The 230,686-nt window shown below is 56.1% G+C and carries 197 protein-coding genes, 4 tRNA genes, 3 rRNA genes, 1 other RNA gene and 8 pseudogenes (2 of these 213 cut by a window edge); 118 read left to right on the forward strand and 95 right to left on the reverse strand.

Features of this window, described 5'->3' with window-relative positions:
• On the reverse strand, positions 1 to 147 hold the start of the coding sequence (locus FKCLFG_RS01640) for a polyprenyl synthetase family protein (RefSeq protein ID WP_472615899.1). 783 nt of this gene lie to the left of the window's left edge; the window shows 147 of its 930 coding nt (coding positions 1–147); it begins with the start codon at positions 145 to 147; its stop codon lies beyond the left edge, outside the window.
• A 465-nt stretch (positions 148 to 612) separates the two neighbouring features.
• Here FKCLFG_RS01640 and rplU point away from each other — a divergent pair, with 465 nt between their 5' ends.
• The 4 genes from rplU (at position 613) to proB (ending at position 3,709) form a co-directional block, all read left to right on the forward strand.
• Complete coding sequence (rplU, locus tag FKCLFG_RS01645) at positions 613 to 924, forward strand: 50S ribosomal protein L21 (RefSeq protein WP_472614510.1); 312 nt, start codon at positions 613 to 615, stop codon at positions 922 to 924.
• A 44-nt stretch (positions 925 to 968) separates the two neighbouring features.
• Entirely contained in the window at positions 969 to 1,247 is a 279-nt protein-coding gene (gene rpmA, locus FKCLFG_RS01650; protein WP_472614511.1) for a 50S ribosomal protein L27, read from the forward strand.
• A gap of 97 nt (positions 1,248 to 1,344) precedes the next feature.
• Positions 1,345 to 2,454, forward strand: coding sequence for a GTPase ObgE (gene obgE / locus FKCLFG_RS01655; protein WP_472614512.1), 1,110 nt, complete (start codon positions 1,345 to 1,347; stop codon positions 2,452 to 2,454).
• 136 nt (positions 2,455 to 2,590) lie between these two features.
• Entirely contained in the window at positions 2,591 to 3,709 is a 1,119-nt protein-coding gene (gene proB / locus FKCLFG_RS01660; RefSeq protein WP_472614513.1) for a glutamate 5-kinase, read from the forward strand.
• Positions 3,710 to 3,749: 40 nt separating this feature from the next.
• Here proB and FKCLFG_RS01665 read toward each other — a convergent pair whose 3' ends face one another.
• Together FKCLFG_RS01665 and FKCLFG_RS01670 are read right to left on the reverse strand one after the other, a co-directional pair.
• Positions 3,750 to 4,307, reverse strand: coding sequence for a CNP1-like family protein (locus FKCLFG_RS01665; protein WP_472614514.1), 558 nt, complete (start codon positions 4,305 to 4,307; stop codon positions 3,750 to 3,752).
• Between the two features lie 7 nt (positions 4,308 to 4,314).
• On the reverse strand, positions 4,315 to 4,887 hold the full coding sequence (locus FKCLFG_RS01670; protein WP_472614515.1) for an RNA pyrophosphohydrolase: 573 nt from the start codon (positions 4,885 to 4,887) through the stop codon (positions 4,315 to 4,317).
• A gap of 207 nt (positions 4,888 to 5,094) precedes the next feature.
• On the opposite strand from FKCLFG_RS01670, the gene FKCLFG_RS01675 reads away from it, so the two are divergent.
• The 5 genes from FKCLFG_RS01675 to coq7 all read left to right on the forward strand — a co-directional run bounded on the left by FKCLFG_RS01675 (position 5,095) and on the right by coq7 (position 10,817).
• Positions 5,095 to 6,819, forward strand: a complete 1,725-nt coding sequence (locus tag FKCLFG_RS01675) for a proline--tRNA ligase (RefSeq protein WP_472614516.1) — start codon at positions 5,095 to 5,097, stop codon at positions 6,817 to 6,819.
• Positions 6,820 to 6,900: 81 nt separating this feature from the next.
• Complete coding sequence (locus FKCLFG_RS01680) at positions 6,901 to 7,506, forward strand: lytic transglycosylase domain-containing protein (protein ID WP_472614517.1); 606 nt, start codon at positions 6,901 to 6,903, stop codon at positions 7,504 to 7,506.
• Positions 7,507 to 7,560: 54 nt separating this feature from the next.
• Positions 7,561 to 8,496, forward strand: coding sequence for a UDP-3-O-acyl-N-acetylglucosamine deacetylase (gene lpxC / locus FKCLFG_RS01685; protein WP_472614518.1), 936 nt, complete (start codon positions 7,561 to 7,563; stop codon positions 8,494 to 8,496).
• A 177-nt stretch (positions 8,497 to 8,673) separates the two neighbouring features.
• On the forward strand, positions 8,674 to 9,951 hold the full coding sequence (locus FKCLFG_RS01690; protein ID WP_472614519.1) for a DNA polymerase Y family protein: 1,278 nt from the start codon (positions 8,674 to 8,676) through the stop codon (positions 9,949 to 9,951).
• A 239-nt stretch (positions 9,952 to 10,190) separates the two neighbouring features.
• Positions 10,191 to 10,817 (forward strand): 2-polyprenyl-3-methyl-6-methoxy-1,4-benzoquinone monooxygenase, encoded by a 627-nt coding sequence (gene coq7 / locus FKCLFG_RS01695; protein ID WP_472614520.1) that lies wholly within the window; start codon positions 10,191 to 10,193, stop codon positions 10,815 to 10,817.
• A 7-nt stretch (positions 10,818 to 10,824) separates the two neighbouring features.
• Here coq7 and FKCLFG_RS01700 read toward each other — a convergent pair whose 3' ends face one another.
• Positions 10,825 to 11,271 carry an OsmC family protein gene (locus FKCLFG_RS01700; protein WP_472614521.1) on the reverse strand — a complete coding sequence of 149 codons (447 nt, stop codon included), beginning with the start codon at positions 11,269 to 11,271 and terminating at the stop codon, positions 10,825 to 10,827.
• Between the two features lie 575 nt (positions 11,272 to 11,846).
• Between FKCLFG_RS01700 and rplM the strand changes: the two genes are divergently transcribed.
• Together rplM and rpsI are read left to right on the forward strand one after the other, a co-directional pair.
• Positions 11,847 to 12,275, forward strand: a complete 429-nt coding sequence (gene rplM, locus FKCLFG_RS01705) for a 50S ribosomal protein L13 (protein ID WP_472614522.1) — start codon at positions 11,847 to 11,849, stop codon at positions 12,273 to 12,275.
• A 9-nt stretch (positions 12,276 to 12,284) separates the two neighbouring features.
• Positions 12,285 to 12,677, forward strand: coding sequence for a 30S ribosomal protein S9 (rpsI, locus tag FKCLFG_RS01710; RefSeq protein WP_472614523.1), 393 nt, complete (start codon positions 12,285 to 12,287; stop codon positions 12,675 to 12,677).
• 230 nt (positions 12,678 to 12,907) lie between these two features.
• On the opposite strand, the gene moaC is transcribed toward rpsI, so the two are convergent.
• The gene (moaC, locus tag FKCLFG_RS01715; RefSeq protein ID WP_472614524.1) at positions 12,908 to 13,414 is read right to left on the reverse strand and encodes a cyclic pyranopterin monophosphate synthase MoaC; all 507 of its coding nucleotides are present in this window, start codon (positions 13,412 to 13,414) and stop codon (positions 12,908 to 12,910) included.
• Between the two features lie 77 nt (positions 13,415 to 13,491).
• On the opposite strand from moaC, the gene FKCLFG_RS01720 reads away from it, so the two are divergent.
• On the forward strand, positions 13,492 to 15,018 hold the full coding sequence (locus FKCLFG_RS01720; RefSeq protein WP_472615900.1) for a beta-barrel assembly-enhancing protease: 1,527 nt from the start codon (positions 13,492 to 13,494) through the stop codon (positions 15,016 to 15,018).
• A 73-nt stretch (positions 15,019 to 15,091) separates the two neighbouring features.
• On the opposite strand, the gene FKCLFG_RS01725 is transcribed toward FKCLFG_RS01720, so the two are convergent.
• The 5 genes from FKCLFG_RS01725 to FKCLFG_RS01745 form a co-directional block, all read right to left on the reverse strand.
• Positions 15,092 to 15,694 (reverse strand): DUF2946 family protein, encoded by a 603-nt coding sequence (locus tag FKCLFG_RS01725; protein ID WP_472614525.1) that lies wholly within the window; start codon positions 15,692 to 15,694, stop codon positions 15,092 to 15,094.
• A 109-nt stretch (positions 15,695 to 15,803) separates the two neighbouring features.
• The gene (locus FKCLFG_RS01730; protein ID WP_472614526.1) at positions 15,804 to 16,751 is read right to left on the reverse strand and encodes a YheT family hydrolase; all 948 of its coding nucleotides are present in this window, start codon (positions 16,749 to 16,751) and stop codon (positions 15,804 to 15,806) included.
• A gap of 63 nt (positions 16,752 to 16,814) precedes the next feature.
• Positions 16,815 to 17,255 carry a YybH family protein gene (locus FKCLFG_RS01735; RefSeq protein WP_472614527.1) on the reverse strand — a complete coding sequence of 147 codons (441 nt, stop codon included), beginning with the start codon at positions 17,253 to 17,255 and terminating at the stop codon, positions 16,815 to 16,817.
• Positions 17,256 to 17,366: 111 nt separating this feature from the next.
• On the reverse strand, positions 17,367 to 17,609 hold the full coding sequence (locus tag FKCLFG_RS01740) for a zinc-finger domain-containing protein (protein WP_472614528.1): 243 nt from the start codon (positions 17,607 to 17,609) through the stop codon (positions 17,367 to 17,369).
• 66 nt (positions 17,610 to 17,675) lie between these two features.
• Entirely contained in the window at positions 17,676 to 18,596 is a 921-nt protein-coding gene (locus tag FKCLFG_RS01745; protein WP_472614529.1) for a branched-chain amino acid transaminase, read from the reverse strand.
• A gap of 168 nt (positions 18,597 to 18,764) precedes the next feature.
• Here FKCLFG_RS01745 and FKCLFG_RS01750 point away from each other — a divergent pair, with 168 nt between their 5' ends.
• From FKCLFG_RS01750 to FKCLFG_RS01785, 8 genes are all read left to right on the forward strand, one after another.
• Positions 18,765 to 19,526, forward strand: coding sequence for an AzlC family ABC transporter permease (locus tag FKCLFG_RS01750; RefSeq protein WP_472614530.1), 762 nt, complete (start codon positions 18,765 to 18,767; stop codon positions 19,524 to 19,526).
• A gap of 9 nt (positions 19,527 to 19,535) precedes the next feature.
• Positions 19,536 to 19,859 carry an AzlD domain-containing protein gene (locus FKCLFG_RS01755; protein ID WP_472614531.1) on the forward strand — a complete coding sequence of 108 codons (324 nt, stop codon included), beginning with the start codon at positions 19,536 to 19,538 and terminating at the stop codon, positions 19,857 to 19,859.
• Positions 19,860 to 19,963: 104 nt separating this feature from the next.
• Positions 19,964 to 21,154: a phosphoglycerate kinase gene (locus FKCLFG_RS01760; RefSeq protein WP_472614532.1), complete on the forward strand. Its 1,191-nt coding sequence runs from the start codon at positions 19,964 to 19,966 to the stop codon at positions 21,152 to 21,154.
• A gap of 332 nt (positions 21,155 to 21,486) precedes the next feature.
• Positions 21,487 to 22,551: a class II fructose-bisphosphate aldolase gene (gene fba / locus FKCLFG_RS01765; protein WP_472614533.1), complete on the forward strand. Its 1,065-nt coding sequence runs from the start codon at positions 21,487 to 21,489 to the stop codon at positions 22,549 to 22,551.
• Between the two features lie 76 nt (positions 22,552 to 22,627).
• Positions 22,628 to 23,125: a 5-(carboxyamino)imidazole ribonucleotide mutase gene (gene purE / locus FKCLFG_RS01770; RefSeq protein WP_472614534.1), complete on the forward strand. Its 498-nt coding sequence runs from the start codon at positions 22,628 to 22,630 to the stop codon at positions 23,123 to 23,125.
• Between the two features lie 13 nt (positions 23,126 to 23,138).
• Positions 23,139 to 24,017, forward strand: a complete 879-nt coding sequence (locus tag FKCLFG_RS01775; protein ID WP_472614535.1) for a phosphoribosylaminoimidazolesuccinocarboxamide synthase — start codon at positions 23,139 to 23,141, stop codon at positions 24,015 to 24,017.
• 133 nt (positions 24,018 to 24,150) lie between these two features.
• Positions 24,151 to 25,173: an L-threonylcarbamoyladenylate synthase gene (locus tag FKCLFG_RS01780; RefSeq protein ID WP_472614536.1), complete on the forward strand. Its 1,023-nt coding sequence runs from the start codon at positions 24,151 to 24,153 to the stop codon at positions 25,171 to 25,173.
• Between the two features lie 171 nt (positions 25,174 to 25,344).
• Positions 25,345 to 26,745: an SGNH/GDSL hydrolase family protein gene (locus FKCLFG_RS01785; RefSeq protein ID WP_472614537.1), complete on the forward strand. Its 1,401-nt coding sequence runs from the start codon at positions 25,345 to 25,347 to the stop codon at positions 26,743 to 26,745.
• Positions 26,746 to 26,772: 27 nt separating this feature from the next.
• On the opposite strand, the gene FKCLFG_RS01790 is transcribed toward FKCLFG_RS01785, so the two are convergent.
• Together FKCLFG_RS01790 and FKCLFG_RS01795 are read right to left on the reverse strand one after the other, a co-directional pair.
• Entirely contained in the window at positions 26,773 to 27,027 is a 255-nt protein-coding gene (locus FKCLFG_RS01790; protein WP_472614538.1) for a SemiSWEET transporter, read from the reverse strand.
• Between the two features lie 22 nt (positions 27,028 to 27,049).
• Complete coding sequence (locus FKCLFG_RS01795) at positions 27,050 to 27,571, reverse strand: flavin reductase family protein (RefSeq protein WP_472614539.1); 522 nt, start codon at positions 27,569 to 27,571, stop codon at positions 27,050 to 27,052.
• A 173-nt stretch (positions 27,572 to 27,744) separates the two neighbouring features.
• Here FKCLFG_RS01795 and msrA point away from each other — a divergent pair, with 173 nt between their 5' ends.
• Both msrA and FKCLFG_RS01805 read left to right on the forward strand, forming a co-directional pair.
• Entirely contained in the window at positions 27,745 to 28,275 is a 531-nt protein-coding gene (msrA, locus tag FKCLFG_RS01800; protein ID WP_472614540.1) for a peptide-methionine (S)-S-oxide reductase MsrA, read from the forward strand.
• A 43-nt stretch (positions 28,276 to 28,318) separates the two neighbouring features.
• Positions 28,319 to 28,723, forward strand: coding sequence for an HIT family protein (locus FKCLFG_RS01805; RefSeq protein ID WP_472614541.1), 405 nt, complete (start codon positions 28,319 to 28,321; stop codon positions 28,721 to 28,723).
• 191 nt (positions 28,724 to 28,914) lie between these two features.
• Here FKCLFG_RS01805 and FKCLFG_RS01810 read toward each other — a convergent pair whose 3' ends face one another.
• The 3 genes from FKCLFG_RS01810 to FKCLFG_RS01820 all read right to left on the reverse strand — a co-directional run bounded on the left by FKCLFG_RS01810 (position 28,915) and on the right by FKCLFG_RS01820 (position 31,382).
• Positions 28,915 to 30,117 (reverse strand): class I SAM-dependent methyltransferase, encoded by a 1,203-nt coding sequence (locus tag FKCLFG_RS01810; protein ID WP_472614542.1) that lies wholly within the window; start codon positions 30,115 to 30,117, stop codon positions 28,915 to 28,917.
• A gap of 64 nt (positions 30,118 to 30,181) precedes the next feature.
• On the reverse strand, positions 30,182 to 30,817 hold the full coding sequence (gene pdxH, locus FKCLFG_RS01815) for a pyridoxamine 5'-phosphate oxidase (RefSeq protein ID WP_472614543.1): 636 nt from the start codon (positions 30,815 to 30,817) through the stop codon (positions 30,182 to 30,184).
• Positions 30,818 to 30,833: 16 nt separating this feature from the next.
• Positions 30,834 to 31,382, reverse strand: a complete 549-nt coding sequence (locus FKCLFG_RS01820) for a hemerythrin domain-containing protein (RefSeq protein ID WP_472614544.1) — start codon at positions 31,380 to 31,382, stop codon at positions 30,834 to 30,836.
• Between the two features lie 86 nt (positions 31,383 to 31,468).
• On the opposite strand from FKCLFG_RS01820, the gene tcdA reads away from it, so the two are divergent.
• On the forward strand, positions 31,469 to 32,326 hold the full coding sequence (gene tcdA, locus FKCLFG_RS01825; RefSeq protein ID WP_472614545.1) for a tRNA cyclic N6-threonylcarbamoyladenosine(37) synthase TcdA: 858 nt from the start codon (positions 31,469 to 31,471) through the stop codon (positions 32,324 to 32,326).
• 135 nt (positions 32,327 to 32,461) lie between these two features.
• Here tcdA and thpR read toward each other — a convergent pair whose 3' ends face one another.
• Positions 32,462 to 32,995, reverse strand: a complete 534-nt coding sequence (gene thpR / locus FKCLFG_RS01830) for an RNA 2',3'-cyclic phosphodiesterase (protein WP_472614546.1) — start codon at positions 32,993 to 32,995, stop codon at positions 32,462 to 32,464.
• 253 nt (positions 32,996 to 33,248) lie between these two features.
• Between thpR and FKCLFG_RS01835 the strand changes: the two are divergent.
• Positions 33,249 to 33,371, forward strand: a pseudogene (locus FKCLFG_RS01835) (arginase family protein); the annotation flags it as partial.
• A 151-nt stretch (positions 33,372 to 33,522) separates the two neighbouring features.
• Here the strand turns inward: FKCLFG_RS01835 and FKCLFG_RS01840 are convergent.
• From FKCLFG_RS01840 to FKCLFG_RS01880, 9 genes are all read right to left on the reverse strand, one after another.
• A complete protein-coding gene (locus tag FKCLFG_RS01840; RefSeq protein ID WP_472614547.1) occupies positions 33,523 to 34,689 on the reverse strand; it encodes an acyltransferase family protein in 1,167 nt (388 codons plus the stop codon).
• Between the two features lie 197 nt (positions 34,690 to 34,886).
• Positions 34,887 to 36,350 (reverse strand): ribonuclease G, encoded by a 1,464-nt coding sequence (rng, locus tag FKCLFG_RS01845; protein WP_472614548.1) that lies wholly within the window; start codon positions 36,348 to 36,350, stop codon positions 34,887 to 34,889.
• 6 nt (positions 36,351 to 36,356) lie between these two features.
• Complete coding sequence (locus FKCLFG_RS01850) at positions 36,357 to 36,980, reverse strand: Maf family protein (protein WP_472614549.1); 624 nt, start codon at positions 36,978 to 36,980, stop codon at positions 36,357 to 36,359.
• 7 nt (positions 36,981 to 36,987) lie between these two features.
• On the reverse strand, positions 36,988 to 37,458 hold the full coding sequence (gene rlmH, locus FKCLFG_RS01855; RefSeq protein WP_472614550.1) for a 23S rRNA (pseudouridine(1915)-N(3))-methyltransferase RlmH: 471 nt from the start codon (positions 37,456 to 37,458) through the stop codon (positions 36,988 to 36,990).
• A gap of 25 nt (positions 37,459 to 37,483) precedes the next feature.
• Positions 37,484 to 38,110, reverse strand: coding sequence for a ribosome silencing factor (gene rsfS / locus FKCLFG_RS01860; protein ID WP_472614551.1), 627 nt, complete (start codon positions 38,108 to 38,110; stop codon positions 37,484 to 37,486).
• Entirely contained in the window at positions 38,111 to 38,791 is a 681-nt protein-coding gene (locus FKCLFG_RS01865) for a nicotinate-nucleotide adenylyltransferase (protein ID WP_472614552.1), read from the reverse strand.
• Positions 38,791 to 39,705, reverse strand: coding sequence for an oxygen-dependent coproporphyrinogen oxidase (gene hemF, locus FKCLFG_RS01870; protein ID WP_472614553.1), 915 nt, complete (start codon positions 39,703 to 39,705; stop codon positions 38,791 to 38,793). Before hemF ends, FKCLFG_RS01865 begins: the two co-directional genes overlap by 1 nt.
• A 119-nt stretch (positions 39,706 to 39,824) precedes the next feature.
• The gene (purD, locus tag FKCLFG_RS01875) at positions 39,825 to 41,099 is read right to left on the reverse strand and encodes a phosphoribosylamine--glycine ligase (protein ID WP_472614554.1); all 1,275 of its coding nucleotides are present in this window, start codon (positions 41,097 to 41,099) and stop codon (positions 39,825 to 39,827) included.
• A gap of 80 nt (positions 41,100 to 41,179) precedes the next feature.
• Positions 41,180 to 41,911, reverse strand: coding sequence for a YebC/PmpR family DNA-binding transcriptional regulator (locus FKCLFG_RS01880; RefSeq protein WP_472614555.1), 732 nt, complete (start codon positions 41,909 to 41,911; stop codon positions 41,180 to 41,182).
• A 102-nt stretch (positions 41,912 to 42,013) separates the two neighbouring features.
• On the opposite strand from FKCLFG_RS01880, the gene FKCLFG_RS01885 reads away from it, so the two are divergent.
• From FKCLFG_RS01885 to FKCLFG_RS01925, 9 genes are all read left to right on the forward strand, one after another.
• Positions 42,014 to 43,537, forward strand: a complete 1,524-nt coding sequence (locus FKCLFG_RS01885; protein WP_472614556.1) for a helicase HerA-like C-terminal domain-containing protein — start codon at positions 42,014 to 42,016, stop codon at positions 43,535 to 43,537.
• 172 nt (positions 43,538 to 43,709) lie between these two features.
• A complete protein-coding gene (locus tag FKCLFG_RS01890) occupies positions 43,710 to 44,621 on the forward strand; it encodes a DMT family transporter (protein ID WP_472614557.1) in 912 nt (303 codons plus the stop codon).
• 8 nt (positions 44,622 to 44,629) lie between these two features.
• Positions 44,630 to 45,412 carry an SDR family oxidoreductase gene (locus tag FKCLFG_RS01895; protein WP_472614558.1) on the forward strand — a complete coding sequence of 261 codons (783 nt, stop codon included), beginning with the start codon at positions 44,630 to 44,632 and terminating at the stop codon, positions 45,410 to 45,412.
• Between the two features lie 368 nt (positions 45,413 to 45,780).
• Positions 45,781 to 46,806 carry a YncE family protein gene (locus tag FKCLFG_RS01900; RefSeq protein WP_472614559.1) on the forward strand — a complete coding sequence of 342 codons (1,026 nt, stop codon included), beginning with the start codon at positions 45,781 to 45,783 and terminating at the stop codon, positions 46,804 to 46,806.
• A 176-nt stretch (positions 46,807 to 46,982) separates the two neighbouring features.
• Positions 46,983 to 48,149 (forward strand): TolC family protein, encoded by a 1,167-nt coding sequence (locus tag FKCLFG_RS01905; RefSeq protein WP_472614560.1) that lies wholly within the window; start codon positions 46,983 to 46,985, stop codon positions 48,147 to 48,149.
• Positions 48,146 to 48,694 (forward strand): hypothetical protein, encoded by a 549-nt coding sequence (locus FKCLFG_RS01910; RefSeq protein ID WP_472614561.1) that lies wholly within the window; start codon positions 48,146 to 48,148, stop codon positions 48,692 to 48,694. Before FKCLFG_RS01905 ends, FKCLFG_RS01910 begins: the two co-directional genes overlap by 4 nt.
• Before the next feature lie 23 nt (positions 48,695 to 48,717).
• A complete protein-coding gene (locus tag FKCLFG_RS01915) occupies positions 48,718 to 49,824 on the forward strand; it encodes an efflux RND transporter periplasmic adaptor subunit (RefSeq protein WP_472614562.1) in 1,107 nt (368 codons plus the stop codon).
• A gap of 170 nt (positions 49,825 to 49,994) precedes the next feature.
• Positions 49,995 to 53,096 carry an efflux RND transporter permease subunit gene (locus tag FKCLFG_RS01920; RefSeq protein WP_472614563.1) on the forward strand — a complete coding sequence of 1,034 codons (3,102 nt, stop codon included), beginning with the start codon at positions 49,995 to 49,997 and terminating at the stop codon, positions 53,094 to 53,096.
• Between the two features lie 183 nt (positions 53,097 to 53,279).
• Positions 53,280 to 53,648 (forward strand): hypothetical protein, encoded by a 369-nt coding sequence (locus tag FKCLFG_RS01925; RefSeq protein ID WP_472614564.1) that lies wholly within the window; start codon positions 53,280 to 53,282, stop codon positions 53,646 to 53,648.
• Positions 53,649 to 53,715: 67 nt separating this feature from the next.
• Here FKCLFG_RS01925 and FKCLFG_RS01930 read toward each other — a convergent pair whose 3' ends face one another.
• From FKCLFG_RS01930 to FKCLFG_RS01975, 10 genes are all read right to left on the reverse strand, one after another.
• Positions 53,716 to 54,876: an IS30 family transposase gene (locus FKCLFG_RS01930; RefSeq protein ID WP_472613379.1), complete on the reverse strand. Its 1,161-nt coding sequence runs from the start codon at positions 54,874 to 54,876 to the stop codon at positions 53,716 to 53,718.
• Between the two features lie 481 nt (positions 54,877 to 55,357).
• Positions 55,358 to 57,709 (reverse strand): heavy metal translocating P-type ATPase, encoded by a 2,352-nt coding sequence (locus FKCLFG_RS01935; RefSeq protein WP_472614565.1) that lies wholly within the window; start codon positions 57,707 to 57,709, stop codon positions 55,358 to 55,360.
• 54 nt (positions 57,710 to 57,763) lie between these two features.
• The gene (locus FKCLFG_RS01940) at positions 57,764 to 58,009 is read right to left on the reverse strand and encodes a DUF2933 domain-containing protein (RefSeq protein ID WP_472614566.1); all 246 of its coding nucleotides are present in this window, start codon (positions 58,007 to 58,009) and stop codon (positions 57,764 to 57,766) included.
• A gap of 64 nt (positions 58,010 to 58,073) precedes the next feature.
• Positions 58,074 to 58,508 carry a DUF411 domain-containing protein gene (locus FKCLFG_RS01945; protein ID WP_472614567.1) on the reverse strand — a complete coding sequence of 145 codons (435 nt, stop codon included), beginning with the start codon at positions 58,506 to 58,508 and terminating at the stop codon, positions 58,074 to 58,076.
• A 75-nt stretch (positions 58,509 to 58,583) separates the two neighbouring features.
• Complete coding sequence (locus FKCLFG_RS01950) at positions 58,584 to 60,080, reverse strand: multicopper oxidase family protein (RefSeq protein ID WP_472614568.1); 1,497 nt, start codon at positions 60,078 to 60,080, stop codon at positions 58,584 to 58,586.
• Between the two features lie 116 nt (positions 60,081 to 60,196).
• The gene (locus FKCLFG_RS01955; protein WP_472614569.1) at positions 60,197 to 60,655 is read right to left on the reverse strand and encodes a hypothetical protein; all 459 of its coding nucleotides are present in this window, start codon (positions 60,653 to 60,655) and stop codon (positions 60,197 to 60,199) included.
• Positions 60,656 to 60,899: 244 nt separating this feature from the next.
• Positions 60,900 to 61,403, reverse strand: a complete 504-nt coding sequence (locus FKCLFG_RS01960) for a protein-disulfide reductase DsbD N-terminal domain-containing protein (RefSeq protein ID WP_472614570.1) — start codon at positions 61,401 to 61,403, stop codon at positions 60,900 to 60,902.
• Between the two features lie 63 nt (positions 61,404 to 61,466).
• A complete protein-coding gene (locus tag FKCLFG_RS01965; RefSeq protein WP_472614571.1) occupies positions 61,467 to 62,747 on the reverse strand; it encodes a hypothetical protein in 1,281 nt (426 codons plus the stop codon).
• Between the two features lie 131 nt (positions 62,748 to 62,878).
• Positions 62,879 to 63,340, reverse strand: a complete 462-nt coding sequence (locus tag FKCLFG_RS01970; protein ID WP_472614572.1) for a hypothetical protein — start codon at positions 63,338 to 63,340, stop codon at positions 62,879 to 62,881.
• A 139-nt stretch (positions 63,341 to 63,479) separates the two neighbouring features.
• Positions 63,480 to 63,881, reverse strand: coding sequence for a CzcE family metal-binding protein (locus FKCLFG_RS01975; protein WP_472614573.1), 402 nt, complete (start codon positions 63,879 to 63,881; stop codon positions 63,480 to 63,482).
• 192 nt (positions 63,882 to 64,073) lie between these two features.
• Between FKCLFG_RS01975 and FKCLFG_RS01980 the strand changes: the two genes are divergently transcribed.
• The 3 genes from FKCLFG_RS01980 to FKCLFG_RS01990 are packed head-to-tail and all read left to right on the forward strand — an operon-like array spanning position 64,074 to position 67,206.
• The gene (locus FKCLFG_RS01980; protein WP_472614574.1) at positions 64,074 to 64,754 is read left to right on the forward strand and encodes a heavy metal response regulator transcription factor; all 681 of its coding nucleotides are present in this window, start codon (positions 64,074 to 64,076) and stop codon (positions 64,752 to 64,754) included.
• Entirely contained in the window at positions 64,751 to 66,181 is a 1,431-nt protein-coding gene (locus FKCLFG_RS01985; protein ID WP_472614575.1) for a heavy metal sensor histidine kinase, read from the forward strand. The genes FKCLFG_RS01980 and FKCLFG_RS01985 overlap by 4 nt, the downstream gene beginning before the upstream one ends.
• Before the next feature lie 50 nt (positions 66,182 to 66,231).
• Positions 66,232 to 67,206, forward strand: coding sequence for a quinone oxidoreductase family protein (locus FKCLFG_RS01990; RefSeq protein ID WP_472614576.1), 975 nt, complete (start codon positions 66,232 to 66,234; stop codon positions 67,204 to 67,206).
• Between the two features lie 176 nt (positions 67,207 to 67,382).
• Here FKCLFG_RS01990 and FKCLFG_RS01995 read toward each other — a convergent pair whose 3' ends face one another.
• Positions 67,383 to 68,039 (reverse strand): DUF4136 domain-containing protein, encoded by a 657-nt coding sequence (locus FKCLFG_RS01995; protein ID WP_472614577.1) that lies wholly within the window; start codon positions 68,037 to 68,039, stop codon positions 67,383 to 67,385.
• 46 nt (positions 68,040 to 68,085) lie between these two features.
• Positions 68,086 to 68,304 carry a hypothetical protein gene (locus tag FKCLFG_RS02000; RefSeq protein WP_472614578.1) on the reverse strand — a complete coding sequence of 73 codons (219 nt, stop codon included), beginning with the start codon at positions 68,302 to 68,304 and terminating at the stop codon, positions 68,086 to 68,088.
• Between the two features lie 30 nt (positions 68,305 to 68,334).
• Here FKCLFG_RS02000 and pepN point away from each other — a divergent pair, with 30 nt between their 5' ends.
• Both pepN and FKCLFG_RS02010 read left to right on the forward strand, forming a co-directional pair.
• On the forward strand, positions 68,335 to 71,031 hold the full coding sequence (pepN, locus tag FKCLFG_RS02005) for an aminopeptidase N (RefSeq protein ID WP_472614579.1): 2,697 nt from the start codon (positions 68,335 to 68,337) through the stop codon (positions 71,029 to 71,031).
• A gap of 62 nt (positions 71,032 to 71,093) precedes the next feature.
• Positions 71,094 to 72,095 carry a class 1 fructose-bisphosphatase gene (locus FKCLFG_RS02010; protein WP_472614580.1) on the forward strand — a complete coding sequence of 334 codons (1,002 nt, stop codon included), beginning with the start codon at positions 71,094 to 71,096 and terminating at the stop codon, positions 72,093 to 72,095.
• 84 nt (positions 72,096 to 72,179) lie between these two features.
• On the opposite strand, the gene FKCLFG_RS02015 is transcribed toward FKCLFG_RS02010, so the two are convergent.
• Positions 72,180 to 75,560 carry a UvrD-helicase domain-containing protein gene (locus FKCLFG_RS02015; protein WP_472614581.1) on the reverse strand — a complete coding sequence of 1,127 codons (3,381 nt, stop codon included), beginning with the start codon at positions 75,558 to 75,560 and terminating at the stop codon, positions 72,180 to 72,182.
• Positions 75,560 to 78,286 carry a PD-(D/E)XK nuclease family protein gene (locus FKCLFG_RS02020; RefSeq protein ID WP_472614582.1) on the reverse strand — a complete coding sequence of 909 codons (2,727 nt, stop codon included), beginning with the start codon at positions 78,284 to 78,286 and terminating at the stop codon, positions 75,560 to 75,562. Before FKCLFG_RS02020 ends, FKCLFG_RS02015 begins: the two co-directional genes overlap by 1 nt.
• Before the next feature lie 331 nt (positions 78,287 to 78,617).
• On the opposite strand from FKCLFG_RS02020, the gene trxA reads away from it, so the two are divergent.
• A complete protein-coding gene (gene trxA / locus FKCLFG_RS02025; RefSeq protein WP_472614583.1) occupies positions 78,618 to 78,944 on the forward strand; it encodes a thioredoxin TrxA in 327 nt (108 codons plus the stop codon).
• A 177-nt stretch (positions 78,945 to 79,121) separates the two neighbouring features.
• Positions 79,122 to 80,384, forward strand: a complete 1,263-nt coding sequence (gene rho, locus FKCLFG_RS02030; RefSeq protein ID WP_472614584.1) for a transcription termination factor Rho — start codon at positions 79,122 to 79,124, stop codon at positions 80,382 to 80,384.
• Positions 80,385 to 80,464: 80 nt separating this feature from the next.
• Here rho and FKCLFG_RS02035 read toward each other — a convergent pair whose 3' ends face one another.
• Positions 80,465 to 81,073, reverse strand: coding sequence for a trimeric intracellular cation channel family protein (locus tag FKCLFG_RS02035; RefSeq protein ID WP_472615901.1), 609 nt, complete (start codon positions 81,071 to 81,073; stop codon positions 80,465 to 80,467).
• A gap of 300 nt (positions 81,074 to 81,373) precedes the next feature.
• Here FKCLFG_RS02035 and FKCLFG_RS02040 point away from each other — a divergent pair, with 300 nt between their 5' ends.
• From FKCLFG_RS02040 to ssrS, 5 genes are all read left to right on the forward strand, one after another.
• The gene (locus FKCLFG_RS02040) at positions 81,374 to 81,640 is read left to right on the forward strand and encodes a type B 50S ribosomal protein L31 (protein WP_472614585.1); all 267 of its coding nucleotides are present in this window, start codon (positions 81,374 to 81,376) and stop codon (positions 81,638 to 81,640) included.
• Positions 81,641 to 81,764: 124 nt separating this feature from the next.
• Entirely contained in the window at positions 81,765 to 83,480 is a 1,716-nt protein-coding gene (locus tag FKCLFG_RS02045; protein ID WP_472614586.1) for an ArnT family glycosyltransferase, read from the forward strand.
• 115 nt (positions 83,481 to 83,595) lie between these two features.
• The gene (locus FKCLFG_RS02050; RefSeq protein WP_472614587.1) at positions 83,596 to 83,814 is read left to right on the forward strand and encodes a DUF904 domain-containing protein; all 219 of its coding nucleotides are present in this window, start codon (positions 83,596 to 83,598) and stop codon (positions 83,812 to 83,814) included.
• Positions 83,811 to 84,122 carry a cell division protein ZapA gene (locus tag FKCLFG_RS02055; protein WP_472614588.1) on the forward strand — a complete coding sequence of 104 codons (312 nt, stop codon included), beginning with the start codon at positions 83,811 to 83,813 and terminating at the stop codon, positions 84,120 to 84,122. The genes FKCLFG_RS02050 and FKCLFG_RS02055 overlap by 4 nt, the downstream gene beginning before the upstream one ends.
• A gap of 46 nt (positions 84,123 to 84,168) precedes the next feature.
• Positions 84,169 to 84,348, forward strand: a non-coding RNA gene (gene ssrS, locus FKCLFG_RS02060) — 6S RNA.
• A 345-nt stretch (positions 84,349 to 84,693) separates the two neighbouring features.
• Here ssrS and lgt read toward each other — a convergent pair.
• Positions 84,694 to 85,491: a prolipoprotein diacylglyceryl transferase gene (lgt, locus tag FKCLFG_RS02065; protein ID WP_472614589.1), complete on the reverse strand. Its 798-nt coding sequence runs from the start codon at positions 85,489 to 85,491 to the stop codon at positions 84,694 to 84,696.
• 271 nt (positions 85,492 to 85,762) lie between these two features.
• Between lgt and ilvD the strand changes: the two genes are divergently transcribed.
• Positions 85,763 to 87,637: a dihydroxy-acid dehydratase gene (gene ilvD, locus FKCLFG_RS02070; protein ID WP_472614590.1), complete on the forward strand. Its 1,875-nt coding sequence runs from the start codon at positions 85,763 to 85,765 to the stop codon at positions 87,635 to 87,637.
• An 80-nt stretch (positions 87,638 to 87,717) separates the two neighbouring features.
• Here the strand turns inward: ilvD and FKCLFG_RS02075 are convergent, their stop codons facing one another.
• A complete protein-coding gene (locus FKCLFG_RS02075; RefSeq protein ID WP_472614591.1) occupies positions 87,718 to 87,957 on the reverse strand; it encodes a TIGR04438 family Trp-rich protein in 240 nt (79 codons plus the stop codon).
• A gap of 156 nt (positions 87,958 to 88,113) precedes the next feature.
• Between FKCLFG_RS02075 and FKCLFG_RS02080 the strand changes: the two genes are divergently transcribed.
• On the forward strand, positions 88,114 to 88,422 hold the full coding sequence (locus FKCLFG_RS02080; protein WP_472615769.1) for a c-type cytochrome: 309 nt from the start codon (positions 88,114 to 88,116) through the stop codon (positions 88,420 to 88,422).
• Positions 88,423 to 88,571: 149 nt separating this feature from the next.
• On the opposite strand, the gene FKCLFG_RS02085 is transcribed toward FKCLFG_RS02080, so the two are convergent.
• The gene (locus FKCLFG_RS02085; RefSeq protein ID WP_472614592.1) at positions 88,572 to 89,720 is read right to left on the reverse strand and encodes a branched-chain amino acid ABC transporter substrate-binding protein; all 1,149 of its coding nucleotides are present in this window, start codon (positions 89,718 to 89,720) and stop codon (positions 88,572 to 88,574) included.
• Between the two features lie 324 nt (positions 89,721 to 90,044).
• Here FKCLFG_RS02085 and FKCLFG_RS02090 point away from each other — a divergent pair, with 324 nt between their 5' ends.
• Complete coding sequence (locus FKCLFG_RS02090) at positions 90,045 to 90,554, forward strand: Lrp/AsnC family transcriptional regulator (protein WP_472614593.1); 510 nt, start codon at positions 90,045 to 90,047, stop codon at positions 90,552 to 90,554.
• Positions 90,555 to 90,573: 19 nt separating this feature from the next.
• On the opposite strand, the gene FKCLFG_RS02095 is transcribed toward FKCLFG_RS02090, so the two are convergent.
• The 6 genes from FKCLFG_RS02095 to folD all read right to left on the reverse strand — a co-directional run bounded on the left by FKCLFG_RS02095 (position 90,574) and on the right by folD (position 96,711).
• The gene (locus FKCLFG_RS02095; protein ID WP_472614594.1) at positions 90,574 to 91,887 is read right to left on the reverse strand and encodes a D-amino acid dehydrogenase; all 1,314 of its coding nucleotides are present in this window, start codon (positions 91,885 to 91,887) and stop codon (positions 90,574 to 90,576) included.
• A 290-nt stretch (positions 91,888 to 92,177) separates the two neighbouring features.
• The gene (locus FKCLFG_RS02100; protein WP_472614595.1) at positions 92,178 to 92,651 is read right to left on the reverse strand and encodes a hypothetical protein; all 474 of its coding nucleotides are present in this window, start codon (positions 92,649 to 92,651) and stop codon (positions 92,178 to 92,180) included.
• 8 nt (positions 92,652 to 92,659) lie between these two features.
• Complete coding sequence (locus tag FKCLFG_RS02105) at positions 92,660 to 93,079, reverse strand: DNA polymerase III subunit chi (protein WP_472614596.1); 420 nt, start codon at positions 93,077 to 93,079, stop codon at positions 92,660 to 92,662.
• A gap of 18 nt (positions 93,080 to 93,097) precedes the next feature.
• On the reverse strand, positions 93,098 to 93,742 hold the full coding sequence (locus tag FKCLFG_RS02110) for a DUF4124 domain-containing protein (RefSeq protein ID WP_472614597.1): 645 nt from the start codon (positions 93,740 to 93,742) through the stop codon (positions 93,098 to 93,100).
• Between the two features lie 18 nt (positions 93,743 to 93,760).
• Positions 93,761 to 95,860 carry a M3 family metallopeptidase gene (locus FKCLFG_RS02115; protein WP_472614598.1) on the reverse strand — a complete coding sequence of 700 codons (2,100 nt, stop codon included), beginning with the start codon at positions 95,858 to 95,860 and terminating at the stop codon, positions 93,761 to 93,763.
• Between the two features lie 5 nt (positions 95,861 to 95,865).
• Complete coding sequence (gene folD, locus FKCLFG_RS02120) at positions 95,866 to 96,711, reverse strand: bifunctional methylenetetrahydrofolate dehydrogenase/methenyltetrahydrofolate cyclohydrolase FolD (protein ID WP_472614599.1); 846 nt, start codon at positions 96,709 to 96,711, stop codon at positions 95,866 to 95,868.
• Between the two features lie 445 nt (positions 96,712 to 97,156).
• Between folD and aceE the strand changes: the two genes are divergently transcribed.
• From aceE to FKCLFG_RS02150, 6 genes and pseudogenes are all read left to right on the forward strand, one after another.
• Positions 97,157 to 99,853 carry a pyruvate dehydrogenase (acetyl-transferring), homodimeric type gene (gene aceE, locus FKCLFG_RS02125; RefSeq protein WP_472614600.1) on the forward strand — a complete coding sequence of 899 codons (2,697 nt, stop codon included), beginning with the start codon at positions 97,157 to 97,159 and terminating at the stop codon, positions 99,851 to 99,853.
• A gap of 120 nt (positions 99,854 to 99,973) precedes the next feature.
• The gene (gene aceF, locus FKCLFG_RS02130; protein WP_472614601.1) at positions 99,974 to 101,317 is read left to right on the forward strand and encodes a dihydrolipoyllysine-residue acetyltransferase; all 1,344 of its coding nucleotides are present in this window, start codon (positions 99,974 to 99,976) and stop codon (positions 101,315 to 101,317) included.
• Between the two features lie 163 nt (positions 101,318 to 101,480).
• Positions 101,481 to 103,256, forward strand: coding sequence for a dihydrolipoyl dehydrogenase (lpdA, locus tag FKCLFG_RS02135; protein WP_472614602.1), 1,776 nt, complete (start codon positions 101,481 to 101,483; stop codon positions 103,254 to 103,256).
• 118 nt (positions 103,257 to 103,374) lie between these two features.
• A pseudogene (locus FKCLFG_RS02140) lies at positions 103,375 to 103,587 on the forward strand (ATP-binding protein); the annotation flags it as partial.
• 132 nt (positions 103,588 to 103,719) lie between these two features.
• Entirely contained in the window at positions 103,720 to 103,872 is a 153-nt protein-coding gene (locus FKCLFG_RS02145; protein WP_472614603.1) for a hypothetical protein, read from the forward strand.
• A gap of 50 nt (positions 103,873 to 103,922) precedes the next feature.
• Positions 103,923 to 104,216: a hypothetical protein gene (locus FKCLFG_RS02150; protein ID WP_472614604.1), complete on the forward strand. Its 294-nt coding sequence runs from the start codon at positions 103,923 to 103,925 to the stop codon at positions 104,214 to 104,216.
• Positions 104,217 to 104,534: 318 nt separating this feature from the next.
• Here FKCLFG_RS02150 and FKCLFG_RS02155 read toward each other — a convergent pair whose 3' ends face one another.
• The 3 genes and pseudogenes from FKCLFG_RS02155 to FKCLFG_RS02165 all read right to left on the reverse strand — a co-directional run.
• Entirely contained in the window at positions 104,535 to 105,266 is a 732-nt protein-coding gene (locus FKCLFG_RS02155; protein ID WP_472614605.1) for an SDR family oxidoreductase, read from the reverse strand.
• A gap of 340 nt (positions 105,267 to 105,606) precedes the next feature.
• On the reverse strand, positions 105,607 to 105,780 hold the full coding sequence (tnpB, locus tag FKCLFG_RS02160; RefSeq protein WP_472614606.1) for an IS66 family insertion sequence element accessory protein TnpB: 174 nt from the start codon (positions 105,778 to 105,780) through the stop codon (positions 105,607 to 105,609).
• Between the two features lie 185 nt (positions 105,781 to 105,965).
• Positions 105,966 to 106,235, reverse strand: a pseudogene (locus FKCLFG_RS02165) (IS30 family transposase); the annotation flags it as partial.
• 512 nt (positions 106,236 to 106,747) lie between these two features.
• Here FKCLFG_RS02165 and FKCLFG_RS02170 point away from each other — a divergent pair.
• Positions 106,748 to 108,262 (forward strand): cupredoxin domain-containing protein, encoded by a 1,515-nt coding sequence (locus FKCLFG_RS02170; RefSeq protein ID WP_472614607.1) that lies wholly within the window; start codon positions 106,748 to 106,750, stop codon positions 108,260 to 108,262.
• Positions 108,263 to 108,488: 226 nt separating this feature from the next.
• On the opposite strand, the gene FKCLFG_RS02175 is transcribed toward FKCLFG_RS02170, so the two are convergent.
• The 7 genes from FKCLFG_RS02175 to paoA are packed head-to-tail and all read right to left on the reverse strand — an operon-like array spanning position 108,489 to position 114,602.
• Entirely contained in the window at positions 108,489 to 108,650 is a 162-nt protein-coding gene (locus tag FKCLFG_RS02175; RefSeq protein ID WP_472614608.1) for a hypothetical protein, read from the reverse strand.
• A 39-nt stretch (positions 108,651 to 108,689) separates the two neighbouring features.
• Positions 108,690 to 109,058: a transposase gene (locus FKCLFG_RS02180; RefSeq protein ID WP_472615770.1), complete on the reverse strand. Its 369-nt coding sequence runs from the start codon at positions 109,056 to 109,058 to the stop codon at positions 108,690 to 108,692.
• A gap of 32 nt (positions 109,059 to 109,090) precedes the next feature.
• Complete coding sequence (locus tag FKCLFG_RS02185; protein ID WP_472614609.1) at positions 109,091 to 109,687, reverse strand: nucleotidyltransferase family protein; 597 nt, start codon at positions 109,685 to 109,687, stop codon at positions 109,091 to 109,093.
• A 9-nt stretch (positions 109,688 to 109,696) separates the two neighbouring features.
• Positions 109,697 to 110,701: an XdhC family protein gene (locus tag FKCLFG_RS02190; protein ID WP_472614610.1), complete on the reverse strand. Its 1,005-nt coding sequence runs from the start codon at positions 110,699 to 110,701 to the stop codon at positions 109,697 to 109,699.
• 35 nt (positions 110,702 to 110,736) lie between these two features.
• Positions 110,737 to 113,004: an aldehyde oxidoreductase molybdenum-binding subunit PaoC gene (gene paoC, locus FKCLFG_RS02195; protein WP_472614611.1), complete on the reverse strand. Its 2,268-nt coding sequence runs from the start codon at positions 113,002 to 113,004 to the stop codon at positions 110,737 to 110,739.
• Positions 113,005 to 113,007: 3 nt separating this feature from the next.
• Positions 113,008 to 113,958, reverse strand: coding sequence for an FAD binding domain-containing protein (locus FKCLFG_RS02200; RefSeq protein ID WP_472614612.1), 951 nt, complete (start codon positions 113,956 to 113,958; stop codon positions 113,008 to 113,010).
• Entirely contained in the window at positions 113,955 to 114,602 is a 648-nt protein-coding gene (paoA, locus tag FKCLFG_RS02205; RefSeq protein WP_472614613.1) for an aldehyde dehydrogenase iron-sulfur subunit PaoA, read from the reverse strand. Before paoA ends, FKCLFG_RS02200 begins: the two co-directional genes overlap by 4 nt.
• Before the next feature lie 432 nt (positions 114,603 to 115,034).
• Here paoA and FKCLFG_RS02210 point away from each other — a divergent pair.
• A pseudogene (locus tag FKCLFG_RS02210) lies at positions 115,035 to 115,291 on the forward strand (oxidoreductase); the annotation flags it as partial.
• A 103-nt stretch (positions 115,292 to 115,394) separates the two neighbouring features.
• Here the strand turns inward: FKCLFG_RS02210 and FKCLFG_RS02215 are convergent.
• Together FKCLFG_RS02215 and FKCLFG_RS02220 are read right to left on the reverse strand one after the other, a co-directional pair.
• Positions 115,395 to 116,606, reverse strand: a complete 1,212-nt coding sequence (locus tag FKCLFG_RS02215; protein WP_472614614.1) for an alkene reductase — start codon at positions 116,604 to 116,606, stop codon at positions 115,395 to 115,397.
• Between the two features lie 608 nt (positions 116,607 to 117,214).
• Positions 117,215 to 117,400 carry a hypothetical protein gene (locus FKCLFG_RS02220; RefSeq protein WP_472614615.1) on the reverse strand — a complete coding sequence of 62 codons (186 nt, stop codon included), beginning with the start codon at positions 117,398 to 117,400 and terminating at the stop codon, positions 117,215 to 117,217.
• A gap of 11 nt (positions 117,401 to 117,411) precedes the next feature.
• On the opposite strand from FKCLFG_RS02220, the gene FKCLFG_RS02225 reads away from it, so the two are divergent.
• From FKCLFG_RS02225 to FKCLFG_RS02270, 10 genes are all read left to right on the forward strand, one after another.
• Positions 117,412 to 117,582, forward strand: a complete 171-nt coding sequence (locus FKCLFG_RS02225) for a hypothetical protein (RefSeq protein ID WP_472614616.1) — start codon at positions 117,412 to 117,414, stop codon at positions 117,580 to 117,582.
• A gap of 229 nt (positions 117,583 to 117,811) precedes the next feature.
• Positions 117,812 to 118,183: a DUF423 domain-containing protein gene (locus tag FKCLFG_RS02230; protein ID WP_472614617.1), complete on the forward strand. Its 372-nt coding sequence runs from the start codon at positions 117,812 to 117,814 to the stop codon at positions 118,181 to 118,183.
• A 317-nt stretch (positions 118,184 to 118,500) separates the two neighbouring features.
• Entirely contained in the window at positions 118,501 to 119,058 is a 558-nt protein-coding gene (locus tag FKCLFG_RS02235) for a cytochrome b (RefSeq protein ID WP_472614618.1), read from the forward strand.
• 46 nt (positions 119,059 to 119,104) lie between these two features.
• Positions 119,105 to 120,580, forward strand: a complete 1,476-nt coding sequence (locus tag FKCLFG_RS02240; RefSeq protein WP_472614619.1) for an efflux transporter outer membrane subunit — start codon at positions 119,105 to 119,107, stop codon at positions 120,578 to 120,580.
• A complete protein-coding gene (locus FKCLFG_RS02245; protein WP_472614620.1) occupies positions 120,577 to 121,917 on the forward strand; it encodes an efflux RND transporter periplasmic adaptor subunit in 1,341 nt (446 codons plus the stop codon). The genes FKCLFG_RS02240 and FKCLFG_RS02245 overlap by 4 nt, the downstream gene beginning before the upstream one ends.
• Before the next feature lie 2 nt (positions 121,918 to 121,919).
• Complete coding sequence (locus tag FKCLFG_RS02250; RefSeq protein ID WP_472614621.1) at positions 121,920 to 122,705, forward strand: ABC transporter ATP-binding protein; 786 nt, start codon at positions 121,920 to 121,922, stop codon at positions 122,703 to 122,705.
• On the forward strand, positions 122,705 to 123,913 hold the full coding sequence (locus FKCLFG_RS02255; protein ID WP_472614622.1) for an ABC transporter permease: 1,209 nt from the start codon (positions 122,705 to 122,707) through the stop codon (positions 123,911 to 123,913). The genes FKCLFG_RS02250 and FKCLFG_RS02255 overlap by 1 nt, the downstream gene beginning before the upstream one ends.
• 144 nt (positions 123,914 to 124,057) lie before the next feature.
• On the forward strand, positions 124,058 to 124,243 hold the full coding sequence (locus tag FKCLFG_RS02260) for a CsbD family protein (protein WP_472614623.1): 186 nt from the start codon (positions 124,058 to 124,060) through the stop codon (positions 124,241 to 124,243).
• Positions 124,244 to 124,268: 25 nt separating this feature from the next.
• A complete protein-coding gene (locus FKCLFG_RS02265; RefSeq protein ID WP_472614624.1) occupies positions 124,269 to 124,637 on the forward strand; it encodes a NirD/YgiW/YdeI family stress tolerance protein in 369 nt (122 codons plus the stop codon).
• Positions 124,638 to 124,787: 150 nt separating this feature from the next.
• Positions 124,788 to 126,656: a PHA/PHB synthase family protein gene (locus FKCLFG_RS02270; protein ID WP_472614625.1), complete on the forward strand. Its 1,869-nt coding sequence runs from the start codon at positions 124,788 to 124,790 to the stop codon at positions 126,654 to 126,656.
• A gap of 242 nt (positions 126,657 to 126,898) precedes the next feature.
• On the opposite strand, the gene FKCLFG_RS02275 is transcribed toward FKCLFG_RS02270, so the two are convergent.
• The 5 genes from FKCLFG_RS02275 to FKCLFG_RS02295 form a co-directional block, all read right to left on the reverse strand.
• Positions 126,899 to 128,434 (reverse strand): SpoVR family protein, encoded by a 1,536-nt coding sequence (locus FKCLFG_RS02275; RefSeq protein WP_472614626.1) that lies wholly within the window; start codon positions 128,432 to 128,434, stop codon positions 126,899 to 126,901.
• A complete protein-coding gene (locus FKCLFG_RS02280; protein ID WP_472614627.1) occupies positions 128,431 to 129,705 on the reverse strand; it encodes a YeaH/YhbH family protein in 1,275 nt (424 codons plus the stop codon). The genes FKCLFG_RS02275 and FKCLFG_RS02280 overlap by 4 nt, the downstream gene beginning before the upstream one ends.
• A gap of 154 nt (positions 129,706 to 129,859) precedes the next feature.
• Positions 129,860 to 131,782, reverse strand: a complete 1,923-nt coding sequence (locus tag FKCLFG_RS02285) for a PrkA family serine protein kinase (RefSeq protein WP_472614628.1) — start codon at positions 131,780 to 131,782, stop codon at positions 129,860 to 129,862.
• A gap of 393 nt (positions 131,783 to 132,175) precedes the next feature.
• Positions 132,176 to 133,363: an acetylornithine transaminase gene (locus tag FKCLFG_RS02290; RefSeq protein ID WP_472614629.1), complete on the reverse strand. Its 1,188-nt coding sequence runs from the start codon at positions 133,361 to 133,363 to the stop codon at positions 132,176 to 132,178.
• A gap of 78 nt (positions 133,364 to 133,441) precedes the next feature.
• Entirely contained in the window at positions 133,442 to 134,470 is a 1,029-nt protein-coding gene (locus tag FKCLFG_RS02295) for a CDP-6-deoxy-delta-3,4-glucoseen reductase (protein ID WP_472614630.1), read from the reverse strand.
• Positions 134,471 to 134,533: 63 nt separating this feature from the next.
• Between FKCLFG_RS02295 and FKCLFG_RS02300 the strand changes: the two genes are divergently transcribed.
• Entirely contained in the window at positions 134,534 to 135,400 is an 867-nt protein-coding gene (locus tag FKCLFG_RS02300) for an SDR family oxidoreductase (protein WP_472615771.1), read from the forward strand.
• 158 nt (positions 135,401 to 135,558) lie between these two features.
• On the opposite strand, the gene FKCLFG_RS02305 is transcribed toward FKCLFG_RS02300, so the two are convergent.
• Positions 135,559 to 136,380, reverse strand: a complete 822-nt coding sequence (locus FKCLFG_RS02305) for a spermine/spermidine synthase domain-containing protein (RefSeq protein WP_472614631.1) — start codon at positions 136,378 to 136,380, stop codon at positions 135,559 to 135,561.
• A gap of 27 nt (positions 136,381 to 136,407) precedes the next feature.
• Complete coding sequence (locus FKCLFG_RS02310) at positions 136,408 to 136,905, reverse strand: DNA-deoxyinosine glycosylase (protein ID WP_472614632.1); 498 nt, start codon at positions 136,903 to 136,905, stop codon at positions 136,408 to 136,410.
• A gap of 140 nt (positions 136,906 to 137,045) precedes the next feature.
• On the opposite strand from FKCLFG_RS02310, the gene FKCLFG_RS02315 reads away from it, so the two are divergent.
• Positions 137,046 to 141,434, forward strand: coding sequence for an EAL domain-containing protein (locus FKCLFG_RS02315; RefSeq protein WP_472614633.1), 4,389 nt, complete (start codon positions 137,046 to 137,048; stop codon positions 141,432 to 141,434).
• 327 nt (positions 141,435 to 141,761) lie between these two features.
• Here the strand turns inward: FKCLFG_RS02315 and FKCLFG_RS02320 are convergent, their stop codons facing one another.
• From FKCLFG_RS02320 to pgi, 4 genes are all read right to left on the reverse strand, one after another.
• Entirely contained in the window at positions 141,762 to 142,844 is a 1,083-nt protein-coding gene (locus FKCLFG_RS02320) for a response regulator (protein ID WP_472614634.1), read from the reverse strand.
• On the reverse strand, positions 142,841 to 143,263 hold the full coding sequence (locus tag FKCLFG_RS02325; RefSeq protein ID WP_472614635.1) for a response regulator: 423 nt from the start codon (positions 143,261 to 143,263) through the stop codon (positions 142,841 to 142,843). The genes FKCLFG_RS02320 and FKCLFG_RS02325 overlap by 4 nt, the downstream gene beginning before the upstream one ends.
• A gap of 12 nt (positions 143,264 to 143,275) precedes the next feature.
• Positions 143,276 to 145,804, reverse strand: a complete 2,529-nt coding sequence (locus FKCLFG_RS02330; protein ID WP_472614636.1) for a response regulator — start codon at positions 145,802 to 145,804, stop codon at positions 143,276 to 143,278.
• A gap of 519 nt (positions 145,805 to 146,323) precedes the next feature.
• A complete protein-coding gene (gene pgi / locus FKCLFG_RS02335; protein WP_472614637.1) occupies positions 146,324 to 147,964 on the reverse strand; it encodes a glucose-6-phosphate isomerase in 1,641 nt (546 codons plus the stop codon).
• Positions 147,965 to 148,349: 385 nt separating this feature from the next.
• Here pgi and FKCLFG_RS02340 point away from each other — a divergent pair, with 385 nt between their 5' ends.
• From FKCLFG_RS02340 to FKCLFG_RS02355, 4 genes are all read left to right on the forward strand, one after another.
• Positions 148,350 to 149,123 carry an ABC transporter ATP-binding protein gene (locus tag FKCLFG_RS02340; protein WP_472614638.1) on the forward strand — a complete coding sequence of 258 codons (774 nt, stop codon included), beginning with the start codon at positions 148,350 to 148,352 and terminating at the stop codon, positions 149,121 to 149,123.
• Positions 149,120 to 150,115, forward strand: a complete 996-nt coding sequence (locus tag FKCLFG_RS02345; protein WP_472614639.1) for an ABC transporter substrate-binding protein — start codon at positions 149,120 to 149,122, stop codon at positions 150,113 to 150,115. Before FKCLFG_RS02340 ends, FKCLFG_RS02345 begins: the two co-directional genes overlap by 4 nt.
• Before the next feature lie 63 nt (positions 150,116 to 150,178).
• On the forward strand, positions 150,179 to 150,952 hold the full coding sequence (locus tag FKCLFG_RS02350) for an ABC transporter permease (protein ID WP_472614640.1): 774 nt from the start codon (positions 150,179 to 150,181) through the stop codon (positions 150,950 to 150,952).
• Between the two features lie 28 nt (positions 150,953 to 150,980).
• Complete coding sequence (locus FKCLFG_RS02355) at positions 150,981 to 151,784, forward strand: transporter substrate-binding domain-containing protein (RefSeq protein WP_472614641.1); 804 nt, start codon at positions 150,981 to 150,983, stop codon at positions 151,782 to 151,784.
• A 98-nt stretch (positions 151,785 to 151,882) separates the two neighbouring features.
• Here the strand turns inward: FKCLFG_RS02355 and FKCLFG_RS02360 are convergent.
• Positions 151,883 to 151,957 (reverse strand) — tRNA-Arg (locus FKCLFG_RS02360).
• Positions 151,958 to 152,138: 181 nt separating this feature from the next.
• Here FKCLFG_RS02360 and FKCLFG_RS02365 point away from each other — a divergent pair.
• The gene (locus FKCLFG_RS02365; RefSeq protein ID WP_472615772.1) at positions 152,139 to 154,040 is read left to right on the forward strand and encodes an ATP-binding cassette domain-containing protein; all 1,902 of its coding nucleotides are present in this window, start codon (positions 152,139 to 152,141) and stop codon (positions 154,038 to 154,040) included.
• Between the two features lie 135 nt (positions 154,041 to 154,175).
• Here the strand turns inward: FKCLFG_RS02365 and FKCLFG_RS02370 are convergent, their stop codons facing one another.
• On the reverse strand, positions 154,176 to 155,015 hold the full coding sequence (locus FKCLFG_RS02370; RefSeq protein ID WP_472614642.1) for a SirB1 family protein: 840 nt from the start codon (positions 155,013 to 155,015) through the stop codon (positions 154,176 to 154,178).
• Positions 155,016 to 155,065: 50 nt separating this feature from the next.
• Complete coding sequence (murJ, locus tag FKCLFG_RS02375; RefSeq protein WP_472614643.1) at positions 155,066 to 156,616, reverse strand: murein biosynthesis integral membrane protein MurJ; 1,551 nt, start codon at positions 156,614 to 156,616, stop codon at positions 155,066 to 155,068.
• A 213-nt stretch (positions 156,617 to 156,829) separates the two neighbouring features.
• Here murJ and rpsT point away from each other — a divergent pair, with 213 nt between their 5' ends.
• The gene (rpsT, locus tag FKCLFG_RS02380) at positions 156,830 to 157,093 is read left to right on the forward strand and encodes a 30S ribosomal protein S20 (protein ID WP_472614644.1); all 264 of its coding nucleotides are present in this window, start codon (positions 156,830 to 156,832) and stop codon (positions 157,091 to 157,093) included.
• Positions 157,094 to 157,204: 111 nt separating this feature from the next.
• Here rpsT and FKCLFG_RS02385 read toward each other — a convergent pair whose 3' ends face one another.
• Both FKCLFG_RS02385 and FKCLFG_RS02390 read right to left on the reverse strand, forming a co-directional pair.
• Entirely contained in the window at positions 157,205 to 157,666 is a 462-nt protein-coding gene (locus tag FKCLFG_RS02385) for a DUF192 domain-containing protein (protein ID WP_472614645.1), read from the reverse strand.
• An 85-nt stretch (positions 157,667 to 157,751) separates the two neighbouring features.
• Complete coding sequence (locus FKCLFG_RS02390; protein ID WP_472614646.1) at positions 157,752 to 158,309, reverse strand: pseudouridine synthase; 558 nt, start codon at positions 158,307 to 158,309, stop codon at positions 157,752 to 157,754.
• Between the two features lie 181 nt (positions 158,310 to 158,490).
• On the opposite strand from FKCLFG_RS02390, the gene icd reads away from it, so the two are divergent.
• Positions 158,491 to 159,744 (forward strand): NADP-dependent isocitrate dehydrogenase, encoded by a 1,254-nt coding sequence (icd, locus tag FKCLFG_RS02395; RefSeq protein ID WP_472614647.1) that lies wholly within the window; start codon positions 158,491 to 158,493, stop codon positions 159,742 to 159,744.
• A 182-nt stretch (positions 159,745 to 159,926) separates the two neighbouring features.
• On the opposite strand, the gene cspE is transcribed toward icd, so the two are convergent.
• Positions 159,927 to 160,130: a transcription antiterminator/RNA stability regulator CspE gene (gene cspE / locus FKCLFG_RS02400; RefSeq protein ID WP_010395943.1), complete on the reverse strand. Its 204-nt coding sequence runs from the start codon at positions 160,128 to 160,130 to the stop codon at positions 159,927 to 159,929.
• 331 nt (positions 160,131 to 160,461) lie between these two features.
• On the opposite strand from cspE, the gene clpS reads away from it, so the two are divergent.
• Entirely contained in the window at positions 160,462 to 160,770 is a 309-nt protein-coding gene (gene clpS / locus FKCLFG_RS02405; protein ID WP_472614648.1) for an ATP-dependent Clp protease adapter ClpS, read from the forward strand.
• Positions 160,767 to 163,070: an ATP-dependent Clp protease ATP-binding subunit ClpA gene (gene clpA / locus FKCLFG_RS02410; protein WP_472614649.1), complete on the forward strand. Its 2,304-nt coding sequence runs from the start codon at positions 160,767 to 160,769 to the stop codon at positions 163,068 to 163,070. The genes clpS and clpA overlap by 4 nt, the downstream gene beginning before the upstream one ends.
• A 244-nt stretch (positions 163,071 to 163,314) precedes the next feature.
• Here the strand turns inward: clpA and FKCLFG_RS02415 are convergent, their stop codons facing one another.
• From FKCLFG_RS02415 to FKCLFG_RS02440, 6 genes are all read right to left on the reverse strand, one after another.
• Positions 163,315 to 164,436 carry a M48 family metalloprotease gene (locus FKCLFG_RS02415; protein ID WP_472614650.1) on the reverse strand — a complete coding sequence of 374 codons (1,122 nt, stop codon included), beginning with the start codon at positions 164,434 to 164,436 and terminating at the stop codon, positions 163,315 to 163,317.
• Positions 164,437 to 164,439: 3 nt separating this feature from the next.
• Complete coding sequence (dut, locus tag FKCLFG_RS02420) at positions 164,440 to 164,886, reverse strand: dUTP diphosphatase (RefSeq protein ID WP_472614651.1); 447 nt, start codon at positions 164,884 to 164,886, stop codon at positions 164,440 to 164,442.
• 24 nt (positions 164,887 to 164,910) lie between these two features.
• Positions 164,911 to 166,128 carry a bifunctional phosphopantothenoylcysteine decarboxylase/phosphopantothenate--cysteine ligase CoaBC gene (coaBC, locus tag FKCLFG_RS02425; RefSeq protein ID WP_472614652.1) on the reverse strand — a complete coding sequence of 406 codons (1,218 nt, stop codon included), beginning with the start codon at positions 166,126 to 166,128 and terminating at the stop codon, positions 164,911 to 164,913.
• A 205-nt stretch (positions 166,129 to 166,333) separates the two neighbouring features.
• Positions 166,334 to 166,834, reverse strand: a complete 501-nt coding sequence (lspA, locus tag FKCLFG_RS02430) for a signal peptidase II (protein ID WP_472614653.1) — start codon at positions 166,832 to 166,834, stop codon at positions 166,334 to 166,336.
• Between the two features lie 81 nt (positions 166,835 to 166,915).
• Complete coding sequence (gene ileS / locus FKCLFG_RS02435) at positions 166,916 to 169,843, reverse strand: isoleucine--tRNA ligase (RefSeq protein ID WP_472614654.1); 2,928 nt, start codon at positions 169,841 to 169,843, stop codon at positions 166,916 to 166,918.
• A gap of 100 nt (positions 169,844 to 169,943) precedes the next feature.
• Positions 169,944 to 170,921: a bifunctional riboflavin kinase/FAD synthetase gene (locus tag FKCLFG_RS02440; protein ID WP_472614655.1), complete on the reverse strand. Its 978-nt coding sequence runs from the start codon at positions 170,919 to 170,921 to the stop codon at positions 169,944 to 169,946.
• Between the two features lie 513 nt (positions 170,922 to 171,434).
• Between FKCLFG_RS02440 and FKCLFG_RS02445 the strand changes: the two genes are divergently transcribed.
• Both FKCLFG_RS02445 and FKCLFG_RS02450 read left to right on the forward strand, forming a co-directional pair.
• Positions 171,435 to 171,950 carry a chemotaxis protein CheW gene (locus tag FKCLFG_RS02445; RefSeq protein ID WP_472614656.1) on the forward strand — a complete coding sequence of 172 codons (516 nt, stop codon included), beginning with the start codon at positions 171,435 to 171,437 and terminating at the stop codon, positions 171,948 to 171,950.
• A gap of 40 nt (positions 171,951 to 171,990) precedes the next feature.
• A complete protein-coding gene (locus FKCLFG_RS02450) occupies positions 171,991 to 173,673 on the forward strand; it encodes a methyl-accepting chemotaxis protein (RefSeq protein WP_472614657.1) in 1,683 nt (560 codons plus the stop codon).
• A 65-nt stretch (positions 173,674 to 173,738) separates the two neighbouring features.
• Here the strand turns inward: FKCLFG_RS02450 and FKCLFG_RS02455 are convergent, their stop codons facing one another.
• A complete protein-coding gene (locus tag FKCLFG_RS02455; protein WP_472614658.1) occupies positions 173,739 to 174,464 on the reverse strand; it encodes a 16S rRNA (uracil(1498)-N(3))-methyltransferase in 726 nt (241 codons plus the stop codon).
• Between the two features lie 152 nt (positions 174,465 to 174,616).
• Here FKCLFG_RS02455 and tkt point away from each other — a divergent pair, with 152 nt between their 5' ends.
• The 4 genes from tkt to FKCLFG_RS02475 all read left to right on the forward strand — a co-directional run bounded on the left by tkt (position 174,617) and on the right by FKCLFG_RS02475 (position 180,177).
• On the forward strand, positions 174,617 to 176,611 hold the full coding sequence (gene tkt, locus FKCLFG_RS02460) for a transketolase (protein ID WP_472614659.1): 1,995 nt from the start codon (positions 174,617 to 174,619) through the stop codon (positions 176,609 to 176,611).
• Between the two features lie 66 nt (positions 176,612 to 176,677).
• On the forward strand, positions 176,678 to 177,694 hold the full coding sequence (gene gap, locus FKCLFG_RS02465; protein ID WP_472614660.1) for a type I glyceraldehyde-3-phosphate dehydrogenase: 1,017 nt from the start codon (positions 176,678 to 176,680) through the stop codon (positions 177,692 to 177,694).
• An 887-nt stretch (positions 177,695 to 178,581) separates the two neighbouring features.
• A complete protein-coding gene (locus FKCLFG_RS02470; RefSeq protein ID WP_472614661.1) occupies positions 178,582 to 178,845 on the forward strand; it encodes a helix-turn-helix domain-containing protein in 264 nt (87 codons plus the stop codon).
• A 3-nt stretch (positions 178,846 to 178,848) separates the two neighbouring features.
• Positions 178,849 to 180,177: a type II toxin-antitoxin system HipA family toxin gene (locus FKCLFG_RS02475; protein WP_472614662.1), complete on the forward strand. Its 1,329-nt coding sequence runs from the start codon at positions 178,849 to 178,851 to the stop codon at positions 180,175 to 180,177.
• 162 nt (positions 180,178 to 180,339) lie between these two features.
• Here the strand turns inward: FKCLFG_RS02475 and glnE are convergent, their stop codons facing one another.
• A complete protein-coding gene (glnE, locus tag FKCLFG_RS02480) occupies positions 180,340 to 183,099 on the reverse strand; it encodes a bifunctional [glutamate--ammonia ligase]-adenylyl-L-tyrosine phosphorylase/[glutamate--ammonia-ligase] adenylyltransferase (protein WP_472614663.1) in 2,760 nt (919 codons plus the stop codon).
• Between the two features lie 343 nt (positions 183,100 to 183,442).
• Here glnE and FKCLFG_RS02485 point away from each other — a divergent pair, with 343 nt between their 5' ends.
• The 3 genes from FKCLFG_RS02485 to tldD all read left to right on the forward strand — a co-directional run bounded on the left by FKCLFG_RS02485 (position 183,443) and on the right by tldD (position 190,230).
• Positions 183,443 to 187,663 carry a YhdP family protein gene (locus tag FKCLFG_RS02485; protein WP_472614664.1) on the forward strand — a complete coding sequence of 1,407 codons (4,221 nt, stop codon included), beginning with the start codon at positions 183,443 to 183,445 and terminating at the stop codon, positions 187,661 to 187,663.
• 22 nt (positions 187,664 to 187,685) lie between these two features.
• On the forward strand, positions 187,686 to 188,516 hold the full coding sequence (locus tag FKCLFG_RS02490) for a carbon-nitrogen hydrolase family protein (protein ID WP_472614665.1): 831 nt from the start codon (positions 187,686 to 187,688) through the stop codon (positions 188,514 to 188,516).
• Positions 188,517 to 188,769: 253 nt separating this feature from the next.
• Complete coding sequence (gene tldD / locus FKCLFG_RS02495; RefSeq protein ID WP_472614666.1) at positions 188,770 to 190,230, forward strand: metalloprotease TldD; 1,461 nt, start codon at positions 188,770 to 188,772, stop codon at positions 190,228 to 190,230.
• 76 nt (positions 190,231 to 190,306) lie between these two features.
• Here the strand turns inward: tldD and FKCLFG_RS02500 are convergent, their stop codons facing one another.
• Complete coding sequence (locus FKCLFG_RS02500; RefSeq protein WP_472614667.1) at positions 190,307 to 190,519, reverse strand: hypothetical protein; 213 nt, start codon at positions 190,517 to 190,519, stop codon at positions 190,307 to 190,309.
• On the opposite strand from FKCLFG_RS02500, the gene aroG reads away from it, so the two are divergent.
• Entirely contained in the window at positions 190,518 to 191,582 is a 1,065-nt protein-coding gene (gene aroG, locus FKCLFG_RS02505; protein WP_472614668.1) for a 3-deoxy-7-phosphoheptulonate synthase AroG, read from the forward strand. The genes FKCLFG_RS02500 and aroG overlap by 2 nt on opposite strands.
• Positions 191,583 to 191,697: 115 nt before the next feature.
• Positions 191,698 to 192,018 (forward strand): DMT family transporter, encoded by a 321-nt coding sequence (locus FKCLFG_RS02510; RefSeq protein WP_472614669.1) that lies wholly within the window; start codon positions 191,698 to 191,700, stop codon positions 192,016 to 192,018.
• Between the two features lie 21 nt (positions 192,019 to 192,039).
• On the opposite strand, the gene FKCLFG_RS02515 is transcribed toward FKCLFG_RS02510, so the two are convergent.
• Both FKCLFG_RS02515 and FKCLFG_RS02520 read right to left on the reverse strand, forming a co-directional pair.
• Positions 192,040 to 192,672 (reverse strand): retropepsin-like aspartic protease family protein, encoded by a 633-nt coding sequence (locus FKCLFG_RS02515; RefSeq protein ID WP_472614670.1) that lies wholly within the window; start codon positions 192,670 to 192,672, stop codon positions 192,040 to 192,042.
• Between the two features lie 78 nt (positions 192,673 to 192,750).
• Positions 192,751 to 193,242 (reverse strand): YajQ family cyclic di-GMP-binding protein, encoded by a 492-nt coding sequence (locus FKCLFG_RS02520; protein ID WP_472614671.1) that lies wholly within the window; start codon positions 193,240 to 193,242, stop codon positions 192,751 to 192,753.
• A gap of 136 nt (positions 193,243 to 193,378) precedes the next feature.
• Between FKCLFG_RS02520 and murB the strand changes: the two genes are divergently transcribed.
• The 6 genes from murB to rrf all read left to right on the forward strand — a co-directional run bounded on the left by murB (position 193,379) and on the right by rrf (position 200,344).
• The gene (gene murB / locus FKCLFG_RS02525; RefSeq protein WP_472614672.1) at positions 193,379 to 194,407 is read left to right on the forward strand and encodes a UDP-N-acetylmuramate dehydrogenase; all 1,029 of its coding nucleotides are present in this window, start codon (positions 193,379 to 193,381) and stop codon (positions 194,405 to 194,407) included.
• A gap of 530 nt (positions 194,408 to 194,937) precedes the next feature.
• A 16S ribosomal RNA gene (locus FKCLFG_RS02530) occupies positions 194,938 to 196,470 on the forward strand.
• Positions 196,471 to 196,622: 152 nt separating this feature from the next.
• Positions 196,623 to 196,699: transfer RNA gene (locus FKCLFG_RS02535), tRNA-Ile, on the forward strand.
• A gap of 20 nt (positions 196,700 to 196,719) precedes the next feature.
• Positions 196,720 to 196,795 (forward strand) — tRNA-Ala (locus FKCLFG_RS02540).
• Positions 196,796 to 197,187: 392 nt separating this feature from the next.
• A 23S ribosomal RNA gene (locus FKCLFG_RS02545) occupies positions 197,188 to 200,062 on the forward strand.
• A 169-nt stretch (positions 200,063 to 200,231) separates the two neighbouring features.
• Positions 200,232 to 200,344, forward strand: a 5S ribosomal RNA gene (gene rrf / locus FKCLFG_RS02550).
• Together the 16S, 23S and 5S rRNA genes with 2 tRNA genes alongside form the textbook arrangement of a ribosomal RNA operon.
• A 125-nt stretch (positions 200,345 to 200,469) precedes the next feature.
• Here rrf and FKCLFG_RS02555 read toward each other — a convergent pair.
• From FKCLFG_RS02555 to FKCLFG_RS02565, 3 genes and pseudogenes are all read right to left on the reverse strand, one after another.
• Positions 200,470 to 201,674, reverse strand: a pseudogene (locus FKCLFG_RS02555) (transposase); the annotation flags it as partial.
• A 168-nt stretch (positions 201,675 to 201,842) separates the two neighbouring features.
• A complete protein-coding gene (locus tag FKCLFG_RS02560) occupies positions 201,843 to 202,070 on the reverse strand; it encodes an IS3 family transposase (RefSeq protein WP_472614673.1) in 228 nt (75 codons plus the stop codon).
• Positions 202,071 to 202,191: 121 nt separating this feature from the next.
• Positions 202,192 to 202,359, reverse strand: a complete 168-nt coding sequence (locus FKCLFG_RS02565; RefSeq protein ID WP_472614674.1) for a hypothetical protein — start codon at positions 202,357 to 202,359, stop codon at positions 202,192 to 202,194.
• Between the two features lie 331 nt (positions 202,360 to 202,690).
• Between FKCLFG_RS02565 and FKCLFG_RS02570 the strand changes: the two are divergent.
• The 16 genes and pseudogenes from FKCLFG_RS02570 to FKCLFG_RS02645 form a co-directional block, all read left to right on the forward strand.
• Positions 202,691 to 203,373 (forward strand): annotated as a pseudogene (locus FKCLFG_RS02570) (IS3 family transposase); the annotation flags it as partial.
• Positions 203,374 to 203,424: 51 nt separating this feature from the next.
• A pseudogene (locus tag FKCLFG_RS02575) lies at positions 203,425 to 204,585 on the forward strand (IS3 family transposase).
• Positions 204,586 to 204,825: 240 nt separating this feature from the next.
• Positions 204,826 to 204,902: transfer RNA gene (locus FKCLFG_RS02580), tRNA-Val, on the forward strand.
• A 211-nt stretch (positions 204,903 to 205,113) separates the two neighbouring features.
• The gene (thrS, locus tag FKCLFG_RS02585) at positions 205,114 to 207,021 is read left to right on the forward strand and encodes a threonine--tRNA ligase (protein WP_472614675.1); all 1,908 of its coding nucleotides are present in this window, start codon (positions 205,114 to 205,116) and stop codon (positions 207,019 to 207,021) included.
• A 58-nt stretch (positions 207,022 to 207,079) separates the two neighbouring features.
• On the forward strand, positions 207,080 to 207,601 hold the full coding sequence (gene infC, locus FKCLFG_RS02590) for a translation initiation factor IF-3 (RefSeq protein ID WP_472615773.1): 522 nt from the start codon (positions 207,080 to 207,082) through the stop codon (positions 207,599 to 207,601).
• A gap of 157 nt (positions 207,602 to 207,758) precedes the next feature.
• Complete coding sequence (gene rpmI, locus FKCLFG_RS02595) at positions 207,759 to 207,956, forward strand: 50S ribosomal protein L35 (protein ID WP_472614676.1); 198 nt, start codon at positions 207,759 to 207,761, stop codon at positions 207,954 to 207,956.
• Between the two features lie 26 nt (positions 207,957 to 207,982).
• Positions 207,983 to 208,342 (forward strand): 50S ribosomal protein L20, encoded by a 360-nt coding sequence (rplT, locus tag FKCLFG_RS02600; RefSeq protein WP_472614677.1) that lies wholly within the window; start codon positions 207,983 to 207,985, stop codon positions 208,340 to 208,342.
• Positions 208,343 to 208,458: 116 nt separating this feature from the next.
• Positions 208,459 to 209,475 (forward strand): phenylalanine--tRNA ligase subunit alpha, encoded by a 1,017-nt coding sequence (gene pheS, locus FKCLFG_RS02605; RefSeq protein WP_472614678.1) that lies wholly within the window; start codon positions 208,459 to 208,461, stop codon positions 209,473 to 209,475.
• Between the two features lie 72 nt (positions 209,476 to 209,547).
• Entirely contained in the window at positions 209,548 to 211,989 is a 2,442-nt protein-coding gene (pheT, locus tag FKCLFG_RS02610) for a phenylalanine--tRNA ligase subunit beta (RefSeq protein ID WP_472614679.1), read from the forward strand.
• A 21-nt stretch (positions 211,990 to 212,010) separates the two neighbouring features.
• Positions 212,011 to 212,424 carry an integration host factor subunit alpha gene (locus FKCLFG_RS02615; RefSeq protein WP_472614680.1) on the forward strand — a complete coding sequence of 138 codons (414 nt, stop codon included), beginning with the start codon at positions 212,011 to 212,013 and terminating at the stop codon, positions 212,422 to 212,424.
• A 9-nt stretch (positions 212,425 to 212,433) separates the two neighbouring features.
• On the forward strand, positions 212,434 to 212,841 hold the full coding sequence (locus FKCLFG_RS02620) for a MerR family transcriptional regulator (RefSeq protein ID WP_472614681.1): 408 nt from the start codon (positions 212,434 to 212,436) through the stop codon (positions 212,839 to 212,841).
• 250 nt (positions 212,842 to 213,091) lie between these two features.
• Entirely contained in the window at positions 213,092 to 214,762 is a 1,671-nt protein-coding gene (locus tag FKCLFG_RS02625; protein WP_472614682.1) for a peptide chain release factor 3, read from the forward strand.
• Positions 214,763 to 215,047: 285 nt separating this feature from the next.
• Positions 215,048 to 215,521 (forward strand): outer membrane lipoprotein, encoded by a 474-nt coding sequence (locus FKCLFG_RS02630; RefSeq protein ID WP_472614683.1) that lies wholly within the window; start codon positions 215,048 to 215,050, stop codon positions 215,519 to 215,521.
• A 304-nt stretch (positions 215,522 to 215,825) separates the two neighbouring features.
• Entirely contained in the window at positions 215,826 to 215,981 is a 156-nt protein-coding gene (locus FKCLFG_RS02635) for a hypothetical protein (RefSeq protein WP_472614684.1), read from the forward strand.
• Positions 215,982 to 216,056: 75 nt separating this feature from the next.
• Positions 216,057 to 216,278 (forward strand): hypothetical protein, encoded by a 222-nt coding sequence (locus tag FKCLFG_RS02640; protein WP_472614685.1) that lies wholly within the window; start codon positions 216,057 to 216,059, stop codon positions 216,276 to 216,278.
• An 88-nt stretch (positions 216,279 to 216,366) separates the two neighbouring features.
• The gene (locus FKCLFG_RS02645; RefSeq protein ID WP_472614686.1) at positions 216,367 to 217,092 is read left to right on the forward strand and encodes an rRNA pseudouridine synthase; all 726 of its coding nucleotides are present in this window, start codon (positions 216,367 to 216,369) and stop codon (positions 217,090 to 217,092) included.
• 23 nt (positions 217,093 to 217,115) lie between these two features.
• On the opposite strand, the gene FKCLFG_RS02650 is transcribed toward FKCLFG_RS02645, so the two are convergent.
• Positions 217,116 to 219,794, reverse strand: a complete 2,679-nt coding sequence (locus FKCLFG_RS02650) for a bifunctional acetate--CoA ligase family protein/GNAT family N-acetyltransferase (protein WP_472614687.1) — start codon at positions 219,792 to 219,794, stop codon at positions 217,116 to 217,118.
• A gap of 24 nt (positions 219,795 to 219,818) precedes the next feature.
• Positions 219,819 to 220,745 (reverse strand): histone deacetylase family protein, encoded by a 927-nt coding sequence (locus FKCLFG_RS02655; RefSeq protein WP_472614688.1) that lies wholly within the window; start codon positions 220,743 to 220,745, stop codon positions 219,819 to 219,821.
• A 376-nt stretch (positions 220,746 to 221,121) separates the two neighbouring features.
• Here FKCLFG_RS02655 and FKCLFG_RS02660 point away from each other — a divergent pair, with 376 nt between their 5' ends.
• From FKCLFG_RS02660 to FKCLFG_RS02670, 3 genes are all read left to right on the forward strand, one after another.
• Positions 221,122 to 222,189, forward strand: a complete 1,068-nt coding sequence (locus FKCLFG_RS02660; protein ID WP_472614689.1) for a 3-deoxy-7-phosphoheptulonate synthase — start codon at positions 221,122 to 221,124, stop codon at positions 222,187 to 222,189.
• A gap of 2 nt (positions 222,190 to 222,191) precedes the next feature.
• Complete coding sequence (locus FKCLFG_RS02665; RefSeq protein WP_472614690.1) at positions 222,192 to 222,770, forward strand: DNA-3-methyladenine glycosylase I; 579 nt, start codon at positions 222,192 to 222,194, stop codon at positions 222,768 to 222,770.
• A 160-nt stretch (positions 222,771 to 222,930) separates the two neighbouring features.
• Positions 222,931 to 223,842, forward strand: coding sequence for a Tim44 domain-containing protein (locus tag FKCLFG_RS02670; RefSeq protein ID WP_472614691.1), 912 nt, complete (start codon positions 222,931 to 222,933; stop codon positions 223,840 to 223,842).
• 146 nt (positions 223,843 to 223,988) lie between these two features.
• On the opposite strand, the gene FKCLFG_RS02675 is transcribed toward FKCLFG_RS02670, so the two are convergent.
• Positions 223,989 to 224,909 carry a LysR family transcriptional regulator gene (locus FKCLFG_RS02675; RefSeq protein WP_472614692.1) on the reverse strand — a complete coding sequence of 307 codons (921 nt, stop codon included), beginning with the start codon at positions 224,907 to 224,909 and terminating at the stop codon, positions 223,989 to 223,991.
• 115 nt (positions 224,910 to 225,024) lie between these two features.
• Between FKCLFG_RS02675 and FKCLFG_RS02680 the strand changes: the two genes are divergently transcribed.
• The 5 genes and pseudogenes from FKCLFG_RS02680 to eno all read left to right on the forward strand — a co-directional run.
• Positions 225,025 to 226,113: a tartrate dehydrogenase gene (locus FKCLFG_RS02680; RefSeq protein ID WP_472614693.1), complete on the forward strand. Its 1,089-nt coding sequence runs from the start codon at positions 225,025 to 225,027 to the stop codon at positions 226,111 to 226,113.
• A gap of 142 nt (positions 226,114 to 226,255) precedes the next feature.
• Complete coding sequence (locus FKCLFG_RS02685) at positions 226,256 to 227,602, forward strand: dicarboxylate/amino acid:cation symporter (protein ID WP_472614694.1); 1,347 nt, start codon at positions 226,256 to 226,258, stop codon at positions 227,600 to 227,602.
• Between the two features lie 109 nt (positions 227,603 to 227,711).
• Positions 227,712 to 229,112: a glycerate kinase type-2 family protein gene (locus tag FKCLFG_RS02690; protein ID WP_472614695.1), complete on the forward strand. Its 1,401-nt coding sequence runs from the start codon at positions 227,712 to 227,714 to the stop codon at positions 229,110 to 229,112.
• Between the two features lie 27 nt (positions 229,113 to 229,139).
• Entirely contained in the window at positions 229,140 to 230,558 is a 1,419-nt protein-coding gene (gene pyk, locus FKCLFG_RS02695) for a pyruvate kinase (RefSeq protein WP_472614696.1), read from the forward strand.
• Position 230,559: 1 nt separating this feature from the next.
• A pseudogene (eno, locus tag FKCLFG_RS02700) lies at positions 230,560 to 230,686 on the forward strand (phosphopyruvate hydratase); its annotated part runs 167 nt beyond the window's last position; the annotation flags it as partial.

Genomic DNA, 230,686 nt, shown 5'->3' on the forward strand with positions numbered 1-230,686 from the left:
GGTATAGCCGTAGGCATTAGCGACCAGCAAGACCAGTTGTGGACGGATGCGCTTGCCGCCGGCGCCGATGATGTACTGCGCAATCTGGTTGATGAGCGGGACATCGGAATGCAGGCGCGTGCGGATCACGTGGTTGACGGCGTCCATGTCGGCGCTGATGGATGGTATCGAGTTGCTGCTGGCGGTGAGGTCGGTTGCGGTAGACAAGGTGGCGCCTGTGAAAAATCATCAATTGCGGGAATTATACGATGACAATATCGTTGCGATGTGATCCGGTTCAGTGGCCCGGCGTACTCGGGATTGTTGTCGCGCAGCAGCAACGGCTTTCCGGATGCTGCTGGCAGCAAGAAATAATATACGGAGTATCGTTAATTTGCCAGTGTATCCGCATGCATTTCAAGTGACTTTCAAAATACATGCACAGGTATTCTAAATAGCCGGAATTGTACAAAGCAAGTTTGGAGTGTCCACAACATTATTGTGGCAATCGACCGGTGCAAATTTTGACCGTCATCGCAAGTCCATGTATAATTTGCGGTTTTCCGTATTAGGCAAGTGTTTTTTGCATGCTTCGGAAAAGAAAGTTTATTCAATTATTCGATGAGGTTCCACATGTATGCGGTCATAAAAACCGGTGGCAAACAATATAAAGTTGTTGCTGGTGAAAAATTTAAAGTAGAACAGATACTTGCAGACATTGGCTCCGAAATCACCCTAGATCAAGTGCTCGCAGTGGGCTCAGGTGACACCATTAAATTTGGTGCTCCGCTGGTTGAAGGTGCAACGGTGCTGGTTACGGTAGTGGCGCAAGGGCGTCACGATAAGGTCAAGATTTTCAAGATGCGTCGTCGTAAGCATTACCAGAAACATCAAGGCCATCGTCAAAATTACACCGAACTGCAAATCGTCTCCATCAACGCTTAATACACCAGCGTTGTTCGAGTTAACCAGATACCAAGGAGTTTCAAATGGCACATAAAAAAGGCGGCGGCACTACGCGCAATGGTCGCGATTCCGAGTCAAAACGGCTAGGCGTCAAAGTCTACGGCGGCCAGGCAATCAATGCCGGCGGCATCATCATTCGCCAACGCGGTACTAAAGTACATCCGGGCGAAAACGTCGGTATGGGCAAGGATCACACGTTGTTCGCACTGATCCAAGGCAAGGTACAGTTTGTTATCAAAGGCGCGTTGAGCCGCCAGTTCGTAACAGTAGTACCTGCAACTGTAGCTGTAGTTGCTGCGTAAGCATCGTTTGTAACGATTGCGCAGTGTAAGGCGAAAGCCTTCAATCGAAAGGCTCTGCCCCAGGTAGGGCCTTTTTAGCTTTTGGGCGGCAAAAAATATGAAATTTATCGACGAAGCAAAAATTGAAGTCATTGCTGGTGACGGCGGCAACGGGGTCGCATCATTTTGTCGTGAAAAATTCAGACCTTTCGGCGGCCCGGACGGCGGCGATGGCGGCAAGGGCGGCAGCATTTATGCGGTAGCAGATCGCAATATCAATACGCTGGTGGATTTTCGTTTCTCCAAATTGCACAAAGCGCGCGACGGTGAAAACGGCCGCGGCGCGGATTGTTACGGCAAGGGCGCCGATGACATCATGCTGCGCATGCCGGTGGGAACATTGGTTGTCGATTACAACACCGGCGAAGGCATTGCCGATCTGACCGAGCACGGTCAGCAAGTCTTGCTGGCCAAGGGCGGCGAGGGCGGCTGGGGTAATATTCACTTCAAATCCTCGACCAACCGGGCGCCACGCCAGAAGGGCGATGGCAAGGAAGGCGAGCGGCGCGAACTGCGGCTGGAATTGAAGGTGCTGGCAGACGTCGGCCTGCTGGGTATGCCGAACGCCGGTAAATCGACCTTTATCACCGCAGTTTCGAATGCGCGGCCAAAAATTGCCGATTACCCTTTCACGACATTGCACCCGAATCTGGGCGTAGTGCGCGTCAGTCACGAGAAAAGTTTTGTGATTGCCGATGTCCCCGGTTTGATCGAGGGCGCGGCCGAAGGCGCCGGTTTGGGACACCGCTTCCTGCGCCATTTGCAGCGCACCGGTTTGTTGCTGCATATCGTTGATCTGGCTCCGTTCGATGACATGGTTGATCCAGTCAAGGAAGCGAAAGCGCTGGTCAAGGAATTGAAGAAATACGACGAGTCGCTGGTCGACAAACCACGCTGGCTGGTATTGAATAAGCTGGATGTGATACCGGAAGACGAGCGCAAGCAACGCGTCAAGGATTTCATCAAGCGCTTCGGTTGGAAAGGGCCGGTATTTGAAATTTCCGCTCTTAACCGTAATGGTTGTTCAGAATTGGTGACGGCGATTTACCGCCATCTGGAAGAAAAACGCAATGCCGAGTACCGCGCCGAAGAGATTCAAATGACGGAAGAAGCACGCGGCATCGCATCGATAGATCCGGACGATCCACGCTTCAAGATAATCGATTAAGCTGTTTTACAGGTATCCCAAGCACGGCGGGACGGCAGTTGCCGGTCCCGCCGTTTTTCGATGTAACGTCCAATGCACATGCGGCGCATGCGCTTTTGACGCTTGACTGATTTTTCTCCGGCAGTTACCGAAAAATATGCATTCTGTTATTCAAAACGCCAAACGACTGGTGATCAAAGTAGGTTCCTCGCTGGTGACTAACGATGGGCGCGGCCTGGATCATGTGGCCATTGCAAATTGGGCCGATCAAATCGCCCGCCTGCGACAAACGGGCAAGGAAGTTGTGCTGGTGAGTTCGGGTGCAATCGCCGAAGGCATGTTGCGGCTCGGCTTCCTGCAGCGTCCGACCGGTATCGACAAGCTGCAAGCCTGCGCTGCGGTGGGGCAGATGGGACTGGCCCAAATCTACGAAACCAGTTTTCAGGCGCACGGCCTGCGCACCGCACAAGTGTTGCTGACCCATGCCGATCTGGCGCACCGCGAGCGTTATCTGAATGCGCGCTCGACCTTGCTTACCCTGTTGCGCATGGGAGTGGTGCCGATCATCAATGAAAATGACACGGTGGTCACCGACGAGATCAAGTTCGGCGATAACGATACCCTGGGTGCGCTGGTGGCGAATCTGATCGAGGGCGATGCATTGATCATCCTGACCGATCAGAAGGGCTTGTACACTGCCGATCCACGCAAGGACCCGGATGCGGTGTTCGTGCACCGGGCGAATGCGGGCGACCTGGCGCTGGAAACGATGGCCGGCGGCGCCGGTAGCAGCCTCGGGCGCGGCGGCATGCTGACCAAGATACTGGCGGCAAAACGGGCCGCCAGTTCCGGCGCGCATACCGTAATCGCCTGGGGCCGCGAGGAAGAAGTCTTGATCCGGCTGGCGAGCGGGGAATTGATCGGCACGCAGCTGACCGCCCAAACCGGGCAATTGACTGCACGCAAACAGTGGATGTCCGATCATTTGCAGACTGCCGGCCGTGTCGTGCTGGACGCGGGCGCAGTGCAAAAAGTGAGCGAAGAAGGCAAATCCCTGCTGCCGATCGGCGTCACCCAAGTGCACGGCCAGTTCGGCCGCGGCGAAGTCATTACCTGCACCGATGAAGACGGCCGCGCAATCGCACGCGGCCTGACCAACTATTCGAGCTCGGATGCGCGCCGCATCATCCGGCACGCTTCCGGCGATATCGAATCGATTCTGGGCTTTATTGAAGAGCCTGAACTGATCCACCGCGACAATCTGGTGTTGCTTTAAATCCGATTAAGTACCGCCGTGTCGGCGGGACCGCGTTGCGCTAATCACCGGAAATCGATAACGGGCGCCGGTTGCGGATCCTGTCGATGATTTCGGTCGCCTTGCCTGCAACCTGGCCGTCGCGGCAGAAATAATCCTGGGCCAGCGTCACGTGTTGTCGATTTGTAGCATTCTTGAAGATCGGCTGCCACTCGTCCCGCCTGGCGCGTGACCAGCTGCCGTCGGCGCGGCCGAATGCGTACAGCTTCTTCTCGAACAACTGGCAGCGTATCCCTTCATAACTGATGCTGCTGGCCCCGGCGCTGCTTTGCGCCACCAGTGTGTAGCGCACCACGCCATCGGTCCCCACCGTCAAGGCTTTGGGATCGATATGGAAGCTTTGGGACGTATTTGGCGTGATGGTAAAGGGCAGCAATGCATCGGTATTGGGCGCGGCGGGTAGTTGCAATGCCAGCTCTTGCCACAGATTAACCTTGTTGCTTTCTTCCTCATCCTGATTCGACTTAATCTGCGCCAGTGCTGAACCCGCCAGCAGGATTGTCGCCAGAAAAATTGCAGGCTTGCTGCGGGCAGTGGTAAGTCTGTTGTTTTTTTGCATGAAAAATTTATTCATCGTTGGGTTCTATTTCCGGCAAGCGGGGCGCGTGCGGTTGGCGCAAATAGCGTGATGTATGTCGCTGCTGCTGCGTCGTTGTGTCTGCCACTGGGCGCGACAGGAAACGCGACAGTTCCTGCAGCGCCTTTTGGTAAACATCGCGTTTGAATTCGATGACGATATCCATCGGCACCCAGTAATCGTGCCAGCGCCAGGCATCGAATTCCGGATGCTCGTTGATGCGCAGGTTGACGTCGCAATCGCGACCCACCATGCGCAGCAGGAACCAGATTTGCTTCTGGCCGCGATAGTGGCCGCGGATTTCACGCTTGATGAAATGGTCCGGCACCTCATAGCGCAGCCAGTCGCGAGTGCGGCCGACCACCCGTACATGCTCCGGGCGCAAGCCAACCTCTTCTTCCAGTTCGCGGAACATTGCTTGTTCCGGCGATTCGCCGTATTTGATGCCGCCTTGCGGAAATTGCCACGAATGCTCGCGCACCCGTTTGCCCCACCACACTTCGTTTTGTGTGTTGAGCAGGATAATGCCGACGTTGGGTCGAAACCCTTCACGGTCCAGCATATTGCACCTCGATATTTTCTGCTGCTAGCTGCACCTCATCCTGAATTTGGTCCTAATTCGGTACATATCATGCACTGCGCGCAAGCTGCCAGCGAGTGGCGTTGCGCGCGGTCTTGAACCAATTGTACGAAGATGTGATGCATTAGCCTGCGAATACTTTAAAATTGGGTTGATTATAACTCTCTCTTTTTAAAAGAATACATCGCCATGCGCGCTTCCCGTTTTTTCATTTCCACCCTTAAAGAAGCACCTTCAGATGCTGAAGTTGTCAGTCACAAGCTCATGGTACGTGCCGGCATGGTCAAGCGCATCGGCTCCGGTATTTATACCTATATGCCGATGGGTTTGCGTGTCATCCGCAAGGTGGAGGCCATCGTGCGCGAAGAAATGGTGCGCGCGGGCGCCATTGAGATGCTGATGCCGGTAGTGCAACCGGCCGAGTTGTGGCAGGAAACTGGCCGCTGGGACAAGATGGGCCCGGAACTGATGCGGGTCAAAGACCGCCACGGCCGCGACTATGCGATCCAGCCTACCTCGGAAGAAGTAATCACCGATGTGGTGCGCTCTGAAATCAAGTCGTACCGCCAGTTGCCGCTCAATTTTTACCATATCCAGACCAAGTTCCGCGATGAGCGTCGGCCCCGCTTCGGCTTGATGCGCGGGCGCGAATTCACCATGAAGGATGCCTACTCGTTCGATCGCGACGTGGATGGACTGAAGCAGTCGTACCAGCTGATGTACGACGCTTATGTGCGCATTTTCAATCGCTTCGGCTTGCAATTTCGCGCGGTGGCAGCCGACAACGGCGCCATCGGCGGCTCCGGTTCGCATGAATTCCATGTGATCACCGATACCGGCGAAGACGCCATCGTGTACTGCCCAAGCTCCGATTACGCCGCCAACATGGAAGCGGCGGAAGCGTTGCCGCTGACCGCGCAGCGTTTGGATGCGACCGAAGCGCTGGTCAAGACTGCCACGCCGGGTCAGTCAAAATGCGAACAAGTGGCGGACTATCTGAAGATTCCGCTGGAAAAAACCGTCAAATCCATCGTGCTGACGGTCGAAAAGCCGGAAGGCAAGGAAGTCTGGCTGTTGCTGTTGCGCGGCGACCATAGCTTGAATGAAGTCAAGGTAAGCAAGATTGACGGCATCGCCGGTTATCGCTTTGCCACCGAAGATGAAATCATCGAATGGTTCGGCACCAAGCCCGGCTATCTGGGACCGATCAACACCGTCAAGCCGGTCCGGTTGGTAGTTGACCGCACGGTCGCCAACATGAGCGATTTTGTGTGTGGCGCGAATACCGAGGATTATCACTTCACCGGCGCCAACTGGGGCCGCGATCTGCCGCAGCCGATGGTCGCTGATTTGCGCGACGTGGTGGCGGGCGATCCGTCGCCGGACGGCAAGGGCGTGCTGGCGATTCAGCGCGGCATCGAGGTCGGGCATGTGTTTCAGCTCGGCACCAGCTATTCCGAATCGATGAAGGCGACCTTCCTGGACGAAAACGGCAAGCCGCAACTGCTGCAAATGGGCTGTTACGGGATAGGTATAACGCGCATTCTGGGCGCTGCAATCGAGCAGAATTTCGACGACAAAGGCATCATCTGGCCGGCATCGCTGGCACCGTTTGAAGTGGTGCTGTGTCCGATGGGCTACGACCGCAGCGAAGCGGTCAGACTCGAAACCGACCGTCTGTATGCGGCGCTGCTGGAGGCTGGTGTCGATGTGATACTGGACGACCGTGGTGAGCGCCCGGGCGCGATGTTTGCCGACTGGGAATTGATCGGGGTGCCGCATCGGATCGTGATCGGCGAACGCGGCCTGAAGGACGGCAATCTGGAATATCAGGGGCGGCGCGATAGTGCGGCAACCGTGGTGCCGGCAGCAGAAATGCCGGACTTCGTTCGTGCCCGCCTGGCGGCTTTGTAATCCTGATAGTTTAACGGGAGTATTTATGAAGTCGCATTGTTATATTGCGGTAATTGCATGCTTTTAGGCAATACTAGAGGCATGTATAATATTTGTTTGCGACTTGCGCTGGTGACTTGGCTGGGCGTCTGCCTGCCGGTGCAGGCCGGCAATCAGCAGGAAATCGCGCTGGCTGACTCGGTGCGGCTCGCTTTGGCGCATGCGGTTGCAGACGGCCGGCCACTCAAGCCGCAGATCGAAGATGCCAACGAGCGCAATCAATACCTGCGCTGGCTGGGCGAAATGTCGCAGCGCTTGCAAAAGAGAGTGCCCGATGTGCAGATGCGCCAGGAATTCCTGGAATCGGTCTGGTATGAAGCCACCCGCGCCGGGCTCGATCCGGCCATGGTGCTGGGCCTGATCCAGGTCGAATCGGCATTCCGCAAATACGCGATGTCGATCGTCGGCGCGCGTGGCTACATGCAGGTGATGCCGTTCTGGACCCGCGTCATCGGCGACAATGACCGCAGCAAGTTGTTCCAGATGCAAGCCAATCTGCGTTACGGCTGCGCCATCCTGCGCATGTATATCGATATGGAAAATGGCAATCTGTACCTGGCCCTGGGACGTTATAACGGCAGCCGCGGCCGCCCGGATTATCCGAATGCGGTGCTGTCGGCCTGGAACAAGTGGAAATTGCAGAGCTAATTTTGTTTTTTCATGTCTTTCGTGGACCAACCTTCAGTTGGTAATAATAAAAAAATGTTGAAACAAAGAACCATCAAACAAACCGTCAAAACCGTCGGCGTCGGGCTGCATTCCGGCACCAAGGTTGAGCTGACCTTGCGCCCGTGCGGCCCGGATAGCGGGATTACTTTCCGCCGTGTCGATCTGGACCCGATCATCAGTTTTCCGGCCGCCGCCATGGGCGTCGGCGACACGCGCATGGCTTCGACCCTGGTCAGTCAGGGCGCCCGGGTCTCGACCGTCGAGCATGTGATGTCGGCCTGCGCCGGGCTGGGCATCGATAATCTGGTGATTGACGTGAGCGCCGAAGAGATTCCGATCATGGACGGCTCGGCCTCGTCTTTCGTGTTTTTGCTGCAGCAGGCCGGCATGCAAGAACAGGAAACGGCCAAGAAATTCATTCGGGTGTTAAAGCCGGTGGAAATCCGCGAAGGGCAGGGCGCTGCCGAAAAATGGGCGCGGCTGGAACCTTTCAATGGCTTCAAGCTGGACTTTTTCATCGAGTTCAACCATCCGGCGGTAGACGGCACCAGCCAGCAGGCCGAAGTCAATTTCGACCGGGTGTCATATGTGCGCGACGTCGCGCGGGCCCGCACCTTCGGCTTCATGCAGGACGTGGAAACCCTGCGCGGCCTGGGTCTGGCGCAGGGCGGCTCGATGGAAAACGCGATCGTGATGGATGAATACCGGATCCTGAACATGGATGGCTTGCGCTACGACGACGAATTCGTGCGCCACAAGATTCTCGATGCAATCGGCGATCTGTACCTGGTCGGCCATCCGTTGCTGGCCAGCTATGTCGCCCACAAATCCGGCCATGGCCTGAACAACCAGCTGCTGCGCGCCTTGCTGGCGCAGCCGGATGCCTATGAAATCATCAGCTTCGAGCACACTGAGGCCGCGCCGCCAGCCTACGCCAACCAAGCCAGCATGGAATGGGCGCTGGTGTGAGCGCTTTGGCCGCATTCCATATGATCGCGGCCCGGGCGCTGGCTGGAGTTGTGAGGCTGCATCTGCGCCACCCTTAAGCTGTAGCTGGATTTTTCCGACATTCCGTAAAAGCCAAATTATACTGTATATAAACACAGTATAATTTGGCTTTTACGCTTATGCAGGAAAGGGCTGGCGATGACTTTGCGTGCGCTGTATGTGGATTCCAATTCGTATTTCGCCAGCGTCGAGCAGCAATTGCGGCCGGAGTTGCGCGGCCGGCCGGTTGGCGTGTTGGCGGTGCTGACCGACACCACTTGCTGCATTGCCGCCAGCACCGAGGCCAAGCGCTTCGGCGTCAAGACCGGCACTTCGGTGCGCGATGCCCGCAAGCTGTGCCCCGAGATCGTGTTCGTCGAGTCGCGTCCGGCCGTGTATGTCCAGATGCACCACAAGCTGGTGGCGGCGGTCGAATCCTGCATCCATGTCGAGCAGGTGCGCTCAATCGATGAAATGTGGTGCCGCTTGCGCGGGCGCGATGTGCAGCGCGAGGGCGCGGTGCAGCTGGCGCAGCAAATCAAACAGGCGATTTACCAGGCGGGTGGCAGCGTCATGCACTGTTCGATCGGCATCGCTCCGAATCGCTTCTTGGCCAAGACTGCCTCCAACATGCAAAAGCCGAATGGCCTGGTGGTCATCGAGCAGGCCGACTTGCCGCAGGCGCTCTTCAAGCTGGAATTGCGCGCGCTGACCGGTATCGGCGGCTCGATGGCGGCGCGGCTGGACGCTTGCGGCATTACTAGCGTGCAGCAACTGTGCAACGCCTCAGCGGCGACCTTGCGCAAGGCCTGGTCCGGCGTGGCGGGCGCGCGTTTTCATGCGATGCTGCACGGCGACGATATCGCGGAGACGCCGACCCAGCGCAGCACGGTGGGCCATTCGCATGTGTTGGCGCCGGAGTTACGCCACCGGGATGCCGCGTACGCGGTGCTGCACCGTTTGCTGCAGAAGGCGGCGATGCGCTTGCGCAGCATCGACTGCATCAGCGCACGTTTGTGCGTGAAGGTGACGCTGAAAAATCGTCGCCACAGAGTCGTCTGCTGGGACGATGACGTTGCGCTCGATCCGACCAGCGACACCCGCGCCTTGCTGGCGGCATTCGACGTACTCTGGCAGCGCTATCCGCCGCAAGCCAGCGCTCGCGGCTGGGAGCCGATGGCGGTCGGCGTCACGCTGGTGAATTTGTCCGAGGCGCGCAATCAAAGCCTTTCGTTGTTTTCCGGCAGCCACGCGCAACATCAGCTGGATGCCGCAATCGATGCGCTGAACCTGCGCTACGGCAAGAATGCGCTGTATTTCGGCGGCGCGGCAGCGGCCCTGCAAGCCGCGCCGATGCGCATTGCATTTACCCATGTGCCGGATCTGGCGCTGGAGTCGGACCGGGAAGGCGTGCGCCCGGATTTGGATAAAAAATAATACTAATGATTGTATTATTTAAAAATCACATTTTACATGCGGTAATCGATATGATTTAAGGCATACCCCCAATAATTTCATTTATTTGCAGGGTAATTTCAAGTGCGCTTGGCCTGCCCGGAAAAAGTCGCCGGTCACTTGCGCAGGCGCTTCCGTCATAATATTGGGCGGTGGCATGGTGCATTGGAAAAATGCGCCATGCCCGGATTAATGCAGTGTAATTCTCAAAGGTTATCGATATGCGTCAATTGGATACATTTATCATTGGCCTGGACAAGGCCTTGCGCGTGGTGTCGGGCGTTGCGGCGGCGTCGCGGCCGTGCCCGGCAGGCTTGGCTGAGGATGGCGAAATGGACGATAAGGAACGCCGCCATAGCGCCGGCCTGATGCGCATCAACCACGTCGGCGAAGTGTGCGCGCAGGCGCTGTATGACGCCCAGGGACAGTTTTCTAAAAATGCGGAAGTGCAGCAGCAGTTCGCGCAAGCCGGGCGCGAGGAGGAGGATCATCTGGCCTGGAGCGCGCAGCGTTTGCAGGAATTGGGTTCTCACACCAGCCTGCTCAATCCTTTGTGGTACGCCGGCGCCTATGCGCTGGGCACCATCGCCGCCAAGCTGGGCGATGCGCGCAGCCTGGGTTTTGTGGTCGAGACCGAGCGCCAGGTTGAGGCGCATCTGAATAGCCATCTCAGCATTTTGCCGCCGCAGGATGTGCGTTCGCGGGCAATTGTCGACCAGATGCGCATCGATGAAATTGCGCACGGCGCAGCGGCCCAGTCGCTCGGCGCGGCAGACACGCCAGCGCCGGTGCGCATGGCGATGCAGGCGATGGCCAAGTTGATGACGACCACCGCCTACCGGATTTAATCAGCTCTCAGTCGGCTGAAGTCGCCACAATCAGGTCGTCGATGATCTCGAACGAGTGCGTAATCTGGGCTGATTTTTCCATCATGATGGAAGCCGAACAGTATTTCTCGTGCGACAGTTTGATTGCGCGCTCCACCAGATTCGGCTTCAGATTGCGCCCCCGCACGGTGAAGTGGAAGTGGACGGCGGTAAATATTTTCGGATCTTCGGTGGCGCGTTCCGCCTTCAGGGTGACGTCGCAGCCGCTAATGTCCTGCCTGCTTTTGCGCAGGATCAGCACCACGTCGTAGGCGGTGCAACCGCCGGTGCCGGCCAGCACCAGTTCCATCGGCCGCGGCGCCAGATTGCGCCCGCCGCCGTCCGGCGCGCCATCCATCATCGCAATGTGACCGGAGCCGGTTTCCGCTAAAAAAGTCATTCCGGACAATCCTGCCCAGCGTACGGTGCATTCCATAGTGTTCTCGCAGTAAAAAAGACAGCGGTGATTGTAACTCCGGTAACTGCAGTCACTGGGCTGGCAACCCCGGTTGCGCCGCATTGATTTTTTACAAGATGGATATATTGCGTTGCAGCATTAGTTGCAATATGAAAAAATATATCCACAATGTGGAAAATTGAATTAACCAATTGATTAATATAAGTTTCCTGTTTTTCATTCGATAATTTTCAGTCAACGTATAAAATTTTTCTCAAAAATATCTTGCGATGCACAATGGCTTCGCTATAATCAAATCATTGATTAATGCAGTGAACGCAGTAAAACTTTGAAGCACCCAATTTTGCTTGTCTCCTCCACCCTCCTAACGGTGTGGATTTAAACCCGAAACCACCGTGCTTCGGGTTTTTTTTTGCCCGCAGCATTCTGGATAATGCTCTGTGGTTTCTGCCGGATTTGACGCCCAGGCAGTGAAAGGGCTATAATCCACGGCTTTCCGTTTGCTCAGGAAAGTAGAATAAAGGCGAGTCCACACTGTCAGTAATGTGCGGAACCACCAATTTTGAGCGAGTTAATCTAGTTAGAAAGTCATCATGAAAACTTTTTCCGCTAAAGCCCATGAGGTCAAGCGCGAGTGGTTGGTGATTGACGCGACGGACAAAATCCTCGGGCGTGTTGCCAGCGAAGTGGCACTCCGATTGCGCGGCAAGCACAAACCTGAATTTACTCCGCACGTCGATACCGGCGACTTTATTGTCGTTATCAATGCAGGTAAATTGCGTGTCACAGGCACCAAGGCAACTGCAAAAACATACTACCGTCACTCTGGTTATCCAGGCGGTATCTATGAAACCAACTTCAAGAAAATGCAAGAGCGTTTTCCAGGTCGCGCGCTTGAGAAAGCGGTCAAGGGCATGTTGCCTAAAGGCCCACTCGGCTACGCAATGATCAAGAAGCTCAAAGTGTATGCGGAAGGTTCCCATCCGCACGCTGCGCAGCAACCTAAAGTACTTGAACTCTAAGGAATAGACATGATCGGTAACTACAATTACGGAACCGGCCGTCGCAAGAGTGCAGTGGCGCGCGTCTTCATCAAGGTCGGCTCAGGTCAGATCATCGTGAACGGCAAACCTGCCAACGAATACTTTTCGCGCGAAACTGGTCTGATGGTAATTCGTCAACCGCTGGAATTGACCAGCAACCTCGAGCGTTTTGACATCATGGTTAATGTCAACGGTGGCGGCGAGTCCGGCCAAGCTGGCGCAGTGCGCCACGGCATCACCCGCGCACTGATCGACTACGATGAAACGCTGAAGGCAGAACTGAAGAAAGCCGGTTTTGTGACACGCGATGCACGTGAAGTTGAGCGTAAAAAAGTTGGTCTGCGCAAGGCACGTCGCGCAAAACAATTCTCCAAGCGTTAATTTTTTCGGCGTTGCTGGCACGGCTTGCATACTTTGCAGCGCTGTGTTCGGCAAGTGTTTCGGTAATTTTTCAGCCGAAAGAAGCTGTCGGATTTATCAAAAGCGCCGATGTAATTTGTGGAAGTTGCGTCTAATTTCTGCCAAAATGCTCCGTAAGTTCAACGACTTACGGAGCATTTTTTATTGCAGCAGCAATACGGCGCAATGCTTATCTAGGCACGGCGCACAATTTACGCCGCCACCCAATCCCCCGACTTCCCGCCGTGCTTCTCCAGCACCCGCACGTCGTTCATCACCATGCCGCGATCGACTGCCTTGCACATGTCGTAGATCGTCAGCAGGCCGACCTGGACTGCGGTCAGTGCTTCCATTTCCACCCCGGTCTTGCCGAAAGTTTCCACTTGCGCGCGGCAGTGAATGCTGGCGGCTGGAGTGTCGATGCTGAATTCGACGGTGACGCGGCTCAGCGCCAGCGGGTGGCACAGCGGGATCAGGTCGCTGGTGCGCTTGGCGGCCATGATGGCGGCGATGCGGGCAATGCCGAGCACGTCGCCTTTTTTTGCGCTGCCGCTTTGGATGATCTCAAGCGTGGCCGGTTGCATGCGGATGGTGCCGCCGGCGATAGCGATACGGTGGGTTTCGTTTTTGGCACCGACGTCGACCATGTGGGCTTGGCCGGTGCTGTCGAAGTGGGTCAGCTGGCCTGTGCCAGTGGGGGTGTCGGGCGAATGGTTCATAAGCGGGAGTGGAGCGTGGAACGATTATTGGGAGCAGGTATCATAGCATTGTGAAAACAAAACACCATTCCCCGAAAATGCAGTTGCTGCCGCGCTTTTCACCGCGTTTATTGTCGCTCGCATTGGCCGTGACCGTTTGTGTCGGGCCGCTTGCTCCGTTGCCGGTTGCGGCATTGGGATTGCCGACTCTGGGCGATTCCGCCAGCGATACGCTGTCGCCGTTGATGGAGCGCAAACTGGGCGAAGAGATCATGCGCGATATCCGGCGCAATCCCGATTATCTGGATGATGCGCCGGTGCTGGAATATCTGAACGCTTTCGGTTCCAGCCTGGTTGCGGCGCGCCCGGAAGCGCGCGGCGAGGCCGGTTTCGATTTTTTCTTCTTTGCGGTGCGCGATGTCAATCTGAATGCGTTTGCGCTGCCGGGCGGTTTTGTAGCGGTGCATTCGGCGCTGGTGCTGGCAGCGCAGAGCGAGTCGGAACTGGCGTCGGTGATGGCGCATGAGATCGGCCATGTGGCGCAGCGCCATATTGCCCGCATGCTGGGCCAGCAAAAGCAGGATGCGCTGATTCCGCTGGCGGCGATTTTGCTGGGCGTGCTGGCGGCAGGTGCCGGCAATGTGGGCGATGCGCCGGCGGCCCTGATAATGGGCGGCCAGGGGCTGGCGATTCAGCGTCAGTTGAATTTCAGCCGGGATGCCGAGCGCGAGGCGGACCGGGTTGGTTTGCAGATATTGCAGGAGGCCAACTTCGATACCAGCGGCATGGTGGCCTTTTTTGGCCGGATGCAAAAGGCTTCACGCGGGTATACCGATGCGGTGCCGGCGTATTTGCGCAGCCATCCGCTGACCACCGAACGGATTGCCGATATTGAAGCACGCATCCGCGATCAGCCCCATACCTCGCGCCCGGATAGTCTGGCTTTTCATTTGATCCAGGCGCGCCTGCGGGTGTTGCAGGATGGCAGCGCACAGGGTTTGCGCGAGGCCGGCGCATGGTTCGAAAAACAGTTGCAGCAAAAAGTGCGGGCGAAAACGGCCGCCGCCAAATACGGCCTGGCCCTGATCGCATTGGAACAGGGCGCACCGACTCGCGCCCAAGCCTTGCTGGCCGAGGCGCGGGTGGCGTCGCTGGCCCCGCAGGACGCCATCATGGCCAGCCTGGCGATTGACATTGCGCTGGCATCGAAGCCGATGCCAGCCATGGCGCAACAGGCGCTCAAGCAGGCCGACGCGGCGCGCGCGCAATTTCCGCTGTCGCGCGGGATTGCGCGCCAGTATGCGCAAGCGCTGATTGCGGCGACACGCTACCAGGAAGCGGTGGAATACCTGCGCGACCAGGTGCAAATGTACCGTGCCGAGCCGAAATTGCAGCAAGTGCTGGCCGAGGCTTACGCGGCGCAAGGCCGGCAGGCGCTGCAGCATATCGCGCTGGCCGAATCGTATGCATTGAACGGCAGCCTGCCGGATGCGCTGCAGCAATTGACGATTGCGCGCCGCGCACCGGACGCCTCGTTCTACGACCAGGCGATCATCGATGCCCGCGAGCGTGAATTGCAGGCGCGCTGGATCGAGGTGCTGAAGGAGCAGGGCAAGAAGCCGTAGGGTGGGTGCAACTCGCCGCACTATCTGCAACACATTTTTCGATTCGACGCGGGCTGCACCCGCCCTGCTTACTTTAATCCGACTGCGGTGTGCAGACAAAACCAAAGTGTTCAGCCAGCGCAGCCTGCGCAATGTGCTGCACCGGCAACTGCCGGCCGTCGTGCAGCAATTGCAAATCCAGAGATTCCGCACCAGCTTCGTGGCCGATCCAGGCCAGCAATGCGGTGTCGCTGACAGACTTGTTGTCGATGCGCAATTGTTCGATGCACTGCGCCAGATCGCGGTCGTCCAGCGCGGCGGTTTTGCCGCCGCTGCGCAGTATCAGGCGCGCGTTATCGGTCAGCCAGACCGCGTCGATGTTGTCCATCGGCTCGTCGGTCTGGGTGACGAAGCCGTGGGCGGGATCGCTGCGCACGATGTAGGGCGTCAATTCCAAATTTACATATACCCGTTGCGGGCCGTTCTGGAAGAACCAGCGGCCGCGCTCATCGGCGGCGTAATTGCGGCGGATGAAGCCGAGCAATGCCGGATGCGCGATCTGCTCGCCGGCCAAGCCCTGCTGTTGTGCGGGTTCATCGCGCATGCGCCAGGCGCCGCGCGCATCCAGCGCCAGCCAGCCGTAGCAATCCGGCACATCGGGCCATTTGGCGATTGCCTGTTTGACGATCTCGTCCATGTTCGTATTCCAATTAAGTGGAGTATGCAGTAAAAATATGCCATTGCCGCATATAACTATTGCGGGTGAATTTTATACCGATATGTGTATATATCAGAAACAGAGGCTGTCAGGCAGTTCCGTCCAGGAATTCCAGCATCTTTTGCGGCAGCCAGTCCAGGTTGCCGGGCAGCGCGCCGGCGGCAAAGCCGATGTGGCCGCCTTGTTCAGGATAGTCCAGTGTGACCGCCGCTGCGGCCTGACGCGGCAGATGCCGGCCCGGCAGGAAAGGGTCGTTGCGGGCGTTGAGCACCAGCGTGGGCAGCGTGATGTCGCCCAGCACATGGGTGGCGCTGGCGCGATTCCAGTAATCGTCGGCGTCGCGGTAGCCATGCAGGGGCGCCGTGACGACATTGTCGAAGTCGTACAGACTGCGCGCCTGCAGCATCTTGTCGCGGTCGAACAGGCCGGGGAATTGCTGCAGTTTTTGCAGCGATTTCGCCTTCATGGTTTTCAGGAACATGCGCGTGTAGAAGCGGTTCAGGCCATGCGACAGCGCTGCGCCGCCCTGCGCCAAGTCGAGCGGGGCCGACACCGCGCAGGCGGCATCGATGATTTCGGCCTGATGCTGGGATTCGCCCAGCCAGCGCAGCAGCACATTGCCGCCCAGCGATGCGCCGGCGACATAAAAGCGGCTGGCGTGCCGCATTTCTGCGCGCAGGCGGCGGATGATCCAGTCCAGTTCCGGAGTGTCGCCCGAGTGGTAGAAGCGCGGGGCCCGGTTCGGCTCGCCCGAGCAGCCGCGAAAGTGCGGCACCGCGCCCGACCAACCGCGCGCCGCGACCTGCGCCATCAGCGCGCGCGCGTAGTGGCTGGCGGACGAGCCTTCCAGTCCGTGGAACAGCACCACGAACGGCTGGCCGGCGAGTCCGTCAACGAAATCGATATCGACGAAATCGCCGTCGGGCGCATCCCAGCGCTGGCGGCGGTACGCCACTGGCGGCTTGGCGATGCAGGTCGCGGAATAGATGGTTTGCAGGTGCCCGTTGGGCAGCCATGGGGGCGCGAGGTACTTCATGAAAATTATTTTGTACCGGTTTACCGCGCCGGTTCTGCGCCAGCGCAATAACGGTGCGTCCAATTAATGCAGCAGCGCCGGGTGGAGCAGTTCAGACGGCAGTTCGCCGGTGGCGATCGAGGCGTGGTGGGTGACGAGGCGCCAGCCTTGCGCGGTTTTGATGAAGACATTGGTGGCGAGGATGTGGATATCTTGCCGGTCGTGCCGATCATGTTGGGTGCGCTGGACTTCTTCGATGATGCTGTGGACCGCGGTGGTCAGGCTGTAGCTGGCGTGCAATTGCACCGGACGGATATGCACGTTGCCGCGCTCGAAAATCGCCGCCCACGACTGCCGGATCGCATCATGGCCGACCAGGCGCGGTGCGCCCGGATGAATGCAGATGATTTCTTCATCTTCGGCCCACAGCGCCATCAAGGCATCCAGATCGGATCTGCCCAGGGCGTCGTAGAACGCGGTTTCGGCCTGTTCGGCGGTACTGTGCAAGTGTTTTTTACGTGCCATGAGGATCTCGGCAGATGGTGTAATTTGGTGGAGTATATTTTTTATTTATTGTAAATAATGCGGCAATAAACATGTTTTTTAATATACTCCATGCGATATCTGAAAAATTGTTCAATGTCCGTGGATTGCGGTGCCCGGTTTTAGCTTATATACGGTGCCGCAATACGGGCAAGTCGCACTGCCGCCATGCGACAGGTCGAGGAAGATGCGCGGGTGGGACGACCAGAGCGGCATCGCGACGTTAGGGCAATGGGCGGGCAAATCCTTGCCGTCGAGTTCCACGATGGCGCTTGCTTTGGTTGCGCTTGTTGCGTTAGTTGCGTTTGCTGCGGTGCTTGGATCGGTTGCTTGCATGTGATTCTCCGTTGTTGTTCGGGCGGCTTTAGAGGCCGCCCGAAATTGATTTTTATTGTGAATGCATTACACCAGCGTTAGCCAGTGCTGATATTGCGGTGCTTTTCCGGCGACTGCATCGAAAAACAGCGCTTGCAGTTTTCCGGTGATCGGGCCGCGCCGGCCAGCACCGATCTGGCGGTTGTCGAGTTCGCGGATCGGCGTGACTTCGGCGGCGGTGCCGGTGAAGAAAGCTTCGTCGCAACAGTACACTTCGTCGCGCGTGATGCGTTTTTCGATCACTTCGATGCCGAGGTCGCGCGCCATCGTCAGCACCGAATCGCGCGTGATACCGTCCAGACAGGAGGCCAGGTCGGGCGTGTAAATCTTGCCATTCTTGACGATGAATACGTTTTCGCCCGAGCCTTCGGAGACGTAGCCTTCGGTGTCCAGCAGCAAGGCTTCGTCGTAGCCGTCGGCCAGCGCTTCCTGGTTGGCCAGGATCGAGTTGATGTAATAGCCGGAAGCCTTGGCGCGCACCATCGAGGCGTTGACGTGGTGGCGGGTGAAGGACGAGACCTTGACGCGGATGCCCTTGGCCATGCCTTCTTCGCCCAGATACGCGCCCCACGGCCAGGCGGCGATGGCGACGTGGATGCTGTTGCCTTTGGCGGAGATGCCGAGTTTTTCGGAGCCGATCCAGATCAGCGGGCGCAGGTAGCAGGATTCGAGCTTGTTTTCGCGCACCACCTGTTTTTGCGCTTCCATCAGGGTGTCCAGATCGTATGGCACCACCATCTGGAAGATCTTGGCCGAGTTCAGCAGGCGCTGGGTGTGCTCTTGCAGGCGGAAAATTGCGGTGCCTTGCGGCGTCTGGTAGGCGCGCACGCCTTCGAATACGGCCATGCCGTAGTGCAGCGAGTGCGTCAGCACGTGCAGCGTGGCGTCGCGCCAGTCTACTAGTGTGCCGTCTTTCCAAATTTTTCCGTCGCGATCGTCCATGGACATGGCGTGTCTCCAAATAGCGTAGCAAGGTTTCGATTTTAACGGATTCAGGCAGCTTGGAAAGTTCGTTGGTAGAATTGTTACCCCAAAATATTAATATCCCCTGCTTGCAAAACAGGACAGTCGATACCTGCCGGTATTCTCGATAAGGTGAAAAGCAGCATGAAGGCGATGGACAGTAAAGTCCCGGAACGGGTTGCTACCGATGCAGATAGGGCGATCCAGGCCCGTGCCGCTGAAAAAACGGCATTCAGCGAGGCGCTCAGGTTATCCGCCGCCACCATGCCCGGCATTTTTGCGTGGGGTCTGGTGTCCGGCATGGCAATGGTCAAGTCCGGCCTGACCTTGGGGCAAGCGCTGGGGATGACGTTTCTGGTGTTCGCCGGTTCGGCGCAACTGGCTGTGCTGCCATTGATGATGGTCAATGCGCCGGTCATGGTGATATTCGCCACGGCAATGGTGGTCAATTTGCGTTTTGTCATTTTTGGCGCGACGATCGGCCCGCATTTGTCGCATCTGCCCTGGTATCAGCGTATCTGGTACGGCTATTTCAATGCTGACATCACGATGGCTTTTTTTCCGCGCCGTTTTCCGGCCGAGACGCTGTACCGGCCCGAGGGCAAGGTCGGCTTCTTTGCCGGCATCGGTTACTCCAACTGGTGTGCGTGGCAGATCGGCGCGGTGGCGGGCATCTTGCTGGCGAGCCAGATTCCAGAGAATTGGGGCGTTGGGTTTGCCGGTACCCTGGCGTTGCTGGCGGTCATGATTCCATTGATTATTAATGTGGCAGCACTGGGCGGCGTGGTCGTGGCCGGTCTCGTCGCGATCATTGCGGATGGTTTGCCTTTTCGCCTGGGCTTGTTGCTGGCCGTAGTGCTCGGCATGGCGGTCTCGATGCTGATCGATGTACTTCTTGAAAAGATAAAAACATGAGAGATAACGATGAATGAGACCGATACCTGGATCGCCATTATTTTGTTGACCGTGTCCACGATCCTGACGCGCAGTTCGTTCTTTTTGCTCGGCAATGCGGTCAAATTCCCACCGAAAGTCCAGCATGCGCTGCGCTATGCGCCAGCCGCGGCGCTGGCCGCCATTGTGGTGCCGGATATGGTGTTGTCGGGCGGCGCGGTGACGATCTCGATGGCCAATCCCAAGCTGCTGGCCGGCATCGGTGCGGCCATGTTTTTTATGGCGACCCAGCGCCTGCTGGGGACGATTGTGGTCGGGATGGCTTTGTTTACCGTAATACGTTTGTTTTTTTGAAATTTGTCATTGGATATATTGCTGTTTTCGCAAGAAAAAACGGTTTTGGAGCACGTTCGCTGCGGTAAAATAGCGATTTTTCCTCCAACAGGATCGGGACAAACATGCAATTCAATCGACTCAGCGACCTTATTGCCGCGAACGAACTGACCGGCAAACGCGTCTTTATCCGCGCCGATCTCAACGTGCCGCAGGATGATGCCGGCAAAATTACCGAAGATACGCGCATTCGCGCTTCGGTGCCGGCGATTCGCCAGGCGCTCGACGCCGGCGCTGCGGTGATGGTTACTTCGCATCTCGGTCGTCCGACCGAAGGCGAATTCAAACCGGCGGATACGCTGGCGCCGGTGGCGCTGCGCCTGTCCGAATTGCTGGGGCAGCCGGTGCCGCTGCTGCAAAACTGGCTGGACGGCGTCGAAGTCGCGCCGGGTCAAGTCGTGCTGCTGGAAAACTGCCGCGTCAATAGTGGCGAAAAGAAGAACAGCGACGCACTGGCGCAAAAAATGGCCAAACTGTGCGACATCTATGTCAATGACGCGTTCGGCACTGCGCATCGGGCCGAAGCCAGCACCCACGGCATCGCCAAATTTGCGCCGATCGCCTGCGCCGGCCCCTTGCTGGCGGCTGAACTCGATGCGCTGGGCAAGGCGCTGCACCAGCCGGCGCACCCGATGGTCGCCATCGTGGCCGGCTCCAAAGTATCGAGCAAACTGAGCATCCTCAAAACGCTGGCCGACAAGGTTGATGGGCTGATCGTCGGCGGCGGCATCGCCAACACTTTCATGCTGGCAGCCGGATTGAACATCGGCAAATCGCTGGCCGAAGCCGATCTGCTGGAAGAGGCGCGCAGCATCATGCAGATGATGGCCAAACGCGGCGCATCGGTGCCGATTCCGGTCGATGTGGTGTGCGCGAAAGAATTTTCCGCAATGGCGGTGGCAACCATCAAAGACGTCAAGGATGTCGCCGACGACGACATGATCCTCGATATCGGGCCGAAAACCGCTGCGATGCTGGCGCAACAGCTGGCAAGCGCCGGCACCATCGTCTGGAACGGGCCGGTCGGCGTGTTCGAATTCGACCAGTTCGGCGAAGGCACCCGGACGCTGGCGCTGGCAATCGCCGGCTCGAAAGCGTTCTCAATTGCCGGCGGCGGCGATACGCTGGCGGCAATCGCCAAGTACGGCATCACCGACAAGATCGGCTACATTTCGACCGGCGGCGGCGCTTTCCTGGAGTTTTTGGAAGGCAAGACGCTGCCTGCAGTCGAAATACTGATGCAGCGCAAGCGCTAATATCGATGCTTGCGCAGCCAACCTGACCGTGACCGTCCGGATGCGCCGCCACCCGGCGCAAGTTTGCGCAATATCGCAATCTGCGCGCATTGCGTCTGGCACAATCGAGCGATAGCAAGGTTGTCCTGCGGACAACGGAAGAACTTCTGGTCGCCAGCGGGATCGTATAAGGGTGATGCCGTAGTCGCTTGGCGGTTATCCGGGGCGCACGATAGGGCGCGCTGGTGGTGACACGGCTAAGGAACACGGAACAAATACGCAAATTATTTCACGCGCGTTCCTATACATCGTCAAGGTCGGCGAATACTGATTTTTTTAATATGGAGAACAACATGGCTCTCGTATCCATGCGTCAACTGCTCGACCACGCCGCTGAAAACGGTTATGGCTTGCCGGCATTCAATGTCAACAATCTGGAACAAGTCACTGCCATCATGCAGGCCGCCGATGCGGTCGGTGCGCCGGTCATCATGCAGGCCTCTGCCGGTGCCCGAAAATTTGCCGGCGAAGCTTTCCTGCGCCACCTGATTCAAGCGGCGGTCGAAGCCTATCCGCACATCCCGGTGGTAATGCATCAGGATCACGGCCAGTCGCCGGCGGTCTGCATGACGGCAATTCGTTCCGGCTTCACTTCGGTGATGATGGACGGCTCGCTGCTGGAAGACGGCAAGAATGTCGCCAGCTATGAATACAATCTGGACGTGTCGCGCGAAGTCGTCAAGTTTTCGCACGCGATCGGCGTCACCGTCGAGGCCGAACTGGGCGTGCTCGGTTCGCTCGAAACCATGATGGGCGACAAGGAAGACGGCCACGGTGCTGACGGCAAAATGACACGCGAGCAATTGCTCACCGATGTCGCGCAAGCCGCCGATTTTGTGGCGCGCACTCAATGCGACGCGTTGGCAATCGCGATTGGCACCTCGCATGGCGCGTACAAATTCTCGCGCAAGCCTACCGGCGACATCCTGGCGATCGACCGCATCAAAGAAATCCACGCGCGCATTCCGAACACCCATCTGGTGATGCACGGATCAAGTTCGGTGCCGCAGGAATTGCTGGCCGAAATCCGTCAGTTCGGCGGCGACATGAAAGAAACCTTCGGCGTGCCGGTCGAAGAGATTCTGGAAGGCATCAAGCATGGGGTGCGCAAGATCAACATCGACACCGACATCCGGCTGGCGATGACCGGCGCAATCCGTCGCTACCTGTTCGAAAATCCATCCAAGTTCGATCCGCGCGATTACCTGAAGCCGGCCCGCGAAGCTGCGGCGCAAGTCTGCAAGGCGCGTTATCTGGCCTTCGGCTGCGAAGGACAGGCTGCGAAAATCAAGCCGATACCGCTGGAGAAAATGGCCGAACGCTACAAAAAAGGCGAGCTGTCGCAAATCGTGAAATAATTCGACTGTGAAGCGAGAGGGGCACCGAAGTTTCCGGTGCCCTTATTTATTGGTGATGTGATTTATGGTGAATCAAATGTCTGAAAAAACACTGGTCGGTATCGTCATGGGTTCCACTTCCGATTGGGACGTGATGAAAGAAGCTGCACAAGTCTGCAAGGACTTCGGCATCAGCTATGAAGCGCGCGCCTTATCCGCGCACCGCACCCCGACCGAAGTGGAAGAATGGGTGGCCGACATGGAAACGCGCGGTTGCCAAGCCTTCATTGCCGGTGCCGGTGGCGCTGCGCATCTGGCCGGCGTGGTGGCGTCGAAAACCATTCTGCCGATTTTTGCAGTGCCGATTCCGTCGAAATATCTGAAGGGCATCGACTCGCTGCTGGCAACCGTGCAAATGCCCAAGGGCATCCCGGTGGCGACGCTGGCGATCGGCGAAGCCGGTGCCGGCAATGCCGGTCTGGCAGTGGTGGCAATGCTGGCGCTGCATGACACCGGGCTGAAAACCAAGTTAATCGCATTCCGCGCAGCGCAAGCGGAAAAAGTACGCAATGCCAAATTGCCTGAATTGAACTAAATAAGGAATCACCATGTCCGGCCTACTAGAAACAAACATCACATCCCTGCCTTTCCTGCATCGCGGCAAAGTGCGCGACATTTATGCGGTCGGCGACGACAAGCTGCTGGTGATCCAGACCGATCGCCTGTCGGCGTTCGACGTGATCCTCGATGACCCGATCCCGAACAAGGGCAAGGTTCTGACTGCGATGTCGGATTTCTGGTTCAAGAAATTCGGCCATCTGATGCCGAACCACGAAACCGGCATCGATCCGGAAACCGTGGTGACGCCGGAAGAGCGCGCGCAGGTTGAAGGCCGCGCCATCGTCGTCAAGAAATTCAAGCCGCTGGCGATCGAGGCCATCGTGCGCGGTTACATCATCGGTTCCGGCTGGAAGGATTACCAGAAGACCGGCGCGATCTGCGGCATCCAGCTGCCGGCTGGCCTGAAAGAAGCGCAAAAACTGCCGGAAACGATTTTCACGCCATCGACCAAAGCGCCGATGGGTTCGCACGATGAAAACATTTCGTTTGCCGAAGCCGAGAAAATCGTCGGTGCCGACATCGCCCGCCAAGTGCGCGACGCTGCCATCAATCTGTACACGCAAGCCGCCGAATATGCAGCGACCAAGGGCATCATCATCGCCGATACCAAGTTTGAATTCGGCCTGGACGAGAACGGCACGATCCATCTGATCGATGAAATCCTGACTCCGGATTCGTCGCGTTTCTGGCCGGCATCGAGCTATCAGGTCGGCATGTCGCCACCGTCGTTCGACAAGCAATTCGTGCGCGACTGGCTGGAAACGCAGCCTTGGGACAAGAAGTCGCCAGCACCGCGCCTGCCAGTGGAAGTGGCCGCAAAAACCGGCGAGAAGTACGCGGAAGCCTTGCGCTTGCTGACTGCCTGAGTTTTTTAAATATAAATAGAGTTGGGGTATAGGTTATTTAACCTATATCTCCGCATATATATAAACGGGCATCGAAAAATACAGTAATAGGTATATTTTGATGCTCTGATTTTTGATACTGAATAATTTACCGATGAGCGCTTTTTTCACTGATATCCGCCAGGCCGCTTTGATTCTCGAATCCGGCGGCCTGGTTGCTTTTCCGACCGAGACTGTCTACGGGCTCGGTGCCGATGCGGAAAACCCTGCGGCGATCGCCAATATCTATGCCGCCAAAAATCGCCCGTCGAATCATCCGGTGATCGTGCATGTCGCGCCGGAAGCGGATATCTCTTATTGGGTCACATCGATTCCAACCCAGGCGCAAGCGCTGATGCAGGCATTCTGGCCCGGCCCGCTGACGCTGATTCTGAAACGTGCAGCGCACATTCCCGATGCGGTGTCCGGCGGACAGGATTCGGTCGGCCTGCGTTGCCCGTCGCATCCGGTGGCGCAAGCGCTGCTGCGCGCATTCAAGGGCGGCAAGGGCGGATTGGCGGCGCCATCGGCGAATAAATTCGGCCATGTCAGCCCGACTACCGCCCAGCATGTGCGGGATGAATTTGGCGCTGAGTTTGGCGCTAATGCGCTGATCAAGGCAATCCTCGATGGCGGCCAGAGCGCAGTCGGGATCGAATCGACCATTCTGGATTTATCGCGTCTGGCCGCGCAGGGGCCGGTGTTGCTGCGCCCCGGCCATATCAGCGCGGCGCAGATCGCAGCCGTCATCGGTACCATGCCGCAGCTACCTGATCTGGCAGCGCCGCGCGCATCGGGCACGCTGGCCGCACATTACGCGCCACGCACCGCCGTCGCGCTGGTGGCGTCCGCGCAACTGGACGCCACCGTGCAACAGCTGCGTCGGGCCGGACACCGGATCGCCTTGATACGCTATGCGCGTGAACCCAGTACGCCGACCAGCGGCCAGTGTGCGTTGCCCGCCAATCCGGAGGGTTACGCTCACGGCTTGTACGCAGCATTGCGCGCGATGGACGCCGTCGGCGCCGACCTGATCGTGATCGAGTCGCCGCCGCCAGACGTCGCATGGCAAGGCATCAACGATCGCCTGCGCCGCGCCGCGCACGACTCCACCGGCATCTTGCAGCGCCTGCTCTAAATTTCTGCCGGTTTTGAGCTAACGCAAAGTCGGCCGGTCCGCTTTCCCGCAAAGTCGATATGTCCTTTCGGTGTTGCGATTGCCGAAAAGCATGTGAATCGATTGGATATTGTATTTACGGAAATAGGGCGCACGCCCCATTAATCTGCAATGCATCCCATAGGAGACACCATGCGTCAAACCCCATTTGCGTTGGCACTGCTCGCTGCGGCAGTCTTGGCTGGTTGCGGTGGCAGTAAAGATCATGACCGCGAGCCAGTCCCCAAAGTCAAATTCAGCGCCCAGGTTTCATTCGGCGACAGCCTGAGCGATATCGGAACCTATGCGGTCGGTGGCGTTAAAGCATTGGGCGGCGGCAAATATACAGTCAATGACGTCGGTGCCGATGGCACCAACGCGGCCAAGAACTGGACTGAAGTTATGGCGGCAACGATAGGTCTGCCAGCCCCGTGCGCGGCGGAAACCGGTTTGTTCAGCAATGGCCTCCTTGCCAGTTTTGCGGCTGCAATTTCCTTTGCGCCCACCTGCACCTCTTATGCGCAAGGCGGCGCGCGCGTGACGGCTGCTGTTGGGCCGGCGAATATTGTGTATATCGATAAACACAACACCAGCCAGTTAGGCCAATTGACGGTGCCGGTCGCGACGCAGATATCCAACCATCTGGCGAAAGGCGGCGGTAAGTTCAAAGGCGATGAAATCGTGTTTGTATTGGCTGGTGGCAATGATCTGCTGTTTCAGGCCAATCAGCTGGAACTGGACGCCACGGCGGCAGGAACGGCTGCCGCCAATAATCAGTATGCAACTACGTTGATTGGGACACTCGCCGCCGGTTCCACTGACCCAGCTGCTGCGCTGCCGGTTATCCAGAGTGCCTTTGAGACGGAATTGGCGAATCCCGCGCATACCACTACGTCTCTCACTCTTGCCGCGACCACCGCGGCGGTCGGGCAAGGATTTCCACTGGCGGACGTTCCAGCTGCGGTTGCTTCGGCAACGGCGGCAGCCGAGGCCGCTGGCGCGGTTGCCGGCGCAGCTTACGCGGCCGATCCTGCGAAATTGGCAATATATGTCGCTGCAATGGCGGATGCAGGCGATCAATTGGCAGCCCTTGTTAAAACGCAGATCATTGCCAACGGCGCAAATCACGTCACCGTGCTGAATTTGCCGGATGCCAGCAAAACGCCTTATGCGTTGGCGCAATCTGCTAAGGCACAAGACTGGATTAGTGCGATGGTAATTGCATTCAACATCCGTTTGGTGGCCGGCCTGGTTGGTCAACCCAAGGTGCTGTTGGTTGATGCCTACACATTGGATCGTGACCAGGCAAACAATCCAGGGACTTACAAATTGAGTAATGTGACGACGCCCGCCTGTGCCGATGTCGATGCGGATAATCCGTTGTCGCCGGTGAAAAATGCGCTGCATTCTTCCCTTGTGTGCAACAAAAGCAATCTGATTGTCGGCGCGGATCAGAATTACAAATTTGCCGATAGTGTGCACCCGACACCCTTTACCAATCAACTGCTGGCGCAGCGCGTTTCCCAGGACATGGTCGCAAAAGGCTGGTTATAAGCTTGGCGTGCGGCAAATCCGGCAGGTTCAGCCAAAGCGAATTTTCATCGACAGGATAAACACGGCTAACGGCAGGGTGACGGTATTGGCCAGGATGATGGGCCAGGAACCGATCAGCCAGCCGTACGCCAGCCACGACGTTATCCCCAGTGTGAAGGTGCTATACATGCCCAGCGACACGCCATCAAGGCGACGCGAGCGCCATGCCAGCCACGCTTGCGGGATGAATGCTGCGGTAGTCAGGATGGCCGCAACGTAGCCGATTAATTCTGAGAATGCCATAGGACGTTATGCACTGAGGCTTCTAGGATTGTTTGGAAATGGCATTCGTGCCGGAGAACTGGCCGCCATGAAACACCAGCGCGGGCTGCGGATGCACTTCGCAGCGTTCGACTTCGCCGACAAAAATCACATGGTCGCCTTCCGGATAGCGACTGCGGTTGTGACATTCAAACCAGGCTGAAACGCCTTTCAGGATCGGATGCCCGGTGCGCGACAATTCGTAGTCGACGCCTTCGAAGCGGTTTTTGATTCGCCTGGAGAAACGCTCTGCCAGCGCGGCCTGGTTGAGCCCCAGCACATTGATCACATAGTGCGAATTCCCGGTGAATGCCTCCAGGCTGCTGGCGCGATTGCCCAAACTCCATAGCACCAGCGGCGGTTCGAGCGAAACTGAATTGAAGGAACTTGCCGTCAAGCCGAGTAAAGTGCCGTCCGATAAGCGCGTAGTGATGATTGTCACGCCAGTGGCAAACTGTGACAGTGCATGACGAAAATGGGGTGTATCGAATTCACGCGTCAAAGCGCGTGCGGAGCGTGTATGCATCGGTGATCCAGAAAGTTTCAAACATTATCCTGGAAACTACCATCGAGCGCTTATCGTCCTGATGGATGATTGCATGCTTTGGCTTTTGCATATGTTGCTCAAGCAGTACAGGATAGTTTGGGCTACAGTCATGCTGTGAGGCAGCACAGTAAAACCAAGCAAAGGAGTTAATCATGACAAGTGAAATCGCAACATTGGGCGGCGGATGTTTTTGGTGCCTGGAAGCCGTATATCAGGAGTTGAACGGTGTGTTGCAGGTTGAATCCGGTTATAGCGGCGGCCATGTGCCGAACCCGACCTATGCACAAGTGTGTGAGGGCAGCACCGGCCATGCCGAAGTGGTGCGGATAACCTTTGATCCAGCACTCGTGAGTTTTCGCGAATTACTGGAGGTTTTCTTTACCATCCACGATCCGACCACCCTGAACCGGCAGGGCAACGATTGCGGTACCCAATATCGTTCGGTCATTTACACCCATTCTGCGCAACAGAAGGATACGGCCCAGCATGTGATCAAGGAGATGGCGAATGTCTGGGATGCGCCTATCGTGACTGAACTGTTCCCGGAGCAGCCCTATTACAGGGCAGAAGAAAGCCACCAGAATTATTTCCGCCAGCATCCGGACCAGGGTTATTGCGCATTCGTGGTGGTGCCGAAACTGGAGAAATTCAGGAAGATTTTTGCCGACAAGAGCAAGGCCTGAGTGCAGAAAACTGCAATGGATGAGAACAGTTGAGGAGGATGCGATGACGACCATTTTTGAAAAAATATTACTGGGCGAAATTCCCGGCGTGAAAATCTATGAAGACGACCTGGTCTTTGCTTTCATGGATGCCGGGCAGGTCAACCCGGGCCATGTTCTAGTGGCGACCAAAAAACCTTATGAGACCTTGATGGATGCCGATGAAGAGTCTGCCGTTGCGTTGATGCGGGCCGCGCATAAAATCGCCAAGGCAATCCAGATCGCTTTCCAACCGGAAGGCATCACCCTGTTGCAAACCAACAAACCGGCCGGTTGGCAAACTGTGCCGCATCTGCATATGCATGTGACGCCGCGTTTTTGCAACGATGGCGCAAGCCTGGTCTGGCCTCGCAATGATCCGGGTATCGAAAAAATGCGGGAATATGCGAGCAAGATAAAAGTGATTTGACGCGCTTATTTGCAATTCATTTGGCAACTACTCAGCCCGCCACAAGAAACTTCCAAACCGACGTGGTTTTTGGTGGAGCGGACCCGGCCGCGACCAACGGCCGCAGTCTTGCGACTGCTTTCGCGCCCGGGTGCACTCCTACAAAATCGCACCAATTTGTTCTTAATTGCCAAGCCGGCTGAACAGTTACCTTATTTGTAAATATACTTGCGCGACCAGGGAAGTGCGGATGCATCCCTGCCTGCCTTGGTGCATACCACCTGATACAAGGAGATCCAGTCATGCGTGAAGGCATGGGCGCAGCCGGCCAGATACAGACGCCAGATGCGGTAATGCCTGTCGTCCGTAAGCATCTTGATTTGGTCGGCGTGGGTTTCGAAATTGTCGGCCCAGATACTGCAGGTACGGGCGTAATGGCGGCGCAAGTTTTCAATATCCAGCACTTCCAGGCCGCCTTCCTGCATGGTTTTCAGCACCAGCCCGAGATGCGGCAACTCGCCATGCGGAAAAACATATTTATCGATGAAGGTACCGCCGCCATACGCCGTTTCGACGCTGTTGGGATCGGTCGAGGTGATGCCGTGATTCATGGCCAGGCCGTCTTCGGCCAGCAGGGCGCAGATTTTGGTGAAATAGCCTGACAGGTGATTCAGGCCGACATGCTCGAACATGCCGACACTGGTGATGCGGTCGAAACACCCGGTGATATCCCGGTAATCCTGCAAGCGGATTTCAACCCGGTCCGCAAGGCCCGCCTGTTTGGCCCGTTCTCTGGCGAATTCATACTGGTTGCTCGATAGGGTGATGCCGACACATCTGGCGTCGAATTGTTGCGCGGCGCGCAACACCAGCGCGCCCCAGCCGCAACCAATATCGAGCAGAGTGTCGCCGGGTCTGAGCTGTATTTTGGTCAGGATGTGATCGATCTTTTTTATCTGCGCTGTGGCCAGATCTTCGTCGCCATTTTCGAAGTAGGCGCAGGAATACACCAGATTTTGGTCCAGCCAGCTTTGGTAAAACGCGTTCGATACGTCGTAGTGATAGCGAATTGCCTCGGCATCGTTCTGCTTGTCATGCCGGACGGTTCTTACGATGCGGGAAAGTGTTTTTGCGGGTGCGCGCACCTGGCTGGCGAGCACGCTGCCGATGCGGATTATGGCTGCCGCATGGCCTTCTATCTCGATTTTTCCTTCGACATAGGCTTCACCCAAGCTTGCCAGGGAGGGCGTCAGCAGATAGTTGATCGCAGAGAAATGCGGCACCCGGATGGTGACATCGGGGTGCCCGGCGCTGAAATCGAACTGTTGTCCGTTCCACAATTCCAGCCGCAGCGGAAGTGCGGAATGATTGCGGATATCTTCCACCCATTGCGACAGTTTCTTTTCCCAAAACACGATGCCCTCCGTGTAGCTGAGTCCATACTGCGGCGCACCTGTCGAAAGATCCAGGTGTAAAAACTTACGGTTGCAGTCTGATCCTGTCCCAGCTTCCGTCTGCGCTCAGCTTGAACGCGATGCGGTCATGCAGCCGGGAACTGCGGCCTTGCCAGAATTCGATATAGTCCGGTACCAGACGGTAGCCGCCCCAATGCGCCGGGCGGGGCGGATGCTCGCCGTGTTTCGCTTCGGCATCGGCGTAACGCGCATCCAGCGCTTCGCGGCTGGCAACCGGCTCGCTTTGGGAGGATGCAATCGCGCCAATCCGGCTGCCTAGCGGCCGGCTCTGGAAATAGGCTTCGTTTTCTTCTGCGGAAATGGGTTCGACGCGGCCTTCGATGCGGACTTGCCGCTCCAACTCGATCCAATAGAACAGTAGCGCGGCGTACTGGTTTTGATGCAGCTCGTGGCCCTTGCGGCTCTCGTAGTTGGTAAACCAGGAAAATCCGCGCTGATCGAAGTCCTTGATCAGCACAATGCGCGACGAAGGGCGCCCATCGTTGGACACCGTCGCCAGGCTCATCGCATTGGCTTCCGGTATTTTCGCGTTGAGCGCCTCATCAAACCACTTCTTGAATTGCGCCATCGGATCGGCAGCGACATCCGACTCCGACAGGCTGGCGCGACTGTAATCTTTTCTTAAATCTGCTATCGACATCTTGATTCCTGGTTATTTACTGTGTAATTGCGCGGCGTAGCCGCATTGCTTCGCCTAACTGCGCCATTTGTGCGGCGCTGAACAGGCGCATTGCCATCGGTGCGATGTGCGTTTCCTCCTTTTGCAGGTGGCCAGCATACAGTTCGGCGAAATGGCCCACGTCTTGCTCCGATAAATGGCTGCCGGTGTCTGCATTTTCACCTGCAGCGATCTGTTGCAATTGCCGCTCAAGCACGTGCCACGCGGCATCCATTTGCTGATGTTCCTGCAGAATCAGCGGCAATAATTGCGCCAATAATGCGGCATCGTCTCCCGTTGCCGAGGCCTGCAGCATCGGCAACAAATCATCCTCTTCATCTGCATGGTGGTTGGGTGCTGCTTTATTAAAATACTGCAGTATCGATTTTGCAGCTTGTTGCGCATCAATATCAGCACCATGTTGTGGCAAATACGACAACAATTTTTGCATGGTAGCGATCTGTTTGCGGATGCGGTCATGGCAGTGCTTGAGTACCGCAATCGGCTGGTCGAAGCCGGGAATCGACGTAAACAATGTGTTTTGCATGGCGCTATCTCATTTGACGGTAACTGACATCAGTATACATAAAGCGCTAATCCTGGCTTTATGCCAGTTTCACTTAAAATGACGCAATGAACACAATAACGAAACTGGTAATACCGGGTCCTTTGGACGACATCGATTTCGAGCGTCGTTTCGGCGGCATCGCGCGTTTGTATGGCGACGCCGCGCTGCAGCGCTTTCGGGCGGCGCGGGTCTGCGTGGTCGGCGTCGGCGGCGTCGGCTCCTGGGTGGTGGAAGCGCTGGCGCGCAGTGCGATCGGGCACCTGACTCTGATCGATCTTGATAACGTGGCGGAATCGAATGTCAACCGCCAGATTCAGGCTTTGTCGGCGACCTTGGGTCAGGCCAAGGTGACGGCGCTGGCACAGCGCATCGAACAAATCAATCCGTATTGCCGCGTCACCGAGGTGGAGGATTTCGTCACGCCCGACAATCTGGATGCGATGATCGGCGTCCATGACTTCGATTACGTGATCGATGCGATCGACAGCGTACGGGCCAAGGCGGCGCTGATCGCTTATTGCCGCGCGCACGCGATAGCGCTGATTACCATCGGCAGTGCCGGCGGCCAGATCGATCCAACCAAAATTGAGGTGCGCGACTTATCCCGGACCGAGCAGGAACCCTTGCTGTCGAAAGTGCGGAAGTTGTTGCGCGCCCAGCATCGTTTCCCGCGCGGCGCCAAGAATAAATTCGGCATCGATGCGGTGTTCTCGACCGAGCCTTTGCGCTTTCCAGAGACTAATGACGCCTGTGCGCTGCAGAACGACGGCAGCGACGGCATCACCGGGCTCAATTGCGCCGGTTTCGGCTCGGCGATGGTGGTTACCGCCTCTTTCGGCCTGGTAGCGGCGGCCCAAGTGTTGCGCAAGCTTGCCGTGGCCGAACCGTCTGTCGCTGGCAGCGCGGCGCTAGCGGCGGATTAATTTTTTCGAGATGTACGGGATATTGCACACATCAATAACGGAAATAGCGTGGAGTATGTTTTATAAAACCAATAAAAATATGCGGATAATGCCCTGAAAATAGTGATACACCGCCCCGCTATTTTTTACGAAGCATCAGTTGGCACCTTCAAGCCGGCGCGAGGTCAGCAGTCGATAGCGGGGCGCGCTGCCAGTGGTGGTCGATTGCACCAGCGCGATGTGATCGGCGCGCCAGATGATCGGCCTCATGTCTAGCGCAGCCGCAGCCGTAGTCGAATCCCGGGCCAGCGTGAGGTGCGGCTTGAAGCGTGTTCCTTGGTCGAAAACGATATTCTGCTGCGCTAGAGTTGCAAGCAAGGCCTGACGAAGCGCCGCCAGCGTCTCGGGCGCGCGCTGCATGCCCGCCCAGATAACCCCATTCTTGGAGAAATGCCCCAGGCAATCCACGTTCAGCGTCATCGCCGCTGCCGGCAACTTTGCCAGCACTGCTTGCAGCGCCGGCAGCGCCGCCGACGGTTGGGTTCCCAGGAAAACCAGCGTCAGATGCAGATCTTCAGCGGGCGTGATGCGCCCTTGCATCGACGCTTGCAGCTTGATGAGCGCCGCTCGGGTCGCGTCGTCCGGCCATAACGCATAAAAAAGGCGGACACCACTCTCTTTTGTCTTCATCGCCTAAGCCTAAAGTAAATTCAAGTCTGGCAACCCTTCATGAGCGCTCCAGCAGTCGCGCCATCCAATCCCTGAATAACAAGGCTTTCTGCTGATTGGCCATGCTGTTGGGGTACGCCAGGTAATAACTCTGTCCGGTGGACAGCATCTTGTCGAATGGTATTGCCAGTCGTTTGGTCTCGATATCTTCCCGAATAAGAGCGCAATCGCCAATCGCGACGCCGAAGCCGAAGCCGAAGCCGAAGCCGAAGCCGTGGGCGGCGATCTGGTGAAAATTTCGCCGCCTTATGATCTGTCCGGCAATACCGCGCTGGCCGGCGCCAATTTGCTGTTCGAGATGCTGTGCGTGTTGCCGAAGGTGCAATATCGCAGCTAATTATCAACGGCTTTGTTATCACTGCGTAGGATGGGTGCAACCCATCATGATCAACCGCTTAATGCGATGGGTTGCACCCATCCTACCGCTGATGTCGCGCCGGAAAACCGCCCGGAGGCGGTCAATAAACAGGTGTGTGCGTTGATCAAGGCTAAGAAAGCGATCTCACATGTATTTTGGTGGACGCGCATACCTTGCGACGTGAATAGACATATTTTCGTCCCAAGGCGATGAACGGGGCTTCGAAAAAACGATAGGAAATAACCGCCGCGAAGTAGCTTCCGACAAAAATCAGCGCAAAGATAAACAATAGCTTGGGATAGTTTCCATAGATTTGGAAGCGCATGACCAGCAGAACGGCAATGCCGGCAAACAGCAAATGGTACAGATAGATGCTGTATGAAATGACGCCATACTTATAAAGGCAGTCTGTCATCCACGACTTGATTGCGACAGGTTTAACGTACAGCGCCAGCGCCGTAGCCACTAAAGCGATAAGACCATAGCAGTTAGTCTTGTCGCCAAAAAAGAACATTTCTTGAGGCAGGGCAATATAGTCAAGCCGGATCGCAGCAGCCAGCGCAACACACGCCAGAAACAAGACAAAGCCCAGGGAGAATCGCATTCTCCAGCGTACCTCGTCAAATAGCGCGGCAATGATGACGCCACCAAAAAACGTAAATCCGAGCTGAAAAAACTCGTAGCGATCCATCGCGATCAACCCCGGATGTTGAAGCACGAAATACAGCAGCCCGATGATGAATACAGATGCGCCAATGCCAACCAGCTTGCGCCGCATCAGCATCAATACAATTGGCAACAACAGGTAGTATCTGAACTCTATCGGCAGCGACCAATAGGCTGCATTGAAAATGTTTTTTGGCCCGGTATAGTCAGATGCCAGCAGCAGGTATCGAAGCACGTCACCGGTTGTGTATGGCGTTAGAAAATGCGCAATCCAGTACTCTTTGTTTCCCGTATAGAAAGCGGCAAATACTTCGATAAAAACAATGTACACAACCAACGACACTGCGAAAGCAGGCCAAATTCTCAGGATTCGTTTTACATAAAAGCGTCCTACGTCGCCCAGGCTGTTCAAGCGGGAAGCATTGCTAAGATACAGCGTACAACCACTCAACACGAAGAAAAGGCACACGCCAAAGGAGCCCAGGTCCAGCAGATTCATCGGAAGGAATCTGCTGCCCACATCTCCTGGGCCATAGACAACTTCCGCGCTGCGCATCGTATGTGAAACGATTACAAAAAAAGCAGCGATTCCACGTAGCCAGGTTAGTTGCTCAAAATATTGTTTTTTCATTGTCTGGGGAGCAGGCGCACGATTCTCGTGTCGGCCTTATACCTACATGATCTGTTGATTAACAAGTGGCGAACTATAGCATCGGTGGCGCGCATCACCGGATTGCCAGAATAGGGCGGTCACAGCGGCGACCAATTGATCGGCCAGCAATGCAACTGACAAAGGTGCTGCTGTCAGAAGCCATTGCGCCTTTTTAATTACATCAGGATGATGTCGTATTGCTCTTGTTGATAGACGGTTTCGACCTGCAGTGAAATCGGTTTTCCGATGAAATCGCCCAGCATCGCCAGGTGCTGGGATTCCTCTTCCAGGAACATGTCGATCACGATTTGTGCTGCCAGAACGCGGAATTCGCGCGGGTTGAATTGTTTCGCTTCGCGCAATAATTCACGCAGTATTTCGTAGCAAATGGTGCGTGCGGTTTTGACTTCACCCTTGCCGCCGCAGGCTGGACAGGATTCGCACAGAATATGCGCCAGCGATTCACGGGTACGTTTGCGCGTCATTTCCACCAGGCCCAGGACGGAAAAGCTGCTGACCGACACCTTGGTGCGGTCGCGCGACAGGGTTTTCTTGAGTTCTGCCATCACGGAATTGCGATGCTCAAGGTTTTCCATGTCGATGAAGTCGAGGACGATGATGCCGCCCAGATTGCGCAAGCGCAACTGGCGCGCGATCGCATGCGCCGCTTCCAGATTGGTCTTGAAAATGGTGTCGTCAAAGTTGCGTCCACCGACATAGCCGCCGGTATTGACGTCTATCGTGGTCATCGCTTCGGTCTGGTCGACGATCAGGTAACCGCCGGATTTCAGATTGACACGGCGTCCCAGCGCCCGTTCGATTTCTTCTTCGACGCCATACAGGTCGAATAACGGGCGCTCCCCGGTGTAGTGCTGTATGCGGCCCAATACGCTGGGCGTATAGATGGTGGCGAACTCGTGCAGCCGGGTGAAATTCTCACGCGAGTCGATCTGGATGTTGGCGGTCTCGTCGTTCACAAAGTCGCGCAGTACGCGCTGCGCCAGACTCAGGTCCTGATATAACAGTTGCGGGGCAGCCCTGGTGCGCGACACAGCGGTGATCGCGCTCCACGTTTTGCGCAGATATTCGATGTCTGCCTGCAAATCCTCATCCGACGCATCCTCGGCCATGGTGCGCACGATGCAGCCGCCTTTTTCTTCCGGCGGCAGCAGGCGCTGGACCCGGTTGCGCAACAACTCGCGTTCCACCTCGTTTTCAATCCGTTGCGAAATGCCGATATGCGGATCTTGCGGCAGATATACTAGCATGCGGCCTGCAATCGAAATCTGGGTCGACAGCCGGGCGCCTTTGGTGCCGATCGGGTCCTTGATGACTTGTACCGTCAAGGCTTGGCCGTCATGCAGAATTTTCTCGATTGCGGTCGGCGCGACGTTAGCGCCGTCGTGCGGACGCGCTTCCCAGATATCGGCAACATGCAGGAAAGCTGCGCGCTCCAGGCCGATATCGATGAAAGCCGACTGCATGCCCGGCAGCACACGCACTACTTTTCCCGAATAGACATTGCCGACCCGGCCGCGCGACAGCGTGCGTTCGATATGCAGTTCCTGGACCGCGCCCTGCAGAATCAGGGCTACCCGTGTTTCCTGCGGCGTGATGTTGATGAGGATGTTTTCGCTCATAGATGCTCATAGTGGCCGAATACCGGCTTCTTGTAATAGTTGTGTGGTTTCGAAAAGCGGCAGTCCCATGATGCCGGAATAACTGCCGGCGATATGGCGAATGAAAACTGCGGCCAAGCCCTGAATCCCATAGCCTCCCGCCTTGTCATACGGCTCATTGGTGGCGCAGTAGCGGGCAATCGTTGGCTCGGACAAGTCGTCGAACGTCACTTCGGATATCTGGGTCAATTGCCATGATTGTTCATGGTGGTACAGCGCAATACTGGTCATCACCTGATGCGTGCGTCCGGATAGCTGCCGCATCATTTTTATCGCTTCGGCGGTGCCGACAGGTTTGCCCAGAATTTTTCCATCGATCACGACCGTGGTGTCGGCCGCCAGCACCGGGCGTGGAGGAAGCCGGCGCTTTTGCATCATTTTCCAGGCGAACGAGGCTTTTTCGCCGCATACCCTTGCTACGTAATCCTGCGCAAGTTCATCCGGATGGGCTGCTTCGGATACGTCTTCCGGGCCGCGCGCGGTGTTGCCGCGCAACTGCAATATTTCAAATTCGACGCCGATTTGACGCAACAGCTCGCGCCTGCGGGGGCTTTTCGATGCCAGGTAAATTTTTCGTTCGGGCTGTTTCATGGAGCGCTCAGACCCGATGGTAGGGATGGTTTTGTGTGATCGACCAGGCGCGGTACAGTTGCTCGGCCAGCATTACACGCACCATGCCGTGCGGCAGGGTCAGGCTGGAGATGCGGATGCGCATCTCGGCGCCCGTCTTGAATTGGGCATCGAGGCCATCGGCGCCGCCGATGACGAAAGCGACATCACGGCCATCCTGTTGCCATTGCGTCAAATGCTGCGATAGTTGGATCGAAGTCAGATCGCGGCCGTGCTCGTCAAGTGCAATGATGCGCGCTCCTTTCGGAAGCGCCGCTTCGATCCTGCCGCGCTCCAGCATCATCGCGGTTTCGGCAGTCTTGCTGCCGGAACGCTCCACCGGCTTGATTTCTTTCAGGTGGATGCGTATTTCCGGCGGCATGCGCTTGCTGTATTCATTGAAACCGGCTTCGATCCACGCAGGCATCTTGTGACCGACGGCCGCGATGATGAGTTGCATGGGTGTGACCGGCGACCGGCGGTTGCTAGCTGGCTACCTTGGCTCTGGACGCGCGTTTGGCCGGTGCTTTCTTGGCGCTGGTGGCACTCTTTGTGGCAGCAACCTTGATCGTTTTGCCGACTGGCGGCTTGGCGGCACGTTTTTTTGCCGGTGCTTTTTCTGCGCCGGCTTTTACGGCAGGCTTGCGGCTGGACGGCTTCTTCGGCGCGACTACATCGTCTACTGTGGCTTGCGATGCCGCCAGATGGCGGGAAACCGCCCGCTTGGGCGCTTCTGCGGTATCTTCGCCATCTTTCTTGGCCGTGCGTTTGGCGGCGCCGAATTTGACTTCCTTATCGCCCCAGATTTCTTCCAGTCGATAGTAGGCGCGAATCGTCGGCTGCATGATGTGAACGATGATATCGCCCAGGTCGACCAGCACCCATTCGCCGGTATCTTCCCCTTCCATGCTCAGGACTTGGCCGCCGGCTGCCTTGACTTTATCGCGCACAGATGCGGCGAGTGCCTTGGTCTGACGATTCGAGGTACCGGAGGCGATCACGATGCGGTCGAACAGACTGGTTAAATGTACGGTATCGAAGACATTGATGTCTTGCGCCTTGATGTCTTCCAGAGCGTCAATGACGAGAGTTTGCAGTTTTTTGAGTTCCATTTAGTTCTTATATAGATGATGTTGTTGAATATAGTCTAGCACTACGGCTGGAATCAGCGCGCTTGGCTGGCTCCCGTGTTGTAGCGCATGTCGAATTTCGCTGGCGGAGATATCGACTGCCAAGCCGGATGCAAGGCAGGTCAAGCCATGCGCCGTATTGCGAATTTGCTCCGGAGTACCGATACGTTTGCCAAATTCCGTGGTAACCGCCGGTGGTAAATCTGCTATGTTCAGCGTAAACCCCGGTCTGGATGCGACGCAAACATGGGCATAGTCAAACAGCTGCTGCCAGTCGCGCCAGGTATGCAATCCCAGCAGTTGATCGGCCCCCATCAGGAACGCAATCGAGGTATCCGGTCCCAGTTCTGCACGCAGCAAACGCAGTGTATCCAGGGTGTAGCTGGATTCGCCGCTGGCGCTGGTGCGATGAATTTCCTGTTCATCAATGACGACCGGCATGTCTGTTGCCGCAAAAGCGAGTCTTACCATTTCGACCCGGTCCTGCGCCGAGGCTTTTAAACCCTGGGTTTTTTGCCATGGATTGCCGGCTGGCAGGATGCGCAGCTCATCCGGCTCCAGCAAGCGCGAAAAGCACGCCGCCAGCCCGATGTGGCCTTGATGAATAGGGTCAAAACTTCCGCCCAAGACAACAACGCAGCGCCGCGTCGCCCGGGGCCGCATTACACCCACTCTCGCGCGATCAGGAAATCGGTATACAGCCTGGCCTCGACGCTGCCGGCTTGCGGCTTCCAGCCGTAGCGCCATTTGACTACCGGCGGCATCGACATCAGGATCGATTCGGTGCGCCCGCCCGATTGCAGGCCGAACAGGGTACCACGGTCGAAGACCAGATTGAATTCGACGTAACGGCCACGCCGGTAGGCCTGGAAGTCGCGTTCGGTTTCGCCGTACGGCATATCCTTGCGCCTTGCCACCAGCGGCAGGTAGGCGTCAATGAAATGGTTTCCCACACTTTGCGTCATGGCAAAGCTTTGCTCAAAGTCGAGCCGGTTGAAATCATCGAAGAAGATGCCGCCGACGCCGCGCGCTTCCTGCCGATGTTTCAGATAAAAATAATCGTCGCACCACTTTTTGAATTCTGCATGCAAGTCGTCGCCTTCGCCATAACCGGCCAGCGATTGCTTGCAGGCCTGGTGAAAATGGATTGCATCTTCCTCAAAACCGTAATACGGCGTCAGATCCATGCCGCCGCCGAACCACCAGACGTCTTCCTTGCCCGCTTCCGTTGCGATAAAAAAGCGCACGTTCATGTGCGCGGTCGGCGCGTACGGGTTGCGCGGATGCAATACCAGCGACACCCCCATCGCTTCCCAGTTGCGACCGGCCAATTCCGGGCGCGCCGCTGCGGCTGATGGCGGCAGATTGTTGCCGGTTACATGGGAGAAATTGACCCCGCCGCGCTCGAATACCAAGCCTTCTTCAAGCACGCGCGCGATGCCGCCACCGCCTTCTGGGCGCTGCCACGCGTCGGTGAAAAAAGGCTTGCCGTCGAGTGCTTCGAGTGCCGTGACGATGCGGCTCTGCAGGTCGAGCAAATAGGTTTTGACGCGTGATGATGCAAAGGGAACTGACATCGGCAGACACTAAAGAAAGGGATCGGCAGATTGTACCTTGCCATGCCCTTATTTGAATGCAAAATAGCGTGAACGCAAAACAGCGCGGCCCGGGCCGGACCGCGCTGCCGGATATGCAATCAGCCAGGGTTACGGACGGCGCGCCAGCCGATGTCGTTGCGGTATTGAGCGCCGTCAAAATGAATTTTGTTGATGGTGTCATAGGCTTGTTTTTGCGCCATTTTGACGTTATCGCCCAATCCCACCACGCACAGCACGCGCCCGCCCGAGGTAACGAGTTTGCCATCCCGCTGCATAGTGCCGGCGTGAAAGGTGACGCATTCGGCGGTTTCAGCCGGGATGCCGCTGATTACATCGCCTGTGCGCGGCGCGTCAGGGTAATTGGCAGCGGCCAGCACCACGCCCAGGGCAGTGCGGCGATCCCATGTCAGTTCTACCGTGCCGAGGGTGCCGTTGGTGGCATGCTCCATCACCGCGGCCAGGTCGCTTTTCAGGCGCGCCATGATTGGCTGGGTTTCCGGATCGCCCATGCGGCAGTTGAATTCCAGTGTTTTCGGATTGCCCTGCGCGTCGATCATCAGGCCGGCATACAGGAAGCCGGAAAACGGGATGCCGTCTCTGGCCATGCCTTGTACGGTTGGATCGATGATTTCGCGCATCACGCGCGCGTGCAGAGCGGGCGTGACGATCGGCGCCGGCGAATAAGCGCCCATGCCGCCGGTGTTCGGACCTTCATCGTGTTCTTTCAGGCGCTTGTGATCCTGGCTGCTGGCGAGCGGCAAGATATCCTTGCCATCGACCATGACGATGAAACTGGCTTCTTCGCCGACCAGAAATTCCTCGATCACGACCCGTGCCCCGGCTGCACCGAAAGCATTGTCAGCCAGCATCAGGTCGATGGCGGCGTGCGCCTCTTGCGCGGTCATGGCGACTACCACGCCTTTGCCGGCGGCCAGTCCATCAGCCTTGACGACGATCGGTGCACCTTTGCGGTCCACATAATCGTGCGCAGAATCAGCATCGGTGAAGGTTTGATATTCGGCGGTTGGGATCGCGTGGCGCTGCATGAATGCCTTGGCGAAATCCTTGGAGCTTTCGAGTTGCGCGGCTTCCTTGGTGGGGCCGAAGATTTTCAGCCCGAGGTCGCGAAAAATATTCACGATGCCGCCAGCCAGCGGTGTTTCCGGGCCAACCACGGTCAGTTCAATTTGTTCTTTTTGCACGAATTCCGCCAGCGCCAGCGGGTCGCTCAGGGCAATGTTTTGCAGCCGCGCATCAAGCGCGGTGCCGCCGTTGCCGGGCGCAACATACACCACTTGCACACGTTCAGACTGCGCCAGTTTCCATGCCAGCGCATGTTCGCGGCCACCGGAGCCGACTACCAGGATTTTCATAAATTATCGCCAAAAAGTTAAGTGCTGCAGTCGCATAACGCGAAACAAGGTAATTCCTTTAATAGAATTATTTTCGACGTCTATTCCTCGTTATCCATTACCGCGTTGGTATACACCTCTTGCACGTCGTCCAGATTTTCCAGCGCGTCGAGCAATTTCTGCATCTTGAGCGCATCCTCGCCGGAAAATTCGATCTCGGTCGCCGGTTTCATGACGATTTCAGCCACTTCGGCCTTGAAGCCAGCTTTCTCCAGGGCATCCTTGACGCTCAAAAAATCGAACGGCGGGCACAATACGTCAATGCCGCCTTCGTCGTCGGTAACCACGTCTTCGGCACCGGCTTCGAGCGCCGCTTCCATCAGCGCATCTTCATCGGTGCCGGGCGCGAACAGGAACTGGCCGCAGTGCTTGAACAGGAACGCAACCGAACCTTCGGCGCCCATATTGCCGCCGAATTTCAAAAACGCATGGCGCACTTCGGCCACGGTACGGACCCGGTTGTCGGTCATGCATTCGACGATGATGGCGGCGCCGTTGATGCCGTAGCCTTCGTAGCGGATTTCTTCATAGTTGGCGCCTTCCAGATTGCCGGCGCCGCGCTGCGTTGCGCGCACCACGGTTTCTTTTGGCATGTTGGCGTCGGCCGCCTTGTCCACCGCCAGTCGCAGGCGCGGATTGGCCGTGATGTCGCCGCCGCCCATGCGCGCAGCAACCGTGATTTCCTTGATCAGGCGGGTCCAGACCTTGCCGCGTTTAGCGTCAGTGGCCGCCTTTTTGTGTTTGATATTGGCCCATTTACTATGTCCGGACATGGCGTATCTTTCTAAAGCGAGTTCGCTATAATGAATCGCACATTTTATCATATCGATTTCTTCGAAAATTCCGTGTAACACCTCTCAAAAGAGTGAAAAACCATGCCAAATCCACTCCTGATTGCCAAAGACACTTATTGCAAACCTGCTTTTGATATCGGCCTGCTGCCGAACCTGGTGAACCGGCACGGCTGCATTACCGGCGCTACCGGCACCGGCAAAACGGTGACCTTGCAGGTGATCGCGCAACGCCTGTCGGAAATCGGCGTGCCGGTCTTCATGGCGGACGTCAAGGGCGATTTGTCCGGGCTGGCAAAGGCCGGCGCCAACTCCGACAAGATGCAGCAACGGCTGCAGATGCTGGACCTCGAAGAACCTGCCTGGTCCGCCTGTCCGGTGACGTTCTGGGACGTGTTCGGAGAATCCGGCCATCCGCTGCGCGCCACCATTTCCGACCTCGGCCCGCTGCTGCTGGCGCGCATGCTGAATCTGAACGAAACGCAGGAAGGCGTGCTGCAACTGGTATTCAAGATCGCCGACGATAACGGCATGCTGCTGCTCGACGCCAAGGATTTGCGGGCGATGCTGCAGGATGTGGGCGACAAGGCGGCCAGCTTCAAGACTGAATACGGCAATATTTCGGCGGCCAGCATCGGCGCCATCCAGCGCGGCTTGGTCGCCATTGAAGAGCAGGGCGGAGACCGCTTCTTCGGCGAACCGATGCTGAATATTGACGACTTGCTGCAAACCGATGCCAATGGCCGCGGCGTCGTGAATATTCTCGCCGCCGATAAATTGATGCATTCGCCGCGTTTGTACGCGATTTTCCTGCTCTGGTTGTTGTCGGAACTGTTCGAGAATCTGCCGGAAGTCGGTGATCTGGACAAGCCGAAGCTGGTGTTTTTCTTCGATGAAGCGCATTTGCTGTTCGACGAAGCGCCCAAGCCGCTGCTGCAAAAAATCGAGCAAGTGGTGCGCCTGATCCGCTCCAAAGGCGTCGGCGTATTTTTCGTCACGCAAAACCCGCTCGATATTCCCGACACCGTGCTCGGCCAACTCGGCAACCGGGTCCAGCATGCGCTGCGCGCCTACACGCCGCGCGACCAGAAAGCGGTGAAGGCGGCGGCCGACACTTTCCGCCCGAATCCGGCGCTCGATACCGCGCAAATCATTTCTGAGCTGGGCGTGGGCGAGGCGCTGGTATCGTTTCTGGACGAAAAAGGCCGGCCGACCATGGTCGAGCGCGCATTCATCCTGCCGCCGGCGTCGCAAATCGGCCCGATCAGCGCCACCGAGCGCCAGGCCGCGATGGCGGCGTCAGTGGTGGCCGGCGTATATGAAAAAACGCTGGACCGCGCATCGGCTTACGAAAGCATCAAAGGCCGCGTCATTGCCGCAGAAGCACCGCCGCGCGACGCGCCGAATGATGCCGCGCCGGACACCTCGACTGGCGGCATCGGCGGCTTACTGGGCGGCTTACTGGGCGGCTTGCTGGGCGGTGGTGGCAGCACTAATCGCCGCGAATCGCCAGTCGAAGCCTTGGTGAAGTCCGCTGCGCGCAGCATCGGCTCGCAGGTTGGCCGTCAAATCATCCGCGGCGTCCTGGGTTCCCTGTTCAAGCGTTAGACGTGCGGCGGCTTGAAAATATATTCATACTGTTGCATGTATTTTTAAAGGTGCACTAAAATATTTCATAAATACCATTATTTTCCACTATACCCCCTGTATTTAATTAAACTTACAATAGTCAGGCAGCGCTCGCACGTTGGCGCGGTGGCACTCTGGAAACAATCCGAACATGACTTCCCTCTCTTTGCAACACACTGCGCGCAAGGAATTCCTGATCGGCCTGTCGATTGCGGTTACCGGTGCGGTTCTTTTTTCCGGCAAGGCGATCGTCGCCAAGCTGATCTACCGCTACCCGGTCGATGCGATGACTCTGCTGGCATTTCGAATGTTGTTTTCGGTGCCGATTTTCGCTGGCGTCGCCATCTGGCAGGGCTGGTCGGCGGCTCCTTTGTCGAACGCCGACCGCGTTCGTATCGTGGTGCTGGGTTCGCTCGGTTACTACCTGGCCAGCTTTCTCGATTTTCTCGGCTTGCAGCACATCAGCGCCGGCCTGGAGCGCCTGATTCTGTTTTTAACCCCAAGTTTTGTATTGTTATTGTCGGTATTCATCTTCAAGAAGCGTATTTCCCGCTTTGAGTGGGGCGCGCTGGCGGTGTCGTACACCGGTACCGTATTCGTGTTTCTGCATGACGTCAGCAGCGGCGGCAACAATGTCTGGTTGGGCGGCGCGTTTGTGCTGGGCAGCGCGGTGTCGTATGCGCTGTACCTGATTTTTTGCGGCGAATTGCTGCAGCGCGTGGGCACGCTGCGCCTGGTGGCGTATGCGATGTGCGTCTCCAGCGTGGCCTGCATCGGGCAATTCTTCCTGTTGCGGCCGGTCTCGATGCTGCTGCAGCCGCTGCCGGTGTATGCCTTATCCCTTGTGAACGCGCTGTTTTGCACCGTGCTGCCGGTCTTCATGACCATGATCGCGGTGGAGCGCATCGGCGCCGGAACCACGTCGCTGGCCGGCATGGTGGGGCCGGTATCGACGCTGTTTCTGGCCGCAATTATCCTGGATGAACCGGTGACCGGGATTCAGCTGACCGGCACTACGCTGGTGTTGGCCGGCATGTATGTGTTATCGATGAAAAAAACCTGAGGTGAAAAATGGATTTCGGCATTCGCGGTAAGCAAGCGCTGGTATGCGGCGCCAGCAAAGGCTTGGGGCGCGGCTGTGCAGAAGCATTGGCGGCCGAAGGCGTGCATGTGACCATCGTCGCGCGTCATGTGGAGGTGCTGGAGGCCACCGCGCAAGCGATCCGTCAGGCTAACGCCAATGTTACGGTGCTGGCGGTGGCGTGCGACATCACCACTGCCGCCGGGCGTGCCTTGGCGCTGGCCGCTTGCCCGGCGCCGGATATTCTGGTGACCAATGCCGGCGGGCCGCCGATGGGCAATTTTCGCGACTGGAGCCGGGATGACTGGATCGCCGCGCTGGACGCCAATATGCTGACCCCGATTGAATTGATCAAGGCCACCGTGGATGGCATGATGGCGCGCGGTTTCGGCCGCATTGTCAACATTACTTCCAGTGCGGTAAAAGCGCCGATCGATATCCTCGGCTTGTCGAATGGCGCACGCTCCGGCCTGACCGGTTTCGTCGCCGGCCTGGCGCGTACCACGGTGGCGCGGAACGTGACCATCAATAACCTGTTGCCGGGGCCGTTCGATACCGACCGACTGGCATCGACCATGACTGCCGCCGCCACGGCCGGCGCAACCAGTCTGGCTGCGGTGCGCGCCGCGCGCATGGCAAGCAATCCGGCGCGCCGTTTTGGCACCCCGGCCGAATTTGGCGCCTTCTGTGCATTCATCTGCAGCGCGCAGGCCGGTTATCTGACCGGACAAAATATTCTGCTGGATGGCGGCGCTTATCCGGGCACGTTTTGAGTATGTAATTCCATTTGCGCATCCTGTTTCGCTTAAAGAAGACGCCAGTTGAGTTCGAGCCGATCAAGCTGCTTAGCGCGTCAGAACCCCCATTTACCAACTAGAGCCGATCCCATCATGTTGTGATGGCGGGCGTGGAACCGGCTTGCCGGATGCCGGATTTCACGCACAACAGAATTACATTTAGATTACATTTTTGTCAGTTTCGTTAAGCAGCTAACTATGCAATTAAGCTGTCGACATTCCCTCCGCAGCCAGTCTGGCTCCCGCGCTATCCGGATGCGGAGATTGTGAGGTTACGTCAGTCGAATGGCGGGAAATTATTCCTGCTCAAGCGATGACCTCAAACAAATAACTGGAGTGTCAATATGCACAAACTTATTCCCTCAACATTGCTGACGATCTCTCTGATGGCGACTGGCGTCGTTGCCGCCGGGCCGACCGGCACCGTATTCACCGCCAATGAACGCGACGCTTCAATCAGCCAAGTCAAACTCGATGACGGCAGCGCATCAAAATTTGCACTCGAAATCGCGCCGCATAATGTTCAGGTGACACCAAATGGCAAACGACTGCTGGCCGTGGGCATGAGTGCCCATGCTGGCCATCACGAAAACAGCGGCGAAGGAAAAGGCGGCCAGTTACTGGTATTCGACCTGCCTTCGAACGGAAAGCCGGTCTTTTCACTTCCCGCTGGTAGCCATCCGGCCCATGTGATAACGGATCTTTCCGGCATGCGAGCCTTTGTAACCGATTCGGATAACAACGCTGTTGTCGTATTTGATTTGGAAAAACGCACCAAAATTGGATCAATAAAAACGGGTAAGGGCCCGCACGGTTTGCGATTGAGCCCCGATGGCAAAGAAATCTATGTTGCCAATATGAAGAATGGCAGCGTTTCGGTAATTGACGTTGCCAACCTCCAGGAAACAGCACAGATAGCCGTGGGCCGCGCTCCCGCGCAAGTGGGTTTTACCCCGGATGGCAAGCAAAGCTACGTCTCGCTCAGTGGGGAAAATAAGGTCGGAATAATTGATACGGCGCAACGCAAGCTGATCAACAAGATCGCCGTCGGCAACACCCCCATTCAGTTATTCGCTACGCCCGATGGCAAACAGATTTATGTTGCCAACCAAGGTAGCAGTAAGCAACCGGACAACCGCGTCTCTGTGATTAACCCCGCAAATCAAAAAGTTATCACGACAATCCAGACAGGCGCAGGTTCTCATGGCGTGGTGATGAGCAGTGATGGCAATTACGCCTTTGTCAGCAATACGGACGCTGGCACATTCTCCGTCATTGATACCGCAACAAAAAAAGTTATTGCGACGCATCCGGTAGGAGCAGGGCCAAATGGCATTACCTATGCCGATGATGCGGCAATCAAGCACTGAGTCCCATATACATTCGCTCTCGAATTAGTACGTTATATGGCCGTCCTGCATTCTGCAGCAGGCCATGTTATGCGCTTATGAATTTACTGCGCTGCGTCATTGTGGCGCAGCGCCATTCTCACCTCGATTAGGTCCAAATGCCTTACCCCTATCCGTTTTGCCGAGGGGCTTTGGGTATGGCTGCGCTTTGGCTGGGTTTGTCCGCCTCGCTGTCTGCAGCCACCCTCAAAGACACCCTGGATTATGCTTGGGCTGCGCATGTGCCAGCCCAGTCTGCCCGCACGGTGCAATTCGACGCGCAAGAAATGGCCGCCCGTGCCTGGCTGCCTGAACCGCCGACGCTGACGCTGTCCGGCCGCAACGACCAGATCGATCGCAACAACGGTTTGCGCGAGTGGGAAGCCGAAGTCGGCGTGCCGTTGTGGCTGTGGGGCCAGCGCGATCGTGCCAACGCCGTTGCGCAAGGTGATCGCAAGGCCGGTATGCAAGGTCTGGCGCAGGAGCGCTGGCAACTCGCCGGCGAACTGCGCGAAGCGTGGTGGGATGCGCGTCTGGCCCAGTCCGAGCTTGATGCCGCCGATCTCAAACTCAAGGAAACCAGCCGGCTTGAGTCCGACGTCGCGCGCCGGCTCAAGGCGGGCGATTTGGCGCCACTCGATCTGAATCTGGCGCGCGGCGCCGTTGGCCAGGCCAAGAGCGATCGCTTGCGTGCGCAGGCGGCGCTGGCCCGTGCCCAAGGACAATTTCAGGCGCTATCGCGCGGCGCACCCTTGCCAGATCAGGACGAGCTGCCAGCCATCGAGATGGCGCCGGGGCAACACCCGCAGCTGATGCACCTGGTTGCCAAGGCCTCGGCCGCTCAGGCACGGCTCAGTCAGGTCAGCGGCGACACCCGCAACAATCCGGAACTGGCGCTGACGCTGGCCCGCGAGCGCGGCAGCTTCGGCGAGTCTTACCAGAACCTCGCCAAGATTGCGATCAAGATTCCATTCGGTTCATCGGCGCGCAATCAGCCGCGCATCACCGCCGCCAGCACCGAACTGACCGACGCGCAGATCGCGCTCGACAGCGCGCAGCGCCGGCTTGCCGCGGATGTTGCGGCGAGTCGGGCCGGTCTCGATCAGAGCAGGGAAGCCGCAACGCTGCAGCAAGAGCGCTTGCAACTGGCCGAGCAGAGCTTCGCCTGGGTGGAGAAATCATTCCAGGCCGGTCAGCTCAACCTGGCCACGCTGATTCGTGCCGAAACCGAACTCGCCGATGCCCGTCTTCAAGCCGCTCGTGCCCGCACCGAGGCGGCCCGTGCCGTCTCCCGCTACAACCAGACTGTGGGAATCCTGCCATGACTCGCCAAACCCTGTTTTTCACGCTGTTGCTTTTTACACTGTTCAAACCTGCTCTTGCTCTCGCTCACGGCGATGAAGACCACGGCGACGGGCCTAAGCCGGCCGTCGTGGCCAACGCTGCGCCGCGGGCCGAGGCGCAGACCGAGTTATTTGAACTGGTAGCCACATCTGGCAACGGCCAGCTCACCGTCTTTATCGATCGCTTCGCCAGCAATGCGCCGGTGGCCGGTGCGAAAGTAGAGGTTGAAAGCGGCAACTGGAAAGCCGTCGCAGTAGCGTTTGACAACGGCAGCTACCGCGTGAACGCGCCACAGTTTGCCAAGCCGGGCAGTTACCCGCTGCTGTTTACCGTAGAGGCCGGCGCGGATGCCGACCTGATCGAGGCCACGCTGGTCGTGGCTGAGGCAGCCAAGTCCAAAACGGCGGTACCCATCCAAGGTTCGGGATTGATATGGCGGTCGGTTGGCGGCGCTCTGGCCGCCGTGGCCGCGCTGGTTACCCTCGCGCTATTACGCAAACGTCGCCGGCCGGGCCGATCCGCCTGAACGCCGCAGCAAGGAAACAGAATATGAAAATCAAAATGCACAAACTACTGGCCTGCCTGCTGGCACTCTCGATTAGCCAAGCCAGCGCGCACGGCGATGAAGACCACAGCGGCGACGCAGCCAAAGCGTCACCCATCATCGCCTCCGATAAACCGCAACGCTTGCCGGACGGCAGCGTTTTCGTGCCCAAAGACGTGCAACGGCGCCTGGCTATTCGTACCGTAATCGGTGAAGAAAAGACCGTTGCGCAAACGGTAGAACTCAACGGCCACGTCGTGATGGACCCGAACGCCGGCGGGCGCGTACAGGCGATCCAGTCCGGCCGCATCGAACCCGCTCCGAACGGGCTGCCGGTGGCCGGCATGAAAGTGACCAAGGGCCAGTTGCTGGCCTATCTGGTACCCGCCGTGGGCAGCGTAGAGCGTGCCAATCAGCAAGCCGAACTGAGCGACCTGAAGGTCAAGGCCCGACTGGCCGAGACGCAGCTGAACCGGCTGCGCGAACTTGCCGGCACGGTGCCGCAGAAAGAGATCGAAGCACAGGCGGCCGAACTCGCCGCAGCGCGCCAGCGCGCTGCGGCACTCACCCGCGCGACGGGGCGCGAAGCGCTGATTGCACCGGTGAGTGGCGTGATCGCGGTGGCCCGCGCCGTCAACGGTCAGGTGGTCGAAGTGCGCGATGTGTTGTTCGAAATTGTCGATCCGGCGCGTCTGATGATCGAAGCGCTGGCCTACGACAGCAAGCTGGTCGCCGGTCTGGCCGACGCCAGCCTCGCCGGTTCGCAGACGTCGTTGGCTTTTGTGGGCGGCGCCAGCGCCTTTCGCGATGGCGCGTTGCCGGTGCTGTATAGACTCAAGCAAGCCGGAGATACCCCTCTGGCGCTTGGCCAGGTGGTAAAGGTTGTCGCGCAGACCCGTGACACCGTCAAGGGCGTGCCGCTGCCGGCGGCCAGCATCGTGAAAAATTCGGCCAACCAGAATATCGTCTGGGTGCACGAGCGCGCCGAGTTGTTCCGCGCTATGCCGGTGCAAGTGACACCGCTCGACGGTGCCAACGTGGTGGTGGCAGGACTGAAGCCGGGCGTTCGGGTCGTGACCGCCGGCGCAACGTTGATCAACCAGATTCGCTGAGGAACATGCGCGAAGTAAGTTGCGGATTTGTTCCACGTCTGACGGGCCCGCTGCGGCGTTGCTCGTCGTCGCCATAGCTCGCTATGACTCCTCCTCACGCCTTGCATCGCATCCCGTCAGACGCGTCCAAATCCATAACTTAATTCTTACACGTTCCGAAGGGGCCAATCATGTTGAGCTGGATTGTCAATACTAGTCTTAGAAACCGGCTGTTCGTACTCGCCTTCGCCGTCATTCTGATGATTTACGGTGGCATCACCGCGTCGAACATGCCGGTCGACGTGTTCCCCGACCTCAACAAGCCGACTGTCACCATCATGACCGAAGCCGGCGGCATGGCGCCGGAGGAAGTCGAACAACTGGTCTCGTTTCCGCTCGAAACCGCGATGAACGGCATGCCGGGTGTGACGCGAGTGCGTTCGGTGTCGGGAATCGGGCTCTCGATCCTGTACGCCGAGTTCGAGTGGGGCTCAGACATTTACCGTAACCGGCAACTAGTGGCCGAGCGTTTGGCCGAGGTCAAGGAACAGTTGCCGCCTGGCGTGCGTGCAAACATGGGCCCGATTTCCTCGGTCATGGGCGAGATCATGTTGATCGCGTTGCCGGCTGATCCGGCCAAAGTCAGCGCGATGCAGGTGCGCGAGTATGCCGACTTCGTGTTGCGTCCGCGCCTGTTGTCGATTCCGGGCGTCGCGCAGGTGATCCCAATCGGCGGCGAGGTGCGTCAGTTCCGCGTCGAGCCAAATACCGCGCTGATGGCGCAACTCGGGGTCAGTTTCGACGAACTTGCCGCCGCGCTGAAGGCATTCTCCAGCAATACCAGCGGCGGTTTCCTTGAGCAGAACGCGCGTGAATACCTGATCCGCAACCTGGGCCGCACCACCCGGCTGGAAGACCTGCAGAACCTCGCGATCAAGGATGTCAACGGCCAACCGATCCTGCTCAAGCAGTTGGCCGAGGTGAAATTCGCCGCCGCGTTCAAACGTGGCGACGCCGGTTATGGTGCCAAACCGGCGGTGATCGTCAGCGTGCAAAAGCAACCGAATGCCGACTCGGTAAAGCTCAGCGCGGAGATCGAGCATGCACTGGCATCATTATCGAAGTCGTTGCCGCCGGGCGTGTCCAAGCCGGAAATTTCATTTCGCCAGGCCGATTTCATCGAGGCCTCGATTGGCAACGTCCAGGAAGCGCTGCGCGACGGCGCGATCATGGTGGCGATCATCCTGTTCCTGTTCCTGATGAATGTACGCACCACGCTGATTTCATTGATCGCGATTCCTTTGTCGCTGGCGATTACCGTTCTGGTGTTCAAGAGCATGGGGCTGTCGATTAACGTGATGACGCTGGGTGGTCTGGCGATTGCCATCGGCGAACTGGTGGACGATGCGCTGGTCGATGTGGAAAACGTATTGCGGCGACTGAAAGAGAACAAGCCTCAGGGCGTGACAAGTATTGTCAAGGTGATCGCGGCCGCATGCAACGAGGTGCGCTCCGGCGTGGTCGTAGCCACCATGGTGGTGGTTCTGGTGTTCGTGCCGCTGTTCGCGTTACCGGGCATCGAGGGCCGGCTATTCGCACCGCTCGGGGTCGCCTATATCACCTCGATCCTGTCGAGTCTGGTGGTGGCGTTGACCGTGACCCCGGTGCTGAGCTACTTCCTGCTACCGCGCATGAAGCAAATCGGGCACGGCGACTCGAGGCTGGTGCAATGGCTCAAGCACTGGGATAAACGCTTGCTGGAGGCATCGTTTGGTCGCGCCAAGCTGATTCTGGCGGCCACGGTGGTATTGCTGGTTGCGACGTTGGCCACGGTGCCGTCTTTCCCGCGCGCTTTCTTGCCAACGTTCAACGAGGGCACGCTGACCGTGTCGCTGCTGCTCAACCCCGGCACTTCGCTGGCCGAGTCGAACCGGGTTGGCGCGCTGGCCGAGCAGCTGATCATGGCAGTGCCGGAGGTGAAGAGCGTGGGGCGGCGTACCGGCCGTGCCGAACTCGATGAGCACGCCGAGGGCGTGCACTCGAGCGAACTCGACGTCGATCTCAAACCGTCGCAGCGCAGGCGCGAAGTCGTGATGGCCGACATCCGGGCGCAATTGGCGCCGCTGCCAGCAACGGCAACCGTCGGTCAGCCGATCTCGCACCGACTCGACCATCTGTTGTCCGGCGTGCGCGCTCAGATCGCATTGAAAATCTACGGCGACGATCTCGACACGCTGCGCGGTCAGGCCGCGAGCCTGCGCGATAAGTTGGCGCAGATTCCGGGGCTGACCGACTTGCAGATCGAGAAGCAGGTGCTGATCCCGCAGATCAAGGTGCAACTCGACTATGGCCGTGCCGCGCAGTATGGCGTCTCGCCAGGAACCTTGTTGAAGACGCTGGAAACCCTGACCGAGGGCGATACCGTGGCCCAGATCGTCGACGGCAACAAGCGTTTCAATCTGGTGATACGTCTGCCGGACAGCGCGCGCGATACACCGGGCCTGGCTAACATTCTGATCGACACGCCGCACGGGCGCATCCCGCTATCGCAAGTGGCCACGATCGAAGAGTCGGACGGTCCCAACCAGATCGGGCGTGAAAACGGTCGGCGTCGCATCGTCATCGCCGCCAATACCGACGGCTCGGACATGGCGCGCATCATTACGGATATTCGCAAGGTGTTGGCCGATAGCCATTTGCCCGAAGGCTATTTCGTCAGCCTAGAAGGCCAGTTTCAGGCACAGGAACAAGCGACCAAGCTGCTTGCCGGGTTGTCGCTGGTATCGCTGGCTCTGATCTTCATGGTGCTCTACAGCCGTTACAAGTCGGTCAAACTCACCGCGATAATCATGGGCAACATCCCGATGGCGCTGATCGGCAGCGTGATCGCGATGTGGCTGGCCGACATTACCCTGTCGGTGGCCTCCCTGGTTGGCTTCATTACCCTGACCGGCATCGCCACCCGCAACGGCATCCTGAAAATCAGCCACTATGTCAACCTGTGCAAGTTCGAGGGTGAAACTTTCGGCCAGCGCATGATCGTGCGCGGTTCGCTGGAGCGGCTCACGCCGGTGCTGATGACGGCACTGACTGCCGCACTGGCGCTGGTGCCGCTGCTGCTCTCTGCCGACGCCCCGGGCAAGGAGATATTGCATCCGGTGGCGGTGGTGATCTTCGGCGGACTGGTCAGCTCAACCTTGCTCGACTCGCTGCTGACGCCGCTAATGTTCTGGCTGTTCGGCGAGAAACCGCTGCAACAATTGCTGAAAGAGCATAGCAAGGAAGCCTACTGAATCTTCACGAAAATAAGGAGTATTGCCATTTTTAATGCATTTACCGCATATTTTTATTGCGATAAAAAATATACTTACTTAAATTTTAAATAGGCACAGAACCTCGGCTGTATTTACTCGTTATTTACCCGCCTCGGACTATTTGACAGGGGCGGGAATCTCATCTCTGAAAAGGAAAGCATCATGAAAAAACTGCTGATCGCCGTATCCATCGCCCTGTCCACCAGCCTTGCGTTTGCTGATGGTGACCTCAAACCACATCATGGCGGTGTGATGGCCGAGGCCGCATCGGGAAATCGTGTCGAACTTGTCGCCGAGGCAGAGCAAGTTACCGTCTACCTGAGCAACCATGATGGGAAACCGGTTGACAGCAAGGGCGCCAGTGGTGAAATCACGCTGCTGTCCGGCACCGAAAAAACCAAGGCAGAGCTCGCGCCAGCCGGCGACAACAAGATGATTGCCAAGGCCAAGACTGCAACTGGCGCCAAAGCTATCGTCAAGTTCACGCTGCTAAAAAAACCAGCTGAACAGGTACGGCTGACGCTGAAATAAGGCAATTTTCGTATCTATTCAGCCTGCTATGCGATTGATATCCAAGTGTCTGCTTTATGTCTTGGATTCAACCGGTCGATGCAACAAATTGACTGAATTGTTCAGCCGGCGTTTGGTAGTGTAATGTTTTCCTTGGACGCTCGTTTAATTTTCGTGCCACGGCATTTAGCTGCGCCTGTGAGTAATCCGAAATATCGATCCCCTTGGGGAAATACTGCCTCAATAGTCCGTTCGTATTCTCATTGCTGCCACGCTGCCAGGGACTATGTGGATCACAGAAATAAACACTGATGTCGGTCGCCAACGTAAAGCGCTTGTGGTCCGCCATCTCTTTACCCCGATCCCAAGTTAGCGATTGATAGAGCTCCTGTGGTAACTGGCGAGCGTTTTTAATCAATGCGTTGATGACTGTTTCTGTGTCCTTGCTGGCGACCTTCACGAGCATCACATAACGGGTATGGCGCTCAACCAGGGTTGCGATCTGGCTATTGCGGTCCCCAAACAGCAAATCACCTTCCCAATGGCCCGGTACTGCTCGATCCTCCACTGCGGCCGGACGTTCACTAATCGAAACCGTGTCGGTGATTCGTCCGTGATTGACTGTCTTCTGCGTGTGATGGCGGGACCGGCGCATGGCGCGCGTACGCCGCAGATGCTCCAATAATTCCTTCTTCAGAGCACCGCGAGCCTGAATGAAGAGACTGCGATAGATCGTTTCATGTGACACCTGATAGTCATCGTTCTCCGGATACATGTGCTTGAGCCATCCGGCAATCTGCTCTGGCGACCACTGCAATCGTAGTTTGCCAGCCACAATACGTGCCAGTGTGGGATTGTCTATCAGCTTACAGTCCTTGGGACGATGTGCTCGATCCCAGGCAGCTTGATCAGCCTGGCTTGCACGATAGTCTTCTTGGCCGCCATTACGATTGATCTCACGGCTAATCGTTGATGGCGCCCGCTTGAGCAATGCAGCGATGGAGCGAATCGAGTGACTGGCAGCCAATGCACGCGATATCTCTTCGCGCTCGGCCAGGGTCAATGCCAATGGAGAACGGCGTCGCTCTGCAGGACCTATGCCGCCTGTCTCGGCCAGGATGCGTTGGATCGATGCGTGATTCCGGTCGAACAACTGGGCAATCTGTTGGAGGGATTCGCCTTTCTTCCAGCGCTCCCACATCAATGCCTTCTGGCTTTCTGTGTAATAGATCCGAGGTCTCTGTGCCATCTGCAACACTCCTTTTGCTTATGCAGTTTCTAGTGTGTTGCATCGACCGGTTGAATCCAAGGTCATTGGCGGTTGTATTGACGCTGTTTTTGATGTTAGGCCGCTTGGGACGCAGCCGTTTGTGTGCTGCAGAAAATGGATCAGAAATGAAGTCTGTTTGAGCGAAGCGAGTTCCTTCATTTCCCATTTTTTGCAGCACACAAACGGGTACCCGAAGGGCAAGTCTGCGGTCGCCTTTCTTTTGCTCACTTTTCTTTGGCGAAGCAAAGAAAAGTGAGTAGCTGTCGGGCTACCCCGACAAAGCATCCACGAAGAGTGCAGCGATTAATTAAGTCGTCGACTTTGCAGTCACCCTCTCCCGCAAGCGGGCAATGGGGTATTCATAGCGGGGTGAACAGTTACCAATTTTCAGCCAAATGGCACGGTTGATCGGGCTGCTACCCGATCAATGCAGCAGCCGGATACGCTCAGTGAGCTTTGCTCACAGCGTCTTGTTGCGCAAGCGCAGCGCATTCGTAATCACCGACACCGAACTCAGGCTCATCGCCGCGCTGGCGATCATCGGACTCAACAACAGTCCAAGCCACGGATAGAGCACACCGGCCGCAATCGGCACCCCGACGAAGTTGTAGATGAAGGCGAAAAACAGGTTTTGCCGGATGTTTTTCATCGTGTGCTGGCTGAGTAGCCGCGCTTTCGCGATGCCGCGCAAATCGCCCTTGACCAGCACGATGCGCGCGCTGTTCATCGCCACGTCGGTGCCGGTACCCATTGCAATGCCGACATTGGCCTGCGCCAGCGCCGGCGCATCGTTGACGCCGTCACCGGCCATCGCCACGATGCGGCCTTCCTGCTGCAACGCTTTCAAGTAGTTGAGCTTGTCTTCAGGCAGCACATCGGCGCGAAAATCATCCAGCCCCAGTTGTTTGGCTACCGCGGCGGCGGTGGTTGCATTGTCGCCAGTCAGCACGACAATGCGCAGGCCGGCCGCATGCAACTGGTCAATTGCCTCGCGGGTAGTCGATTTGATCGGATCGGCGACGCTGACGATGCCCGCCAGCTTGCCGTCGACGCTCAGGAACATCACGGTTTGCGCCAGCTCGCGCAGCGTTTGCACCTGGGCTGCCAGCGCGGTGACATCGATCTGTTCCGACTCCATCAGGCGCAGGTTGCCCAACAAAACCAGTTTGCCATCGATCTGGCCGCGCACGCCCTTGCCGGTAATCGAATCGAATTGCGTGACCGGCTTGGGCGACAGGTTCTGTTCCTGTGCTTGATTGACGATTGCGAGCGCCAGCGGATGCTCGCTCAATGCGTCCAGGCTGGCCGCATAGTGCAGTACCTGCGCCTCGTCAAAGCCGCTGGCAGCAACGATGCTCTGCACTTTCGGCTTGCCTTCGGTCAGGGTGCCGGTCTTGTCGATTACCAGCGTATCGACTTTTTCCATCAGTTCGAGTGCCTCGGCATCCTTGATCAGCACGCCCTCAGTCGCACCACGTCCGACCCCGACCATGATCGAAATCGGCGTAGCCAGTCCCAGCGCGCAAGGGCACGCGATGATCAGCACCGACACCGCCACCACCAGCCCGTTGGCCAGCGCGGGGGCAGGGCCGTAGATCGCCCATACCGCAAATGCGATTACTGCGACCGCGATGACGGCCGGCACGAACCAGCCCGAAACCTGGTCGGCCAGTTTTTGTATCGGAGCGCGCGAGCGTCCCGCTTCATTGACCATTTGGATGATGCGCGCCAGTAGCGTGTCCGAGCCGACTTTGACGGCCCGCAGCGAGAAGGCGCCGGTCTGATTCACGGTGCCTGCGGTCACTTTGTCGCCGCCATGCTTTTCGACCGGAACCGGCTCGCCGGTGATCATCGACTCGTCCACATTCGAATGGCCATCGACAATTTCACCGTCGACCGGAATCTTGCCGCCCGGCTTGACGCGCAAGACGTCGCCGACTTGCACCTGGTCCAGATGGATTTCTTCCTCGCTGCCATCCGGCTTGATCCGCAGCGCCGTGTTGGGGGCTAGTTCGAGCAGCGATTTGATCGCATTATTGGTGCGGGAACGGGCCCGCAATTCCAGCACCTGGCCTAGCAGCACCAGCGTCACGATGACCGCCGCCGCTTCAAAATACAAAGGCACCATGCCATCCATCTTGAACGCATCCGGCAACGCCGCCGGGAACAGCAGGGCGAAGGCGCTGAACAGATAGGCTGCCGCCGTGCCCAGGCTAATCAGGCTGAACATGTTGAGGTTCCAGGTCTGGAACGAGGCCCAGCCGCGCACGAAGAACGGCCATCCGCCCCATAGCACCACGGGTGTCGCAAGAGCCGCTTGCAGCCAGTTGAAGGTATCGATTCCCATCCAGTGGTGCAGATTCACACCGGGAATAAATTCGCTCATCGTAATGAACAGCAAGGGCAGGCTCAATACCAGACTGACCCAGAAGCGCCGCGTCATGTCGCGCAATTCGCCGCTGTCTGCTTCGGCTGCAGCATCCATCGGCTCCAGCGCCATGCCGCATTTGGGGCAGGTACCCGGGCCGATTTTCTGCACCTCCGGGTGCATCGGGCAGGTGTACAGCGCATCCTTGGAAGCAGCCTTGGCGAGCGCCGGCTCGGCTTTCTCTTGCAGTTTCAAATACTGCTGCGGATTGACCCGGAACTTCGCCATGCAATGCGGGCTGCAAAAATAATAGGTGGTTCCAGCATGTTCGATTGCTTTTGCCGGATCGGCAGCCGTCTTCATGCCGCAGACCGGGTCGGTATACGGCTTGTCCATGGTGCCTCCAGCATGGGCGCCAGCGCTATCTTCAAGCTGCTTATTCATTCTGAACTCCTTCGCTGAACTTCTTCGCTGAACTTCTTCGATTAACTTCTTCGATTAACGGCTCTTGTCGTCAGGCGAGACCTGGTCCGCATGGCTGTGCCCATGGCCACCATGGCCGAAAAAGTGCATCAGCGGACACAACAATAGAAGCAGGTAGGGCCAGTTGCCGACCACATGCGCCCAGTGCTCGCGCAATACATAGAACGCCACCACTAGCGCCAGCATGATGAGCACAATGCCAGTGCGGGATTTCCAATACGGTGGCTGTGGGTTCGATGGTTCAGAATGATTGTGCTGCATGGCTCCTCCTCGAAAGTGAAGGGCAATGAATAGGAATGTTTCATCACCCCTGAGTTTTGACGCGTTATTCGATGGAAAACACAGCCGGATTGGCTTTCGCGTTGCGCGCGATGGCATAGATCTTGAGCGTACCCGGCCGCATGACGCCCATGCCGGGCGAATTTGCCGGCATGCCCGGCGCGCTGATGCCGACCAGCGTCGGCTTGTCATGCAGCAGTTTGCGGATCGCTGCGACCGGCACATGGCCCTCGACTGCGTAGCCGCCGATCAGTGCGGTATGGCAACTGGCGAGATTATTGCCAATGTGCTTTTCCTGCTTGATGCGGTTCATGTCGTCGCTGTTGATCGCGTTGACCGCGAAGCCATTGGCATTCAGGTATTTCACATACTCTTCGCAACAGCCACAGGTAGGGCTCTTGTAAAGGGTGACGGGGATGGCGGCCTGAGCCAGCGGAGCCAGCAAGGCGAGGCTGAGTACAGCGGTACGAAACTTGAACATCATGGACTCCTTGTTCATGTGGATTGACTGGCGCCATCGCCAGTCATGGAGATGGCGCGAGCAAGAGTTGAATAGCTACACCACGTTGAGTTGCCCCATCATGCCGGCGCCTTCATGTTCGAGAATGTGGCAATGGAACATGTAGATACCTTTGAAACGCTGCACCAACTTGATGCGCACCGTTTCGCCCGGCCGCAGGTTGACGGTATCGCGCCAGGCACGGTAAGGCGCCAGCGTAACCTTGCCATTGACTTCCCGTTCTATCACCTGGAACTGCGTGCCGTGGATATGGAAAGGGTGATCCATATCTGATTCATTGAGGATTTCCCACAGCTCCACCTGATTTACGCGGCTCACCAGATCGATGCGCTGCATGTCGAACTGCTTGCCGTTGATCATGAATTTCACGCTGTGTTGGCCACCGGCCATCGACATTTTTTCCGAGAAAACCACGCGTTTTTGGGCCTTCGGGCGACCCAGGTCGTCGATGCGGCGCAGCGTTGCTGGCAGCGGCTTTTGCGCTCCACCGGCTACAACCTTGCTGAAATCGACGGTAAGCAAGTTAAGCGCTTGCTCTGCTGCCACAGCGCCCATTTTGCCGCGCTGGTAAGGAGCGGTAAGCAGCGCAACCCGGCCATTATTAGTGCCGGCATCGACAATGATCTCGACCCGCTCGGCGGGAGCCAGCAACAATTCGGTAAGACCGCTGACAGGGTGCTCCAGCAATCCGCCGTCGGTGCCGACCAGCGTCAAACCTGCATCAGGCAAGACCAGGCGCAGGTAGCGCGCACTATTCGCATTCCAGATCCGCCAGCGTTCGCGGCCGCTGCGGTCGAACTGGAGCACTGGCTGGCGTTGCGCGTTGACCAGTGCGAACTGACCCTCGCGGCCGTTCATTTCGTCGTTGGCATCGTTGGGTGCAATGCGGCCATCTGCGCCGAGCTTGAGGTCGGAAATCACCAGCAGCCGCTCGGGAATATCCTGGAACGGGTCGGCCTTGGCGCGCACGATGAAGATGCCCGCCAGGCCGCGATACACTTGCTCCGGCGTATTGTCGTGTGGATGCGGGTGATACCAGTAAGTGCCGGCGCTGCCCACCGGCAAGGTGAAGCGGTACAGCCGTTTGCCACCCGGCGCCACTTCATGATGCGCACTGCCGTCCTGTTCCGGCGGCACCGGCAGGCCGTGCCAGTGCACCGTGGTGGCTTGCGGCAGGCGGTTCTCGAAGACGATTTCAACGGTATCGCCCTCGACAACTTCGATTAGCGGTCCCGGCAGACTGCCGTTGTAAGCCCAGAATTCGGTTGGAGCGCCCGGCAGCAAGGGCAGGTTCACCGGCGCTGCGATCAGCGATGCACGGAACAGTCCAGGTTGGCCGCTGGTATTGGCTAGTTTGACAATGTCGCTGATTGCTGCGCCCGCACCCAATGCTTCCACTGCCGCAAGCTTGATCCCGGCGGCCGCTCCCATATTCATGGCAGGCATGCCGCCGGCGGCTGCGCGCGCCCAGCCCATGTTTAGGCCGATGATAGGTAAGCTGCCAAGGGCGGTGAGAAAGGTGCGACGTTTCATCTGGTGTCCTGATTGATTGTTGGGTTGCTGATATAGGAGAATGGCGACGCTGTTCGGTTCAGATCGCAATGCATTGCGATCATGCGGTCTTGTCATGCAGCCATCGCCAATTCATGCTACTTGGTCATCGGCATGCCGCCGGGCTCCCGGTCCATCATCATCTCCATCATCATTTGCATCATGTCCATGCGTTTTCCCATCGCGTCTGCTCCCATCATCATGCCGGCGGTACCCTTGCCATTCATCTTGCCGTTCATCATCGCGCCGTCCTTGCCGCCCATGCTCTTCATCATGGACATGCCGTCCTGCATCAGATTCCTGTGCTCGTCCATCAGCTTCTGCCGCTCTTCGGGCGTCTTGGCGGCCATCATCTTGTCGTGCATGTCCTGCATTTTTTTCATCATCTGGTCCATTTGCTGCGTCTGCATGCCGGCTTGCGCTGATGGCTTGATTGACTTGCTGGTGGCCGTTGCGGCTGGCTTGGTGTCGGCAGGATGGTGTTCCTCGACCGCGCCAGCCGTGCCAGCGAGAAGGGTGAAAAATACGGACGTACCGATGGCTAGCATTTTTTTCATGGCAGGGCTCCTGATGGGTGATAACGGTTATTGAGAAAATACTGCTTGTTCAAAGTAGCTGTTATGGCGATTGGTACGTGCGTATCGATGGAGTGAAGTATAAGAAAGGGATGGAAACAAGAACCTGACAACCAGATTACAGTTTTGTAATCTATGTTCCATACGGTATCAGCGAGAGCTGGGTCTGAAGCATCATTCTTGAATGAAAATAATATGCGGGTGAATACGAGATGGCCTGACTACGTTACGGCAAGGTGAGATTCAATGTTTTTTCGATAGGCGGATAACAGACGCCTGTATTTCTATGGCAGCCTTGATAAGCGGCCACCAGCGTAAAACTTTTTGCCTTTGGTGCCCGCTGCAATGTGATTACGGCTTGAATGGGCTTCTCGTAAGTTTCTGTCCTGCCGAAAGTCGGGTCGTTGGTAACTTTGCCGTCCGGCAGCTTGATCGCTGTGATGACAACATCGTTGGAATTCTTGACCGAGAAATGGATTCTGTCTTTGTATAGGTAATATCCTTTTGAAGGCATCAAATCCACAACCAAAGCGGTCGGTCCCCTGAACGCGACCTTCACTTTGAACGCCAGGTCAGGCTCCAGCAGTTCATCCTCTTTCGTATTCGAAAAAAGCCCCCCGAGCCGCTGTTGCAGACTCGGTCCGGACGATGGTTCGGCAACGCTGAACTGGTGCATGCCAAGCGCAATAACAGCCAGGGCCAAGCATGACAAAAAACGCTTCTTAAACATGTGTGTTCTCCATCTGGTATAAAAATTACTGGATTGTGCAAGCCGTTTTTATGCGTTGTGCTTCTATCTGCAATCCGGCCCGCAACACGTGATGGCTTTCCCAGTTGCATTCAATATTGTTTCAATTTCGCAAGCCACATTGGCATCGGGCAGGCTGTATACCGGTGCGAAACCGCCACCCGGAGTGCGAAAATTCGTGGTCTGGCCTTGATACATACGCGCTGCAGTCCACTGAACTCTCCCATCGTATGCATAACTGCGGATGTCAAACTTGAGCAATCCCGGATTTTGTTGGCTGCCAATGGCCCTTTCCCCAGGCGTCACGATGGCCTGCGCCACGTAATCGCCTGCCAAAATTTCCTGCCAGACGCGCTTGGTGAGCTTGTCGCCGCGATAGGCGGCACGTCCGCCGTAACCTGCGGTGGGCTTGAAAAAGAGCTGGCGGCGCTCGCTCCACAAACGCTCGGCATGCGCTGCGTCAACCACTTCCGTGTGCGGGATGTTCGCCAGCAGTACGTCCTGAATATTCTGCGGTACGCCAAGCGCTTGCAACCGGCCGGCGTCGCAGAGCAGCGCCAGATTGCGCTTATCCGCATACAGGGCATGCGCTTGTGGGTGCGGCGTCAGCACCACCGCATGTTTGAGGTAGGCTGCCCGCAAAGCCGCGCTTGCCGGTAACGCAAGCATGAAATCCGTTAGCCGGTTGTAGACCAGATCGACGGCCGTCTCGCCATGCCACAAAACACCATCAGCCAGCATGAGTTCCGACGGGTCTGCGATTACAGCGTGCAGACCATGACGCTCGAACAGTTTCTGGAACAAGAGGAACTCGGGATACAGATATTGCTGCTGCGGTTCTGTGTCAACGATGGCAATGGTTTGCAGCGGGCGGTCGCGGCCGCAAAGTCGCCATTCAGTGTAGAACATGTCAACGATGTTCTGTTCCAGCGCCGCGGCAGAGGTCGCTGCCGCAGCCAGTTGTTCGCTATCGAGACAGCAAGCGTGATGCGCTCGTGCCATTACAGCATTCAGCATCGCACCACCGGCATTGGTATTGATTTCGATGAGTCCGATGCCGCTTTCGTTCAGGTGGCGTAGGTGGAAATCGTAGCCAAAAAAGACACCCTTTGCGCCGCCAGGATCGTGTCTGGCAATCGCAGGCGCATTGGCAAGTATGTGTTTTCGATAGGCTGGCAGCGCAACCACCGATTCAATGGCACGCACCACTTCCGCCATGCGTTCTGTCTGGCTATTCGATACGAACACGGGTTGTGCGGAAAACAGGTAGGGACATCGTTCCTCGACCAGTGCCAACAAGTCGGGCGAACCTAATTCCGCGGCCAATGCTTGCCGCAGTGCAGCGCTATCCAGGCTGATGCAGAAGCATTTGCTGTTCAGCCTCCCGCTCCTCAGTTCAGTAGGACTTTCCCCGCGAGCGACGGGGGTAGGCATCATTGTTTCGGGCGTATGTGTATTCACAGTTTCTTCATCCTCAATCGCAATGCAGCAATCCAGAATATCAGCGGTGGCAATAAGAGCATTTGCAGTACCGGGACAAGTCCAACGCCTAATCCAGGTATCAGTGGCATGCCTGTTGTGTAGGCCCATCGATTGAGAACATAAACAGCGACCCATTCGACGCCAAGACCAATACACAATCCGATTGCCAGCATCAGACCATATGCTGGACCGCTCGGGTACAGGTACCAGTCGGAACGCCTGAACGCGGCCCATCCAACCGCGTAGATTATCGATACGAAAATTCCGTCGCCCAAGCTGGCAACAAAACAATGCCACCAGGTGTTGCCCCAGTCTTCTATTTCTGAATAAAGCGGTGCTTGTGCGATTTCCCAAACGTAGTTCAACACCACGGAGATAATAAATATGGCTATCGCCTGCGGTATGACACATTCGGAAAATCGTAGGTTTTTTCGCATTAATTGTGGAAATTTTAGAGTTGGACGAGCGTCAACGGGTACGCTGCGTACCGCCGGATACACAAAACTAATTACACCCTCTTCAAGAATTAATTCTTAAACGGAGATTGTTGCAATGCCCAAAGTGACGGACAAGTTTCTATCTCCCTCTTTCGTTTGCGTTCTTCGCCACATACACACGAATTTGTTGCAGATTCATGTCTTTCGGTGCAATCGTAGCCAAATCGAAGCTGGTCTCGCTACGCAAGGTGTAAAAATTCCAGGAAAACGACTTTCCCTGCGCCATAAAATTAACCGACTCCCCATGTGTCACATTGATCCACTTAGTACTTGGAGTTAAGGTAATCTGACGTGTTGCCGATTCAACTGGAATAGAGTTGCCATACGGCTCCACTGTATTTTTCATTGGGCTGCTCGATGCCGACAGAGGTAAATTGGTTCCCCAATTATCTTGTTTCTCTGCTTGTGCACTCACTGACATGGCAGCAAACAACATGCCCATGGTGAACATCGAAACGGTTTTACTCTTCAGGTTCAACATGATTGATTCCATTCCTTAAACTCGCACTTCAAAAACGCTGCTATAGCGACCGGTACGGTGCGTATCGATGGAGTGAAGTATAAGAAAGAGAAGGAAACGAGAACCTGACAACGAGGTTACAGTTTTGTAATCCACGTGCAATACGGTATCAGCGAGAATAGACCTACCTATTCGCTAATAAGGAGGCATTTGATGCGTATTTTAGTTGTGGAAGATGAACCAAAGGCGGGTGACTATCTCCGTAAAGGACTTACTGAATCGGGTTTCGTGGTCGACCTGGCGCGCACCGGACCGGATGGTTTGCAATTAGCCACCGCCGATGCCTACGACTTGATCGTGCTGGATGTGATGCTGCCGGGTATGGATGGCTGGCAAGTGGTGCAAGAACTGCGCAAGACGCAGCAAACACAACAAACGCCGGTACTGTTTCTGACTGCGCGCGACGATGTCCAGGATCGGATCAAAGGTCTGGAATTGGGTGCCGATGATTATTTGGTAAAGCCGTTTGCATTTGCCGAACTGGTGGCGCGCATTCGCACCTTGCTGCGGCGCGGCCCGATCCGCGAATCGGAGCGACTGGAAATTGCCGACATGGAAATCGATGTATTGAAACGCCGCGTCACGCGTGGCGGTGCACGGATTGATTTGACGCCGAAAGAATTTGCACTCCTGCATCTGTTGGCCAAACGCCAGGGGGAAGTCCTGTCACGCTCCCTGATTGCATCCCAGGTATGGGACATGAACTTTGACAGTGATACCAATGTGGTTGATGTCGCCGTGCGGCGTTTGCGCGCAAAAGTAGATGAAGCCTATTCGCGCAAATTGATTCACACGCTACGTGGCATGGGATACGTGTTGGAAGCACGGGAGTGAAGCGATTTCGTTCAACTTCGCTGACCACGCGATTGGGGCTGCTGTTTGCGCTAATTGCAGCGCTGACGTTTGCCGGTGTCGGTACTTATTTATATCAATCGCTGGCGAGCCAACTTGAATCCCACGACGATATCGAATTACTGGGAAAAATTAGTTTAATGCGCCATTTTTTACTGGAAACGTTTTCAGTAAAGGAAATCCAGGACGATCCACATCGATTTCTGGATGCCGCTGCCGGTCACAATGGATTAATCATCATTTTGAAATCGGCCGATGGAAAAATCCTTTTGCAAAATCATACCGATCACGGCGCATTGTCGACATTGCCTGTCACGCCGGCCAATCAGACGCCGGGCAAAGCGTCATTGGGCCGATGGACACTGAACTCAGGACTTTCTGCGCGCACCGTCTCTGCATGGGGATCATTGAATAATGCGCATGAGCAAGTGCAAATCATTGTTGCGCGGACCAATTCGGACCGACTGGCATTGCTTGAGACCTATCGCAACAAGGTGTTTGCAGCGGTTTTTTTCGGCGCACTGTTAGCGGCATTATTCGGATACATCATAGTGCGACAAGGCTTGCGTCCGGTACATGCGATTGCCAGGCAGGCACAATCGATCACTGCGCAACGCCTGGATATGCGCCTCGACGTCACAGCCGCGCCGAATGAATTGCAAGTGCTGGTGCTGGCATTCAATGACATGCTGGATCGGTTGCATCGCAGTTTTCAGCGGCTGTCGCAATTTTCCGCTGATTTGGCACACGATTTACGTACGCCAATCAATAATCTGATGGTGCAAACACAGGTGGCGCTATCGCAACCGCGCTCCACTGAGGATTACCAGTCCTTACTGGCCTCGAATGAAGAAGAATATGAACGGCTGGCGCGCATGGTTGAAAACATGCTGTTTCTGGCGCGGGCCGATCACGCTAAATTCGTGCTGAATAAACAACGCTTAGACACTTCCAATGAGTTGCAGCGCATCGCCGATTACTTCGAAGGCGTCGCGGAAGATGCGCAGGTCCAACTAGCAGTGAATGCAAGTGGCACACTGGAGGCTGATCCGATCTTGTTTCGACGCGCTGTCAATAATCTGGTGGCAAATGCGCTCCGGTACACGCCCAAAGGAGGCGTGATTCACCTGGCTACACAGCAAGTACAAGAGGGAATAGCTATTACCGTAACTAACCCGGGAATCGGCATCAAGCCTGAACACCTCCCCTTGTTATTCGACCGGTTTTATCGTGTCGATGACGCCCGCAGCGGTTCGACATCCTCCACCGGGTTAGGATTGGCTATTGTGCAATCCATCATGATGCTGCATGGCGGGCGGGCTGATGTAGAAAGTGTTGCGGACACAATGACGACGTTTCGGCTGGTGTTTCCATCGGCTAGAAGTCATGGCGACCTGCGACACTCCTGATAATGCAAATGAAATCACCCATTGAATCTTCAACCGGAAGGAAAAACATCATGTCAAAAGCAATTCGCATCAGTAAAACAGGCGGCCCGGAAGTGATGGAATACGTCGAAGTCGAGGTCGGCACGCCCGGCCCCGGTGAAGCGCGGGTGCGCAATGTTGCCTGCGGCCTGAATTTCATCGATGTGTATTTTCGCACCGGCCTGTATCCGCAATCGCTGCCGGCCGGCTTGGGCATGGAAGGCGCTGGCGTGGTGGAAGCGGTCGGCGCGGGCGTCACCGATCTGAAGGCGGGCGACCGGGTCGCTTACGCCGGCCGGCCGATCGGCGCCTATGCCGAAGTGCGCCTGATGCCGGCGGCGGCGCTGGTCAAATTGCCGGATGCGATCAGCTTCGAGACTGCCGCTGCGATGATGCTGCAGGGTTTGACGGTGCAATATCTGTTTCGCCGCACCTTCCGCTTGCAGGGCGGCGAAACCATCCTGTTCCACGCCGCTGCCGGCGGCGTCGGCTTGATCGCTTGCCAGTGGGCGCGCGCGCTGGGCGTGACCATGATCGGCACCGTCGGTTCGGACGCCAAAGGCGCGCTGGCCAAGGCGCACGGCTGCACCCATGTGATCAATTACAACACCGAGAATTTCGTCAAGCGGGTCAAGGAAATCACCGGCGGCCAGGGCGTGCCGGTGGTCTACGATTCGATTGGCAACGATACTTTTTTAGGCTCGCTCGATTGCCTGTCGCCGCTGGGGATGATGGTCAGTTTCGGCAACGCTTCGGGGCCGGTGCCGCCATTCAGCCTGAGCGAACTGGCGTCGCGCGGCTCGCTCTTCATCACGCGCCCGTCGCTGATGAACTACACCGCCAAGCGGGAAGATTTGCTGGTGATGGCGTCAGAGCTATTCAGCATGGTCGAAAGCGGCAAGATAAAGATCGAGATCAATCAGCGCTACGCGCTCAAGGATGTGGCGCAGGCGCACATCGATCTGGAGGCGCGCAAGACCACCGGCTCGTCGATTCTGATTCCCTGATGCTGGCGGCACTCCACAGCACGCTGAATAGTTCTATTATTTACCGTAAATATGGGAGTATGCGATAAATTACGATGATTGCCGCATGTTCTATATGCGGCATTGAAAAATACATGATTAAGTATATATTTTCTCTCAAGCCGTCTTAAAAGCCGGTTTGAGTCCGGCTCCTGGAATCAATCCTTGATCGGGAGTTCGACCTGGTGCGCCACTCCGCTTTTGCCGGGAAAATCTACAAAGGCGCTGCGCATCATGTACGGCATCACAGACGCCAGCGCGCTGTTGCGGCCTTCGCTGTTGACCGTTACGTCATACAGTTTCTTGCCGTCCCTGGCTTGCTTGATGCCGACATGCAATTGCCGGTGGTACAGCCGATAGTCGGATTGCTGGTACACCACCACTGGCGGCCCGTACCAGAACGGGTCGTAAAAGGGATCGTAAAAAGGATCGTAAAAGCCACCGCGGCGGTGCCAGGGGGGCCCGTAAAATCCGCCGCCGTAGCCGTAAGAATCGACCAGCACCGGCTGGATCAACCGCACATCGCGCACCTTGACGTCATACTTGAACGCAACCTGCAGTGCCGCTGTCTTGGAGTCGGCCGCATCGGTGAAGCCAAGCCGTTGCAATTGCGCGCGCAGCAGTCGCTGGTAGGACTGGTATTCCAAGTCGCCGTCCAGCGATTTTTCATGCTCGAACACATATGATTTGTCCGGCAACTCGACCGGCCAGGCGTGAAACACCGTGACATCGCTGAGGATGGTGGCGACGCAGCCGGTTAGCAATACAGTTGTGACCAGCAGCGCCAGACGCACATTGTGCATATTATTTTTCATGGCAGCTCCTTTTCATTGCAACGCAATCCAGGCCGCAGCATTATCTTTAAGATAGCTTTTTCAGCAAAAAAATCAAGGCCGCGATGTAATGGAATGTTGCAGGGGCGTTGCGTAGATGTTGGGTGAAAATTGCGCGCTTGCCTGCGTTTGCGCAACGTTTGCGCAATATTCTGGCGGTATTTCCTGACGTCTTATTTGCGGCCTTACTTGCGGCCTTATCTGTGGCCTTTCCTGCTAAATTAAGCGGCGATTGGTAAAATGTCATATTGCACCACTTCCATTGGATGATTTTCTTATGCGATCTAATACTCCCAATACGATTTTCCGCGCCGACTATACGGCGCCGGCTTACACAGTCAGCACAGTGGAAATGGGTTTTGATCTGGACCCGCAATCGACCCGCGTTGCCACCCGCATCACGATGGCGCGCAATCCCGCGGCGACCGACAAAAATGTGGTGCTGTATGGCGAGACGCTGGAACTGCTGTCGCTGCGCATGAACGGAACATTGCTGGCCAAGCGCGCCAAAGGCGGCTACACCATTTTCGGCGCGGTTTTGCAGATCGCCGATGCGCCGGACGAGATCACGCTGGAAATCGAAACCCTGATCCATCCGGACCAAAACACCAGCATGATGGGACTGTATGTCTCGAACGGTAACTTCTTCACCCAATGCGAAGCCGAGGGCTTTCGCAAGATTACCTACTTCCCGGATCGCCCGGACGTGATGGCGCAATACACGGTAATGCTGCGCGCCGACAAGAAAAAATATCCAGTTTTGCTGTCCAACGGCAACCTGGTGGAGCAGGGCGATTTAGACAATGGCCGTCACTATGCGAAGTGGGAAGATCCGTTCAACAAACCGTCCTATCTGTTCGCGCTGGTGGCCGGCAAGCTGGTCTGTCAGGAAGAAAAATTCAAGCTCAAATCCGGTCGTAAAGCGTTGTTGCAAGTCTGGGTCGAACCGGGCAACCTCGACAAAACCCAGCATGCGATGGCGTCCCTGAAAAACGCAATCCGATGGGACCAGCAGCGCTTCGGCCTGGAGCTGGATCTGGAGCGTTTCATGATCGTCGCGGTGGGCGACTTCAACATGGGCGCGATGGAAAACAAGGGTTTGAATATATTCAACACCAAGTACGTGCTGGCCAATCCATCGATAGCCACCGACGCCGATTACGCGAACATCGAATCGGTGGTCGGACATGAATATTTCCATAACTGGACCGGCAACCGCGTCACCTGCCGCGACTGGTTCCAGCTGTCGCTGAAGGAAGGCTTGACGGTGTTCCGCGATCAGGAATTCTCGGCCGACATGATCGGCACCGACAGTGGCCGGGCGGTCAAGCGCATCGAGGATGTGCGGGTCTTGCGCCAGGTGCAGTTTTCCGAAGATGCCGGCCCGATGGCGCATCCGGTGCGGCCTGACAGTTATGTCGAAATCAATAATTTCTACACCGTCACGATTTACGAAAAAGGCGCGGAAGTAGTGCGCATGTACCAGACGCTGCTGGGACGCGATGGTTTCCGCAAAGGGATGGATTTGTATTTTGAGCGGCACGATGGTCAAGCTGTGTCGTGCAACGATTTCCGCGCTGCGATGGCCGACGCCAACCGGCGCGATCTGAGCCAGTTCGAGCGCTGGTACAGCCAGGCCGGCACCCCGCGCGTCAAGGTGCAGACCAAGTACGACGCCAGCGCGCACACCTATGAAGTGACGCTGGCGCAATCCTGCCCGGCCACGGCCTTTGATGCCAAGAAACAGCCGTTCCACATCCCGTTTGCCATCGGCTTGCAGGGTGCCAGCGGCCGCGACATGCCGCTGCATCTGGAAACCGCGCAGAAGAAAGGGAAAACGCCGGCAGAGAATGATCAAACCACCTGCGTGCTGGAATTCACCAAGGCGCGCCAAACCTTCCGTTTTACCCAAGTAAGGGAGCAGCCGATTCCATCGCTGCTGCGCAATTTCTCGGCGCCGGTGATGCTCGATTACGCGTATTCGGATCAGGAGCTGGCGCACTTGCTGGCGTTTGACAGCGATCCATTCAACCGCTGGGAAGCCGGCCAACGCCTGGCGATGCAGCGCTTGCTTGCGTTGACGGCAACGCTGCAAGCCGCCGCCGATCCGGCGCAAGCGGTGCTGGAACTGGACGGCTTGTTTATAGAAGCCATGCGCGCCACGCTCAACGATGCGTCGCTCGATCCGGCCTTTCGCGAACTGGTGCTGACGCTGCCGTCGGAATCCATGCTGGCCGAACAGTGCGCGGTGGTCGATCCGCGAGCGATCCATGCTGCGCGCCGTTTCATGCGCAGCACGCTGGCGCTGGCGCTCAAGGCCGATTTCCTCGCCGTATATGAAGATCATCTCGGCAGCGTGAAATACAGCCCCGATGCCAGCTCTGCCGGCAAACGCGCGCTGAAAAATCTGGCGTTGTCGTACCTGCTGGACTGGCATGACGACAGCGCGCTGCAACTGGCGCACGCGCAGGACGCCGCCGCCGACAACATGACCGATCGGATGGCCGCCTTGGTTGGGCTGGTCAACTCGGGCAGCAAGAGCGCAAGCAAGCCGGTGCAGCGTTTTTACCGGGATTTCAAGAAAGAAGCGCTGGTGGTCGACAAATGGTTCAGCCTGCAAGCTACGGCGCGCACCACCGATGTGGCAACGGTGCGCAAGCTGATGGCGCACCCTGCATTCACCATCACCAACCCGAACCGCGCACGCAGCCTGATTTTCAGCTTCTGCAACGGCAATCCGGCGCAATTTCATGCGCCGGACGGCAGCGGTTACGCGTTCTGGGCCGAGCAAGTGATCGCGCTCAATGCGCTCAACCCGCAAGTGGCGGCGCGTCTGGCCCGCACGCTGGATCACTGGAAGAAATACCAGCCTGCGCTGCAAGTGCAGATGCAGGCCGCGCTGCAAAAAGTCGCAAAGACCAAAAAACTGTCGAAGGACGTGGCCGAAGTGGTGTCGAAGGCGCTGGCCGCTTGAGCGGTCCGAGCTCCCGGAACATCTTGTTTAAATATTGCGTAGTTGTACTAAAAAAGGAACACATGAAACGTATCAGTCTGACCCAATACCTGGTGGAAGAACAACGCCAGAACAACACCATCCCGGCCGAATTGCGGCTCCTGATCGAAGTCGTCGCGCGCGCCTGCAAGACCATCAGCCACGCGGTCGGCAAGGGCGCCTTGGGCGAAGTCATGGGCAGCGCCGAAACCGAAAACGTGCAGGGCGAAGTGCAGAAAAAGCTCGACATCATTTCCAACGACATCCTGCTCGAAGCCAATGAATGGGGTGGCCATCTGGCGGCGATGGCGTCGGAAGAAATGGAAACCATCCACCCGATCCCGAACCGCTATCCGATGGGCGAATATTTGCTGCTGTTCGATCCGCTCGACGGTTCCAGCAACATCGACGTCAATGTCTCGATCGGCACCATTTTCTCGGTGCTGAAAGCGCCGGAAGACATGGGCGCGCCGACCGAGCAGGATTTCCTGCAACCGGGCCGCCAGCAAGTCGCCGCCGGTTACGCGGTGTACGGCCCGCAAACCGTGCTGGTGCTGACCACCGGCAACGGCGTCAACTGCTTCACGCTGGACCGTGAAATGGGTTCCTGGGTGCTGACCCAGCGCAATATGCAAATCCCGGTCGAGACCAAAGAATTCGCGATCAACGCTTCCAACGCCCGCCACTGGTTCCCGCCGGTGACACGCTATGTGAACGAATTGCTGGTCGGCGAGGACGGTGTGCGCGGCAGCAATTTCAACATGCGCTGGATCGCCTCGATGGTGGCCGACGTGCACCGCATCCTGAGTCGCGGCGGCGTCTTCATGTACCCGGCCGACACCCGCGATGCCAAGATGCCAGGCAAGCTGCGCCTGATGTACGAAGCCAATCCGATGGCTTTCCTGGTTGAGCAAGCCGGCGGCGCCGCCACCAACGGCGCCCAGCGCATCCTGGATATTCAGCCGGAAAAACTGCACCAGCGGGTGCCGGTCTTCCTCGGTTCGAAGAGCGAAGTGGAACGGGTCACCGCATATCACCAGGAATAAATACGGATATTGGCAGTATTTTTAAGTAACGCATATTCTATATGCGGCAATGGCAGCGTATTTAACGATACTCTGCCATTTTTTTTAAGCCAGTTCAATCAAACGCCCATCGACGGTAATCAACGCCGATTTCAGGGTTTTGCCGCTAAACACCAGCGCGCCTGCAGCGCGGTAACCGGCCAGTTGCGCCTGATAATCGGCGCGTTCGCTGTCGAGGTAATTGCGCTTGTAATCGAGAATCCAGACTTCCTCCTCAAAGACCACCACGCGGTCCAGCCGGAGCAAGTTTGCGCCGTGCAGGATTTCCATTTCGTTGCGGGCGCTGTGATGTTGCGACGGATCGAAAAAATGTTCCAGATGGGTTTGCGACAGGATGGTGTCGGCGTGGGCGCGGATCGATTCCGCCAGCACAAATGGGCAGCGCAGCCAGTCGGCGATGGCGTTTGCAGTCGGGATGGCGATGGGCCAGATGGCCGCGTGGGTCAGGCGTTCCAGCAATGCGTGCAGCGCGATCCCTTCCGCGATGGCGTCGCCGGTGGCGCTGGCCGATTGTGCGCTGACGGGCGCGGGCAGCAGCGGCGGATTGTAGACATGGAGCGTGAAGCTGTCGGCTGCAACCTGGCTTGGCGCGGGTTCTTCCCAGTCTGCTGCAACATCGGCCGGAATGTGCGGCGCGTTTTGTAACCGGTGGTACCAACTATCGACGGCGCTGCCATCGGGTTGCGGGTTTTTCGCACTGGCGACGCCGCTGACGATCAATATCTGTTTGGCGCGGGTGGCGGCGACGTACAGCAGATTCCAGTCTTCTTGTTGCTTGAAGTTTTCTTCTGCCGCAAACAAAGGGTCGCGCGCCGCGCCGCGTTCGCTCTGGCGGCCGAAGACCGAGAAGTGGGTCGGGGCCGCAGCATCTTGCGGCCAGTCGCACAGCACGCCAATATCGTCGCGCGCCGGTTCGCTGTGGTTGGCGTCGAGCAAAATCACGATCGGCGCTTCCAGCCCTTTGGCGCTGTGGATGGTCATGATGCGCACCGCGTCCAGCGCGGCGTCGATGCCGGCTTCGTCGGGTGCGTCGTTGCCGGCGTTGTTTTGCAAGGTGCGCAGCGCATCGATGAATTTCGGCAGGCTCGGATAGCGGCCGGCATCGAGATTCAGGGACAGCTCGATGAAGGCTTCGATATTGCCGATCACCTGGTTGCGCACCAGCGGCTGCGCAGCTTGCGCGGTGCGCGTGATCAGTTCGCCCTGATGCAGGATAACGTCGAGCAAATCATGCACCGGCAATTGCGGCGCGACTTGCAGCCAGTGCGCCAGCAGGCGTTCGGCGCGCATTAGCGGCTCCGATGTTCCGGCGCTTGCAAGCGCTTGCAGGCGATTCCACCAACACTGTTCGGTGCGCTGCGCCAGCGCAATCAGGTCGGCGTCATCGGCATCGAATAACGGCGACTTCAATACGTGCGCCAGCGCCAGATCGTCGCCGGGCGTGATCAAAAAATTCAGCAGCGCAATCAGATCGAGGATTTCCAGTGCGCTTAATAAACCACCTCGACGGTCGGATGCGAATGGAATCCCGGCAGCGCGCAACGCGCCTTCGTAAGCGCCGAGATGGGTGCGTTTTTTGACCAGCAGCATCACGTCGGACCAGCGCACCGGCGCATCTGTCTGTGTGCTCAGGGTGTGTTTGGCGTGCAGAATTGCTTGCGCAACTGCATGCCCTTCGTCGCGCCGGCGCGCATCTTCTTCTTCGTCGCGTGGGGTGGTGAACGGGTCGCGGATCATCACGGCATCGTCTGCAACGGATTTTTCACTGGCAACGCGCTGGATCAGCGGCAAACGCCAGACCACGCCGGATTGCGCGGCCAGCGTGGTTTGCGGCCTGAAAATCGGATTTTGTGTAAAGCTGGTATTGAGCGCCGCGACGATGGTTGCGGCATTGCGTCGGGTTTGATTGGTGCGCAGCAGCGCCGCGCCTTGCGCGGCCAAGTGCGCGCTGGCCGCTTGAAAGACGCGTGGTTCGGCACGGCGGAAACGGTAAATCGATTGCTTGGGGTCGCCGACGATGAAGATGCCGGGCTTGCTATCGTCGTCGCCATTTTCACTGTAGGCATTCAGCCAGCCTTGCACGATGTGCCATTGCAGTGGGTTGGTATCCTGAAATTCGTCCAGCAGAATTTGCTTGTAACGCGCATCGAGCCGACTTTGCAAATACGCTGCGTGTCCTTCGTTGGAGAGCAGTCGATAGGCTTGCCATTCCAGATCGGCGAAGTCGAAAATGCGCCGTTCGGCTTTGATCGCTTGATAGCGTTCCAGATACGCGCTGCCGGCGGTAAATAGCGCGGCGTTAATGGCAAGTACGTGCGGCTCGAAACTGCGGCGCTGTAACTGTAATAACGCGGTACTTAAGCTGGTAAATTCGCGCTCGAAGGTTTCGCCGCTATTTTCCCCGAGGTTGGTTTCGATCACCTTGAACAATTGCCCGCGACGATGATCGTTGCCGCGCGGTGCGCCTTTGTCGTCGCAGAACTGGTTCAGCAATTGGGCGAAATTATCCAGGCTGGCGCCAGCTGTCAGCGCGCTTTCGATGCTGCGCGCACGCTCTTGGTTGCGCTTTGTTGCTTGCCCCAGCAGCCATGCAATGTTCAGCAAGCGTTTGTTTAATGCTGCGTCATTCCATAGTTCCAGCCGTGCATCGTGGTCGACATCGTCGCCGCAGAGTGCGCGCAGCCATTCCAGCGGCAGCGGTTCTTGTGCTGGGTCTGGCTTTTGTGTGCTGGCCCACCATTCGGCGCGCTTGCCGATGAAGGCGTCCAGCAGTTTTTTGGTATTGAAGTCGCCGATGTTGTCGTACAAAACCAGCAGCGCCGCTTTCAGTTCGGCATTGCCGTCATCGTTGACCGATTGCATGAAGGTGCTGTATGCCTCCGACAGCAGTTCGCCGCTGGCGTCGGTCAGCGTGTAGCCGTGCGGCACGCCGGACGCCAGCGGCGCAATCTGGATCAGCTTTGCAAACCAGCTATGGAAGGTGTCGATCGACAGCGCTTGCGGGCTGGAGAGTACCCGTTCATACAGATCGCGTGCGGCCGGGATTGCTTGCTCGGCATCATGGGGCGACAAGCCGCGTTCCTCCAGCAGCGCGCGTACCGCGGTTTCCGGCAGCAAGGCCAAGTCGCGCAGCAGCGACAGCAAGCGTTCGCGCATTTCCTGCGCGGCCTTGCGGGTGAAGGTAATGGCCAGCAATTCGGCCGGTTCGGTGCCGGCCAGCAGCAGGCGCAACATGCGCGCCACCAGCAGCCAGGTCTTACCGCTGCCGGCGCAAGCTTCCACCACTACCGATTGCCGCGGGTCGCAGGCGCTGGCGATGAATGCTTCCGCGCTGACCGGAGATTGATTGATTTCGTAGGCGTGCGGGGCTGCGCTCGGATTCACGTTTAAATCAGTGTCGAAATCCATGTTTTCGATATTTTCCATTACCAAGCTCCCTTGCGGCACAGGCCGCGCACATCGCAATATTGGCAGACCGATTCGACGCCGTTGGCCGGCAGCGGCGCGCCATCCGCTATGCCTTGCATATGCGTCGTGATGTGTTGCTCCAGTGCGGTTTGCCAATCGGCGTAATCGGGTGCGATTGCTACGCCGGTTTTGCCTTTGTTCGCTTCCAGCGCGACATACTGCGCGCCGGCAACAGGCGCGTCGGACAATATGCCGTAGAACGGCAATTGCAGGTCTTCGCCGTTTTTCAGTTTGGCTTTCAGGATGGAGGCTTCGCTGGTCTTGTAATCGAGCACCACGCGTTCGTCATCCTCGGCTTCGTCGATGCGGTCGATGCGGCCTTGCAGCAGTATTTCGCCCTCTGGCCAGGATAAGGTTTTCTCGAACCATTGTTCGCCGATGACGAAGTTCCAGCCTTCGGCTTCGTGCGCGTTGGCCCATTCGAGATACGCGGGAATCACTTTTTGCCAGCGCACGGTATAGCCGAGGGCGGCGGCATTTTTGCCGAGAATGGGTTCGAATGCTTGCGCCGAAATGCGGCGCAGCAAATTTTCGCGCTCGGGCAATGGGCAACCCTGGTCGCGCAAGGTGTCGTGATAAGTCTTCAGGATCGCATGCAGCCAGCCGCCGTAGTCGCGTTTTTCCGGCATGTCCGACAATTCATCCAGTGCGTTCAGACGCAGCATGCGCGTGGCAAAAAATTGGTAAGGGCAGGCCAGCAAGCTGTTGTAGCCGCTGGCGGACAATTTTTGCGGCGTGAGTTGCGATGCTTTTGGTGCCGGCATGCTTGGCAGTTTAGGTTGCAATTTTTGGGTCGAAAGTGCGCTCTGGTGCGTCGACAACTCTGCCAGATTGTGCCGTGCCAGCGTCAGTTGTAGCCGTTCGATCCAGGCGCTGACCGCATTTGGTTCGCCGTCCTTGTGCGCTTGCCATGTCAGCACGACTTCTGGATTGGCGCTGAGTAATTCGGTAAAGTCGCGCAATTGCTGGCGCTGCCGGCTTTCGCGGGTTTCCAGCCCGAGTTCGCGCCGCACTGCATTGGCGAAGAACAGGGTTTCCTGCGGTTGCGAAGGCAAATGCTTGGCGTCGGCACCGACTAGCAGCACCGCGTCGAAACTGCGCAAGCGCGCGCCGTTGAGCGGCAGCATCACGACTCTGTTGTCGGGATTTGTCGCCACGAACGGCGCCGCTTCGAGCTGCATGTTGAGGAAGGCGCGCCATTCGGCAAACGCAAAGGTTTCAGTCAGCGCCGCGCATTCTTTCTGCAGCGATTCCAGTACGTCCAATACCTGTTGCCCGGCAGCGTCGGCAGCCAGCGCTGCTTGCATGTCGAGCGCAGCCAGCATGTCGCCGGTGGCGGTGAGCCAGGCGGCCAGTGTTTTGCGCCCTTTAAACGTGGCGGCTTGTTGCGCGATGCGGCGCACGCTGATTTGTTCCTCCGGACTGCTGGCCAGAGCGGCAGCCGCCGCATCCCAGCCGGCCAGCACATTGGCGCGCCGCAGCGTGCGCTCGATCGTCATCAATTGCGCGGGTTTGTCTGCCAGCGGCGCAAACACATAGGGCGATTTCAGAAAATCCAGCAAAGCCACCGTTTCGGCGCGCGACGACACGACTTCGAACCAGGCCGCCAGCGCTGCTGCAGCGCGGGTGGTGGACAGTTTCCAGCCGGTTTCATCGCTAACAAATACTTGCGCCCGTTCCAGCAAGGCCCGAATGCGCCGCGCCACAACGCGGTCTTGCGCCACGATGGCAAGACGGGATTTGCCTTCTTGCAGCCAGTCGACGATGGTTTGGGCTGCGTGCAAGGCTTCGTCTTCCAGGCTGCTGGCGCCATATAACGATATCCGTGACACTTGCTGGCATTCGGCGTGTTCTGGCTCTTTGTATATACTCGTGATCTCGACATCGTTTTCCGCATGTATTTCATGCCAGGCAGATGCATACTCCTTATTTATCGTAGATTCATCCCAGTCGAGGAAGAGTTGCAAGACCGGCTGGCGCGCAGCGTAGGCGCTCAAAAATGTCGCCTCTTGCGGGCTTGGTGCAACCGGACTGATCCAGACCAAAGGCCCGCGCGCCTGCGCCGCAAAACGCAGCAGCTGCAGCATGCGAGCGGCGCTGGCATCGTTTTGTGCCAGCTGGCTCTTCCAGATAGTCCACACCAATTGGGTTTCATCTGACAACAGCTGGCGCGCCGGCGGCGACAGTTCGGCCAGCGCCGCCTGCCAGCTTTGTTCCAGGGTGTCCGGCCCGGCCTGCAGCGCCGGCAGCAGCGCCTGCGTCAGTTCATCCGACAACGTAAGCAGGGTGTGCGCCAAAGGCAGCAGGTCGGTATTGCGTTTGGCGGTGAACAATTTTTTCAGCCAAGCATGCTGGCGCAGTCCGCCATACAGCGCCATCAGGCGTTCGCTGTCGTGCGCAATCGCAGGCGCGGAGTCTTGCGGCGGCAACAATTCAAGCCAGGTGGTCGGCGTCGTGATGCGCGGCGGGATGAATGCGCATTGCAGCGCTTGCGCCAGCGCGGTCTTGAGTTGCAGCGCATGGCCGTAGGTTGGCACCATCACGCACAAACTGGACATGTCGAGAGATTGCGAGTCCATCGGCTGCGGCAGCAGTGCGCTTTCTGCCAATCGGTGCAGCAGCGCGCGCGCCGCGCGGCTCCAGAAATGGGCGGAAGGAGGGATCAGGATAGGCTGGAGTGACATGTGGTCCGGGCTGATGGCAGCGGAAAGAGAGGGGGGAATTTTGCGTGAAAAACCACGTTAATGATGTATTTTATGCGAGCGCCGTAGACGCCTGCGGATAAAATCGCAGCGCCGCATGACATTTCGCGCCAAAATAGGTTATGATTTAATGCATCCCCGCCGCACTATTCCTTGCCACACATTTCAAAAACATTGAATTGAAGCACAACGACTCAACCTCATTGGTGTAACAATGAAAGCGTTGTCAGCAGGTGACGAGCATTGCAGGCAAGCCTGAACGAACCCCATAAGCAGCGCCATTTACCCTTTATCCCGGCATACCGAGGAACCCATGAGCGAAAATATCAAACATATTACCGATGCATCCTTTGAAGCGGACGTATTGAAATCCGACAAACCCGTACTGGTCGATTTCTGGGCGGAATGGTGCGGCCCCTGCAAAATGGTGGCGCCGATCCTGGAAGAAATCGCCAAGGAATACGACGGCAAGATTACCATCGCTAAAATGGATGTCGATGCCAATCAAGTCATACCGGCAAAATTCGGCATTCGCGGCATTCCGACGCTGATTTTGTTCAAGAACGGCGTCGCCGCAGCACAAAAAGTGGGTGCGATGGCAAAAGGCCAGTTGACCGCGTTTGTGGACAGCAATATTTAATAATGCAAGCAGCGGCGATGCGCTCGCACCACCGCTGATGCATACGACTTAGCTAGATCATTTTTACTCAGATTTTTTACGCAAATTATCCCTGCTTGATATTGAACAACCGTTCACAAGCACACCACGCGACTCCCACCCCCACCTATATTTATCCCATCTCGGGACACTCTCACCATGCATTTATCTGAATTAAAGGCGTTACACGTCTCAGCCCTGCTAGAAATGGCAATCGGACTCGACATCGATAACGCAGCACGCTTGCGCAAACAGGAATTGATGTTTGCGATCCTGAAAAAACGCGCCAAGCAAGGCGAACAAATTTTTGGCGACGGCGCACTGGAAGTGCTGCCGGACGGCTTCGGTTTCCTGCGCTCTCCTGACGCCAGCTACATGGCGTCCACCGACGATATATATATCTCGCCATCGCAAATCCGCCGTTTCAACCTGCATACCGGCGATTCGATCGAAGGCGAAGTCCGTACTCCGAAAGACGGCGAACGCTATTTTGCGCTGGTGAAAGTGGATAAGGTCAACGGTGAACCGCCTGAGGCGTCCAAGCACCGCATCATGTTTGAAAACCTGACGCCATTGCACCCGAACAAGGTGCTGCATCTTGAGCGCGAGATGAACGGCCAGGAAAACATTACCGGCCGCATCATCGACATGATTGCACCGATCGGCAAGGGCCAGCGCGGCCTGCTGGTAGCGTCGCCCAAATCAGGTAAATCGGTGATCCTGCAGCATATTGCGCACGCAATCACCGCCAACCACCCTGATATCACGCTGATCGTGCTGCTGATCGACGAACGTCCGGAAGAAGTAACCGAAATGCAGCGCTCGGTGCGCGGCGAAGTGGTGGCGTCGACTTTTGACGAACCGGCGACGCGCCATGTGCAAGTGGCCGAAATGGTGCTGGAAAAAGCCAAGCGCTTAGTCGAAATGAAGAAAGACGTGGTGATTTTGCTCGATTCGATCACCCGTCTGGCGCGTGCTTACAACACGGTGATCCCGGCTTCCGGCAAAGTGTTGACCGGCGGCGTCGATGCCAATGCGCTGCAGCGCCCGAAACGCTTTTTCGGCGCCGCGCGCAACATCGAGGAAGGCGGTTCGCTGACCATCATTGCCACCGCACTGATCGAAACCGGCAGCCGCATGGATGACGTGATCTTTGAAGAATTCAAGGGCACCGGCAACATGGAAGTGCATCTGGAACGCCGCTTGGCCGAGAAGCGCGTCTACCCGGCCATCAACCTGAATAAATCCGGCACCCGCCGCGAAGAATTGCTGATCAAGCCAGACCAGTTGCAGAAAATCTGGATCTTGCGCAAGTTGCTTTACAGCATGGATGAAATCGAAGCGATGGAATTCATCCTCGACAAAATGAAAGCCACCAAGACCAACGCCGAGTTTTTCGACATGATGCGGCGCAGCAGTTAATCTGAGTTAAGCCGCTGGGTCAAGCTTGTTTTTGACTGGCAGGATAGGGCGCATGCTGCGGCATGCGCCCTATTTACGTTTCAGGCCGGCAGCTTCAGGTCAAAGCGCACCGCCAGCAGGCGCAGGATGGTTGTGACAAGAATGCTGGCAATGAGCGCAATCGTCTGGTGGACATTGGCCAGATCCAGTATCAGATACACCCAGGAACCGATAAAAGCGCAGGTTGCGTAGAGCTGTCCACGGCGAAATACCAGCGGGATTTCGTTGCAAATCATATCGCGCAACACGCCACCAAAAATGGCGGTGATGACGCCCATCATGACGCAGATGAAAATCGGCATTTGCATCTCTTGCGCAATCGAGGCCCCTACTGCGCTGAAAAGGCCGAGCCCCAGCGCATCGGCAAAGTTAATCGCGCGTTCCGCAGACGCTGAGCGTAAATAGTGCGAAAGAGGAAGCACGACCAGGGCCAGCGCAAATATTAACAGCGTGTATTCCTGATGCTGCACCCAAAACAGAGGCCGGCGGTCCAGCAAAATGTCACGCAAGGTGCCGCCGCCGAAGGCTGTGATGAAAGCCACTGTGAAAACGCCGATCAGATCCATTTCCTTGCGGCGCGCCTCAATGAAGCCCGAGCTGGCGAAGGCGATAATGCCAAGCGCTTCAATGACCTGCAACGCCGTACTCATCCCTGCATTGATGTTGATCGCCACGTTTTTTACTCCTGTTCGAGGCCGATATCTTATTCCAATTCGCGTTAAAGACGATCACAGCGTTGCTGAACTGGCATTGAAATGATGTCCTTTGGTCCAGCGTCATACAAGCATTTCTAACGCAAATTTAGCCGTAGCGGTTAATTGCATTGTATAATTTCGGGTTACGATTTTAAGCAGCAGCATTCAACCCTTGGAAAGTGATCGACAATCGGGCCAAGAAGCAGCACGGCCGACGAAGTGACGATTGGCTACCAAAACTATTTAGAGGCACACATGAAAGACGGCATTCACCCAAATTATCGCGAAGTTTTGTTTCACGACTTGTCCTGCGATTTCAAATTTGTTACCCGCTCAACCATTCAGACGCGTGACAAGATGGAATTTGAAGGCACGGAATATCCACTCGTGAAGATCGAAGTATCTTCCGAATCGCATCCGTTTTACACCGGCAAGCATAAGATCGTCGATACCGCCGGCCGGGTTGAGAAATTCCGTCAGAAATTCGGTAAAGTCGGTTCTAAAACCCAAGTGGCAGAGTAATTTCTTTGCTTCTCAACAAAAAAGGCAGCCCAAGCTGCCTTTTTTGTTGTCCTGGCCGCATTCCTTTAGAGTTTTCGGACACAATATTGCGCTTACGCGTTCACGGAACGATCAAATAATTTTAATGAAGCCCGTCCGTCTGCCTGCCTCGGCCGCGCATACCCTCCCACGCTGGGGTTTGTATGCGCTGTGTCTGTTGTATATCCTTCCAGGCTTGATCGGTCGCGACCCGTGGAAGAACGATGATGCGATCAGTTTCGGCGTCATGTGGACGATGGCGCACGGTGGCATGCATGACTGGCTGTGGCCGCATGTGGTCGGGCTGCCGCTGGCAGACGAAGGGCCGCTTGCGTATTGGCTCGGTGCCATCTGCATCAAATTGTTCGGCTGGTTGCTGGGCGAGCCGATGGCGGCTCGGGTGTCGGCCATGCTGTTCTTTCTGATTGGTGCGTCTTCGGTCTGGTATTGCACCTATATACTGGGCCGCAGGCCGGAGGTGCAACCGCTGAAACTGGCTTTCGGCGGAGAGCCTGACGCGCAGGATTTTGGCCGCATGCTGGCCGATGGCGCTTTGCTGATTTATCTCGGCTGCCTTGGCCTGCTGCTGCATAGTCATGAGACTAGTCCCGCAGCATTGCAAGTATCGCTGATCGCTTTCGCTCTTTACACTAGCGCCAAATTGTTCGTTTCAGGTTCATTTGGCAGCGCTGCCATGCTGGGTCTCGCTCTGGGCTTGTCAATCCTCACGCGCGGCTGGCTGATGCCGCTGACTTTGTTGCTCACTACCATCACTCTGGCGACGCTTCAAAACCGGAAGTTGTTGGCGCAGCTTTTCTTGATGACATTGCCAGTCATGCTGCTGGTAGCCAGCGTTTGGGTCGTCGGCAATTATTTCGTTCAGCCATTTAATGGTTCACCAGTGGCGGCATGGGTACCGGCCGCCTATCGCGAATTAAACTGGCCGACGTGGAATAACGCAAAATATTTCATGGTAAATGGAATTTGGTTTGCCTGGCCGGCGTGGCCTTTTGCCGTTTGGGCCGTGTATGCCTGGCGCAAACAATACAAGGGCTTGCACATAACGATTCCGCTAGTTTTCGTGGGCGCGCTGTCTTTGCTGGTCTTGCTGAATCAATCTCCTAAAGATGGAATCTTATTACCTCTGTTGCCACCGCTGGCAATATTAGCGGCATTCGGTTTGCCCACCATGAAGCGCGGCGCAATCAATGCGATTGACTGGTTTTCGGTGATGACTCTGTCAACATGTGCCGGCTTCATCTGGTTGGGCTGGATCGCCAAGCAAACAGGCTGGCCGGCCCAAATCGCAAAAAACGCATTCAAACTCGCGCCCGGATTCAGGCCGGAATTCAATGCTTTTGCCTTTGTGGTAGCCGCTTTGGCAACCGTGTTCTGGCTGGCGCTGGTGCACTGGCGGATTGCGCGCCGTCCCGCCGTGCTCTGGCGCGCGGTGGTGCTGTCGTCTGGTGGCGTGATTCTTTGCTGGCTATTGTTGATGACCTTATGGTTGCCGTGGATAAATTACGGCAAGAGTTATGCGGGCGTAGCCGAACAGATTGCACAGAAATTACCCATCAAGCAATATTGTGTCGACACTAATATCGGCGCCGCTCAGCGTGCATCTTTTGCTTTCTTCGGTAATGTTGCGTTTGCACACTTTGACGAGGCGTCCTGCCGTTACCTTTTGTTGCAGGACAATCCGCGCAAAAAGAGCGATACCAAGCTGCTGCGGCAATATGACGGTCAATGGCGTATTCTGTGGGAAGGGCGACGTCCTTCAGACCGGGATGAGCGTTTCCGATTGTATCGGCGTATCGATTGAATATTTTGAAAATCATGCCTTTTAAAATGCAGCATGATTGATATATCTTGCTACATATCAATGCAACTGATTGAATCTATTGACGGAAATTCATTTGCGCTACTATAGTGACGGGATGAATTCCGAATTTAACTTACTCTCCGAAAAAATCGATAAACTGGCAGAAATGGCGCAATTTCTGCGGCATGAAAATGCCGAATTGCGCCTGAGAATCACTGCCATGTCTTCTGAAAATACCATCTTGACAGAAAAAATGCAGCAGGCGCATCAGCGGGTCTCGGCATTGCTGGCGCAGATACCTGATCCGCAACAGCAAGACGAGGAGTCGGCATGACCCAGATCGATGTCATCATCATGGGCCACCCCTATAAATTATCCTGCAAGGACGGCGAAGAGGCTGCATTGCGGGACGCAGTGGCTTATCTCGATGCAAGGATGTGCGCGATTCGCGATGCCGGCAGGATTCGCGGCAATGACCGGATTGCGGTGATGGCGGCGCTGGGCATCGCAGCCGAATTGCTGGCAACCAAAGCGCCCGAAGGGCCTTTATCGGCGTTGACGATGGCCCAGGTGCAGCAGCAGATTACCACCATGCATTCGGTGCTCGACCGCGCTCTGGCTCCTCAGGAAAATCTATTCTGAGATCGATATAACCGTTTGACATGCGTTTCGAATGGAGTAGACTTCGAATCTCCTGCCGTGTTCGCGATTGTCATATATTCCTTGAACCATTCAAATGCATCGGTTGCGGGACAAGTTTGATGGGTGTGCGCGTCGCTAGTTCGACGAACCCGAAATTGAACTGACTGTGACCACCTTGGACCGCTTTGGTTCGGGATGCCGGCATAGCGGCACAGGCGGGGTTAAATTCTAAAGCGGTTGTACATCATCTGATGCACAACCGCTTTTTTTATGTTCGCTGCGATGATCAAATAATCCAATACTGACCAATGAAACCCGAGTCGGGCGATGTCGATGATGCACTAACGGCATACGACAGTACGGTGCCATGGATCGCTGTGCGCTAGAAGCGCGGCAATCGTCTATCGATTGCACCAGCCCCGCCGGAACAGTGTGGCCTCATCACGCAAGCGCTTCTGACTTCTACCATCGAATGACAGTATTTTTTAACACGTCATAAAATAATGCGTAAATTCCATGGTTTTTGTCTATACTCCAGTAAAAACCATGGAAATAGTAGTTTGATAACAGCTTAAGCCCGATGTTTACGGTAGGCAAATAGCAGCAAGCCGCTACCAATTGCAATCATCGGTAGCGATAGCATCTGGCCGGCGGAAATGGTGATGCCGGCAAATGTGACTTCGTAATCGGGAGTGCGGAAATATTCGGTAAAAAAGCGCGCGCAACCATACAGCATCACGAACATCGCGCCCACTGCCAGCCTTGGGCGCGCAGTGCGGGCGAACAACCACAGGATGACAAACAGCAGCACGCCATCGATCAGCGCCTGATAAATCGGCGACGGATGGCGCGGCAGGTTATCCACGTTCGGCCAGATCATAGCCCACGGCAGGGATGGATCAGCGACGCGGCCTGGCAGTTCGGCATTGATGAAGTTGCCGATCCGCCCTGCTGCGTAGCCGAGCGGCACCAGCGGCGCGATAAAGTCGTATACGTCGAGCAGGTTGCGTTTGGTTTTGCGGGACCAGAACGCCATCGCGATAATCACGCCCAGGAAACCGCCATGGAAGGACATGCCGCCTTTCCAGACCGCCAGCATGTCGGCCGGGTGCGAAAAATAATAGGCCGGGTTATAGAATAGGATTTCACCCAGACGCCCACCGATGATAACGCCCAGCACGCCATAGAACAGCATGTCGTCCAGGTCCTCTTTTTTCCAGTGCGCGGCAGCGATATGCGGCTGCCGTATACGCATTCTTCCCAGCAGCACAAACTGGGCAAATGCCACCAGATACATCAGGCCGTACCAGTGCACGGCAAGCGGGCCTATCGAGAAGGCAATTGGATCTGGAAGTGGGTGAATCAGCATCTGGCGGTTCTTTCGTAATAAGGTGCAAAAAATATACAGTACAGATGTGGCAGTGCCACTGCGTCACGCTTTTCCATTCATGATGCGGTGCGGCCAATGGATTATAAATGATCATAAAACGGATTCCGGCTTGAAACCCGCCCTGAAAGTCTGGCGTTAATTTCTTGCTGGAATTCGTCATAATCGGAAATACGTCATATATTTGACACAGTGCTACACGCAAGGCGCCCTAGCGTTAGAATTAGCCTAAATCATTTTGGAGATTCACAACATGCCGCAATATCGTTCCCGCACCACCACCCACGGCCGCAACATGGCCGGCGCACGCGCACTCTGGCGCGCCACCGGCATGAAAGATGGCGACTTTGACAAACCCATCATTGCCGTCGTCAATTCTTTCACCCAGTTCGTGCCGGGCCACGTCCATCTGAAAGATCTGGGCCAGATGGTGGCGCGCGAAATCGAGGCGGCCGGCGGCGTCGCCAAGGAATTCAACACCATCGCAGTCGACGACGGTATCGCGATGGGGCATGGCGGCATGTTGTATTCGCTGCCTTCGCGTGAGTTGATCGCCGATTCGGTCGAATACATGGTCAATGCGCATTGCGCCGACGCGATGGTCTGCATCTCCAACTGCGACAAGATTACGCCCGGCATGCTGATGGCTGCGATGCGTCTGAATATCCCGGTAGTGTTCGTCTCCGGTGGCCCGATGGAGGCCGGCAAGATGGTCGAGACCATGCACGGCAAGCAGGAAAGCACGCAGAAGATCATAAAAATCGATCTGGTCGATGCCATGATCAAGGCCGGCGATTCCAGCGTATCGGATGAGGAAATCGAACAAATCGAACGCTCTGCCTGTCCTACCTGCGGCTCCTGCTCGGGCATGTTTACCGCCAATTCGATGAACTGTCTGACCGAAGCTCTGGGCCTGTCCTTGCCAGGCAACGGCACCATCCTGGCTACCCATGCCGACCGTAAAGAGTTATTCCTGCATGCCGGGCGACTGATCGTCGAACTGGCCAAGCGTTATTACGAACAGGATGATGAGACGGCGCTGCCACGCAGCATCGCGACCAAAGCAGCGTTTGAAAATGCGATGACGCTGGATGTGTCGATGGGCGGCTCGACCAATACCGTGCTGCACTTGCTGGCGGCCGCGCATGAAGCCGGTGTCGATTTCAAGATGGCCGACATCGATCGTATTTCGCGCAAAGTACCGTGCCTGTGCAAGGTGGCGCCCGCAACCGAGAAATATCATATGGAAGACGTGCATCGCGCCGGCGGCATCTTCGGTATTCTGGGTGAACTGGCGCGGGCCGGCTTGCTTGATACCAGCCGGCCCACCGTCCACAGTAAAACCATGGCAGATGCCATCGCGCATAACGACATCTTGTGCACCGAGGACCCGGCCGTACATAGACTGTTTAGCGCCGCGCCCGGTGGCGTATCGACCCAGGTGGCATTCTCGCAAAGCCAACGCTTCAATAGTCTGGATACCGACCGCGCTGACGGCTGCATCCGCGACAAGGCCCATGCGTATTCGCAGGATGGCGGCTTGGCTGTTTTGTACGGCAATATTGCTGAAAAAGGTTGCATCGTCAAAACCGCCGGTGTCGATGAAAGCATTTTGAAATTCACCGGTCGGGCACGCATCTTCGAAAGCCAGGATGATGCGGTGGAAGCGATTTTGGCCGATGCGGTACATTCCGGCGACGTCATCATCATTCGCTATGAAGGCCCGAAAGGCGGCCCGGGGATGCAGGAAATGCTGTACCCGACGTCCTACATCAAATCCAAAGGTCTGGGCAAGTCCTGCGCGCTGTTTACCGACGGCCGTTTCTCTGGCGGTTCGTCCGGACTGGTGATCGGCCATGCTTCTCCGGAAGCGGCAGAAGGCGGCGCGATCGGTTTGGTCGAAGAAGGCGACACTATTGAAATCGACATCCCTGAGCGTCGTATCCATCTCAAGGTTAGTGACGCCGATCTGGCGCAACGCCGGGTTGACATGAACGCCAGGGGCGATCGTGCGTGGCAGCCGGTAAATCGTCAGCGTACTGTGTCACAGGCTCTGCAAGCATATGCGGCACTGGCAACTTCGGCTGACCGCGGCGCGGTGCGCGATATCACGCAATTGAAAAGATAAGCGCTCATCAGCAGCATTGTTATCCAATAAAAAAGGCCGGAATTCCGATTCCGGCCTTTTTGCGTTTACCAGCCCCAAAACTAGCGCCGCTTGTTGTGATTGGTTTTGTCAAAGGTTGCCTTGACGCGCTCCATGCGTATTTTTTCCATTGCATCGTGGGCGCGCCGCTTGTCTAGCCCGAGCATTTTTTCAATGAATTCGAACCAGACAAAAGTAAACGCCATCAGTCCGGCAATCCACCACCACGAAAAATCGGCGAAGAAACCGACTTCAAAATATTTCAATATGGATAATAAGACGATGGCAATAATCAGTGGCATGGCAGATCTTTCATCGCGTGATATTGTCAACGAGTGTAACGGAACAAGGCCGATAGTCAATCAAGTGCGATAATTTGTGCGGGCGATACAATGTCGCCAGATATGGATGAAAAAAACCGCTGTAAAATGCTTACAGTCATTATTTTGGAGAAGGCAATGAAAAGTTTTTTATTGGTTCTTTTTGCGATGGGCGGACTGGTTTCTAACGCCGCTATGGCAAATGCCGATTTGGCAAAAGCCAAGAATTGTATGGCTTGCCATGCAGTCGCAAACAAGGTGGTTGGCCCTGCGTTCAAGGACGTAGCGGCAAAATATGCAGGACAGAAAGATGCTGAGGCCAAGCTGGTTGCCAAAGTGATGAAAGGTGGTAGTGGCGTGTGGGGATCAATTCCAATGCCAGCCAACACGCAGGTCAGCGAAGCTGAAGCGCACACCTTGGTCAAGTGGGTATTGGCCCAGAAGTAGCATCCAGAAGTAGCGTCACCCCTTAGCAGTGATGCAAAAAGCGCTCAACCGAGCGCTTTTTTTCGTGCTGCGCTCTCAAATCAGCCTGACACAAAAAGCAAAAAGCGCCCAGTCCGAAGACAAGGGCGCTTTTTATGGGAGAAGACTGATTATTTGACTACGGCCATCAACTCGCGCTGGCCGCCTTTGTAAGTGAAAAGCGTCAGGGAGCCATCCTTGATATCGCCTTTTGCATCAAAAACGATCGGGCCAGTTACGCCTTTGTAATGAATTTTAGCCAGTTCAGGTAAATATTTTACTGGTTCAACCGAATTGGCTTTCTGCATCGCCGCCGCCATTACATTGACGGAATCATAGACATACGGTGCGTAGAGTAGAACGTCGATGCCGAATTTCTTTTTATACGCGGCACGGAAATCTTCCATGGGTTTTTTGTCGGCATCGACAACACCGCCGGCTTCTGCGCAAACGACCTGGCTTTCACCGACGGCGTCGCCCGCCAGTTTGGCCAGGGCTCCGGTGCAGATGCCATCGCCACCCATGAACTTGGCTTCGATTCCGAGCTGCTTCATTTGGCGCATCATCGGGCCGGCAACCGAATCCATGCCGCCGAAGAAGATAACGTCAGGTTTTTTCGACTTGATCGATGTCAGAATCGCGTTGAAATCGGTGGCTTTGTCATTAGTGAACTGTTGTGCGGCAATGTTTGCGCCAGCGGCTTTGGCTGCCTTCATGAATTCATCGGCTACGCCTTGACCATAGGCAGTGCGGTCATCAATGACGGCGACGTTCTTGGCCTTGAGCATCTTGACTGCATAGCGTCCTAGCGTGCCGCCTAATTGGGCGTCATTGGCTACTACGCGAAAGGCAGTCTTAAAGCCTTGCTGGGTATATTTCGGGTTAGTGGCAGAAGGAGAGATCTGTGGAATGCCAGCCTCAGAATAAATTTTCGAAGCCGGGATGGTGGTGCCTGAGTTGAGGTGACCGATGATGCCTTTGACTTTTGCATCTACCAGTTTTTGTGCAACAGTCGTGCCTTGTCTCGGATCGCCTGCGTCATCTTCAGTCAGCAGTTCGAATTTGATTTTTTTGCCACCGATGGTCAGGCCTTTGGCATTCAACTCTTCAATTGCCATCTTGCCGCCGTTTTCATTATCCTTACCAAGATGAGCGCTGGGGCCGGAAATTGGGGCAACGTGGCCGATTTTAACGATTTGTTCATCTGCAGCGGATGCGGTACCAGCAAATGCGAATGCGATTGCGGCTGCCAGTGGAATCATTTTTATTGTGAACTGCATGAACATCTCCTAAGAATTGTGATAAAGCGGGTTACCGTTAAACTTGGGCATTCAGGAATCTGAATAAATTAAAGGTACAACATATCGTGCTTGCAGTAAATAAAAATGCGTCTATTCAAGAGCAGCTGTGTTTTTTATGGAAAATTGTCAGCGCATTGCCGTCAACTACCGGATTAGTATGAGCGACTTTTACGATTGATTTTTTGCGCGCACGCAATAGTAAAACGATGTTATTCAGGTTTTTGAATATCGAAAAGATGCCGCAGGTAAAATTGATGGAAAATATTTTTTTATTCTGGTTCTATTGGATTTTACAAATTTTATATGTCAAAAATTCGTACCTTGGACATGGTGGATCGCAGGCTTTTAAATCTTTTGCAAAAGGATAATCAAACTCCGACCCGGGTGCTGGCGGACCAGTTGCATGTCTCGCAGCCGACTTGCTTGCGGCGCATTCGCGAGTTGCGTGAGATGGGTGTCATCAGCGCTAATGTGGCGATGGTCGATCCGTTCGCGCTGGGTTATGGAATGCTGGCATTTCTGGAAATTTCGCTGATCAATCAGTCAGACGATTGCATGGTGCAATTCGAGACGTGCATGCAGCTGGAACCGGAGGTGATGCAGTGCTACTTTGTCTCCGGCGAGTTTGACTATTTTCTTGCCGTGCATGTGATCGATATGGACGCCTACTACCAGTTTGTGCGGCGTGTCATTTCCGGATCGGGCAATGTGCGTCATTTCCATTCCCGCTTTCCGATGAAACGCGCCAAGTTCACTACCCAGATCGCGTTTGACGAAAAGGCAGTAGAGCTACAGGTGCGTACCTCAAAATAGCGGGTTTGTAAAACCGGTCTTATGCCGGTTGCATCTTGGTTGGTCTTGCGTGGCTGGCCTGACCGCTCATGCCGGTAAATGCGAAATCGAGTTCAGGGCGCCGGCCCGAGACGATGTCTGCCAGTGCGCGCCCCGAACCACAGCCCATGGTCCAGCCGAGTGTGCCGTGGCCGGTATTGAGGTACAGGTTGCTGATCTTCGTTTTGCCGATATACGGTATGTTCGACGGCGTCATTGGCCGCAAACCGGTCCAGTAGGTCGGGTTCTCGTAGTCGCAGGCGTCCGGGAACAATTCGCGGGTGCGGTGCGTGATCGCTTCGCAGCGAGTGCTGTTCAGTTCGCGCGTATAGCCATTCAGTTCGCACGTGCCAGCCACGCGCAAGCGGTCGCCGAGTCGCGAGACCACCAGTTTGTAACCGTCGTCGGTCAGCGATACGGATGGCGTCGCGTCCGGATTGGTGACTTGGTAGGTGGCCGAATAGCCCTTGCCGGGGTAAATCATCAAATCAATTCCGAGCGGCTTCAACAGCGGTACGGAAAAACTGCCCATCGCAACCACGAAGCTGTCTGCGCGTAGTATTTGATGATGGCCGTTTGGCAGGATGACTTCGACGCCGGTAATTTTTGCGGCTGCGCCCGTGCCTTCGGTCAGCAAGCGGGTGACGGTGGTGTTGTAGCGGAACTCGACGCCGGCTTGCTGCGCCTTGTCGGCCAGGCTGTTGCTGAACTTGAAAATATCGCCGGATTCATCGGTGGCGGTGAAATCGCCGCCGACGATTTTATTGCGGATGCCGGCCAATGCCGGTTCGATTTTGACCACTTCATCGGCGCTGATCGAATCGCGCGGACAGCCCAGATCGCGCATCAGTTTGGCTGACGGCAGGGATTCGTCGAAATCTTTCTGGTCGGTATAAAAGTGCAGAATGCCGCGCGTTAGGCAATCGTATTCAATTCCGGTATCGGTGCGCAGCGCTTGCAAGGTCTGGCGGCTGTATTCGGCGATCGCGACGATCTGGCGGATATTGTAGTCGGTGCGTTTAGGCGTGCATTCGCGCAGGAATTGCAGCGCCCATTTCCATTGCAGCCATTCCGGACGAAAGCGATACAGCAGAGGAGCATCTTCTTTTCCCAGCCATTTCAATATCTTCATCGGCGCTGCCGGATTAGCCCAGGGCTCGGCATGCGATACCGAAATCTGGCAACCGTTGGCAAAGCTGGTTTCCTGCGCGCTGCCTGGCTGACGGTCTATCACCGTCACATCATGGCCAGCCTGATTGAGAAACCAGGCGGACGCTGTACCTACGATACCGGAACCTAATACGATGACTTTCATGGCAACCTCGAAGTTTTGGATACTTCGATTGTAAGAAATTTTCGATTTTCTATGTAGTTATTACAGTAGTAATTTTTTTCATTAAACAACAAATGAAATGGTATTTTTTAATAAAATAAACGTTTCTTGTGAATGGTTGTTTTTTTGACTTGTGCAAGGCCATTTAATCATGTCTTTGCAAAAGCGTCGTCGTCAAAGTCTTTCATGGCAACATACTATTGATTGTATTTTTTATATCCGCTTTAATACATGCGGAATATCCTATGTTTTTTGCGATACTCCCTATTAAATTAATTTTCTGTGGCGTGCTCGACGGACTTGTTGCCCGTTTTTAACTGTGCAATTTCCTGTGTTACGGCACTGGCGATGCTCTCTTCCAGGGTGTGGTGCAGATCGCGCTTGATTTCTGCCACCATGCCATCGACCGCCAGTTGCAAGGCGTTCGCCAGGCTGTCCCTGACTTGGTGTTCCAGCACGAAATCAATCCGGGCCTGCAATTGACCTAGCACGCGTTCACTGATCTTGTGCTCCAGCGCTTCCCACTGGTGGTCGCTGATGGCGGCGCAAGGCGGTAAATCGGCTGGGATGATGACTTCGGGGGTTGCGGCGACTTCGCTAGCTTCGGTGATTTCGTCTGCGCTCGGACTGAACTCAGACTGTGGCGCAGCCGGTGAAAGTGTCGATGCTGCGTCTACGAAATCCTGTTCCTGCGCAATGATTTCGGTCAGTACCGGGATGCTGGCGTCGAGTTTGTCTTTATTCATTTCTAGGATTATTTTGCGACAAAGTGGGCCAGCGGATAACCGCGTTGCCGGTATTGGCGGAAACGTTCGCGGCCGCACGTTGCGTCTGTTTCATCGGTGGAGATGATTTCCAGAAGCCGCTCGAAACTGGCGAAATGCACGGGCGTTGTTCTGGATATATTGATCAAGATCTGATGGTGCGAACAATCTGCGCTGTCGTGCGGCAGCAGAATGATCGGGGTTTGCGCCGCCAGCGCGTGGCCGGATCGTACATGGGGCAGGAAATCGGCTTCCGAGAAGGTCCATAACGCCGCGTCAAGCGCGCTCAGTTCGGCCTCATTGTCGCTCAGGATGGCGACCCGTTGCTGCGCGGCGACCGCCTTGCGCACCAGTCGGCAGGTGTAGTTGAGCTTGTCCGCGATATTGGTATGAAAATCGATGCTGGTCATGGTCTGGTTGCAATCATGCTAGAAGCGAAAGCCAGGAGGCGCGTTGCCGGTGGCGGGCAGGCGCTGCTGTGCGGTTGTCGCCGGCGGTGTGCGATTGCCAGTATCTGCCATCTTGCCAGGTTTTGCCGGTGCTGCCTGCGCTGTTTGTGTCGTGGGTGCGGCCGGTTCTGCCGGCGGGTACCGATAATCCCTGGGCAACTTGTTGTCCTGTGGGTAACTGGCGGCAGTCAATGCCAAATTCCAGGCACCGGAGTCGAATCCCGGTTGCTGGTTGCGGCCGATCAGCAACAGCGGCAACTGGGCTTTGCCGCTGATCTGGCGCAATGTGGCGATATCCTGATTGCTGATGACGGATTTTTCGGCAAACGGAATGCCGCGATTTTTCAGGAAATCCCTGGCTTGCGTGCAGGGCGCGCATTGTTCGCCGGTAAATAAGGTTACCGGATGATTTTTGCTGGCCTCGGCCAACGCGTAAGGCAGTGCCGCGGCAGAGTCGCCGGGGTTCAGCGCCGACTTCTCCAGCTGCCGGGCGGCCTTGGGCGGCGGCAGATCGCTGTAGGTGATTTTCCCATCGGGGTCCACCCATTTATAGAGTTGCGCCTGGGCATTTCCGATACAGAGAAATGCCAGCAGGCCTGCCAGCGCCAAACCGGTTGGTTTCATGTTGTGCGCTAGCTGGTTTCAGGAGGCCATGCCGCTATGGCGCAGCAATGCATCGATGCTGGGTTCCCTGCCGCGAAAGGCTTTGAACGATTCCAGCGCCGGACGCGATCCGCCGACGGCCAGAATCTCGGCCTGAAACTTGCGGCCAGTTTCTGCTTCAAGAGCGTCGCCATGGCCTGACTTGTCGGCTCTGGCTTCTTCGAACGCGCCGTAGGCATCGGCCGACAGCACTTCAGCCCATTTGTAACTATAGTAGCCGGCTGAATACCCGCCGGCAAAAATATGGCTGAAGGAATTCTGGAACCGGTTGAATGCGGGCGGCACCAGGACCGCAAATTTTTCACGCACGTCATTGAGCACATCCTGCACTGAGCGGCTGCCGGTGGCATCGTGATCGAAATGCAGGTGCATGTCGAACAGCGAGAACTCGACCTGGCGCAGCGTCTGCAGGCCGCTTTGGAAATTCCTGGCGGCGATCATTTTGTCGTACAGCGCGCGCGGCAATGCAGCGCCGGTGTCTGCGTGCGCGGTCATGTGTTGCAGCACGTCCCATTCCCAGCAGAAGTTTTCCATGAATTGCGACGGTAGTTCGACCGCATCCCACTCGACGCCGGAAATGCCAGACACGCCGAGTTCATCGACTTGCGTGAGCATGTGATGCAAGCCGTGGCCGAATTCGTGGAAAAGCGTGCTCACATCGTCATGCGTGAACAGGGCCGGATTGTTGCCGACCGGACTGGAAAAATTGCAAGTCAGGTAAGCCACCGGGGTTTGCAGCGTGTCGCCCTGACGCCGGCGGCCGCGCGCATCGTCCATCCAGGCGCCGCCGCGCTTGCCGCTGCGGGCATACAGGTCGAGATAAAACTGGCCGATCAACTTGCCGTCCTTCTCGATCCGGAAAAACTGCACATCCTTGTGCCAGACCGGCGCTGTATCCGGCTTGATCTGCACGCCATACAGCGTCTGCGTCAGCCGGAACAGGCCGGCAGTCACTTTCGGCTCAGGGAAATACTGTTTTACTTCCTGTTCCGAAAACGCGTAGCGCTGCTCGCGCAGTTTTTCCGAGGCGTAGGTGATGTCCCACGCTTCCATCGTATCCAGGCCCAGTTCCTGTTTGGCGAAAGCGCGGACCTCGGCCAGATCTTTTTCCGCAAACGGTCTGGCGCGCTGCGCCAGATCCTGCAGGAAATCGATCACTTGCTGCGGCGTTTGCGCCATCTTCGCCACCAGCGATACTTCGGCGAAATTTTGGTAACCCAGCAGTTGCGCTTCTTCGGCACGCAATTTCAGCATGTCGATGATGATTTGGGTGTTGTCCCATTCCGGCTTGACGCCCAGTTCGGACGCTTTGGTTGCATTGGCGCGGTAAATCGTTTCGCGCAGCGCGCGGTTGTCGGCCAATTGCAGGATCGGAAAATACGACGGGAAATGCAGCGTGAATTTATAACCCGGCTTGCCATCTTGCTCGGCGGCAGCGCGCGCGGCTTGCATCACGTCTGTCGGCAAGCCGGCCAGTTCGGTTTCATCCTCGATGAACAGCGCGTAGTCATTGGTGGCGTCCAGCACGTTTTCGGAGAACTTGGTCGACAGTGCCGAATGCTGCTCCTGAATCGCAGCGAAGCGGGCTTTCTTGTCTTCCGGCAGATCGGCGCCGCCCAAACGGAAATCGCGCACCGCGTTGTCGATGATGCGCTGGCGCGCAGCGGAATAGGTGGCGAAGTCGGGGCCGTTCCTGAGCGCCTTGTACTTGTCGAACAGCGCGATATTTTGCGCTACGCCAGTCCAGAATTCGGTAAGTTTTGGTTGGTTTTCGTTGTAGGCGGCGCGCAACTCCGGCGTATCCAGCACCGCGTTCAAATGGCCGACTACGCCCCAGGCGCGTCCCAGTTGTTCGGTGGTGTTTTCCAGCGGTTCGATGAAATCGTTCCAGCTGACATGTTGCATCGGCGCTTCCAACTGGGCGATCACTGCGCGGCTGCGCGCCAGCAGCGCGTCGATGGCCGGCGTCACATGCTCGGATTTGATGGCGTCAAAGCGCGGCAGATCGGAGAAATCCAGCAGCGGATTATTGCCGGTGCCGGCGCTGTCAAGTGGTGTGGTGTCGGGTGCAGCATTCATGGTTTTTAGCTTCTTTCCGCCGCTTCGATCGTGTTGACGAGCAGCATGGTGATGGTCATTGGTCCGACGCCACCTGGCACCGGGGTAATGTAGCCGGCCACTTCTTTCACATTGGCGAAATCAACATCGCCGCACAATTTGCCTTGATCGTCGCGGTTCATGCCGACGTCAATCACGACCGCGCCGGGTTTGACCATGTCGGCGGTCACGATGTTGCGGCGTCCGGTGGCGACCACCAGAATATCGGCGTTTTTGGTGTGGGATGCCAGATCGCGGGTCTTGGAATTGCAGATGGTGACAGTCGCACCGGCTTGCAAGAGCAGCATCGCCTGCGGTTTGCCGACGATGTTGGAGGCGCCGACCACGACTGCATTGGCACCGCGCACCGGATAATCGATCGATTCCAGCATCTTCATCACGCCATACGGCGTGCAGGGGCGAAACAGCGGTTGGCCGGTCATCAGCAGGCCGGCGTTATTGACATGAAAACCGTCCACATCCTTGTCCGCAGCGATGGCTTCGATCACCTTGTTGGTATCTATATGTGGCGGTAGCGGCAATTGCACCAGGAGGCCGTTGATTTTCGGGTCGTGGTTGAGGGCGTCGATGCGGGCCAGCAAGGCAGCTTCGCTCAGGTCGGCGTCGTATTTCTCCATTACCGAATGGATGCCGCTGTCTTCGCAGGCTTTGACTTTGTTGCGCACATATACTTGCGACGCCGGACTTTCGCCAACCAGAATCACGGCCAGGCCAGGTTGCCGGCCTTGGGCGGTGAGGGCGGCGGCGCGCAGGGCGACATCGCCGCGCAGCTGTTTGGAGAGAAGATTTCCGTCTATGAGTTTGGCAGCCATGATGTGCGTCAAATAAGTTCGATTTAAAACACGATTATAGCCTGCCGAATTTAGAGAATCGATGCCGGCAGCGCACCGGGCCGGAACTGGGGTCGCCGTTTTTAGATGTGTTTTAGCTACGTTGTGCCGCAAATAAAGCCATCCCGGCAGCGCTTTAAATCCGGCAATTAATATGGTTACGATCGCTGTAGTACGAGTGTGGGACTTGGTTTGTTGCGGTGCAAAATTGCTATGCACGTTGCGTTTATTGACCCTGCCATATTATTTTTTTAGATGTGTTGCTTTGCCACATAATTTCACATTATAAAAAACGATCTCGCTATTTGGAAAATTAAAAACTGCTGATAGAATACTTGCGCTTATACGAAAGATGACCGTAAATTATTAGCAGATACCGCTCAACTGCGATGTCAAGTCGGGTTGAGATTCAAACCAGGAGACAAAAATGTCAGCTCAGCTTGATCAAGTCTTGGCGCAAGCCGCCATTGACCCCGATACTATGGAAACCCAGGAATGGCTCGATGCGCTCGAAGCCGTTATCGAGCATGAGGGTCCGGAACGCGCCCACTATTTGATGGAGCGCATGGTTGATCTGGCGCGCCGCCGTGGGGCCCAGATTCCTTTTTCCAGCAATACCGCCTACGTCAATACCATTCCGCAGCACCTTGAAGCCCACTGTCCGGGCGATCTGGAAATTGAAGAGCGCCTGCGCTCATGGATGCGCTGGAATGCGATGGCAATGGTGGTCAAGGCCAACCGCCTCGATGGCGACCTCGGCGGCCATCTGGCCAGTTTTGCCTCGTTGGCAAACATGCTGGGAATCGGCTTCAATCACTTCTGGCATGCGCCAACCGAAGATCACGGCGGCGACCTGATTTACTTCCAGGGCCACTCGTCGCCCGGGATTTACGCCCGCGCCTTCCTCGAAGGACGCTTGAGCGAAGAACAGTTGCTGCATTACCGGCGTGAAGTCGATGGCAATGGCCTGTCTTCTTATCCGCATCCCAAGCTGATGCTGGATTTCTGGCAATTCTCGACCGTATCGATGGGTCTGGGTCCGCTGATGGCGATTTATCAGGCGCGTTTCCTGAAATACCTGCATGCGCGCGGAATTGCAAAAACCGATAACCGCAAGGTTTGGGTGTTCTGCGGCGACGGCGAGATGGATGAGCCGGAATCGATGGGTGCTATCGGCATGGCTGCGCGCGAAACGCTCGACAATCTGGTGATGATTATCAACTGCAATTTGCAGCGGCTCGATGGCCCGGTGCGCGGCAACGGCAAAATCATCCAGGAACTCGAAGCCGATTTCCGTGGCGCCGGCTGGAACGTGATCAAAGTCATTTGGGGCCCCGGCTGGGACGCATTGCTGGCGCAGGACAAGGAGGGCATCCTGCAGCGCGTGATGATGGAAACCGTCGATGGCGATTATCAGAACTTTAAGGCCAAGGATGGCGCCTATGTGCGCAAGCATTTCTTCGGCAGGGACCCGAAATTGCTGGAGATGGTCGCCAACCTGACCGATGACGACATCTGGCATTTGACGCGCGGCGGCCATGATCCGCACAAAATCTATGCCGCATACAAAATAGCGCAAGAGCACAAGGGTCAGCCGACCGTATTGCTGGTCAAGACCGTCAAGGGTTATGGCATGGGCAAATCCGGCGAAGCGCGCAACACCGCCCATCAGACCAAGAAACTCGACGATGAAGCGATCCGTGCGATGCGCGACCGTTTCGGGATTCCGATTCCCGACGACAAGTTGCTTGAAATCCCATTTTTCAAACCGGCCGACGATGCGCCGGAAATGATTTATCTGAAAGAGCGTCGCAAAGCGCTGGGCGGCTCTTTGCCACAGCGCCGCGTGCAGGCCGATGAAACGCTGCCTATCCCTGAATTGAGTGCGTTCAAGAACGTGCTCGACGCAACAGCAGAGGGACGCGAGATTTCGACCACCCAGGCGTATGTCCGCATCATCGCCACGCTGCTGCGCGACCCGGTTCTTTCACCACGCGTGGTGCCGATTCTGGTCGATGAAAGCCGCACCTTCGGGATGGAAGGCTTGTTCCGCCAGATCGGTATTTTCAATCAGCAAGGCCAGTTGTATGAGCCGGTCGATAAAGACCAGGTGATGTACTACCGCGAAGACAAGGCCGGCCAGATTCTGCAGGAAGGCATCAATGAAGCGGGCGGCATGTGCTCGTGGATTGCGGCTGCGACCTCGTATTCGACCAACAATCGCGTGATGCTGCCGTTTTATACTTTCTACTCGATGTTCGGTCTGCAACGTGTGGGCGACCTGGTCTGGGCTGCCGGCGACATGTGCGCACGCGGCTTCCTGCTGGGCGGCACTGCCGGGCGCACCACGCTCAATGGTGAAGGCTTGCAGCATGAAGACGGCCATAGCCATGTGCTGGCGGCGACCATTCCGAATTGCCTGCCGTACGATCCGACCTTCTCGCATGAAGTCGGCGTCATCATTCACGATGGCCTGAAGCGGATGATCGAAAAACAGGAAGACGTGTTCTATTACATCACCCTGATGAACGAAAATTACTCTCACCCAGGTTTGAAGCCAGGCCAGGAAGAGGGAATTCTGAAAGGCATGTACCTGCTGCAGGAAGGCGACAAGGATGCCAAGCATCGGGTCCAATTGATCGGCTCCGGCACCATTTTGCGCGAATCGATCTTTGCCGCCGAATTGCTGAAAGACGATTGGGGCGTCGCAGCCGATGTCTGGTCTGCGCCATCGCTGACACTGGTTGCACGCGAAGGCCAGGACGCAGAGCGCTGGAACATGGTGCATCCGACTGACGAGCAGCGTTTGCCTTACGTGACCCAATTGCTGCAAGACACGCAAGGCCCGATCGTCGCATCGACCGATTACATGCGCCTGTTTTCCGAGCAAATCCGCGCCTTCATGCCGAAAGGGCGCAACTACAAAGTGCTGGGCACCGATGGCTTTGGCCGTTCCGATTCGCGGGTCAAATTGCGTGAATTCTTCGAAGTGAATCGTTACTATGTGGTGGTTTCGGCATTGAAGGCGCTGGCGGAAGATGGTGCGATTTCAACTTCCGTAGTGGCGCAGGCGATTGCCAAATACGGCATTGATCCGAGCAAGCCGAATCCGGTAACGCAGTAACCTGGCAACCCCATAAAGTGCGCTCGCTGAGAGCGCACTTTCAATACATGGGTTTGCGGTGCAAGCCCCTATTCACACCGATCCTTTGCCTCGCGCAGAGGGTAAAACGGAGACAGCGCTATGAGTTTAATCGAAGTCAAAGTGCCGGACATCGGCGACTTCAAGGAAGTTGAAGTTATCGAATTGATGGTTAAACCGGGCGATACGATCAAGGTCGATCAATCGCTAATTACAGTCGAGTCCGACAAAGCCAGCATGGAGATTCCCTCCAGTCATGCCGGCGTCATCAAGGAAATCAAGGTCAACATCGGCGACAAGGTAAAAGAAGGTTCGTTGCTGTTGATGATGGAAGCGGCTGCTCCTGATGCTGCTGCAGCACCGGCCGCTGCAGCAGCCAGCCCTGCAGCTGCAGCGGCCACACCTGCCAAATCTGCGGAATCTGCCGAAGCTGCTAAACCCGCTGCCGCTGCTGCGCAGGAAGCTGCGCCAGCGCCCGCACCAGTTGCAGCCGCCCCGGCACCAGTGCAAACCAGCGGCAGCAAGCCGCATGCCTCGCCGTCGATTCGCAAGTTTGCCCGCGAACTGGGCGTGGAGCTGGCGCGTGTCGGCGGTTCCGGCCCGAAAGGCCGTATCACGCAGGAAGACGTGCGCAGTTTCGTCAAGGGCGTGATGTCGGGCGCAATCGGTACTGCTGCCGCGCCGGTTGGTGCTGGTAGCGGCGTCGGTCTGGATCTGCTGCCGTGGCCGTCGCTCGATTTCAGCAAGTTCGGCGGCACCGAATTGCTGCCCTTGTCGCGCATCAAGAAAATCAGCGGCCCGAACCTGCATCGCAACTGGGTGATGATCCCGCATGTGACGCAGTTCGAAGAAGCAGACGTTACCGATCTGGAAGAATTCCGCAAGTCTTCCAATGCTACGCTGGCAAAATCAGGCATCAAGTTGACCATGCTGGCTTTCGTCATCAAGGCCAGCATTGCGGCACTGAAAAAATTCCCTGCCTTTAATTCTTCCTTGGATGCAAAGGGCGAGAATCTGATTCTCAAGAAGTTCTACAACATCGGCTTTGCCGCCGATACGCCAAACGGCCTGATGGTGCCGGTGATTAAAAACGCGGATCAAAAAAGCATCTCGCAAATTGCGCTTGAAATGGGTGAGCTTTCTGCGCAAGCGCGCGAGGGCAAGCTCAAGCCGGCCGACATGCAAGGCGCCAGCTTTACCATCTCGTCACTGGGCGGTATTGGCGGCACGTTCTTTACGCCGATCATCAACGCGCCGGAAGTCGCCATTCTGGGCTTGTCCAAAGCATCGATGAAACCGGTCTGGGATGGCAAGCAGTTCGCGCCGCGACTGATCATGGGGATGTCGTTGTCCTATGACCATCGGGTCGTGGATGGCGCGTCCGGTGCGCGCTTCAGCGTGTATCTGGCGGACGTTTTGGCCGACATGCGCAAAACCTTGCTGTAAGCCATATCGCCAGTCTTGCAATGCAGTGATTCGGTTCCTCCCCAAGCGGGAGGCCAGTTGTAGAACGGGTTTGCTGTTAATACAGTGGAACCCGTTTTCCCATCCCAGCCTTGCCGCATGCGCAACGTGACGCACGCGGCAAGGCTAGAACGGAGCCAAAGCCATGAGTTTAATAGAAGTCAAAGTCCCGGATATCGGCGACTTCAAGGAAGTGGAAGTCATCGAATTGATGGTCAAGCCGGGCGATACGATCAAGGTCGATCAATCGCTGATTACGGTCGAGTCCGACAAAGCCAGCATGGAGATTCCTTCCAGCCATGCCGGCGTCATCAAGGAAATCAAGGTCAACATCGGCGACAAGGTCAAGGAAGGTTCGCTGCTGCTGATGCTGGAAGCGACCGAAGCTGCCGCCGTCGCTGAATCTGCACCTGCAGCAGCTCCCGCAAAAGTCGCCGCACCAGCCGCGCCAGTTGCACCTGCGGCTTCCAGCTACGCCGGCAAAGTCGATCTCGAATGCGACATGCTGGTGCTGGGCGCCGGGCCGGGCGGTTATTCCGCCGCTTTCCGCGCTGCCGATCTGGGTATGGCGACCGTGCTGGTCGAGCGTTATGCAACGCTGGGCGGAGTCTGCCTGAACGTCGGCTGCATCCCGTCCAAAGCCTTGCTGCACGTGGCTGCGGTGATCGATGAAGCGGCAACCATGAGCGCGCACGGCGTCACTTTCGCCCAGCCCGAGGTCGATATCGACAAGCTGCGCGGCTACAAGGAAAAAGTCGTCAGCAAGATGACCGGCGGTCTGGCCGGCATGGCGAAGGCGCGCAAGGTCAATGTGCAGCAAGGCGTCGGCCAGTTCGTCAGCCCCAATCATCTGGAAGTCACGGCCGCCGACGGCAGCAAAAAGACAGTGCAGTTCAAGCAGGCGATCATCGCCGCCGGCTCCTCCGTGGTGAACCTGCCGTTCGTGCAAGGCGCCGAAAAAGCCGACCCGCGCATCGTCGACTCCACCGGCGCGCTGGAACTGCGCCAGGTGCCCAAACGCATGCTGGTCATCGGCGGCGGCATCATCGGCCTGGAAATGGCAACCGTGTATTCGACCCTGGGTGCGCGCATCGACGTGGTCGAAATGCTGGACGGTCTGATGCAGGGCGCGGATCGCGACATGGTCAAGGTATGGCAAAAATTCAACGAAAAACGCTTCGACAAGATCATGCTGAAGACCAAAACCGTTGGCATCCAAGCCTTGCCGGAAGGCATCAAAGTCAGCTTTGAAGGCGCGGATGCCAGCGTCGCTGCGCCGGAGCCGCAACTGTACGACATGGTGCTGGTGGCAGTCGGGCGCAGCCCGAACGGCAGCAAGATCGCCGCCGACAAGGCTGGCGTCACCGTCAGCGAGCGTGGCTTCATCAACGTCGACAGCCAGATGCGCACCAACGTGCCGCACATCTTCGCCATCGGCGACCTGGTCGGGCAACCGATGCTGGCGCACAAGGCGGTGCACGAGGCGCATGTGGCGGCGGAAGCGGCGGCCGGCGAGAAGTCGCATTTCGACGCTCGCGTGATTCCATCGGTGGCCTACACCGACCCCGAAGTGGCATGGGTCGGCATCACCGAAGACGAAGCCAAAGCCAAGGGCATCAAGCTTGAAAAAGGCCATTTCCCGTGGGCCGCTTCCGGCCGTGCGGTGGCGAACGGGCGCGATGAAGGCTTCACCAAGCTGCTGTTCGACGCCGAAACCCACCGTATCGTCGGCGGCGGCATCGTCGGCACCCACGCCGGCGACATGATCGGTGAAATCGCGCTGGCCATCGAGATGGGCGCCGACGCCACCGACATCGGCAAGACCATCCATCCGCACCCGACCCTGGGCGAATCGATTGGGATGGCCGCCGAAGTGTTCGAAGGCGTCTGCACCGACCTGCCGCCGATGCGCAAGAAGTAAGCACCGCAGCAGTCAAGAAAAAGCCTCCCGCCGGAATTTCCGGCGGGAGGCTTTTTTAATCTGTTCGAGAGCGCGTGAATTTAAGTCTGAAGTGCAACTGATCTTGCCCCTGTTTCCCAACCTCAGCTTTGCCGAATGGTCGAGTGTATTTGGTGACGCCAAGATGGCCACGGCATTGCTGGATCGACTTACCCATCATTGCCATATCGTCGAGACCGGCAATGATTCGTACCGGTTCCAGCACAACAGCATGGCGGCAAAATCGCGCATCAAGGCGCGCCGACAAGCCCGCAAAGGTGGCAAGGAAACATCGGCTGACGAGCCGTGCTGAGTCGGCGCGCGGGAAAATTCGCTACGGGCTTGGCCCTTCGCGCCTTTCCCCGCGCATCCTTCTTGACGAAAAACGGGAGAATAGAAAACTTCAAAACCGCGCTATTTGGGATAGTTACGGGCGGCCGAGGCCATGATCCAGATCACCGAGAGCACGAATCCGCCGCGCCATCTGGTCCTCGGCGCATGGGGCGTCGATGCGGTCGTGAACAAACTGAAAGCAACTCTGGCCGAGGTCGAGGCTTGGCGTGACGCGGGCCTCGCCACCGATTTTCCAAAGGATTGACGGTAGTGCAGCCACCACCCGCTGTGTTTCCCGAGGAAAGCCGGAGCCGATTGACGGACCGATACTCGATCGCCGCACCGACCGATTCTGTAAAAAGCCCGGGTGAAGCTGCGTTGTGGGACGTTTTTCGCCTTAGCCCGATGGTGGTCTATCCGAGTTGGCGCTCACCACGTATGGAATTCGGGCGCTGGAGCGCCGTCACCCCCGATGGCTGTCTCGGTGCGTGGAGCCGCAAGCGCACACAGACACGCACCGATCAACGCCTTGTATCAGCCCACGACAGTCTCAAACCAACGCGCGCTGGTCGTAACCGGTGGCGGCCTGCCAAGCCCAGCCGCCCTTGAGCCTCGATCATTGGGCCGATGCAAATCATCCCATTTTGGCGAACCTCCCCACGTCGGAAGTGGGTGTCCACACCGCGGTTCCGGATCCGCTCAGTGCGTCTGCTCTATAAAATGACAAATCCAAGCATGCCGGTCTCAGTAAAAATCTAAAGCTTTGGCCAAAATTTTACCTATTCAACAACGCCCTTGGCAACTGACCTCAGTTGCGGCAGGACAGACGGCGCTGAGAAAGTCGGGACCGACTCGGATCACTGATACCAGCCCCACGCCGCCCAGATTAGTCCCACGCGTCCTGATCGCAATCAGCAACGGCCACAATTAGGGTGCAACTTGCAATACGGGACGCAAAAGGATTTCTTCAACCAGCACATTGGCGGGTTGAGCGAAAGCGTAGACGAGCGCTTGGGCGACATCTTCGGCTGCCAATGCTTCGAGCTGGGTACGCCTGTCGTCCAGGGCTTGGCTGACGTTCTGCCCGAATTCAGTCCATACCGCACCAGGTTCGATCACTGACACGCGAATACGGTCAGGACCGAGTTCCTTGCGCAGGGCATCGTGAAAGCCGACCACGGCGAACTTAGTTGCGCTGTAGACCGACCAGCTTTCGACGCCGTAGCGCCCCCCTACACTGGAAACGGAGCAAATCATTGCGCCCGGGCGGCCGCGCATTAGCGGAATAGCCGCCTGCGTACAATGAAGAACGCCGTACAGGTTCACGTCGATCATTTGGCGCCAATCGTCGGGGTCGCTCGTCTCGAATCTGGCGTTGATGCCCAGGCCCGCATTGTTGAAGAGGAGGTCGAGGCCCCCGAAACGCGCTCGCACCTGATCAAAAAGCGCTGTCACCTGAGTCTTGTCGGCGACGTCGGTCTCGATGATCGACGCTGCATTCCCAAGCTCGTTCGCGAGCGAGTCCAGGCGCTCACGACGCCGAGCGGCCAGCACCACATGAACACCTTCCTGCACCAGAAGGCGCGCCGCGGCCTCTCCGATACCACTCGAAGCACCGGTAATCACGGCCACTTTTCCGGCAAGATCTTGCATTTTCATATAATTTTCCTAATCATTGAAGCCCAATATTACGTAAAATCGGGAAATCGCGTCCTGGCTTTAACCCATCGGACACGAAACATGCTTAGAGGTTCTGTCGCATTAATTTTTTTTTGACGTTCATGACATATCGCGGAATGGGTGTCCAGTTTGCCGCGAAAAACGCACGGTTCGCTTTCGCTCATCTTCTCAATACGTACCTGACATCTTTGACGATGCCTTTTCCACTGTCTCTCACCACTACGCCTTTTGGAGCGCAGCAGCACCGGGCGGTTTGAAGCCCACTCCTGCAAGCCGACTTCGGGAGGCGTACTCCCATCTTTAGTACAGCATCACGGACTCACGCCCGTGTTCGTGACACACCGAAGTACAGGACCTTGATTTGGTTGGCACGCCGGTTGATGAAAGCGAACAGATTGCCCGACAGTGGGTCCTGCTGCATCGTGTGTTTGGCCAGCGCGTACAAGCCATCGTAGGACAGGCGCATGCTGATCGGCCGGCCATACACGAACACGCGGACACCCTCATGCGCTTCTGGGCATGGTCCGCAGCAGAAGAGGGAAACCCCGCCTTTACCGAACTATCGAACAGCACCAGTGGCAGATTGACAAACGCAAGGGGGAGGGGACAGGGCAAACGCATCAAATGACCAACGGACATAAGCCAAGAACATCTGCGAGGTATTGGTCATGGAGCGGGGGTGCGCTCGACCAAGGTACCGATTTGAGAACGGTTACCTTTACCTTTGATGTGGTAACCCTCCCAATGCCCCGGCATCAAACGTTCCACAATCTCGGCAGGACGTTGATCGATGCTGGTCATGTTGGGAATCTGCCCGCGCCGGTCGACCCCACGTGTGCGTGGGCGGCGTTTGTTGTGGCCGAAATGCAGCAACGCAATCGTGTCGGTGCGCAGTTCGCCCTTGGGCATCATGTAAATCGCTTGATAAATGGTTTCGTGGCACAGGTGGACGGGGCTCGTTCATGCGCGCACGTTGGCACGACTGGAGGAATAGCCGTGCAATCGGCGCACGCCCGACGGATCTGGTGGCAGAAGATGTCTTCCAACCATTGCGGGCAAGATCGCGTGTGATACACGAGCGATGACGATTCAAACCTGCTGCAGCTGCGTTTGAATCAACGCACGATCTTTCAGCGTGATGTAATTGTATTTTTTCGCATTCAACATCTTTTCATAAAAAATGTTGCACTTAAAATTCGAGCACGCCTGACATTAAGCGCAAAGCCGGATAAAAAATATCATAAAGATACACATATGTATTGAACCGCGCTGGGTCATTGCGCTGCGCCAGAGCATCTGGAGTAGGTCGTTGGCTGGCAGAAACTAAATATCGTGATCATGGTCTGACTGAGCTGTAAAATCGGAAGCGTGGATCAGAAAAGGAAATTTTTATTGAATATAAAAATAACATGCATTTAGTAACTTATCTGGACGTGCAAAATTTTTGAAAAGATATGCAAATGAGAAACCTTAAAATAAAATCTGTTCTATTAGCTTCAATAATAGGAATGTTTTCTATTCTGACAACAGGGTATACGAAAGCAGATGTGCCTGCAGCAAGTACACCAGCTCCAGTAGTTAAATCTACTGAAGTTGCCGATCCCAGTATTGCATTTGAAAAACAAATTGCAGGGGGTACCCTTGGTTGGCCAGGTCTTGCCGTAATAGGTGGAGGCTCAAGTAACAAACTCTTTGTTGTTGATGCCAAGTTCCATCATGTTGTGACCGCGCTTACTACGGAAGGTAAATTTAACGAGCGGACAGATAAAACCAAATATCCAAATCTCCGCGATGCACATGCGATGGTTTTCACCAAAGACTTTAAAAGAATGTTTACCGTAGTTGGGTATGATTATGATGTGTCATGGCTGGTTGAATATAATCCTATTACATTGAGAGAAGTAGCGCGTGTTAAAGCGGGGAAAGGCTCTCATCACTCCGCACTTTCTCCTGATGATAAGTACATGTATGTTGCTAACCAATACGGAGGCAATATTTCGGTCATTGATACGGCTACCATGACTAAAATTAAAGATATTGAGGTCGGCGAAGGTCCTGACTATATTTCCCCGAGCATGTATTGGGACGGCAAAGCGATTGATTCCCCTTATCTATTCATCACGGTCGACAAAGCAAAAAAAGTAGCTGTTCTTGATTGGAAAAAGAACGAGATTGTGAAATTTATAGACGTACCTGGCCCAACGCACGGGGTTAATTTAACTCCTGATGGAAAACATGTATGGTTAGCAGGTATTGGTTATAAAGAAGTTAATGTCATTGATGTTGCAACATTAACTGTTATTAAAAAAATCCCTTTCGAAGATGGCCCTATCCACATTAGCATCAGTCCGGATAGTAAATTCGCGTATGTCGCCACTTATAAAGATCATATTTTTAAAATTGATACAACAACCTATGAAAAAATCTGGGAATCTAAAGGTACTGTTATTCCAGCACATACAGGACTTAGTCCCGATGGTAAGGAGCTCTGGACTTTAAATCATGGAATGGATACAACGCGTTATCCATATTTGCTGGGGGGAGAGCCGGTTGAAGGTGTTCAAGTATGGAATACAGAGAACGGTAAACTTATTGCCGAAATTCCAATGGAAGCCATGCCTCACGAAATTCAATTCGTTCCTTATACTGCTTTTGGTGTACCTGCACCGAAACAAGATGTTTCGACCGGACATGATATGAAAGACATGAAGGGTGCGGTTAAGATTACCTATAAGGGAACAACATTCCTTCCGCCCCCGATAACCGTAAAGAGCGGTGCAAAGGTTAAATTTGCGATTGACAATCAAGACCCGGAAGACCATGTGTTCGGCAGTAAAGCGGCAAATATTAAAACTGTGTATACCCCGAAAAATAGTGTAACCATGGTGGAATGGACGGCCGATGTCAAACCAGGAACTTACCAAATTGAATGTGAAATTCATCCCGGTATGGATGCAAAAATGATTGTGAAGTGATAATCAGGGGATATAGGTCTGAGACATTAACTATCAAGCAAAAGCTTCGGTTATTCTGAGCCCTAATCTCTGCTTAAATTGGATTTAGCCCACTTTTTTAAGTGGGTTTTTTTTCGTCAAAATTCTGTCTCTCTATGATTTCTGCAGAGCATCTGTATTCACAGACTTAAGGGGCGTTGTTGAATAAATCAAAAATTAGTTGAAACGCCCCATTTCTCGACTATTTTTAGATTTTTACCGGCACGGGCATCCCAAGACGGATCATCATGTCCAGTGCGGACACGCTGACCCATGCTTCCGACTTTTGCTGTGGCAAAGCGCGTGCTTTCATGCCGTTGCCGATGATGCCTTTGTAGCGCTGGATGGCCAGCTCAATGTAGCTGCGCAAGCCATAGTCGGTCTTCTTTTGCCACCCGATTCGCCCGTATTATTCAATGGCACGGATGTGCACGTCGCGCTGCGTGTCTCCTGCGACGGAACGTACTGCTGTTTTGTGCGGTGGCACAACCACCTGGGCCTCTGGGTGCTGGGTCAATACTGCTTGCGATACCGGTTCTCCATCGTATGCCCCATTGCCCATGAAGGTATCAAATTGGGTGTCAATTTGCGCCAGAAAGTCAGGCACTGCCGTAGGGTCCCCCACTTCGGGTGTCGTCAGTTCACAGGCCAGAATCTGGTGGTTTTCATCAACCGCCAGATGCAGTTTGCGCCACGTTCTGTGAGCGGGCACACCGTGTTTTTCCTGATGCCATTCGATAATTTCAATGGCCTCATTGCCTTCATCACTGTTGTGCAGGACGGGAGTTTTACAAAGCGCAAAGCTGCCACTTAAAACTTTCTATCGAATTTAAAAATGTCTCTCAGATCCTCCTTGCGATCGATATCCAAAACGACGCCGGGATCGTCAACCGGGCACAGGATCAAATTCTGTCGATGCTTATCCAGGATGGCTTTGCCGCCTTGGTCGCCCGTCATGGCAGCCAATTGAGGAAACCATTCCCTGGAAAATCCAACCGGGTGTCCCCGCCGCCCTTGATATTGACTGGCCGCGAGGCTTGCTCCTGCTTGCAGGCAGATTGCAACCGCTTGATGGCTGCCGCTGGCGATGAAAGGCATATCGGCCAAGGCAACGATCCAGGCGGGGGCATCAGCCGTGGCTCGCACACCGGCGGCCAGACTATGCCCCATGCCTCCATCGGCTTCGGGACAACAGATGATTTCACAACCCGCCGCTGTCAGGAGTGTGGCCAATTCGTCATGGTCAGGCCGCAGGACGGCCACCATGCGCTCACAGGCGGGCCGCAGATTGGCGGCGGCGGCCACCGCAATCGGTGTGCCATCGGGCAGCCGATACATAAGCTTGTCGCCACCAAACCGGGTGCCAGCGCCGGCGGCAAGGAGAACTCCGACTATCCCTCGCGTCACGGTTTGCCTTTATGCGACGCTGCAGCCAGCTTGGTCAGGTGTACGCGTAGTAGGCATTCCATCTTTCCTCCATACCCCGTTTCTGACCGCGATCATCTCGGCCAGAATGGCGACGGCAATCTCCGGTGGCGTGCGGCTTCCGATGGGAAGGCCTACCGGTCCGTGCAGGCTGTCGACTTCGGCCTGCGACAGGTCGAAATGCTGAAGCAGCCGCTCGCGGCGCTGCTGACTATTGAGAGTCGAGCCCAGGGCGCCGACATAGAAGGCGGGTGACTTCAGCGCTTCCAGCAGCACCATGTCGTCGAGTTTCGGATCATGCGTTAAAGCGACGACGGCGCTGTGCGGGTCGAGACTCAACTCGATGAGCGCATCGTCCGGCATGCAAGTCAAAAGCGTCGTGCCCGGCACGTCCCACTCCACGGCATATTCGCTGCGCGGATCGCAGATAAAAACCTGATAGTCCAGCGCCTGTGCCATCTGCGCGAGATAGGTGGAAGTCTGACCGGCGCCGACGATCAGCAAGCGCCAGGCCGGGCCATGCAGTGTGGTTAGCGTGCGGCCATCCCAAGTCAATGCATCTGCCGCCGAACCCGCAGCAATCGAGGCGCCGGCCTGGCCGATGGAGATGCTGCGTCTGGCCAGTTGGCCGTGAGCGATCCGCTCGCCGAGCTCTTCCAGCGCAGCGAGCTCGGGACAGGGCTCGATCACCAACTCCATGGTGCCGCCGCAGGGCAGGCCGTAGCGGTGGGCTTCGTCCCGGGTAACCCCGTACTTGAGCAGCAAGGGCACAGTCGATTCGAATCCACCGTTCAGCACGCGCTCGATCAGTTCGGCTTCGATGCAGCCGCTGGAAACCGATCCCTGTACCTGACCGTCATCCCGCAACGCCATCCACGATCCTGCGGGGCGGGGTGCCGAGCCCCAGGTGCGAGCCACAGTGACCAATGCGAAACGATGCCCCGCATTGGCCCAGCGGCCTACTGCATCCAGAACTTGCTGGTCGGCGCTGTACATAACTACACTTTTAAAGTTGGCATGGGCCTGTACCGTCAGGCCACCGGCGGCAAGCGATCCAGCAGCTTGTCGAGCGTGATCGGATAGTCGCGCACCCGCACGCCGGTGGCATTGTAGATCGCGTTCGCAACCGCTGCTGCGACACCGCAGATGCCGAGCTCGGCGATACCCTTCGCCTTCATGGGTGACGAGATCGGATCGGTCTCGCCCAGGAAGATCACGTCCTGGTGCGGGATGTCCGCATGCACGGGCACCTCGTAGCCGGCGAGGTCGTGGTTCACGAAGTAGCCGTAGCGCTTGTCCACCGCGAGCTCTTCCATCAGCGCGGCGCCCACGCCCATTGTCATGGCGCCGATCACCTGGCTGCGCGCGGTCTTGGGATTGAGAATGCGCCCCGCAGCACAGACGGCGAGCATGCGCCGCACGCGCGTCTCTCCCGTCGCGGCATCGACGCCGACCTCGACGAAATGCGCGCCGAAGGTCGCTTGCTGGAATTGTTTGTCAAGGTCGCCGTATTCGATGAAGTCTTCCGCAACGAGGCCCCGATCGCCGGCCGCCTCGGCGAGCGTAATGCTGCGGGATCCCGAGTGGACCTGGCCGCCCGCGAAGACGGCATCGCTCGCACTGAATCCGGCTTTCTGCGCGACAGCCTCGCGCAGCTTCATGCAAGCGGCATAGACTCCAGCGGTAGAGTTGTTGCCGCCCCACTGGCCACCTGAGCCGCAGGACACTGGGAAGCTCGAGTCCCCCAGGCGCACCACGACCTTATCGAGCGGCACTCCCATCATCTCGGCTGCGGTCTGGGCGATGATCGTGTAGCTGCCGGTGCCAATGTCCGTCATATCGGTCTCAACCGTCACGATGCCACGCCGATCCAGGCGCACGCGCGCCGCAGACTTGGTGAGCAAATTGTCCCGCAAGGCAGAGGCGACGCCCATGCCGATGAGCCAGCGCCCCTCGCGCACCCGGCCCGGCCGTGGGTCGCGCTTGTTCCAACCGAAGCGCTTGGCGCCTACTCGGAAGCACTCGACCAGTTGCCGTTGCGAGAACGGCGGATGGGGATTCGGCTTTTCCCTGGGGACCAGGGGCTGTGGATCCTGCGACGGCGGCTTTCCCGGAAAGTCCGGCACGACCTGCGTGTCGTTGAGGATACGGAACTCGATCGGATCCATGCCGAGCTTCTCGGCCATCTCGTCCATCGCGATCTCCAGCGTCGCCATGCCGGACGCTTCGCCGGGTGCCCGCATCGCGTTCGCCTCAGGCAGGTTCAGCACGGCGAGCCGGTTCGCGGTCATGCGGTGGGCCCCGGCGTAAAGTGATCGCACCGGGACCGCTGCAGCCTCGGGCGCGCCGCCGGGCAGGTTGCCCGACCAGCTTTCGTGCGCGATAGCGGTAATCTTGCCATCCTGCGTGGCACCGACACGCAGGCGCTGGATCGTCGCCGCGCGATGAACGGTGTTGTTGGGTATCAGTGCGCGCGACAAGGAAACCTTGACGGGCCGGTGGGCTGCACGCGCGCCGAGGGCGGCCAGCAGGATGTCGGAGCGCAAAAATAGTTTCGCGCCGAAGCCGCCACCGATGTACGGCGACATGACGCGGATTTTCTCCTTGGGCATGCCGAGCGTGCGCGCCATGTCTTCTACGCTCCAGGCGACCATCTGCGAGGAAGTCCAGAGTGTGAGCTGATCGCCATCCCAGGCGGCAACAGTGGCGTGCGGCTCCATCATCGAGTGTGACTCGTTCGACGTTGAATAAGTCGCGTCGAGCTGGACAGGCGCCGAGGCGAAAGCGTCGATGAAGTTGCCAACCGCAGTTTCATTAGTTCCACCGCCAGAAGAGCGTTTGGCCACCGGCGCCGAATCCTTGGCCGACGCAAGGTCGTATGCTCCCTTGGTTCGTAAATAGTCGACGCGCACCAGATGGGCCGCCGCGCGCGCTTGCTCGAAGGTCTCGGCCACGACCAGCGCGATGGCCTGGTGGTAGTGCTGGATCTCGGGGCCGCCCAGCAGCAGCGCGGTATTGCGTTTGCCTTTTGCTAGTTTTCCGGCGTTGCCAGCGGTGACGATAGCGATCACGCCTGGAGCGGCTTTGGCGGCCGCGAGGTTCATCGAAACGATGCGGCCCTTGGCGATGGCTGAGCCCACGACATAACCATAGGCCTGGTTGGTCACCACGTCGTGTCGGTCATAGGCGTAGGGTGCGGTCCCGGTTGTTTTGAGCGGCCCGTCGATGCGGTCGACGGGCTGGCCGACAACCTTAAGCTGGTCGATGGGATTGGTGGTGGCGGGAGTGTCAAATTTCATGAATCAGCCTTTTGCTTCCGAGAGGATGGAGGCAAGCGTGCGCTCCACCAGGAGAACTTTGAATGCGTTGTCATGTGTCGTGCGTGCATCGGCGAGGAGCATGGTCGCGACCGCCTTCGCGCCACGAGGCATGTCGCGCTCGGCAGCTTCCACGCGCCACGGCTTGTGCGCCACGCCGCCCAACGCCACCCGGCCGGTCCCATCGCGTTGCATGATCGCGGCGACGGAGATCAGCGCGAAGGCGTAGGAAGCCCGGTCCCGCACCTTGCGATAGACATGGGTGCCGCCGGCCGGCTGCGGCAGCGTCACTGCGGTGATCAATTCACCGGGCTCCAGGGCGTCCTCGATGTGTGGGGTGTTGCCGGGCAGCCGGTGGAAGTCGGCAATCGGAATGACTCGCACCGAGCCGTTGGGACGCACGGTTTCCACCGCTGCGTCGAGCACGCGCATCGCGACCGCCATGTCGCTCGGGTGCGTCGCGATGCAGGCATCGCTTGCACCGACAATGGCGTGTTGCCGGCTGAAGCCGCCGATCGCCCCGCAACCGCTGCCGGGCCGCCGCTTATTGCACGGCTGGTTGGTGTCGTAGAAATAGGGGCAACGGGTGCGTTGCAGCAAGTTGCCTGCCGTAGTCGCCTGGTTGCGCAGCTGACCGGAGGCGCCGGCGAGCAGTGCGCGCGACAGCACACCATAGTCGCGCCGCACACGCGAGTCGGCCGCGAGATCGGTGTTGCGGACAAGTGCACCGATCCGGAGTCCGCCTCCCGGCGTTGGCTCGATCTTGTCGAGCCCGAGGTCGTTGACGTCGATCAAGTGTGTCGGCGTCTCGATCTGCAGCTTCATCAGGTCGAGAAGATTGGTGCCCCCGGCAATGAACTTGGCGCCCTTGGTGCGGGCCGCCGCGGAAGCGGCTTCGGCGGGCGAGGCAGCCCTTTCATATGTGAAAGATTTCATAATTTCACTCCCGCGACTTCGGCAATCGCTTCCTGGATGTTGGAGTAGGCGCCGCATCGGCAGATGTTGCCGCTCATGCGCTCGCGAAACTCGGCAGATGTGGACTCCGGCCGGCGGGTCAGGTCAGCAGTGACATGGCTCGGGATGCCAGCCTTCACCTCCTCGAGCATGGCTACGGCCGAGCAGATCTGACCGGGCGTGCAGAAGCCGCATTGGTAGCCGTCGTGTTTCACGAAGGCGGCCTGCATCGGATGGAGGTTCCTCGGTGTTCCCAGGCCCTCGATGGTCGTGATTTCGTGGCCTTCCTGCATCACTGCCAGTGTGAGGCACGAGGTGATCCGGCGCCCGTCGACGATCACGGTGCATGCACCGCACTGGCCCTGGTCGCATCCCTTCTTGGTACCTGTGAGATGCAGCCGTTCACGCAGCGCGTCAAGGAGCGAGGTGCGCGGATCGATCATCACCTGGTGGTCGGTGCCGTTGACGTGCAATAGGACGTTCACGGTTGCCGGCGCTGGCGGCTTTGCAGCTTGCTCAACGGGTGCAGCATCGGCATCGCTTAAAAGTTTTGTCGTGGCAACAGCACCGCCGGCAGCCGCGGACGCCTTGAGAAAGTTTCGTCGCGTTGGATTGAAGTCGGTCATCGTGAGACTCCCTGGATTGTGGAATGGGAGGCACTGCGTGAACGGGTGCCAGCCTCGGCAAATGCCTTTGCGGTCGCGAGCCCGATGCCAGAGCTAGCGTCAGCGACAAGAGCAACTTGGCCTTTTGAATCATGAATATGATTCGTGGTCACTTTCCTTCATTTACGCCGCCAGCGCGGCGATATCTACAACCAAGCGGTGCTTCATAAATAATAAATAAGATCAAGCGGCGCTTCATTTGGTTCTGCGCATGCGGTCGTATGTTTGATGTAAGTCAAGTTAGGGGGATTTGCTGTATTGCTCAAGTCGCCCGGATTGGCCCAGCTACCTACTGCATCCAGAACTGGCTGGTCGGTTGTGCATGACTACGCCTTGAGCAGGTCGGTACTGATCGGCAACTTGCGCACGCGCTTGCCGGTCGCCGCCGCCAGAGGCGGCACGGTCACCGCATGTGGCTTGGCCCAAGGCATGGATTTTCCGGCATCGGTTGCGCCCTTCATTTTGCGCAGCGTCAAGCTGATCGGGATTGATAGCGTGTGGCAGCGTGGCAGCGGCTTGCTAACGAATTGGATTTGGAGAAGTTGGCGACGATCACGCAGGAAATCACATTGGCCGAGACGCTCATCACAGCGCCAGACATCCTCGCTGGGAAAGTGCGGGGGCGACTCGTCGTGAATGTCAATGCTTGAAATTGAAAATTAGGTTGGCACGAATGCGCGACGCTATCTTGTTTTCACCGGGAAGCGATATCGTCGCCCGAGGCCTGCCATCAACGTGGTGCTCGGGCCAGCATTAGCGCCAGTTCTCGTCCACGCAGAGCTTCGGTTTCTCGCCCCGCTCCTGTGCGAGGGTTGGATAGTCGGTGTACCCTTTGGCGCCGCCGCCGTAGTAGGTGGACGGATCGCCAGCATTCAAAGGGGCATGCAGGCGTAACCGTTCAGGTAAATCGGGGTTGGCCAGAAACTTGCGGCCGAACACGATCAAATCTGCCTTGCCCTGCTGGAGCCAAGCTTCGGCAGTGTCGAGGTCGAAGCCGCCGGCCAGCATCAGCGTACCGCGGTATTTTTCTCGCATCAGCGCGAGGATCCGTAGCGCACCAGTATCGGGTTCGGTCCCTTTCTCGAACGCAGTGACAGCCGGGTTGACGATATGGAGGTAGGCGAGCCCGTAGTCACTCAGCTTATCCGCGATATAACCGAATGTCGTTTCGGGGTCGTTATCGCTCACATCATTCAATGTGCCGAGAGGCGACAGGCGTACACCGACGCGGTCCGGCCCCCAAATTTCAGTGACCGCCTCGACCACCTCCATGAGGAGCCGCGCACGGTTTTCGATCGCTCCACCATACTGGTCAGTGCGTTGGTTGGAGCTGGAATTGATGAATTGGTCGAGCAGATAGCCGTTGGCGGCGTGAATCTCGACGCCGTCGAAGCCGGCTTCCAGCGCATTCTTGGCCCCACGCACGTATTGCTGTACGAGGTAGGGCATCTCCTCGGCCTGCAAGGCGCGCGGCGTCACGAACGGAACCAGTGCGCCCTCGCCGTTTTCGTTTTCGATGAACGCTTCGCCGCTGGGCTTGATAGCCGATGGCGCCACCGGCAGCACGCCGTCGGGCTGCAGCGTCGGATGGGAGATGCGCCCCACGTGCCAGAGCTGCATGAAGATCAAACCGCCGGCTCCATGCGCCGACCCGGTGACCAGCCTCCAGCCGTCGAGCTGTTCGCGGCTGTGAATACCTGGAGTCCAGGCGTAGCCTTGTCCCTGTTGCGATATCTGGGTTGCCTCGGTAAGGATCAATGCGGCCGAGGCACGTTGCGCATAATAGCTGGCGTTGAGAGGAGATGGGATATTGCCAGGCTGGCGGGCGCGCGAGCGGGTCAGGGGAGCCATCACAATCCTGTGAGGCAGGTTGTAGCGCCCCAGTCTGACGGGCTGAAACAGCCGTTCCGCCGGCGTTTGCGCCGCAACGGCAGGCTGCGTGACGGGTGGTGTAGTTACGGACATAATAATTATCTCCGATCGGAATGCCTGTTAAGTTACTGTTAATTCGTTCGGCGACGTGCGTTTATCGCTTGGCGTCGGAGTGATCAATTCTTGCGGGGCGCCACATAATCGGAACGACCCCGCATGAAAGGTCGTTCGATGGATGCGTAGCCCGGCAAGTCTCCTCTAAGCCCGCCATTGCAGAACGCCCTGACCATCTAATTAACTGGTTGGTTGGAAATAGACTTAAGAACTATGGAATAAGTCTAGGAAAAATACGCCATAAATCAAGAATGCGGCTCAATCATTTGAGATAGGACAAAGTTACCGAACTTGGGATTTTTCAGGAAATCTAGGCAGTGTTAACCTTGCCGTTTTCAAATCTTGCCTTGAAACTATAAGGCGTCTCGTTGAGCATCCAGTTTCGGTGGAAATAGTCCTGCCTCCATTCTTGATACCGCATTTACAGACTGCCCATGCCTTCTTAATCTGTTAGCCCCTTATGTTTGCTAGAGAAGAGCACTGTTTTTGCAGAAACCGCCTATGAAACAGCCGCTGCGGTGAAAAATTGCAAGAATAACGATGTTCTGTCGCATTAACTAAAAACAAAAAACGACTGCTAAATTGTGTCAATAAAACATAATCAGCGGCGCATCTATGGGAGTTATTTTCAACCGGATGGGACGCGTTAGCAAGAACGTCGCGCAGCATCCGGGTACCGGCGAAGGGTGCTCGAAATGCAGCGTATCGGCGCCTTGCGCCAGCGCCGCCATGCCTGAAAGCTTGGGTTGCGGCATAATCATTGGCTTTTTCATGGAGATATCAAATGCGCGTTCGGACAAATTCAGAAGATATCGGTCGCTGCGGTTGTGGCCGTCGCGATTACTGCGATGGCAGTCATGGGCTGACGGAAGCGCAGTGGCAACAGGTCCAGGCTAAAGAGCTGGAAGCCGCTCAGAAAAATACGAATACTGTCAGTCAGGAAAGCGACGAGTGATCTTTGCGCGGCTTCTGCTGTGGAATCTCTTGTCATCGGTCTGATAGCAAGTTTTGCATGAGGCCGGCATGCCGATCGTATCCGCAGCCGATGTTCAATGCGCTCGGGCACGACTGTTATGACTGTTAGATATATGCCGCCGAAAGCTGATCGATGCGCAGGCATGCGTTGCGGTGGTTAAAAATCCCCATCGAAACATTTCTTTTCCCTTATTACACTTGGAATCCACATGAATGAACGCACACTTGTCATCGCCGCTGCCATCAACATGTTGATCGCGGTCGCCGCCGGCGCTTTCGGTGCGCATGGGCTGAAAAATATCCTGAGCAGCGACATGCTAGCGGTCTGGCATACGGCCGTCACGTATCAGATGGCGCACGCGCTCGGCTTGTTCGTCATCGCGCTGCTGCTGCCGCGTTTTAATTCGGCGCTGCTGGCTTGGGCCGGGGTCGCGATGCTGGCGGGAATCGTGGTGTTCAGCGGAAGTTTGTATGCATTGGCAATCAGCGGCGTGCGCATGCTGGGCGCAATCACGCCGATTGGCGGCGCTGCATTCCTGCTGGCGTGGGCGATGGTGGCTTGGGCGGCTTTGCGCGGGTAATAAATTTACAGGGAGTATGCAAAAAAAGCGCGTTGTTTGCGCATTATTTTTGTGCGCGCATTAAAAATACATGACCCTGTTTATATGTGAATTGTGACTTCTGACAGACCTGCAGAAGCGCATGGAATTGTATTGTTTTGTAAAAGCGCCGCGGTCGCTGCTGGAGATTCACTAGAATGCGCTGGTGTTTCCAGGTGCCTGCGGGAGTAAGCAATGGTCCGATTTTCGGTGTTGATATCGGATAAGCGACTTCCATTCTAGTGCCCATGATGACTCCGTTTAAGCCGATTCCCGGCATAACTGATAAGGGGATTACTGTGATCACGAACGCAAACGCGAACAATGCCGACAAATATGGCGCGCTGTCGATAGGGTTGCACTGGCTGATGTTGCTATTGATGGTCTGTGTATATGCCAGCATGGAACTGCGCGGCATTTTTCCCAAGGGCAGTGCGCTCTATAACGGGATGAAAACGTGGCATTACATGCTGGGCTTGTCGGTTTTCGTCCTGGTATGGATACGTTTGGCGGCGCGCTTGCGCACACCCGCGCCGGCCATCAGACCGGCTTTGCCGCAATGGCAGATGCGACTTTCCCTGTGGATGCATGTGGCGCTGTATGTGCTGATGATAGTCATGCCGCTGCTGGGCTGGCTTGTGCTGAGTGCCGGCGGCAAGCAGATTCCATTCTTCGGGCTGGAGTTGCCGGCGTTGATCGCCAAAAACAAGGCCAACGCCACACAAATAAAAGACATCCATGAGGCAATCGCCACCGCGGGTTACTTCCTGATTGGTCTGCATGCCGCTGCAGCCTTGTTCCATCATTACTGGGCGGGGGATAACACGCTCAAGAGAATGTTGCCATTTCGTACGTGACGTAGATGACATACGTGACGTACATGAATTTTCCAGAAAAGATTGCATGTTGAAAAAACTCGGTTTATGGACGATGTTGTTGCCGTTGACATTAACGTTATCGGCTTGCGCATCTCTGTCGCCACAGTCGTCGGCGCTGCCGGAGATTGCGGTGCCGGCGGCGTGGTCGGCGGCTGTTGCAACCAGCGCCGCCGGTGCAGAAAACGGCAACGCCAACGCCAACCTGGCGCAGTGGTGGCAACGTTTTGACGATCCCTTGCTCGATGCGCTGATAACGCAAGCCTTGCGCGCCAATACCAGCGTCAACAGCGCGCAGGCGGTTTTGGCGCAGGCGCGTGCGTTGCGCGACATTGCGGCGGCCGGCTTATTGCCCAACGTCACCGGTTCGGCCTCGGCGGGACGCAGCAAGTCGGGCAAAGCCAGCGCCAGCAATGCGTTCAATACCGGGTTTGACGCCAGTTGGGAGCCCGATGTGTTTGGCGGCAACCGCAGCGCGCTGCAGGCAGGCGAGGCAAGCGCGCAAGCCAGCGCCGCCAGTCTGGCCGATGTGCAGGTTTCCATCGCGGCTGAAGTGGCGGTCAGTTACATCCAATATCGCGGCGCGCAGACCCGGTTGATGATTGCGCGCAGCAATCTTGTCAGCCAGCTGGAAACCTTGCAACTCACTGATTGGCGGGTGCAGGCCGGTTTGCTGACGTCGCTCGAAGGCGAGCAGGCGCGTGCCGCCAGCGAACAGACGCGGGCGCAAATTCCGACGCTGGAAACCAGCGTGGCGCAAATCCAGCACAGTCTGGCGCTGCTGTGCGGCCAGACGCCGGAGGCGTTGCGGGCGCAACTTGCCAGCGCCACTCCGGTGCCGCAGGCGCAGGATGATTTGGCACTCAGCATGCCGGCCGAAACGTTGCGCCAGCGCCCCGACGTGCGCGCCGCCGAGCACCAGGTCAGCGCCGCGTTGGCGCGGGTCGGGCAAGCCGACGCTGCGCGCTATCCGAGTTTTCGGCTTGGCGGCTCGCTGGGACTGAGCGCATTGACGCTGGGCACGCTCACCGGCAGCGGCGCGCTGGCCAGCGCATTGCTGGGCAGCGTGTCGGTGCCGCTGTTCGATGCTGGCGCAGGCAAGGCGCAGGTGCGTGCGCAGCAAGCCGCGCTGGAACAGGCACGGCTGTTTTATCAGGCCACGGTGCTGACTGCATTAACGGATGTGGAAGATGCGCTGGTCGCGCTGGGCGGCGACCGCGAGCGCCTGCAGCACTTGCGTGACGCCAGCGATGCGGCGGCCAATGCGGCACTGATTGCGCGCCAGCGCTACGCCAGCGGCCTGATCGATTTTCAGACCGTGCTGGAAACGCAGCGTTCTCTGTATAGCACGCAAGACGCGGTGGCAACCACCGCCACCGACCTCAGCGCCGACCATGTGCGCTTGTACAAGGCTTTGGGCGGCGGCTGGCAGCCGGAGCGCGATTCCGCAATGTCGCCAGGCCAGTCCGGTAGCGCCAATATCACTCAACCTTCGAACTCATGAATACACCATCTTCTTCCAACGAAACTACACCGGACACCGATGCACTTGGAGCGCTGGTCGATCCGGCTGCGCGCCGCTGGTGGCGTCGCCCGCTATTCTGGATCGCTGTCGCGTTATTGATCCTGGCCGCAATCGGCGTTTATTTCTGGCAAGCGCAGCAAAAAGCCAACGCCGCACCCAGCTTCACGGCCCAAGCGGCGGCACGCGGCAACCTCACGCTCACCGTCATCGCCAATGGCACGTTGCAGCCGACGCGCTCGGTCAGCATCGGCAGCGAACTGTCCGGCACTGTGTTGCGGGTGCTGGTGGACGTCAATGATCAAGTCAAGAAAGGCCAGGTTTTGGTGGAACTCGATACCGCCAAGCTGAACGATCAGATCGTGCGCTCACGCGCTGCGCTGGCTGCCGCGAATGCAGCAGTGGCGCAAGAGGTGGCCACAGTCAAGGAGTCGCAGAGCAATTTGGCGCGGCTGGAAGAAGTGTCGCGCTTGTCCGGCGGCAAAGTGCCTTCCAGGGCCGAGCTTGACACTGGACGCGCCACGCTGGATCGGGCGCAAGCCAATGCATTGAGCGCCCGCGCCAACGTCGTCAGCGCCAAGGCCACCTTGTCCACCGACGAGACCAATCTGTCGAAAGCATCGATTCGCTCGCCCATCGACGGCGTGATCCTGACTCGCACGGTCGACCCCGGCAACGCGGTGGCGGCCTCGTTGCAGGCGGTAACGCTGTTTACCATCGCCGAAGACTTGGGCCACATGCGCCTGCAGGTGAATGTCGATGAAGCCGATGTCGGCTCGGTCAAGATCGGTCAGAAAGCCCGCTTTACGGTCAGCGCCTATGCCAATCGCAAGTATCCGGCCACCATCACGCGGGTAGCGTTCGGCTCGACCATTACCGAGAACGTGGTCACTTACATCACCTATCTGGACGTCGATAATGCCGACCTGAGCCTGCGCCCCGGCATGACGGCAACCGCCACCATCACCGCCACCGAGCGCCACGATGTGCTGCTGGTGCCGAACAGCGCACTGCGCTTCACGCCGACATCGACATCGACATCGGCTCCGAAACAGGCCGGCAAGGCATCGGGCGCCGCTGATCAGGGCGGTATTGTGGCCAGCCTGATGCCGCGTGGACGCCCCCGCACGCCGCGCAAATCTGCCGCCAGCAGCGCCAGTACGGCGGCGGTGCGTCAGGTTTGGGTATTGCGCAACGGCGCCGCGGTCGCGGTGGACGTGACGCCCGGCATTAGCGATGGCCGGATGACCGAGATAACGGCAGGGGATTTGCAGGCCGGCATGCAGGTCATCACCGACCAGCGCACGGCAGCGCAATGAGCATGAAAATAAGTACAGCGATGGAGCCCGCCACCGGTCCTGATGTCGCTGTCCCAGCGCCGCTGATCCGTCTGCGCAGCGTGACCAAGATGTACGGCAAAGGGCAGGCCGCATTGATGGCGCTCAAGGGCGTCGATATCGATATCGCAGCGGGCGAATTTGTCGCCATCATGGGGCCCAGCGGCTCGGGAAAATCGACCGTGATGAATATTCTCGGTTGCCTCGATACGCCCACCGCAGGCGAATACCTGTTTCACGGCATGCATGTGGAAAAATTATCGCGCGACCAGCGCGCGCAGCTGCGCCGGCGCTACCTGGGTTTTGTGTTTCAGGGTTTCAACCTGCTGGCGCGCACCTCGGCGCAGGAAAACGTCGAATTGCCCTTGTTGTACCGCGGCGAAAGCGCTGCAACACGGCATGCTCTGGCGACCAAGGCGCTGGCTTCGGTAGGCCTGTCTGGCTGGGAACATCACACGCCGGCCGAACTGTCGGGCGGGCAACAGCAGCGGGTCGCGATTGCCCGCGCCATCGTCACCGAGCCCGCGGTATTGCTGGCCGATGAGCCCACCGGCAACCTCGATACCCAACGCAGCCGCGAAATCATGGAGTTGCTGTCGCGACTTAATATAGATCACGGCATCACCGTGCTGATGGTCACGCACGAGCAAGACATGGCGATGTATGCCAAGCGCATGGTGCATTTTGTCGATGGCTTGCTCGACAGCGACGCCAGCAATCCGCATCCGCTCGGACTAGACTTGCCAACAGCAGCAGTGGGAGAACTGTAATGCTGCTCAATACTTTGCTGCTGGCGCTGCGTTCGATTCGCCGCAACCTGCTGCGTTCTTTCCTGACCATGCTCGGCATCGTGATTGGCGTCAGTGCGGTCATCACCATGGTGACGCTGGGCAACGGCGCCACCATGGAAGTGCAAAATCAGATTTCCAGCCTGGGCAGCAACTTGCTGATGGTCCGCCCCGGACAACGCCAGGGTTTCGGCGGCGGCAGTGGCGGCGCGCCGGCATTCAAGGAAGCCGATGCGGCAGCGATCGCGAACCAGATCGGCGGCGTACAGGCAGTAGCTCCCGAAGGACGGGCCAGCGTGACAGTAGTCGCCAACGGCCGCAACTGGACCACCAACGTCACCGGCAGCACCAATGCCTGGTTTCAGACCAGCAACTGGAAACTGTCCGCAGGTCGCCAGTTCGAAGAGGGCGAGTTGCAAGCGGGCGCCGCCGTGTGCATCATCGGCGATACCATACGGCGCGAATTGTTCGATACCCGCAGCGCGCTGGGGGAACAGTTGCGCATCAAGCAATTCTCCTGCGTAGTGGTGGGCGTGCTGGCAGCCAAAGGGCCAGCGGCCATGGGCAACGATCAGGATGACATAGTGCTGGTGCCGCTGCACACGCTGCAGCGCCGCGTTGCCGGCAACCAGCGGGTCGCCACCTTGCTGGTGTCGATGAAAGACGGCACCGATAGCGCGCGCCTGAAGTCCAGCCTGACGCAGTTGCTGCGTGAACGCCGCAAACTGGCCCAGGGAGATGACGACAATTTCAATGTGCTCGACACCAAACAGCTGGCCGAAACCTTGTCCGGCACCACCAAAGTGATGACCACGCTGCTGGGCGCGGTGGCTGCAGTGAGCTTGCTGGTGGGCGGGATTGGCATCATGAATATCATGCTGGTCAGCGTCACCGAGCGCACCCGCGAAATCGGCTTGCGTCTGGCCATCGGCGCGCTGGAGCGCGAAGTGTTGCTGCAATTCCTGATCGAGGCGGTGGTGCTGTCCACCCTCGGCGGCATAATCGGCATCGTGCTGGCCACCGGAGCTTCGATCGGGCTGGCGCAACTAATGCAGGTGCCTTACGTGTTCAATTCGTCGATCAACATTCTGTCGTTCCTGTTTTCGGCTGGGATTGGCGTGCTGTTCGGCTATTTCCCCGCCCGCCGCGCCGCGCAACTGGACCCGATCGAGGCGCTGCGGCACGAGTAAATTATCGCCTCGGGCCAATATTGTCCTGCTGCCTAATCCATTAGAGAAAGTGGAAAGTGGCAGCTTGTGTTTTTCTATGTTCGCAAGCGCACAGACTTGCTCTGAGTCAATGGCTTACATTGTGATTTTTGACAGGAGAACACCATGAACAAAAATCAAATCAAAGGCACTGCGAAAGAAGTCGTCGGTAAAGCACAGGAAGAAGCAGGTAAATTGGTTGGAAGCGATGCGCAGCAGATCAAAGGGCTGGACAAACAAATTGCTGGAAAAGTACAGCAATCGGTTGGCGATGTGGAAGAAATAATCAAAGCCAAAGTGCGTTCGATCTAAACAAAATACCGTAGAGGTAAATCAAGTGATATCCAAAATAAAAATCAGTTTAGCAATTTTTGCTACCGCCATAGCGGCCAGCGTGCCCGCCACCGTACAAGCGCAATATGTCGGTCCATCCACGCAAAAAACGGCCCTGTCGGTTGCCAGCATACTTAAAAATCCTGTGGACGATCAGGAGGTGGTGCTCAGTGGATTTTTACTTAAAAAAGTGGGCAAGGAGAAGTACATTTTTTCTGATGGCACCAATGAAATAAGAGTGGAAATCGAGGCTGAATATTTCCCAGCACAAAAAATAGATAACAAGACCCGAGTCGAAATAAGAGGCGAGGTAGAGAGAGATTTTCTCGAATCTCCTGAGATCGACGTCAAGGCGATCCGCATCTCTCAGTGAGGAACGGAGCGCCTGGAATATGGTTCTAGACACTGTGGCCGGAACCGAATTATCTGTGCCAAGGCAAAATCCTCGATTCGTTTGATTTATGTCAATTAGCGTGATGCCGCATTCTTGCAAGAATGAATAGTTCGCAACCGAGAGGTGGATATGAATCTGACTGAAAAGAATTTGAACCTTGATCACAGCTTGCCAATTGAAATTGCAACGGCAGCAGATGCAACTTTGCCGCAGGACGCGGCGGCTCCCAAAAAACTGTGCTACCTGAGTTGCGATGGCAACGAGCAAGCGGGCACCAATACTCTGGATTTGATGTATCAGAGCGCACTGGCAAAGTTGACCGGCGGCATTTCTCCGACCAGCTTGTCAGTGGCAATGCAGGAATGGCTGCTGCAACTCGCCATGTCGCCGGGACGCCGCATCGAACTGCTGGCTTTGCTGAAGCAGCAAGCGGCGGAATGGGGGCCTTTCATGGCCAGCGCGGTGAGTTCCGGCAGCGGTCAGGTCAGCGTGACGGATACCGATTCGCGCTTCAACCGGCCGGAATGGTCGTACTGGCCATATAACGTGTTTGCCAAATCTTTCTTGCAGACGCAGGATTTCTGGCAGCAGGCCACTACCGGCATTCGCGGCGTTACGCCGCATCATGAGCATGTGGTCGGTTTTGCCGCGCGCCAGATGCTCGATGCTGTTGCTCCATCCAATTACGCCATCACCAATCCGGAAGTATTGCGTGCCACCATCGAATCGAAAGGCCATAACCGCTTGACCGGCTGGAGCCACTGGCTGGAAGATCAGGCCAAACGCAAGCAAAAGAAGCGCGGCGGTGATACGCACCAGAGAGCTGATTCTCCCTACAAGGTCGGACGGGATGTCGCGGTCACGCCCGGAAAAGTGGTGTTCAGCAACGCGCTGTTTGAATTGATCCGGTACACGCCGCAGACCGAAACCGTATACCGGGAGCCGGTGCTGTTTGTGCCTTCGTGGATCATGAAATATTACATCCTGGATCTGTCGCCGAATAATTCGATGGTGCGCTACCTGGTCGAGCAGGGTCATGCCGTGTTCATGATGTCATGGAAGAATCCCGGCGCCGAGGGCCGAAATTTGGGCATGGATGATTACATTTCACAGGGCTTGTTTGCCGCACTGGAGGAAGTCGCGCAGGTGATGCCGGACACTCCGGTGCATGCGGTCGGCTATTGCCTGGGCGGCACTTTGCTGTCCATCGGCGCAGCGGCGCTGGGACGCGATCCGCAGAAGGCGCTGGCGCCAATGCAGACCATCACGCTGCTGGCGGGGCAGGTAGACTTTACCGATCCGGGCGAGCTGGGGCTGTTCATCGACGACAGCCAGTTGGCCTTGCTGGATGCGCTGATGTGGGAGCAGGGCTATCTAGATGGCGCGCAGATGGCAGCCAGTTTCGAGCTGCTCAATTCGCGCGATCTGATCTGGTCGCGCATCATGCGCGAATATTTGCTCGGTATCCGTCGGGCGCCGAACGATCTGATGTCGTGGAACGCCGACACCACGCGCTTGCCCTACCGGATGCATAGCGAATATCTGCGGCAACTGTTCTTGCATAACGATCTGGCCGAAGGCCGCTACTGCGTCGATGGTCATTTGATCGCACTGAGCAATATCAGGCAGCCGATGTTTGTGCTGGGCACTGAACGCGACCACGTCTCGCCCTGGAAGTCGGTCTACAAGATCCATTTCCTGGTCGATTCCGAGGTCCATTTCGTGCTGGCTTCCGGTGGCCACAATAGCGGAGTGGTGTCCGAGTTGGGCCATGCGGGCCGCAGCTTCCGGTTCCGGTCGGGCCAGCGGCATGCGCACAGTCATGTGGTGGGGCCGGACGATTGGGTGTCGCAGTCAACGGTCGAGCAGGGTTCCTGGTGGCCGCACTGGCATAAGTGGCTGGCGCTGCATTCCAGCGCAAAAAAAATCAAGGTCCAGGACATGCCGGCCGAGCATGTGCTGACCGACGCTCCCGGGCAATATGTATTGGAGATGTGATGCTTGAAGTGTTGTAAAGGAGTCTTGCCAGTCGAGCGTAGGTGCGAATTTATTCGCACCAGTTCGGATGGAATAATTAAGAGTGCGAATGCATTCGCACCTACACGCAAGTGGTATCCCAGTGGGGGTATGTCAATAAACAATGCTTTTGCCGCATATACCCATTGCGGCAGTTAAAAATACCTTATTCAGTATATTTAAAAGGTGCTGCCGCAGCACATCGGAAGTGCAGCATGCGGAATTTAGCCGTGCGTACGCTTTTCGCGTTTGCATTCCAGCGTGCTGATGATTTTGCCGTTCGGATCGATGGTCTCCAGTCGCACATCAAAACCCCACAGCCGCGCCACATGTTTTAACACTTCCTGTGCCTGTGTATTGAGCGGGCGACGCTGAAACTGGGTGTGTCTTAACGTCATCGACCGATCACCCTGCATGTTGACCGAAAACACCTGGATATTCGGCTCCCGATTGCCCAGATTGTATTGCTCCGACAGTTTCTGGCGGATGGTCTGATAGCCGCTGTCGTCGTGAATCGCGGAAATCGTCAGCTTGTCATCGGTATCATCGTCGAGCACCGCAAAAAAATGAAAATCGCGGATCAGCTTGGGCGACAGGTATTGGGAAATGAAACTCTCGTCCTTGAAGTTGCGCATCGCAAAATCGAGCGTCTTTAGCCAGTCGCTGCCGGCGATATGGGGAAACCATATGCGGTCTTCGTCGGTGGGCGCGTCGCAGATACGGCGGATGTCGGACATCATGGCAAACCCCAGCGCATATGGGTTGATGCCGTTGTAGTGCGCACTGTCGAGCGGCGGCTGGTAGATCACGTTGGTATGGCTTTGCAGGAATTCCATCATGAAACCGTTATCGACCACGCCTTCCGCATACAGTTGATTGAGGATGGTGTAATGCCAGAAGGTGGCCCAGCCTTCGTTCATGACCTGGGTCTGGCGCTGCGGGTAAAAATACTGCGCGATCTTGCGCGTGACGCGCACCACTTCGCGTTGCCACGGCTCCAGTATCGGTGCGTATTTCTCGATGAAATACAGCAGGTTTTCTTGCGGCTCCGGCGGGAACCGCTGTGACGGCCGGTTGGCGACCGCCTCTTTTTCGTGCTGGGGCAGGGTGCGCCACAGGTCGTTGACCTGCAATTGCAGATAGGCTTCGCGCTCTTTCTGGCGCGCCTTTTCTTCTGTAAGCGACAGTTTGGCCGGGCGCTTGTAGCGATTGACGCCGTGGTTTTGCAGTGCATGGCAGGAGTCGAGCAACAGTTCGACCGCTTCGATGCCGTACCGCTCTTCGCATTCGGATATGAATTTCTTGGCAAACACCATGTAGTCGATGATCTCTTCGGCATCGGTCCAGGAGCGGAACAGGTAATTGCCCTTGAAAAAAGAGTTGTGACCGTAGGCCGCGTGCGCGATCACCAGGGTTTGCATCATCAGGCTGTTTTCTTCCATCAGATAGGCGATGCAGGGATTCGAATTGATGACGATTTCGTAGGCCAGGCCCATCTGGCCGCGCTTGTAGTTTTTTTCGGTATTGAGAAAATGCTTGCCGAATGACCAATGGTGGTACGACACCGGCAAGCCAACCGCCGTGTAGGCATCCATCATCTGTTCGGCGCTGATGATTTCGAGCTGGTTCGGATAGGTGTCGAGGCCAAAATTTTGTGCGATGCGGCGCACTTCTTCATGCACCTGCTCCAGCAGTTCGAAGGTCCATTCCGACTGTTTTGGCAACTGGTACGAGGGACTTATTTTGCTCGGAACACTCATGATTTTTCCTGTTTCTTGAATAGTTCACGAAACACAGGATAAATATCGGCCGGGGATTTGATCAGTTGCATTGCAAAGTGCCGGTGATGGCGCAGTACCTGCGTGTATTCTTCCCATAGATTCTGCGGCTTGTCCCCAGTGATTTCGACGTAGGCGTAATACTGCACCGCCGGCATGATGGTATTGATCAGCAGCTGGCGGCAGGCGACCGAATCGTTGTCCCAGTTGTCGCCATCGGAAGCTTGCGCCACGTAAATATTCCAGTCGTTACTGGCATACCGTTCACGTATGATCTTGGCCAGCAAATCCAGCGCCGACGACACCACGGTGCCGCCCGATTCACGCGAGTGGAAAAAATCGTTTTCATCGACTTCGTCGGCCATCGTGTGGTGGCGGATGAAGATCACTTCAATCTTGTCGTAAGCGCGCCTCAAAAACAGGTACAACAGGATGAAAAAGCGTTTTGCGGTATCTTTCTTGATTTCATCCATCGAGCCGGAGACATCCATGATGCAAAACATGACTGCCTGGCTGGACGGTTTCGGCACCCTGATGCGATTGCTGTAGCGCAGATCGAACGGGTCGATGAATGGAATCGCCAGCAATTTGCTGCGCAAGCGATGAATTTCCTGTCGCAGCGTGATGATGCGCGCATCCTCGTCCGGCACGATTTCGAGCAATTGTTTGAGTTCGGATTCTGCTTCCAGCAGGCGCTTGTGCGATTTGCTGCCGACTGCGATGCGCCGTCCCAGTGCGCCACGTAGCGAGCGCAACACATGAATATTAGTGGGCGTGCCGGACATTTTATAACCGGCCCGCTGCTGCTTGAATTCGGTGGTGGCGGTGAGCTGGGTCTTCACCATATTCGGCAATTCCAGGTCCTCGAAGAAGTAGTTCAGGAATTCTTCGCGCGTCAGTTCGAAGATAAAATCATCTTCCGTGATCTGGTCGCTGTTGCCGGCCTGGCCGGAGCCGGAACCGGATCCGGATCCGCTTTTGGGGCGCGCCACCCGGTCGCCTTTTTGGTATTCCGTGTTGCCGGGATGTACCATCTCCCAGACCCCGCCATGGGCATTGCCGAAACTCGGCTCATTGACATCTTTGGCCGGAATCGATACTTTTTCGCCGCTTTCCATGTCGGTGATGGAACGGCCTTTTATCGCCCGTTCAACCGCATCCCTGATCTGGCCCTTGTAACGACGTAAAAATCGTTCGCGATTGACTGCGGATTTGTTTTTGCCCTGTAGGCGTCGGTCGATTAGGTGAACCAAAATCGTCTCCTGTAACTAATGTCGCTCACTGTCCACGAAAGACACGAAAAGCATAAAAGGGCTTAATGACACAATCCTTTTGATGCATTTTTTTCGTGCCTTTCGTGTTTTTCGTGAACCATATCTTCTCCTTAAGCAAGGCAGACGCATCTGCTCACGACGATTTTCTGACGCGCAAATACCACTCACATAACAGTCGAACCTGTTTGGCCGTATATCCTTTTTCCACCATGCGGGCGACGAACTCTGCATGCTTGTTGACATCGTCGGCGCTGGCCTTGGCGTTAAACGAAATCACCGGCAGCAGTTCTTCGGTATTCGAGAACATTTTCTTCTCGATCACCATCTTGAGTTTTTCGTAGCTGGTCCAGGACGGATTCTTGCCGGCGTTCTGGGCTCTGGCTCGCAGCACGAAATTGACGATTTCGTTGCGGAAATCTTTCGGGTTCGAGATGCCGGCAGGCCGTTCAATTTTTTCCAGCTCCTGGTTCAGCGCATTGCGGTCGAAGCTTTCGCCGGTATCCGGGTCGCGGTATTCCTGATCCTGAATCCAGAAATCGGCAAAAGTCACGTAGCGGTCGAAAATATTCTGGCCGTATTCGGAATAGCTTTCCAAGTACGCGGTCTGGATTTCCTTGCCGATGAATTCAGCATAGCGCTGGGCCAGATATTCTTTGATGAAGGCCAGGTACCTCTGCTCGGTTTCGGGCGGGAACTGTTCGCGCTCGACCTGCTGTTCCAGCACATACATCAAGTGGACCGGATTGGCCGCCACTTCGGTGGTGTCGAAGTTGAATACCTTGGACAGAATCTTGAAGGCGAAACGGGTCGACAACCCGCTCATGCCTTCATCCACCCCGGCGTAGTCGCGGTACTCGTGATACGACTTGGCTTTCGGGTCGATGTCTTTCAGATTTTCACCGTCATAGACCAGCATCTTGCTGTAAATGCTGGAATTTTCCGGCTCCTTCAGGCGCGTCAGTACCGCAAACTGCGCCATCATCTTCAGCGTGCCGGGAGCGCACGGCGCTTGCGACAGCGAAGAGTTGCGCAGCAGTTTTTCGTAAATTTTGGTTTCTTCCATCACCCGCAGGCAATAAGGCACCTTGACGATGTAAATCCGGTCCAGGAAGGCTTCGTTATTCTTGTTGTTCTTAAAGGTTTTCCATTCCGACTCGTTGGAGTGGGCCAAAATAATACCGTCGAACGGGATCGCACCAAAACCTTCGGTGCCCTTGTAGTTGCCTTCCTGCGTGGCGGTCAGCAACGGATGCAGCACCTTGATCGGCGCCTTGAACATTTCGACGAATTCCATCAAGCCCTGGTTCGACAGGCACAGGCCGCCCGAGTAGCTGTAGGCGTCGGTATCGTCCTGGGAAAAGTCTTCGAGCTTGCGGATATCGACCTTGCCCACCAGCGATGAAATATCTTGGTTGTTTTCGTCGCCCGGTTCCGTCTTTGAGATGGCGATCTGTCTGAGTATCGACGGGTAGCGTTTGACGACCCGGAACTGATTGATGTTGCCGTTGAATTCGCCCAGACGCTTGACCGCCCAAGGGCTGGGAATGGCGTTCAGATGGCGGCGCGGGATGCCGTAATCCTCTTCCAGAATCGCGCCGTCTTCTTCCATGCTGAACATGCCCAGCGGCGACTCGTTGATGGGCGAGCCCTTGAGGCAGTAGAACGGCACCTTTTCCATCAAGTGCTTGAGTTTTTCGGCAATCGACGATTTGCCGCCGCCGACCGGCCCCAGCAGGTACAGAACCTGTTTGCGTTCTTCCAAACCCTGCGCTGCGTGGCGGAAATACGATACCACTTGCTCGATCGCATCCTCCATCCCATAGAACTCCTTGAAGGCGGGATAGATTTTAATTATCTTGTTGGCGAAGATGCGCGACAAATGGGGGTAGTTGCGGGTGTCGATCAATTCCGGTTCGCCGATGGCCACCAGCATGCGCTCGGCTGCGCTGGAATACGCCAGAGGATCGCGCTTGCATAAATCCAGGTATTCCTTCAGGGAATACTCTTCTTCCATGGTCCGCTCGTACCGCGCTGCGTAGTTGTCAAAGATTTTCATTTTCATGTCCTTTGAGTGGAACCTACCAGTCTTTGGCAATTAATACCGTATTGCCGCTTTAATTCTAGCCCTGTTCTTCTTTTATTGCGTGTTGTTAGAACAATGTTTGTCCGTAGACAATTGCGGCACAATGTTAGAGTTGCTTACTGCCCGATTAGTGCCTGTTTGTGCGATTAATTTAAGTACACAATAGGGATGACCGCCCAAGTTTCAAGGGCCTTTGGGATGTGTTATGCAGGGAGAAAGGTCGCTACCTGCCAAGCAGGTGATATTTTATGATATGCGGAGTATCATAAAAAATAAGGCGTTTTTCGCATTATCTATGCGGTTTTTAAAAAATACGGCTATCCAGTATCGTCCTGGAAGCGGGCGCTTCCAGGGTTTTCGCGCAGATTATTTCTGTTGGCGCAACAAGTCCGAAAGCATCGATATCATCTGCTGGATTTCAGCGGTGGTGACGTTGAGCGCCGGCATGAAGCGCAACAAATCGGGACGCGGCGAGTTCAAGAGCAGGCCGAACGGTTGTAAGTCGCGCGCCGCTTCCACCAGTTGCGTGCCGATCGGGCGGCCGAGTTCCAGTGCGCGCAACAAGCCTTCGCCGCGCTCGCCTTGCAAGCCGTGCTGCGCGCACAGTTGCAGCAATTCGGTGCGCAGATACGCGCCTTTTTCCTGCACCGCCGGCAGGAAGCCGGGTTGCAGCAATTGTTCCATCACCGCCACACCCACTGCGGTCATCAGCGGATTGCCGTTGTAAGTGCCGCCCTGGTCGCCGGGCTCGAAACAGGCGACTGCTTCGGTGCACAGCATGGCCGCCAGCGGCACGCCGCCACCGATGCCTTTGCCCAGCGTCATCAAGTCGGGCGTGATATCCGACAATTGATGGGCGAACAGCGCGCCGCAACGGCCCATGCCGGTTTGCACTTCATCGACGATCAGCAGGATGTTGTGGCGGGCAGTCAGCGCGCGCAGCGCCTGCATGAAGCCACGGCTGGCCGGGATTACACCGGCTTCGCCCTGCACCGGCTCCAGCATCACGGCCACGGTGTTGGCATTGATCAGTTTTTCAACCGATTCGATGTCGTTCAGTTCGGCCTTCGGAAAGCCCGACACTTGCGGTGCGTACAGCGTATCCCAGCCGGGTTTGCCGGAGGCCGACATGGTGGCCAGCGTGCGGCCGTGGAAACTGTGGTTGAAGCTGATGATTTCGAACGCGCCGTCTTTGTATTTCTTGCCCCATTTGCGCGCCAGCTTGATCGCGCCTTCATTGGCTTCGGCGCCGCTGTTGGCAAAGAATACGCGGTCGAAGCAAGAATTGGCGGTCAGCAGCGAGGCCAGCTTGATCGACGGCGCGTTGTAGAACGCCGGCGATGGATTGATCAGTTTTTTGGCCTGCACCGCCAGCGCATCCTGGAGGCATTGCGGCGAATGGCCGAGGCAGTTGACCGCCCAGCCTTGCAGGTAATCCAGATAGCGCTTGCCGCTATGGTCGGTGAGCCACATGCCGCTGCCTTCGGTGAAGACTAGCGGCGGGCGATTGGTGATAAACATCAAGGCGTTGACATCGTACTGGCTGAATTCCATGGGTGCTCCGAGTGTGCGGGATTGAATTATGTTGATTGCAGGTTCGATCAAGGTCGACTGCAGCGGGTTGCGTGTTTCTCAGGCGGTGTGTAAATCCGCTTCCGAGGTGAACGAATCCGCATGGAATTCTTCTTTCGCCAACTTGCACTGCGTGATGAAATCCCGTTTGGCCGAATCCACCATGACCGGCGCGCCGCAGGCGTACACCTGATAGCCGGACAAGTCAGGAAAATCTTCGATCACGGCGCGGTGCACGTAACCGCTGCGGCCTTGCCAGCCGTCTTCCGCTTGCGCATCCGACACCACCGGTACGTATTTGAAATTCGGCAAAGTGCGCGCCCATTCTTCGCACAGCGCGTGCATGTACAGGTCCTGCGGCCGGCGGCCGCCCCAGTACAGCGTCATCGGGCGCGTCGATTCGATGAAGGCGGCGTGTTCGATGATCGCCTTGAGCGGCGCAAAACCGGTGCCGGACGCCAGCAGCACGATCGGCTTGTCGGAATCTTCGCGTAGGAAAAAAGTGCCGAGCGGGCCTTCGAAGCGCAGGATGTCGCGTTCCTTCAGGCTGCCGAACACCTGGTCGGAGAACAGGCCGCCCGGCATGTGGCGCACGTGCAGCGTGATCTTTTCGTCGGCATGCGGCGCGTTGGCCATGCTGTAGCTGCGCCGTTTGCCGTCGCGCAGCATGAATTCGAGGTATTGCCCGGCCAGATACTGCAGCCGTTCGTTGGCGGGCAGTTGCAGCGAGATGACCATCACGTCGGCGGACACTTTTTCCAGCGCGGCGATGCGCGCCGGCATCTTCCTGACCGGAAATTCGCCGACGCTTTGCACTTCGTGCGCCTCGATCACCAGGTCCGATAGCGGGGTGGCGCAACAGAACAGCGCCAGGCCATTTGCTTCTTCTTCCGCGGAAAGGGCTTTTTGCTGGTGCGCGCCGTGTTTGGCGGTGCCGGATACTATTTTTCCTTTGCAGGAACCGCAAGCGCCGTTTTTGCAGCCGTAGGGCAGGGTGATGCCGGCATGCATCGCTGCGGACAATACATTGTCGCTTTCGTCGCAGCTAAATTGCTGGCCGCTCGGCTGAACCGTCACTTGAAAAGTCATACAATCCCGATGATGAAAAATACAGTCAATAAAATGGGGCCATTCACCACGAATAAGTTCGGCATGCCCAAGCTGGGCCGGCCGCGTTTGCTGATCGTCGGTTGCGGCGATGTCGGCATGCGTTTGCTGCCGCTGCTGGGCGCGCGCTTTCGCGTGTTCGCCGTCACCAGCCAGCCAGAGCGTTGCGCAACATTGCGCGCCGCTGGCGCGGTGCCGATTGTGGCCGATCTGGACCAGCCGTACAGCCTGCGCCGGCTGGCTGGTCTGGCGCACACCATCGTGCATCTGGCGCCGCCGCAATCCAATGGAACGCAAGACCGGCGCAGCCGCAATCTGGCCGCTATTTTACCCGAGCGGGCGCGGCTGGTTTATATCAGCACCAGCGGCGTATACGGCGATTGCGGCGGCGCGCAGTTCGACGAGACCCGCAGTGTCAACCCGCAAAACCCGCGCGCCCGGCGGCGGGTGGACGCCGAACAAGTGCTGCGCGACTGGGCCCGGCGCAGCAATAGTCGCATGTGTATTCTGCGGGTGCCGGGGATTTACGCCGCCGAGCGCCTGCCTTTGGCCCGGCTGCGCAAGGGCATGCCGGCGCTCACGCCACAGGATGATGTGCACACCAACCACATCCACGCCGACGATCTGGCGCGCATCATCGTCGCGGCGCTGTCCAAGGCCCGGCCGTGCCGGATTTATCACGCGGTCGACGATAGCGAAATGCAGATGGGCGCGTATTTCGATGCGGTTGCCGACGCCTTTGCGTTGCCGCGCCCGCCGCGCTTGCCGCGCGTCGAACTGCAAAGCCAAGTGTCGCCGATGCTGCTGTCTTTCATGGCGGAATCGCGCCGCTTGTGCAACCGGCGCTTGAAGCAAGAGCTGGGATTCCAGTTGCGTTATCCGACGGTGCAGGCGGCGCTGGCGCAGATGTGAGAACGCTGGAATTCGCTGTGATATATTGAAAATATTGAGAGTATTTATACGCGCCGCATGTTTTATATGCGGTAAATTGCATCTTTTAATGCATACATGCCATAGTTTGTATATTTTTTTAGTGGAGCGCACCCGGGCGCGCTCCTTGTATACTGATTTTATTCTTCAGTCATCCAGACTTTCAGGCCATCCACCCAGGATTTGGCCGGCAGTTTGGTAGCCGCCTTGATCGCTGCGGCGCGCTCATACAAGGTGGAAAAGTCCAGTGACGGTGCGCGCTTGAAGGCGATCACGACGATATTGCCGTCATGCACTTCCGGCAGCCACACCACTGCGTCGAAGGCAAATTTCATCGCTTTCAGGTTTTTGGCGTAGCTCGGGTGATCACCGAACAGGTTGACCGTCATCATGCCGTCGTCGGTCAGGCAGGCCGCGCAGGACTGGTAGAACTCCGGCGTGTCGAGCACCGGGCCGCGCGCAGTGGCGTCGTACAGATCGATTTGGAACACATCGACGCTGTCGAGATTGGCGCTGTCGTTGACGAAATCCATCGCGTCCATTTCGATCACGTTGAGCCGGTCGTCGTTGGGCGGCAGCTTGAACATGGTTTCGCAAATAGTAACAACCGACGGATTGAGTTCAATCGCGCTCACCCGCGCTGCGGGAAACTGGCGGTAACAATATTTGGTCAGTGCGGCGGTGCCCAGGCCGAGCTGGACGATGTGCGCAGGATGCTCGTTAAACAACATCCACAGCATCATCTGTTGCGCGTATTCGAGTTCGAGCGCATCGGGCTTGCGGATGCGCATCGCGCCTTGCACCCACTCGGTGCCGAAGTGCAGGAACCGCACGCCGTCCTGTTCCGACAGGGTGACCGGCGCATATTTCGGCTTGCGCGGTGGTTTCGGTGTTGCAGCGGCGCGGGACCGAGGCGGCCGCAGGGATTCTTCTTTTTCGATCGATTTACGTTTGATAAGCATGTCTGTAGCCTGGAATGTTGAACCGTATTATCCGGTTATGCCCTGCCAAAATACAAGTTTTTGCGAAAATGAGAGTTGCGCATTGGCCGGCGACGAGGACGGCAGAACCGCAGTTACATAACCAGCAGTGGCGAATTGCGGCGCAAACTTGCCGGAAGTCTTGCCATTGAAACAGACCCGCTGCAAATCCGGACACTGTTGCTTGAGCCATACAAACTGGTTGGCCCGCGCCGCGCGAATCGCGCTATCGAGGCTGCCGCACCGTTCGCATGCGGCGATCACATCCCATAGGCCGATCCCGTGCGCGAGCAGGCGCGGCAGGCGCTCGGCGTAAGGAAGGCCAACAAGGTCGTCGCCAGTCAGCGCCGACAGCAGCGCCCAAAACTGATTGCGCGGGTGCGCATAGTATTGCTGCGCTTGCAACGACGCAGTACCGGGAAAACTGCCCAATATCAGAATCCGGGTCGCGTGGTTGATCACTGGCGGCAATCCGGTCAGCGATAATTGCAATGGGGACTTATTCATTCCATCCTTCCTGTTTGGCGGCGTCGAGCGCGCAAATACGGCGGGCCGCGCATTTTTTTGAGACTTTTGCAAAATGGAAACTGCTAGAATCGGCTTAAAAAAAGAGACTTTACAATCATTTTTTGCCAACGAGACGACCCATGATAGAAGCCATACAACCAGCCAACGAGATTGTACGTCTGGCGCAATTGCGCGCTTATGGTCTGTTGGACATCAATGGCATCGGCGATAAGCAAATATTCGCCTCCCTGGCCAAACTTGCCGCCCGCTTCTGCAATACACCCGCTGCCTACATTTGCCTGATCGATGCGGATAGCCTGTTTTTGCTGTCTTCATTTGGCGGCAGCGGTGCGGATCGGATTGCCCGCGGCGTATCGTTTTGCGCGCATACCATCCTGGATCGAGATTTGCTGGAGGTCACCGATGCCGCGCAAGACCTGCGTTTTGCCGATAATCCGCTGGTCACCGGTGCGCACGGCCTGAAATTCTATGCGGGCATGCCGATTGTGACGCTGGCCGGCCATGCACTCGGTACGCTCTGCGTGACCGATACCAAGCCGGGGCAGTTGAGCGATTATCAAAAATCGACACTGCGAAAACTGGCCGAAGTCCTGATGGCGTTGCTCGAAGTGCATCGGGCCGCCACCGAAAACAGATCCCTGCTGGCCATCGTCGGGCGCAACGAAAGGGAATTTTATCTGGCGGACGCGGTGTCCCTGAAGATCGTCTATGCCAATCGGGCCGCACTGTCCCGGCTCGGCTATAGCGCGCAGGAACTGTGCCAACTCGACATCGGCGCGCTCAACGCCGGATATCCGACACATTTTTCCAGCCTGTCGGCCATCACGCTGGCTGGCTACCATGTGCTGGAAACCCAACACAGCAAAAAAGACGGCAGCTCTTATCCGGTGATAGTGCGCATGGAGACCCATCTGGACTTTGACAGTCAGATCTGGACTGCCATAGCGGACGACCTGACCACGCGCCGCAGCATCAAGGAGCGGCTGGTCCGCAGCAAGCGTTTTTATCAGATGTTTGCCAGGGTCAATCATGCGATCATCCATTCGGAAAATTCCGCGGATATGTTCGACCAGGTATGCGAGATTGCAGTCGCCTGCGGCATGTGCGATGTGGCCTGGATCGGCGTGCTCAATGCGCAGAGGGAGCTGATCCCGGTGGCCAGCGCCGGTCTTGCCTTGAGCACGCTGCGCCAGCTACGACTGCATCTGGACGACCCGATGGCATCGGCGCGCAGTGTTTCCATTCCTGCCATCCTGTCCGGGACCAGCCATTACAGCAATGATTATCGTTCGAACGCGGTGCCTGATGATTGGCGCAGCACGATGATTCAAAGTAATGTAAACGCCGCGGGAGCGTTCCCGATCCGCAGCAACGGGCGGGTGGTCGGGGTTTTTGCCATCGGCGACAGTCAGGACAATTTTTTCGATGCCGAGCTGGTTGAATTGCTGACCGAGCTGGCAGACAATATTTCTTTTTACCTCAATGCCGAACGCAAGGAAAAGAGCCGCAAACTGGCCGAGGCAAGCATCGTAGAAGCCGAGCAGCGCTATCGCGCCCTGGTTTCGCTGTCACCCGATAGCATCTATATCTATCAGAGCGGCCGGCTGGTGTATATCAATCAGGCTGGCGCCAATCTGTTCGGCGCGGCAGAGCCGGTAGATGTACTGGCGCTGCCGTACCAGGCATTGTTTCATCCGGACGACTGGCCGCTGATACAAAAGCGCATACGCAATGCAGAAAGCGGCCGGACCAATCCGCCGGTTGTGCTGCGCTGCAGACGCTTCGACGGTTCCGATTTCGAGATGGAAATCTTGTCCACCGTCTTCGACCATTTCGGCGAAAACGCCATCATGGTGGTGGCCCGCGATGTCACCCAACGCATGCAGCGCGAGCGCCTGATCAAGGAGAGCGCCAAGATCCTGGAGATGTCTGCCAAAGGCGAGCCGCTGGCGCAGATTCTGGAGCGCATAGCGCACCTGATGGAGCAACAGGTGCCCGGCATGATTGCGTCGGTGAGGCTGGTGAGCGAGGATGGCTTGCGGCTGCATTGCGGCGCAGCGCCGAGCTTGCCGGAATCGTACCGCCGCGCGGCGGGGCGTGACGGATTAAAAATCGGTCCGCTGGCAGGCTCTTGCGGGACTGCCGCATATCGCCGGGAAGCGGTTGTCGTCAGCGATATCGCAATCGACCCCTTGTGGCGGGATTATCGCCAGCTGGCGCTGGAGCATGGCTTGCGGGCCTGTTGGTCGTCCCCGATCTTTTCCTCCTCCGGCGAGCTGGTGGCGACATTTTCCTCCTATTATCGGGAAATCCGCGAGCCCAAAGCGGAGGAGCTGGAACTGATCAAAAACATATCCGGCCTGGCCACAGTTGCCATCGAGCGCGAGCGCAGTTATCGCACCATCATGGCGACCCAGAAAAAACTGCTGGAAGCACAGCACCTGGCCGGAATGGGCTTGTGGAGCTACGATTTCAGAACCGGCGAATATTCCTGCTCGGACCTGGTCAAGGACATGATGCAAGTCGATCGCAGCGTGTCAAATCTCAGTCTGGATTTCTATGTCGATTTAATTCACCCGCAGGACCGCAAGTGGGTGAATGAAGCCCGCGCAGCAGCGCTGGCCGGCGGACAAGCATTGAAAATGGAGTACCGGCTACGACGGCAAGATGGCACATATTGCCATGTTGAAGTGCTGGGGCAGGTCGACTTTGACGACGCCGGCCAGCCGCTGATTTATTCCGGCGTGCTGCGCGACATTAGCGAGCGCAAACTGGCCGAACAGAATCTGCGCATCAATCAGCGGGCGATGGAGCAAAGCAGCAACGGCATCATCATTTGTGACGCCGTTGCTGCTGATCTGCCGATAGCCTATGTCAACCCGGCGTTCGAACGGATTACCGGTTACCTGGCCGAGGATGTGATCGGCCTGAATTGGAATTTTTTACACGGCGATGATTTCGACCAGGATGGCTTGCTGGAAATCCGCATGGCGATACAGGAACAGCGCGAAGGCCATGCTGTGGTGCGCAATTATCGCAAGGATGGCACCCTGTTCTGGAACGATCTGCGCATCGGTCCGGTGCGCGACGAAAACGGTGTAGTGACACATTTCGTCGGCGTGCAGAGCGATATCACCGAGCGCATCCAGCAGCAGAATGCATTGGCGTTCCAGGCCAGTCACGACGTGCTGACCGGCCTGCCGAACCGGTATTTGCTGGAGGATCGGCTGCAGCAGGCAATCAGCATGTCACAGCGCAACGGCCAGTCGGTCGGAGTGGTGTTCATCGATCTGGATCGCTTCAAGGTATTCAATGACAGCATCGGTCACGGCGCCGGCGATCAGATCCTGCAGACTCTGAGCGAACGTTTTAGCGCCTGCATCCGTGATTTCGATACCCTGGCGCGCTTTGGCGGCGACGAGTTCGTGCTGGTGTGCCCGAATCTGGCTGACCCCGCGGTGCTGGTGGATATCGTCGAGCGCCTGTTTGTCGCAATGCAGCAGCCGATCTGCATCGAGTCGCAGGATGTGCAGGCCGGCGCCAGTGTCGGTATCGCGCTCTACCCAAACGACGGCGACTCTTGTTCCGACCTGATCAAATGCGCAGATATCGCGATGTACCAGGCCAAGGCGATGGGGCGCGGCAATTACCAGTTTTATGCGCCCGAACTGGGGAGCCGCACTGCGCAGCGCCTGAATACTGAAAACCAGTTGCGGCGCGCCCTTGAGCAGGGCGAATTTGAATTGTATTACCAGCCTAAAATCTGCTCCGGCAGCGGCCGGGTGTCAGGTATGGAAGCGCTGATCCGCTGGAATCATCCGCAGCGCGGATTGGTGCCGCCGATGGAATTCATTCCGATTGCCGAAGAAAGCGGCCTCATTGTGCCGATCGGCGCATGGGCGCTACAGCAAGCCTGCCGCCAGAATCAGGCCTGGATCGAGGCCGGCTGGTCGAATTTTCCGGTTTCGGTGAATGTCTCGGTGGCGCAGTTCAAGCACAAGAATTTTAGCCAAATAGTGGCTCGCGCACTGGCGCAAAGCGGGCTCAAGGCGCAATTTCTGACGCTGGAAATTACCGAATCGCTGGTGATGGAAGATCCGGAATTGTTCATCCTCGAACTGGAACGCCTGAAAGCGCTCGGGATACGGATTTCGATTGACGATTTTGGCACCGGTTATTCGAGCCTGAGTTACCTCAAGCGCTTCCCGGTCGATGAGCTGAAAATTGATCAGTCGTTCGTGCGCGATATCAGCACCAATCCGGCCGACGCCGACATCTGCCGCACCATCATCATGATCGGGCGCAATCTCGGCCTGTCGGTGGTGGCCGAAGGCGTCGAGACCGAAGCCCAGGCCAGTTACCTGATACGCCACCGTTGCGATGAATTGCAGGGTTATCTGCTGTGCCGGCCGGCGCCGGCGTCGCAGATCAGCGCCAGACTGGCCGAACAAACCCTGTTGTATCCGGCTCTGTGGCAAGAAAAGCCGCTTTACCAGCCTAAAATTTAGTAACTATTCAGCCGGCACACCAGCTAAGAGCGAAGTGGTGTGATTTTGTAGGAGCGCACCCGGGCGCGATTCCCCCATAGCAATTGGCAAGCTGGTCGCGCCCGGGTGCGCTCCACCAAGAAACTGCTTCGGTTTGGGCGCCTCTTATAGCGCGCTGAATAGCTATTAATTTAGAATTAACTAGGGAGTATCATTAAAAACATGCAGTTTTCCACATGTTTTTAAAGTATTTTTATAAATACATGTCTCTAGTATTTATAGAATACTGCCGCGCTGCGGCAGCGCATTGCCTGGCTGGAGCATGCACTGCTAAACAGGCGTAAGCGACTAGCCGCCTTCAGGTAATTTCAATTCTGGCGCCCGTTCCTCGACAGGAATGAAGATCGACAACACAGTCCCATTGCCATCGCTGCTATCGATGATCAGTTCACCGCCGAGCGAACTCACGCGCTCCTTGATTCCCACTATGCCAAACGCGTTTGTTTTTCTTCGGTCGCCCGGATAAATGCCGACGCCATTGTCCTTTACCCGCATGGAAAATGTGCGGTCGCTGCGACTTAGCGTGACCGCAACCTTGGTCGCTTGCGAATGGCGGGCGATATTGCTCAATGCTTCCTGCAGAATCCGGAAAATCGTCAGGGTCTGCTCCTCGTCCGGCGCATAACCCAACGTCGCCTCATCGATTGACAGTTCGCAGGCAACCCCGCTGATGCGCTCGAATCCCTTTAGCTGCCATTCGACTGCCGCCTGCAATCCCAATTCCAGCTCGAAAGGCCGCAGGCCGTTGATGATGGATTTGACCGATCTGATGGTGGTGTCCAGATTATTGAGCAGCACGCTTACCCGTTGGTGCAGGCGTGTATGGCCATTGGAAGTACGTGCATGCAGGATTGAAATGTCAATGCGCAAAGCCAGTAAATTCTGCCCCAGGTCATCATGAATTTCGCGCGCGATGCGTTTGCGCTCTTCTTCCTTGATCTGCTCCCGATGCGTGAGCAGTTGATGCAGGCTGTTTTTCGATTGCTGCAGCGCGTCTTTCAAGCGCAATAGATTGCGCACCCTTAACCACAATTCGGCCCGGTCGACGGGTTTCGTCAAAAAATCTTCGGCCCCGGCGTCGAGGCCAGCCAGGCGAGCGCTGCGGTCGATTTGTGCGGTCACCATGATGATCGGAATATCAGAGGTGGCAGGGTTGGCTTTGAGTATGCTGGTCACCTGGTAGCCGTCCATGCCCGGCATCATGATGTCGAGCAAAATCAGGTCCGGTGCGCGCTGCGCAATCGAGGCCAGCGCCTCTTCGCCATTGGCCGCGCACAGCGTGAGATAACCTTCGGGCCGCAGCAGCGCTTCGAGCAGCTTGCAGTTCCGGGTTTCGTCATCGACGATGAGGATGGTGGCAGGGCTGGTCATGGTGGCGGATGAACGGGATTTGCTGCGCTGGCTGCCTGTGGCAACCCCTGCTCTTTTTTGACCAGGAGGGCATCGATTGCTGCATACAATTCCTGGTAGCGCAGCGGTTTGGCGATATACGCGTCGCAACCGGCCACCTGGCTTCTTTCCTGGTCTTCTTTCATCGCCATCGCGGTCAGCGCAATGACGGGAATGGCGGCGGTGGCCGGATCTTGTTTCAGCAGGGCCGTCGCCGCCAAGCCGTCCATGCCGGGCAGCTGGATGTCCATCAGGATCAGGTCGGGCTGGCCGGTGCGCGCCAGCGTCAAGCCGGTCTCGGCATCGACCGCGCACAGCACCGTATGGCCGGCGTTGCGCAGCAGAAGAGAGGCCAGCTTCATGTTCGCCGGGTTGTCTTCAATGATTAATATTCTGGCCATGTGGCGCCCTTTCTAGTGTGGCAGCAAGGCGCGTCTTACCTCGTCGATAAAACGCGCGTGATTGAATTCGGCTTTTTCTACAATATGGATGACCGTGCCCGGATTGCTATTGAGCGCAACGCGGTCTTGCTCCGTGATCTGTTTGGCGGTCACCACCAGGATCGGGATGCGCGCCGTATCGGTATTGCGCTGGAGTGCTTCAACCACATCGAAGCCGCTCACTTCCGGCATCATCAAGTCGAGCAAAATCAAATCCGGCCGCAGCCGCTGCGCCAGGATGATCGCCTCGCTGCCGCCATACGCGCGCACTACCGCATAGGACGGGTTCGGCAAGAATGCGGAAATCACTTCGACTGCTTTGGGGTCGTCGTCTACTACCAGTACCGTGTGGGTGCGTTCCTGGGTTGGATGCAGGCCCAGATTGGCCAGAGATGTTTTCAGCTGGACGCGGCTGATGGGCTTTTGCAGCACCGCGGCGGCGCCGCCGGCCAGCGCCATATTGTTATCGGCCAGGCCGGCGACAATCACCACCGGCACGTGGGCCAGGGTGCTGTGTTCGCGGATTCGCAGCAAAAACTCCCAGCCATCGATGCCCGGCAGCTGAATGTCCAGCGTGATCAGGCTGAGGGTGTATTGCGGGGCCAATAAGAGAGCGGCCTCGGCGCTGGCTGCGCGCAAGACGGTAAAGCCCTCGGCTTCAAGCAGCAGGCGCACCAGGTCGGCGGCCTGGTCGTCGTCCTCGACCACCAGCGCCATGCGCTGCTTGGAATCGGTCGCCGTGATGGCTGCAACTCCGGCACCGACGCCGGCGCTGTGGGGCAGGGCGGGTGCGGCTGGTGCCGGCGTGCGCAGCGGCAGCCAGACGGCAAAGCGCGCTCCCTCGCCCTCGGCGCTGGACACGGCCACAGCGCCCCCATGCAGTTCGGTCAATTGTTTGACCATCGCCAGGCCGAGGCCGGTGCCCTCGAATTTGCGTGCCAGGCTGCTGTCGATTTGACTGAAGGCCTGGAACAATTTCGCCATGTTTTTCTTCGAGATGCCGATGCCGTTGTCGCTGACGCATATTTCGAGGAATTCGTTGTACTCATTGGCGGCCAGGGGGAAGTTATGCACTGGCCAGGTGCCGGACAGGGTGCCAACGGTACTGCGCGAAACACGCCGCGCGCGCAAGCTCACGCGTCCCCCGTTGGCGCTGAACTTGACGGCATTCGACAGCAGGTTGTAGACAATTTGCTTGGTCTTGCGCATGTCCAGCTGGGGGATGCCCAAGTCTTCGCCAGTGTCGAGTTCGAGCTGGATGCGCTGGGCTGCGGCTTTTTCCCGCACGATCGACAGGCTGTTCGACAGCAGGCTGTGCAAGTCGGCCGCCTCCAGTTCGAGTTCCATCATGCCGGCTTCGACCTTGGATAAATCCAGAATGTCGTTGATCAGGGAGAGCAAGTGCTGCCCGCTGGTGAAAATATCGCCGATGTATTCATGCTGGGTCTCGCTCATCTGGCCCATCAAGCCATCCTTGAGCGCCTCGGAAAAGCCGATGATGGCGTTCAGCGGCGTGCGCAATTCGTGCGACATGGTGGCCAGGAACTCGGACTTCATGCGGCTGGCATGCTCCAGCTCGATATTTTTCTCTTGCAAGGTGCGCTCGAAAATCTTGCGCTCGGTCACATTGCGCGCCGCCGCGAATACGCCTTGCAATTTGCCGTCGCGGTCATTGAAGGTGGTGGCGTTATAGGACACCACGGTCTCTTGCGCATCCTTGGCGCGCGCGGTGAGTTCGTAGTTGGTGACTTTGCCTTCGCGCAATACTTGCCGGATGCCTTGCTCGGCACGCTCGGGATCGGTGAAGAAGTCCTTGGAAGGCGCGCCGATCAATTCATCGCGGGTGCATCCGGTGAGCACCATCATCTGCTGGTTCACGTCCGAGATGATGCCTTGCGGATCGGTCGTCATCAGCGCATCGATATTCGATTCGATCAGCGAGCGTGTATAGAATTGCTGGTCGCGCAGCTGTTGATCCTGAGCCGCTTCGGCTTGTTTGCGGGCCGTATTGTCGGTGCCGATCAATAAATAGCCGATGATTTTTTCTTGCGCATCGCGCAGCGCCGTGACCGAGACGATGGCGGGGAAGCGGCTGCCGTCCTTGCGGATTTTGATCAGCTCGTAAATATCTTCGATGCCACGCGAGGCCTTGAACACCAGCGCCTCAAAACCCGGCGCAATCGGCGTATCCAATTCCAGGCTCAGGGCCGCTGCCCGCGCGATCAGTTCTTGCGGGTCCGAGATGTCGGCTGGCGTGATCCGATTGACGACATCCAATGCCGCATAGCCCAGCATGCGCTCGGCGCCGACATTGAAAATCTGAATCACCCCTTTTTCATCCGTGGCGATGCAGGAGAAGTAGGCGCTATTGAAAATGGCGTCTTGCAAGGCGCCCGTCTTGAGCAGCGTTGTTTGGCGCTGAAATTCTATGCTGCCGTCAGGGCCACCCTGTTTTTCGTCAGCACCATCACCAAAACCGGTTTTCGGCATAATTTCTTTCATGCGAACAATCACATATTAATTAGTAAGCGGCTCGGACAAAAACAGCATTTGACGCCACCAGAGCAGACTCAAGGGTTGCCACTTCATTCGCGCTGAAACGCGAACAGGCCAGTGGCAAGAATGAGAATAATTGAAAAAATCGAGAAATCTTGAAAATCTATCAGCGGCTCATACTATATGGGAATTCCAGCTATAACCTCTAAATTCTTGTGGATAAAGATTGCGCCGCTGCCGACTGCACAGCGAAGAGCGAAAGATTGCATAGATGCGTGCGATCAGTATTGGTTGCAGATAGCGGCAAATAGTGGCGAATAGCGCGCCAATGAGCGGGGGCGCGGGCTCTGGCAACTTTGCAGGAACAACGTTATGCCGCTGCCTGCGCCGTCCGGCATAAAATTAAAGTGGGAGTATCACTAAAAACATGCGATTTTGCGCATATTTCTAATGCGTACATTATAAATACAGCGCCCTAGTATTGATTGCACTGGGCTTCAGGTTGACGATTGTAGTGAAAATGCATCAAAGCGCAGTTCTGGCGATGGCGATCAGGCCATTGGTGGAGCTGTCGTGCTGTTGCGGTTGCGCCGCGCCCAGCAGTTCGGATTGGATCTTTTGGGCCAGCACCTTGCCCAGTTCGACGCCCCACTGGTCAAAGCTGTTGACGCCCCATATCACGCCCTGGACCAAGACTTTGTGCTCGTACAGCGCGATCAGCGCGCCCAGAGTTGTAGGGGTCAGTGCATCCATCAGAATCGTGTTGCTGGGGCGGTTGCCGGCAAAAGTGCGGTGCGGCGCCAGTGCCGCGATCTGCGCTGGATCGATGTCCTGGGTTTGCATTTCGGCGCGCACTTCTTCAGCGCTCTTGCCGCGCATCAGCGCTTCCGACTGCGCGAAGCAGTTGGCCAGCAGCGCCGCGTGGTGGTCCGGCAGCTTGTGTTGCGGCTTTAACGCGGCGATGAAATCGACCGGGATCACATCGCTGCCCTGATGCAGCAACTGGAAATACGCATGCTGGCCATTGGTGCCGGCCTGGCCCCAGACCAGCGAGCCGCTTGCGGTTTCCAGCGCGGTTCCATCCCTGGCAACGCTTTTGCCATTGCTTTCCATATCCAGTTGCTGCAAGAAAGCCGGCAGCAGTTTCAGGTCTTGCAGATAGGGCGCAATCGACAGCGACGCGCAGCCGAGGAAGTTGCGGTTCCATACGCCGACCAGCGCCAGCAGAACCGGCATGTTCGATTCTAGCGGCGCGCTGCGGAAATGCTGATCCATCGCGTGCGCGCCTTGCAGGAATTCGGCGAAATGGTCGAAGCCGACCGCCAGCGCAACCGGCAGCCCGATCGCCGACCAGACCGAGTAACGCCCGCCCACCCAATCCCAGAACGGGAACATATTTTCGGGATCGATGCCGAACGCCTTGACCGCTGCGGTATTGGTCGACAGCGCTACAAAATGCCGGGCCAGCGCCGCCTCGGGGCAGCCCTGTTGCAGCAGCCAGGTGCGCGCCGAGTGCGCGTTCATCATGGTTTCCAGTGTGGTGAAGGTTTTGGAAGCGATGATGAAAAGCGTGGTTTCCGGATTGCACCTGTTTAGTACCGCATCCAGATCGCAAGCGTCGACATTCGACACAAAATGCAGCTGCAAGTCGGGCTGTGCAAACGGCCGCAAGGCCTGACACACCGTTCTGGGGCCAAGGTCGGAGCCGCCGATGCCGATGTTGACGATGTCGGTGATGGCGGCTCCGGTGTGGCCCAGCCATTGTCCGCTGCGCACGCGCTGGGTGAAGGCGCGCATCTGATCCAGCACCGCATGCACATCCGCGATTACATCCTGGTCGTCGAGCAACAATTGGGCATCGCGCGGTGCGCGCAGCGCGGTATGCAGCACTGCGCGGTTTTCAGTGGTATTGATTTTGGCGCCGGCAAACATCGCGTCGCGCTGTTGTTCCACGCCGCGTTCGCGCGCCAGGTCGAGCAGCAAGTGCAGGGTTTCGGCAGTGATCAGATTTTTGGAATAATCCAGCAGCAGGCCGCCGGTCTTGAGCGACATGTCCGCAAAGCGCTGCGGATGCTGCGCGAATAAATCCGGCAGACGCCAGTTTTTTGCGCTTGCGCAGTGGGATTGCAGGGCGGCAAAAGAGGTGCTGGCGGTAAGTGGTGGCATGTAAATCTCAATCAAGGTTGCTGGCAGGTGAGTAAAACGCACCCTGAATTTACAGGAAAAACAGGGCGGTAATTTTGCGCATAGTTAATGTTGTCGACTGGTTATTGACTGCGCTGCCGGCATAAGATTCCTTAGTAATGCGGGAATGGGATAAATTACCAACCGCCAGCATTTTGATTCAAGCGCCCGCCTGACGGATCGCTGCAGCAGCGTGTTATGCCATATTCGAATAAGCAAAGCGTTTAAAAATAGTTGTGCTGCATAAGCGGCTTCGCTACAGTACGCAGCATTCACCCAATTTCCCCAGTCGCAACGCACACGCATCATGGATGCCGCGCCGGATATCCAGCGCCAGTTGCGGTTCTGCCATCAACAACGAGGTCTAATGAAGCTGTCTTTCGACAATATACAAAAAAGTTTTTCCGGTCTGCATGTGATCGATAACTTCAGCCGCGAGATCGAAGACGGCGAGCTGGTGGCTTTGGTCGGGCCGTCCGGTTGCGGCAAATCGACTCTGCTGCACATTGCTGCCGGGCTGGAAACGCCAGGCAGCGGCAGCATGCTGGCAGATGGCCAGCCGATTACAGGCCCGCACCCGCAGCGCACCCTGATGTTTCAGGAAAATGCGCTGTATCCGTGGCTGACGCTGCAGCAAAACGTCGCGCTGGCGCTCGAATTCCAGCAAGTCGACAAACAGGAAGCACGCGTCCAGGCCAACATCTGGCTGGCGAAAGTCAATCTGGAAGGTTTCGAAGCCTATTATCCGCATCAGGTGTCAGGCGGCATGCGGCAGCGCGCCGCACTGGCGCGCGCCTTCATTTCGCGCCCGCAAGTGCTGTTGCTGGACGAGCCGTTCGGCGCGCTCGATGCGCTGACCCGGATGACTTTGCAGGACGCATTGCGCCAATTGATTCGAGAAGAACGGCCGACCGTTTTGCTGGTCACGCACGACGTCGACGAGGCGCTGTTCCTAGCCGACCGGATTCTGGTGTTTAGCGCGCGGCCAGCTACGGTGCTGCGCGAATTCAATCTGGCGCATCACGAAAAAACCCACGATTTGTCCGAATTTTCAGCGATCCGGCGTCAAATTCTGGGGCTGCTGGGAATCCATGCAGAGCAAGACAATATTGCAAAATCAATAGAAGAGGCTAGCGTATGAAATTGTCACGATTATTACTCTCCACGGTAGCGGTATTGGCGCTCAGTAGCCAGGCTCTGGCTGCCGACAAGTTCAAGATCGGTTATTTGCGCGTGATGGACGATGCGCAGGCGATTGCCGCGCACGAAGGCGGTTTCTACAAGAAACAGGGTCTCGATGTGGAGCTGGTCGAATTCAAATCCGGCACCGATCTGATCAAGGCCATCGTCGGCGGCCAGCTCGATACCGGCGTGCTGGGCTTTACCAATGCGGTGGCGTGGGCCTCCAAGGGCGCCAATCTGAAAGTGGTGGGCGGTGCGCAGCATGGCTATCACGCGATTGTGGTGCGCGAAGACTCCGGCATCAAGGATGTCGCCGGCCTGAAGGGCCACTCGCTGGCCTCGCAAGCCGAAGGCAGCACGGCCGACACCGTCTTGAAAGGCGTGGTGCTGAAGAATGCCGGGCTGAAAGTGGACGATGTCAACATCATGGGCGTCAGCCCGCAGGTGGCGGTGCAGTCGCTGGTGGGCAAGCGGGTCGATGCCGCATTCCTGTTTGAGCCGCAAGCCAGCATTGCGCAACTGATTGCGCCGGTAAAACAAATTTACGAAATCGGCGAAGTCTGGCCTTTCCCGTGCATGGTCGTCATCACTTCGGGCGAGACGCTGGCAAAACGCCGCGCCGAGGTCTGGAAATCGCTCGATGCGCAGCGCGAAGCGATCGATTTGCTGCAAAAGAAACCCGCTGAAGCATCGAAACTGATCGCCTCTTATTTCATTTCAGAGCCGACCCTGAAAACCCTCAAGCACGGCGACTTGCCGCGTGAAGACGTGATCCGCGACGCCATCAAGAGTCAGACCTTCAGCGCCGCACTAACCGCCAAGGAACAATTGCGGATGCAGGAAATCGCCAACATCCTGCAACAGCAGGGCGCGTTGAAAACCCGCGATGGCAAGCCGTTCGACGTCAAGAGTATTCTCGATCTGTCCTGGCAAAAGGACCGTAAACTATAATCACGCGTTTTTTTAGTTCTAGATGGCCGGCAGCAAGCCGGCTTTCGTATTTTTGAAGTCGCCATGAGTACTCAAATTCGCATTACCGGTTATCGAAAAAAATTCGCCATGATTCTGGCGATTGCATTCATTTTGCTGATGTGGCAAATCGCTGCATGGTTCTTGCCGGATTTTCTGATGCCGGATGTGCCCACCGTGCTGCTGCGCTTGTGGGAAGAGGTGCAGACGGAACAGTTCCGCACCGCCTTGTGGGGCAGCCTGTCGCGGTTAGGCATCGGTTATGGCGCTGCCTTGTTGCTGGGAATTAGCTTCGGACTGGTCGGCGCGGTACTGTTTTTCTTCCGCGAAGTATTGAAGTCGGCCATCATCATTTTGCAATCGATTCCGTCGATCGCATGGGTGCCGCTGCTGTTGATCCTGATGGGTTTCGGCAGTCTGCCGATTATCATCGTGGTGGCGATTGCGGCATTTTTCCCGGCGGCGCTGTCGGTCATGAATGCAACCGAAAGCGTGCAAAAAGTGCATGTATCGGCGGCGCGCGTGATGGGTGCCACGCGCCTCGACCTGCTTAAGCGCGTTTATCTGCCGGCCGTGATGCCGGAACTGATCACCGGCGCGCAGCTGGCTTTCGGCAATGCATGGCGGGCGCTGATTTCAGCTGAAATGCTGATCGGTTTCGGCAAAGGCCTGGGGCGTTCGCTGGCGTATGCGGGCGAAACTGCCGACATGGTCGGCGTCATGATGAACATCCTGACGATTGCGATTCTGGCAGTCCTGATCGATCAGCTCATCCTGGAAAAACTGAAGCACCGTTTGCTGCGTTATCAATACGTTTAGTTATAAAAGTCTGGTCATGGAGTCTGCGATGTCGGTCAAACAGTCATTTCTGCTGCGTACATTGATAGCTGCCCTCTTGGGATGCGCCAGCTTCACCGCATTGGCTGCCGGCTTGCCGGAGCGTGCCAAGTTAGCGGTTGGCGTGGACAGCATCGTGCCGCCTTACGTGGCGGGTGCCAAATACCGCACCCCGGAAAGTATCGAAACCATTCTGGCAAAAGAACTTGCAGCGCGCCTGAAAGTGCCGCTGACCACACTGCGCGCAACACCTGCAAATCGGATGCAGTTGCTGGCCAACGGCAAGGCGGATGTGGTGCTGGCAGCGATTGCCGACACCGATCCCTTCTTGCGCAACGCAGCGGTGGTGTCGACCGGTTACACCGCCGCGCCGCTGGCAATCCTGCGCACCGATACCGATATCAAGCAGCCGGAGCAGCTCAAAGGGCGCACCGTTTGCCTATCCGAAGGCAGGGTTTATGTCGGCACCATGGCCGCCAAATACGGTGCGCTTGAAAAAGTCACCAAAGCGCCGGCCGATTCCCTGCTGGCGCTCAGAAGCGGCGTCTGCGACGCCGCCATACACGACGACGCGATGCTAATCGAACTGCTCAAGCTGCCGGAATGGAAGAAATTTTCAGCCCGCCTGAAAGTCGGGCCGCGCACCGCGCTGGTGCTGATCGCGCCTGCCGGCGACGCCGATACGCTGGCGTTCCTGAAGAAAACTGCGCGTGCGTGGGCGGAGAGCAGTTACTGGGCCCAGACCAAGAAAAAATGGGCCAGTGACATTGCCTTTGAAGTGTATCTGGACCAGAACGTACCGGACTGCCATTAATCCTATCCGGATAGGCTCGCACTGGAACAAAAAAGCCGCATCCTCATAGTGAGAAGTGCGGCTTTCGGGATATTCTGGAACTACCTGAAACTTGTAACTGGTCCCCCCGACTGGAATCGGACCAGTATCCCACGCTTAGGAGGCATGTGCACTATCCATTGTGCTACGGGGAGACGCTTTAGTTGCGCTGAGTTGCTCGCAATTGCGTGCGCATTATCGCATCAAACGGCAGCAATTATAGCCGACGTAATTGCCCGGAATCGTGTCTTTTGTCTGGCAATCGGTACAATGCGTGCTTCATTCATCATTTCGGTCGGCGCTTTTGCGGTGCCGCTCAACCATCATCAGGGCATTATGGCAGTCATTTCTCTTTCCAACGCGCAGCTTGCTTTCGGTCACGTAGCTTTACTCGATCATGCTGAATTTTCGGTCGACTCCTCCGAGCGGGTCGGCTTGATCGGCCGCAACGGCACTGGTAAATCTTCCTTGCTCAAGGTTATCGCCGGTACTTCCAAGCTGGATGACGGCTTGCTGTCGATGCAGCAGGGGATCAAGATTGCATATGTCGAACAGGAGCCACATTTCGAGCCGGATGTCACAGTATTCGATGCAGTCGCTTCAGGCATGGGCGAGATGGCGGCATTGCTGACGGAGTATGAGACTTTGACCGGGCAATTTGGCGGCGATGACGATGACGCGTTGATGGAGCGCATGCACGACATTCAGGTCAAGCTGGATGCGGCCGACGCCTGGAGCCTGAACAACAAGGTTGAAACCACGCTGGACCGCCTGAACCTGGAAGGCGCATCAAAAATGGGGACGCTGTCGGGCGGCATGCAAAAGCGCGTGGCGCTGGCTTGCGCGCTGGTCAGCGCACCGGATGTGCTGCTGCTCGACGAGCCGACCAACCATCTCGATTTCAGCTCGATTCTGTGGCTGGAAAGCTTGCTGCGCGACTATAAGGGCAGCGTGCTGTTCATCACCCACGACCGTAGTTTTCTGGACAATGTCGCCACCCGCATCGTCGAACTCGATCGTGGCCGCATGTTGTCCTTCCCGGGCAATTACACCGCTTATGAAGTGCGCAAGGCCGAACAATTGGAGATCGAAGAGGTTGAAAATGCTAAATTCGACAAGTTCCTGGCGCAGGAAGAAGTCTGGATCCGCAAAGGCGTGAAAGCGCGCCGGGTGCGCGACGAGGGTCGCGTGCGCCGCTTGGAAGCGCTGCGCCTGAATCGCGACGCCCGCCGCAATCAGCAAGGGCAGGTCAATCTGGCGGTGTCGGCTGGCGAGCGCTCCGGCAAGATCGTGGCTGAGCTGGAAAACGTATCGAAGAGTTATGGCGACAAGGTCATCGTGCGCGATTTCAGCGCGACTCTGCTGCGCGGCGACAAGATCGGCCTGATCGGCGCCAATGGTGCCGGCAAGACCACCTTGCTGAAGATGATCCTGGGCCAGGAGCAACCCGATTCCGGTAGCGTCAAGCAAGGCACCAAGCTGCAGATTGCGTACTTCGACCAGATGCGCACCCAGCTCAACGAGAACGACACCCTGGCCGACACCATCGCGCCGGGCAGCGACTGGGTCGAGATCAACGGCCAGCGCCGCCATGTGATGACGTATCTGAACGATTTCCTGTTTTCGCCGGAGCGGGCCCGTTCGCCGGTCAAATCGCTGTCCGGTGGCGAGCGCAACCGGTTGTTGCTTGCGCGCCTGTTCGCCAAGCCGGCCAATGTGCTGGTGCTGGATGAGCCGACCAATGATCTGGATATCGATACGCTGGAGCTGCTGGAAGAGCTGCTGGAAGATTACAAGGGCACGGTATTTCTGGTCAGCCATGACCGCACTTTCCTCGACAACGTGGTGACCGAAGTGATCGTCTCCGAAGGCGAGGGCCTGTGGCGCGAATATATCGGCGGCTATAGCGATTGGGAACGCGTGCGGCCGTCGCAGGCGGCAGTTATCAAGGCCGCCAAGGCTGAATTGAAAGCCGAGCCGAAACAGGAAGTGGCAGCGTTTGCGCAGAAGAAAAAGCTCAGTTACAAGGAGCAGCGTGAACTGGAAGAACTACCGAAGCTGATCGCCAGCCTGGAATCCGAGCAGAAAACGATTTCCGAGCGTTTGGCTGACCCCGATCTATACAAGCAGCCGGCGGCTGAGGGCAAGCGGCTCAATGCGCGCTTTGCCGAGATCGATGCGTTATTGATGGATGCGCTGGAGCAGTGGGAAGTCATCGAAGCGCGCGCCAAGGGCTAAGTCGGTCATTCTTTCATTGCATTATTTTAGGGGGGTATGCATAAAAACTGCATTTCCCCCGCAATAATTTTGTGCGAATAAAAAAATACCGGCATTAGTGTTGGTTCTGAACGGCGGTTTTTCCGCAACGGGAAATTAGCTCGCGCGTTTGCAGGCTTGCCGCAGTCCAGGCAGCCTTTCGCGCAGCGTGTCGGCGTCCGGCGCATACGGTCGTCTGGACAGATAGGTTTCCAGATCCTGCAGCGCCAGTTGCGGGCGCGACAGATTGGCGTACGCCAGGCCGCGGTCGCGGCGTTCGGTGATGTCTTCCGGCAACAAGATGACCAGTCTTTGCTGCACCGCCAGAAATGCTTCCCAGTTTCTTTCTTCTACCAGGATGGATTTCAAGTTGCGCAACATGCGCGCCAGTATTTCGCGCGGATGGGCTGCGTGCAGATAGTGCGCCAGCGTATTTTTCTGCGGCTCTTCTGCCGGTTCGATATGCGGCAACAGCCGCTCTTCCAGTGCCTCTCGCGTCAAACTATTGCCGTTGAGCGGGTCGAGAATGATTTCGCCGCTTGAGACTGACAAGCGCATCAGGAAGTGTCCAGGAAAAGCTATCCCTTTCATCTCCAGGCCGATTTGCTGCGCCACTTCCATGAAGAGTATGGCCAGAGAAATCGGAATCCCGCGTCGCGTCGCGATGACTTGCGGTATGAGGCTGTTGCCGATGTCGTAAAAATGGTTGACGTTGCCGCCAAAGCCCAATTCACCGTAGAAATACTGGTTGAGCAAGCGCAATTTTTGAATATCTGTCATATCCGGCGCCAGCCGTCGCTGCAAGGTGGCGGCAAAACCATCAACCGCGGCTTGGGTGGCACCAAAATCAAGCCGTTCATCAATGCCCTGCGCGACGGCGAGCGCCGCCTCGAACAGCGGAATCGCATCGTCCTGACTGACCAAGGTGGCAAAGTAATCGAGCGGCTGAATCATCATTTGACTATTTTGCCAGTAATCACGTTATTCGGCTGCAAGCGGGTTGGTATTTACAGCGCGATCCGTTTGAAATCCCTGAACCGAAAGCCCATCGCCAGCAACGCGCTGAAGTAGGTTGCGACGCACAGGCTAATGACCAGGAGCAGGGCGCCGATGCGCATCATCGGATGCTCCTTCAATCCCATCCAGTCGACTTGTGCGGCGCTCCAGAGGGCGATACCGGCCAGCAGAAACAGGGCGCCGACAAGACGGATCATAAACAGGCCCCAGCCTTCTTTGGGAGTGTAGATTTTGCGCCGGCGCAGGCCGAAATACAGTAATAGCGCGTTCAGGCAGGCGGCTAGGCCGATCGACAGTGCCAGTCCGGCATGTGCAATCCACGGCACGAAAAGCAGGTTCATCAACTGGGTGGCGATCAAGACGCCGACGGCAATCTTGACCGGCGTGCGGATGTCCTGTTTGGCATAAAATCCGGGCGCCAGGATTTTGACCAGAATCAGGCCGATCAGGCCGACGCCGTAAGCCACCAGCGCATTGCCCGTCATGGCGACATCGCGCGCGGCGAATTTGCCATAGTGAAATAGCGTCGCCGTCAGCGGTTCGGCCAGGGTTAGCAGCCCCACTGCGGCCGGCAGTGCGAGCAGAAAAGTGAGCCGCAAACCCCAGTCCAGCAGCGCCGAATATTCGACTTTATCGCCGTCGGAATTGGCTTTCGACAGACTCGGCAGCAAGATCGTGCCGAGCGCCACGCCCAGTAGCGCGGTGGGAAATTCCATCAGGCGATCCGCGTAAGACAGCCATGAAACGCTGCCGTTGGCCATGCGCGAAGCGATATTGGTATTGATCATCAGGCTGATTTGCGCCACTGACACCGCAAAAGTCGCCGGCACCATCTGTTTGAGCACCCGCCGCACACCCGCATCCCGCAGACAAAATACCGGATTGAGCGAGATGTGCGGCAGCATGCCGATTTTCAGCAGTGCCGGGATTTGCACCGCCAGTTGCAGTATGCCGCCGACGAACACCGCAATCGCCAGCGCGTACACCGGTTGCTTCAGCATCGGCGCCAAGAATAGCGACGCGACGATGAAGGACAGGTTCAGCAACACCGGCGTCAGGGCAGGAATCTTGAATTCGCGCCAGGTATTGAGGATGCCGCCAGACAGCGCCACCAGCGACATGAAGCCGATATACGGAAACATGATGCGCGTCATCGTGACCGAGGCATCAAACGCCTGCGCATTGGATTTCAGGCCGGTGGCAATCAGATACACCACCGCAGGCGCGGCCAAAATACCGACGATGCAGGTAATGAGCAGCGTCCAGGTCAGCACGGTAGCGACATGATCGACCAGTACTTTGGTTGGCTGATCGCCTTTCTGGTTCTTGTATTCAGCCAGAATCGGTACAAACGCCTGGGAAAAGGCACCTTCTGCAAACAGTCGGCGCAATAGATTGGGAATGCGGAACGCGACGAAAAATGCATCGGTATAAGCAGAAGCGCCGAACGCGCGCGCGATCAGGAACTCGCGCAGCAGACCTGTCACGCGGGATAGCATCGTCATGCCCGATACGGTGGCAAGTGTTTTAAGCAAGTTCATGGGGCGGAATTATAGCCGCTCAGAGCATTGCAACCTGTAGCGAGCGCTTCCTATACACTGCTGTTCCAGCAATTGCCACTTGATTTGTCGCGGTGCTCCGGCATCGATTTGCTCGTTTAAAAAAATACCGCTATAATGCGTGGCTTCACAGAATTTTTATCTCGCAACACTCAGGTTTGCGAACGCACTTTGACCTTGTTTTAGGAAATACTCATGGCAAATACAGCACAAGCACGCAAGCGCGCTCGTCAAGCAGTCAAACTGAACGCGCATAATTCCAGCCAGCGTTCCACATTGCGTACAGCAATCAAAGCTGTTCGCAAGGCAATTGCTGCAGGCGACAAAGTAGCTGCAGCCGCAATCTATCAATCGTCTATTTCAACGATCGATCGCATTGCAGACAAAAAAATCATTCACAAAAACAAGGCTGCACGCCATAAGAGCCGCCTTGCTGCAGCTCTGAAAGCACTGGCTTAATTAGTTTCCATTGCTTTGGCCTAGGCTGGAAGCAATGTGATTGATTGAAAAACCCGCTTGATTTTATCGCGCGGGTTTTTTCGTCGTTGCTATATCTTTCGGTATATAAGCTCAGTTCGGGACTAATCCACTTATTACACTGCCGGGCTTGATATTTTTCTGCTTGAACCAACCCTGGTTCATTTCCAGCGCATAGCGAACGGCTTTTTTTGCGCAATGCGAATTGGTGGTTTGTGGTTGCATATCCTCGATATTGACAATTTTTCCACTGCTGTCAATGAACGCAACCGAGAGTGGAATCAAGGTGTTTTTCATCCACATGCAAACGCCTGCGGGTGCCTCGAAGTCGAATATCATTCCTTCGTTGCTGGCCATTTTTTCACGAAACATCAAACCCTGCTGACGCTCGGCCTCATTGGCGGCGACTTCCGCCTTGATCGCATACATTCCTGCACTTAGCGTAGTGCTGCGAAACTTTTGCGTTTGCTGCGCGTATGCGGGTGTTGCGGGTATCGCAAAGCAGACCAAAAAAACGCTAAAAAACCCAATGCACTGACGCGTCTGCCTGTTCATGTTGAAATTCCTTGGCTGAAGAAGATACGCATTTTGACGTAAAAAGGCTCAGTACATCGGGCCTTTTACAATTTTTGTCCAAAAATTATCGTATTTCAGCAGGCGATACCGTGCGCCATTCGCCAGGCATAAGTGGATGGGATTGCAGGGAAATGTTGCCAATGGCGATGCGCACCAACCTTAGAGTGGGCAGGCCAACCGCTGCTGTCATCCGTCGAATCTGGCGATTCTTGCCTTCGGATAGCGTGATGGACAGCCAGTTAGTCGGGTGATTGTTGCGTTCCCGTATCGGCGGATTGCGCGGCCATAGCCAGTCAGGCTGATAAATTTGCCTGACAATACACGGCTGTGTAACGAAGTCCCCGAGATTAAGCGGATTGCGTAAGCGTGCCAGCATGGCGGGATCGGGGGTGCCTTCTACCTGGACGATATAAATTTTCGGTTGTTTATGATCCGGGTGGCTGATATCGTGCTGAAGCTTGCCATCATCCGTGAGCAGCAGCAATCCCTCGCTATCGGCATCGAGTCGACCGGCTGGGTAGACGTTCGGAATGTCGAGATAATCGGCCAGTGTTTGGCGTGTCGGATGTGTAGAAAACTGGCACATCACCTGAAACGGCTTGTTGAATAATATAAGTGGCATGCTGCTAGTGTCGCAAAAACATGGCATCAAGTAAAATACAAGCGCATAATATGAAATTCTAGTCTTATGTCTTATATAAGACACAATCAAGATACATTCGATTAATTGCAAAAGTCAGCAGTATTCAGATGTTCACATAGAGTGATGTACGCTCTTTTTCGCCTCAACTTCGGAGACAACGATGTATCAACATATCAAAGTTCCAGCCGACGGCAAGAAAATTACCGTCAATGCCAATTTTTCATTGAGTGTTCCAGATAACCCGATTATTCCTTATATCGAAGGCGACGGTACCGGCGTTGATATCAGTCCAGTGATGATCAAGGTCATTGACGCCGCTGTCGCCAAAGCATATGACGGCAAGCGCAAGATCAACTGGATGGAAATCTATGCCGGCGAAAAAGCGACACAGGTATATGGTCCGGACGTATGGTTGCCAGAAGAAACGCTGCAGGTTCTGAAGGACTTTGTAGTCTCGATCAAGGGTCCATTGACCACGCCGGTTGGCGGAGGTATTCGGTCGCTGAATGTAGCAATGCGTCAAGCGCTGGATCTGTATGTTTGCCTGCGCCCAGTACGTTATTTCACCGGTGTGCCTTCGCCAGTGCGTGAACCGCAAAAAACCGACATGGTGATTTTCCGGGAAAACTCGGAAGACATTTACGCCGGGATCGAATTTCAGGCAGGTACGGATGAAGCCAAGAAAATAATCGATTTCTTGATGAATGAAATGGGCGTTACGAAAATTCGTTTCCCGAATACTTCCGGTATCGGTATCAAGCCGGTGTCCAGCGAAGGTACCGAGCGTCTGGTGCGCAAGGCAATCCAGTATGCAATTGATAATGACAAGCCATCTGTGACGATTGTGCACAAAGGCAACATCATGAAATACACCGAAGGCGGCTTCCGCGACTGGGCTTATGCCTTGGCGCAAAAAGAATTTGGCGCCGAACTGATCGATGGCGGCCCATGGTGCAAATTCAAAAATCCGAAGACCGGCAAAGACATCGTCGTCAAGGATTCGATTGCAGATGCATTCCTGCAGCAGATTCTGTTGCGTCCCGGCGAGTACAGCGTCATTGCGACATTAAACTTGAACGGCGACTTCATCTCGGACGCGCTGGCGGCTCAGGTCGGTGGTATCGGAATTGCGCCGGGTGCCAATTTATCGGATTCGATTGCGATGTTTGAAGCGACTCACGGTACAGCGCCAAAATACGCCGGAAAAGATTATGTTAATCCTGGTTCACTGATCTTGTCGGCAGAAATGATGTTGCGCCATATGGGCTGGCTGGAAGCGGCTGATCTGATTATCGCTTCGATGCAAAAATCGATTGCATCGAAAAAAGTTACTTACGACTTTGCCCGTCTGATGGAAGGCGCCACTCAGATGTCTTGCTCCGGTTTTGGCGACGTCATGATTGAAAATATGTAATTGCACTACTGCCGTTAATGATTAATAGTTATTAGCGATACACAACAAAAGGCCAGATTAAATCTGGCCTTTTTTAATTGGGTGCAGCTGTTTTCCTCAAAGATTGCCACATGTTCTGCCATCTATGGGCGAAAAAAAACCCTGCAATGCAGGGTTTTCCGAAAACTTTTTTAATCCAAGAATTATGCAGCTTGGATATTTGAAGCTTGCTTGCCTTTAGGGCCTTGCGTGACTTCGAACTGAACTTTTTGACCTTCTTTGAGGGTCTTGAATCCGTTCATGTTAATTGCGGAAAAGTGCGCAAACAGATCTTCTCCACCATCATCTGGAGTGATAAAGCCGAAGCCTTTAGAATCGTTGAACCACTTGACTGTACCTGTTGCCATAATGCATCTTTCAAATAAAAAAAATCACACGAGTCATAAAGCAAGAAACATCAAAATTGCTGCTTCAAACTAAGTACCCACTTATATATTGACAAGAAAATTTTCTTTCCTTGCAATAAATACTATTGTTCTCGGAAAAAAATTTATGGTCAAGCGATTTTTCATCGGCAAACATATTTTATTGCGCTAGATCGAACAAAATGCTCTTGATTTGATCTTTACAGGTGCCATCTGCGAACAGGAAAGAAACCGCGTAATATCAAAAGAAATGAATATTGGACGTCGGTTATGACGCGTTGTATCTGAAGTCGAACGGATTAAGAATAGACGCATGGCCATTAAGCATGAAAACAGTACGCTCATCGAGCAGCGTGAACAGAAATTAAAGGCACCATCCATGTATCAGGTGTTATTGCTCAATGACGATTACACACCGATGGAGTTTGTGGTTGCGATTATTCAGGAGTATTTCAACAAGGATCGCGAGACCGCGACGCATCTGATGCTGAAGGTCCATCGCGACGGTAAAGCGGTATGTGGCGTATATTCGAAAGACATTGCGTCGACCAAAGTGGATCTTGTTTTAACGCATGCCCGTAAAGCGGGGCATCCCCTGCAATGCGTGATGGAGGAAGTATGATTGCCCAGGATTTGGAAGTAAGTTTGCACATGGCTTTTGTCGAAGCCCGTCAGGCACGACATGAATTCATCACTGTCGAGCATCTGTTGCTCGCGCTGCTGGACAATCCATCTGCAGCAGAAGTATTGCGTGCGTGTGCAGTCAGTATCGATGACTTGCGCAAAACACTGTCCAATTTTGTCGCCGACAATACGCCGACAGTGGCGGGCACGAGCGAAGTTGACACACAGCCGACGCTGGGTTTCCAGCGAGTGATTCAGCGTGCAATCATGCACGTCCAGTCTGCCTCAAACGGCAAGAATGAGGTCACTGGCGCCAATGTTCTGGTAGCCATTTTCGGTGAAAAAGATTCACACGCAGTCTATTATTTGCATCAGCAAGGTGTTACCCGCCTCGATGTTGTGAATTTCATTTCACACGGGGTGCGCAAGGATCAACAGTCCGATCCGCAAAAGCCGTCGGAAAGCGCAGATGAGGTGCATACGGAAGGGCAGCAGAAAGAAAGCCCGCTCGACCAATATACGCAGAATCTCAACAAGGCTGCTGCCGAGGGGCGGATCGACCCCTTGATTGGACGGGAAGCGGAAATCGATCGCGTGATTCAGATCTTGTGCCGCCGCCGGAAGAACAATCCGCTGCTGGTGGGCGAGGCCGGCGTTGGCAAGACCGCGATTGCCGAGGGTTTGGCGTGGCGCATCACGCAAGGCAATGTGCCTGAAATCCTGAACAGCGGTATTGTATATTCGCTCGATATGGGCGCTTTGCTGGCAGGGACCAAGTATCGCGGTGACTTTGAGCAACGCCTCAAGGCAGTGCTCAAGCAGCTCAAGGACAATCCGAACGGCATTTTGTTTATCGACGAAATTCATACCATCATCGGTGCTGGTTCGGCTTCTGGTGGCACGCTTGACGCCTCCAACCTGCTCAAGCCGGCGCTTGCCAATGGTCAGTTGAAATGTATTGGCGCCACCACATACACAGAATTTCGCGGCATCTTCGAGAAAGATCATGCGCTGTCACGGCGCTTCCAGAAAGTGGATGTAAATGAGCCGACCGTGGAGCAAACGGTGCAAATTCTACGTGGCTTGAAATCCCGTTTCGAGGAGCATCATGGGGTCAAGTATTCGGCTTCTGCGCTGACCACTGCAGCGGAATTGTCAGCGCGCTTCATCAATGACCGTCATCTGCCCGATAAGGCGATCGACGTGATCGATGAAGCCGGTGCGGCGCAGCGCATTCTGCCCAAATCGAAGCAGAAAAAAATCATCGGCAAGGCGGAAATCGAGGACATCATTTCCAAAATTGCCCGCATTCCGCCGCAATCGGTCAACCAGGATGATCGCAGCAAGCTGCAGACGATTGACCGCGATCTGAAGAATGTGGTGTTCGGCCAGGAACCGGCAATTGAAGCGTTGGCTTCCGCCATCAAGATGGCGCGTGCCGGTTTGGGCAAGACCGACAAGCCGATTGGTTCATTCCTGTTTTCCGGTCCTACTGGTGTAGGCAAGACCGAGGTCGCCAAGCAGTTGGCTTTCGTTCTCGGTATCGACATGATCAGGTTCGATATGTCGGAATACATGGAACGCCATGCGGTTAGCCGGCTGATCGGCGCGCCGCCGGGCTACGTCGGCTTCGATCAGGGCGGCTTGTTGACCGAAGCGATCACCAAGAAACCACATTCCGTGTTGTTGCTGGACGAAATTGAAAAGGCGCATCCCGATATTTTCAATATCCTGCTGCAGGTAATGGACCATGGCACGCTGACTGATAATAATGGCCGCAAAGCGGATTTCCGCAATGTGATCATCATCATGACCACCAATGCAGGAGCCGAAAGCCTGCAAAAACGGTCGATCGGTTTTACCGAGAAGAAAGAGGCCGGCGATGAAATGATCGACATCAAGCGCATGTTTTCGCCTGAATTCCGCAACCGCTTGGATGCGATCATCAGTTTCCGCGCCTTGGACGAAGAAATCATCTTGCGCGTGGTAGACAAGTTCCTAATGCAACTGGAAGAGCAATTGCACGAGAAGAAAGTGGAAGCGATTTTCACCGAAGACTTGCGCAAGTTCCTGGCCAAGAAGGGCTTTGATCCGCAGATGGGCGCACGGCCGATGGCGCGTTTGATCCAGGACCTGATACGCAAGGCCTTGGCCGATGAATTGCTGTTCGGAAAATTGGTTAGCGGCGGCCGCGTGACAGTCGACTTGGATGAGAAAGAGCAGATCAGCTTGAGCTATCCGGAAGAAGGTGATCCGGTTCCGCCACCGGCACCATCACTGGCCACGGAACTCGAATGATGCGATGACTGTGTGTTATAAAAAAACCCGAACTGCCAACAACAGTTCGGGTTTTTTTATCGGCATTTTTCCAGGAGTTGCTGTTGCCGCTTAATCCATCTGTGCTGCCGCGCAGCGGCTGGCGATTTATGTATTCGAATGCTAATAATGGCAGTATATTTTATACTGCTTTATTTTATTTCGGAAATACTGGTATTAAGTAACATACTCCTGCCATAATTCATTTTCTGCGGTGGCGGTTTCCTTACGGTAGCAGCGGTTTTTTGTTCGCCTGTTTGGCCTTGATCTCGGCTACGGTTTGGGTGATTGTTGCTATGCGGTAAGCGGTGGCTGGATGAATTGCCGTATAGCCGTTTAGTACCGTGGCCGGAATTTTCCGGTCCAGCCGCTGCCAAAACGCCACCGCATTGTCGATTTTGTATCCTGCCCGGGTCAGCATGTACAAAGACAGGCTGTCGGCGGCCGCATCGAAATTCTGTGGATAGGCTTTTATTCCTGCCATGCCATTGATTGCATTCAGATCGGGGTTGTGACGGACCAGGTTGTCAATGATGCCGCCCATGGTGGCGCTGATTTTCTGCTTGCTGGCATGCGCCAGTGCGTTATGCGCGAATTCCCGCGCCAGCACCAGAGCCAGTTCTTCGTCGGATTGGACAAAATCGAGCATGCCGCGGGTAATCATTACGCGCTGGCCGTCTGCATAGGCATTGACGTTGTCCGTATTGCCCAGTTCGACCGCGAAAGCGCAGGCGCGAGTCAGCGGGATGCTGAGCGGGATATTCTTGTCGTTGCGTGAAACGGTCAATTTGATCAGCGAACGATTGCGCACCAGCGGGCCCAGAATCGCGGCGGCCTGTCGTTCGGCGTTGGGGCCGAGCGGAAAAGGCTTGTCGCTGGCGCTGATCAGGCGGTCGCCGGGCCGGATGCCGGCGTGTTGGGCGCCGCTGTCGGTCAAGACTTGAATCACTTGCAATTGTTCGTCCAGGCCGTACGCCTTTTGCGCATCTGCGATGAATTCTTCAGGGAAGGAGTACTTGTTCTTGGCAGAAAATCCGAGCAGATTGCGGGCATTGGCCTTGCACAGCGGCGCATTCTGGGTCAGCAAAGGGGCTGCGACCCGATACAGGCGCTCCTGCTGCACTACGATCGAGCGCAGGGGTGCCGGGGCGGGCAGGGTGCTCAATGGCGCGGGAGCGGCACTCGGGCTTTTGGGGGTTTCTGAGGTTGCCGTTATTGGCTGTTGCGTGGCGCAAGCACTGAGCAGCAATGCCGCCGCAGCCCATCCGGAAAGCCGCCGGCAGCGTGCCAGACTGGTGTGTATGTATGTGCGCGCGTACCTTGCAGCGGGCATGTGAAATATCGTCATGGATTATTTTCCTGTGCTGCCGAATCCGCCGGTACCGCGTTCGCTGGTATCAAATTCTTCGACAATGTTAAAACCAACCTGGAGCACCGGTACGATGACCAGTTGCGCCAGGCGTTCCATTGGGTTGAGCGTGAAAGCGGTCTGGCCGCGATTCCAGGTCGACACCATCAACTGCCCCTGATAGTCGGAGTCGATCAAACCGACCAGGTTCCCCAGCACGATGCCATGTTTGTGGCCCAGTCCGCTGCGCGGCAAGATCATCGCGGCGTATGCGGGGTTGGCCACATGGATCGCCAGCCCGGTCGGAATCAGGTGTGTTTCGCCGGGAGCAATGCACAACGGCGCATCGAGGCAGGCCCGCAAGTCCAGTCCGGCGCTGCCGGCGGTGGCGTAGGCCGGCAGTTGGTCCTTGAGGCGCGGGTCAAGAATTTTAATGTCGATGGTTTTCATGGGTTTTGGCTCCTAGTGATTGGTTCAACCTGGTGTTGCCGGATGCTTATGCTGCATGCGGCCGGCGATGACTGCGATCAACTGGCGCGCCAGCGCTTGTTTGTCGTTGCGCGGCAGCAGGGTGTGGCCGTCGGCATCGAACAAGATCAATTCGTTGTCATCTTGGCCGAAAGTATGGTGGCCGATATTGCCGACCAGCAGCGGGATGTTTTTGCGCAGGCGCTTTTGCTCGCCATACTGCAGCAGGTTTTCGGACTCGGCGGCAAAGCCAACGCAGTACGGCCGCTTCGGCAACGCCGCCACGGTGGCCAGAATATCCGGATTTTGCGCAAATTCCAGCACCGGCGCACCGCCTGTGCCATCCTTCTTCAGCTTCTGGGCGCTGGCATTCGCTACCCGCCAGTCGGCCACCGCGGCTACCGCGATAAAGATATCCTGATCGCTCACTTGCGCCAGCACTGCATCGTGCATTTGTTGCGCGGTTTGAACCTGAATGCACTGCACCCCGAACGGTACGTCGAGCGCGGTCGGGCCGGATATCAGGGTGACCAAAGCGCCGGTCTGCTGGGCGGCGCGGGCGATCGCGTAACCCATCTTGCCGGAGGACAGGTTGGTGATGCCGCGCACCGGGTCAATCGGCTCGAAGGTCGGGCCGGCGGTCAGCAGGACGCGCCGGCCCGCCAGAATTTTCGGCTGGAAGGACGCGATGATTTGCTCCAGCAACTGGGCCGGCTCCAGCATGCGGCCCATGCCGTTTTCGCCGCAGGCCTGTGCGCCGGTGTCGGGGCCGAGCAATTCGATACCATCTGCCGCAAGCTGCGCCACATTGCGCTGGGTGGCGGGGTTTTGCCACATTTCGACATTCATCGCCGGCGCTACCAGCAAGGGCAGGCGGGCTGGGCGCGCGATGCACAAGGTCGAGAGCAGGTCGTCGCATGCGCCCTGCGCCAGCTTGCGGATGAAATCGGTCGAGCAAGGCGCGATCACGATGGCGTCGGCGTCCCGGCTGAGGTCGATATGCGCCATGTTGTTGGCGATCCGCGCATCCCACTGATCGGTAAATACCGGCTTGCCGGACAGCGCCTGCAGCGTCACCGGGGTGATGAACTGGGTGGCGGCCTGCGTCATCACGACCTGCACCGAGGCGCCCGCCTTGCCCAACGTGCGGGTCAGTTCCGCCGCCTTGTAACAGGCGACGCCGCCGGTCAGGCCGAGGATAATTTTTTTGCCTGCAAGATCCATCGCTATTCCTTTGATGCTTTGAGATTGAGCGTGTTGCCGTGCAACTAACGGGTAATGCGAGATTAATATAAATTATGGAGTATGCATAAAAAACATATATTTTCCGCATTATTTATATGCTTTTATAAAAAATACACTACCCCTGTATTTTTTATAAAAGATGCCTTGCGTCGCATGTTGTTGCTTAATGCGTTACTTGATGTCGTTACTTATTGACGCGTCGCAACTCATCGAGAATGAACAATCCCGCACCGATAAAAATGGCGCTGTCGGCGAGGTTGAATGCCGGCCAGTGCCAGCCGGCAAAATACACGTCCAGAAAATCGATCACATGGCCGTACATGACGCGGTCAATCACGTTGCCGATGGCGCCGCCCAGAATCAGCGCCAAAGCCCAGCAAAACAGGCGTTGGCCGGCATGGCGTCGCAGCATGTATATGATCACCAGCGCCGCCACCACGCCGACGGTGGTAAAAAAATACCGCTGCCAGCCGGATTCGGTGGCCAGAAAGCTGAATGCTGCGCCTTTATTGTAGGCTAGCACCAGATTGAAAAAAGGGGTTACCGCAAGCGACTCGCCGTAGGTGAATAATTTGGTAATCGTGATCTTGCTCAACTGGTCGAGCAAAATCACGATCGCCGCGATCCCGATCCAGGGCGTAATGTTGGTGCGTGAACTGGAAGAATAACGATTTTTTGTTGTCATTGCGATGTACTCCGGAGGTATGTCAGGTTGGCCTGTCATGCCGGAAACCGGCATGACAGGCTGCGGAGTTAATGCAAGCGATCAGGCAAAGCGCCGTGTTTCGCCCGCGCCAAACAGATTGCTGATGCAGCGCCCGCACAAACCGGGATGCTCGGCATGGCTGCCGACATCGGCGCGATAGTGCCAGCAGCGCTCGCATTTCTGGTGCGCCGAAGGAGTCACGACAACGCCTTCTTCTTCCTTGTTGGCAACTTCAAGCACTGCGGCTTGCGAGGTAATCAGCACGAATTTCAGATCGTCGCCCATGCCGCTCAATAGCGCAAATTTGTCGCCGCTGGCTTTGATACTGATCTCTGCTTGCAGCGATGAACCGATAGCGCCGGCGCTGCGCACTTCTTCCATTTGCTTGGTGACATCGGCGCGAATTTCGCGCAACTGGGCATACTTGGCCAGCAATGCCGGCGCATCGGCGACTTCAGGCAGCGTGTAATAGGTCTGGGTGAAAACCGTTTCGTCGCTGTTGGTGAATGCTTCTTTGCTGGCGAATACGGCCCAGGCTTCTTCGGCGGTGAAAGAAAGCATCGGCGCCATCACGCGCAATAGCGATTGCGTGATGTGCCACATGGCGCTCTGCGCCGAGCGGCGTGCGTGCGAGGTGGTGCCGCCGGTATACAGGCGATCTTTCAGGATGTCGAGGTAGAAACTGCCCAGGTCTTCCGAGCAGAAACCTTGCAGCTTGGCCACTACCGGATGAAATTCATAGGCGTCGTAATGGGCCAGAATTTCGGCTTGCAAGGCGGCTACGCTGGCTACCGCATAGCGGTCGATTTCCATCATCTCCGCGACCGGCACCGCATCTTTCGCAAAATCGAAGTCGGAGGTATTGGCCAGCAAGAAACGCAGTGTATTGCGAATGCGGCGATACGCTTCGGTCACGCGTTTCAGGATTTCATCCGAAATATTCAATTCGCCCGAATAATCGGTGGAGGCAACCCACAGCCGCAGGATGTCGGCCCCGAGCGTGTCCGAGACTTTCTGCGGCGCGACCACATTGCCTTTCGACTTCGACATTTTCTTGCCTTCGCCATCGACCACGAAACCGTGCGTCAGCAAAGCCTTGTACGGCGCGCAGCCATTCAGCATCGAAGACGTCAGCAGCGAAGAGTGGAACCAGCCGCGATGCTGGTCCGAGCCTTCCAGATACAAGTCGGCCGGGAATTGCAATTGTCCGGCGTGCGAGCCTTTGCCTTGTCGACCGCCTAGCACGGTTTGGTGCGTGGTGCCGGAATCGAACCAGACGTCCAGCGTGTCCTTGTTCTTCACGTACATCGGCGCGTCGTCGCCCAGCAGTTCGTTGATATCGACTGCGTGCCAGGCTTCGATGCCGTGCTGTTCGATCCGTTGGGCGATGATCTCCAGCAATTCCGCTGTACGCGGATGCAGTTCGCCGCTTTCCTTGTGAACGAAAAAGGCCATCGGCACGCCCCACTGGCGTTGCCGCGACAGCGTCCAGTCGGGCCGGTTGGCGATCATGCCGTGCAGCCGCGCCTTGCCCCAACCGGGGTAAAAAGCGGTGTCGTCGATCGCCTTGAGCGCGGTTTCGCGCAAGCTCAGGCCGCCGTCTTTTGGCGTGAGGTCCATGCCGGCGAACCATTGCGAGGTGGCGCGATAGACGATCGGCGTCTTGTGGCGCCAGCAGTGCATATAGCTGTGGTCGAACATCACCAGCTTGAACAATGCGCCGACTTCTTCCAGTTTGGCGCAGATCGGCTTCGACGCTTCCCAGATCGTCATGCCGCCGAAAAACGGCAGCCAGGATGCGTATTTGCCGTCGCCCATCACCGGTTTCAGGATTTCGTCATCGGTCATTCCGTGCGCCTTGCAGGAAATGAAGTCATCGATGCCATAAGCAGGTGCCGAGTGAACCACGCCGGTGCCGGTGCCGAGTTCGACATATTCGCCCAGAAATACCGGCGAATAGCGGTTGTAGCCTTCATCCAAGTCGGCGAACGGGTGTTTGAACTTGATCAGACTCAGCGCTGCACCCTTGCAGGTGGCGATAATTTTGCCTTCCAGGCCGAAGCGCTGCAGGCAGGATTCGACCAGATCTTCGGCCAGAATCAGCAGAATGGTTTCGTCATTGCGCACGGTTTGCACCAGCGCATACGTGAACTCGGGATGCATGTTCAGCGCCTGATTGGCGGGAATGGTCCATGGCGTGGTGGTCCAGATCACCGCGTAACCGTTGTCGGTGGGCAGTTGCGGCAACCCGAAGGCGGCGGCGATCTTGTCGGGCTCGGCGAACGGGAAGCCGACATCGATGCCGGGGTCGCGCTTGTCCTGATATTCGACTTCCGCCTCGGCCAGCGCCGAGCCGCAGTCGAAGCACCAATTGACCGGTTTCAGGCCGCGATAGATATAGCCTTTTTCCAGCATGGTGCCGAGCGCGCGCAATTCGTCGGCTTCGTTGCCGAAGTCCATGGTTTTGTATGGGTTATCCCATTCGCCCAGTACGCCCAGCCGGATGAAATCCTTTTTCTGACGCTCGATTTGCTCGCTGGCGTAGGCGCGCGCCTTGGCTTGCACTTGTTCCACCGGCAGATTCTTGCCGTACAGCTTTTCGATCTGGATCTCGATCGGCATGCCGTGGCAATCCCAGCCCGGCACGTATTGCGCATCGAAACCGGCCATGTTGCGGGCCTTGATGATCATGTCTTTTAGGATTTTGTTGACCGCGTGGCCGATATGGATATCGCCATTCGCATACGGCGGGCCGTCATGCAGGATGAATTTTGGGCGGTTGGCCGAGGCCTTGCGGATGCGCTGATAGATTTTTTTCTCTTGCCATTCCTTGACCCATTGCGGCTCGCGTTTGGCCAGATCGCCGCGCATCGGGAAGGGGGTTTCGGTCATGTTGACCGGATATTTGCTGTGCGCCTTGTTGGCAGGCTTGTTAGCCGGTTTGCTGGATTGCTTGACTTCAGGCTTGTTTGCTTGGTTATCGGGCATAGTATTTCTTCAATGATGTTCAGTGAAATTCAGCGATGTATATTTAACTTAAAGCGATTTATACAGCGGATAGATGGCGCGCTGCGTGGCGTCGGCAGCTTCAAATTCGGTCGGTCGCCGTGGTGGCGGCTGCTGCGCGGTGTTTGAAGTAAGCGCGCGCTTGTACCTCATCGTGGGCTATGGCGTCGATCAGAGTCGGCAAATCGACATATTTTTCCTCGTCCCGCAGCTTCTTCAGGAATTCGACCCGGATCAGTTTGCCGTAGCACTGTTGGGCATAATCGAACAGATGCGTTTCCAGCAGCACGCGGCCGCTGTCGTCGACCGTCGGCCGCAATCCCAGGCTGGCAACGCCCGGCAACGGCGTCTCGGTCAGTCCATGCACCTGAACGATGAAAATCCCGTTCAGCACCGGGTGCGGGTGGGTCACGCGCAGGTTCAGGGTCGGGAATCCCAGCGTGCGTCCCAGTTTCTTGCCGTGGACCACATGGCCGGAAATGGCGTAAGGCTGGCCTAGCAATTGGTTTGCATGGTCGAAGTCGCTTGCCGCCAATGCGGCGCGCACCGCCGACGAAGAAATGCGGGTGCCGTCGTTGGTGACCGTGCGCAGCACTTCCACCTCGAAGCCGTATTTCTTGCCGGACTCGACCAGCGTTGCCAGGTTGCCGGCACGTTTGGCGCCGTAGCAGAAGTCTTCACCCACAATCAGCCATTTGACGTGCAAGCGCTGCACCAGCACTTTTTCCACAAAATCCTGTGGCGTCAGGCTGGCGAAATGGGCATTGAAATGCTCGACGATGACGTGCTCGATGCCGGTTGTGGCTAATGCTTGCAACTTGTCGCGCAAGTTCGCAATGCGGCTGGGCGCGCGGCTCGGGTGGCCGTGGACGCGGGCGAAAAATTCGCGCGGGTGCGGCTCGAAAGTCATCACCGCCGCATCCAGTTGCAAACGGGCGGCGGCTTCGCACACGCGCGCAAGCAGGGCCTGATGCCCAAGATGCACACCATCGAAGTTGCCGATCGCCAGCGCACAGGGCGCACGCGATGCGGCATTGGGAAGTCCGCGAAATACCTTCATACAGATTCAGTGTTGGGATTGCTGCAAAGCTTTTGATTATAAGTGCTTTCTTGCGCTTCCCCTTGGATTGTAAAACCAGCGCGGATTAGGCATGTTGTGGCATTCCGGCGCATTTCACACTGCAAGCTACAGCAAGCACCGAGTTGCGTTGCATGTATGGCTGGACGCAAGTGTCTGCGCGGCTTCCAAATTTAAACCTAATTAGATTAGCAAAAAACTCGTATAAATTAATTATATTGGCAGTATATTAATATTAACCCTATTTTGCGCATGTTATTAATAGGGTTTTAAAAATACAGTATGCTGTATAAGCAGGCTCCTGTAAGCTTGCGGAATTCAAGCCAACGATGCGACCGGCAGCGCGCTGCGTTAAAGTTTTACTGGGTATAGCCGCTACCTGCCATACTTCAGTTGCCGTGTAGTAATTTGCTGCCGGCAACCGGACTTCGGTTTCCAGACAGCCATCCAGTTCAGGATCGGATGCATTGTAATCACCCCTTTTAAGAGAGCACCATGTCTTCTTCAACCCAATCACTCTCCGCCGTAGGCAATCACCCAAATCAGGCAGACACGCATGGCCGCAACGAGTTTCTGGCGTTTACTCTGGGGCAGGAAGAGTACGGCATCGACATACTTAAAGTGCAGGAAATACGCGGCTATGAAGTTGTGACCCGGATCGCCAATGCGCCCGAGTTTCTCAAGGGCGTCATCAACCTACGCGGCATCATCGTGCCGGTGGTCGATATGCGCATCAAATTCAAGCTGGGCACGCCGACCTACGACCAGTTCACGGTGGTCATCATCCTCAACATCGGCGGGCGCATCATGGGAATGGTGGTCGACAGCGTCTCCGACGTGATCACGCTGGTGCCAGAGCAGATCAAGCCGGCGCCGGATCTGGGAGCCGCTTTCGATAGCGATTATTTGATCGGGCTGGGCACGGTCGAAGAGCGCATGCTGATTCTGGTGGATATCGACAAATTGATGTCTTCGGCCGAGATGGGCTTGATTGAAAAAAATGCTGCATAGCATTGCATTGGATCTTTGGATTTCCAGGTAAAACATAGAAATGATTTTAACAATTAAAACGCGCCTGATCGGCGTAGTAGGATTCTTGTCCTTGCTCACTGTCGTTATCGGGATGCTGGGCCTGAATGGCATGAACAAGACCAATGCCGGACTGAAAACCGTGTATGAGGGGCGCGCAGTGCCGCTGGAGCAGATGGCGACGATGAATAACCTGTTGCAGGAAAATCTGCTCGGCATCGTCAGTGTGCTGCAGGACCCGATGCCCGATAAGATCAAATCCGAAACCGCTAAGATCGATGCCAGAATCCTGGAGATTACCAATATCTGGCGCGCCTATACATCGTCCAGGTTGACGCCGGAAGAAAAACGGCTGGCCGACAAGTTTCAAGTCGACCGCAGCCGTTTCGTCAAGGAAGGGCTACTGCCCGCCGTTGCAGCGTTGCGCGAGGAGCGCATCGGCGAGGTGCAGCTAAGGTGGCATGAAATTGAATCCCTCTCCAGTCCGGTCAGAAACAGTTTTAGCGCATTGCGAAAATTGCAAGTCGATGGCGCCAAGGCAGAATACGATGCAAACGTGGCGCGCAACGATACAACCCAGTTCGGCATCTTAGTAGCCATTGCTCTGGGCGTATTGCTGGCGGCTGCGGCTGCCTACTTCCTGATCAGGAGCATATTGCGTCCGATGCATCACGCCATCGATGTGGCGCACAGCATTGCCGCCGGCGATTTGACGGCCGAGGTAAAAATCCAATCCGCCGATGAAATCGGCCAGTTATTGCGCGCCATCAAGGAAATGAGCGACAGTCTGGTGGGCATCGTCTCCCGGGTTCGCAGCGGCACCGATGCCATCGCCACCGCATCGAGCCAGATCGCAGCCGGCAACCTCGATCTTTCCAGCCGCACCGAAGGCCAGGCCAGCAGCCTGGAACAAACTGCAGCTTCGATGGAAGAACTGACCGGCACCGTCAAGCAAAACGCCGACAATGCCCGACAAGCCAATCAACTGGCGCTCACCGCCTCCGAAGTTGCTGTCAAAAGCGGCGAAGTGGTGTCCCAGGTAGTCGACACCATGGCTGCCATCGACGTCTCCGCCAAGAAAATCGTCGACATCATCGGCGTCATCGACGGCATCGCATTCCAGACCAATATCCTGGCCCTGAACGCCGCAGTCGAAGCGGCCCGTGCCGGCGAACAGGGCCGGGGCTTTGCGGTAGTGGCTTCCGAAGTGCGCAACCTGGCGCAACGCTCCGCCACTGCGGCCAAGGAAATAAAGTCGCTGATCGACGACTCGGTGCAAAAGGTCGGAGTCGGCAACAAGCTGGCGGCGCACGCCGGCGACACCATGGAGCAGGTAGTGGCCAGCGTGCGCCACGTAACCGACATCATGTCTGAAATCACCGCCGCCAGCCAGGAGCAAAGCCAGGGCATCGAACAGGTCAATCAGGCCATTGCCCAAATGGATGAAGTTACGCAGCAAAACGCCGCCCTGGTAGAAGAAGCTGCCGCCGCCGCCCAGTCATTGCAGCAGCAAGCCGGCAGTCTGAGCCAGGTGGTGGGGATGTTCCGGCTCGATATGTCGCCCGCAATGGCAGCGCCGGCGCAGAAAAACGGTATCGCTCTAATCGAAAAACGGCATGCAGTAGCCAAGGTCGCGCGCCCGGTCAAGCGAGCCGCTGCAAAAACTCCGGTAAGCAGTGACGAGGAGAGCTGGGAAGAATTCTGAGGTGGGTAAGAAACAAACAAATATGCCGCCGGGACAACAACTCGGCGGCATATTTTTTTACCAGCTCACATTTCACCCCACATCGCGTTCAACGTTGCCAGCGCCGCCAGCCCGGCGGTTTCGGTGCGCAACACGCGTGGTCCCATCGACAGCATCAGCGCGCCTTGCGAAACGGCCATCGATTCTTCCACTTCGCTAAAACCGCCCTCCGGCCCGATCAGCAATGCCAGTGCCTGCGGCGGATGATGGCGGGCCCAGCCGGACAGCGATTGTTCGGCGCGCGGGCTGAGCAGAATGCGGCGGTGCAAGTCCTGCTGCGTGATCCAGCTTTTGAAGTCGCACAGTTCGCCCAGTTGCGCCAGGCGGTTGCGTCCGCTCTGCTCGCTAGCGGCGACGATGATGCCCTGCCAATGGGCCAGTTTCTTTTCGGCGCGTTCGCCGGACAGCCGCATTACACAGCGCTGGGCCGACAACGGCTGGATCGCGGCCGCACCCAATTCCACCGCTTTTTCAATGATCCAGTCCATTTTCGATGATTCCGGCAGCGCCTGCGCCAGTGTGATCGCGTAGGGAAGCTCGACATCGCGCGCGGTGTACGCTTTAACTTCGGCGCTGACGCGTTTTTTTTCGATGACGGTCAGGGTCGCCGTATATACGCCGCCATCGCCGTTGAATAGAGTGATCGCCGTTCCTGGCTCCAGGCGCAGGACCTGGATGTGATGGGCGACATGGTCGGGCAATACCAATTGGGTACCGATCGCCAGCGGCTGTGAGCAATAAAAACGGGGCATGGTAAATCCGGTTAGGAGGAATCCCGATTTTAATTCGGCACCTGTGTCTCTGGTAAAATACTTGGCTTCGCACTGTGCACTGTCGTTGTTCACTGATTACGCAAGTCTATGAGCATGTCCTTATTCCCCCATCGTCATTCAAACAGACCAACATGAATTCCACGCTCCCAACTACCAAGATGGCCAACGCGATCCGCGCGCTGGCGATGGATGCTGTCCAAAAAGCCAACTCCGGGCATCCCGGCATGCCGATGGGAATGGCCGATATCGCCGTCGCCTTGTGGGCCGGGCATTACCGCCACAATCCGGCCAACCCGCACTGGATCAACCGCGACCGTTTCGTGTTGTCGAACGGACATGGTTCGTTGCTGCACTATGCGTTGCTGCACCTGACCGGCTACGATTTGTCGATTGAAGATCTCAAAAATTTCCGTCAGATGCACTCGAAGACACCGGGCCATCCGGAAGTCCACGTCACGCCGGGCATCGAGACCACCACCGGCCCGCTCGGCCAGGGTTTGGCCAACGTGGTCGGGATGGCGCTGGCAGAAAGATTGCTGGCGGCTGAATTCAACCAGCCCGGTTTTGCCGTGGTCGATCATCACTCCTACGTATTCCTGGGCGACGGCTGCCTGATGGAAGGCATTTCGCACGAAGTCTGTTCGCTGGCCGGCACCTTGCGCCTGAACAAGATCATCGCGCTGTATGACGACAACGGCATCTCGATCGACGGTCATGTCGAAGGCTGGTTCCTGGACGACACCCCGAAACGCTTCGAAGCCTACGGCTGGAACGTGATTCCTGCAGTGGATGGCCACGATGTTGCGGCCGTCGATGCCGCGATTGCGCAAGCCAAGCTGTCCGACAAACCGACGCTGATCTGCTGCAAGAGCGTGATCGGCAAGGGCTCGCCGAACATGGAAGGCACCCACAATGTGCATGGCGCTCCCTTGGGCGACAAGGAAATCGCCGCGGTGCGCGAAACCCTGGATTGGCCGCATACGCCGTTCGAAGTGCCGGCCGATGTCTACGCCGCCTGGGATGCGAAAGCACAAGGCGCGCGTATTGAAGCGCAATGGGATGCCTTGTTCAACGCCTACAGCGAGCGTTACCCGCAGCAAGCGGGCGAACTGCTGCGCCGCATGAAAGGCGAATTGCCGGGCAATTTCAACGATGTGGTCAAGGCCTATATCGCCAGCTGCGTCGCAAAGAAAGAAACCATCGCCAGCCGCAAGGCCAGCCAGAATACGATTCAAGCCCTGGCGCCGACCTTGCCCGAGTTCCTCGGCGGTTCCGCCGACCTGACCGGCTCCAACCTGACCAACTGGAAAGAATGCGTTGCGGTGCGCGCCGACCAGCCCGGCAACCACATCAATTACGGCGTGCGCGAATTCGGCATGAGCGCCATCATGAACGGCATCGCGCTGCATGGCGGCTACATCCCGTTCGGCGCCACCTTCCTGACCTTTTCCGACTACAGCCGCAATGCGCTGCGCATGGCTGCTTTGATGAAAATCCGCTCGATTTTCGTCTTCACGCACGACTCGATCGGCCTTGGCGAAGACGGCCCGACCCATCAGTCGGTCGAGCACGTCTCCAGCCTGCGCCTGATCCCGAACCTGGATAACTGGCGTCCCTGCGACACGGTCGAATCCGCTGTGGCCTGGGCGCATGCGGTCACCCGTCGTCACGGCCCGTCGACCCTGATTTTCTCGCGCCAGAACCTGCAATATCAGGAACGCACGCCGGAACAAATTACCCATATTCATCGTGGCGGCTACGTGCTGAAAGACGCGGCGGATGCCAAGGCGATCCTGATCGCGACCGGCTCCGAAGTCGAACTGGCGATGCAGGCAGCGCAACAACTGGCCCAGCAAGGCGTGCCGGTACGCGTGGTATCGATGCCATGCACCGACGCGTTCGACCGCCAGGAATCGGCTTACAAAGCCAGTGTCCTGACACGCGGCTTGCCGCGGGTCGCGATTGAAGCCGGCGTGACCGACTTCTGGTACAAATATGTCGGTCTTGAAGGTGCGGTAATCGGCATCGACACCTTCGGTGAGTCCGCTCCGGCGGGCGTATTGTTCAAGCATTTTGGTTTCACGGTCGACAATGTCGTGGCCAATGTGAAATTGGTTATTGCTTAACTATATTATTTAACCAATATTGCTTAATTAACCCATTTACTTAATTAACTACGTTCTGGAGACAATATGACTATTCGCGTTGCAATCAATGGCTATGGCCGCATCGGCCGCAACATCCTTCGCGCACACTACGAAGGCGGCAAGTTCAAGGAAGACATCAAGATCGTTGCCATCAACGACCTCGGCAATGCCGAATCGAACGCCCACCTGACCCGCTTTGATACCGCCCATGGCAAGTTCCCGGGCACCGTCACGGTCGAAGGCGACACCATGATCGTCAACGGCGACCCGATCAAGGTCTTCGCCGAGCGCAATCCGGCCAACTTGCCTTGGGGCGAGCTGAATGTCGACGTCGTGCTGGAATGCACCGGCTTCTTCGCCACCAAAGAAAAAGCATCGGCCCATCTGGCAGCCGGCGCAAAAAAGGTCATCATCTCGGCACCGGGCGGCAAGGACGTCGATGCGACCATCGTCTACGGCGTCAACCACGGCATGCTGAAATCGACCGACACCGTGATTTCCAACGCCTCCTGCACCACCAACTGCCTGGCACCATTGGTCCAGCCTTTACACGAGAAAATCGGCCTCGAAACCGGCCTGATGACCACCATCCACTCGTACACCAACGATCAGGTGTTGACCGACGTGATGCATGAAGACTTGCGCCGCGCCCGTTCCGCCACCCAGTCGATGATCCCGACCAAGACCGGCGCTGCCGCTGCGGTCGGCCTGGTGTTGCCGGAACTGAATGGCAAGCTGGACGGTTATTCGATCCGCGTGCCGACCATCAACGTCTCAATCGTCGATCTGTCGTTCATCGCGGCCCGCGACACGACGGTCGAAGAAGTCAACGCGATCATGAAGGAAGCGTCGGAAAACGGCCCGTTGAAAGGCATTCTGGAATACAACACCGCGCCGCTGGTATCGGTCGATTTCAACCACAACCCGGCATCGAGCACCTTCGACGCGACGCTGACCAAAGTATCCGGCCGTCTGGTCAAGGTATCGTCCTGGTACGACAACGAGTGGGGTTTCTCGAACCGCATGTTGGATACCACGATGGCGCTGATGACTGCCAAGTAATTGTTGTAGTCGTTAAGCAACAAGAAGCGCCCCGCGAGTCGGGGCGTTTTGCTGTGCGGAGCCATTGTGGGTTAATGGATGTAGACGGGGTATATTGAGAAATAGTACTTTTTGCGCATATGTTTAATGTTTTTTAAAAATACAGTTATATGTATATTCAACTGGTAGGTTGGCGCTGAGCTTGCGAAGCCCAACATTCGTCAGCAATATTTGCAGGTTAAAAATGTTGGGCCTTGCGGTCCACGCGCTAAGAAGCCTAGCCTGACCTTGCGTGAGGCGGCTACCAACCTTGCGACTTGGCCGGGGGTGGCCCGGCGGCCACTCACTTTCTTTGCTTCGCCAAAGAAAGTAAGCAAAGAAAGGCGACCGTAAGACCCAGCCCTTCGGGTTCCCGCCGTCAGCCGGGATAAAACGGGAAACGAAAAGAACTCGCCGGGTTTGCAACTTCGTCAGACATTTTTCGTTTCTGATCCGTTTTATCCCGGCTGACGGCGGCTGCGTCTCAAGCGGAATGGCACGCCACGGGCGCGATATATTTGAGAATTACCAGTTAAAAATATTAGGCTTTGCAGCCTAATCTACGTGATTTTTCGTGCTTTTCGTGTCTTTCGTGGACAATGTATTTCACCATATGCATGGGGTATGTCACTAAATATGCAATTTATCGCATACATTTAAAGCGCAGTTAAAAAATACAGCTGGTAGTTTGAGTTTGACGCAACGAGACCCAACAATCGCTTCCAATCATCATGCACCTCAATTGGCAATCCCGAACACCACTTCCGACGCGCTTACATTTCCATTATTATCGCCCTTGGGCGATAATGTATAAATATCGTCCAGGTACGATATATTTACATTATCGTCTTTGAGCGATATTATTAGCTATGGACTATCCAATTCAAACTTCATCCCAACTCTCTGAACACCTGAAATCGTTGCGTAAGGAAAAAGGCCTTACGCAGACGCAATTGGGGCAACTCCTGGGCATTGGGCAAGCGCGCGTAGCCGACATTGAAAAAAATCCGGGTCTGGTGCGCGTTGACCAACTGCTGCAAATACTGCACGCGCTGGATGCCAGGCTCGCTTTAAAGGTGCTCGCCACGACGCCAAAGCCGGACTCACCCACTCTTTCAAAAGCGGAATGGTGATGTATGGCGATACGTGAGCTGGCCGTTTGGATGAACGGCGAACATGTAGGTGTCTGGTCCTGGTCGCGCACCGATACACACACTTTTCGATATGACGATGCATGGCTGAGCTCGCTCAACGTGCGCGTTCTTTCTCTCTCCTTGCCTATTCCTGCCGGTAAAAAGGAACTCCGCGGCCCGAAGGTCAAAAGCTTTTTTGATAACCTGCTGCCGGATAGCGACAAGATTCGTCAGCGCATTCGCACCCGCTACCAACTCGGCTCGGCCGGGACGCAAGAACTGTTAAGCGCTATCGGCCGGGACTGCGTCGGGGCCGTGCAGCTACTGCCGCCCGACACGTTGCCGGAAGGGTTTGATCGGGTAGAAGGAACGCCGCTCAGCGAAGCGGATGTCGAACGCCTTCTCGGGAGCGTCACCAGTGACGCTGTGCTTGGCCAGGATGCAGAAAACTTCGAGGATTTCCGGATCTCGATTGCCGGTGCCCAGGAGAAAACAGCGCTGCTGAAGCTCGACGGGCAGTGGCACCGTCCGCATGGCGCTACGCCGACCACCCATATTTTGAAGCTGCCGCTCGGACTGGTCGGAAACATGCGGGTCGACATGTCCAACTCGGTGGAGAACGAGTGGCTGTGCTCCCGCATCATGCATGCATTCGGCTTTGAGGTTGCGAACACCGAAATGGCAAGCTTCGGGAAACAAAAAACGCTGGTGGTCGAAAGGTTCGACCGCCGCTGGGTTGGCAACAATACGTGGATTGCCCGCCTGCCGCAGGAAGACTTCTGTCAGGCGACAGGAACACCCGCTCAGAATAAATACGAAAGCCAGGGCGGCCCGGGTATGCGCAAGTGCCTGGAACTCCTTGCCGCCAGCGAAGATTCGGTCAAACATAAACGCACATTCGTGCTCACCCAACTCGCTTTCTGGTTGCTGGCTGCCACCGATGGCCATGCCAAGAATTTTTCCGTGTTTCTGCTCCCCGGTGATGGCTACGCGATGACGCCGCTCTACGACATTCTGTCGGCTTGGCCCGTGATTGGGAAAGGCACAAATCTGCTGCAGTTGCAAAAAGTAAAACTCGCCATGGCGGTGCGCTCGAATAATGTGCACTACAAGCTGGTCGATATCCAGACCCGACATTGGCACGCATTGGCCGAACAAAGCGGTGTAACCGACGCGTTCGATGCGATGCAGGAAATGGTGCAAAACGTCGACCACGCTTTGGACAGGGTTGAGACTGAGCTGCCGGCAAACTTTCCGGAGCAAGTCTGGACCAGCATCCGAGATGGCATACTCGCCCAGAAAAGACGTTTTCTGGAAGGATTGGCCGCTTAACAGAACAGGTGTTCAAGGGGCGGGCGGTGGATTGTTAATTCCATGGGTATGCCAATAAACATGCCATTTACCGCATACATCTAAAGCACTGTTAAAAAATACAGCGGGTAGCTTATGTTAATCGCAGCGAAGTCCAACAATCGCTGCCACTCAACGTGCCCCTCAGCCGACAACCCCGAACACCGCTTCCCATAGCTGTTTCACGTCGTCCACTCTGGCTGCCACTTCCTCCAGCTCTACCCGTGCCCGGTCGCTGCCTTGCAGGCGGATGTTGTGCTGCATCTTGCGGAAGTCGCGGTAGGCGCTGGCGACGGCTTCGGCCAGCGGTGCGTCGAGCAGGCCGAGCGCGCCGCACAATTTGAGCAGCGCGATGTTGCCGATGTTGGCGGTCAGTTGCGGGTATTGGCCGGCGTGGCGCAGCACCAGGTATTGGACGATGAATTCGATGTCGATCATGCCGCCGGCATCGTGCTTGAGGTCGAACATTTCGCTGCGGTTGGGATGGGCGCTGTGCAGCTTGCGGCGCATTTGCAGGATGTCGTCCCTGAGCTGGGCTTCGTCCTTGGGTTGGCGCAGCACCTGGTCGCGGATCGCTTCGAAGCGCTCGCCGATGGCGGCGTCGCCGGAGCAGAAGCGGGCGCGGGTCAGCGCCTGGTGTTCCCACAGCCAGGCCGATTCGCTCTGGTAGCGGCCGAACGAGGCGACCGACGACACCAGCAAGCCGCTGCCGCCGTCGGGGCGCAGCGCGATGTCGATGTCGAACAGGATGCCGGACGAGGTGTGGGACGTCATCCAGGTGATGAAGCGCTGCGCCAGCTTGGCGTACAGGGCGGGCGCATCCTGATCTTCGTCGTCGTACAGGAAGATTACGTCGAGGTCGGAGGCGTAGCCGAGTTCCTTGCCGCCCAGTTTGCCATAGGCGATGACGGCGAATTTCGGAGTCTCGATGTGACGTTTCGGGATGGTTTTCCAGACTGCGCGGATGGTGGCGGTGACGATGATGTCGGCCAGTTGCGATAAATGATCGGCCAGATGTTCCATGCTGAGAGCGCCTTCCAGGTCCAGCACCAGCAGCCGGAACAGTTGCGCATGGTGCATGTCGCGCAGGATATTCATTTGCAGTTCGGTATCGGGCTCGCCGTTGAAGGTGGCAGCGTCGAGCTGTTGTTCCAGTTCGACGCCGAAACTGGCCCATACCGGCGCCATCCGCACCATGTTTTCATCCAGCAGTTCGTCCAGCAGGATCGGGTGGCGGGTCAGATATTTTGCCGCCCAGTCGCTGGCCTGCATCATGCGGATCACGCGCTGCAATGCCGGCGGGTATTCGGTCAATAGCGACAGATAGGCGGAGCGGCGGGCGATAGTTTCGAGCAAGTCGAGCAGGCGGGAGAGGGCGGTCAACTGGGCTTTTTTTGTCTGCGCGATCAGCGGCAGCGCGGCATTGATCAGGGCCAGGAATTTCTTGCGGCTGTCCAGCGGCAGCGATTGCAGGCGCGAAGACTTGCCGGTTTCGAGCAGGCGCTGGGCCGCTGCCGGCGCCTCGTTAAAGCCGATTGCAGTCAACTGGGCTTGGATGGCTTCCGCTTTTTCGGCGTCCGGCAGGTTGGCGAACATCTGCAGGTCGATGGGCGCACAACCGGCTGGCGCGCCGGTTGCGTTCTGGGTCTCGTCCTTTTCGCTGAAAATCGCATCGAACCGGGCCGCGACGATCTGGCGCTGCGCGTCCAGCGCTTGCAACAGTGCGGGCACGCCAGCTATGCCCATCATGTTGGCAACAATAAGCTGGTCGGCCGCGTTGGAGGGCAGGATGTGGGTCTGGGCGTCTTCGATGTATTGCAGCCGGTGTTCCAGATTACGCAGGAAAATATTTGCGGCCAGCAATTGATCGACGCATTGCTGGCTCAGGATGCCTTTTTCGGCCAGCGTTTTCAGCACGCCGCGGGTCGAGCGGTCGCGCAGCGCGGGGTCGCGCCCGCCCCGGATCAGCTGGAACACTTGCGCGATGAATTCGATTTCGCGGATGCCGCCGCGCCCCAGCTTGACGTTGTTGCTGCGCTCCGGGTGGCGGGTTTCCTGGCGAATGACTTCGGCCCGGATCTGGCTGTGCATGTTGCGGATCGCATCGATCGCGCCGAAATCCAGATAGCGCCGATACACGAACGGTCGAATGATGCTTTCCAGCAACGTGATATCGGCTGCGCGCCCGGTCAGCGCGCGCGCCTTGACCCAGGCGTAGCGCTCCCATTCGCGGCCCTGGACGATAAAATATTCTTCCACCATATTGAAGCTGGCGGCCAGCGGGCCGGATGCGCCATTCGGGCGCAGCGCCATGTCGACCCGGAAGGTGAAGCCGTCTTCCTCGATTTCCGAGATCGCATGAATCAGCTTTTTGCCCAGCCGGATAAAAAATTCGTGGTTCGAGAGCGGCCGCTGCTCCGGCGTGGTGGTGCGGGTTTCACCGTCTTCCGCATACACGAAGATGAGGTCGATGTCGGACGAGACGTTGAGTTCAGCGCCGCCCAGTTTGCCCATCCCGAGCACGATCAATTCCTGCTCGGCAGCGGAATCTTCGCCTACCGGGCTGCCGTGCAGCGCGACCATGTCAGCCATCAGCGCGGCCAGATGGGTTTGCACCGCGAACTCGGCAAATTCACTCATGGTGCGGACGACTTCGTCCATGTCGGCACAGCCGCTCAGGTCGCGCTCGATCAGGGTGGCGATGATCAGGTTGCGCAGACGGCGCATCGCGCGCGGCAGAGGCATGCCGGCCGCTGTTTCATTTTGCAATAGGCGCACAAAGCAGCTTCGGCTGAAGGGGAATTCGGCGATACTGGCGACCAAGCTCGGGCGCTGCGGTTCGGCACTCAGCCAGCGCGCATAGAATCGGGACGCTGCGGCACTTCTTAATAATGATGTGGTCATAGGAAGTTGGAGTTATTTAACTGCTGTTATGCGCTGTGCTTGCGCGTCATGAAAAGCATTGTCCACGAAAGACACGAAGAGCACGAAAGAATGCATAACCCCATTCTTTCGGCCGTGGTGGAGTCGGTTTTTTCGTGTCTTTCGTGGACTGATTTTTTGGTGCGTAGCATCAGTGATTTAAGGAACGCAAAACAAATACGCACATTATTTCGCGCGCGTTTCTAATCTGTTCGTAGCCATCATCAGGTATCTGATGATCCTTATCGAAGCGTGGCAAGCGGCCGTTTTTGGCTATCATGCAAGTCTGCGCATTTTACGCCGAGTCTTTTTTGCATAACCGTTAATGACCACAGATCAATCATCTCCAGCCGGCCCTCGTGCCCGCTGGTCCCGGCACTGGTGGGCCGCGCGTCTGGCCTATGCCAAGGTCAATGCGCTGTCGCACCATGCGTTGCGCTGGCTGATACGGCTGCTGGTGCTCGCCTATTTTATTTTTTGCGGCCTGTTTCTGACCTTGCGCTATGCAGTGTTGCCGAATATCGACAATTACAAAGGCGATATCGAACGCATGGTCAGCCAGGTGGTTGGCCGGCCCGTCACGATTGCGCGGGTGTACGCATCCTGGCATGGCTTGCAACCGTATCTGTCGCTCAATGACGTGGTCGTTCTCGATCAGGATGGCCGGCAGGCGCTGTCGCTGCCCAGCATTTCCGCCACCTTTTCCTGGTGGTCGGTGGTGGCAGGCGAGGTGCGTCTGGCCCTGCTGGAAATCAATCGCCCCGACCTGGATATCCGGCGCGCCGCCGACGGCAACCTGTATGTCGGCGGGATTTTCATCGATACCAGAAAAAAAACCGATAACCGTGGCGCCAACTGGTTGCTGGCGCAGCGCGAGATCGTGGTGCACGAAGGGCGCTTGCGCTGGAACGACAAGCAGCGCGGCGCGCCGGAACTGATCCTGGCGAGCCTGAATGTCAGATTGCGCAATCATGCGCGGCGTCATCAGTTCGGGCTTCAGGCCGCGCCGCCGGTGGCGCTGGCAGCACCGATCGATGTGCGCGCCGACTTCGTCCATCCGTATTTTTCCCGCAATATTTCGGATCTGATGCGCTGGAAGGGCGTGCTGTTCGCCGATGTGCCGAAGACCGATTTGGCCGCCTGGAGCGCCTATGCGGAATATCCGATCGAGGTCATGCAGGGCGCCGGTTCGGTGCGCGCCTGGCTCCATTTCAATCAGGCCAGAATTGCCGACTTCACCGCCGACCTGGCGCTGTCGGACCTATCAACACGTCTGCGCAAGGATTTGCAGCCGCTCAACCTGGCGCAGGTCAATGGCCGTATTTTTGCGCGCGAAGAATTTGATGCCGCCGCAGCGCCTACTCCTGCTGCGGACACACCGGCGTTGGGTGCGCGCGCCCATGCATTTTCGGTCTCCAATTTTTCGCTGACGACCAAGGAAGGTTTGCACCTGCCGGCGACCACCATCAGCGAATCGTATGCGCCAGGCAAAAACGGTAAGCCGGACAATACCAGCGTCAAGGCGCAGCGCCTGGATTTGCAGACCCTGGCCAATTTCGCCCAGCGTTTGCCGCTGACGCCAGCGCAACTGCAGATGCTGGCGGATTTCGCGCCGAGCGGAGAGCTGCGGGATTTTTCCGCCGAATGGCAGGGCGCTTATCCTGAAATCACCGCGTATGCGGTCAAAGGGCAATTCGCCGGTTTGTCGCTGCAAGCCCAGCCGGCGCGGCCGGCGCGAGCAAAAAGCGCGACTGCCCCGGCGCAGGCGGCGGTGCCGGCGATTCCGGGCTTTGAAAACCTGACCGGCGGGCTCAATGCCAACGACAAGGGCGGCAGTTTTTCGCTCGACTCGAACCAGCTCCAGCTGGCCTTGCCGGGTTATTTCACGGAGCCCATGATGTCGATCGATCAATTGAAGATGCAGGCCGGCTGGACCTTTCAGGGCCAGGATCAGTTGCTGTTCCGGATCGATAAGATGGATCTGGTGCAGGATGGAATGGTTGCCGCTTTGTCGGGCCAGCATCTGGTGCCGCTGGTGCATCAGCCCGGCAAACCGCTGGGCGAGATCGATATCAGCGGCAAACTTTCCGGCTTCGATGTGAAGAAAATCGGCCAGTATCTGCCGCTGCAAACGCCAGCGCATTTGCGCACCTGGCTGGTCGGCGCGCTGCAGGGCGGCCAGGCCGATGCGGTCACGATCCGGCTCAAGGGCGATCTGGCGAAAATGCCGTTTCGGGCCGATATGGCCGGCGGCAAGGCGGCAAAACAGCCGGAGGGAATCTTCAGGATTGCCGGCAAGATCGTTGACGGCAGGCTGAATTTCGTTCCCGGCTTTTTCGGCCGGGATGGCAAGTCGCCGGAGTGGCCGGAACTCGAACAGATCCAGGGCAGCTTCGTGTTCGACAATGCCCGCATGGAGATTCGCAGCGATTCGGCCAAAACGCATGGCGCGGCGCTGTCCGGCGTGAAGGTGGTGATTCCGGATTTGCTGTCGCACGACAGCATGCTGGAAGTCGATGGCAATGCAGCTGGCTTGCTGCAGAACTATTTCAGCTATGTCAACAACAGTCCGGTCGCCGGCTGGATCGATGATTTCACCGCAGAGTCAAAAGGCGACGGCACCGCCAAACTGGCGCTGAAGCTGCGATTGCCGCTGGAGCGGCTGCTGGAATCGAAAGTCAACGGCACGCTGCAACTGAACAACAATGCGGTGTCCCTGCAGGAAGCGATACCAAAGCTGTCGGCTGCGCAAGGCAAGCTTGAATTCAATGAAAAAGGCTTCAACCTGAACGGCGTGAGCGCCAACTTGCTGGGCGGGCCGGCAGTCGCCTCCGGCGGCACCCAGGCCGACGGCAACATTCGCATCAAGGTCGATGGCAGCGTTTCCGCACTGGGCCTGCGCGCATCGTATCCGACGCCGGCGATCCAAGGTCTCACCCAGCGCATCGCCGGCAGCACCCGTTACAGCAGCGTCGTGACGGTCAAGGATAAACAACTGGAGTTGCTGATCGACTCCGGCCTGCAAGGGCTGGCGCTGAATTTCCCCGCGCCTTTGCAAAAGGCTGAGAACGCGACTCTGCCGCTCAAGTTGCAGCTTGGCGCGCTGCCTTCGGATGATCCGTTGCTGCTACGCGACCAGATCCAGATATCACTGGGCACGACCATAGCCGCGCATTACGTGCGTCAGAAGACGCTGGAGCAACAAGCGCCATGGCACGTATTACGTGGCGGCATCGGCGTCAATGCGCCGCCGCCGCTGCCCGATAGCGGGCTGGCGGCAAACGTCGAATTGCAGTCGTTGAATCTGGATGAATGGCAGCGGGTGAGCAGCGAGATTACCGCTGCAGGCAACGCTGGTAGCGCAGGCAGCGCCGTTGGCGATGCTGCGCCAGCCCAGCCGCACGGTGCCCAAGATGTCAGCCAATACCTTGAACCCGACACCATGGCAGCGCGCGCCAAAACCTTGTTTGTGATGGGAAAACGGCTCGATAACGTGGTGGTCGGCGCCTCGCATCAGAAAGAAACCTGGCAAGCCAATATCGACGCCAGCCAGGTTTCCGGTTACGTGACCTGGGATTCGGCCGCCGGCGCCATGGGCCGGGTGACGGCGCGGCTGGCGACGCTGACTATCCCGCAGTCGGATGTTTCGGACGTCGGCAATCTGCTCGAAGGCAAAAATGCGCCGACGCAAATCCCGAGCCTGGATATCGTGGCCGAGAATTTCACACTGTTCAACAAGAAATTGGGGCGGCTGGAGGTGGTGGCCAACAATTTGAAAGTGCAGGGCATGCGCGAATGGCGCATCAACCGGCTGGCCATTGCCAATGACGATGTCAGCATGAATGCCGCCGGCAAATGGGTCACCAAGGACGGTCAAAGCAAGACCGAGCTGACTTACGCGCTGGATGTGGAGAATGCCGGCAAGTTGCTGCGGCGCTTCGGTTACGACGATGTTTTGCGCGGTGGCAAAGGCAAGCTGGACGGCAATATCAACTGGGATGGTTTGCCTTTTTCGCTGGACATCCCCAGCCTGAGCGGTCAGATTCACCTGGATATGGCTGCCGGCCAATTCCTCAAGGTCGAACCGGGCGTGGCGAAATTGCTGGGTGTGTTGAGCCTGCAGTCGCTGCCGCGCCGGCTGACGCTGGACTTCCGCGATATTTTTTCCGATGGATTTGCCTTTGACGGCGTGACCGCCACCGCCACCATCCAGCGCGGCCTGGCCAGAACCGATAACTTCAAGATGCGCAGCGTGAGTGCCGCGGTATTGATCGACGGCAGCGCCGATATCGCCAAAGAGACACAAAACCTGCATGTCGCGGTGATTCCGGAAATCAATGCCGGCGCCGCATCGGTGGTGTACGCGCTGGCGGTCAATCCGCTCATCGGCCTGGGGACTTTCCTGGCGCAATTATTCCTGCGCGAACCGCTGGCGCGGGCGTTTACCTACGAGTATCAGATCAGCGGCCCGTGGCAAGAGCCGGTCGTCACCAAAATCGACAACAAGGCCAAGGCAGATATCGGCTCCGGCGTTTCTAACAAATAAAGTATCAGCAAGAGGCAAGCAGATGACACAAGACAACGCATTAATCCGCATCGCGGCGCTGCAAATGATTTCGACGCCGCACCCGGCAGAAAATATCGCCACCGCGCGCCGCCTGGTTGCCGAGGCCGCGCAACAGGGCGCGCAACTGGTGCTGCTGCCCGAATATTGGTCGATCATGGGGATGGATGAATCCGACAAAGTGGCGCATGCCGAATCGGTCGGCAGCGGGCCGTTGCAGGCTGCGATGGCGGAGCTGGCGCGCCAGCACGGCATCTGGCTGATCGGCGGCACTTTGCCGATGGCAGCGCCCGAGTCCGGCAAGGTCATGAATACGACGCTGGTGTTCGATCCGCAAGGCAGCTGCATTTGCCACTACGACAAAATTCATCTGTTCGGCTTTACCAAAGGCGACGAAACCTATGACGAGTCGCGCACCATCGTGCCTGGCGCGGAGGTCGCCACCTTCGCCGCGCCATTCGGCCGGGTCGGCTTGTCAGTGTGCTACGACTTGCGCTTTCCGGAACTATATCGGGCGATGGGCGAATGCGCGCTGATCGTGGTGCCGGCCGCCTTTACCTACACCACCGGTCGCGCCCACTGGGAAATCCTGCTGCGCGCGCGCGCCATCGAAAACCAGTGCTACGTGCTGGCCGCAGCGCAGGGCGGCGTGCATCCGAACGGCCGCCGCACTTGGGGCCACAGCATGCTGATCGACCCGTGGGGCGAAATCAAGGCGGTGCTGGCCGAAGGGGAGGGCGTGGTGGCGGGCGAATTCGATCCGCAGCTGCTGGCCCGCGTGCGCGAAAACCTGCCGGCGCTGCGCCACCGCAAACTCGCCACGCCGGCTTTGTAAACTTAAGCGTAGATATATACATATAACTGTATTTTTAATTACCGCATATGATATATGCGGTAATTATCATGTTTTAAAGCATACTCCGCATATTTTTAATTATTGCAGATAAATCCCGGGATTGGCATCGATGCTGGCGAAGGGCCGATCCGCGCCACGCCTGCCCGGCGCTGCCAGATGCTCTACAATCGTCCCATCTCCGAATCAACTCACGAACCAACATACTGCGCGCCAAGCGCGATTGCGACCGCCCATGAAACCATTTGAACCGAATCTCAGTACTCTTGCCGTCGCCCGCGACATTCTGCTCACGCCTTTCGGCCTGGACGAATCCAAACTGATCAAGACCTTGAGCGCAATGTTTACCCACAAGGTCGATTATGCCGACCTGTATTTCCAGTTCACCAAAAGCGAAGGCTGGAGCCTGGAAGAAGGCATCGTCAAGACCGGTAGTTTCTCGATCGACCAAGGCGTCGGCGTGCGCGCGGTAGCCGGCGACAAGACCGCCTTTGCCTATTCGGACGAGATTTCCGAACACGCATTGCTGGAAGCGGCAGCCGCCACCCGCACCATCGCCCGGCGCGGCGCCGGCAAAGTGAAAGTGGCGTCCTCGATGCAACAGGTCGGCGGGCGCGCACTGTATTTGCCGAACGATCCGCTGGCCTCGCTTGACGCCACTGAAAAAGTCAAACTGCTGGAACGGGTTGAACGCATGGCCCGCGCCAAAGACCCGCGGGTAGTGCAAGTAATGGCTGGTTTGGCCGGCGAATACGATGTGGTGCTGGTGGTGCGCAGCGACGGCGTGCTGGCGGCCGACATTCGTCCGCTGGTGCGGGTTTCCGTGACCGTGATCGTCGAACAGAATGGCCGCCGCGAGATGGGCTCCGCCGGCGGCGGCGGACGCTACAGCTACGGTTATTTTGACGATGCGCTACTGGACCAGTACGCCACGGATGCAGTCAAGGCGGCGCTGGTGAATCTGGATGCGCGTCCCGCGCCGGCCGGTCCGATGACTGTGGTGCTGGCGCCGGGCTGGCCCGGCATTCTGCTGCATGAAGCCATCGGCCACGGACTGGAAGGCGATTTCAACCGCAAGGGTTCCAGCGCGTTTTCCGGTCGCATCGGCCAGCGGGTCGCGGCCAAGGGCGTGACCGTGGTCGATGACGGCACCATCGCCGACCGGCGCGGTTCGCTCAATATCGATGACGAAGGCAATCCCAGCCAGTGCACCACGTTGATCGAAGACGGCGTCCTGAAGGGTTATCTGCAAGACACCATGAACGCCAGGCTGATGAATATGCCTGTTACCGGCAATGCGCGGCGCGAATCGTTCGCCCATCTGCCGATGCCGCGCATGACCAATACCTACATGCTGGCAGGCGACAAGGACCCGGGAGAAATCCTGGCCTCGGTCAAGAACGGTTTGTTTGCGGTCAATTTTGGCGGCGGCCAGGTCGACATCACCAGCGGCAAATTCGTCTTTTCCGCCAGCGAAGCCTACATGATCGAAAACGGCAAAATCACTTATCCGGTCAAGGGTGCAACCTTGATCGGCAATGGCCCGGACGTGCTGAACCGGGTCTCGATGATCGGCAACGACTTGCGGCTCGATCCTGGCGTCGGGGTGTGCGGCAAGGAAGGGCAAAGCGTGCCGGTCGGCGTCGGCCAGCCGACTTTGCGCATCGAGGAGTTGACGGTGGGTGGCACCGCCTGAGCATGCCGGTGCTGCCGCCGTGCGTTGAAAAAGCGCTTGCCAAATCTTGAATAATCTTGTTATAGTTAATTTCGATTTAAATCAATGCACAGATGAAAAACCCCGGCACATGACTTTCGCACATTCCACCTTTTATTTTTACTTTAGCTATCCCAGCCCAAGGCGGTGGAGAGGCGGAAGGTTCACGTAAAAGCAGCATGACAGGCGAGACCAAACCGAATTTCACAAAAACCGCCAACGCTGGCGGTTTTTTTATGTCTACCCGATATTCATAACCAGGAAAAACCATGCCACGTACCGATGACTTACGCATACGAGAAATGAAAGAATTAACTCCACCGTCCCACCTTATTCGCGAATTTAGTTGCTCTGACAAGGCCGAGACCACCGTCGCGCATGCCCGCGTCGCGCTGCATAACATCCTGCACGGGCAGGACGACCGGTTAATGGTGGTTATCGGCCCCTGCTCGATTCACGATACCAAGGCGGCGCTGGAATATGCGCAACTGCTGGCCAAGGAGTGCGAGCGACTCAAAGGCGAGTTGGAAATCGTCATGCGCGTCTATTTTGAAAAGCCGCGCACCACCGTTGGCTGGAAAGGTTTGATCAACGACCCGTACATGGACAATAGTTTCCGTATTAATGACGGATTGCGCATTGCGCGTGAATTGTTGTTGAAAATAAATGAAATGGGCTTGCCGGCAGGCACCGAATTTCTCGATGTCATCAGTCCGCAATACATCGCCGATCTGATCAGCTGGGGCGCAATCGGTGCCCGCACCACCGAATCCCAAGTGCATCGCGAACTGGCTTCCGGCTTGTCTTGCCCAGTCGGGTTCAAGAACGGTACCGACGGCAATGTCAAAATTGCGGTGGATGCAATCAAGGCGTCGTCGCAGCCGCATCACTTCCTGTCGGTCACCAAGGGCGGCCACTCTGCCATCGTCGCCACCGGCGGCAATGAAGATTGCCACATCATTCTGCGCGGCGGCAAGGCGCCGAATTATGATGCGGCCAGCGTGGACGCTGCCTGCAAGGACATAGCGGCAAGCGGTCTGGCGCAACGTCTGATGATCGATGCGTCGCACGCCAATAGTTCGAAAAAGCCCGAGAACCAGATTCCGGTGTGCGCCGACATCGCCCAACAAATCGCGGCCGGTGACAAGCGCATCGTCGGCGTCATGGTCGAATCCTATTTGGTAGCCGGGCGTCAGAATATGACCCCGGGCAAAGAACTGACTTATGGCCAGTCGATAACCGATGGCTGCATCAATTGGGAGCAAAGCGTACAGTTGTTAAATGGTCTGGCCGAGGCGGTCAAGACGCGTCGTTTGAACGAACAGAACGGCTAATTTGGATGCGCCACGATAAAATTAAGACCTTATCGTGGCGCATCCATAGCTTCATCTGACAGCCTTGATAAGCGGGCGTCAATTATTGATGCTTTTGTACTTATCGGGAGTTTCAATGCGCAGTTGGCTGTTTCTGATTCTGGCAGGCCTGTTTGAAATAGGCTGGCCGTTGGGTTTCAAGTTATCGCAAATACCGGAAAAACGAATCATGGGGATCGTTCTTGCGATTATTTGCATGTCTGTCAGCGGATATTTATTGTGGTCGGCACAAAAAGAAATCCCAATGGGCACCGCTTATGCAGTCTGGACCGGGATCGGCGCTGCCGGAACGTTCCTGGTAGGAGTTTGTTTTTTTGGCGACAGCGCCAGTCTCGGACGATATCTGGGCGCGCTGCTCATCGTGTCCGGAGTCATTACCTTGAAGCTGGCGCATTGAGCCAGCTTCATGTCGCAGACATCAAAACCTTTTGGTCAGTGTCATCCGATCGCCATCGCGGCGCATTTCCATCCGGCTCAGAAAGGACATTCCGAGTAGCGCAAACGGCAGGCCGGCCTGCTGCACCACCGCATCGACCTGATTCAGTTCGATGCTGCCTACCTTGACCGTATCGAGCTTGATCCGATAGACCGGAATGCTGCCGTTGGCGGTGCTGACCCTGCCACGCTGACCGGATTTGTAATCGATCTTCAATCGCTGTGCATCCGTTTCGGAGAAGGCAATCATCGTCGCTCCGGTGTCGATCAGCATCTGGATCGTGCCGCCGTTGATTTGCCCTTGCGCGATGAAATGCCCTTGGCCATTAGCCTGCAAGACAACGCTGGTCGGACCTGTAGGCGCGAAGCGGTTGACATGCTGACCAATGCCAATCGTTTGCTTTTTGTTGTTGATGGTTACGGTCGCGCTGGATTGATCGGCAGCCAGCAGCTTGACATCCGCCGTCACCATACTGCCGACTGAAAAAGTTTTCGGCGGCGCGCCATCGATCACCAGTACTGCCTTGCCGGGGAATAGCCCGACTACAGCGATATCAGCAGCATAAGAAGTGCCGCCCATAAAAACGAATGGCAACAGGAAAATTTTTAGGCGCATGGCAAGTTTGGATTCCAGCAAGTCGATAGTTTTGGCAGGTCGATGCGGCACGCCAAACGGAGCATGGCCCGATTTTTTTTAGTCGCGGAAGTTATTGAACTCCAAAGGCAAGTCAGGGACATCCTTGCGCAGCATTGCCATGGCGGTCTGCAAATCGTCTCTTTTGGCGCCGGTAATGCGCACCGCATCGCCCTGAATGCTGGCTTGCACTTTCATTTTTCCATCCTTAATCAGGCGCACGATTTTTTTGGCGGCATCGGATTCGATACCGTTTTTGATCTTGATGATTTGCTTTACTTTATCGCCACCGATTTTCTCTACCTTACCCTTATCGAGAAAACGTATATCCACCCCGCGTTTGCCCATAGTTTGGTTGACTTCGAGCATAATTTGTTCCAGGTGAAATTCAGAATCGCCAAAAATCGTCACTTCGCGTTCTTTTTCCTTGAGCTCAACCTTGGCGCTGGTGCCCTTCAGATCAAAGCGATTGGTCACCACTTTATTCGTCTGAACGATGGCATTTTTTACTTCATCCATATTGGCTTCAGATACAACATCAAACGATGGCATGATTCTTCCTTTAATTTAATGACCAGACAAAATTGAATGGCGGCCTTGATCCAGCATTCTGCTGCAAGTTAGTAGCGCATTTTAGCGGACAAAAAAACAAGTTGCCACATTCGCTTCCACCTATAAACGGCCCGTTATGACACTCCGATCTTCCATTCAATACGATTTTTCTTTGCTAAATAACAATACTTTTGGCGTGAATGCCCAAGCTTACGCTTATGCTGAAGTGACATCGCCAGAGATATTGGCGTTTATCCGTAGCGACAATACATTGTCAACATTGCCGAGATTGATATTGGGTGGTGGCAGCAATATTGTCTTGACGCAGGATTTTGCCGGTCTGGTAATGCATATGGGTATGAAAGGCATTGATATTGTTGCCGAAAATGACGACTTTACCTTTGTGTGCGCCGCCGCCGGCGAGACTTGGCATGAATTCGTACTGTGGACTCTGGATCGCAAGTTGGGCGGGTTGGAAAATCTTTCCTTGATTCCCGGCAGTGTCGGTGCCGCTCCTATTCAGAATATTGGCGCCTATGGCGTGGAAGCCAAAGATTACATTTACTCTTTGCGCGCGTACGACTTTCAAACTGATGAAGTAATTACACTGCGCAACTCCGATTGCCTGTTTGGCTACAGGGATAGCATATTCAAACATGGTCTGCAGGGTCGTGTAATCGTATTGGAAGTTATCTTTGCATTACCTAAGAAATGGCAAGCAAATGTTCACTATGCTGATGTGGCGCGCAAACTTGCGGAAAGTGGAGTGTGCGACCCATCCGCTCGCGATATAAGCGAAGCGGTCATATCGATTCGCACCGACAAACTACCGGACCCATCAAAAATCGGAAATGTCGGGAGTTTTTTCAAAAACCCTATAGTTGATGCTAAACAAAGCGATGCATTGCAAAGTATCTTTCCCGGACTTGTAAGTTATAAGCAGTCAGAATCCGAATATAAACTTGCTGCTGGCTGGCTGATTGATCAATGCGGATGGAAAGGTCAAACTCGAGGAACTGTTGGCGTCTATGAAAAACAAGCGCTGGTATTGGTTAATCTGGGTGGCGCAACAGGTGCCGACATTGTCCATCTAGCCAATACAATACAGGCGAATGTTTTTGATCGTTTCGGTGTGCAACTGGAGCCAGAGCCTGTATATGTCTAGCTTCAAAGACACATAAGCGGTGGCGTATGTAATTTTTTAGAAAACCTCTTGCCAAAGTTCAGCGACGTTTGCTATAGTTCGGCTCCCGCTGAGAGGCGGGGCGATAAGCAGGGAGAGAAGTGGCAGCGGAAGTTGGCGGGATTAGACGAAACGCGGGGTGCAGGGAGTTGAAGTTTGCGCCGGGTGTGACGAAAGAAAATGTTGACTGAGTAAGAAAAACGCTGCATAATCTGCCCTCTTCAGTGCTGCAAACAAAACGCTTTGCAGTCTGGTTGGTCCGGGTGAAGATGCCAGGGCTAGCGGAGAAAAGAAAGATCTTTAACAACTAACAGTCGATAAGTGTGAGCACTTGATGGAAGCGCCGCGACGGATGCGAAAGTATCTGTTGTGAAACTTAAAATATCAAATGCTCGCACAGAAGAAAAATAGGATCTTTTTGGAGGCAACTTCAAGAAGAGCCTGTCAGTATTTTGAGTGAGCGACCGGTCCGGTAAAATGGACCATGTCAGCAATGACATAAAACAGAGATTAAACTGAAGAGTTTGATCCTGGCTCAGATTGAACGCTGGCGGCATGCCTTACACATGCAAGTCGAACGGCAGCACGGAGCTTGCTCTGGTGGCGAGTGGCGAACGGGTGAGTAATATATCGGAACGTACCCTCGAGTGGGGGATAACGCAGCGAAAGTTGCGCTAATACCGCATACGATCTACGGAGGAAAGCAGGGGATTCGCAAGGACCTTGTGCTCGTGGAGCGGCCGATATCTGATTAGCTAGTTGGTAGGGTAAAAGCCTACCAAGGCCACGATCAGTAGCTGGTCTGAGAGGACGACCAGCCACACTGGAACTGAGACACGGTCCAGACTCCTACGGGAGGCAGCAGTGGGGAATTTTGGACAATGGGGGCAACCCTGATCCAGCAATGCCGCGTGAGTGAAGAAGGCCTTCGGGTTGTAAAGCTCTTTTGTCAGGGAAGAAACGGTGAGTTCTAATATAGCTTACTAATGACGGTACCTGAAGAATAAGCACCGGCTAACTACGTGCCAGCAGCCGCGGTAATACGTAGGGTGCAAGCGTTAATCGGAATTACTGGGCGTAAAGCGTGCGCAGGCGGTTATGTAAGACAGATGTGAAATGCCCGGGCTCAACCTGGGAACTGCATTTGTGACTGCATGGCTAGAGTGTGTCAGAGGGGGGTAGAATTCCACGTGTAGCAGTGAAATGCGTAGATATGTGGAGGAATACCGATGGCGAAGGCAGCCCCCTGGGATAACACTGACGCTCATGCACGAAAGCGTGGGGAGCAAACAGGATTAGATACCCTGGTAGTCCACGCCCTAAACGATGTCTACTAGTTGTTGGGTCTTAATTGACTTAGTAACGCAGCTAACGCGTGAAGTAGACCGCCTGGGGAGTACGGTCGCAAGATTAAAACTCAAAGGAATTGACGGGGACCCGCACAAGCGGTGGATGATGTGGATTAATTCGATGCAACGCGAAAAACCTTACCTACCCTTGACATGTACGGAACCTTTGAGAGATCAGAGGGTGCTCGAAAGAGAGCCGTAACACAGGTGCTGCATGGCTGTCGTCAGCTCGTGTCGTGAGATGTTGGGTTAAGTCCCGCAACGAGCGCAACCCTTGTCATTAGTTGCTACGAAAGGGCACTCTAATGAGACTGCCGGTGACAAGCCGGAGGAAGGTGGGGATGACGTCAAGTCCTCATGGCCCTTATGGGTAGGGCTTCACACGTCATACAATGGTACATACAGAGGGCCGCCAACCCGCGAGGGGGAGCTAATCCCAGAAAGTGTATCGTAGTCCGGATTGTAGTCTGCAACTCGACTACATGAAGTTGGAATCGCTAGTAATCGCGGATCAGCATGTCGCGGTGAATACGTTCCCGGGTCTTGTACACACCGCCCGTCACACCATGGGAGCGGGTTTCACCAGAAGTAGGTAGCTTAACCGCAAGGAGGGCGCTTACCACGGTGGGATTCGTGACTGGGGTGAAGTCGTAACAAGGTAGCCGTATCGGAAGGTGCGGCTGGATCACCTCCTTTCTAGAGTATGTGCTGAAGTCAAGTGTTCACACTTATCGACTGTTATGAAAAAGAAGAGCAGCAATGAACAGTAATTGGACTGCCAGCGTGTGTGTTGTGTAAGAAGAGCCGCACGACCAACAGCGCAGAGTTGACTAGTCGCTGATTCAAGCGGGTCTGTAGCTCAGCTGGTTAGAGCACTGTGTTGATAACGCAGGGGTCGTTGGTTCGAGTCCAACCAGACCTACCAAAGAGTATAAAAAAGATACTGGGGGTTTAGCTCAGCTGGGAGAGCACCTGCTTTGCAAGCAGGGGGTCGTCGGTTCGATCCCGTCAACCTCCACCACGTAACTGATCAAGAATACAAACCTGAGTCACTCATGCAAAAGTAAGAGGTGCATGAAAAATTCAGGTTTGGTTTCTTAAGCCATTAGCTGTTTCGTTCTTTAAAAATTTGGAAGAAGTAAAGATTTATCAAGGAGTATGGATAAATCGATGCCCACGTTGATAGCAATATCGCGGCAGCAATGCCAGGCGTGCACATTGATGGATCTGTATGACTTGATGGGTTGTGATTGTATCAAATCAAAAAGTATTAAAAGCGAGTTTGTTAAGATGTTTTAAATACAAATTCCTTGCAATACGGCAAACGCTAAAGTAATACTCATAGAAATATCCTATAACCGGTTTTTAATCCGTGCATGAACAGCACTATCGGGTTAGAAGCCAACGTTATAGGGACAAGTGAATAAGTGCACATGGTGGATGCCTTGGCGATATCAGGCGATGAAGGACGTAGTAGCTTGCGATAAGCTGCGGGGAGCGAGCAAACACGCTTTGATCCGCAGATTTCCGAATGGGGAAACCCGGCCGAAAGGTCATTGCACACTGAATACATAGGTGTGCAAAGCGAACGTGGCGAACTGAAACATCTAAGTAGCTACAGGAAAAGAAATCAACCGAGATTCCCAAAGTAGCGGCGAGCGAAATGGGAAGAGCCTGCAAGCAATAGCAGTAGACATAGTGGAAAGCTTTGGAAAAGGCTGCCATAGAGGGTGATAGCCCCGTACACGAAATGTTTATTGTGGTACTAAGCTTGCGACAAGTAGGGCGGGACACGAGAAATCCTGTCTGAACATGGGGGGACCATCCTCCAAGGCTAAATACTCGATATCGACCGATAGTGAACCAGTACCGTGAGGGAAAGGCGAAAAGAACCCCGGAAGGGGAGTGAAATAGATCCTGAAACCGTGTGCATACAAACAGTAGGAGCGGACTTGTTCCGTGACTGCGTACCTTTTGTATAATGGGTCAGCGACTTACATTCAGTGGCAAGGTTAACCGTATAGGGAAGCCGTAGAGAAATCGAGTCCGAATAGGGCGATTTAGTCGCTGGGTGTAGACCCGAAACCAAGTGATCTACTCATGGCCAGGATGAAGGTGCGGTAACACGCACTGGAGGTCCGAACCCACTAATGTTGAAAAATTAGGGGATGAGCTGTGGGTAGGGGTGAAAGGCTAAACAAACTTGGAAATAGCTGGTTCTCTCCGAAAACTATTTAGGTAGTGCCTCACGTATCACCATCGGGGGTAGAGCACTGTTATGGCTAGGGGGTCATCGCGACTTACCAAACCATTGCAAACTCCGAATACCGATGAGTGCGAGCGTGGGAGACAGACGTCGGGTGCTAACGTCCGGCGTCAAGAGGGAAACAACCCAGACCGCCAGCTAAGGTCCCCAAGATTGGCTAAGTGGAAAACGAAGTGGGAAGGCTAAAACAGTCAGGAGGTTGGCTTAGAAGCAGCCATCCTTTAAAGAAAGCGTAATAGCTCACTGATCGAGTCGTCCTGCGCGGAAGATGTAACGGGGCTAAGCCAGTCACCGAAGCTGCGGATATCCGTAAGGATATGGTAGGAGAGCGTTCTGTAAGCCTGCGAAGGTGTCTTGTAAAGGATGCTGGAGGTATCAGAAGTGCGAATGCTGACATGAGTAGCGATAATGGGGGTGAAAAGCCTCCACGCCGTAAGCCCAAGGTTTCCTGTTCAACGTTCATCGGAGCAGGGTGAGTCGGCCCCTAAGGCGAGGCAGAGATGCGTAGCTGATGGGAAGCAGGTTAATATTCCTGCACCATTGTATGATGCGATGGGGGGACGGATCACAGAAGGTTGTCCGGCGGTTGGAAGTGCCGGTTCTTGACTTGTAGAAGGCCCTTTGGCAAATCCGGGGGCGTAATTCAAGGGGTTGAGACGAGCGAACTTGTTCGCGAAGCAATTGGAAGTGGTTCCAAGAAAAGCCTCTAAGCTTCAGTCATACAAGACCGTACCGCAAACCGACACAGGTGGGCGAGATGAGTATTCTAAGGCGCTTGAGAGAACTCGGGAGAAGGAACTCGGCAAATTGGTACCGTAACTTCGGGATAAGGTACGCCCTGGTAGTTTGACCCCCCTGCGGGGGAAGGATGAAAGGGTTGCAATAAACTGGTGGCTGCGACTGTTTAATAAAAACACAGCACTATGCAAACACGAAAGTGGACGTATATGGTGTGACTCCTGCCCGGTGCTGGAAGATTAAATGATGGGGTGCAAGCTCTTGATTGAAGTCCCAGTAAACGGCGGCCGTAACTATAACGGTCCTAAGGTAGCGAAATTCCTTGTCGGGTAAGTTCCGACCTGCACGAATGGAGTAACGATGGCCACACTGTCTCCTCCCGAGACTCAGCGAAGTTGAAGTGGTTGTGATGATGCAATCTACCCGCGGCTAGACGGAAAGACCCCATGAACCTTTACTGTAGCTTTGCATTGAATTTTGAACCAATCTGTGTAGGATAGGTGGGAGGCTTTGAAGCGTGAACGCTAGTTTGCGTGGAGCCAACCTTGAAATACCACCCTGGTTTGTTTGAGATTCTAACCTTGGTCCGTTATCCGGATCGGGGACAGTGCATGGTAGGCAGTTTGACTGGGGCGGTCTCCTCCCAAAGTGTAACGGAGGAGTTCGAAGGTACGCTAGGTACGGTCGGACATCGTGCTGTTAGTGCAATGGCATAAGCGTGCTTAACTGCGAGACTGACAAGTCGAGCAGGTACGAAAGTAGGACATAGTGATCCGGTGGTTCTGTATGGAAGGGCCATCGCTCAACGGATAAAAGGTACTCTGGGGATAACAGGCTGATTCCTCCCAAGAGTTCATATCGACGGGGGAGTTTGGCACCTCGATGTCGGCTCATCACATCCTGGGGCTGTAGCCGGTCCCAAGGGTATGGCTGTTCGCCATTTAAAGTGGTACGTGAGCTGGGTTTAAAACGTCGTGAGACAGTTTGGTCCCTATCTGCCGTGGGCGTTGGAAATTTGAAGGGGGCTGCTCCTAGTACGAGAGGACCGGAGTGGACGAACCTCTGGTGTACCGGTTGTCACGCCAGTGGCATTGCCGGGTAGCTAAGTTCGGAAGAGATAACCGCTGAAAGCATCTAAGCGGGAAACTTGCCTTAAGATGAGATTTCCCTGGAGCCCTGAGCTCCTTGAAGGGTCGTTCGAGACCAGGACGTTGATAGGCTGGGTGTGGAAGCGCAGTAATGCGTTAAGCTAACCAGTACTAATTGCCCGTAAGGCTTGTCCCTATAACCTTGGCAGGTTATAGAAATCAATGAGTAAAACTTGTGTTTGACAACTTTGGCAGTCACAACCCAAAAATAATATATCTTTACTTCTTCCAGATTGCGTCGCTTGCTGACATGCACACTCGTAGCAATACGATATACGCAGTAGCAAACGATGTTACAAGTTATGCCTGATGACCATAGCAAGTCGGTACCACCCCTTCCCATCCCGAACAGGACCGTGAAACGACTTCGCGCCGATGATAGTGCGTCAACACGTGTGAAAGTAGGTCATCGTCAGGCTGTTATCCCTAAAACCCCCGTACTCATCCTACGGGGGTTTTTTTATGCGCTCCAACACATAAATACCTTCAGTATTCGAGGGTGTCCGCGATTTTGTGTAATCGGGAAATCGTTTAATGCTGGGGCATACGCGCATCGAACATGATGGTAAAGCGATTCAGAGCAGCTTTCCAATTCTGAATCGGCATCGCCCACTTCTTGCTGATGTTGCGCAGTGCCAGATAATACAGCCTGATCAACGCATCGTCATTGGGAAATGAGCCTCTGCTTTTGGTGACCTTGCGCAGACTCATGTTGACGGACTCGATCGCATTGGTCGTGTAAATCACCTTCCGGATTTCTGCCGGATAGTCGAAGAACGGGACGATGCGCGGCCAGTTGCGTTGCCATGACTGCACAATCGACGGATAATCCACGCCCCATTTGGCATCGAATTCTGCCAAGCGCATTTCCGCTTCTTCAACGGTCGCTGCCTGGTAAATGGTGCGCAGGTCGGTCGCGACCGTCTTGCGCAATTTCCAGCCTACGAAGTTCAAACTGTAGCGCACCATGTGCACGATCACCGCCGTCTTCGGGAACACCGCTTCAATCGCCTCGGGAAGCCTTTGAGGCCGTCCACACAGGCAATGAAGATGTCCTGCACGCCGCGGTTCTTCAGTTCGGTGACGACTTGCAGCCAGAACTTGGCGCCCTCGGTCTGGGCCACCCACAGGCCCAGCAACTCCTTGTCGCCATTGAGGTTCACGCCCAATGTCAGATACACGGCCTTGATCCGCACCGCACCGCTGTCGCGCACCTTGGCATGAATGCAGTCGAGATAGACGATCGGGTACAGCGCATCCAGAGGGTGCGCCTGCCATGCCTTGACTTCGTCCATGACGGCGTCTGTCACCGACGAAATCAGCGTCGGCGACACCGCGGTGCCGTACATCTCTTCGAGGTGACTTTGAATCTCCCGCACCGTCATGCCACGCGCATACAGCGACAGAATCTTGTCGTCGAAGCCGGTCCAGCGGGTCTGATGTTTGGCAATGAGCAGCGGCTCGAAGCTGCCGTCGCGGTCCCGTGGAATCTCGATGGGAAGGATGCCGAAATCACCCTTGAGCGTCTTGGCGCTACTGCCGTTACGGGTGTTGCCGTTCTGGTTGACCACGGCTTCATGCTTGTCGTGGCCCAAGTGGGCAGCCAGTTCGGCTTGCAATGCGCGCTCCACGATGGCCTTGGTGAGCTGCTTTAAAATCCCGTTCTCGCCGATCAGGTCTTCCGGTTTCTTGTAATCGGCGAGCAAAAGATCAATCAGGTCGGGTTGGCTAACTTTACGTTTGGTCATGTTTTTCCTTGGTGGCGGCAGTCTCCTGCCAAATGATCGATTACACAAAACTATTTACACCCTCCAGTATTTAAAATTACACTTGATTAACCACCACACTAACCAGAGGTGGCACTGTTAGTTAAGGCAGAGTTTTTGGCTTTTAAGTGGAAACTCCGCAGCGTAGGGTTATCCACGAGCGCGTGTGCTGTTCTCAATCAGGTACGAGTGCATGCGCCAGTGGGCAACCCTCGGATTACCATCAAGCGGCCTGCACTTGCGGTAGATGGCTGCGATTCCCATCTTTGCCATCAGCGTGCCCACATGCCGGCGGCCTACCATCAGGCCTTCGAGCCCGAGCATGTCGTGCAGCATCCAGGCGCCGGCAAAGGGATACTTGAGATGCAGCGCATCCATGCCGTCGCATCAGCGCCAGATCTGACGGTGGCACCGCTTGCGGCAGGTAATAGACGTTCGTAGCGCGACAGGTCCAGCAATTCGGCCTGGCGCGTCACAAACAAAGCGTATGATTTGTCGATCATTTCTTTGCGTTCGTACCGTCCATGTGACCGAGCGCGACTGCCAAAAAATCAATCTCCATCGCCTGTTGGCCAATCTTGACATGCAACGATCCGGCGTCTGGCCCGCCGGCGGCTTCCTTGCGTTCCGCCGCCGTGGCAAAAATCTCGGTGGATCGACTGATCAATTCCGATTTCTATTGTGTGATCTGGTTCACATGCACGTCATATTGCGTGCATGTGAACCAGAGTCTTCTCGCCCTTGGTTGTCTATATGGCAACTTTCGCCTTAAATGCCGCAGTGTAATTCTTTCTGGTACATTTCATTTCCGCTCCTAATGCGCGCATTGCGTTTTCTCATTTGGGCAGAATTTCCACTTAAGCGTTTGTCTGAATTTTCAGCACCACCTCTTTGCCAGGCTCTATTCGCTTTACACGTTGCTGCGTAAATAATCCCGGGTAAAGTTGAATATTTTGTTTCACTCTATAGCAACGTCTAACGCGAATAGAGCCCTTTGCAAGCGGGTGCAGCGCTTGATGCAAAAATTGGGCCTGGCAGGTATGGCGCCGGGCTCAATGCGAGCAAGCCCCATCCTCAGCACAAGATTTATCCGTACCTGTTGAGGGGTGTCGAGATCATTTGCCCCAATCAGGTGTCGAGTACCACATCACGTATATACAATTGCCGTCTGGATTCGTGTATCTGGTGGCGATCATCGACTGGTACAGTCGCAAGGTGTTGTCATGGCGGTTGTCGTATACGAGGGCCGGGTTCTGCGTGGACTGTCTGGAAGAAGCCATTCAGGGCTACGGGGTACCGGAGGTATTCAATACCGACCAGGGATCGCAATTCACCAGCGAGAGTTTTACTGGCGTACTGATTAGGAACTACATTACGATTAGCATGGATGGGCGGGGCCGTGCACTGGGTAAATATTTTTGTTGGGCTGTTGTGGCGGACGGTGAAATACGAAGACGTGTATTTGAAGAAATATGAAAGCGTGCAGAACTTGCTGATGGGGTTGACGCACTACTTCCAGTTTTACAACGAAGAAAGGTGGCATCAGTCGCTGGGTTACACCACGCCGGACGTGGTGTACCGGACGTCAATTGGTGGTGCGAAGATTGTGAACAAATTTTTCGGCGCGCGGGAGACATCATTCCCCGTTCCGCTACGCTTCATAGACAATGCAGTGGTCTAATTTGCCCGGACACCTCAATAGGTGGAAAATCCACTTATTGAGGAGCATTACATGGCAAAGCAGCGCAAGAAATTCGACACTGGCCTGAAATTGGAAATTGTTCGCATGATCAAAGAAGAGGGGTCGAGCGTCCAGAACGTCAGCGAAAGCATGGACGTCGGCCCAACAGCAATTCGGCGCTGGGTGATGCAGTATGGCGCCGAACAGAGCGGCCAGCCAGGGATTGGCAAGCCGCTTACCGTCGAGCAGCAACGCATCCGACAACTGGAACTCGAAAATAGCCAGCTTCGCCAGGATGTAGCTATCTTAAAAAAGGCATCGGCCTTCTTTGCCCGGAAACTGAAATGAGCTATCAACTCGTTCGTCAACTGCAACAGGAGGCCATCCCCGTCCAACACAGTTGTCGCGTCCTGTGCGTCAGCGGCTCCGACTATTACGCGGCACGGCATCGTTCTGCCAAACCGGTTTTGTGCAAAGCCAGCACCTGAGGGCCGCATTTATGGCCAGCCATCAAAGCTATGGAAGCCGTCGGTTGGTCACAGCGATGACAAACCAGGGTATCCAGATTGGGCGCTACAAGGTACGCAGTCTGATGCGCAAGGCTGCCTTAAAGCCCGTTTGGAAGCGAAAATTCATTCACACCACCGACAGCAAGCACGACTTGCCAATTGCCGCCAATGTGCTTGACCGGCAGTTCAATCCGGTCGCGCCGAACATGGCATATGTGGCCGACATTACCTACATCCGTACTGGCGCCGGATGGCTGTATCTGGCAATCGTGCTTGACTTGTTCGCACGCAAAGTGGTCGGCTGGGCCATGGCCCCGAACATGCCTGCCGAATTTTGAACATGGCTATTCAATAGCGGCAACCAGCACCAGGCCTGATCGTCCACTCTGACTGTGGCAGTCAATATGCCAGCAAGCTGTACCAGGATCTGCTGGGCGAACATGGCTTTGTTTGCAGCATGAGCCGCAAAGGCAATTGCTGGGACAATGCAGTCGCAGAACGCTTCTTCCTTAACCTCAAAATGGAGCGCGTTTGACAATGTCAATATGCCAATCAGGCGGAGGCCAAGGTTGATATCACGGACAATATCGTCGGCTTCTACAACTGCAAGCGATTGAATTCAGTATTGGGCAATCTGCCGCCCGTTGCTTACGAACGGAAAATGGCAGAAAAAGAGCCTATTGTCGTGTCCGAAATTAGTTGATCACTGCACAATGATGTCTCCCGCGCAGAAGAATTGGGACCGCACCATTCAATTGCAGTGTGAGCAGAGCACTATCTTAAACTCGGTAAATATTGGTCTGTAAAGTGGGGTCCACTTTACAGCTCGAGGCGCTCGGCACCACATCGCTCAAGCCGGGATAGCAATTTTTTGAAATGAGAACTGCTGGTTTGAAGAAAGATCTGGCAAATGAAATAATTTCTCTGTTATAATTAATTTTTTAGGCGCGTAGCTCAGCTGGTTAGAGCACTACCTTGACATGGTAGGGGTCGTTGGTTCGAGTCCAATCGTGCCTACCAACGAGTGTTGGTACCGTTCAACGGGAAGTAAAATTTTTGTTACTAAATTATTGCAAGCGATTAACAATATTTGCAGGCGGTACATTAGGATTTTTCTCGGTATGAAGTGAAAAGCGCGGATTAGCCGCGCTTTTTTACGCCCATCTTTTCTTGCTCAATAAATGTAACAATCTAGCATTGGTATCAATTTCGTGGTGATTTGGAGAACAAAATGATTTCAATTCGGCTTCCCGATGGTTCGCAGCGCCAATTTGATGCTCCGGTAACAGTTGCTCAAGTTGCCCTGCACATCGGCCCCGGGCTTGCAAAATCTGCATTGGCTGGCAAGATCGATGGGCATCTCGTAGATACATCATATATTATTAAAAAAGATGCTTATTTAGCAATTATTACCGATAGGGATGTAGATGCGCTTGAGGTTATCCGGCATTCGACAGCTCATTTGTTGGCACATGCAGTCAAGGAACTATTCCCTGATGCGCAAGTGACAATTGGCCCCGTAATTGAAAATGGTTTTTACTATGATTTTTCATATAAACGCCCTTTCACCCCTGAAGATTTATCGGTAATTGAAAAGAAAATGGTCGAATTGGCCAAAAAGGACGAGCCGGTTACACGCAAGGTTTTGCCTCGCGATGAAGCGGTTGCTTACTTTAAGTCGATAGGGGAGTCGTACAAAGCTGAAATTATCGAATCAATCCCACAAGATCAGGATGTGTCGTTATACACAGAAGGTAACTTTACGGATTTGTGTCGCGGCCCGCATGTGCCGTCTACCGGCAAATTGAAGGTTTTCAAGTTAATGAAACTTGCTGGGGCATACTGGCGCGGAGATTCCAAAAATGAGATGCTACAGCGGATTTATGGGACTGCTTGGGTTAAAAAAGACGAGCAGGAAGCCTACTTGCATATGCTTGAAGAGGCTGAAAAACGCGATCATCGTAAATTGGGGCGTGCGCTTGACTTATTTCATTTTCAAGATGAGGCGCCTGGACTGATCTTTTGGCATCCGAAAGGTTGGACTGTGTGGCAGCAGGTTGAGCAGTATATGCGTAAGGTATATCAGGATAATGGCTATCAGGAGGTTAAGGCGCCACAAATCCTCGATCGTAGTTTGTGGGAAAAATCCGGGCACTGGGAGAACTATAAAGAAAATATGTTCACCACTGAGTCGGAAAATCGGTCATATGCGTTAAAGCCAATGAATTGTCCTGGGCATGTGCAAATATTTCGATCGAATTTGCGCTCTTATCGTGAATTACCTTTGCGTTATGGCGAATTTGGTCAATGCCATCGCAATGAACCTTCTGGTTCATTGCACGGCATGATGCGGGTACGTGGATTCACACAGGACGATGGCCATATTTTTTGTACAGAAGACCAGATTTTGGACGAGTGTGTTACTTATACTGCTCTTTTGCAAAAGGTATACGCCGACTTCGGATTTGGTGAAATAATTTATAAAGTTGCGACAAGACCCGAAAAACGTGTTGGTTCTGATGAGTTGTGGGATAAGTCTGAGCGTGCGTTGATTGAATCTCTTGATCGATCAGGATGTTATTATGAAATATCTCCTGGCGAGGGTGCTTTTTACGGCCCGAAAATAGAGTACACATTGAAAGACGCAATCGGTAGGGCTTGGCAATGTGGGACGATGCAAGTCGATTTTTCCATGCCAGTTCGCTTAGGGGCTGAGTATGTAGCAGAGGACAATACCCGTAAAATACCTGTGATGTTGCATCGGGCTATCCTGGGCTCTCTAGAACGCTTCATAGGTATGTTGCTAGAAAACCATGCAGGTGCCTTGCCATTGTGGTTGGCTTCTGAGCAAGTGATTGTACTTAATATTTCTGAGGCGCAAGCAGAATATGCACAAAGTGTCGCACAAGAGCTGAAAAAACAAGGGTTTAGAGTGCGCACTGATTTGCGTAATGAGAAGATTACCTATAAAATACGCGAGCATTCCGTTCAGAAAGTGCCGTATATAGTTGTGGTGGGTGACAAAGAGCGGGAAGGCAATACGGTGGCTGTGCGTGCGCGTGGCAACCTCGATCAAGGTGTAATGTCCATCAGTGAGTTGGTAAATCGGTTGAATAATGCGATCGGTTCCAAAGCCTGAGTTACCACTTTGCAGCGTGCTTGAAGGCCGGATTAATTGATATTTAAAGGAAACTGCAATAGCTACTGATAAGTCGCATCGCATAAATGGCGAAATTACCGCACTTGAAGTGCGTTTAAGTGGAGTTGAAAACGAGCCCATTGGTATCGTTACTTTGACTGAAGCTTTTCGTATGGCTGAGGAGGCAAATGTGGATTTGGTGGAGATCGCACCTACTGCTCAGCCTCCTGTCTGCCGCCTAATGGACTATGGCAAGTTCAAATATCAGGAGCAGAAGAAGGCCCACGAGGCAAAGCAAAAACAAAAAGTTATTCTGATCAAAGAGGTAAAGTTTCGACCAGGTACAGATGATGGTGACTACAACATCAAGCTAAAAAATCTTATTAAGTTTCTTGATGATGGCGATAAGACAAAGATTACTTTGCGTTTTCGAGGTCGTGAGATGGCGCATCAAGACATCGGTTTTCGTATGTTGGAGCGATTAAAGGCTGACTTGGAGCCGTATGGCCAGGTTGAGCAGTTTCCTAAGATGGAAGGGCGTCAGATGATTATGGTGCTGGCACCAAAGAAGAAAAAATAAGTTTCTATCAGGCGCTTTTTAAGAGTGTTTGGAGCAGAGGCTGTGAACCATGAATAATTCACAGCAAAACAAGTGAGAGCAGGCATCCAAGCGTAACGAAATTGTTGCCACCTGCAATCGTGTTAAAAATGGAGCTGTCCAAAGGACAGATGTAGCTATGCCTAAAATGAAAACGAAGAGTGCTGCGAAAAAGCGCTTTCGTGTACGGCCAGGTGGAACGATTAAATGCGGTCACGCATTCAAACGTCATATTTTGACCAAAAAAACCACAAAAATTAAACGCCATTTGCGCGGTGTTACAAATGTTCATGCTCATGACGTAGTTTCCGTTATGCGCATGCTGCCGAACGCTTAACCTCACACTTAATTTAAGGAGTTACTATGCCTAGAGTAAAACGTGGGGTCACAGCGCGAGCCCGTCATAAGAAAGTCCTCGATCAAGCTAAAGGCTATCGTGGTCGTCGCAGCAAAGTCTATCGTGTAGCCAAGCAAGCTGTCATGAAAGCGGGGCAATATGCCTACCGCGATCGTCGCAACAAAAAGCGTGTTTTCCGTGCTCTATGGATCGCACGTATCAATGCGGCCTCCCGTGAGCATGGTGTAACGTATAGCGTATTCATGAACGGACTGAAGAAAGCATCGATTGAGTTGGATCGTAAAGTGCTGGCTGATATGGCTGTAATGGATAAGGCAGCGTTTGCTGCTATCGTGAATCAAGTGAAGACCAACCTCGCCGCATAACTGTTGTGAGGCGCAGACATCACTTAACGGTGGTGCTGCAATAATTAGCGGGGCAGAGGTATGTTACCTGTGCCCCGTTTCATTTTCAGCTTCTTTTTTTGGAGCGGGAAAACCGCATGAATTCCATAGAGCAACTTGTAGGCCAGGCGCAGGCAGATTTTTCTAGCGCAGCAGATGCCGCGGCCCTGGAAAACGCAAAAGCGAGATATCTCGGTAGAGCGGGGCAAATTACTGAGCTGATGAAGGGCTTGGGCAAGCTTGTGCCGGACGAACGTAAGATGCAAGGCGCTGTCATTAATGCCGCCAAAACACTAATAGAAAAAGAACTTAATGCACGACGCGATGCCCTTGCCGATGCACAGATGCAGGAGCGGTTAAATGCCGAGGCAATCGACGTGTCTTTGCCAGGCCGTGGGCGTGGAATGGGAGGAATTCATCCCATTATGCGTTCCTGGGAGCGGGTAGAGGAAATTTTTCGCTCGATTGGTTTTGACGTTGCTGATGGGCCGGAAATAGAGACCGACTGGACTAATTTCACAGCACTGAATAGTCCTGAAAATCATCCTGCTCGTTCGATGCAGGATACCTTTTATATCGAGGGCAATGACACACAAGGCAAGTCGCTGCTGTTGCGTACGCATACGAGCCCAATGCAAGTGCGTTACGCACGCATGCACACGCCGCCGATTAAGGTTATTGCTCCCGGCCGCACCTACCGCGTTGATAGCGACGCGACGCATTCGCCTATGTTCCATCAGGTCGAGGGACTCTGGATTGCAGAAGACATCAGCTTTGCCGACCTGAAAGGTGTGTATCTGAACTTCGTCAAGGCTTTTTTCGAAACCGATGATTTGCAGGTGCGTTTTCGCCCGTCTTACTTTCCATTTACTGAACCTTCGGCTGAAATCGATATAGCCTTCGGCAGCGGCCCATTAAAGGGCCGTTGGCTAGAGGTTTCGGGCTCGGGCCAAGTACATCCGGCAGTAGTGCGAAATATGGGACTTGACCCTGAAAAATTTATTGGTTTTGCGTTTGGCTCCGGTTTGGAACGTCTAACCATGTTGCGTTACGGCATAAACGATTTACGCCTGTTTTATGAAGGCGACTTACGTTTTCTTAAGCAATTTAATTAAATACGTGGGACGAATTGGGTTCCGATTTTTCTAAGGAATCGTCCTTGTATCATACATTTTCACGGTCGAACTATGCAATTCTCCGAAAGCTGGCTCCGCACAATGGTAAATCCGAATATGACTTCGGATGAATTGGCGCATTTACTTACGATGTCTGGTCTAGAAGTGGAAGAGGTTGAAGCTGTCGCCCCTCCATTTTCACACGTAGTTGTCGGAGAAGTCCTCGATATTGTCAAACATCCGAATGCAGATCGACTGAATGTTTGTCAAGTTGATGTTGGAACTGGAACGATTCTAAATATCGTGTGTGGAGCGCCGAATGTGTATGTAGGACTGAAGGTGCCCTGCGCAATGGCAGGAGCCATACTACCTCCAGGCGTTGATGGTAAGCCATTCGAAATTAAAATCGGTCAATTGCGCGGAATTGAATCGCAGGGCATGTTGTGCTCTGCGCGTGAACTGAAACTTTCTGAAGATCATGGCGGGCTGCTGGAATTGCCGCAAAATGCACCTGTCGGGCAGAATTTCCGTGATTATTACGATCTTAATGATCTTAAATTCACGATTAAATTGACGCCGAACAAGGCCGATTGCTTGTCTGTCCTGGGCGTGGCGCGTGAAGTTTCGGCATTAACGGGTACTCCGCTCAAGATGCCGGTTTTCCATCCTGTGCCGGTAACCATGCAGGACACGCTGCCAGTGGCAGTGTCTGCTCCGGATTTGTGCGGCAGGTTCACCGGTCGTATCATTCGCGGCTTGAATGCCAGGGCGCAGACACCGGACTGGATGAAGCAACGTCTGGAACGTAGCGGCCAGCGATCGATTTCAGCACTAGTCGATATTTCAAACTATGTGATGCTCGAACTTGGGAGTCCTACACATGTATTTGATCTTGATAAGATTCACGGCGGTTTGCATGTGCGCTGGGGCCATCCAGGAGAATCGCTCAAACTTTTGAATGGCAATACGGTTGCTGTCGATGAGTGGATTGGCGTGATTGCCGATGATGTGGAAATTGAATCATTAGCGGGCATTATGGGCGGCGACTCTACGGCAGTTTCTCTGGATACCAGAGATATCTATCTGGAGGCCGCATTCTGGTGGCCACAGGCTATACAGGGTAGGGCGCGTCGTTACAATTTTTCGACGGATGCTGCGCATCGCTTTGAGCGCGGCGTAGATTATGCAACTACGGTTGCGCACATTGAACGTATTACTGCCTTAATCGTCGAAATATGTGGAGAGAAGGATCAAACCGGAATTGGCCCGATTGATGATCACGTCATTAATTTGCCGTTACGTCAACCGGTACGCTTGCGAGTATCCCGCGCTGCGAAGGTCATCGGTATTGCGATTTCTGAAGATCTGATTGCAGATATCTTCGCACGTTTGAATTTTTCTTTTACCCGTGAGTTGAGTGCTGACGATACCGTTTTTCTCGTGACACCACCATCCTACCGCTTTGATATTGAAATTGAAGAGGATTTGATCGAGGAAGTCGTGCGAGTGTATGGCTATGAAAATATACCCGCCATGCCTCCGGTTGCGCCAAATTCGATGCTGATTGCACCTGAAATTACACGCTCTCTGTTTACCATACGCAGACAATTGGCTGATCTGGATTATCAGGAGGTAGTCAATTTCAGTTTCGTTGAAGAGAGCTGGGAGTCTGATTTTTCAGATAATACGACGCCAATTAGACTCCAGAATCCAATTGCAAATCAGTTGAGTGTGATGCGTTCTTCACTTATTCCCAGTTTGATTGCAAACGTACGATATAACTTGAACCGTAAAATGGATCGGATACGCGTATTTGAAATCAGTGCGGTGTATTTGCGTAATCCGGCCGTACAAGATGGAGGCTTGAGCGTGGCTGGTTATGAGCAACCCAAGCGGGTAGCAGCCTTGGCCTATGGTCCAGTGGTAGACGAGCAATGGGGACAGGCATCACGTAATGTCGATTATTTCGATCTCAAGTCGGATCTGGAGGCTATGCTATCGCCACGGGTAGCGTGTTTTGTGAAGGTCGAACATCCGGCGCTGCATCCCGGGCGTAGCGCGCGGATTGAACTCGATGGCATAGTCGTCGGCTATCTTGGTGAATTGCATCCGCGTTGGCAACAAAAGTATGAACTGCCGTTGGCACCTGTCGTCTTTGAGCTTGATGCCGATGCCTTACAGTTACAAAAAATGCCCATATATTCTGAAACCTCAAAGTTTCCAGTTGTTACCCGTGATCTGGCACTAGTGGTAAAAAACGACGTTGCAGTACAGCATATTCTGGATGTTTTCAATGTGAAAATAACTACAGACAGCATCTGCAGTATTGTGCAAGCCATTGTTTTATTTGATGAATATCGTGGTAAGGGCTTGGAAAGCAACGAAAAAAGTCTTGCCTTCCGTTTTACCTTGCAAGATACTCAATCTACTCTAAAAGATGACCGTATTGATGCCGCAATGACGGCTTTTGTGGCGGAGGCCAAAGAAAAGCATGATGCAAGATTGCGCGCGTGAGTCTAGGTGGGAAGATCCGAAATGAATGACGTGAATCATGTTGAATTTGAGTCCGTTTTGGATGCGGATCTTAATCGGGCGAAGCTCGAAGCAAGGGCACGTTCTCAAGCTGAGAAAGTTCTGCCAACTCTGACCAAGTCAGAGTTGGCAGAACTTCTTTTTGAGCAGGTCGGTCTAAATAAGCGTGAAGCAAAAGATATGGTTGAGACTTTTTTTGATGAAATACGTAATGCTCTTGAGCGTGGTGAGGCAGTCAAATTGTCCGGGTTTGGTAATTTTCAGCTAAGAGATAAATCGCAAAGACCAGGGCGCAACCCGAAAACAGGTGAAGAGATCCCGATTACTGCGCGGCGTGTAGTTACTTTTCATGCAAGCCAAAAACTCAAGGACATGGTTGATGATGTCAGCGCCAAGTCTTCAGTTCGTGCTGCCTGAGATTCACTGATGAATGATCGAATCAATAAGCAAGAACTGGTCGTTTTGCCTCCAATCCCGGCAAAACGATATTTCACTATCGGTGAAGTCAGTGATTTGTGCGGTGTTAAACCGCATGTTTTGCGCTACTGGGAGCAGGAATTTACCCAATTGAAGCCTGTCAAGCGTCGGGGTAACCGGCGTTATTATCAGCACCACGAAGTTTTGCTGATCCGGCATATCCGCGAGTTATTGTACGAGCAGGGATTCACCATCAATGGCGCTCGCAACAAACTGGATGGCCGATTGGTTGAGACAGTAGCTGACAATGTTGCAAATTCAGATGGTGTCAAAGCTCATTTGAATTTGATGGTGAATGAGAAATTGATAGGTATTCGCTCCGAATTGAAGGAAATTCTGCTTCTTTTGCAGGGATAAATGCTGGCGAGTGCTGATATTTAAGGGATTAATTAATATTTCCCGCGCAACCGCACCATAAATTAGATGTTTTCAATTGTCGCCTCATACAGCGCGATAGTGATTAATTCAGGAACAATAATCTTTGCCAGATTGTTCTTGTATTACAGGAGTAGCCAGATAAGACGTCAAAAATTGACGCGTCTGGCCCGATTTTTCAGGTATTAAGTATTAATAATGCCATCAGCTTTACGCCTTTCAGGCCATCACCATGTCTACCACCATCGATACACCAATCACTGAAGCCATAGATAACGCCGTACCTGTAATCCGGGAAGTGTCCAGCGGACAGATCTCACGTGAAGTAATGCGTCGCCGCACCTTTGGCATCATTTCACATCCCGATGCCGGCAAGACCACGTTGACTGAGAAATTGTTATTGTTTTCTGGCGCGATTCAACTGGCAGGTACGGTGAAAGCCAGAAAAAGCGGTCGCCACGCGACTTCGGATTGGATGGAAATCGAAAAACAGCGCGGTATATCAGTCGCCAGTTCTGTGATGCAGTTCGAGTATCGCGATCATGTGGTGAATCTTCTGGATACTCCGGGCCATCAGGATTTTTCTGAAGATACTTATCGTGTGTTGACTGCGGTCGATTCAGCCTTAATGGTCATTGATGCTGTCAAAGGCGTTGAGGCGCAGACCATCAAGTTGCTCAACGTTTGCCGGATGCGCAATACGCCGATTCTGACTTTTATGAACAAGATGGACCGCGAGACCCGAGATCCTCTGGAGTTGCTCGATGAGGTTGAGTCTGTACTGAAAATCCAGTGCGCGCCGATCACCTGGCCGATCGGCATGGGTAAAACTTTCCGAGGCGTGTATCACTTGATTAGCGACGAAATCAAGCTATTCGCTGCGGGTTCAGAACGTGCCGACCAGGAATTCGAGGTCATCAAGGGTATAGATAACCCTCGCCTGAAAGAAATGTTCCCGCGGGAGATCGAACAACTTAAGATGGAAGTCGAACTCGTCCATGGCGCGTCTCATCCGTTCGATCTTGAGGCATATCTGGCAGGTACGCAAACGCCAGTATTTTTTGGTTCTGCAGTAAATAATTTTGGTGTGCGTGAAATTCTAGATGTGCTGTTGGAATGGGCGCCAGCGCCGCTGGACAGGGGTGCCAGCGTACGATCGGTGGCACCAACCGAAGTTGCGTTTTCCGGCTTTGTCTTCAAGATCCAGGCCAATATGGATCCTGCGCACCGGGATCGAATTGCCTTTTTACGCGTGTGTTCCGGTCGTTTTGAGCGTGGCATGAAGATCAAGCATCTGCGCCTGAATCGAGAGATTCGAGTCTCGAATGTGGTCACATTCATGGCTTCCAGTCGGGAACAGGTGGAAGAAGCGTACGCTGGCGATATCATCGGTTTGCCGAATCACGGCAATATGCAGATCGGGGATAGTTTTTCCGAAGGTGAATTGCTGCAGTTCACCGGAATTCCCTATTTCGCACCGGATTTTTTTCGTAGCGTACGGATACTGAACCCACTCAAGATCAAGCAGCTGCACAAAGGGTTGCAGCAACTGGGAGAAGAGGGCGCGGTCCAAGTTTTCAAGCCGACCCTTGGCGGTAATTTAATACTGGGTGCAGTCGGCGTGCTGCAGTTTGAAGTGGTCGCTAGTCGTCTGAAAAATGAATATGGGGTCGATGCTGTATTCGAGGGCACCAGTATCAGCAGTGCGCGTTGGGTAACTGCGGAAGACAAGCGCATGCTGTCGGATTTCGAGAAATCATCTGCTGGCCATAATCTTGCTCATGACGCTGCTGGAAATCTGGCTTATTTGGCTTCGTCTGGTATTAATCTCAAGCTAACCCAGGAGCGCTGGCCGCAATTGACCTTCCATGCGACGCGAGAGCATGCAGTAAAGTTGACTTAATACAGAATAGACTATTCTGAACAGAAATATCCGACATCAAAAATCTTGAGAAGACACATATATTGCATTGCTATATTATGGTTCTGTCTCCTCCAACTCTTTAAAAAGTTTGGATTTAGCCCGCGCCGAAAGGTTCGCGGGCTTTTTTTTGTCATCTTGCTTTCCTTGTGATGCAAGACTGGCGGCCTAAATTGTTACCGTTTGTTTCAGTCCTTACGCATTATGCATAACTTCTTTTGCGGGTTCGATGTTTAATATTGCAACGTTCCACCCACAGGAGAAATCATGAAAACAAACTATACGGTTGCAGCGACTTTTATTATGGCAACAGCAATCTTGAGCGGCTGTGCCAGTCCTTATAATCCAATGCCAGTTTCGCAGCCTTATCCTGCCAGCACACAATATTCGCAACCCCAATACAGTGAGTACGGTGTCATTGATTCAATTCAAATGGTGCAAGCAAGTGCCAATGGTGGTGTGGGTGCCGGCGCCGTGGTTGGCGGTGTAGTGGGCGGTCTGCTCGGTAATCAGGTCGGCGGCGGCAGCGGCAGGACGGTCGCGACTATAGCCGGCGTGGTGGGTGGTGCGATGGCCGGTAATCAGATAGAGCAGAGTAATCGGACCCAGACGCGCGACATGTATCAAATCACGGTAAGGCTGAATAACGGTGGTTACCAAACCATAAATCAGGAGAGCATTGCCGACTTGCGTATTGGCAATCGTGTTCGTGTCGAGGGCAACCGCGTCTATCGTTACTGATTTCATTTCTAAATCAACTATGCACTTTGTCGGCTTTGCATGTTGTACCTGCACGGTCTGCGCTTCGCCTTTGCGTTCACGATTGATGCAGGAAGGAAATGAGATTGCTTGACGGCCAAGGGTGATCCCGATTGAAATTGCAGCGATCACGGTATCGTGCGTAAACCGATCTGGGTAGTGTTGACGTGCTTCGCACGCCAAACGCACATCTACCGGAAGCTGTCGTAAGAAGATATGCGCGATCTCAATGCCGTTTCAGATGGTGATGCTAGAGTTATATCGGTAGCATATTTGCGGGGGATGTATGTTTGAAATGCGAAAAAATATCGGTGCTTTAATCTGTGATCATCAGGCTCCTACACCTGAACCGGAAGAAGATCCGGAGTTGCCGGATCGCCTGCCAGCGCCTATGGATGAGCCACCAGTGCCAGATCATAATCCAAGCAGCATTCAGGTTTAAAGTAGAAATTACACGTTCAACCGGCGTCGCTTCGACGTTTTTAGTCTCTGTATTCTGACGGCCAAGGAGTGAAAGATGACTCTGCTTAGTTACACAAAAAGCAATTCAAAGGCTGAAGTGGATGTGATTATTTTGGGCCATGATCGGTTTCAAGGTACCGTGCTGCTGAAAAGCCAGACCAAAGCCGGGCATACTGAAGTGCGACATAATGTTGTGACAATTTCCACCTCTTCCAATGAAGCGCTGGATGAGGCCAAGGCCTTGGCGCATCGTCTACTTGCCGCCATATCGATATAACCGCGTTATAAACGATTCAACTCAGTCTGATGCATTCTTGCGCTGGCGCCGGTTACAATGCGCGATTCCAATTCATTCGATCCTTACCATGACAGAATCCGTTCGCTTGGCCAAACGTGTCGCCGAGGTCGTCCCCTGTTCGCGGCATGAAGCCGAGCAATATATCGAGGGTGGCTGGATTCTGGTAGATGGGCAGGTGATCGAAGAACCCGGCTTTAGGGTGTTGCCGCAACAGATTGTGGAACGCCTGCCGCACGCCACTCTGATCCCTACATTGCCGGTCACAATCCTGTTGCACAAGCTGGTCGGGATGGCAATTCAGGTGGAAGATCAGCGGCCGCCGGCCTGTATTAGCATTGAAAAGCGCATCGCTGATGATCGCTCTGGCATCCGTTTTTTGAAGCGGCATCTGATTGATCTGAGCATGACGAACACGCTGGATGCGTCATCCAGCGGATTGATGGTGTTCACCCAGGATTGGCGGATCAAGCGCAAATTGATTGAGGATGCATCCAGAATCGAGCAGGAATTCATCGTCGATGTCAGTGGCGAACTGGTGTCGGACGGGCTCGCCTTGCTCAATCACGGCCTGTACTTCAACGGCCGGCCGCTGGCGCCGATCAAGGTCAGCTGGCAAAGTGAAACCCGCTTGCGCTTCGCCGTCAAAGGCCCGCAAGACGGCCAGATCGCCCACATGTGCAAGGCAGTCGGTCTGACCGTGGACGCCATGCGGCGCATCCGTATCGGGCGCATGCCGCTGGCCGGTTTGCCGGTCGGCCAATGGCGCTATCTGCTGGGGTATGAACGGTTTTAACGCCAGTTTTTGCCCTGCAGTGATTACAACAGCTTGATGCACAAGCGCAGATCCGGGTCCTCCGGGTAAGGTTTGACGGTGAAGCCGAGACTGTGCATTAGCTTCAGCATCGCCGCATTTTTACTTAGCACCAAACCTTCGATTTGCGACAAGCCCTTGTTGCGAGCGAAATCCATGATCGACAGCATCATGCGCGAACCCAAACCCTGGCCGCCGAATGCATCGGCAATCGCCAATGAAAACTCACAACTGCGCAAATCCGGATTGGTGATATAGCGTGAAACGCCGATCATCTGCTCGGTTTCCTTGATGCCGCCGGCCGGGTCAGCGGTGCGCACATGATGTATTGCTACCAGCGCCATTTCGCGGTCGTAATCGATCAGCGTGTAGCGTGCCAGCATCCGCGATGGCAGTTCGCGCATCGAAGAAATGAAACGCATGTAGCGGCTATTGGGCGACAATTCGCGCACGAAAGTCTGGATCATCTCGGCATCGTCGGGGCGGATCGGGCGCACGGTATATCTGCCGCCGCTACGCATTGGCCACTCTTGCTCGTAATCGGACGGGTAGGGCAGAATCGCCAGGTGGCCATATTTGTGCGCCCTGGGCGAATCCTGATCGATGACGATGCGGGCATCTACCACCAGCGCACCGTCGGCATCGACAATTACCGGATTGATGTCCATTTCACGCAATTGCGGCAGCGCGCAGACCATTTCCGATACCCGCAGCAATATCTGCTCCAGCGACTCCCGGTTGGCGGGCGGCAGGCCGCGCCAAGCGCCCAGCATCTCAGCCGAACGCACCCGGTCGATCAGATGTTGGGCCAGAAACTGGTTCAGCGGCGGCAGTTCCACCGCGCGGTCGGCGATCAGTTCGATCATGGTGCCGCCGGCGCCAAAAGAGATCACCGGCCCGAACGGTACGTCGGTGGTCACGCCGATGTACAGTTCTCGGCCCTCCGGCTTGCCCGACATGTTCTGAATCGTCACGCCGTTGATGTGGGCATCCGGCCGCAAGCGGGCGACGGTTGCCATCATGTCCTGCCAGATATCGCGCACGGATGCGGCATTGGATACATTCAGCGCCACACCATGCACGTCGGACTTGTGCGAAATGTCGGGCGAGTCGATTTTCAGCGCAACCGGGTAGCCCAGTTGGTTGGCAATCAGGATCGCTTCTGTGGCCGAACGGGCCAGAATGGTCTTGGTCAGCGGAATATGAAAGGCCGCCAGCAATGCCTTCGATTCCATTTCGGTGAGTACGTTGCGGCGCTCGGCCAGCACGCTTTCAATCAGGATGCGGGCGCCTTCGACATCGGGTTGCGCCAGATGCGTCAGCGGTGGCGGCGTTTGCAGCAGCAATTGCTGGTTGCGGTAGAACGAGGCGATGTTGTTGAAGGCATCTACCGCTGCTTCCGGGGTGCGGAAGGTCGGGATGCCGGCGTCGCTCAGGATGCCGCGCGCTTCGGCCACTTGCGCATCGCCCATCCAGCAGGTGATCAGCGGCTTGCAGATGACCGGTTGCAATTCGGCCAGGGTTTGCGCGATGGCATTCACATCGAGTTCCGGCTTGGGCGACAGAATCACCAGCATGCCGTCGATAGTCCCATCGGCCGCGCAGGCGCTAAGTGCCGCCCGATAGTGGCTGGCGTCGGCTTCTTCTGTCAGGTCGACCAAGCCTTGCAGAGTGGCTAGCGCCGGCAACTGTGATTGCAATGCACTGCCGGCGTCGGCCGAGAGTGCACTCAGCGTCAGGCCCAGATCGCTGGCCCAGTCGGCCGCCAGCACGCCCGGGCCGCCGCCATTGGTGATGACGGCCAGCCGCCGGCCGACCGGTTGGTAGCGCGAGGCCAGGCATTTGGCAGCGGAAAACAGCTGGGCGAAGGTGCGTACCCGTACTGCGCCGGCGCGTCGCAAGGCGGCGTCGAACACTTCGTCGCTGCCAACGATGGCGCCGGAATGGGTCAAGGCGGCCCGGGAGCCGGCCGGCTGGCGGCCCGACTTCATCACGATCACCGGTTTGGCCGTGGCGGCTGCCCGTAGCGCGCTCATGAAGCGCCGCGCATCGCGGATGCCTTCCATGTACACCACGATGCTCAGGGTTTCGCGGTCGGTCGCCAGGTAATTCAGCACTTGGGCAATATCGACCGCGGTGTTGGCGCCGAGTGAAACCACGGAGGCGAAGCCGATGCCGTTCTTGTCGGCCCAGTCCAGCACCGATGCGGTCAGCGCACCCGATTGCGACACCAGCGACAGCGATCCGGACTTGGCCATCGCCCCCAGTACGCTGGCGTTGATGCCGGATTTAGGACGCTGGAAACCCAGACAGTTCGGCCCCAGCAAGTGTATTGCGTGCAAGCGAGCGATTGCGTGCAGCTCGGCCGCCAGGATTGCATCAACCCCGCTGGAGACGATCAGCGCCGCCTTGCACTGGATCCGGCCGGCCACTTCCAGCGCCGCCGCCAGCTGTGCGCTGGGCAGCGCGATGATTGCCAGATCCGCCCGCGCCTGGACCAGATCGGCCAGCGTGCCGCGCATGTTGATGTCGAGAAAAGTCAGCGGACCTGCATAGCCGCCCTTCTTTAATTGCCGTATCAGCAGTCTGGCGTGCGTAGTTTGGGTATCGGGAGCCTCAGTATCGCCTGCGAATACCACAATCGATTGGGGGGAAAACAGCGGTGTCAGGTGATACATATCCATATGTTTTGCGTTCTTCAGAGAAAATTAATCGGCGCCAATCAGCACCCGGACGTGGGCGGCGACGCTGCGCGCCAGCGGCGACAGTACATAGCCGCCTTCCAGACAGGAAACGATGCGGCCCTGGGCGTGGCGCTTGGCAACGGCTACCAGTTGCTGCGTGACCCAGGCGTAATCTGCCTCCACCAGGCCGATGTTGCCCATGTCGTCTTCGCGGTGGCCGTCGAATCCGGCCGAAATAAATAACATCTGCGGCTGGAAGGCATCCAGCGCCGGAATCCAGTGGGTTTCGACCGCGGCGCGAAAGGCTTCTCCGCCGGAGCGGGCCGCCAGGCCGACGTTGATCATGTTCGGCCCGCGCGGCACTGCGCCTGAAAACGGGTAGAGGCCAATCTCGTAGGTGGAGCACATCAGCGTGCGCGGGTCGTCATGCAGGATGTCTTCGCTGCCGTTGCCGTGGTGTACGTCAAAATCCACCAGCGCCACCCGCTGCAAGCCATGCACATTGAGCGCGTGACGCATGCCGACCACCACGTTGTTGAAGAAGCAGAAACCGTTGGCCGCAGCGCGTTCGGCATGATGTCCGGGCGGGCGTATGTTGCAGAAGGCTACCGGCGCCTCGCCTTTGATGACCAGGTCGGTGGCCAGCACTGCGGCCCCGGCGGCGCGCAATGCGGCCTGATACGTGTACGGATTCATGCAGGTATCGGGATCGACCCGGTAAAACCCGCTCTCTGGCACATGCGCCGCCAGTTCGTGAATATAGAGTGTCGAATGGGCTTGCGCCAGTTGATGCTCGGTCGCCAGCGGCGCTTGGTACGGCATCATGTAATCGAGCAAGCCCTTGATCAGTAAATGGTCGCTGATTGCGCCTATGCGTTCAGGACATTCGGGATTTTGATCGCCCATGTCATGCTTGATGCAATCTGGGTGGGAAATATAAGCCGGCAGCAAGCGTGTCTCCTGTCTGGTGATCGAATATGTTGTTTTTTTCTATTCTAGAGATTGTATCTGACGCTCGACTTAACATGGCGCAAGTCGCAGGTGCCATTCAGCGCCGCTGCGTCGCGTAATATAGCGCTGCCGGATGCTGTCGCCGGGTTATTGAAATTTTTTAAATTTAAAATATACTCTAATATGTATTTTTAATATCCGCAGTTAAATAATGCGTAAATACATGCATTTTATCTTATACTCCCTATTAAATTGATTATGTGAAGTGCGCGTAGCGCAAGATTCCAGAGCGACTACACTATCGTCTTGTCCGCCAGCCAATCCGGTTGCGCTCGCGCCATAATCCACTCCTGCCCACTCCTGATTAGAAAACAGCATGACAACCACCTCCTCGATTGATCTTGAAAACATTAACATTTCATCCTTTGATGCGATGCCTACGCCGGAAGAGTTGCATGCGCGCTTGCCGCTGACCGAAAAAGCGGCTGCCAGCGTGATGCGCGGCAGGGAAGCGCTGCGCAACATCCTCGAGCGCAGCGATCCGCGACTGTTCGTGGTGGTCGGCCCCTGTTCGATCCACGATCCGGTGGCCGGACTGGATTACGCGCGCCGCCTGAAAGTCTTGCAAGACGAGGTTGCCGACACGCTGTTGCTGGTGATGCGGGTGTATTTCGAAAAACCGCGCACCACCACCGGCTGGAAGGGCTATATCAACGACCCCGACATGGACGACTCGTTCCGGGTCGATCAGGGCATGGAAAAGGCGCGCCAGTTCCTGCTCGACGTGTGCGAACTCGGCCTGCCGACCGGCACCGAAGCGCTGGACCCGATCTCGCCGCAATATCTGGGCGACCTGATCGCCTGGACCGCGATCGGCGCGCGCACCACCGAATCGCAAACGCATCGCGAAATGTCATCCGGCCTGTCGACCCCGGTCGGCTTCAAAAACGGCACCGATGGCGATATCAGCATCGCCATCAACGCCATTCTGTCGGCGTCGCGTCCGCATTCCTTCCTCGGCATCAACGGCCAGGGCCGGGTTGCGATCGTGCGCACCCACGGCAACCGCTTTGGTCACGTAGTGCTGCGCGGCGGCGATGGCCGGCCCAATTACGACACCGTGTCGGTGGCGATGGCCGAGCAGGCGCTGACCAAGGCGGGCTTGCCGGCCAATATCGTGGTCGATTGTTCGCACGCCAACAGCTACAAGAAACCTGCGTTGCAACCGCTGGTGATGGCCGATGTCATGAACCAGGTGCGCAACGGCAGCAAGTCGCTGGTCGGCGTGATGATCGAATCGAATATCGTGGCCGGCAACCAGCCGATTCCCGACGATCTGTCGCAGATCACTTACGGCTGCTCGGTGACCGACGCCTGCATCGACTGGGAAACCACCGAAAAGATGATTCGCGACGCCGCCGCGTTGCTGCGCCAGCGAAAATGAGCATGCCCGCCGCCGTCCAGCGCTGCGCTTGGGCCAACATGGACAATCCGCGCTATCTCGCCTATCACGACTTCGAATGGGGCGTGCCTTGCCACGACGAAGTGCGCTTGTTCGAGATGCTCAATCTGGAAGGCGCGCAAGCCGGGCTGAGTTGGGAAACCATCCTCAACAAGCGCGACAACTACCGCGCCGCATTCGATGGCTGGGACGCCGGCAAGATCGCCTGCTACGACGCGGTCAAGGTCGCCGCGCTGCTGGCGGACGCCGGCATCGTGCGCAACCGCCTCAAAATCGCCGCCGCCATTTCCAATGCGCAAGCGTATTTGCGGCTGCGCGAAGAGGTCGGCGGCCTCGATCCTTACCTGTGGGCTTTTGTCGATGGCAAGCCGATCAAAAATGCCTGGGCCGACCAGCGGCAAACTCCGGCCAAAACGCAATTGTCGGACCGACTTTCCAAGGATCTGGCCAAACGCGGTTTTAAATTCGTCGGGCCGACCATCATTTACGCCTACATGCAGGCCATCGGCATGGTAAATGATCATAGTGTCGATTGCCATTACCACCAATCTGATAACGGATAACGCGCTGGATTGGATCAAACTTCTGTTTTGATGAAGCTATATTCAAGTTAACTTCTGTTTTTAGGGAATGTTAAACCCACTATAATTGTTCCAAATATGCGATTTTGATAACACCGGTAGGCCGTTCGGCGTACCGGATATAACTTTAGGAGTTGTTCACATGAAAAAAATCTTGCTTGCCCTTGTCATGGTGGCCAGTACTCTGGCGCTGGCGATTCCACAGGCGGAAGCCCGGCGCATGGGCGGCGGCAGTAGTTCGTTCGGCAAACAATCCAGCAACGTTTCGCGTCAGGCACCGGCCCGTCAAAGCCAGGCGAGCAACGCGGCCGCCGCTCCCGGCGCGGCTGCTGCAGCCAAACCGGCCAGCCCATGGAAAGGTATCTTGGGCGGTGCTTTGCTGGGTCTCGGTTTGGGCGCATTGCTGTCGCACTTCGGCATGGGCGGCGCACTGGCCAGCATGATCAGCACCCTGTTGATGGTGGCGCTGTTTGCGATGGCGGCAATGTTCATCTACCGAATGTGGATGCGTAACAAGAGCGGCAAGACGGACGCGCAGCCAGCGTATGCCGGCGCTTACAATGCCGGCAACAGTACGCCCACTATTGGCTCGCGCATTGATGCGCAGTCACAACCTGCTGCATTGCAATCGGCACCGTTCGCCTCGGGTTCCAGTGCTGGCGAGCAAGCGACCTGGAGCATTCCGTCCGACTTCGATGTGCCAGGGTTTTTGCGCACCACCAAAACTTACTACATCCGCCTGCAAGCGGCCTGGGATCGCGCTGATACCAACGACATCCGCGAATTCACCACGCCGGAAATGTTTGCAGAACTGAAGTTGCAACTGCAGGAACGCGGCGCAACCGCCAATGTCACCGACGTCGTTACGCTGGACGCCGAATTGCTGGGGATCGAAACCACCAGCAATGAATATCTGGCCAGCGTCAAGTTCAGCGGCATGATCAAGGAGTCCGAGCACGCTCCGGCGGAAGCTTTTGCCGAGGTCTGGAATCTGTCAAAACCTCTGGACGGTCAAGGCGGCTGGATTCTGGCAGGGATTCAGCAACTGTCCTGAGCCGGTGCGCGGCATCAGCCGCGCATGTTTCCATAAAAAAACCTCTGGTGTGCCGGCACCAGAGGTTTTTTTATGGACTGAACCAGTCTATCCATGAACTAAAAGGTGGGGGGCCTAAAAACCCGACGCGGATTAAGCCGACCCTGCTACAACTTAACGAACCCTTCGAACGATTGCGACAGAAAGTCGACGAATGTCCGTATGCGTGTCGAGAGTTGTTGTCGCTGGGGATAGACCGCGTAGATGTCCGCGTCCGGAGTTTGGTATTGGGGCAACACCTGCACCAGTCGGCCACTATTGAGATAGCGCTCGATATCCCATTCTGCTCGCAGCAGGATGCCGTGGCCGTCGAGCGCCCAATTTACGGCTATTTCGCCATCATTGGTTGTAAGGTTGCCGCGTACTTTTACTACTTCCGTGGCTCGGTTGGTCCCGCGGATGGTCAGTATCCGCCATGAACCATAGGCGTCATCTCCTTGCTTGATACAAATGCAGTTGTGATGCGCTAAGTCATGCGGCGCCTGGGGCACGCCATGTGCCGCCAGGTATTTTGGCGAAGCGCAGAGCAGGCGTCGGTTGGGCGCCAGACGTTTAGCGATCACACGCGCGTCGGACGGCTCGCCGAAGCGGATGCAGACGTCGAACAGGTCGTCAGTCAATGCCGGTGGGCTAACAGATAACTGTAACTGCACGTCGACTTCCGGGTATTGCCTGACGTAACTAGAGATCAGCGGCGCAATTTGTAGCCGACCGAAGCCCAGTGTGGCATTGATGCGAAGTAAGCCTTTCGGCGAACCCTTCGACATCGTCAGAAGTTGATCCAGATCGTCAAGGTCAGCCAGGATGCGCCGTGCGTGTTCCAGAAAAATTTCACCTTCCGGCGTCAGGCTCATGCGGCGGGTGGTGCGGGTCACCAGGGACACGCCAACGCGCGACTCCATCAGGCTCAGGCGCTTGCTAACCGCCGGCGGCGTGATGCCGAGCTCGCGCGCTGCCCTGCTCAAGCTTCCACAGGTCGCCAAAGTGGCAAAAAAACCAAGTTCTGCGGGTTGGATGCCACTACTCATTGGGCGATTATTGAATTCAGGTTAACAATGCTTTGAGTTTGCAGATGTTTAATAAGCCGGTCAAGTCGTTATCGTACCGTCTCACCACCAATCTTATACAGACAGGAGAGACGTAATGAAGACTTATCGAATTGCAACGGTTCCCGGCGACGGCATCGGCAAAGAAGTCGTTCCCGCAGGTCAGCAGGTGCTTGAAGCGCTGGCGGCATCAAGCAGCACATTCCAGTTTGAATTCCAGGACTTTGACTGGGGCGGCGATTACTATCGCAAGCACGGCGTGATGATGCCGGCTGACGGCTTGGAAGCGCTGCGCAATAAAGACGCGATACTTTTCGGCTCGGCGGGCGATCCGGATATTCCCGACCACATTACTCTGTGGGGTCTGCGCCTGAAAATCTGCCAGGGTTTCGACCAGTACGCCAACGTGCGCCCGACGCGCATCCTGCCCGGTATTGACGGCCCGCTCAAACGCTGCAAAAGCGAGGATCTGAACTGGGTCATCGTCCGTGAAAATTCTGAAGGCGAATACTCGGGCGTAGGCGGACGGGTGCATCAGGGCCACCCGATCGAGGCCGCCACCGACTTGAGCATGATGACCCGTGCGGGCGTGGAGCGCATCATGCGTTTTGCGTTCAAGCTTGCAGAGTCGCGCCCGCGCAAGCTGCTGACGGTCGTCACCAAGAGCAATGCCCAGCGCCACGCAATGGTGATGTGGGATGAGATCGCACTGGAAGTATCCAAGGAATTCCCTAACGTCACGTGGGATAAGGAACTGGTGGACGCCGCCACCGCCCGCATGGTCAACCGCCCGGCCACGCTGGACACCATTGTCGCAACCAACCTGCATGCCGACATCCTGAGCGACCTGGCCGCTGCGCTGGCCGGCAGCCTGGGCATAGCGCCCACCGCCAACATCGATCCCGAGCGCCGCTATCCATCGATGTTTGAACCGATCCACGGCTCGGCCTTCGACATCATGGGCAAGGGGCTGGCCAATCCGGTTGGCACCTTCTGGTCGGTAGTGATGCTGCTCGAGCATCTGGGTGAATTCGAAGCAGCCGGTCGTGTAATGCACGCCATTGAAAGCGTCACTGCGAACCCTGTGCTGCATACCCGCGATCTGGGCGGCAAAGCCACGACTGCTGACGTCACCCAAGCGGTTTGCAATTCGCTCGCCGCCAGCGCCGATCGCAAAGCTGCTTGATTTCGCTTAGTGCCGGTACAGCCGCCAAGCATGCCGGGACCATTCGGCGACAGGCAACACATTAGATTCTGTTTCGGTCCCGACGGCCACGTAAGAGCTTCGGGGGCCGAGTCAAAAGTAAAAGTGTATTGAAGGAGACATGATGTTTAAGAAATTTTTCGGAAAACTGTACGTCCAGGTATTGATCGGCGTCGGTGCTGGAGTCATTCTCGGTGTCGTCGAGCCTCATATCGGCGCCGATCTCAAGCCACTTGGCGATGTATTCATCAGGCTTATCAAGATGGTGTTTGCGCCAGTCATTTTCGCCATGGTGGTGCTCGGCATCGCGAAGATGGAAAGCATGAAGGAGCTCGGGCGCGTCGGCACCCGAGCTCTCATCTATTTCGAGGTGCTGTCCACTTTTGCGCTTGCGCTGGGACTGATCGTGGTCAATGTGGTCGGGCCTGGCCGGGGGATGAATATCGATGTGGCAACGCTCGATACGAAGAGCATCGCAACCTATTCGGCGACCGCCGCAAAGTCAGGTGGCTTCGTCGATTTCCTGGTCAACATGATACCGATGAGCATCGTGGATGCCTTGGCCAAAAACGATATTCTGCAAATTCTCGTGTTCGCGACCCTGTTCGGCGTAGCGCTATCGCACATGGGGCGCCGCGCCAAGCCAGTCGTCGATTTCCTTGATGCGTTCAGCCAGAGCATGTTCGTGATCGTCGGCATGGTCATGCGCGTTGCTCCGATTGCCGCTTTTGGTGCAATGGCTTTTACCGTCGGCAAGTATGGCCTGGGATCAATGGTATCTCTGGGAAAATTAATGGGCAGCATGTACCTGACCTGCTTCGCTTTCGTCTTCATTGTTCTTGGCCTGGTCGCCCGCTGCTCCGGATTCAGTCTGTGGAAGTTCCTGCGCTATATCAAGGATGAGATATTCACCGTGCTCGGAACCAGCTCCTCCGAATCCGTCGTCCCCCAATTGATGCGCAAGTTGGAGCACATCGGCGTGTCCAAGCCAGTGGTGGGCTTGGTCGTTCCGGCCGGCGTGACGTTCAATCCGGATGGGCAATGTATCTATTACACGATGGCGGCAATTTTCATTGCGCAGGCGACGAATACCCCCTTGTCGATCGCTGACCAATTGGTTGTGCTCGGGGTGCTGATGATCACGTCGAAAGGTTCTGCGGGCGTCACCGGCTCCGGCTTCATCACCCTTGCCGCGACGCTGGCGTCGCTAGGCAAAATTCCGGTGGAAGGCATGGTGTTGCTGCTCGGCATAGACCGCTTCATGTCGGAGGCAAGATCGATTACCAATACGATCGGCAATGCCGTCGGCACGATGGCCATCGCGGGGTGGATTGGCGCACTGGATCGGGTTCGCATGCAACGCGTTCTTGACGGGGAAGATCTGCCTGAACAGGTGCTGTATGAGATGCCTGACGAGCCAACACAGAGCGCAGCGGGGCGGTTGGTTGAGCAACAGAAAGCTGCCGCATAAGCGCGCGCAGTAGGACGAAAGCCACAGTCAAGCCCAGATTTGCCCCCGCGGCTATCTGGCGGAGGCAAAGTTATGAACGCAAGCAGCCTGTCGTGAAAGGAAAATTGATATGCAAGCCAAGAGGATCGCCCCCGTTGGCGAAGAAGGAGTAGGAGTCGGTAAAAAAGTGCTGGATGAGCCGACTCCATCTCGTGCTGGTGCCGCCAAAAAATTAGAGCCGCTACCCGCCGTAGAATCCGGCGGTGCGCGGAATTTGTTAAGGCGGCTGTTTGACGCGGCGGTTGCCGCAGCGCAGCCCGATTTATGCATACCGCGTTATCTGCCGGAGCCACCGCGCGGCAGATTGGTTGTCATTGGCGCCGGCAAGGCTTCGGCCGCGATGGCGCGCGCAGTCGAAGATAACTGGCCCGGGCCGCTCGAAGGCCTGGTAGTAACCCGTTACGGCTATGGGGTGTCTTGCGAGCGCATCGAAATCGTCGAAGCCGCCCACCCGGTTCCGGACTCCGCCGGACATGCGGCCGCTAAACGCATGCTGTCACTCGTCTCGGGACTGAGCGCCGACGATCTCGTGCTGTGCCTCATTTCCGGCGGCGGCTCGTCGCTATTGCCCCTGCCTGCCGCCGGACTTACGCTGGAAGACAAGCAGGCGGTCAGCCGATCGCTGCTGACGAGCGGCGCCACGATTGCGGAAATGAATTGTGTGCGTCGCCACCTGTCAGCGATCAAGGGTGGCCGTCTGGCCGCCGCCTGCTACCCGGCTCGGGTCGTGAACCTCATCATCTCGGACGTCCCCGGCGACGACCCGATCAACATCGCTTCGGGCCCCACTGTCGCGGACCCGACCACCTGCGGCGACGCCATCGCCATCCTGCGCCGCTACGCTATCAACGTGCCGCAGCGTGTGCTCGACCTGCTGGGTAGCGCTGAGGGCGAGTCGCTCAAGCCCGGGGATGCCCGCCTGCCCGAGATTGAAACACACCTGATCGCCACGCCGCAAATGGCCCTGGAAGCGGCCGCCGAGATTGCCCGCCAGAGCGGATTGGCGAGCCACATCCTGGGCGATTCGATCGAAGGAGAAGCGCGCGATGCGGGCACGGTGATGGCCGGAATCGCGCGGCAGGTCGCCAGGCACGGCCAGCCTTTCGCTGCCCCTTGCGTATTGCTCTCCGGCGGCGAAACAACCGTCACGGTGCGCGGCAATGGACGCGGCGGGCGCAATGTCGAATTCCTCCTCGCGTTGGGCATTGCGCTGGATGGCCAGGCGGGAATTTACGCTTTGGCGGGCGACACCGATGGCGTGGATGGGCAGGAAGAAATCGCTGGCGGCTATCTCGCCCCGGATTCGCTGCAGCGCGCCTGGGCGCAAGGCCTCCGGCCCAGGGAAAGTCTCGATAACAACGATGGCCACGGCTTTTTCAGCGCGCTCGGCGACTCGGTCGTGACCGGCCCGACACTGACCAACGTGAACGACTTTCGCGCCATTCTCATTACCCGCGAAATGGCGGATTAACACTCGCAGCATCCAAGGAATCCAGATATGTATCGCAATCGCAATGCCAAAATCGTCGCCACCCTCGGGCCGGCCAGTTCCAACAAAGAAACTATTCAAGCCCTGTTCGAGGCCGGCGCCGACGTTTTCCGCCTGAATTTCAGTCACGGTACGCATGCTGATCATAAGCGCAGCCTGGATATCATTCGGACAATCGAGCGTGAAACGGGGCGTCCGATCGGCGTGCTGCTCGATCTGCAAGGCCCCAAGCTGCGCCTCGGCACCTTCGCCAACGGACCGGTGCGGCTTGAGGAAGGCGCTAGTTTCCGGCTTGACCTGAATCGTGACAGGCTGGGTGACCAGACGCGTGCGCCGATGCCGCACCCGGAGATTTTTGCGGCGCTGGAAGAGGGCACTGACTTGCTGGTCGATGATGGACGAGTCCGCCTGCGGGTCGAGAAATGCGGCAAGGACTTCGCCGAAACCCGCGTCATCGCGGGGGGCGTGGTGTCCGACCGCAAGGGCGTGAATGTTCCTGGTGTCGTTTTGCCGCTCTCCGCGCTGACCGAGAAAGATCGGGCCGACCTTAACTACGGTCTGACGCTGGGGATCGACTGGATCGCCTTGTCATTTGTACAGCGCGCCGAGGACATCATCGAGATCAAGGCCATCGTCAAGGGCCGCGCCGGCATCGTCGCAAAGCTGGAAAAGCCGATGGCCATCGGCAGTCTCGACGCTATCGTTGAAGAAAGCGATGCGGTCATGGTCGCGCGGGGTGATCTGGGAGTCGAGATGCCGCCCGAACAGGTGCCCGCCATTCAGAAACGCATCGTTCGCGCCTGCCGCAAGGCCGGCAAGCCGGTGATCGTTGCCACCCAGATGCTCGAATCGATGGTCAGCGCCCCGGTGCCGACTCGCGCCGAAGCTTCGGACGTCGCCACCGCCATCTACGACGGCGCCGATGCGGTAATGCTGTCGGCCGAATCTGCCTCTGGCAAGTATCCGCTCGAAGCTGTGCGCATGATGAACAGCATCATCACCCAGACTGAAGCTGACCCGCACTACCGCGAAGCGCTCGATGCCTCGCAGCCGCCGCACTGTGCCGATATGGCCGATGCAATTGGCGCAGCGATGCGCCGGGTATCGAGCGTACTGCCGGTTGCCGCCTCCGTGGCTTATACCAGTTCCGGTTATTCGGCCCTGCGCATGGCGCGCGAGCGGCCGCAGGCGCCGATCATTGGCATGACGCCGCGACTCGCCACAGCACGCAAACTGGTGCTGGCGTGGAGCGTGTACCCGGTGCTCTGTCACGAAGTCGCAGATGTTCAAGAGATGAGCGACCTGGCCTGCGATACCGCGCGCAAGCAAGGCTTTGGGCAGGCCGGTGACGTGATCGTGATTACGGCTGGCATGCCGTTCGGCACCTCCGGCACCACCAATTTGTTACGCATTACGCAGATCACCTGAAGCCGGCGCTTTTCTGATCAAGCTCAATCAGATCGGTACTCTCACAGAGACGATGGCCGCCATCACAATGGCAGAGCACGCCGGCTATAGCGCGGTCATTTCCCATCGCTCGGGGGAAACCGAGGACA

The organism is Gelidimonas denitrificans, assembly GCF_055694065.1.

Bases quoted from the DNA above. Each gene is read 5' to 3' on its own strand.
- rplU (WP_472614510.1), top strand. From the start codon at position 613: ATGTATGCGGTCATAAAAACCGGTGGCAAACAATATAAAGTTGTTGCT.
- rpmA (WP_472614511.1), top strand. From the start codon at position 969: ATGGCACATAAAAAAGGCGGCGGCACTACGCGCAATGGTCGCGATTCC.
- obgE (WP_472614512.1), top strand. From the start codon at position 1,345: ATGAAATTTATCGACGAAGCAAAAATTGAAGTCATTGCTGGTGACGGC.
- proB (WP_472614513.1), top strand. From the start codon at position 2,591: ATGCATTCTGTTATTCAAAACGCCAAACGACTGGTGATCAAAGTAGGT.
- FKCLFG_RS01665 (WP_472614514.1), bottom strand. From the start codon at position 4,307: ATGCAAAAAAACAACAGACTTACCACTGCCCGCAGCAAGCCTGCAATT.
- FKCLFG_RS01670 (WP_472614515.1), bottom strand. From the start codon at position 4,887: ATGCTGGACCGTGAAGGGTTTCGACCCAACGTCGGCATTATCCTGCTC.
- FKCLFG_RS01675 (WP_472614516.1), top strand. From the start codon at position 5,095: ATGCGCGCTTCCCGTTTTTTCATTTCCACCCTTAAAGAAGCACCTTCA.
- FKCLFG_RS01680 (WP_472614517.1), top strand. From the start codon at position 6,901: ATGTATAATATTTGTTTGCGACTTGCGCTGGTGACTTGGCTGGGCGTC.
- lpxC (WP_472614518.1), top strand. From the start codon at position 7,561: ATGTTGAAACAAAGAACCATCAAACAAACCGTCAAAACCGTCGGCGTC.
- FKCLFG_RS01690 (WP_472614519.1), top strand. From the start codon at position 8,674: ATGACTTTGCGTGCGCTGTATGTGGATTCCAATTCGTATTTCGCCAGC.
- coq7 (WP_472614520.1), top strand. From the start codon at position 10,191: ATGCGTCAATTGGATACATTTATCATTGGCCTGGACAAGGCCTTGCGC.
- FKCLFG_RS01700 (WP_472614521.1), bottom strand. From the start codon at position 11,271: ATGGAATGCACCGTACGCTGGGCAGGATTGTCCGGAATGACTTTTTTA.
- rplM (WP_472614522.1), top strand. From the start codon at position 11,847: ATGAAAACTTTTTCCGCTAAAGCCCATGAGGTCAAGCGCGAGTGGTTG.
- rpsI (WP_472614523.1), top strand. From the start codon at position 12,285: ATGATCGGTAACTACAATTACGGAACCGGCCGTCGCAAGAGTGCAGTG.
- moaC (WP_472614524.1), bottom strand. From the start codon at position 13,414: ATGAACCATTCGCCCGACACCCCCACTGGCACAGGCCAGCTGACCCAC.
- FKCLFG_RS01720 (WP_472615900.1), top strand. From the start codon at position 13,492: ATGCAGTTGCTGCCGCGCTTTTCACCGCGTTTATTGTCGCTCGCATTG.
- FKCLFG_RS01725 (WP_472614525.1), bottom strand. From the start codon at position 15,694: ATGGACGAGATCGTCAAACAGGCAATCGCCAAATGGCCCGATGTGCCG.
- FKCLFG_RS01730 (WP_472614526.1), bottom strand. From the start codon at position 16,751: ATGAAGTACCTCGCGCCCCCATGGCTGCCCAACGGGCACCTGCAAACC.
- FKCLFG_RS01735 (WP_472614527.1), bottom strand. From the start codon at position 17,255: ATGGCACGTAAAAAACACTTGCACAGTACCGCCGAACAGGCCGAAACC.
- FKCLFG_RS01740 (WP_472614528.1), bottom strand. From the start codon at position 17,609: ATGCAAGCAACCGATCCAAGCACCGCAGCAAACGCAACTAACGCAACA.
- FKCLFG_RS01745 (WP_472614529.1), bottom strand. From the start codon at position 18,596: ATGTCCATGGACGATCGCGACGGAAAAATTTGGAAAGACGGCACACTA.
- FKCLFG_RS01750 (WP_472614530.1), top strand. From the start codon at position 18,765: ATGGACAGTAAAGTCCCGGAACGGGTTGCTACCGATGCAGATAGGGCG.
- FKCLFG_RS01755 (WP_472614531.1), top strand. From the start codon at position 19,536: ATGAATGAGACCGATACCTGGATCGCCATTATTTTGTTGACCGTGTCC.
- FKCLFG_RS01760 (WP_472614532.1), top strand. From the start codon at position 19,964: ATGCAATTCAATCGACTCAGCGACCTTATTGCCGCGAACGAACTGACC.
- fba (WP_472614533.1), top strand. From the start codon at position 21,487: ATGGCTCTCGTATCCATGCGTCAACTGCTCGACCACGCCGCTGAAAAC.
- purE (WP_472614534.1), top strand. From the start codon at position 22,628: ATGTCTGAAAAAACACTGGTCGGTATCGTCATGGGTTCCACTTCCGAT.
- FKCLFG_RS01775 (WP_472614535.1), top strand. From the start codon at position 23,139: ATGTCCGGCCTACTAGAAACAAACATCACATCCCTGCCTTTCCTGCAT.
- FKCLFG_RS01780 (WP_472614536.1), top strand. From the start codon at position 24,151: ATGAGCGCTTTTTTCACTGATATCCGCCAGGCCGCTTTGATTCTCGAA.
- FKCLFG_RS01785 (WP_472614537.1), top strand. From the start codon at position 25,345: ATGCGTCAAACCCCATTTGCGTTGGCACTGCTCGCTGCGGCAGTCTTG.
- FKCLFG_RS01790 (WP_472614538.1), bottom strand. From the start codon at position 27,027: ATGGCATTCTCAGAATTAATCGGCTACGTTGCGGCCATCCTGACTACC.
- FKCLFG_RS01795 (WP_472614539.1), bottom strand. From the start codon at position 27,571: ATGCATACACGCTCCGCACGCGCTTTGACGCGTGAATTCGATACACCC.
- msrA (WP_472614540.1), top strand. From the start codon at position 27,745: ATGACAAGTGAAATCGCAACATTGGGCGGCGGATGTTTTTGGTGCCTG.
- FKCLFG_RS01805 (WP_472614541.1), top strand. From the start codon at position 28,319: ATGACGACCATTTTTGAAAAAATATTACTGGGCGAAATTCCCGGCGTG.
- pdxH (WP_472614543.1), bottom strand. From the start codon at position 30,817: ATGTCGATAGCAGATTTAAGAAAAGATTACAGTCGCGCCAGCCTGTCG.
- FKCLFG_RS01820 (WP_472614544.1), bottom strand. From the start codon at position 31,382: ATGCAAAACACATTGTTTACGTCGATTCCCGGCTTCGACCAGCCGATT.
- tcdA (WP_472614545.1), top strand. From the start codon at position 31,469: ATGAACACAATAACGAAACTGGTAATACCGGGTCCTTTGGACGACATC.
- thpR (WP_472614546.1), bottom strand. From the start codon at position 32,995: ATGAAGACAAAAGAGAGTGGTGTCCGCCTTTTTTATGCGTTATGGCCG.
- FKCLFG_RS01840 (WP_472614547.1), bottom strand. From the start codon at position 34,689: ATGAAAAAACAATATTTTGAGCAACTAACCTGGCTACGTGGAATCGCT.
- rng (WP_472614548.1), bottom strand. From the start codon at position 36,350: ATGAGCGAAAACATCCTCATCAACATCACGCCGCAGGAAACACGGGTA.
- FKCLFG_RS01850 (WP_472614549.1), bottom strand. From the start codon at position 36,980: ATGAAACAGCCCGAACGAAAAATTTACCTGGCATCGAAAAGCCCCCGC.
- rlmH (WP_472614550.1), bottom strand. From the start codon at position 37,458: ATGCAACTCATCATCGCGGCCGTCGGTCACAAGATGCCTGCGTGGATC.
- rsfS (WP_472614551.1), bottom strand. From the start codon at position 38,110: ATGGAACTCAAAAAACTGCAAACTCTCGTCATTGACGCTCTGGAAGAC.
- FKCLFG_RS01865 (WP_472614552.1), bottom strand. From the start codon at position 38,791: ATGCGGCCCCGGGCGACGCGGCGCTGCGTTGTTGTCTTGGGCGGAAGT.
- hemF (WP_472614553.1), bottom strand. From the start codon at position 39,705: ATGTCAGTTCCCTTTGCATCATCACGCGTCAAAACCTATTTGCTCGAC.
- purD (WP_472614554.1), bottom strand. From the start codon at position 41,099: ATGAAAATCCTGGTAGTCGGCTCCGGTGGCCGCGAACATGCGCTGGCA.
- FKCLFG_RS01880 (WP_472614555.1), bottom strand. From the start codon at position 41,911: ATGTCCGGACATAGTAAATGGGCCAATATCAAACACAAAAAGGCGGCC.
- FKCLFG_RS01885 (WP_472614556.1), top strand. From the start codon at position 42,014: ATGCCAAATCCACTCCTGATTGCCAAAGACACTTATTGCAAACCTGCT.
- FKCLFG_RS01890 (WP_472614557.1), top strand. From the start codon at position 43,710: ATGACTTCCCTCTCTTTGCAACACACTGCGCGCAAGGAATTCCTGATC.
- FKCLFG_RS01895 (WP_472614558.1), top strand. From the start codon at position 44,630: ATGGATTTCGGCATTCGCGGTAAGCAAGCGCTGGTATGCGGCGCCAGC.
- FKCLFG_RS01900 (WP_472614559.1), top strand. From the start codon at position 45,781: ATGCACAAACTTATTCCCTCAACATTGCTGACGATCTCTCTGATGGCG.
- FKCLFG_RS01905 (WP_472614560.1), top strand. From the start codon at position 46,983: ATGGCTGCGCTTTGGCTGGGTTTGTCCGCCTCGCTGTCTGCAGCCACC.
- FKCLFG_RS01910 (WP_472614561.1), top strand. From the start codon at position 48,146: ATGACTCGCCAAACCCTGTTTTTCACGCTGTTGCTTTTTACACTGTTC.
- FKCLFG_RS01915 (WP_472614562.1), top strand. From the start codon at position 48,718: ATGAAAATCAAAATGCACAAACTACTGGCCTGCCTGCTGGCACTCTCG.
- FKCLFG_RS01920 (WP_472614563.1), top strand. From the start codon at position 49,995: ATGTTGAGCTGGATTGTCAATACTAGTCTTAGAAACCGGCTGTTCGTA.
- FKCLFG_RS01925 (WP_472614564.1), top strand. From the start codon at position 53,280: ATGAAAAAACTGCTGATCGCCGTATCCATCGCCCTGTCCACCAGCCTT.
- FKCLFG_RS01930 (WP_472613379.1), bottom strand. From the start codon at position 54,876: ATGGCACAGAGACCTCGGATCTATTACACAGAAAGCCAGAAGGCATTG.
- FKCLFG_RS01935 (WP_472614565.1), bottom strand. From the start codon at position 57,709: ATGAATAAGCAGCTTGAAGATAGCGCTGGCGCCCATGCTGGAGGCACC.
- FKCLFG_RS01940 (WP_472614566.1), bottom strand. From the start codon at position 58,009: ATGCAGCACAATCATTCTGAACCATCGAACCCACAGCCACCGTATTGG.
- FKCLFG_RS01945 (WP_472614567.1), bottom strand. From the start codon at position 58,508: ATGTTCAAGTTTCGTACCGCTGTACTCAGCCTCGCCTTGCTGGCTCCG.
- FKCLFG_RS01950 (WP_472614568.1), bottom strand. From the start codon at position 60,080: ATGAAACGTCGCACCTTTCTCACCGCCCTTGGCAGCTTACCTATCATC.
- FKCLFG_RS01955 (WP_472614569.1), bottom strand. From the start codon at position 60,655: ATGAAAAAAATGCTAGCCATCGGTACGTCCGTATTTTTCACCCTTCTC.
- FKCLFG_RS01960 (WP_472614570.1), bottom strand. From the start codon at position 61,403: ATGTTTAAGAAGCGTTTTTTGTCATGCTTGGCCCTGGCTGTTATTGCG.
- FKCLFG_RS01970 (WP_472614572.1), bottom strand. From the start codon at position 63,340: ATGCGAAAAAACCTACGATTTTCCGAATGTGTCATACCGCAGGCGATA.
- FKCLFG_RS01975 (WP_472614573.1), bottom strand. From the start codon at position 63,881: ATGTTGAACCTGAAGAGTAAAACCGTTTCGATGTTCACCATGGGCATG.
- FKCLFG_RS01980 (WP_472614574.1), top strand. From the start codon at position 64,074: ATGCGTATTTTAGTTGTGGAAGATGAACCAAAGGCGGGTGACTATCTC.
- FKCLFG_RS01990 (WP_472614576.1), top strand. From the start codon at position 66,232: ATGTCAAAAGCAATTCGCATCAGTAAAACAGGCGGCCCGGAAGTGATG.
- FKCLFG_RS01995 (WP_472614577.1), bottom strand. From the start codon at position 68,039: ATGAAAAATAATATGCACAATGTGCGTCTGGCGCTGCTGGTCACAACT.
- FKCLFG_RS02000 (WP_472614578.1), bottom strand. From the start codon at position 68,304: ATGACATTTTACCAATCGCCGCTTAATTTAGCAGGAAAGGCCACAGAT.
- pepN (WP_472614579.1), top strand. From the start codon at position 68,335: ATGCGATCTAATACTCCCAATACGATTTTCCGCGCCGACTATACGGCG.
- FKCLFG_RS02010 (WP_472614580.1), top strand. From the start codon at position 71,094: ATGAAACGTATCAGTCTGACCCAATACCTGGTGGAAGAACAACGCCAG.
- FKCLFG_RS02015 (WP_472614581.1), bottom strand. From the start codon at position 75,560: ATGGAAAATATCGAAAACATGGATTTCGACACTGATTTAAACGTGAAT.
- FKCLFG_RS02020 (WP_472614582.1), bottom strand. From the start codon at position 78,286: ATGTCACTCCAGCCTATCCTGATCCCTCCTTCCGCCCATTTCTGGAGC.
- trxA (WP_472614583.1), top strand. From the start codon at position 78,618: ATGAGCGAAAATATCAAACATATTACCGATGCATCCTTTGAAGCGGAC.
- rho (WP_472614584.1), top strand. From the start codon at position 79,122: ATGCATTTATCTGAATTAAAGGCGTTACACGTCTCAGCCCTGCTAGAA.
- FKCLFG_RS02035 (WP_472615901.1), bottom strand. From the start codon at position 81,073: ATGAGTACGGCGTTGCAGGTCATTGAAGCGCTTGGCATTATCGCCTTC.
- FKCLFG_RS02040 (WP_472614585.1), top strand. From the start codon at position 81,374: ATGAAAGACGGCATTCACCCAAATTATCGCGAAGTTTTGTTTCACGAC.
- FKCLFG_RS02045 (WP_472614586.1), top strand. From the start codon at position 81,765: ATGAAGCCCGTCCGTCTGCCTGCCTCGGCCGCGCATACCCTCCCACGC.
- FKCLFG_RS02050 (WP_472614587.1), top strand. From the start codon at position 83,596: ATGAATTCCGAATTTAACTTACTCTCCGAAAAAATCGATAAACTGGCA.
- FKCLFG_RS02055 (WP_472614588.1), top strand. From the start codon at position 83,811: ATGACCCAGATCGATGTCATCATCATGGGCCACCCCTATAAATTATCC.
- lgt (WP_472614589.1), bottom strand. From the start codon at position 85,491: ATGCTGATTCACCCACTTCCAGATCCAATTGCCTTCTCGATAGGCCCG.
- ilvD (WP_472614590.1), top strand. From the start codon at position 85,763: ATGCCGCAATATCGTTCCCGCACCACCACCCACGGCCGCAACATGGCC.
- FKCLFG_RS02075 (WP_472614591.1), bottom strand. From the start codon at position 87,957: ATGCCACTGATTATTGCCATCGTCTTATTATCCATATTGAAATATTTT.
- FKCLFG_RS02080 (WP_472615769.1), top strand. From the start codon at position 88,114: ATGAAAAGTTTTTTATTGGTTCTTTTTGCGATGGGCGGACTGGTTTCT.
- FKCLFG_RS02085 (WP_472614592.1), bottom strand. From the start codon at position 89,720: ATGCAGTTCACAATAAAAATGATTCCACTGGCAGCCGCAATCGCATTC.
- FKCLFG_RS02090 (WP_472614593.1), top strand. From the start codon at position 90,045: ATGTCAAAAATTCGTACCTTGGACATGGTGGATCGCAGGCTTTTAAAT.
- FKCLFG_RS02095 (WP_472614594.1), bottom strand. From the start codon at position 91,887: ATGAAAGTCATCGTATTAGGTTCCGGTATCGTAGGTACAGCGTCCGCC.
- FKCLFG_RS02100 (WP_472614595.1), bottom strand. From the start codon at position 92,651: ATGAATAAAGACAAACTCGACGCCAGCATCCCGGTACTGACCGAAATC.
- FKCLFG_RS02105 (WP_472614596.1), bottom strand. From the start codon at position 93,079: ATGACCAGCATCGATTTTCATACCAATATCGCGGACAAGCTCAACTAC.
- FKCLFG_RS02110 (WP_472614597.1), bottom strand. From the start codon at position 93,742: ATGAAACCAACCGGTTTGGCGCTGGCAGGCCTGCTGGCATTTCTCTGT.
- FKCLFG_RS02115 (WP_472614598.1), bottom strand. From the start codon at position 95,860: ATGAATGCTGCACCCGACACCACACCACTTGACAGCGCCGGCACCGGC.
- folD (WP_472614599.1), bottom strand. From the start codon at position 96,711: ATGGCTGCCAAACTCATAGACGGAAATCTTCTCTCCAAACAGCTGCGC.
- aceE (WP_472614600.1), top strand. From the start codon at position 97,157: ATGTCAGCTCAGCTTGATCAAGTCTTGGCGCAAGCCGCCATTGACCCC.
- aceF (WP_472614601.1), top strand. From the start codon at position 99,974: ATGAGTTTAATCGAAGTCAAAGTGCCGGACATCGGCGACTTCAAGGAA.
- lpdA (WP_472614602.1), top strand. From the start codon at position 101,481: ATGAGTTTAATAGAAGTCAAAGTCCCGGATATCGGCGACTTCAAGGAA.
- FKCLFG_RS02145 (WP_472614603.1), top strand. From the start codon at position 103,720: ATGATCCAGATCACCGAGAGCACGAATCCGCCGCGCCATCTGGTCCTC.
- FKCLFG_RS02155 (WP_472614605.1), bottom strand. From the start codon at position 105,266: ATGAAAATGCAAGATCTTGCCGGAAAAGTGGCCGTGATTACCGGTGCT.
- FKCLFG_RS02170 (WP_472614607.1), top strand. From the start codon at position 106,748: ATGAGAAACCTTAAAATAAAATCTGTTCTATTAGCTTCAATAATAGGA.
- FKCLFG_RS02190 (WP_472614610.1), bottom strand. From the start codon at position 110,701: ATGTACAGCGCCGACCAGCAAGTTCTGGATGCAGTAGGCCGCTGGGCC.
- paoC (WP_472614611.1), bottom strand. From the start codon at position 113,004: ATGAAATTTGACACTCCCGCCACCACCAATCCCATCGACCAGCTTAAG.
- FKCLFG_RS02200 (WP_472614612.1), bottom strand. From the start codon at position 113,958: ATGAAATCTTTCACATATGAAAGGGCTGCCTCGCCCGCCGAAGCCGCT.
- paoA (WP_472614613.1), bottom strand. From the start codon at position 114,602: ATGACCGACTTCAATCCAACGCGACGAAACTTTCTCAAGGCGTCCGCG.
- FKCLFG_RS02215 (WP_472614614.1), bottom strand. From the start codon at position 116,606: ATGTCCGTAACTACACCACCCGTCACGCAGCCTGCCGTTGCGGCGCAA.
- FKCLFG_RS02220 (WP_472614615.1), bottom strand. From the start codon at position 117,400: ATGAAAAAGCCAATGATTATGCCGCAACCCAAGCTTTCAGGCATGGCG.
- FKCLFG_RS02225 (WP_472614616.1), top strand. From the start codon at position 117,412: ATGCGCGTTCGGACAAATTCAGAAGATATCGGTCGCTGCGGTTGTGGC.
- FKCLFG_RS02230 (WP_472614617.1), top strand. From the start codon at position 117,812: ATGAATGAACGCACACTTGTCATCGCCGCTGCCATCAACATGTTGATC.
- FKCLFG_RS02240 (WP_472614619.1), top strand. From the start codon at position 119,105: ATGTTGAAAAAACTCGGTTTATGGACGATGTTGTTGCCGTTGACATTA.
- FKCLFG_RS02245 (WP_472614620.1), top strand. From the start codon at position 120,577: ATGAATACACCATCTTCTTCCAACGAAACTACACCGGACACCGATGCA.
- FKCLFG_RS02250 (WP_472614621.1), top strand. From the start codon at position 121,920: ATGAAAATAAGTACAGCGATGGAGCCCGCCACCGGTCCTGATGTCGCT.
- FKCLFG_RS02255 (WP_472614622.1), top strand. From the start codon at position 122,705: ATGCTGCTCAATACTTTGCTGCTGGCGCTGCGTTCGATTCGCCGCAAC.
- FKCLFG_RS02260 (WP_472614623.1), top strand. From the start codon at position 124,058: ATGAACAAAAATCAAATCAAAGGCACTGCGAAAGAAGTCGTCGGTAAA.
- FKCLFG_RS02270 (WP_472614625.1), top strand. From the start codon at position 124,788: ATGAATCTGACTGAAAAGAATTTGAACCTTGATCACAGCTTGCCAATT.
- FKCLFG_RS02275 (WP_472614626.1), bottom strand. From the start codon at position 128,434: ATGAGTGTTCCGAGCAAAATAAGTCCCTCGTACCAGTTGCCAAAACAG.
- FKCLFG_RS02285 (WP_472614628.1), bottom strand. From the start codon at position 131,782: ATGAAAATCTTTGACAACTACGCAGCGCGGTACGAGCGGACCATGGAA.
- FKCLFG_RS02290 (WP_472614629.1), bottom strand. From the start codon at position 133,363: ATGGAATTCAGCCAGTACGATGTCAACGCCTTGATGTTTATCACCAAT.
- FKCLFG_RS02295 (WP_472614630.1), bottom strand. From the start codon at position 134,470: ATGACTTTTCAAGTGACGGTTCAGCCGAGCGGCCAGCAATTTAGCTGC.
- FKCLFG_RS02300 (WP_472615771.1), top strand. From the start codon at position 134,534: ATGCCCAAGCTGGGCCGGCCGCGTTTGCTGATCGTCGGTTGCGGCGAT.
- FKCLFG_RS02305 (WP_472614631.1), bottom strand. From the start codon at position 136,380: ATGCTTATCAAACGTAAATCGATCGAAAAAGAAGAATCCCTGCGGCCG.
- FKCLFG_RS02310 (WP_472614632.1), bottom strand. From the start codon at position 136,905: ATGAATAAGTCCCCATTGCAATTATCGCTGACCGGATTGCCGCCAGTG.
- FKCLFG_RS02315 (WP_472614633.1), top strand. From the start codon at position 137,046: ATGATAGAAGCCATACAACCAGCCAACGAGATTGTACGTCTGGCGCAA.
- FKCLFG_RS02320 (WP_472614634.1), bottom strand. From the start codon at position 142,844: ATGACCAGCCCTGCCACCATCCTCATCGTCGATGACGAAACCCGGAAC.
- FKCLFG_RS02325 (WP_472614635.1), bottom strand. From the start codon at position 143,263: ATGGCCAGAATATTAATCATTGAAGACAACCCGGCGAACATGAAGCTG.
- FKCLFG_RS02330 (WP_472614636.1), bottom strand. From the start codon at position 145,804: ATGAAAGAAATTATGCCGAAAACCGGTTTTGGTGATGGTGCTGACGAA.
- pgi (WP_472614637.1), bottom strand. From the start codon at position 147,964: ATGCCACCACTTACCGCCAGCACCTCTTTTGCCGCCCTGCAATCCCAC.
- FKCLFG_RS02340 (WP_472614638.1), top strand. From the start codon at position 148,350: ATGAAGCTGTCTTTCGACAATATACAAAAAAGTTTTTCCGGTCTGCAT.
- FKCLFG_RS02345 (WP_472614639.1), top strand. From the start codon at position 149,120: ATGAAATTGTCACGATTATTACTCTCCACGGTAGCGGTATTGGCGCTC.
- FKCLFG_RS02350 (WP_472614640.1), top strand. From the start codon at position 150,179: ATGAGTACTCAAATTCGCATTACCGGTTATCGAAAAAAATTCGCCATG.
- FKCLFG_RS02355 (WP_472614641.1), top strand. From the start codon at position 150,981: ATGTCGGTCAAACAGTCATTTCTGCTGCGTACATTGATAGCTGCCCTC.
- FKCLFG_RS02365 (WP_472615772.1), top strand. From the start codon at position 152,139: ATGGCAGTCATTTCTCTTTCCAACGCGCAGCTTGCTTTCGGTCACGTA.
- FKCLFG_RS02370 (WP_472614642.1), bottom strand. From the start codon at position 155,015: ATGATGATTCAGCCGCTCGATTACTTTGCCACCTTGGTCAGTCAGGAC.
- murJ (WP_472614643.1), bottom strand. From the start codon at position 156,616: ATGAACTTGCTTAAAACACTTGCCACCGTATCGGGCATGACGATGCTA.
- rpsT (WP_472614644.1), top strand. From the start codon at position 156,830: ATGGCAAATACAGCACAAGCACGCAAGCGCGCTCGTCAAGCAGTCAAA.
- FKCLFG_RS02385 (WP_472614645.1), bottom strand. From the start codon at position 157,666: ATGAACAGGCAGACGCGTCAGTGCATTGGGTTTTTTAGCGTTTTTTTG.
- FKCLFG_RS02390 (WP_472614646.1), bottom strand. From the start codon at position 158,309: ATGCCACTTATATTATTCAACAAGCCGTTTCAGGTGATGTGCCAGTTT.
- icd (WP_472614647.1), top strand. From the start codon at position 158,491: ATGTATCAACATATCAAAGTTCCAGCCGACGGCAAGAAAATTACCGTC.
- cspE (WP_010395943.1), bottom strand. From the start codon at position 160,130: ATGGCAACAGGTACAGTCAAGTGGTTCAACGATTCTAAAGGCTTCGGC.
- clpS (WP_472614648.1), top strand. From the start codon at position 160,462: ATGGCCATTAAGCATGAAAACAGTACGCTCATCGAGCAGCGTGAACAG.
- clpA (WP_472614649.1), top strand. From the start codon at position 160,767: ATGATTGCCCAGGATTTGGAAGTAAGTTTGCACATGGCTTTTGTCGAA.
- FKCLFG_RS02415 (WP_472614650.1), bottom strand. From the start codon at position 164,436: ATGACGATATTTCACATGCCCGCTGCAAGGTACGCGCGCACATACATA.
- dut (WP_472614651.1), bottom strand. From the start codon at position 164,886: ATGAAAACCATCGACATTAAAATTCTTGACCCGCGCCTCAAGGACCAA.
- coaBC (WP_472614652.1), bottom strand. From the start codon at position 166,128: ATGGATCTTGCAGGCAAAAAAATTATCCTCGGCCTGACCGGCGGCGTC.
- lspA (WP_472614653.1), bottom strand. From the start codon at position 166,834: ATGACAACAAAAAATCGTTATTCTTCCAGTTCACGCACCAACATTACG.
- ileS (WP_472614654.1), bottom strand. From the start codon at position 169,843: ATGCCCGATAACCAAGCAAACAAGCCTGAAGTCAAGCAATCCAGCAAA.
- FKCLFG_RS02440 (WP_472614655.1), bottom strand. From the start codon at position 170,921: ATGAAGGTATTTCGCGGACTTCCCAATGCCGCATCGCGTGCGCCCTGT.
- FKCLFG_RS02445 (WP_472614656.1), top strand. From the start codon at position 171,435: ATGTCTTCTTCAACCCAATCACTCTCCGCCGTAGGCAATCACCCAAAT.
- FKCLFG_RS02450 (WP_472614657.1), top strand. From the start codon at position 171,991: ATGATTTTAACAATTAAAACGCGCCTGATCGGCGTAGTAGGATTCTTG.
- FKCLFG_RS02455 (WP_472614658.1), bottom strand. From the start codon at position 174,464: ATGCCCCGTTTTTATTGCTCACAGCCGCTGGCGATCGGTACCCAATTG.
- tkt (WP_472614659.1), top strand. From the start codon at position 174,617: ATGAATTCCACGCTCCCAACTACCAAGATGGCCAACGCGATCCGCGCG.
- gap (WP_472614660.1), top strand. From the start codon at position 176,678: ATGACTATTCGCGTTGCAATCAATGGCTATGGCCGCATCGGCCGCAAC.
- FKCLFG_RS02470 (WP_472614661.1), top strand. From the start codon at position 178,582: ATGGACTATCCAATTCAAACTTCATCCCAACTCTCTGAACACCTGAAA.
- FKCLFG_RS02475 (WP_472614662.1), top strand. From the start codon at position 178,849: ATGGCGATACGTGAGCTGGCCGTTTGGATGAACGGCGAACATGTAGGT.
- glnE (WP_472614663.1), bottom strand. From the start codon at position 183,099: ATGACCACATCATTATTAAGAAGTGCCGCAGCGTCCCGATTCTATGCG.
- FKCLFG_RS02485 (WP_472614664.1), top strand. From the start codon at position 183,443: ATGACCACAGATCAATCATCTCCAGCCGGCCCTCGTGCCCGCTGGTCC.
- FKCLFG_RS02490 (WP_472614665.1), top strand. From the start codon at position 187,686: ATGACACAAGACAACGCATTAATCCGCATCGCGGCGCTGCAAATGATT.
- tldD (WP_472614666.1), top strand. From the start codon at position 188,770: ATGAAACCATTTGAACCGAATCTCAGTACTCTTGCCGTCGCCCGCGAC.
- aroG (WP_472614668.1), top strand. From the start codon at position 190,518: ATGCCACGTACCGATGACTTACGCATACGAGAAATGAAAGAATTAACT.
- FKCLFG_RS02500 (WP_472614667.1), bottom strand. From the start codon at position 190,519: ATGGTTTTTCCTGGTTATGAATATCGGGTAGACATAAAAAAACCGCCA.
- FKCLFG_RS02510 (WP_472614669.1), top strand. From the start codon at position 191,698: ATGCGCAGTTGGCTGTTTCTGATTCTGGCAGGCCTGTTTGAAATAGGC.
- FKCLFG_RS02515 (WP_472614670.1), bottom strand. From the start codon at position 192,672: ATGCGCCTAAAAATTTTCCTGTTGCCATTCGTTTTTATGGGCGGCACT.
- FKCLFG_RS02520 (WP_472614671.1), bottom strand. From the start codon at position 193,242: ATGCCATCGTTTGATGTTGTATCTGAAGCCAATATGGATGAAGTAAAA.
- murB (WP_472614672.1), top strand. From the start codon at position 193,379: ATGACACTCCGATCTTCCATTCAATACGATTTTTCTTTGCTAAATAAC.
- FKCLFG_RS02560 (WP_472614673.1), bottom strand. From the start codon at position 202,070: ATGGATGCGCTGCATCTCAAGTATCCCTTTGCCGGCGCCTGGATGCTG.
- thrS (WP_472614675.1), top strand. From the start codon at position 205,114: ATGATTTCAATTCGGCTTCCCGATGGTTCGCAGCGCCAATTTGATGCT.
- rpmI (WP_472614676.1), top strand. From the start codon at position 207,759: ATGCCTAAAATGAAAACGAAGAGTGCTGCGAAAAAGCGCTTTCGTGTA.
- rplT (WP_472614677.1), top strand. From the start codon at position 207,983: ATGCCTAGAGTAAAACGTGGGGTCACAGCGCGAGCCCGTCATAAGAAA.
- pheS (WP_472614678.1), top strand. From the start codon at position 208,459: ATGAATTCCATAGAGCAACTTGTAGGCCAGGCGCAGGCAGATTTTTCT.
- pheT (WP_472614679.1), top strand. From the start codon at position 209,548: ATGCAATTCTCCGAAAGCTGGCTCCGCACAATGGTAAATCCGAATATG.
- FKCLFG_RS02615 (WP_472614680.1), top strand. From the start codon at position 212,011: ATGAATGACGTGAATCATGTTGAATTTGAGTCCGTTTTGGATGCGGAT.
- FKCLFG_RS02620 (WP_472614681.1), top strand. From the start codon at position 212,434: ATGAATGATCGAATCAATAAGCAAGAACTGGTCGTTTTGCCTCCAATC.
- FKCLFG_RS02625 (WP_472614682.1), top strand. From the start codon at position 213,092: ATGTCTACCACCATCGATACACCAATCACTGAAGCCATAGATAACGCC.
- FKCLFG_RS02630 (WP_472614683.1), top strand. From the start codon at position 215,048: ATGAAAACAAACTATACGGTTGCAGCGACTTTTATTATGGCAACAGCA.
- FKCLFG_RS02635 (WP_472614684.1), top strand. From the start codon at position 215,826: ATGTTTGAAATGCGAAAAAATATCGGTGCTTTAATCTGTGATCATCAG.
- FKCLFG_RS02640 (WP_472614685.1), top strand. From the start codon at position 216,057: ATGACTCTGCTTAGTTACACAAAAAGCAATTCAAAGGCTGAAGTGGAT.
- FKCLFG_RS02645 (WP_472614686.1), top strand. From the start codon at position 216,367: ATGACAGAATCCGTTCGCTTGGCCAAACGTGTCGCCGAGGTCGTCCCC.
- FKCLFG_RS02650 (WP_472614687.1), bottom strand. From the start codon at position 219,794: ATGGATATGTATCACCTGACACCGCTGTTTTCCCCCCAATCGATTGTG.
- FKCLFG_RS02660 (WP_472614689.1), top strand. From the start codon at position 221,122: ATGACAACCACCTCCTCGATTGATCTTGAAAACATTAACATTTCATCC.
- FKCLFG_RS02665 (WP_472614690.1), top strand. From the start codon at position 222,192: ATGCCCGCCGCCGTCCAGCGCTGCGCTTGGGCCAACATGGACAATCCG.
- FKCLFG_RS02670 (WP_472614691.1), top strand. From the start codon at position 222,931: ATGAAAAAAATCTTGCTTGCCCTTGTCATGGTGGCCAGTACTCTGGCG.
- FKCLFG_RS02675 (WP_472614692.1), bottom strand. From the start codon at position 224,909: ATGAGTAGTGGCATCCAACCCGCAGAACTTGGTTTTTTTGCCACTTTG.
- FKCLFG_RS02680 (WP_472614693.1), top strand. From the start codon at position 225,025: ATGAAGACTTATCGAATTGCAACGGTTCCCGGCGACGGCATCGGCAAA.
- FKCLFG_RS02685 (WP_472614694.1), top strand. From the start codon at position 226,256: ATGTTTAAGAAATTTTTCGGAAAACTGTACGTCCAGGTATTGATCGGC.
- FKCLFG_RS02690 (WP_472614695.1), top strand. From the start codon at position 227,712: ATGCAAGCCAAGAGGATCGCCCCCGTTGGCGAAGAAGGAGTAGGAGTC.
- pyk (WP_472614696.1), top strand. From the start codon at position 229,140: ATGTATCGCAATCGCAATGCCAAAATCGTCGCCACCCTCGGGCCGGCC.